Below are 230,686 nucleotides of genomic sequence, written 5' to 3' on the forward strand. Positions count from 1 at the left end.
TTGCATATCTTTATTCAACAAAAACAAACAGTAATTCTTATGAAAAAATTATTATCTGCAATGTCATTGATCCTTGGATTAGGACTTGCAACTGCTCAGCAGACTGCTCCCGCTACAAGCACTCAGGCTCATCCAGCTGTAAAAACTACAGTGAAAGCCGCTAAACCTGCAGAAGTAAAAGCTGCAAAACCAGCAATGGATGCAAAAGCAGCGAAGCCTGCACAACCGGCTGCCAAAATGAAAAAAGACGGCACACCTGACAAAAGATATAAAGAAAACAAGCACCTGAAAAAAGATGGTACTCCTGATAAAAGGTACAAGGTGAACAAATAAGCATAACATTAACATATAGTTGTTATTTTCATAATCAAATTTCGAAAAGCCGGTGGAACTTGTTCCATCGGTTTTTTTATGTGAAGCTTTGTAAAAAATGATTCCATATTCTCTACTTATTTATAAATTTGACCCATGTTAAACTTCTTCAAGAAAAATGCGGCTTTGATTTGGGCAAAGAAACATGTCCAAAAAGCGGAGGATTTCAAAAAAAATGCAGAGAAAAACCAGGAGGATTTATTACTTTCTCTAGTCAACACGGCTCAAAAAACACTTTTTGGCCGGGAACATGATTTTGAAAATATCCGTTCTGTGAAAGATTTTCAGGACAGAGTTCCGGTAGCAGATTATGAAGATCTTAAACCTTATATAGAGCGGGTAAAAAAAGGGCAGGCCAATATTCTATGGACAGAAACCCCTGAATATTTTGCCAAAACTTCCGGAACAACTTCCGGATCTAAATATATCCCGATTTCCAAAGAAGGAATGCCGCTTCAGGTTGCCGGTGCCCAAAGCGCTCTATTTCATTATATCAGTAAAAAAAATAATGCGGACTTTGTAAACGGGAAAATGATTTTTCTGCAGGGAAGCCCTGAGCTGGAGGAGGTTTTCGGAATAAAAACAGGAAGATTATCCGGTATTGTAGCGCACCATATCCCGAATTATCTGCAGAAAAACCGTCTTCCAAGCTGGGAAACCAATATTATGGAAGACTGGGAAGCCAAAGTAGATAAAATCATTGAGGAAACGGAGCGCGAAAACATGACCCTGATCTCAGGAATTCCGCCATGGCTGATCATGTATTTTGAGAAGTTAACAGAAAAACACGGCAAAAAGATCAAACAGCTTTTCCCGAATCTGCAGCTTATCGTTACCGGAGGTGTTAATTACGAACCTTACCGTGATAAAATGGAGGATCTTCTGGGAGGAAAAGTAGATATTATCCAGACATTTCCTGCTTCTGAAGGCTTTTTTGCTTTTCAGGACGATTATACAAAAGAAGGTCTTCTGCTACTGACCAATCATGGGATCTTTTATGAATTTATTCCTTTGGAAGAATATGGCAAGCCTGGAGCGAGAAGATTAACATTGAAAGAAATTGAGCTTCATAAAGATTACGCCCTGATCCTTACCACCAATTCCGGACTGTGGGCTTATTCTATCGGTGATGTTGTAAGATTTATCAGCAAAGATCCTTACAGGGTTCTGGTAAGTGGCAGGACCAAACATTTTACTTCGGCATTCGGGGAACATGTGATTGCTTTTGAGGTGGAAGAAGCGATGAAAGCTACTCTTGAAAAATATCCGGCACAGATTACAGAATTCCATCTTGCTCCGCAGGTAAACCCGGGTGAAGGACTTCCGTACCATGAGTGGCTGATAGAATTTGAAAAGGAACCGGAGGATTTGGATGTATTCAGGGATGAGCTGGATCTGCAGCTGAGAGCAAGAAACACTTATTATGATGATCTTATTTCCGGAAATATTTTACAAAAACTGCATATTACCAGACTTCAAAAGAATGCCTTTCATGAATATGCCAAATCTCAGGGGAAACTGGGAGGCCAAAACAAGACTCCGAGATTAGCTAATGACAGAAACATTGCAGATATCTTAGAAATTTACAAAAATTAATCATATTTTTTCAATTCCAAAAACGTATATTCGAAAAAAATTATAAATTTGAAAAACTAAAAGAAAATAATGAAAGCATCTGTACTGTTGAAATCATCTTTACTAACCTCTTTATTTGTTATTACGTCTTGCGCGACGACAAAATACAGCGAAGATATTTCAAAAAACAACTACTCTAATCTTGAAGCCGGAAAAATCTACAAAGTAACGATGAGAGATGGCTCTCCGAAACAGACCATCTTATTCAGAAACATGGTGGGTGATAATCTTGTAGGTACAGCAGGCAAGAAAGACAGTACGGAAGTTATCATTCCTAAATCAAATGTAGCGGCTGTAAAAGACAGAAGAAAAGCAAGAATTGCTGCCGGAGCTACTCTTATCGGAGCAGCGGGTGTTGCTGCCATCGTAATCAGTTCCTCAAGAGCTGACTAAAATAGATTTTATCTTTTGAGATATATTTAATATATCTTTCAAAAATTGTCATATGGATAGTCCTAAATAAATTTTTAGGGCTATTTTTGTTCATGATTTCCTTTACCCCGTTACAAACATTACAAAATGTTGAGTTCAGAAATCTTCTCACCGGGAGATTTTTTATTGTTTTAGCTTTCAGAATGCTGGCCACTTTATTAGGATGGTGGGTGTATCAATTAACAAAAGATCCTTTTTCAATAGGCCTTATCGGGTTATCAGAGGTAATTCCTGCTGTAAGCTGTGCACTGTATGCGGGACACGTTATTGATATGAATGAGAAAAAGAGACTGCTTCTCATCTGTAATTATGCTTATATTTTCCTGATCGGGCTTCTTTTGGTTCCTGCATTCCTCGATGTAGAAATGCATTTCACCGGACATCAGATCACCTATTATATCTATGGAGTTATCTTTTTTACCGGAATAGCAAGGGCATTCATTGGTCCTATTGTTCCTTCAATGATTCCTAAAATTGTAAAGAAAGAAAACCTTCCCAATGCAGTTACTCTAAACCAGGCCACTTTCCTGATATCTTCTGTGTGCGGACATGCGGTAGGGGGTATTCTTATTGGGTTTATTGGTGTAAAATGGACATTGGTCGCTATTTTAGCATTAATATTTCTTGCTTCATTATTTTTCTGGCAGCTTCACAAACAGCATTCAGAGTATAAAAAAGAAACGGTAAATGTGGTGGAAAGTATGCGTGAAGGAATTTCTTATATTTTCAAAACCAAAGAAATTTTAGGGGCATTATGTCTTGATATGTTTGCTGTACTTTTTGGAGGTGCAGTGGCTATGATTCCTGTATTTGCTACTGATATTCTCAATTCGGGGGCGGAAGGTTTCGGATTACTGAATGCAGCATCTGATATTGGATCAATGTGTATCATTACCATTCTGTCTATTGTTCCTCTCCGAAAGAATCAGGGGAAAATACTTCTTGCTGTTGTTACCGGATTCGGGCTTTGTATCATTGGTTTCGGTTTATCCAAATTGTATTGGCTGTCTTTCATGTTCCTTGTGATGAGCGGAATGCTTGATGGAATTTCTGTAGTCATCCGAGGTACCATTGTACAACTAAAGACACCTGATCATATAAGAGGACGCGTTCTCAGTGTAAATTCAATTTTCATTATGTCCAGCAATGAAATGGGACAATTTGAAAGTGGTGTTATGGCTAAATTACTAGGCGTAGTACGCTCTGTAGTATTTGGCGGCTGTATGACTGTTTTAGTTGCCCTGCTTGTAGGAAGCACCAATCCTAAATTGAGGAAGATGCAATATTAATTCATTGTTTCTCAGTCTATTTAAAAATCTGATACGAAAAAATCAGAATTCGAAATACTTAAAATCAGAATAGAACGTTTTCTATTCTGATTTTACTTTTATAGGTGTTTATTCAAAATTATTCGAAGGATTAAATCCCAAATATTCAGTGAAATCATAAATATCTTTACGACCTCTGTATAATTTAACTTAAATAACAAAATACAATATTAGAAATCAATATATTAGTTTCATTAAATATATCTCAAAATCTTTAATTTAACGTTAATAATTTTTTATATTTGCTTGATAAAATATCCCCCTATGTATAAACTTTTACTAATTTTGAGTTTTTTCATTGTAAATTATTCGGCAAAAGCCCAGAATTTCACTGACAAAGCGTTAACCCAAGCCGTTTTGCAGCTCAATGCTTCCAAAACAGCGAATGATTACGACAATGTTTTCAATAAATTTTCAGGAGCAAAAACTTCAGAAACATGGCAGTCTAATTATTACGCCGCTGTTGCGCTCTATCTTAAAAACGAAACCCTGCTAAAGAAATCATCCGGAGCAAGCCTTATGGATGACAACGCTTTTGCCAGAAAAATAGCAACAGGAATATGGACTGCACAAAGAGATAACGCTGAGATCAACATATTATTAGGTTTACTGTATGTTCAGAAAATTCAGATTGATGGCTCTCAAAACAGTCAACCGGATCAGGATGTCATCTCTCAAAGTATAGTAAAAGCTGAAACCCACTCTGTCAACAACCCGAGACTGACTGTTCTTCAGGCAAAAATCAAAGAAAAATCAGGTGATCAACAGAATGCTGACATTTTATACCGTAAAGCTTTAAACGAATTTTCCAACCCAAACTCTTCAGACAGTAAATCTCCAACATGGGGAAAACAATTGGTACCTTCTGTTCAATAATTTGAAGATAAAAAATTAAAATGATTCACATGAAAAAACATCTACTCGTTTTTCTATTTTTCTTAGCTCAAATGGCTTTTGCACAGCAGGACTGCATTACTGCCATACCGATATGCAGCGATGCCGCTATTTCTCTTACGCCTAACGGCTGGGGGACTGTCAAAGAAGGTCAGGTGGGCTGCCTTGGCCCTAATGGGGAGAGTAATTCCATATGGCTTACTTTCAGCATAGAAACCGCCGGAACACTTACTTTTGTAGTAACTCCTACAGGTCCCTCTGCTGTGGGTATTGACTATGACTTTGCCCTGTATGGTCCCAATCACAACTGCGCCAATACAACAGCTACCCCATTAAGATGTTCTTATGCCGGCGTTAACGGAAGCATCATCAACCCTACCGGGCTTAATATGACTTCTACGGACACAACTGAAGGAGGAGGAGGCGACGGTTATGTAAAATATATTGATGTACTTCCCGGACAGGTGTATCATCTTCTTTTAAATAACTATTCTACGCAAATTGCTCCATTTACCCTATCTTTTGGAGGAACAGCCAAGCTTCTTACTCCGTTTGATCATAATTCGGCACAGGTTTATCAACCTAATCCGTTTTTACAGCCTGGCCCAACACAAAACGGAGAGATCCCGGTATGTGGTAAAATTGTAAACTATGATTTTTCTACATTTTCTGCACATATCTTAAATTCCAATCCTAATTTTGTAGTAAAATATTATGCTTCAGCAACAGACGCATTAGACGATTTAAACCCAATTACTGCACCTACGAATATTAATGTAGCTAACACTTATACGTATGCAATCAGCTATGTTGATCCCAATAGCCCGACCAGCTTCTTAAATCAGTGTAGAGAATATGGACAGATAAAATTCATTGATAAATCTTTTACTCTGAACCCTGCAACACTTACTTCTTGCAGCAACAATAATTCAGGAACTGCAATGTATGATCTATCTACAGCAACTGTAGGAGCTGCTCCCAATCATATATTAAAGTACTACCCTACTATGTATGATCTTAACCATGGAACCAATGAGATCACCAATCCTTACATGTTTGTTTCGGCAGAAGGTTCAGTTTTTGTACAGGCAACCAACGAATTTGGATGTACAGCTGCCGCTGAAATTACACTTAAATTCTATCCTTTGGTTACAGCAACAGATGGTTCATTAAGATCTTGCTTTATAGAATCAAACCCATCTACTGCTTTATTCAATCTGGCAAACGCTGCGGTTACAAGTCCTACAGGAACTACAACCAAGAGATATTTCCCATCATTGACAGATGCAATAGATGCAACAAACGAAATTTTAGGATTTAATAATTATATTGCCCCAAGTGGATTTGTATACGTTAGAGTATCAGACAACCGCGGATGTTATACGATTGCAAAAATTACCCTGACAGTAATTGCCCCTGTGACATCAAGTGTTCTGAAAGATAAGATTATCTGTATGGAAGACACCACAACTCTTGATGCCGGCCCAGGCTTCAACGGTTATGAATGGAGCACAGGAGCAACCACTCAGTCTATCAAAAATGTAGGAGTAGGAATTTACTGGGTAAAACTGAAAACAGGAGATTGTATCGCAACACAAAAAGTCACTGTATACCCTTCTGATCAGCCGGTTGTATCAAGTATTGATGTTTCCAACACTACATTAACAATCAATGTTATAGGAGGAACACCGGATTACCAGTATTCTATGGATAAAATCATATGGCAGCCTTCCAATACATTCTCGAATGTAGCAAGAGGAACATACAAAGTATATGTAAAAGATGCTTATGACTGCGAACCTATTGAAGTTACCGTAGTGGTACCTAATCTGATCAATATGATTACTCCAAACGGAGATGGCGTGAACGACGTTGTAGATTATTCTGCAATTGCAGACAAACAAAACCTAGTATTAAGTATCTTTGACAGATACGGAACAAAAATCCACCAGGGAGACAAATCCAATGGATACAAATGGGACGGAACTATTGCAGGGAAGAAGATTCCAACTGGTACATACTGGTATTCTGTAACATGGAATGAGAATGACAAGAAGAACACTCCGTTCAAGTTTTCAGGTTGGATCGTTGTAAAAAACAGAGAATAATCCTTATATAATATGAGAAAGCCGCTTTGGCGGCTTTTTCTTTTAACAAACCATGAAAAATTAATTGAGCCCAATTTTGTTTAACAAAAATCGTTTCAACAATGAAAAAAATACTACTTCTTTTTATTTTATTGATAACACAGATAGTCTACTCACAGTCAGATTGTATCACAGCAATTCCTATCTGTGGTAACTCAGACATTTCTTACACGCCTTCAGGACCTGGGAATATTATAGAAATTCTTAACGCAAACGGAGGATGTCTCAGCACCAATGAAAGATATACCGTTTGGTACACTTTCACTGTATCTACACCAGGTACCCTTGCATTTAAAATAAAACCTAATGATCAGGGTGATGATTACGATTTTGCAGTCTATGGACCTACAGCAAACGGCTGTGCTTCTTTACAGAATGCAGATCACGTCTTCATACAGCCTATAAGATGTAACTATAGCGGTACTCCGGGAGACACAGGTCTGGATCTTGCTCTTGCTCCTCCTGCAGTATTTCCTACCAATCCTCCCGGCACTACAGCCAGCATGAACAATGGTAAATGGAGCCCATATATGGATGTATTAGTAGGGCAAACTTATTATTTGGTTATTGATAACTTCAGTAGATCCATTAATGGTTTTTCCATGGAATGGTCAGGTACTGCAAGTTTAAGCTCTGCATTTAACGATCCTGTTCTTTCTCCTAATCCATTTATCCCACCGGGAATTCCTGGAGCTACTCCTAATGATCCAACCCAGGTAATGGTTTGTTCTTTACCTTCACAATTCGATTTTACAACCCTGTCAGCAGCTATCATTAATGGTAACAGCACTAACTTCAAGGTTACATATCATAAAACAACCAATGATGCCCTTACAGGAGAAAACCCTCTTACAATAGCAACTGTAGACGGAACAACAACCTATTATTACAGAATTGTATATAAAGATCCGAATAACCCAACCAACCCTATCAACGGATGTTTCATAACAGGGAAATTTAAGTTTGTGAATGTAGGCATCTCAGCCAATACCGCTACTTTATATTCTTGTAATAACAATGGAGCCGGTACAGCTAAATATAATTTGACAACAGCTAATATATTCGGCGGAAGCGGAGCAACTATTAAGTATTACACTACCGTTGACGATATGAATGCAGAAGTTAACGAGATTACTGACCCTACCAACTATATTTCTCCGGAAGCTACTATATATGCAAAAGTAATTTCTACTTTCGGATGTAAAGCAACTACTACCATCAGACTATTGTTTTACCCAACTGTAGTATTAAAAGATGCTGTACTTCAAAACTGTTATATTGATAACGACGTTACCCGCTCAACTTTTGATCTTTCTAAAGCTGATATCGGAGTACCTGTGCCAACACCTACAGGAACGATCATTAAGTATTATACATCGGTAGCTGATGCCAAAGCCCAAATCAACCCTATTACATTGCCATTTAACTATCTTTCAGAAAGCAAAACCGTATATGTAAGAGTAGACAATGATAAACAATGTTATTCAATCGCTAAAATAGAACTGGTAGTATTACCTCCGGTAAAATCAGCAGTGTTAAAAGATAAAACAATATGTGCGGAAGCCAAAACCACATTGGATGCAGGACCTGGATTCGACAGCTATGAGTGGAGCACAGGAGAAACTACACAATCTATCAATAACGTAGGCGTAGGGGTTTATTATGTAAAACTTCAGACCGGAAAATGTTTCACGCTTCAGGAAGTACGTGTACACCCAAGCCTTCAGCCGGTGGTTTCTGGGATAGAGATCTCAAACAACAACATTACGGTTACCGCTACGGGTGGAGTTCCTCCATATAAATTTTCTGTAGACGGCATCAACTGGCAGGATTCTAATACATTCACAGGACTTCCAAGAGGTGAGAATACAGTGTATGTAAAAGACACTTATAATTGTACTCCTGTTCAGGTGACAGTTACTGTTCCTAACCTTATTAACGCTATCACTCCAAACGGAGACAACGTAAACGATGTTATCGACTACTCTGCACTGGCATACAAGAAAAACCTTGTCTTCATTGTGTATGACAGATATGGAAACAAACTTCATGAAGCCAACAAAATGAGAAATTTCACTTGGGACGGAACTGCTTTCGGTAAGAAAATCCTGACAGGAACTTACTGGTACACGATCTCATGGAACGAAAACAATAAAGACAATACAGAAACCAAATATTCAGGATGGGTATTGGTAAAAAATAAAGAATAAGTTATACTCAATCTTTAAAAAAAATCACCTCAGACCGAGGTGATTTTTTTTATCAACAAGATCAATCTCCTGTTGACAGCATTTTCCGAAAGACTGCCAATAAATTGTTGAATACTATTTTCTTATTATTTTTTAAATAAACTATCTTTGCACCATGGCGCAGAAAGAAACATTATCATCCCTGACACACGGAAACTTTGCAAAAGAATTGTCTATTGCGGATGGGAAAATGCCTCCCAATGCAGTGGATTTTGAAAGACTTGTTATCGGAACTTTTTTGATAGACAAAAAAGGTCTTGACCATTCCATTGACCTTCTTACTTCAGAAGTATTTTATGATCCGAGACATCAGGTCATCTTTTCTACCATTTTAAAGCTTTACGAAGGCAACCATCCGGTAGATTTAATGACCATTATTCAGGAGTTAAAAAAAGAAGACAAGCTAAGCCAGGCCGGTGGTGACCACTATATCATTGACCTGACGATGGGAGTAAGTTCATCTGCCCATATTGAATACCATGTACGTGTTATTCTTGAAAAATATATTTTAAGAAGCCTTATCAATGTTTCTGCTAATGTTATCGACTCTTCTTATAAGGAATCAACAGACGTTTTCGAACTTCTGGATAAAGCAGAACAGTCTTTCTTTGAAATCACCAACGGAACCATTAAAAAGGGATTCGATACTGCCAATTCATTGGTAAAGCAGGCTATTGATACGATTAAGTCTTTAAAAGATAAACAAGGACTTTCAGGGGTTCCTTCAGGATTCAGAGATGTGGATAAGGAAACCGGTGGATGGCAGAATTCAGACCTTATCATTATTGCAGCCCGTCCGGCGATGGGAAAAACGGCATTTCTTCTTTCGATGGCAAGAAATATTGCGGTGGGACACAAAATTCCTATGGCTCTTTTCTCTCTCGAGATGGCATCAGTACAGCTTATCACCAGGATGATTGCTTCTGAAACAAGAATCTCTTCTGAAAAACTAAGAAAAGGAACGCTGGATGATGAAGAATGGCAGAGACTATTCTCCAATGTATCTGAACTGGAAAACGCTCCTTTATATATTGATGAAACCCCTTCCCTTTCGATATTCGATTTCCGTGCAAAATGCCGAAGACTTGTTATGCAGCATGGGGTAAGACTTATCATGGTCGACTACCTTCAGCTGATGACAGCAGGAAGCAGCAATGGAAAAGGAGTTGGAAACCGTGAACAGGAGATCTCCATGATTTCACGTTCATTAAAGGCAATTGCAAAAGAACTTAACGTTCCGGTGATTGCTCTTTCCCAGCTTTCGAGAAGTGTGGAAGCCCGTCCGGGAAAAAGGCCTCAGCTTTCAGATTTGAGGGAGTCCGGGGCGATTGAGCAGGATGCGGATATTGTATCTTTCATCTTCAGACCAGAATATTATAAAATTACCGTTTGGGATAATGATGAGGAAGGACAGGAAACTTCTACTGAAAACCAGGCCGAGCTGATTATTGCAAAGCACAGGAATGGTGCTACGGCAGATGTCCGGCTTTCTTTCTTAAAGCATTTTGCAAAATTTGGTGATATTGAAGCGGCAATGGACGGAGCCGGAGGAGGATATCCTTCCAACTTTGGAGAACCGAGCGGCTTTGACAAAATCAAAACTACCATTCAGCCAGGGGCAGCATTTGACCTTCCGGACAGCTCAAAACTTTCCGGCTCATCAATGAATGACTTTGATGATGATGACGATTTTCCGTTTTAAACTGAAGCTTAAACCAAATTCAGTTTAAATTCACAACCCATAATTCAATTTTTTAAAAAGCAGATTTGAGAATCGAAATTTATACCGACGGGGCTTGCAGCGGAAATCCGGGAAAAGGCGGATATGGAATTCTCATGCGCGTTCCTGAAAAAAACTATCAGAAAACATTTTCCAAAGGGTTTAGAAAAACTACCAATAACAGAATGGAGCTTCTGGCAGTGATCACTGCACTGGAAAAACTGAAATCTACAGAAAACGAGATCCATGTATATACTGACAGCAAGTACGTATCTGATGCGATAAACCAAAACTGGATTGCCGGATGGATCAAGCGAGGCTGGAAGAATGTAAAGAACCCCGACCTCTGGAAAAAATTCGTTGAGTTATACAACAAACACACCCCTACAATGCATTGGGTGAAAGGCCATGCAGGGCACTTTGAGAACGAGCTTTGCGACAAACTGGCAGTTGCAGCAGCCAATTCTCCCGATCTCGAAATTGATACTTATTTTGAGGGTTTGGATAGCAATTCCTTATTTTAATTTAATTCATATAAATACGTAAACCATACTACAATATTCACCATTACATCACAATAAGCAGCATTTTTTTAAAATATTATTAAAATTTTAGCAAAATTAACACTAAATACATATTATTTAATCGGGATTTAATATCTTTACACATTAATCAAAGTCCCCTTAAATGAATAAAAATCTATTATTGTATTTATCTGTTTTTTTACTCTGTATAGCCGGGAAGTCCTTTGCCCAGACTTATCAGCTTACCGGAAACCCAGTGACTACTACTGGATGGACGATGGTTTCCCCTACTCAGGTAAACACAGATTTTATTCAGCTCACCCCGGATACCAATAATCAATCCGGTTCTATCAGACTGAATGACCCTATTAATTTAAAATATTGTGATAAATGGAGAGTAGAATTTGATTTCAGAATGGATTCCAACCAAACCTCCAACGGAGATGGAATCGCGTTCTGGTATCTGGCCAATCCGCCTGTCGCCAGTGTATTAGGATCCGGATTGGGTGTCTCACAAAATGCAGTTGGACTTATCGTAGGACTGGATACTTACAACAACACGACCACTGCTACGATGAGCAAGGTTCACGTTGCTTACGGACAGGTTCAAAATACAACTGATACCAATAACGTTGAATTTTTCAATGTTGCAGGAAGCTCCTTTCACTCACCGGATTTGAACACCACACAACCTTTTCAGGGCACCACCTTTAAACATGTTGAAGTAACCGCACAGGTAGATCCCGCAGCTCCTACAAGCTGGATCTTAAAAATAACAATAGATGGTAATGTAATTTGTAATCAGTCTTTTGCTCCTTCCGGAACAGCTGCTGCAATGACGGTAGGATATTTTGGATTCTCAGCTTCTACAGGAGGTGCAAGATCAAGACATTCTATTAAAAATGTAAAAATTTATACTGATAAAGTTCCTATTTTACAAAACTCAGCGACTCAGTCTTTCTGTCCTAATCCTACTACCGGATATGGATCTGTAAACCTGACATCTTTCAACTCGCAATTTGTCAACAATCCTTCAAATTATACATTTAGTTATTATCCACTGGGAAGCTCTACTCCTATTGCTAATCCTGCCAACTATCAATTCAATGCAAATACAACGGTTACTGTTGTTATTAAAGATAATGCAGGACTGCTCTGTGACAACCCGGATGGTAAAATATTATTGGTTCTTGCTCCTTTTAAAGCTGAGGACAAAACGATTACGGTATGTAACAATAACAAAGCAGGAACAGCCACTTTCAACCTGAATACAGCAAATGTCACAGGTGTTCCCGGCGCTGTTAAAAAATATTATAAAACGTTAGCTGACCTAAATGCAGACACGAATGAAATTCAAAATCCCGGCAGTTACTTCTCTGCTCCCGGAGAAGTATATGTAAAAGTAACGACCCCTCAGGGATGTACAGGTACAGCAAAAATCACCCTGGCATTTTACCCGGACACTCCTGTGCAGGAAGCTACAATTAGATCATGCTTTATTGAAACTAATATTACCAGTGCTATTTTTAATCTGACCACTGCGAATGTTACTACATTAAACAGCGGTGTGACAAAAAAATACTACACCTCCATTGCTAATGCTTTAGACGGAACCAATGAGATCATGAATCCTCTTCAGTACTTATCTACAAGTACTGCCGTGTATGCAAAAGTAACAGATGCCAACGGATGTTTCAATATTGCCAAGATCAATCTTATTGTATTACCACCTGTAACATCTTCGGTGTTGAAAGACAAAACCATTTGTATAGGTGAAAAAACAGATCTGGATGCAGGTCCTGGATTTGATGGCTATGAATGGAGCACTGGAGCAACTACCTCATCTGTTAAAGATCTGGGAGTAGGTGTTTATTGGGTGAGACTTAAAACAGGGAATTGTATCACGACACAGATTGTAAAAATAAATGCATCTGCAAATCCTGTGATTTCCAGCATTGATATTGACAACAACACAATCACGGTAAATGTAGCCGGAGGAAAACCTCAGTATCAATTCTCTCTGGATGGAGTCAACTGGCAGACCAGCAATATATTCACCGGACTTGCAAGAGGAGAAGTAAGAGTGTATGTAAAAGACTTCTACAACTGTACTCCTGTTGAAGTTCAGATCACTGTACCGAACCTGATCAATGCCATCACTCCAAACGGTGATAACGTAAACGACTTTATTGACTATTCAGCGCTTGCTTACAAGAAAAATCTGGTATTCATCGTGTATGACAGATATGGTAACAAATTATATGAGGCAGGAAAAATGAGAAACTTCACATGGGACGGAACGGCTTCCGGTAAAAAAGTTCTTACAGGAACTTACTGGTACACGATCTCATGGAATGAGAACAATAAAGACAATACAGAAACCAAATATTCAGGCTGGGTGTTGGTTAAAAACAGAGAATAAATTTAGTATCCGAAACTACCTCATATGGGGTAGTTTCGATATTAAAACAAGGATCCTCACCTCCCGAATTTGAAATTACATATTGCCTTTATAATCAATTTAAACATGTAACAAATCAATTTTATATCAAAAAACAAATAACATCATAATCCATCCACTATGAAAAAAGATATACTCATTTTTTTACTGACTATCTTATTATGCTTGCCGGGAAGGTTATTTTCACAAACATACCAACTTACCGGAAACCCCGTAAATACAACGGGCTGGGATCTTGTATCTGATGCTATAGTAAGCGGAGACTTTGTAAGGCTTACCACAGATCAGACCAGCAGATACGGGGCTGTAAAATTATCCACTCCTATTACCCTGAGCTATTGCGATAAATGGAAGGTGGAATTCGATTTCAGAATTGACGGAAACGGAACTGCTCAGTTCGGAAAAGGAGATGGCTTTACTTTCTGGTATCTTGCCAATCCACCTACAGGATTTGTTTCAGGAGGAGGACTTGGTATTCCTGCGAATGCTTCCGGGCTAATGGTTGGTTTTGACATCTTCAACAACACTACTGAGGGACAGATGAGTAAAGTTCACATTCTTTATGGCACCAATAATACAGCTGGTAATAATATCGAATTCAACACCACTCCGGGAAGTACATTCCATTCTCCTGACCTTATTGCCACTCAGCCGTTTGTAGGAGACACCTACAGACATGTTGAAGTAAACGGAGAAACAGACCTTACCAACCCGACAAACTGGATTATCAAAGTAAGAATCAACGGGGTACTTATTGTAGATCAGTCTTTTGCTCCTTCCGGAGGTGCAGTGGGAATGTCACAGGGATATTTCGGTTTCTCTGCCGCAACCGGAGGTGCCAGCGCAAGACATTCTATTAAAGATGTTAAAGTATTCGTAGATAAAGTTCCTATTTTAAGTAATACGGTAACTCCTTTTGTATGTACAAATCCCGCTACCGGAAATGGTGTAGTGGACCTTACTTCTTTCAACTCTCAATTTGTAAATAATCCTGCAAACTACGTTTTCACTTATTATGTTTTGGGAAGCTCTACGCCTATTGCCAATCCTGCAAGTTTCCAATATTCAGGAAATACTACCATCAAGGTTGTTGTAAAAGATCCTACTTCTACGCTTTGTGATAATGGTGACGGAGTCATTCAGCTTAATCCTACTCCATTTGCTGCAACAGATGCAAGCCTTACAGGTTGTAATAATAACAATGCAGGAACAGCCACATTTGACCTTAACACTGCCGCTGTAACGACTGTAGCTGGGGCTACCAAAGAATTCTTTCCTACTTTATATGACCTCAATAACGGAACCAATCAAATTACGAACCCTTCCGCCTATGCTTCAGCTGCAGCTACTTTATATGTAAGAGTAACGACTCCTCAGGGTTGCGTAAGTACAGCTAAAGTTACACTTAACATCTACCCTGTTGTTGTTGTCAATGATGTTGAAATAAAATCCTGCTTTATAGAAACCAATCCATCAATGGCATCTTTTAATCTTACAGGAGCCGTCGTTTCTCAAGGTGGACTTACAAAAGAATATTACCCATCTTTAACTGACGCCATCAGCGGAACGAATGCAATCTCTACGCCGGCGGCATACATCGCACCTAATGGAGTTGTTTACATTAAAGTATTCAGCGCAAACGGATGTTATTCAATTGCCAAAGTTACTTTAACTGTCATTCCTCCAGTTTTCTCAAGAACATTACTTGATCAGACGATCTGTATAGAAAATACAACCACATTAGATGCAGGAGCTGGTTTCAAAAGCTATGAATGGAGCACGGGTGCTACCACTCAATCGATCAAGAATGTAGGGGTAGGGACTTATTGGGTGAAACTTAAAACCGGAGATTGTATTGCCACTCAAAAAGTAACAGTATATCCTTCCGATAATCCGGTTGTTACCACTGTTGATATTTCAGGAAGCACAGTGACAATATATGCCAATGGCGGAACTCCTCCTTACCAATATTCTATGGATAATATCAACTGGCAGGATTCTAATATCTTTACCAATATTGCCAGAGGAGAAGCTAAAATATATGTAAGAGACGGTTATAATTGTGTTCCTGTGGAAGTTAATATTACGGTACCTAATCTGATCAACGTGATCACTCCTAATGATGATGGTATTAATGATTTTGTTGATTATTCTGCACTTGCCAATAAACAGAATCTGGAAATAGGCATCTTCGACAGATATGGCTATAAAATGTTCCAGGCTGATAAAACCAATGGCTACAAATGGGCAGGTACCACTAATGGAAGTAAAAAAGTTCCTACAGGAAATTACTGGTATTCTATTTCATGGAATGAAAATAATAAAAACAGTACTCCGATAAAATTCTCAGGTTGGATTGTTGTAAAAAACAGAGAATAATTACACTTTCCACCACATCAAAAGAATCACCCCGTCAGCCGGGGTGATTTTTGTATTAACAAGGCAGAGATATTTCATTTTAAAGACTCTTTATTCATATTCAATTCTTAAATTTGTCCTATGAATTATTTGGAAGCTTTAAGCAGAAGATATTCTGTAAAAAAATTCAATCATCAGATTATTCCTCAGGAAACTCTTCACAATATTCTTGAGTCAGGAAAGCTGTCTGCCAGTTCGCTGGGACTTCAGCCCTATAAAATTGTGATTGTTGAGAGTGAAGAAATGAAGCAGAAACTGATTCCGGCTTTCTATAATCCTTCTCAGATTTCCACCTGTTCTCATCTTATCGTTATCATTTCAAAGAAAATTATTGAAGAGAACTATATCCGGGGATATTTTAATCATATTTCTGAAGTAAGAGACACTCCTGTTGAAAAACTAGATCCTTTCAGAAACAGTATTAATCAGCATATCACCCAGAAAACACAGGATGAAATTTTCAACTGGGCAGAAAAACAATCCTATATAGTATTGGCCAATCTTATGTATGCCGCGGCTATTGAAAGTATAGACTCCTGTCCTATGGAAGGCTTCCGCCAGGATATTATAGAAGAAATTCTGAATATCAATCCCGAAACAGAAAAAGTAACTGTTACCCTCGCTTTAGGCTACCGTTCTGAAGAAGACCATTTTCAGTACATGAAAAAAGTAAGGAAACCAAACGAAAAATTGTTTAAATTTATTTAATCGTTTTTAAACGATTGTACCTAAAGCAAGCATATGATAAAAGCGGATGTATTAGTAATCGGTTCCGGCATTTCCGGACTTTCCTATGCCATTAAAGTTTCTGAACAGCTCCCTGATGCCAAAATCATTATCGTAACCAAATCTGACGAAGATGAAAGCAATACCAAATATGCACAAGGCGGTCTGGCTGTTGTTACAGATTTTCAGAATGACAATTTCCAGAAACATATTGATGATACGATGCGTGCCGGTGACGGAGAAAACAAGCGCGATGTCGTAGAAATGGTAGTAAGGGAAGCCCCAGCAAGATTCAACGAAATTGTAGAATGGGGTGCCCAGTTTGACATGAAGAACGGCAAATTCGCTTTGGGAAGAGAAGGAGGCCATACTGAAAACAGAATCGTACACCACAAAGATATTACAGGTTTTGAAATCGAACGGGCTTTGCTGGAAACAGCCAAGAACAGCCCGAATATTGAAATTCTTGACCATCATTATGTCATCGATATCATTACCCAACACCATGTTCCCGGAAAAGAACTCAACGAAGGTGACATCCATTGCTATGGCGCTTACATCCTGGATGAAAAGTCCAAGACCATCAAAAAAATCACTTCCAAAATAACACTGGCTGCCACTGGAGGCGCAGGACATGTTTATAAAAACACCACCAATCCTACCATCGCTACCGGAGACGGAATTGCTTTCGTAGCCCGTGCCAAAGGAAAAGTTTCCAATATGCAGTATTACCAGTTTCATCCAACAGCTTTGTACAGTAAAATGGATGGAATGTTGTTTTTAATTTCAGAAGCCGTTCGTGGAGATGGAGCAAAATTAAAAACCAAAAGAGGCGAAAAATTCATGCATAAATATGATGAGCGTGAAGAATTAGCATCCAGAGATATTGTGGCAAGAGCCATCGACGCCGAAATGAAAATTACCGGAGACGAATTTGTTGGTTTAGACTGCAAGGAAATGAACCATGAAAAATTCTTAGAACATTTCCCTAATATTTATAAAAAATGCAGAGACGAAGGAATTGATCCCTTCACTCAATTAATTCCCGTTGTACCGGCCTGTCACTATTTAATGGGAGGTATTGAAGTTGACAGAGACGGACAGTCCTCCATCAGAAACCTTTTTGCTGTAGGTGAATGTACCAACTCAGGACTTCACGGAGCCAACAGACTTGCTTCCAATTCATTACTTGAAGGCTTGGTTTTCGGACACAATGCTGCCATGAAAACCGTAGAACTTCTGAATGAAAACAATTTTAACTTTGATGATCTGAAAGCCGTTCCGGAATGGAATGAAGAAGGAATGAAAATCATGGACGAAATGGTAATTGTAAGCTATCTCAGAAAACAGCTTCAGGAAATGATGAGCGATCTGGTAGGTATTGTAAGGAGTAACCGACGTTTGAATATGGCTCTGCAAAAACATCAGGAAATTGCCGCTGCCGTAGACGAGATCTACCATTACTCTATTCTTTCTCCGCAATTATCGGAATTAAGAAACCTTACAACCGTTGCCCACCTCATCATTACCCAATCTATGGAAATGACAGAGAATAAAGGAGCATTTTATAATAAAGATTTAGCCTAAAAGTACCACACAATGAAAAGACCAGCATACGTAACAGATAAAGCATTAAAGACATTTATAAAAAACGCACTTGAGGAAGATATTCAGGACGGAGACCACTCTACCCTATCTACTATTCCACAGGATCTTGTACAAAGTGCAAAGCTTTTAGTAAAACAGGACTGCATTCTTGCAGGAGTTGAGCTGGCAGAAATCATTTTCAAGACTTTTGACAAAAATCTGAAAGTAGAAGTTTTCATTAAAGATGGAACTCCTTGCAAATTCGGAGATGTTGCTCTTATTGTAACAGGAAGTGCAAAATCTATCCTTTCCACGGAAAGATTTGTACTTAACTGTATGCAGAGGATGAGCGGTATTGCCACCCTTACCCACGACTGGGACTCAAGGTTGGTAGGCACAAAAACTAAACTTTTAGATACAAGAAAAACAACTCCTAACTTCAGGATGTGTGAAAAATGGGCAGTTGCCATAGGTGGCGGAACTAATCACAGATATGGCCTTTATGACATGATTATGCTGAAAGATAATCACATTGATTACAACGGAAGCATTACCAATGCAGTGGCAATGGCCAAAGACTACGTTAAAAAGAACAAAAAAAAGTTAAAAATAGAGGTTGAAACAAGAAACCTTGCAGAAGTTCAGGAAGCCATCAATGCAAAGGTCGACAGAATTATGCTTGACAACATGGATGTAAAGACCATGAAGGAAGCTGTAAAAATGATCAACGGTTCATGTGAGTCTGAAGCTTCAGGCGGAATTACCCGCGATATGCTTAAAGAAATTGCTTCCACAGGCGTTACATTCATCTCTGTAGGGGCCCTTACACACTCTGCTGAGAATATAGATTTGAGTCTCAAAGCAGTGAAATAGCGTTGAATTTTTAACAAAAACACCCCCACTTTGTTAAAAATTCAATAACATGACTTTTTTCATAAAAAATTCTATTTTTTAGCCATAACACTGAATTTCAAACTATTAACATTATTAAGACTGATTAAAAATTAACATTAAGTTAATAATAGTTAAATTTTATTTTGCGAATTTTGCAGAAAATTAAATCTAATTATTACTAACGATTATGAAATTAATCAACAAATCGATGCTATCTGCAGTAATTACATTATCTACAGCTAGTGTTTATTATGCACAACAAGTTCAGGATACTGTAAAAACAAAATCCAATGATATTGAACAAGTTGTATTAACTGGTGTTGCTGATATCGCTAAAGATAGAAAGACTCCAGTAGCAGTTTCAACAATTAAGGAAGCTCAAATTGTTGAAAAATTAGGAAATCAGGAATTCCCTGAAATCCTTAACACTACGCCATCTGTATATGCAACTAAAGGTGGTGGTGGATTTGGAGACTCTAAGCTAAACATTAGAGGATTCAGTCAAAACAACATTGCTGTAATGGTAAATGGTATGCCAGTTAATGACATGGAAAACGGTTCTGTTTACTGGTCAAACTGGGCTGGATTATCTGACGTAACCTCTGCAATGCAAGTTCAAAGAGGTTTGGGTTCATCCAAATTAGCAATTGCATCTATTGGGGGGACTGTAAACATCTTAACCAGATCCTCTGATAAAAAACAAGGAGGAATTGTTTCTTTAGGAGTAGGTAATAATGACTATGTAAAATCTCTATTTGCTTATAACACTGGTAAATCTGAGAAAGGATGGTCTTCTTCATTCTTGATGAGTAGAACAGCAGGTTCTATGTATGCAGATGGAACTAAATTCGAAGGATACAACTACTATTTTGCATTAGGATATCAGAAACCTGGAGGTAACCATGATTTCCAATTCACAATCACTGGAGCTCCACAATGGCACAATCAAAGATCTTATGCATCAACAATTGACAACTATATTCTTTACAACCAGGACCATGATGGAACACCTGATAGAAAATACAACTCTGATTGGGGATATTTAAACGGTAGAGAATATTCTGCAAGAGTAAATTATTACCACAAACCAGTAATGTCTTTAAACTGGGATTGGAGAATAAGCGAAAAATCAAAACTTAATACTGTTGTTTACGCTTCTTTTGGTAGAGGTGGAGGAACCAATACAACAGGTACAGCAAATGGTAAAGCTTTAAGTACTTTCAGAGATCCTAATACAGGACTTTATAATTTTGATGCAATTTATGCAGCCAACCAAGCTTCTAACCCTACGAAAGGGATCTTAATCAGAAATGCTTCTATTAACTCTCACAACTGGTTTGGATTAATCTCATCTTTCAACCATACCTTCAATGAAAATTTCAAAATCAGCGCTGGTGTTGACGCAAGATATTATCAAGGATACCATTATCAAGTAGTTAGTGATTTATTAGGAGGTTCTGGATATCTTGACAAAAACAACAAAAATATTGGGAATAATACTGTAACAGCAACTGAAGGTACAGATCCAAAATGGAATCCTTTCGGAGGTAAATTAATGGATATCAATAATAGAATTGGTTATAGCAATGATTCTAACGTCCTTTGGTATGGAGCATTTGGTCAATTGGAGTATACAAAAAATGATTTTTCTGCGTTTGTACAAGGATCAGTTTCTAACCAAGGATTCCAAAGAATAGATAACTTTATCATTGATAATGTTACTAAATCTAAGAATGGTACCATCATGCCTACAACAACTGATTATAAGAACCTAACTGGTTACAACATTAAAGGGGGATTAAACTATAACATCAACGAACACCATAATGTATTTGGTAATGTTGGTTACTATGAGAAACAACCTTTCTTTAATTCAATCTATAGAAGTAATGAAAATGTAGTTTCGCCTGATGCAACCAATGAAAAAATCTTTGGAGTTGAATTAGGATACGGATTTAGATCTTCTAAATTCAATGCTAACGTAAACATTTATAGAACTACTTGGGATGACAGATATCAAAGAAAGACAGGATTATCTTATACTGATCCTGCAACAAATGTAAGAACAACTTACTATGCTGAAATCAATGGTCTTAGTGAAGTTCACCAAGGTATTGAATTTGACGCTAACTTAGTTCTTAACAAGTTCTTATCTGCATACGGGATGTTCTCAGTTGGAGACTGGCATTATAACGGAACAGCAAACGCAACATTATTCAATGATGCAGATAACTCTCCATTCAACTTACCAGGCACTACATCTAATGAAACTACATTAAATCTAGACAAAGTGAAAGTAGGAGAATCTGCTCAGATGACTGCAGCATTAGGTATCACTGTTACTCCTGTTAAAGATTTGAAAGTAGATATGAACTGGAGATATGCTAATAAATTATATTCTTCACTAGATGTATACTCTTATAGCAGCGCATCTGCTAAAGGAGCATTACAACTTCCTGACTATCATTTATTTGACCTGGGAATTTCTTATAAAATCAAACTAAAAAACCCTTCTCAATTCTTTACAATCAGAGGAAATGTTTACAACTTGTTTGATACAACTTATATCGCGGAATCTCTAACAGCTATTCATGCTGATGATAAAAGTGGTACTGCGGCTAATGCTCCAACTTACGAACAAGCAGGTAAGTTATATAAAGGGGTTGCTACAGGTAACCAGGTGTATTTCGGATTCGGAAGAACATGGGCAGCAACATTATCATTCAACTTCTAATAATATCACAATATTAGATTTTATAAATATCAATCCCGGCTTTGAGCCGGGATTTTTGTTATCTTTGTGTACAAAAAAATAGGATTATGGATTTTTACAACATTTTACTTAATGCCCACAAAGGTTTCGGGTATCTTGAAATTCTTTTGGTAACATTATTTATCATTGCACTTTTAGCTACCATGTTCGGTTTCAGTGGAAAAGTGAACAAATTTTTGAAGAAAACAACCCTTTTCACAATGATTTTCTTCCACGTTCAGTTTTTATTGGGAATTATTATGTTGATCACAACTTTTAGCAAAGGATTAAACATGGGAGAAGTAATGAAAAATGCAGCATTGAGATTTCAATATGTTGAACACCCATTCTCTATGCTTATTGCAGCAGTTTTGATGACTATCGTCAACAAAAAAGTAAAATCCAATGACACTATTTCTTTAGGAGTAGTGATTATGGGACTGATTGCAGTAGGTTTATTTGCATTCGCGTTCCCTTGGACAAGAGTCTTTGGGGCTTAAACAGACAAAGAAATTATATGCGTTATAATTTATAAATAGTTTAATCTTAAATTTTTAATTAAATCAATGAAAGTAGCTGTAGTAGGTTCAACAGGAATGGTTGGACAAGTTATGCTTAAAGTTTTGGAGGAGAGAAACTTCCCTGTAACAGAATTAATTCCGGTAGCATCCGAAAGATCTGTAGGCAAGAAGGTGAAGTATAAACAGAAGGAATTTACCATCGTAAGCATGAAGGACGCTATAGCTGCCAAACCGGATATTGCAATCTTCTCTGCAGGTGGTTCTACTTCCCTTGAATTTGCCCCTTTATTTGCAGAAGCAGGAATCACAGTAATTGATAATTCTTCTGCATGGAGAATGGACCCTGATAAAAAACTGGTAGTTCCTGAGATCAATGCTGATGTTTTAACGAAAGAAGATAAAATCATTGCAAATCCGAACTGTTCTACCATTCAATTGGTAATGGTTTTAGGACCCTTGAACAAAAAATATGATTTAAAAAGAGTAATTGTTTCTACTTACCAGTCTGTAACAGGAACTGGTAAAGCTGCTGTAGACCAGTTAAACGGTGAAATCAGCGGAGATGATTCTATCGCAAAAGTATATCCTTATCAGATTTTCAAAAATGCATTGCCACACTGTGATGTATTTGCTGATGATGATTACACCAAAGAAGAGATTAAACTGATGAAGGAGCCTAAAAAGATTTTAGGAGACGATACCTTTAACTTAACAGCAACTGCTGTAAGAGTTCCGGTTCAGGGAGGACATTCTGAAAGTGTGAACATTGAATTCGAAAATGAATTTGAACTGGACGAAGTAAGAAAAATCTTATCCGAAACTCCTGGGGTAATTGTAATGGATGATGTGAAAAACAACCAGTACCCGATGCCTTTATATTCAGAAGGAAAAGATGAGGTGTTCGTAGGAAGAATCAGAAGAGATCTTTCACAGCCCAAAACGCTCAACCTCTGGATTGTTGCTGACAATCTGAGGAAAGGAGCAGCAACAAACGCTGTACAAATCGCAGAATACCTTGTAGCAAACAACTTAGTATAAACTAACAAAATAAAAAAGAGTCTCAAAATTGAGATTCTTTTTTTTATCAAACTCTATATGAATACCCAGAAAAATACCCACAAAGAGAAAATAGGATTCCAAAAACTTATTGCAGTGTTTGGAGTTATCCTTTTTATCGGAAAGATTATTGCCTGGAAACTCACCAATTCCGATGCTGTCTTTTCCGATGCTATGGAAAGTGTCGTGAATGTCATCAGTGCATTCATGGGATTATATTCACTTCATCTTGCGGCCAAGCCTAAAGATGAGGACCATCCATACGGCCATGGGAAAGTAGAATTTGTGACTTCCGGTATTGAAGGAGCTCTTATTGCTATTGCCGGTGTTATGATTATCTATGAAGGGGTTCACAGTCTTATCGTAGGAAAAACACTGAGTAAAATAGATCTTGGGATATGGATCATTGCTGCCACGGCAATCATTAATTATCTATTGGGATATATTTCTATAAAAAAAGGGAAAAGAGAAAACTCTCTGGTTCTTATCTCATCCGGGAAACACCTTCAATCCGATACCATTACCACCCTTGGAGTAGTTCTAAGTTTAGTCATTGTTTATTTTACTAAAATTTATTGGCTGGATTCAGCAGTAGCATTATCTTTTGGACTTTACATCATATTTGTAGGCTATAAAATCGTCCGAAAATCTTTAAGTGGTATCATGGATGAGCAGGACCCTGAAATACTGAATCAGGTCATCAGAATCCTTGAAGGAAACAGACAGATCGAATGGATTGATGTACACAATATGAAAATACAGCAATTCGGTTCTTCCCTGCATATTGATGCCCACATTACCCTTCCATGGTATTATGACCTTCGTGATGCCCACAGTGAAATGGAAAAGGTAATCATCCTCCTTGCCAAAAATATGAAACGAAGCATTGAGTTCAATTTTCATATGGATGATTGTAAACCGATTTCATGCCCGGTCTGCCAGATCAAAGACTGCCCTGTCCGTGAAAAAGATTTTGTCAAACGTGTAGAATGGACTCCGGAGAATGTAACCAGTGTAGATAAACACACCGTAGAATAATACATTCACTTATCTTTCCTCTTTATCCATCATCTGCTTTCTGTAATAAAACATAGGAACAATAAGCAGTATAATCAAAGGCTGGATTACAAACCTTCTCATATAGAAAGAAAAAAGATATCCTATTTCAAATTTATCATGAATACAGTACAGGTAAATGGGTAATGTAATAGCAAAGACAACAATGATCATCACTGCACCCTGCAATGTCCATTGTTTGTTTTTGAATAAACCATGAATGATCAGGCAGGAAAACAAAAGATTTAAAACGAATCTAAACAAATGTCCGCCAATCAGTTTTCCCCATTCAAATGCAGGGAATTCAATATGTTTATTCGCTTCATGGAAATAACCGAGGAAAGGATCATAAAAAAGAGTATCCTCCAGAGCTCTCACCCCAATCAATCCGCAGATTCCTGCTATAATCAGAAGCCAATTAAGAATTTTCATGTTTTAATGCAAAAAATTTAATCCAGATCAGCCAAAGCACAACGACGCTTCCATAAATAATGGCAGGAAAAATAAAATCATGGAATATTTTACCATATTCTTTATGGTCTGTCATGACAATATTCAACCCTACGATTCTCAGAAGATTCATGATATACAGGATAATCAACCCCGCCCCAACAAAGACAAAGGTTTTCATTCCTTTATAAAAAGCGAAAACGAAAGAAACAAACAAAATGATCACAGAAACAGCATTACAGCCCTCCACCATTCTTGTCTCATAGCGTTGTTTTACATAAAACCAAACCTGCTCATTCTTTACGTCATCATAAAGCTCCGTAGGATAACCTATGCTATTCTGCACAGCAGCTACCTGATTGGCAATTATTCTTGAAAAAGAATCCAACCCGGCATCTTTACCACTATTCAGATAGAACTGATAGGCAAAAAGCAATACCAGGTAAATAATAATGAAACGCAATAAAATACCTAAAACAGGTTTAAAGTCTTTCAACATTCTGCAAAGATAAAAATTAGCCTGTAATATCCTGAATTTGAATCAAGAAACTTAAAAAACACCCATCAGATCTTTCGATTATGGAATATAATACTGTAAAATTTTCTTTAAAATTCTCCATAAAATAAATATTCAACACTTTTTTATTCCTTCATTATAACGGTCTCTTCTCTTCACATTTTCACTTCGTTAAACTATAATTCCCAACTCACGTTTATTTAGTATATTTGTTTCCATATTATGACTTCTGAAAACGCAAAACGATTTTTTGAAAACCACTTGGGTAAAAAATCTTCCGAATTCGTCACATTAGCTCAAAGTGGCTCTGCGAGGGTAAATTTTCTGGCCACTGCCGGCACTGAAAAATACATCATCACCTACAATGAAAATATCCCTGAAAATGAAAGTTTCCTTTACTATTCTGAGTTATTTTCAAATTTGAAACTCAATACCCCTTCTATTCTTGCTGTTTCTGATGACAGAAAAATGTACATCCAGGAGTTTTTGGGACAACATACCCTTTCTGAGATTATTACAAAAGAACAACAATCTTCCACTGTAAGATCTTTGGTACAGCAGACATTGGAAAGACTTTTCCAAATGCAGATACAGACACAGGGAAAAATTGATTTTTCAAAAACCTTTGAATACGAAAGTTATGATGAGCTTCCTGTGATTCATGATCTTTATTATTTTAAAAATTTTGTAGCTGATGTCCTGGAACTTGAATACAACAAATCAACACTTTTAAAGGAATTCAAAAAAATCGCTTTACTCATTGAAAACATTGAGCCTAAAGGAATTATGATCCGTGATTTCCAGGCAAGAAATATCATGGTGAATGAAAAGAATGAAGTTTCTTTCATTGATTACCAGTCTGCAATGAAGGGCCCGTTAATGTACGACGTCATCTCCTTTCTTTTTCAGGCTAAAGCAAATTTCACCGATGATTTTAAACAGGAAATGCTGGAATTTTATATTCAGCAGTTTGAAAATTCTGAAACAAGGATTCAATTGAAAGATGCGGTAATGCCTATTCAGATGATGAGATTTTTACAGGTATTGGGAGCTTATGGATTCCGGGGACTGATTCAGAGAAAACAGCATTTTATGGCCAGTCTGGAAAAAGGAATTCAGAATATTACACAATTTGCCGGCTCATGGGAGCACATGAATGATTATCCTGAACTGAAAAAAGTAATTCACCAGCTGACCTCAGACAGAGCAAAGCAAAAAATTGAGGAAATTATAAATTCAAACCATTAAGAAAACTTTAAGTCATTAAGAATATTAAGGTTATGACCAAAAAAGAAATTACCCAACTGTCATATGAAATTACAGGCTTTGCTATTAAAGTCCATAAGGCTCTTGGTCCTGGTCTCCTTGAAAGTGTCTATGAAGAATGTCTAAAGATTGAACTTATTAAAAATGGCTATGATGTTAAACAGCAGCTGTATTTCCCAATCAATTATGAAGGGATAGAAATTGAAACAAAACTTGTTGTAGATCTCCTCGTCAACGATACAATTATTATAGAGTTAAAAGCTGTAGAAGAAGTCTTACCAATACATGAGGCACAACTACTCACTTACATGAAAGTTCTTAAAAAGCCACAAGGCCTTCTTATTAACTTTTTTACGAACAATATTACCAAGTCAATGAAACCCTTTATTAATGATTTTTTTAAAGAACTTCCTGACTAAATTTTGATTTATCAAAATCTTAACTTACCTTAAAAACTAAATAAGCCTTAATGGTTTAAAAATAAAAATATAGAAATGCTACACATCGAGATACACAGTTTTTCATACAAGAAAGGGGGAATTCCTAAAGACAATTCAGGAAACGGCGGAGGTTTCGCTTTTGACTGCCGTGGAATTTTAAACCCAGGAAGAATTGAAGAATATAAAATTCAGACCGGAAATGACATCGGAGTTCAGGAATATCTGGAAACAAAAACAGAAATGCCAAAGTTTCTGAAACTGGTAAAATCCATTGTTTCAATTAATATCGATAACTATCTTGAGAGAGGATTTGAGCATCTGCAGATTAACTTCGGATGTACCGGCGGACAGCATAGATCAGTATATTGTGCCATAAAAATTGCTGAATTTATCAAAGAAAAATATCCTGAAGGAACGGAAATCACCCTTCAGCATGATGAACAACCGCAACTGAATTCATAAAAGATAAGCGATGATTGATAAATGATTATTTTTTCACTGTTATTTTAATGATCATTTATTAATTATAAAAGTTTTATCATTCATCAACTATCATTTACCAATTATAAAAAAATGAAAGCTCTAATTTTCGCAGCAGGAAAAGGAACCAGGTTGAAACCGTTTACAGATCACCATCCGAAAGCGTTGGCAAAAGTAAACGAAATTCCGCTTCTGGAAAGAAATATAAATTACCTGAAAAGTTTCGGCATAAAGGATTTTGTCATCAACATTCATCATTTTGGAGATCAGATTATTGATTTTTTAAATAAAAACAATAATTTCGGATGCAGGATCGAAATCTCTGATGAAACCAATGAGCTCCTTGAAACAGGCGGTGGCTTGATTTTTGCGAGAAAATTTCTTGATCATGGAGAAGATTTTTTGATCATGAATGCGGATATTCTCACAGACCTGAACATCAATGCGTTGGTGGAATACCACAAAAAGATAAAAGATTTTGCTACTTTAGCGGTTTCCGACAGGGAAAGCTCAAGAAAACTCCTTTTCAATGATGATATGGTTTTGAGAGGCTGGCTGAATGTACAAACTGGTGAACAAAGGCTGGCGGAATTCAATAAAGGCTTTAAAGCGCTTGCTTTCAGCGGAATTCATTGTATCAATCCTACGATCTTCGAAAAAATAAAAAGAACAGGCAAATTTTCTGTTATGGAAGAATATCTGGACCTGATGCAGACCGAACATATACACGGTTTTGTGCATGACAGTATTCTTATCGACGTCGGAAGACCTTCATCTATAACAGAAGCCGAAAAACACTTTAAATAAATTTTGCAATGGAAATTGATGGAACTAGGGATGAAAGTTTAATAAATCCGGAACTTGACATTAACGAAACAAAACTACATAACAGTTTCAGACAAAAAACCTGGGACGAAACAATCGCTAAAGACAGCTGGATGGTCTTCAAGGTCATGGCTGAATTTGTAGACGGTTATGAGAAACTTGCCAAGATTGGTCCATGTGTTTCTATATTTGGTTCTGCCCGCTTGAAGCCGGAGAACAAGTATTACGAAATGGCGGTAGATATTGCGGAAAAAATCACGAAAATAGGCTTCGGAATCATCACCGGAGGTGGTCCCGGTGTTATGGAAGCAGGAAACAAAGGAGCATTCAATGCTAAAGGAAAATCTATCGGATTGAATATTGATCTTCCTTTTGAGCAGCATTTTAATCCTTATATCAATAAATCCTATTCTATGAATTTTGATTACTTTTTCGTGAGAAAAGTAATGTTTGTAAAATATTCTCAGGGGTTTGTAGTAATGCCAGGTGGTTTCGGAACTTTAGATGAGCTTACTGAAGCAATGACTCTTATTCAAACCAACAAAATAGGAAAATTCCCAATTGTTCTGGTAGGAAGCGAATTCTGGGGAGGATTATTAGATTGGTTCAAGGCAACTTTGTTGAAAGAAGGAATGATTGCTGAAGATGATTTGGATCTTTATCGTGTGGTAGATACCGCTGACGAGGCTGTAGCACATATTAAAGCCTTTTATGATAAATATTCTGTGAATGTAAATTTTTAATTGGCATATTATTTGTGACTTATAACTAGCAAGTATGATTGTAAATCTATTAATTAAGATGAAAAAACTTTTATATATATCAGGAATTTTAACATTTTTTGTGTTAATGAGTTTTATGTATGTAGACTTTTTCTCTTCAATGACCAAAGTGGATTATGTTGATGGAAGCAAGACATTGAAGTTTACCACAAAAATGAATACAAGCCACATCTCTGATGCCATCAAGATCAACCCCAATACGGCTGGATTTGAAGCGGAGGTAAAAAAATATGTGAACAATAATTTTGATGTGTTTGTCAATGGTGCTCCTAAAACAATAACCTTCACCGGAAGTCAGGTCAGTGGAGAAACTGTATGGGTATATTTTGAAACCGGAGGTGTTTCAGATATCAATACCTTAAAGATTAAAAATACGATCCTCTTAAGCGCTTTTCCTAAGCAGATCAATCTGGTGAATATCGCCTACAAAGGCAGCCAGAAAACAATGAACTTCCAAAGAGGAAAAGAAGTGAATGAGGTTTCTTTTTAACGTGAATTAGATTTAACCATTATAAAATGGGTACCCTGGAAAGTAAAATTTTCAGGGTATTTTTTTGTTGAAACAAAAAAACTCACATTAAAGAGATTAATTACGTACAAATACTTAACTGTGATTTTCAGCATTTACACTGTAATATTTTCATTATCAGCAATGTACATTTGTATTGTAATTACAACCACACGTGAAGCCGGAATCACTTTAATAACGGGGCGAAATCTGAAAAGCCAAATGAGTAAGAAATACCAAACTAAAAACGAAATATCATGGACGATGCAACACTTAAATCATCGAGTCAGGCAATAGATATCCTGATCGTAATTGACACGGATTATGTACGGGCAAATTATAAAAGCCCAAGTACGGATCCAAACAGACCTGTAGGAATTGACCATAACAGCCAGCATATGATTGTTTCAAATGCCAATGCTATCTCAGGACAGGGTTCTGCTGATCTGAACTTCAGCGCAAGAGCCGGAGATACAGTTTCATTCAGAGGAACATCTATCTACCAGAATTCGGATGACGCAGTTATTATTTATAATATTAAATACTGGTCAGGAGATCAGGTTTTTAATAATTTCGTATATAATTCTGTCAGAAGAAAGCAAGCTGCTGTACCAGATGTAAATTCTTTGAACGGCCTTCCTGCCACCTCTGCAGATATCAGCTTTGCCAGTATTGACTCAAAAGTAAGATCTACTGGAAAAGAGAACTTCTATGTACAGTTCGGACTCTACATTTTAGACCCGAATGACAGTAACAAACAGATTTTATACGGGTACTTTTACTGGGATCCAACAATTACGGTTAAGTAAACGAAAATAAAACCTCTTATAAATAAAATCGGGCAGCTCGTACGAGCTGCCCGATTTTTATAAAGTGTATTAGAATATATTGTATCCTAATGCATTACTCAATTTTAATATTATCAATCTGAAGATCATATATTCCGTCTTTTCCTGTTTTTAGGGCAAACATAGTTTTTCCAGAGGTAACGTTAAGATCGGTAAGACCTGTAAGAGTAAGCTCAACCAGTCTCCATTGTCCGTTCGTGTTGATAGATCCGTTATATGAATTCGTACTTTCTGGGCTTAAAGTAGCCCCTGTAGAGAATGTTCCTAAATTGAATGTATAGAAAGCAGACGTATTAGGAAGAAGCGGTGTTGCTCTATACACATTAAAAGAAAGTGATTTTCCTGATGCCGTACCTTTGATATACATTGTAATTCTCTTTGGAGCCGCTGGTATTCCTGACGCAGCATTCGCCGTAAATACATAGTCATTATTGGCAGGTGTACCTTTAATCTGAAGGGAATTTGTACCGTTATACCCCAAACCAATACCTTGAGATGCATAAGGCATAAGCCCAAAGCTATTTAAACTTGACAGGAAAGATGCCCAGTTTTCAAAATCAGAGCTCGGGAAAAGATTTACGGCAGTAGCAGAAGGAAGTTCCGGCTCCCCTGGAGTGAATCTGGCGTTAGGGAAGTTGATATCATTAAGATCTCTTATATAAGCCTGATCTGTGAAAACCGTTGCATTATTTGAGCTTGTAAAACGGCTTAAAACAAGAACGATATCACCACTTTTTTCATATTTAGGAGCGATCGGAGATTTTCCAAAAGTTGAAAAGTTACTGAAACGAAGATCTAATCTACCTGCTTTTTTATCCGTAATATAACGATCCCCTGTAGCTGATTCGTCAGCAAAGTTCTTTGTCAATTCAGGCTCTTCAAACTGAACGTTTTTTATTTTCACAAGCTGGTTAATGTGCGCACCGTTTTTCAGAGCATCAGAGATAAAGTTGAATTCTAATGGTTTCATTGCGGCTACTACAGGCTTCTGTCCGTCGCAAACTCTTGCCATGTAATTTGAAACTTTATTTGGGTTGATTCTACCGATAGGATAGTTAGGATCATAAGTACCTACTTTAATGTTTCCATTAACTCCCTGAACGATCAATCCTTTAAGGTTGATTCTTACCAAAGCTCCTACTGGATAATCAAGATATTGATTGCTGCCGTCGATATCAATCTCAATACCTTGAGTTGGGTTTTCAGGCTTATCCTGAAGGAACATCATTTTGTAAAGATTTCCGGATTCATCACTTGAAGAAACGTAAGCTTCTACGATGAAATCTTCTTTAATGATATCAGCTTCAACAGGTTTTGCTTTTGCAATGGTTGTAATTTCAGATAACTGGTGATTAGCCGCAGCAAATTTGTTGGTACATTTAATTTCCGGCACATCATAATCATCAGTTTTTACACAAGACGAGATTGCCAGCATTGAAATGGCACTAAAGATCGCCGCTTTAAAATATATATTTTTCATTGTTTTCGATTTTTAATTTTAATTTTTTAGAATCTGAATTGAAGGTTAACAAAATAGGATCTACCCTGGTTATACCAATATTTAGGAGCGAATACCATGTTTCCGCTGTCGTAATCATTAGCATAGTCAGTATAGTTAACATTTCTCGTCTGCTCAAATCCTCCTGTAATAAAGTTTCTGTTATTAAGGATATTATTTACCGATGCAGACACCAATACATAATACTTACCAATCAGCCAGGATTTACCTGCATTCACATTGAAGAAGAATGCTGAAGGTAATTTTGTAGGAGTCAGAATTCTTGCAAGTTCTTCCTCTGTTACGTTATCATAAGGAACTCCCGGTGTATTAGGGTTTGTATAGAATCTTTCTGTTCTGGTTACCGGAGAAGGGTCAAGGAACGAATGTCCGAAGTAGTTCCACGTAGCTCCTACCCACCAATATTTAGGGCTGCTGTAACGAAGACCTAATGTATATGCCTCCTGAGGTGTTCCTCCCTGTCTGTAGTTTTTAAGGGTAGCCTCTCCCATATTGGTATAAGATCTTGATACGATATTTCCGTTTCCGTCAAGTTCTCTGAACGTTCCTACAGCATCAGATGCAAAATAAACGGTAGGGTTATTAGTATAAGTATATTGTCCTACACTTAGTAATCCGCTGGCTGTCAAGGTAGGAGTAAGTTTCACCTGTGCACCAAGTTCGATCCCCATATTTCTCTTATTAGCCCCCGCCAATACCTGTGTAATGAAAGCTCCATCCTGAACAGGAGTCTGATCTCCGCTTTCCGTCAGAGTAGTCAGCTTAACTCCCTGTGCGAAATATCTTTGTACACTTGTTTCGTTTTGAGTATTAACAAGGTAACCTGTCAATCTAAGTTTTACAATCGGAGTAGAAATTACATAACTCAAATCGTTGGCATCAACAACAACATTCTTGATTCCCGGAGTGGTAACACCGCTTACTCTTGTATTAAAATAAATATCATTTAAGAAAGGAGACTGTGAGAAGTAAGCTCCGTTATAAACCAGGAAGTTTCTACCATTGATTTTATACGTAACCTGACCTTTAACCCCTGCATTCCAGAAGTTTTGGTCTGCTCCTTTTCCGTAAGAAGACTCATACAGATAATGCTGGAATAAACCTTCTCTGCTGTTCGTTGTATATCCGAATAATCCGGAAACAAAAACATCAAATTTCCCTGTTGAAAATTTGAAAGCAGGATTTACTTTAAATTCCTGTCTTCTGAAAATATAGCTGTACCCGATTTTGTCCCCTTCTCTTTTGGCAACATCCGTATCATTTTCTCTTGTATTAAATTTTCCCCAAACACTTCCTGCAGTTGTATTGGATGCAAACGGATCCATATTCAGTGCAAAATCAGCTCCTAAAAGATCGTTTACTTCTCTGTACTGTTCAGATCTGTAGTTCTGGTAAGATAAGTTTAAAATAAAACGGGAGGTATCGCTAAAGTTATAAGTATAGTGTGTAGAGACATTCCATACTTTATCATCTTTTACGTCGTCCACAAGATAATAAGCAGCTCTTCTCCCTCCAAACATAGCATTATACTCTACGTTTCTGTTGGCATTATAAAGATTATCCCAGTTGATCTGTGTATGCGACTGATCATCATTGGTCCACCAGTCTCTTGTAATTCCGACATTGGCAGCTTGTTCCGGAGACGGATTTGTATAGTTTAACCAATAGCTTGGTAAGTTACGGTAATAGGTCGGAGACGGGTTATTAGCTCTGTACCAATCAAGCCTCGAACTGTATTCTTTACCAAACTGGTAAGAAACAGAGGTCCATAACTGAGAGTTTTTATTGATTTTCCAGAAATCCTGCAATTGGATCATGGGCTGGAAACCTCTTTTCACTCTTTCATTTCTTTTATCTCCATTTTGCCATCCCCAATAAGAGTTATAGTGAACACCTCGGAAATCATAGACTTCCTGAGTACTTGGACTTGAAGAGCTTCTCGCATATTTGGAACCAATGGCGTTTAAAGTCATGGTATGGCTGTCGCTGAATTTCTTCTCAATACCAATATATCCACTGTACGCATCATAAGCAGTACCATCCTGAATCCCTTCCTGTGCCCATCTTCTTGCGATCATTCCTGTAAATGCCCATCCGTTCTTATTCATTCCGGAAGAGAATCTGTAAGACAATCTGTTCGTATAATTTCTGTTGGTCAGAGAGTACGTCAATTGACTTCCTTTTCTGTACTCGCTGGCTCTGGTATTCTTATAAAATACTCCGGTAGTTCCTCCGAAAGCATATTCAGAAGGTGCATGATTAGCTGCAATTTCCGGGTAACGGGTAATTTCGTTCAATCCTCCCCAGGTACTAAAGTCTACATCTCCATTATCTGCAGCGGCCATAGAAACCCCGTTGATCATATTCTCCCCTGTTCTGCTATCAATTCCTCTTGGGCGGAACCAGTAGGGTCCTAAATCGAAACTTGCAATTCTGTTGAATACATCCTGAGAAGACTGTAGTAATCCTACTGTTGCAGTTTGCTGTGCACCACCGCTATCACTTTCTCCCGAATCTTCTATGATAGCAAGTCCCTGATCTGCACCGTTCAATGCAGAATAAAGAGTAATTACTCCAAGATCTTTTCTCTTCTCATCACTGGTTACATCAAATTCAAAAATTTTAGTTTCAAAATTTGGTTTTGTAACCATAATCTGATAATGTCCTGGCATCAAATCCGTAAATTGAAAATATCCGATTTTGTCCGCCTTTGCATCATTTCCTGCTCCTTTTAAATCTACACTTGCTTGCTCAACAGGCTTTCCTTCCGCATCCTTAAGATACGCAAACACTGTTGTCTGCGCATAATAATATGAAGCAGGCAGCAAAGTAAATAAAGAGATCAATGATAATTTTTTAATCATGAGTATGTTTATTTTTTAATACTTTTCTTATTAGTTTTCAACAGTTTAAAAGTTGGGGGCACAAATTTAATCAAATTTTGTAATTCACCACTTTTTTAACCATATTTTTCCTTAACACTGCAAGGTTTTAAGAATCATTATATAATTGACGCTAAGACAATTGCTCTTAAATTTACAAATATTTAAAACGTAGTGAATTAAAAAAAGTAAATTTGTAAATTAAATAGTATTAATAATAACTCAAAGAGGATGAAGAGATTTTCGAGTCTGTTTGCCATCATTATTTCGATCATGGCATTTTCACAGCAACAGGGAAAACTGAGAAAAGTAGCTACTGTAGGTTTTTTAAACGTAGAAAACCTTTGGGACACTATCCGTTCAGCGGATTATATTGATGGGACCAAAGACATTAAAAATCCTGCTTTTCACAGAAGTATTCCTATAGATTCTATCAAATTCCTGGAAGCTGAAAAATATGAAGGACCATGGAGCGACGGTGCTCTGATTGGTAAAAAAGTAGTTAGAGAGCAAGGTGGTTCTGAAGAATTTACCCCAAAAAGTGCAAAGAACTACGGGACTAAAATTTACAAAGCAAAATTAGCCAATGAAGCCAAAGTAATTTCTGAAATGGGAGCACAGTATACTAAAACGGCTCCGGCAGTAGTTGGATTAATTGAGGTTGAAAACAGACAGGTTATTCAGGATCTGATCAACGAACCTGCTTTAAAGAAATATGATTACGGAATCATTCATTACAACTCTTATGATTACAGAGGGATTGACGTTGCATTGATCTATCAGAAAAGAAGATTCACCCCTACCAATTCATTAAAAAAAGAACTGAAAATATACGGTGACAACGGAAGAAGAGAGTATACGAGAGATATCCTTGTTGTAACAGGGTTTTTAGATAATGAAAAAGTGGCATTCTTTATGAACCACTGGCCTTCAAGAAGAGGAGGTGAAGCAATTTCTCTACCTAAAAGAAATGCAGCTGCAGCTTTATTAAAACAACAAATGGACAGTATAAGAGCCGCAGACCCAACAACGAAGCTTTTTGCAATGGGTGACTTTAATGATGATCCTGTAAGCCCAAGTTTAAAAAACCACCTGAAAGCTCAGGCAGCACCTAAAGATCTAAGTGAAGAAACACCTTACCTGAATCTGATGTATCCTTTATATAAGAAAGGCGTGGCATCTCTTGCCTATCAGGATGCACCCAACCTGTTTGACCAGATTATTGTTTCTAAAAACGTAATTTCAGATCAGGTAACTAAAGAATATTCGGTGTACAAAACAGAAATTTTTGCCCCGGCTTATTTAGTTAATAAAGAAGGAAATTATAAAGGATATCCTTTCAGATCCTGGAATGGAGATCAGTTTACAGGAGGCTACAGTGACCACTTCCCGGCATTCGTAGTTCTTCAGAAAGAACCATAAATAAGTTAGGCACTCTTATTGGAGTGCTTTTTTTATATAAATACCTTCATCATGAAAAATATTATTTTATTGGTATTGATCGCATTGATACCTTACAGCTGTTTTTCTCAGGAATCACCAAAGAAAGATAAAGAACAACATGAAATGAAGCCTTCCAAAAACGAAGACGGAGAATGGGATCTTACGGTCATTGATACACAATTCGATTATTTTTTGAGCGCTGTTGCCAAGCCCATCAGCCAGTATACAGAATCTTATCTGAAGACAAAAAACACATTTTTGGTGAACGAATGGAACAGTTATTATAATTCCGGGAGATACAGAAATATCATAGAATCCGGAATAGATTATGATCCTCAGGAAAATTATGGGATCAAGTTTGAATATAAATTATACCAGGTTTTTGTATATGTAAACTGGAAATACAAACTAAGGCTGAATGGTTTATCCGGAAGCGATGCCATAAGATAAATTTTAAATAATACTCAATAAAAAAGGTTCAGAATTGCTCTGAACCTTTTCATTTTTTATAATAGCTGAAAATTATTTATTGAATAATTCTTCTACTTTATCCCAGTTTACTACATCGAAGAATGCAGAAACATAGTCAGGTCTTCTGTTTTGGTAGTTTAAATAATAAGCGTGCTCCCAAACATCTAATCCTAAAACCGGAGTTCCTTTAACGTCTGCTACAGGCATTAATGGGTTATCCTGGTTGGGTGTAGAAGAAACAGATACAGAACCGTCAGCATTTTTTACTAACCAAGCCCATCCTGAACCGAATCTTGTTTTAGCAGCATCAGAAAAATCAGTTTTGAATTTCTCAAGACCTCCGTAATTTTCGATCGCAGCTTTTACATTTCCTACAGGCTCTTTGCTTCCTCCCGGAGTTAAAATTTCCCAGAATAATGAGTGATTGAAGTGTCCTCCTCCATTATTTCTTACTGCTGGTTTATCAGTTCCTGTCTGGCAGATTTCTTCGATAGTTTTTCCTGCTAGTTCAGTTCCTTCAATTGCTTTATTTAAATTGTCAATGTATGCCTGGTGGTGTTTTGTATGGTGGATTTCCATAGTTCTTGCATCAATAGTTGGCTCTAATGCATCATATGCATATCCTAGTTTTGGTAATTCAAATGACATAATTTTTATTTTTAATGTTATATTCCAAAATTAGCCAATATTTAAGGGATTATCAAGGATTGAATATTACTTTAATAAATCTTTAACATTGATATATTGATTTAGAATGAATTACGTTTTAAAATATTTATCTCCATGACAATAAAAAGCACGAACCCAATGGCCCGTGCTTTCTATTAAACAATAATTAAATTAATTTATTTATTCATAGACATCAGGAATTCTTCATTATTAAGAGTTCCTTTAATGTTTTTATTTACAAATTCCATTGCTTCCACAGGATTCATTTCAGAAAGGTATTTTCTGAAGATCCACATTCTCTGAGAAGTTACTTCATCCAGAAGAAGATCATCTCTACGGGTGCTTGAAGAAATTAAGTCGATAGCAGGATAAATTCTTCTGTTAGCAATTTTTCTGTCTAACTGAAGCTCCATGTTACCTGTACCTTTAAATTCTTCAAAGATTACTTCATCCATTTTAGAACCTGTATCAATCAATGCAGTGGCAATGATCGTAAGAGATCCTCCTCCCTCGATTTTTCTTGCTGCACCAAAGAACCTTTTCGGCTTGTGAAGAGCATTGGCATCTACCCCACCGGAAAGAACTTTACCTGATGCAGGAGTAACCGTGTTGTATGCTCTTGCCAATCTCGTGATTGAATCCAGTAAGATAACAACATCATGCCCGCACTCAACCATTCTCTGTGCTTTCGCCAGAACAAGGTTAGCTACTTTCACATGTTTTTCAGCTGCTTCGTCAAATGTAGAAGCAATAACTTCTGCATTTACACTTCTTTCCATATCAGTAACCTCTTCCGGACGTTCATCGATCAAAAGAACCATCATGTATACTTCCGGGTGGTTAGCAGCAATAGAGTTGGCGATATCTTTCAGCAACATCGTCTTACCTGTTTTAGGCTGGGCCACGATCATTGCTCTCTGTCCTTTTCCAATAGGTGCAAATAGGTCTACAATTCTTGTAGAAACCGTAGATTCGCTTCCTGCAAGATTGAATTTTTCCTCAGGGAAAAGCGGTGTAAGGTATTCAAAAGCTACACGGTCTTTAATGAACGCAAGATCGCGACCATTAACTTCTGTAGGTTTTAATAGTGAAAAATATTTCTCTCCTTCTTTTGGAAGTCTTACAATCCCTTTTACAGTATCTCCGGTTTTCAACCCATAATTTCTAATCTGAGCAGTAGATACATACACATCATCAGGAGAAGAGATATAACTGAAATCTGAAGAACGCAAAAATCCGTAGTTATCCGGTAATATTTCCAAAACCCCTTCAATACTTACCAAACCATCGAAATTAAATTCTTTTTTATGGTCATGCTGCTCCTCTGCCTTTTCAGAATGTCTGTTCTGATTTTGGTTTTGATGCTGCTGGTGCTGGTTTTGGTTTTGATTTTTATGTTGGTTTCCACTGTTCTGTGGATGGTTGTGTCCTTTTTGAGGTCTGTTAGCCTGTTGTTGAGGATTGTTAGGCTTTTCTTCAGCCTGAGCAGGCTCTTGAGATTCTGTGTTTTTTGGAGCTTCTGTTTTTTCCTGAGATACTTCTGCGTTACCTATATTGGTAGAAACTCTTTTTCTTTTCTTTTTAGCCTGGGCGCTTGCTGCAGATTCTTCTGTTATTACAGCTGCTTCAGCTTTGGGCTCTTCCGGTTTTACTTCTTCAGAGGCGGATACCTTTTCTTCTACTTTCTCTTCTGCTTTAGGTTCTTCTGCCGGAGCTTTTGGGTTTGTGTTTGTATTTGTTTTTGGCTTGGCTGCTGGTTTCTTCGGAGCAGCTTTTCTTGCCGGGGCTTTAACAGGTTTATCTGCTGGGGCCTCTTCAGTAGTTATACTGGTGGTTTCTGTGGCGTTGAAATAATCTTTTGCAACTTTAGGGTTAGAAGCCTGAAAGTCAAGAATAGCAAAGATCTTGTCATTTTCATTGCTGGTTCTTGCAACTTTAACGCCTAAATCTTTTAAGATTTTAGTCAGTTCCGTTACGGATTTTGACCTTAACGTTTCTATGTTAAACATATTTATGTAAAAATGTAATTAATTGTGAGTAAGAAAAGTAAGTCCGGTGACTTTTGTTTTCAAGTACATTGTATAATGCAAATCTACACTTATTTTTGAATTGTGCAAAATTTATGTTATTTTTGCCAAGAATTTAATATTCAATGCTACAGAGAATACAAACAATATGGACGTTATTAGCAGTTTTAGCTGCTGTTTTCCTTTTTATAACAGGACAGGATGTTGTTATTTCAGACAGTATTCCTTTACTTAATATTGGAAGTATACTGCTTGTAATCATTGGAGCATTAAGTATTTTTAGTTTCAAAAACAGAAAAAGACAAATTTTGCTGAATACCATCAGCATCATTATAAACGTTTTGTTGATTGGTGTATTGGCGTACTGGTTACTAAACTTATCCGGAGGAATTCAGATTCCTGAGAAGGGTATTGAGCCGATTTTCCCATTGATTGCGGTAATATGTCTGCTTATTGCAAACATGTATATCCGTAAAGATGAGAGGCTCGTAAAATCTGTAGACAGACTTCGATAGCCTTACAACGATTTTTTGAGTGAGAACAGCTTCTTTTAGGAGCTGTTTTTTTATTTCCCACATATTCTGTAATTTCAATGCAACTTTTTGATCAAAACCACGACAGATCATATAATTTTTAATAAAAGACAATGAAAAAGCTAACCTATCTTACTTTATCACTATTCTCCATATTTACCTTTGCACAGGAAGTTTCCAAAGAAAAAGTAAAAACAGTTCTTTCCACTCTTGCTTCAGACGAAATGAAGGGCCGTGAAATTGGAACTCAGGAAAATGAAAATGCTGCCAACTACATTGCTAAGCTCTTCAAAGAAAATAATCTGGAATACTGTACCGGAAAATCCTATCTGGTACCATTTGATTATAATGGGAAAACAGTATACAATGTCTGCGGGGTCAAAAAGGGAAAGACAGATCAGTATCTTGGATTTTCAGGGCATTTTGATCATATCGGCACCAGTGACAAAAGTGGTGACAACATTTATAACGGAGCAGATGATGATGCCAGCGGAATTACAACTCTGGTAGGCATTGCCGATTATTTTAAAAATAAAAAGCCTGAATTCTCAATGGTCTTCATGGCGTTCAATGGAGAAGAAAAAGGAATGTTGGGTTCAAGAGCAATTTCAACGGACAAAAACCTGGATCCTATCTATAATAAGATGACTGCCCTTTTCAATTTTGAAATGGTAGCTACAGAATCGCAATGGGGAAAAAATGCATTATACATGACGGGAGACGGATTCTCCGATCTTGATGAGCTTTTCAATAAAAACGCTGTAAACGGATTAAAAATCAATGCAGATCCCTATGCAAAACAACAGCTGTTTTACCGTTCAGACAATGTCAGCTTTGTAAAAAAGAAAATCATTGCCCATTCATTCTCTACCGTTGATATGACGAAAGCTTCTCATTATCACCATGAAAATGATGATATCAACATCGTAGATTTCGATAATATGACACAGATTATCAATAATTTTGGAAAAACGCTGGATAAACTGAATCCTAAAAATTTCAATCCAAAGTATAACGATCAGGTGAAATTTTAATTAAACTATCCTATAAAGAACCGCTTTTCCAGCGGTTTTCTTTGTTAAACAGCCACAGTCTTTTATTTTTTAATATTGAATTTCAATGTCCGGTTATTTAATAAAAAATAAAGTACAATACTCCTGAGTTGTAACAAAAAGACATTTTTTGAAACATATCCATTAAAGTAAAACAGGATTAAGAACGTCTTATCTTTTAATTTTACGTAATTTTGCTATCCAATTTTTTCATTGAATGAACCAATATATTAAAATACTGAAGTTCGCAAGACCTCACCAAAAATACATCTACGGAAGTTTGTTTTTCAACCTTATGTATTCTGTATTTCAGATTGCTTCCCTTGGGACTATTCTACCGGTTTTGGGGATGCTTTTCGGAACCATAGAGGCTAAAAAATACAGTCATCCTCCTGTTTATTCAGGAGAGATTTTAGATTTTTTCTCTTATGCAAAAGAATATGCCAATTATTACGTTCAGACTTTAGTAACTGAGCATGGAGCCCTTAATGTTTTGGCATGGCTTTGCGTGATAACGGCTTTTATGTTTTTACTGAGAAATCTTTTCAGATATTTAGGTTCATTTTTACTGATCAATTATCGTGTAGGGGTTACTAAAGACCTTCGTGGAGCGATGTACAGAAAGATTCTTGCTTTACCTGTTTCCTTTTTTACGGAAAGCAGAAAGGGAGATCTGATGTCCCGTATGTCAAATGACGTGGGTGAAGTAGAAGGTAATATATTGGGAAGTTTAGTGGAATTAATCAATGCACCTTTCATGTTGATAAGCACATTGGTAACTCTTTTCTTCTTAAGTACCGAGATGACTCTTTTCTCACTTCTGGTATTACCTGTAATGGGAACGATGATTGCTTTAATAGGAAAAAGCCTGAAAAAAGATTCTCATGAAGCTCAGAATGAAATGGGAACTATTTTTTCAATTGTAGATGAAACATTGAAGTCTACAAAAGTGATTAAGATCTTCAGTGCCGAAAAAATAATGGACAACCGTTTTATGCAGTCCATGCAGAGATGGATCAACAGTTCCATAAGATTAGGTAGAAAAAAAGAACTGGCATCTCCGATGAGCGAATTTTTAGGTTCGGTTACGTTCTTAATTATCGCCTGGTATGGTGGAAAACAAATTATTGTAGAACAAAGTATTTCACCAGCTGACTTCTTGGTTTTCCTGGGGATTTTCTTCCAGATTTTACCTCCTGTGAAAAGTTTGTCACAATCAATTTCGAATGTACAGAAGGGAGAAGCTTCTCTTGAAAGAGTATTAGCCATTCTGGATGCTGATGTAAAAATTGATGAAATAGCAAATCCTGTTTCTATCTCAACGCTAAATAGTTCAATCGAGTTTAATAATATTGGTTTTTACTACGATAAAGACCATACCATCCTTAAAAACTTCTCACTTTCTATTCCAAAAGGCAAAACAGTTGCTCTTGTTGGGCAAAGTGGAAGTGGTAAAACAACCATTGCCAATCTTTTAGCAAGGTTCTATGATGTTTCTGAAGGAGAAATCATGATTGACGGCACGAATATTAAACATTTAAAATTAAATGAATACCGCAAGCTTCTGGGTATGGTAACCCAGGAATCTGTATTATTCAATGATTCCGTTTACAATAATATTCTGATGGGTAAACCTGATGCTACAAGAGAAGAAGTGATTGCTGCCGCAAAAATTGCCAATGCAGATGCATTTATCACAAGACTTCCTGAAGGATATGATTCCAATATCGGAGATGATGGAGGTAAGCTTTCCGGAGGTCAGAAGCAGAGAGTTTCTATTGCGAGAGCTGTATTGAAAAATCCACCAATTATGATTCTGGATGAAGCAACCTCTGCACTGGATACGGAATCTGAAAGATTTGTACAGGATGCACTGGAGAAAATGATGGAAAACAGAACTTCCCTGGTAATTGCCCACCGTCTTTCAACGATTCAGAAAGCAGACTGGATCGTAGTGATGGAAAAAGGTGATATTGTAGAACAGGGAACACATCATGACCTGATCGCTAAAAAAGGAATGTATAACAAACTTGTTGAACTTCAAAACTTCGACTAAGATTTTAATTTAATTAAAATGAACCCCATACAAGAGTATTTCTACAGAATCGAAGAGCCTGAGAGAAGTACTCTTTTATTTTTACGTGATTCTATTTTAGCCTCCGATCCCGAAAACATTACGGAAACATTCAGTTTCGGGCTTCCTTTTATCAAGTACAAAAAGAAAATGCTGTGCTATTTTTATTACAGCAAAAAATACAAGAAACATTATATCAGCTTTTACCACGGTGACAAACTTGATTATCCGGAGCTGATTATGGATGGCAGAAAGAAGTTTAAAATCCTCTTGATTGATCCTGAAGAAAATCTTCCGGTAGAATTCATAGTAAGCCTCACGGAAGAGATTAAAAAGTATATAAAATAAAAAACTCCGGCACGAATCATCGTACCGGAGCCCTCTTTAAAAAACTTTATCATTGTGTGTTTATTCCACTGAATTCAGCCTGTTTGATTGCCCAAGCGATCATATTGGCAAAAAGAATCGAATTCTGCACCTGCATTGATCCTGTTGCATATCCGTTTCCCGCATATCCGTAAGAAGATTTCTGAACCGGGAAATACCCTCCCGAACCCGGTGCTACAAAAGGTTCAATGGTATTGCTTGTATATTGATTTCCATTCGCATTTTCATTACTTAAAAAACCACCATCGCCAAACCATATAAAGTTTAAACTGGTATTTCTTAATCCCGAAATTCCTGTTCTTACCGTTGTACTGTTGATTGGCTGAGCATAGCTATAAGGAACAAATCCACTTGTCAATCCGGAAATATTGACAGTTGTAGAGGCATCCTCCCCCCAGTTTTTACCTCTTACATCCCCAAAAGGTCCGTTAAGGATAGGATCATCAGAATTGGTAAGAGCATAAACAGAACCTGCACTGCCTCCATAAGAAGCTGAAATGGTAGGATCAGAGAATATTCCTCTGAATAAGTTCTGCGCCGTACCTGTATCATCTGTCATGGCAATTACAACTCCTTTTTTATTAAGATAAGAAGCAATATAACCTGCATCTGTAGCATTAGGTGTATAGTTATAGCCAATGACAACAATATCGGGCTTATTATTAAGAGCTGTCTGAAGAGCTGCTGATGAAGGTGAGTTTCCTAAAGATATATGGGTAAAACCTTCATATTTGACAATACTTGAGGCTGTTATTCCAAAATTCGTCGGAGCATCCATCAGACTTCGTGAAGGACCGGTGTAAGCACTATATCCGTAAGCTGTTTCTAATCCTATATGAAGTACTGTCTTCTTAGGAATTACAACCACTACATTTACAGAGCAGGTTGTAGATACTCCTCCCTGGCTGTCTGAAGTGATAGTGATCGTTTTCACCGATGTAGAAGATGGTGTTCCTGTTCCGCCTAATGTTATATTTTGATTTCCTGTAGCTGTAAATGTTCCTGATCCACTGAAAGAAATTCCGTCAACTGTATTGGATGTAATGGTGTAGCTTCCTAATGTTGAAACATTCACCGGTAACGTAATGGTATTGGACGCAGTAAGAGCCGTTCCTACTTTGTACACGCCATTTACTGTTGCATTTCCACAGCTCATGGTATATGTTCCTGCAGGACTCAATACCGTAATTGAGATCGCCGGAGTACAGGTAACAGCAGCTCCATTGGCTTCAAGTGATACGTTATCTATCTGGATATTCTGAGGAGTTCCCTGTCCCGGAATCTGTATCGTTTGTGTTCCGGTATTCAAAAACACTCCCGTTCCGTAAAAGTTATATCCGTTTGTTGTAGTTCCGGAAATCGTGTAGTTGCCAACTTTTGTAACGTTGACCGTTATAGTCAGATAATTAGAATTCGTAAGCTCTTTTCCTTTTACATAGCTTCCCATTGCTTTAGATGTGGAGCAATCTATAGTAAAAACAGATTTTCCCATCTGCCCGCAGACACTTTTCCATTCGTTATCCGCAAGACTCCAGTAATTAAAACAATCTTCTGTAGTATTATAAACTGTCAGTCCGTCATCTTTGGATTGATTAATTACAATAGCATTTCGTTGTGCTTCCGTAAGCCGTGGAATCAGCACTCCTTTGTTGTTATTTCCTGAGATAACATCCAAAACAGAATTAGCATTAGGGGTAGTAGTATTAATTCCTACCGCTCCATTATTAGCTTGTGAATAAAATTGTCCAAAGGCAAAGAGCAACGCTATCAGTAAGACCTTGATTGGGGGAATTGTAAATTTTGTTTCCATCATTTTAAAGTTATAATTGTTTAATGATTAAAATTTTTGACTAAGTCATTTAACCATCACAAAATTATAACCCTCAGGCAATTACAAATTAATTCTCACTACGCAATACTACTCACGCGTAGTAAAACTCACAAAAACAAAAATACCTCCCCACCAGTGCCCAACATTATGTATGAGTAACAAAAATCAAAATTTTGTCTAAATTTTAATCAAAAAGCTGTTGATATTGATCTCAGAGGAGATATTAAGTTTTTTTCTAATCCTGTATTTTTTACTCTCCACAGCCCGAATGCTGTTATTAGTACACTGCGCTATTTTCTTGGTATCAAAATCAAGCTTCATCAAAGCACAGAAATACAGTTCAGAATGAATAAGGTTAGGATTTATTTTTAAAACATCGGGTATAAAATGAGGGAAAAATACCTGGAATTTTTCAAAAAACATGGGAGAATTACTTTCTGCCAGGCTTAAAATCTCCTCAATATTCTCTTCTGAAAGATGGTTGATAAACATTTGATGTTTCATCAGTTCCGTATTTGTTTTTACCAGATCTTTAATGGTAGAATCTTTCTCTTTTTTATCAGAAATCAAGCCATGAATCAGCGCATCTTTCTGAGTAATAAAAACGATATCCATCAGGAAAGAGGCAACGGAAAATAAAATATTAAGCAACTTTATTGTTTTAAAATCCCCGGCTTCTATAAATTGACTCTTAGGCAAGAAGTCAAAATCAAAATACAGAACTACAATAAAATTAATACTGATCATAAATGTAATGAAAAAGATGGCAAAAGCATCTTTTTTATAGTTCAGGAAGAATGGGACAGCAAACAAAAGACAAAAATAAAAATACTCTACCCCTGCATTTTTATAAGTATAAATATTAAAGAAATTCACTATAAAAGTCAGTAAGACAAATATAAAGAGGATAAAAGTTTTCAAGACTTTCCTAAACCGTTTTGTCTTCCCTTTTAGTGCCATTAGAAACAACCAGAAAAAGGTAATAACCGTAAGAAATGTTGAGATCAGCATATCCCCGAAAAAAGTAATAATAAAAACGGAATAAAACAGGAAGATGAGAAACAATAAAAGCAGATAACGATTAATAAGATTCAGATAGTTACTGTCAAAATCATCGTTCATTTTCTCCGTTTCATTATTGATCATCTTATAGAAAAACTTATAAATCATCGTGTAGTTTTTTTATGTTTTCACAAGCCCAGGTTGGCATTTGTACTACTGAAAGCATAAATTTTCCAATATTAACAGCTTTTAAATAAAAACTCACAAAACAAAATATAGGTCTGTAATTTTTAGCGATAAAAGAATATGATTTGTGTTTTCCAGTTACAATTTACTAAAATCCAACATTAAAATAATCAAATAAAAAAGCATTTTTATAAAAATTAATACTGTTTGTTCTATCTCATTTAAAAGTATCAATAGCTTGTGTTTTTTTAACAGGCAAAGTTATTTAATACAAACAAAAAAGCATTCTTTGCTATATACGCAATATTACTCATGCGTAGTTAAACTCAAAATGAGCAGATTACTCTTTCTATCCATCAAATAAAAAAGAGAGCCATGAAGGCTCTCTTTTCAGTTTATATTCGATAAGAATCTTAATTTTCTTTCAGTTTGGCAATAACATCCAAACCTCCTTTTGTAATATCTCCGATCTTACAGATAATCTCAGTGTCCAAAGGCAGGAATACATCCATTCTGGACCCGAATTTAATAAATCCGAACTCATGCCCGGCTTTTGCTTTATCACCTTCATTACAATAGAAAACAATCCTTCTTGCCACATATCCGGCAATCTGTCTGAAAACTACTTTATGATGGGTTAAAGTTTGTACGGCTACAGTGGTTCTCTCATTTTCTGTAGAAGACTTTTCATGCCAGGCTACCAGATATTTTCCCGGATGGTACTTTTTGTAAATCACCTCACCCGAAACCGGATATCTGCAGATGTGAACATTCAGCGGGGACATAAAAATAGAAACCTGAATGGCTTTCCCTTTTATAAATTCATCTTCATCCACTTCTTTGATCATTACCACTTTTCCGTCCACCGGAGCGATCACGTTTTCTTTATGATCCAGGATATTACGATCCGGAACTCTGAAAAACCAGAAAACTAAACTGTAAATAACCAACAAAGGCATAATGATCAGCAGGGACCATATTTTAAGGAAATAAATTGCTAAAGCTCCCAAAATAATAAAAAGTATGGTCGCAACGGTAATTGTTCCTTTTGATTCTCTATGTAATTTCATGAGACTAAATAAATTTTTCTAAAATAAAGTACAAATATACGACAGGAACGCAGATAATAAAACTATCCAGTCTGTCTAAAACTCCCCCATGCCCCGGAATGATGTTTCCGCTGTCTTTCACACCGAAATTTCTTTTCAGTTGGCTTTCTACCAAATCGCCTAACGGAGCAAAAGCAGCCACTAAAAATCCTACAACCATCCAGTTCCCTCTCAGTTCAGGCTGATAATGCTCAATAAAGTAGGATAAAACCAATGTAAGCACTACACCTCCCGCATATCCTTCCCATGTTTTTTTAGGGGAAATTTTAGGGGCCATTTTATGTTTGCCAAAAAACTTTCCTACCAGATAAGCAAAGGTATCGCTGCTCCAGATGAGGATAAACAAGAATAAAACTTCCAGTGAGAAAGTATCACTATAGCTGGAGAACTTTGGCAGTCCCAATGCAAAACTGAATGGGAGCGCTACGTAAATAACGGTAAAAATAAGTTTTCCGCTGTCAAAGTATAATTCGTTGGGATATTTGAATAAAGTAACCACAGCAATCCCAATCAGAGCAAGCGCCAGTATTTCACTGAGCCTGAAATCAAAAAAGAAATCGTGGCTGAAATATCTTTTGGAAAAAATATAGAATATAAAAATGACCAATGGATATACGATCCATTTTTCATAGCCGTTTCCAAACTTCATGATTTTAACACATTCCCAGGTTCCCACAATCAGTAACAGACTCATTAAGCCATAAAAAAGATACTGTTGTTTGATAAGGCCAGGGGCAATGTTGTTCAACAGCTGCGCTCCCAACGGAGTCGAACAAAGAATAATGACGGCTACATATACTATACCTGATACGGTTCTTTGAATGAGATTTTTATCCAAAATTTAAAATTTAGAAGTGGTTTGCTTAATCTTCAAGCAGCAATAAAAACAGTTTTGTATTGGAATTGGAAGAACTGTCCATTTTCGACTGGCTTCCGCTGATGGAAGTAAGGTTCTTGATATTTCCGTTTCTTTTTATTTTTCCCATGGCATCATTCAGGTTGTTCACAATCTGAGAAACATTGGCAATGATGATAATTCTATCAGGAAGTCTTGAAGAATGATAGTGAAGAATATTATTATGCGAAAGCATGATTCTGCCATCATAGGCGATCAGGTATTCACAAGTGATGAATGCGGCATCATTAGACGGCTGCAGTTCTGATGTGTAAGAAGTCTTCACAACGTTCAAAAAGTTATGAAGTTCTTTATCCCAACAGAAAAGGTTGTGGATACCCTCTATTTTGATAATTTGATTTAAAGTTTGTAGAGCCTCCGCTTCATCTGCACAATAATTAAAAAATCCCCCCGAATGCGTAAATAATTGCGCAAACTTATAGTCAAGATCCGCATTTTTCAGCGAATCCCCAAGCTTCTCCAGGCTCTGTTTGTCCTCTTCTTCAGGCTGGTTGGTAAGTTTGCTTACAATCCTCTTGAATAAATTCAACTTAATCTATTTTTAGTCAACTTTATACAAAAATAGAAAATAAATTACAATAGAGTCCAAAATATCTCTTTAAATATGAAAAAACCTGACAATTTTGGAATTGTCAGGTTTTTATAAGGTTTATTTTTTAAGAATCTTAAAGCTGTGTCGGGCTTTCTGGAGCCTGTATTTCGCTTTCTTCTTCTTTATCTTTGATCTGAGGTGTTTCCACTGCTACCGGCTGATCTTTTTCAGGAATCGTATTGGTAACAGGTTTCTCTGTCAATTCAGGATCCCATGCTCTTTTTCCGAATATTTCTTCTAAGTCTTCACGGAAGATCACTTCTTTTTCCAGCAATTTATTGGCCAGAGCATCCAGTTTATCCTTATTTTCTTCAAGAATCCTTACTGCTCTTTCGTACTGATTTTCGATAATCAATTTGATCTCTGCATCAATTTTAGTAGCGGTTTCTTCAGAATAAGGTTTTCCGAAATTATACTCAGACTGGCCTGAACTGTCGTAGTAAGAAATATTACCAATATTCGGGCTTAATCCGTAGATTGTTACCATTGCCTGGGCTCTCTTCGTTACTGTTTCAAGATCAGAAAGTGCTCCTGTAGAGATATTATTGAAGATTACCTGCTCTGCTGCTCTACCTCCCAGTGTTGCACACATTTCGTCCAGCATCTGCTCAGTAGTGGTCAACTGTCTTTCTTCCGGAAGATACCATGCTGCTCCTAAAGAACGTCCTCTTGGAACAATGGTTACTTTCAGAAGTGGTGATGCATGTTCTACCAACCATGAGATGGTAGCGTGACCTGCCTCATGATAAGCAACTCTTCTTTTTTCAGATGGCTTGATGGCCATATTTTTCTTTTCAAGTCCACCGATAATTCTGTCTACGGCATCCAGGAAGTCCTGTTTTGTAACAGAAGTATGGTTATATCTTGCTGCGATTAATGCTGCTTCATTACAAACATTAGCAATATCTGCCCCACTGAATCCAGGAGTTTGTTTTGCTAAGAAATCTCTGTCTACATTATCATCAAGCTTGATTTTTTTCAAGTGAACGTCAAAAATCTGTCTTCTTTCGTGAAGTTCCGGAAGATCCACATAGATAGAACGGTCAAAACGACCTGCTCTCATTAATGCTTTGTCAAGAATATCCGCTCTGTTGGTAGCCGCCATTACAATTACATTGACGTCTGTTCCAAAACCATCCATTTCGGTAAGAAGCTGGTTCAATGTATTTTCTCTTTCGTCATTTCCGCCAGAGAAATTATTTTTTCCTCTTGCACGTCCGATAGCGTCAATCTCGTCAATAAAGATGATCGCCGGAGATTTTGCTTTAGCCTGAGCAAAAAGGTCTCTTACTCTGGAAGCTCCTACCCCAACAAACATTTCAACGAAATCAGAACCTGAAAGTGAGAAGAACGGAACTTTAGCTTCACCTGCAACGGCTTTTGCCAATAACGTTTTACCCGTTCCCGGAGGGCCTACTAAAAGTACACCTTTAGGAATTTTACCTCCCAGTTTTGTATATTTTTCAGAGTTTTTCAAGAAATCCACAACTTCCTGAACTTCTTCTTTAGCTCCTTCCAATCCTGCAACATCTTTAAATGTCACCTGGATTCTTTCTTTTTCGTCAAAAAGCTTTGCTTTAGATTTACCGATAGAGAAGATTTGTCCGCCAGGGCCTCCACCGCCGCCCATCTTTCTGAAAAGAAGGAAGTAGAATAATCCCAGAATCGAAATCCAAACCAGTGCAGGAACTAAAATATCCATTAATGCACTTTTCCCTGTTCCGTAATCTTTTGTAGTTTTAATAACCGGATTGCTGGCTTTTACCTGCTCAAATTTCTGAAGAAAAAGTTGAAGGTCTCCATATTTCACAGAAAAATCTGCTTTAGGAGCCATTTCAAAGGCAGAAAGAGGGTTATTTTCTTTTCCGGCTTTGGAAACCATTGCCGATTTTGCTTCTTTTGTTAGGAAAACATCAGCTTTCTCTATGTCTTTGTATATAATTATATTCTGGACTTTCCCCGCCTGCATTTCTCTAAAGAAACCATCCTCATCAATAGATTTTGCACTGTCACCTCCAAGGAAATTGGAGCCAAAGAAGAGCAAAAGAGCTATGATTGCAATTGGAAAGAACCAGTTGAATCCTTTATTATTCATTTAGACTTTTTAAAATTTTTATTATTGATTTTCAATTTTGGTAATGACTGCGTCACCCCAAAGCTCTTCTATATCATAGTACTCACGTACCTGCTTCTGAAATATATGAACCACCACTGAAACGTAATCTACCAATACCCACATTGCATTTTCAGTACCTTCTACATGCCAAGGTCTGTCCTGCAGTTCGTTTCTTACTTTTTTCTCAACACTTCCTGCCAATGCAGCTACCTGTGTATTTGAGTTTCCGCTACATATCACGAACGTTTCTGCTACGGAGTTTTCGATGTTGGAAAGATCGAAGATCATAATGTCTTCTCCTTTTACATCCTGGATAGCTTCAACGATTTTATCTATTAACGCTTGTTTTTCTGCTGTTTTATTCATTAAAAAAATACTATAATCTGCAAATTTATTGTTTTTTCTTTACTTTAACCTTACTTTTACCCTCTTAATGTCTTAAAGTTTTCTTAAATGAGCCAACTCTTCTATCTGAAAGAATGTTCTTCTACTAATGACGAAATATCAAAGTTTTTACTTTACGAAAATTCAGATTTTATCGGACTGCATACTTTTAATCAAACTAAAGGTCGTGGTCAGTATGGAAATGTCTGGACTCAAACTGCCGGAAAAAACCTGGCTTACACGCTGGCAGTCAATACTCAGAACATCTTGTGCTCTGACTTTATATTCAATTATTATACCGCAATGGTTATCCGGGATTTCCTTGCCAAATTGTCTGAATCAGAGGTAAAAATCAAATGGCCGAATGATATTATCCTTAAAGGTAAAAAAATCGTTGGAATTTTAATAGAAAAGAAAAAAATTAATCAAAATAATTATTTTATCATAGGAGCCGGAATTAATATTCTTCAGGACAAATTTGATGAAATATCCAATGCAGGATCACTCCTGACGCAGACAGGCATCCCATTCGACCTGGAAGAAGTTTCATTAAATCTTCATGAATATGTGTCTGAGAAGCTTAAAAACATTCCTTCTGATCAGGAAATTCTGGATGGATTCAATGCAAACCTTTTCAGAAAAGACCAGATCTCTGTCTTTGAAATTGAAAAACAGCGCCAAAATGGCATCATCCGAAATGCAGACGAAAAGGGTGAACTCTGGATCGAACTGGAAGACGGAATGCGTTCTTTTTATCACAAAGAAGTAAAATTGCTTTACTGATTGGCTCTTTTGATATACAGATAAAGGGTAAGCGGCAAAAACACCATATTTGGCAGCCACATGGCTACTGCAGGAGACAAACTTTTATTTTCTGAAACTACTTTCAAAGCCTCAAAAGAAAACACAAAGATAAAGGCCAATGAGATTCCTATTGCCAGGTTGATCCCCAATCCTCCTCTTTTCTTTTGTGATGAAAGAGAAAGTGCCAGGAATGTCAGAATAATGATAGAAACAGGCATTGATGTTCTTTGATGAAGCTCATTCAGATAAGAATTCAGGTTACTGTTTCCTCTTGCCTTTTCCCTTTCAATGAATTTCAGAAGCTCGGGCGTTGTTTTATTTTGACCCAAAAGTTCATTAGGGAAAAGTTCTTCCGGAGAGTGCCCGTAGTTTTTCCTTAATTCTATTCCGTTACCGAGTTTTTCGGTATTGTCTTTATTGATTGTTTTTTCCAGATAATTATTGAGAACAAACTGTTTTTTGGCTTTATCCCAATACACTTCGCTTGCTTTCAGCTCGTAGGTCATTTTTCTGTCTTTATCATATTTCTGATAAACGAAACTTGATCCTCTTTTTTCTCTTTTATTCCAGGAATCAACGAAGATATATTCTGTTTTGCTTAGCTGTGAAGAGGCTGGAGCAGTTCCTAAAATCTTTTCTTTATTGGCGGCATTATAGGTATAAGCCTCCAGTTCATTTTTCTTGATATTCGCCCATGGAAGAACCATATGATACACCACAAGGGCTATCAAACCAATAAAAATGGAGGTTACCAAATAGGGTTTTGAAAACCTGTAAAAACTGGCTCCACTACTGATAATGGCTACAATTTCAGTGTTATTTGCCATCCTGGAGGTAAAATAAATTACTGAAATAAACACCAGAATGGAAAGGAAAGTCACCACAAGATTAATAATCCAGAAGGGATAAAAATGTACCAGGAAATACATCAGATCCAGCTTCGGATCAATGGCCTTGGCATTTTCTATCCTTGGAATCTTTTGCTGAACATCGATTACCAATACGACTATAGACAATAATACCAGCATGAAACTGAAAGTTCCAAGGTATTTTTTTATGATATATCTGTCTACAATTTTAAGCATAATCTCTTATAGTCTTTGTCTAAGAACCGGCACTATGGAGTTTTTCCATTCGTAGAAATCTCCGGCAATAATATGTTCTCTGGCTACTTTCACCAGATCCAGATAGAATGCAAGATTATGAATCGAAGCAATCTGTTTTGCCAGATATTCTTTAGATACAAACAGGTGGCGAAGATACGCTTTTGAATATTCACGATCTACAAAACTGGTTCCAAATTCATCCAAAGGCGAAAAGTCACGCTTCCATTTTTCATTTTTAAGGTTCATCACCCCCTGCCATGTGAAGAGCATTGCATTTCTTGCATTTCTTGTTGGCATTACACAATCCATCATATCAATTCCTAATCCGATAGATTCAAGGATATTCCATGGAGTTCCTACTCCCATCAGATATCTTGGTTTTTCTTTTGGAAGGATATCTGTCACTTCATCTGTAATTCTGTACATTTCTTCTTCAGGCTCTCCAACGGAAAGTCCACCGATGGCATTTCCTTCGGCACCTGCTTCAGAAATAACTTCTGCAGAAATTTTTCTAAGGTCAGAATAAGTAGAGCCCTGAACAATTGGGAAAAGTCTTTGCTTATACCCATACAGTTCAGGATTATCATTTGTCCATTCAATACATCTTTTCAGCCAACGGTGCGTAAGCTCCATAGATGATTTTGCCTGGTTATAATCACAAGGATAAGGAGTACATTCATCAAAAGCCATGAAAATATCGGCTCCGATCTGTCTTTGAATCTCCATTGATCTTTCCGGGGAGAACATGTGGTAACTTCCGTCGATATGAGATTTGAATCTCGCTCCTTCTTCTGTCATTTTTCTGTTACTCGCCAGTGAAAATACCTGAAAGCCTCCTGAATCGGTAAGAATAGGAAGATCCCAGTTCATGAATTTATGTAAACCACCTGCATCCTGCATTGTCTCCATACCCGGACGAAGGTAAAGGTGGTAAGTATTCCCCAGAATAATCTGCGCTTTAATGTCTTCTTTTAATTCTCTCTGATGAACTGTTTTTACACTTGCTACAGTTCCCACAGGCATAAAAATAGGAGTTTGAATCTTCCCGTGATCTGTGGTAATTTCCCCTGCTCTTGCTTTTCCTTCAGAGGTTTTTTCTATATTAAAAAATTTCATCTTTCTACTTTTTTAATTCACCTTGTTATCAGTGATTTCTTACAGGTTAGAAACTCCGGCCGCGCTTTACCTCACCAAAGAGGGTACCACCCCGTTCTGTTTCAGTTTATCCTTTATGTATTTATCTGCTTTGGGATCTTTTTTCAGCAGTATTTGCTGTGCATCATTGGTAATCCCATCCATTTCTTCTTTGATCACATAGTATTTGAAACTTTCTACAAAGTCTTCAGATTTCACTTTATGTGATTTCAGGACAGCTCTTGTACCGGCTTCCATATTTTTGTCAGGATATACAAAGATCGCCTGATCATTGATCGCAAGATCTGCAATGATTTCCGCCATTATATCTTTATCGATCAGATTTTTAGGCTTATCGATATAATCGCTGCACGAAAGCATGCCCAGCAAAACGAAAATAAAGATCAGCTTTTTCATCAGTTAATTTTTTTATTTTTTATGACCTTATGGAACTTCACATACACTTCTTCTGTCAGAAAAATATTTATGCTGCGTCTCATAGTCTATTGATGATTGATTTCCACTTTAAGTTTAATACTCCAAAAACCGCTTCATGAATAATTCCACCGTTCATTTTGCTTTCTCCTAAAATTCTGTTGGTAAATATAATAGGAACCTCCACAATTCTGAAGCCTTTCTTGAATGCTCTGAATTTCATTTCTATCTGAAACCCATACCCCTTTAATCTTACATTATCCAACCCTATTTCTTCCAGTACTTTTCTTGAAAAACAGACAAATCCTGCTGTAGTATCATGAATCGGAAGACCTAATACAAATCTTACGTATTTTGATGCAAAATAAGAAAGCAGTACTCTTCCCATGGGCCAGTTGACCACATTCACTCCTTTTGAGTATCGGGAACCTATAGCCATATCTGCATTTCTGCATGCTTCAAACAGCTTCGGCAGATCATTAGGATTATGGGAAAAATCGGCATCCATCTCAAAAATATAATCGTATTTATTTTCAATAGCCCATTTAAATCCATGAATATATGCCTTTCCCAACCCGTCTTTTACATGTCTTATGGACAGATGTAAATAGTGCGGATGTTTCTTCTGCAGTTCTTTTACAACCTCTGCTGTTCCGTCCGGGGAAGTATCATCCACAACTAAGATATGAAAGTCGTCCTCCAATGCAAAAACCGCGGAAATAATATTTTCAATATTTTCCTTTTCGTTGTATGTGGGGATAATGACGAGTTTTTTCATTTCAGTTTGCAAAGATAGTTTATTTAACCTTTTTATTTTATACAAAATAATCTATAATTTTGCAAAAATATTTCTCGGGGATTAAGCGGATGAAACAGAAACTTTTATTCAACAGATCTGGACAATACGTAAAATCGATGAGAGCAAATATTTTAACTGCGGATACATGAAACAGGTGACAGGAAAATCTGTGCCGGATTGTGCTATCAGAAGTTAAATAATAAATAATAAAAACTTAAATTTTGCCATCATCACAACACTTCATCAATCACGTAAGAATACCTGAGAATAATGACTGGGTAATCTTTATCCTCGTGGGCTGTATATTTTTATATGTTTTTATGATGAACGTCATAGAAAGGGATGCCAGTCTCAGGGATTTTCTGCTTCAAAAGTATTTTGATGCCAGCAACAACCTTCCCAGCTGGATCATCACTTCTTGTGTGACGACCCTCACCCTATCTGTTCTGATCTCACAGTATATTCCTGTTGTACCGAAATATATTGCCGATCTTCAGCTTTTTGGGTATCAGCTTAATAAATTCGGGTATACTTTGCTGGCTGTGCTGTTTTTTTATTTAATAAAATCAACATTTGGTTTTTTATTTTATCAAAGTATAGGGGATGGAAAAAAATGGACTATTTTTTATTTTACCTCCACAAAATTTTATTTTATCCTTACATTTTTGTTAATAATTCTTTGTGTAGCCCATTATTACTTCCCTATAGACAGAAATAAAATGTTCTTGTATTATTTGTGTTTCTTTTCTTTTGTATTCATTTTCAAAGTTTTTTTCTATTTATTTCACAAGAACAAGATTCTTCCCGAAAAATGGTATTATAAATTTTTGTATATTTGCACCCTCCAAATCGCACCATTATTATTGCTTTGGAAGTTGTTATTTTTTTAATAAATGTCAATGATGAGAATAAAGTCTATATTGGTTTCTCAACCAGCGCCTAGTGAGTCTTCTCCATATTTGGATATAGCGAAGAAGGAAAAAATAAAGATTGATTTCCGTCCATTTATCCACGTCGAAGGGGTTGACAATAAAGAGCTCAGAACACAGAAAATAGATCTGACGCAGTATACCGGTATTATTTTTACCAGTAAAAATGCGATTGACCATTACTTCAGACTTGCGGAAGAACTTCGTTTTGCCGTTCCGGATACAATGAGATATATCTGCCAGTCGGAAGCAATTGCCAACTACCTTCAAAAGCATATTGTGTACAGAAAAAGAAAAATCAGCTTTGGGGAGAAAAATTTCTCAGACCTGCTTCCTCTTTTCAAAAAATTCCCAACTGAAAAATATCTGTTGCCATCTTCAGATGTTTTAAGTCCGGATATTGTGAAAACTATGGATGCATCTAATGCAGACTGGACAAGAGCAATCATGTACCGTACGGTATGCAGCGACCTTACCGATATCAACATTAAAGATTATGATATGTTGATCTTCTTCAGTCCGCAGGGAATCAAATCTCTACAACAAAATTTCCCTGACTTCAAGCAGGATGAAACCAAGATCGGAGTTTTCGGAAACACGACATTGGCTGCTGCAGAAGAAGCTGGATTAACAGTAGATTTAATGGCACCTACGAAGGAGACTCCTTCCATGACAATGGCCCTTGAAAAGTATATTAAAGCACTTCATAAATAGTCTTTAATTATAAAAATACCATCAACCATCTTTTCAATAAAGGAAAGATGGTTTTTTTTTACCTAAATTTGAACGAAAATTAACATTGAATGAGACGTCTGCATAAATTGCTTACTTTCAGAAGGAAAGTCTAAAGACAAACTCTGTTCAATAAAAAATCAAAATATCCGGATGAAAGCTCCACAGGCAAAAAAAATAGAAAAAATAATAGAAACCCACGGCGATAAAAGGATCGATAATTACTTTTGGCTGAATGAAAGGGAAAACCCTGAAGTCATCAAATATATTGAGGAAGAAAATGCCTACGAAGAATTCATCATGAAAGACACAGAAGCTCTTCAGGAAGAGCTTTTTGAAGAGATGAAAGCCCGTTATAAAAAGGATGATGAATCTCTGCCATATTTCTTTAATGAATACTGGTATATTGTACGCTATGAGGAAGGCAAGGAGTATCCTATTTTCTGCAGAAAGCACAAAAGCCTTGACAACGAGGAAGAAATTGTGCTTGACGTTAATATGTTGGCGGAAGGCAAAGAATTTTTTGAAGTAGGAAGTGTAGCCGTAAGCCCTGGTAATGAACTGGCTTCTTTTTCTTCTGATGACGTAGGAAGAAGAATTTATACGCTTAATTTTAAAAATTTAAAAACCGGAGAAATCCTTCCGGACACTATTCCAAATACAACAGGAAAAGCAGTTTGGGCAAATGACAACCAGCATGTTTTTTACATTAGAAAAGACAAGAGTCTCCGTGCTTTTCAGGTATACAGACATCAATTAGGAACTGATTCTTCGGAAGATGTCCTGATTTTCCATGAAAAGGATGATACTTTTGACGTCAATGTATTTAAGACAAAATCTTTACAATATATTTTTATTGCAAGTTCAAGCACTATTTCTGATGAACACCGCTTCATCCCTTCTGACAATGTATTTGCAGAATGGACAGTAATACAGCCAAGAATAGACGATCTTGAATATTCAGTAGAGCATTACGAAGATGAATTCTACATCATTACCAATGCTGATGATGCCATCAACTTTAAAATTGTAAAAGCAAAGATTGATAATTGTGGTATGGAAAACTGGGTAGATGTTATTCCACACCGCGCGGAAGTTTTGTTAGAGGGCTTTGAAATTTTCAAAGATTATCTGGTTCTTGAGGAAAGAGAAAGAGGACTGCTTCAGATCAAAATTATTGATGAGAAGACGCAGGAATCTTATTATTTACCATTCTCCGATCCTACTTATACAGCTTATATCGGAATTAATCTGGAATTTGATACAGAAATTTTACGTTACGGTTATACCTCTCTTACACAACCTAGTTCTACGTATGAGTATAATATGAAAGACAAAACCACAAAACTTCTGAAACAACAGGAAGTGCTGGGTGGAAAATTTGTTCCTGAAAATTATATTTCAGAAAGAATATGGGCAGATTCGAGGGATGGAAAGACCAAAGTTCCTATTTCATTAGTCTACCATAAAGACACTAAAAAATCAGCTGACACTCCACTTCTTCTGTATGGATATGGAAGTTATGGGCATACGGTTGACGCCAGCTTTTCCAATGTAAGATTATCTATTCTTGACAGAGGCTTTATTTATGCTATTGCTCACATCCGTGGTGGAGAGTATTTGGGAAGAGAATGGTATGAGGACGGGAAAATGTTATTCAAGAAAAATACATTCTTTGATTTTATAGATGCAGGGAAACATTTAATCAAAGAAAACTATACTTCATCGAGACATATGTATGCGATGGGAGGAAGTGCCGGAGGTCTGTTGGTAGGTGCTGTGGTCAATTACGAACCTCAGTTATTCAACGGAATTGTGGCACAGGTTCCTTTCGTAGACGTTGTTTCCACAATGCTGGATGATACGATTCCTTTGACTACCGGAGAATATGATGAATGGGGAAATCCAAATGATGAAGAATACTACCATTATATGAAAGACTATTCTCCATATGATAATGTAGAAGCTAAAGATTATCCACATATGCTGATCACAACAGGATTCCACGATTCACAGGTGCAGTATTGGGAACCTGCCAAATGGACGGCAAAACTTAGAGAACTAAAGACAGACAATAATATTTTAGTCTTTAAAACCGACATGAGTTCCGGACACGGAGGAGCAAGCGGAAGATTTGAATCTCTGAAAGAAGACGCATTAGAGTATGCATTTCTGTTGAAAATAAATGATAATTCATAAATGATCAATGATGGATAGCCCTGATTATAACACAATTTTTGCTTCTAAAACAAAGCAGCTAGCCGTCACTATTATTAAGGAATTATCTAAACAGCCCTATAACGAAGCGTTTTCAGTTATCAGAAAGCAAATATACAGATCTTCTACTTCCATGGCAGCCAATTACAGAGCCATGTGTAGAGCAAGATCAAAAGCTGAAAGATTTTCTAAAATATCTATAGTGATAGAGGAAACTGATGAAACTTTATTTTGGCTTGAAATGTTGGAAGAACTGGAATATGTTCAAAAAACAATTTTAACAGATATAAAAACAAACACTGAAGAAATACTGAAAGTAACTTCTTCGTACAGAAAAATGCTAAAGGAATGACTTTATCATTTATCAATCATCACTTATTATTTATCAAATTATGATCAACGAGTCCGAATATTGGAAAAAAATAGAACAGTTCTTCGAAGACAATTTCCAGACAGAGAAGAACCCGCCCATTGAAACCCTTTTATTTTTGATCGGGTTGCAGGAATTGGGAAGCGGCCAGCAGAAATATACTAAAGAAGACAAGGTAAACCTGATTCATATTGCTGTGTGCAGACTGCTTGAGCCTTTTGGCTATTATAAATTCACACACTATGAAGACGGATGGCCTCAGTTTGACAAACTCGAAGACCTTCCGGAATTAAAGCCCAATGAGCAGAGCTTGCTTATGAAAAAGGCGATCATTCACTACTTCCAGGAAGAAGAACTTTTGTAAAAGCTGGAAAAAAGAAGCAAGAAGTTAATAACTTCCGATAAATAAGAAGAGGGTTTTCCGTGGAAAACCCTCTTCTTTATAAATAACTGTATTCTATATATTTTCAAATTTTATCCAATCAGTTCTTCAAGTTGACTGAGTCCCATAGTAAAGCCTTCTTCAAACCCCATATCCAATATTTTCTTCATAACATCCTGGGAATGGTAATGGATATTGATCGTCACTTTGGTTCCCTCTTCTACTCCGGTAAAGCCAAGCAGCCATTTTGATCTTGGAAAATCTTCATTGATATTTCCTTTTTCATCGCAAAAAGCACTCATCCAGTCAAGACTTCTGTGTTCCGTAATTTCGCCATACTGAGACTGCGCATACATAGGCCCTTTTTCACCGTTTGGCCCTACCATTGCGTACATCCAGATTCCACCTTCTCTGAAATCCTGTTTTACCGTTTCACACCTCCAGGGTTTAGGTCCCCACCATTGATCCAGTAATTCGGATTTGGTAAAATGATCCCATACTGTTGAAACATCAGCCTTATAGATTTTCATGACATAAATAGAGGCTGCATCAAAATCTTTGTTGAAAATGATATTAGATTCCATATATTTTTATTTTTAATAAAGTTAGCACTTTATTTATTGAAAGGGACTTTTCATATGACAAGTAAAAGATAATTCATAAATAATTGTTAAAAAACACTCTTTTAAGAAAAATAAAACAATTATTTGGCTCGTTTTTTGTTTATGAAGTCTTAAAACAATTAATTTTAACATTCATTTTTCCAAAACATATATAATTAAATAATGAATAACAAATTCATCCCAATAATTTCAGTGTTTATGACAATCTCACTGATTGTCTTTGTGACGCTTCAATTTTATTGGTTGAAAGGCTACTACGGTGTACTGGAACAGGATTTTTCAAATAAAGTGTATGCAGTTTTGGAAAGTACTTCAAAAAGTATTGAAGAGATTGAAGCCGACAAATACCTGAATCAGGATTATAAGGATTTTAGAAAAAATATTCTTGCGAACAGCAAACAGCCTTCTTTAACGACTATTCAACAGGTCGAAGATTCCGGTACTCAGAGACAGATTATTTACTCCAAAAATATTATTGAAAAAACGCAGCTTCCGATTTCTCAAAAAGGAGATTCTATCAAGCTGACAACATTATATACTGACGAGGCAGCCTATAAAATAAAAAGAGATACCACCAATCGTGAACTTCTTACTACAGATATCAATCAGGAAATTGAAACCGGAGATTACTCGATGAAAGAATTTGTGAAAGTATATGGCAATAATCTTCCTATCACCAAAAGAGTGGATCCAAAAACGCTTGATTCCGTGATTGCTAAGGAACTTAAAATAAGAGGAATATCTGCCAAGTTCGGATATGGAGTTCTTGACCGCAATAACAAGCTTACAAGCATTGTGAATAAAGCTTACAAAGAGAAAAAAGACAGTAACATCTACAGCTTTCCACTTTTTGCAGATAAAAAAAACACCCTGTACAGTCTCGCATTGGTTTTTCCTAAAAAAGAATACTCACTGGCGATGAATAACTGGCCAATGCTTTTAGGAACATTTCTTTCCCTTCTTACGATTCTTGGAATTTATATTATTTCCATCAATTATATGATGAGGCAGAAAAAGCTTGCTGAGGTAAAAACAGACTTCATCAATAACATGTCTCATGAGTTCAAAACACCACTGGCAACCATTTCTGTAGCAACAGATTCTTTGGCAAATGACAAAATTGCCACCAATCCGGATAAGGTAAAATATTACTCGGAACTGATCAAGCAGGAGAATTTAAGGATGAAAAAGCAGGTGGAAAACGTGCTTAACATGTCCAAACTTGAAAGAAATGAAGTAGAACTGTTTTTAAAAGAAACCAATGTAAGGGAATTGATCAAAAGGACTACAGAATCTTTCAATCTGATTGTACAGCAAAGAAACGGTTCGCTTACCCAGAAATTCAATGCCACCCATTATAATTTTAAAATAGACGAATTCCACATTTCAAACATGCTGGTCAACTTACTGGATAATGCCAATAAATATTCTCCTGAAGCACCGGAAATACATGTGGAAACAAGAAATGAAGGACACTGGTATATCATTGAAATTTCCGATAAGGGAATGGGAATGGATACTCAGAATAAAACCAAAATTTTCGAAAAATTCTTCAGGGAAGAAACCGGAAATATTCACAACGTAAAAGGACAGGGATTAGGCCTTTCCTATGTAAAGAAAATTGTAGAACTGCACAAAGGACAGATTATCGTAGACTCTCATAAAGGAAATGGAAGTACGTTCACGATAAAACTGCCAATGAGTTAGAAAAATAAATGATAGATGATAAGCGATAAATGATAAAAAGATCTCTTTCATATCAACCATCATTTATCATTCATCAATTATAGAGTTTAAACCAAATATCAAAATATAGAAGATAGAGTGAGGAAGTTCATTCTTAATTGTTAATTATTAATTATTAAAAGTTATGAGCAACAGAATATTATTAGTAGAGGACGATCAGAGTTTCGGGGCGGTGCTTAAAGATTATTTAACCATCAATAATTTTGAAGTAACACTGGCCACTGATGGGGAGCAGGGACTTAAAGAATTTACAGAAAATGAATTCGACATCTGCATATTTGACGTAATGATGCCTAAAAAAGACGGATTTTCATTGGCAGAAGATGTAAAAAAGATTGATAAAAATACACCGATCATATTCCTTACAGCAAGAAATATGAGAGAAGATATTTTGAAAGGATACCAGCTGGGAGCTGATGATTATATCACAAAACCTTTCGATACTGAGCTTCTTTTATACAAAATCAAGGCTATTCTGCAGAGAAGTTCTACATTGGAAAATGAAGAGCAGGAGCAGTTTAAGATCAGCAATATTTTCTTTGACTCTATGCTGAGACAGTTGAAAGTAGGTGATAAAGAATACAAACTTTCTCCTAAAGAAAATGAATTACTGAAGCTTCTGTGTATCCACAGAAACGATTTCATGCCTAGAGATCTTGCTTTAAGAAAAATCTGGAAAAAAGAAAATTACTTTACAGCAAGAAGTATGGACGTATATATTGCAAAACTTCGTAAATTATTAAAAGACGACGAAGGATTGGAAATCATCAACGTTCACGGAGAAGGATTTAGACTTTTGGTAAAAAATTAATCCAAAAATCAAATTATAAGTATAAAATTAGCAAAACAATTGAAAATGTTTTGCTAATTTTGTTTCATACCCATGGATATGAAGAATACATTTATAGGTTTGATCGCCGTATCACTATTAGCTGCATCTTGCAAAAAAGATGAAAAAGCAACTTATTTAAAAGAAGAAGCCAATGCCGGGCAGCCCAGCGTTGCTCTTAATACAACTTCAAAAACAGCATTAATGGACCAAGCAGGTATTCCATCTGCGTCTACTCCTGCACCAATAGCTACTGCCCCAGGTATGAATCCTCCACACGGACAACCTGGCCACCGATGCGACATTCCGGTAGGGCAACCGCTGAACAGCAAGCCCGCTGTTGCAGCTTCTGCTTCACAAAATATAAATACAAACGGAAATAATATTGTTCAGATTGATCCTAATGCGGTATCACCGGGAAAAATCACTCTTGATACTAACGGAAAACAGGTAAAAACAGCTCCGGGGATGAACCCTCCACACGGACAGCCCGGACACCGGTGTGATATTCCTGTAGGGCAACCGCTAAACAGCAAACCCGCGCCAGCTCCTCAACCGGCTCAAAATGTAGTACAGACAGCTCCTGCCCCAGCACCGGCAACACAGAATCTGGCTATGGGAGAAAAACCCAAGCTAAACCCTGCACACGGAGAACCTTGGCACAGCTGTTCTCTAAAAGTTGGTGATCCTTTGCCATAAATTTCTTATTTTTGCAGATATGAAGCTGTTTCACCTACTTGCAATTGTATTTTGCCTGGGAGTTTTTTTAATTCCCAAGGACAATTTCTATGCGCAGGCAATGCAGGAAACATGCTGTAAAGCAGAATCTTCTAAAAAAACGGACTGCTGCAAAAACCATTCTTCAAAAAAAGACAGCAAACATGACAAAACAAAATCATGTAATGATGACTGCTGCTCATCATGTGTTGCCTGCTATACTTTTATTGAAACTCCTTTCTCAAAAAATCTACGTCTGGAACTGTCTTATTACAAAGCGAATAAGAATGCTCAGTTCCGATATTCAGATCCTTATCTTTCAGACCGTTTAAAGGAAATCTGGCAACCGCCAAAGATAGGTTAATTAAAATACCATGGGTTCATTATGCTCTGTAATGGACTGATTTTTAATTAATTTAAACTTTTAAACAAAATGAAATTACCAATTTCCAGGTTGATACTTGGTGCATTATTCTTATTTACACAATTTATATCTGCTCAGACACTTTCAAAAAATCAGTTCAAGGTAAAAGGGAACTGCGAAATGTGCAAAACCAGAATTGAAAGTGCTGCCAAAAAAGCAGGGGCAAAAACAGCTGTCTACTCTGTTGATCTTCAAACTTTAACGTTAGAAACAGACAAGGTATCTGCAGATGATATTCTGCAAAAAGTGGCTGAAGCAGGCCATGATAATGAAAAATTCAAGGCTCCGGATACTGTTTACAATAGTCTTCCGGGATGTTGTCTGTATAACAGAGATCTACAGCCATCTCAGGCGGAAACCCATCACGAACATCATGCAAACACCAATGCTTTTGATAAAAAAGAAAATGAATTTTATGTTAGGGGAAACTGTGCTTCCTGTAAGGCAAGAATTGAAGAGGCTTCAAAAAGTGCAGGTGCAGATACCGCAGAATGGAATGCAGAAAAGCAAACCGTTACTTTAAATTTTGACCCGTCAAAAACTTCGGCTGATAAGATTTTAAAAGCGATTGCCGATGCTGGTCATGATAATGAAAAATATAAAACCTCGGATGCAACATACAACGCCCTTCCTGGATGCTGCCTGTATGACAGAGATTTTACTTTTGGTGAAGCCAATCCAAAGGTACATTACCAAGAAGAAACAAAGCCAGGAGATCATAAAGACCACGAGACTTCACCTGCTAAAGAAGACCATTCCCAACATGAAAAAAACATTGATGGTGTAGTGGTAACAGGTTCTAAAGCAGCAACTTCTTTAAGCAAGAAAGAAGCTGGCCTTGTTTTTAATATTGATAAAAAAGAGCTTTTAAAGGCAGCTTGTTGTAATCTGTCTGAAAGTTTTGAGACCAATGCAACGGTAGATGTTTCTTTCAGTAATGCCGTTACCGGAACAAAACAGCTGAAAATGCTCGGTCTGGATCAGAAATATACAAGCTTAACGAAAGAACAATTGCCCGAAATCAGAGGTTTAGCTTCTGCTTATGGATTAAATTTCATTCCGGGAAGATGGATCGAAAGTATCCAGCTTACTAAGGGAGGAAGCACCGTTACAAATGGTTACGAAAGCATCACAGGCCAGATTAATACTGAACTTTTGAAGAATGCAAAAACTCCGGAAACTTCGTTGAACCTTTTTTCTGACTTCAACGGAAGAGCGGAAGTGAATATTACCAATGTTTCTCCCATCAATGATAAATGGTCTCAGACTTTCCTTCTTCACGGGAACGGAACTTTCGGGAATACGGATATGAATAATGACGGTTTTCTGGACAGACCGAAGGGAACTCAGATCAATGCCGCTTATTTGTTGAATTATAATGACCTTGAAAAATCAGGATTCGGATCTCACTTCGGAATTAATTTTATCAGAGATGAGAGAACAGCAGGGCAAATTGGTTTTGATAAAAAACTGGCTCAGGACAAACAGCCTTTTTATGGAGTAGGAATTGATATTTCAAGATTTCAGGTTTGGAATAAGACCGGATATGTTTTTAAAGGAAAACCTTACCAGAGTATCGGGTGGATGAACCAGTATGTGTATCACCAGCAGGATAGTTTCTTCGGACTGAGAAATTATGCTGGGCAGCAGCACACGTATTATTCCAATTTAATCTTTGAAAGCATTATCGGGAATACCAATCATAAGTACAAAGCCGGAGCAAGTTTTTTATATGACGGTTATAAGGAAACCTATTTATTAAACGACCTGAAAAGAAATGAAATTGTACCGGGAATCTTTGCTGAGTATACTTTAACCGGTTTAAAATATACTTTAGTAGCAGGAACCAGAGTGGATTTCCATAATCTGGCAGGAACTCAGTTTACACCAAGGCTAAATTTCAAGTATGATTTCACGCCTCAGACTATTTTAAGACTTTCAGCAGGAAGAGGGTTCAGAACAGCGAATGTATTTGCGGAAAGCCAACAGTATTTTGCATCGAACAGAGCCATTAACATTTTATCCAACGGAGGAAATATTTACGGTCTAAAACCTGAAATTGCCTGGAATTACGGTGCAAGTTTACAACAGGAATTCAAATTATTCGGAAGAAAATCCAGCATCATTGCTGATTTCTTCAGAACAGATTTCCAGGATCAGGTGTTGGTGGATCTTGACAAATCTCCTCAGCAGCTGACATTCTATAATCTGGAAGGAAAATCTTTTGCAAACTCATTCCAGACTCAGTGGGATTTCACTCCTTTCAAAAACTTTGATGTAAGACTTGCTTATAAGTATTATGATGTACAGGCAGATTATATTGGCGGAAGAAGAGAAGTACCTTTCATGGCGAAGCACAGAGGATTTGTGAATTTAGCCTATTCTACCAATAAAAATAACAATGGAGGATTCTGGAGTTTTGATACGACATTAAACTGGGTAGGAAAACAGAGACTTCCTGATACTTCAGGTAATCCGGCAGAATTTCAGTTACCAACATATTCTGAATCTTATGCAGTTCTTAATGCTCAGATTTCAAGAAACTTCAATAAAAAGATCAGAGCTTACGTAGGTGGAGAAAACCTTACTTCTTATTATCAGAAAAATGCGATTGTTGATTTTAAAAATCCTTTCGGGAATTATTTTGACGGAGGAATGGTGTATGCCCCGATCATGAAGGCGAACTTCTATGTGGGACTGGATGTGACGTTTTAAATCCCTGAATAGAAGAAACAAAGTCTTATAGGCTTATGCAACCAATAAAGTTCACATCAGATCTTTTAAATAGTAGAAAACAGTATCAATCTGATACTGTTTTTTCATTTTTATTAAAAAAAAATCATCATCAAATCAAAAAAATACTATATTTACACTTTCTTATATGTATGAACATACCCAATCAGGATTTTACAATTGATCATAACAGCAAACTCCCTCTGCATGTACAAGTAGAGGAGCTTTTTCGTAAACTTATCCAAATGGAAATTTATAAAAAAGGGGCTTTATTACCTAAAGAAGTAGATCTTGCCAATCTGTGGGGAGTGTCCAGGAACACCATCCGTCAGGCGACTAACAAGCTTGAGAATGAAGGTTTGATCCTTCGTAAAAAAGGGATCGGAACCCGTGTTGCTGAAAAGAAAAGTCTGGTAACAGGTCTGGATCATTGGTACAGCTTTACGAGGGAAATGCAGGAAAAAGGAATCCATGTCATCAATCAGTTGCTGAAAACAACTATGGTGCAGCCTAATGAAGAGATATGTAATTTCTTTCTTTGTGCGCCGGATAAAAAAATATTCAAACTTTCAAAGTTAAAGGGAGAAAGCTCAGGAGATCCGATTGTTTATTTTGAAAGCTACTTCCATCCAAGAATCGGGGTTGATAAAAATGATGACTTCAATATGCCGTTATACAGTATGCTGCAGGAAAATCATGGAGTCACCGTACATCGTTCCCGGGAAAATATAAGTGCCTGCCAGGCTGGTTCTGTAATAGGAAAAAAACTGAAAGTATCTGCTTCTTTTCCTGTATTGAAACGTGAGCGTTTTGTATATGACATCAATGGTAAACCAGTAGAATATAATGTAGGGTATTACCGTTCAGATAAGTTTACGTATACCATAGATATTAATAAATCTCCGGGAAGTTAATCCCTTTTTTTAACTATAAATATGTTCAAACATTCTAACATATAATTATAAAAACTAAGCTTATGTATAACAGGTATTTTCTTTTGCTTGTATCTTTCCTGATAAGCAATATTGCAAATGGTCAGAAAAAAGTGCCCTATTTTGGCAATGTAGAGGTCATTAACGGATATAACCGTGAAATAACAGGTGAAAACATTGATTATTTCTCTGCTTTTCCAGATCATGCTACCCGTGCACTTCTTACCCGTACCACAGATGGCGCCAAAACGATAGAATGGGAAACGGCTCCTGTGCCGCAAAAGAATACCGGTCCTTATATATATTTTAACTGGTTGGTTTCACATTCATCAGGAACCAGTGGAGGAATCCGAAATTTTAATCTGTACATCGATGATCAGAAAGCATTAACCCTCAACACCTACCCTGCCAATCAACGTCCGGATTGGATATCCAAAGCTGCTGACAGTACTGCTTTTGTATTTCACCAAACCAAGGTGGATGGTCTGAAAGATTCTTATGGAATTGCCTACTTACGCGTTCCGGTCAGTAAAATAACTCCGGGGAAACCACTCCGTTTAAAACTGGTAGGACAAGCTCAGAACAGCCGGGACTGGTTTATGACCTATAAATTTACTTTTGAAGAAAAAATAGACGCTGCTTCTACTCCTTTTATCCTGAAAGACGGAAAGCGGCTGATCACTCTTACCACTTTACATTTTGGTCCGGATCAAAAGATAACGGCAACAATCAACGGTAAAGACATTCATTCTTTCACCATGCCGGATGGAATCAAAACGTTTGATATCCCAGTTACCCTGTCATCGGAAGGAGGTTCAGTACAATTGGTAGTGACCTCAGGAAAAAAGGAACTTTTCCGTAAAAATATTGAAGCCGGAAAAGTTGTTCCGCGCACGCTCTATTTTATTCATCATTCTCATACCGATGTAGGATATTCTCATCTGCAGGCCGAGGTAGAAAAAATTCATACCCAAAATATCTACGATGCCATTAAAATGGTTGAAGAGACCAAAAACCTTCCGGAAGAAGCCCGTTTTAAATGGAATGTTGAAGCGCTTTGGGATGTGGAAAATTTTATGAAAAATGCGACTGCAGAGGATAAAAAATCGTTTGTAAAAGCTGTAAAGGAAGGAGGAATCGGTCTTTCTGCCATGTATGGAAATATTTTAACGGGACTGAGCCAGCCGGAAGAATTGTTCCACTACACAGAATATGCTCAAAAACTTGAAAAGGAGTTTGGTTTAAAGATCAACAGTGCGATGATGTCTGATGTACCGGGATTTGCCTGGGCATTGGTTCCTGCTTTAACATCATCCGGAGTAAAATATTTTTCCAGCGGACCTAATTATTTAGGAAAAACAAATCCTTATCTGGGAGACCGTGTAGGAAATTTTGTGAAAAACTGGGGTGATAAACCTGTATGGTGGCAATCTCCTTCCGGAAAAGAAAAAATATTATTCTGGACGGCGGGAAGAGGATATTCTTCATGGCACGGAGTACATCCGGGAGCTGTATTTGAGACCGGACAGAAAAAAATTGCTGAGTATCTGAATGATCTTACCCAAACTAACTATCCGTATGATATGGTACAGTGGCGCTATAATATTGTAGCAGACAACGGCCCGATAGATCCTTCGGTTTCCAGATTTGTAGATGAATGGAATAAAAAATATACTTCGCCTAAGATCATCTTGAGCACAAATGAGAAGATGTTTGAAGTATTTGAAAAGAAATATGGTAATGAGATCCCTGTAGTAAAAGGTGATATCAGTCCTTATTGGGAAGATGGTGCGATGTCCACGGCAAAAGAAGAGGGCATCAACCGGAGCAGCAGCCTGAAATTACAGCAGCTTACTACGCTTTATGCCATGCTGAACCCTGCTCAATATAATCATCAGAATTTTTATGAAGCCTGGAGAAATGTAATTCTGTTCCATGAGCATACATGGGGAGCTTTCAACAGTATTACGGCTCCTGATCTTCCATTCGTGGCAGATCAGTGGAAAGTGAAAAGACAGTTTTCACTTGATGGTAATTCTATTGCAGAAAAATTAGAAAAAGAACTGTTGCAGCCTCTCACCGATTCTTCTTCTAAAACAATTGCTGTTTTCAACACCTCATCATGGACAAGAAGCGGTATGGTCACAATTCCGGAAACGGCTTGGGGAAATGCTGTTCAGGATATTGCAGGAAATAAAATTCCTCTTCAGAAATTGCAGAACGGAACAATGGTATTCTTTGCTAAAGATATTCCTGCATTAGGATCTGCTGTCTATACTGTTATTAAAAATAAAGTGATATCCCAAAAATCTTTTACCGTTACAGATACCGGAATCTCCAATGGAAAAGTGTCTTTGACGTGGGATCTTAAGACAGGAAGTATTGCCCGCTTTACAGATAACAATTCAACAAATTATGCAGGAAGCTTCAATAATCAGGGATTGAACAGTTATTGGTATGTACCGGGATCTGACCCGAAGGAAGCGATATCAAATGCCAATGTACAGGTAAAAGTATTGGAAAATGGTCCTGTGATCGCTAAAGTTTCAATTACATCAGAAGCTCCAGGAGCTAAAAAATTAGAAAGAATCATTACACTGACAGCCGGAAGTGATGAAGTAGTGCTGGAAAATATTGTAGATAAAAAACCTGTCCGGACAAAAGAATCTGTTCATTTTGGCTTTCCTTTCAATTCAGATTTTAAAAATATTACAATAGATGCCGGTTATGGAACGATGAAATATCTTACAGATCAGCTTCCCGGCTCGAATATGGATTACTGGTACAGCCGCCGATGGGTAGATGCCTCTTCCGGACAAAAGGGAATGCAGTGGATGATGCTGGAAACACCATTGATTGAAGCAGCAGAAATGATTGATGAAAGAATGACAATTGACAACAGCCATAAGAAATGGAAAGATCAGGGAACCCCGGGAACGACAAACTGGTTCAGCTATGCGATGAACAACTACTGGCATACCAATTATAAAGCAGATCAGGAAGGTCCCGTGCATTATCATTATACACTACGTCCTCATGCTGCTTTTGATGCCGTAGAAAATGAAAAGTCCGCCACTGCTTTTACACAGCCTCTTATCGCCATTCCTGTCAAAGAAAAAACACCTGCCGGAAAAAGTCTTTTCCGTATGAATAATGACAATATTGTTGTAACAAGTGTTACCCCACAGGAAGATAAGAGTTTCCTTATCAGACTTTACAACCCTTCTGAAAGTGAGCAAACAACTGCTTTTGTATGGGAACAGCTGAAACCTTCAAAGATTATTGAGCTTAAAAGTGGGAAAGTATTATCTCCTGACGAAAAGATTAGTTTATCCGGAATGGATGTAATAGAAATCAGATTAGTTTTTTGATTTTAAATCAGAATTTATATTATTTAAAACATTTAAACCAAAAGCAGATGTCAAAGCCAGTAATTGCTATAGACATGGGTGGAACCAGAATTAAAACAGGAATCATACAAGATGGTACAATCCTATATTCTGCATCCATTGATGCTCATTCCGGTAAAGGTCTCCGGCACAGACTTCCTTTCATACAGGAAACAGTGAAAAACATGTTACATCAACTTGGACTTTCCACCGCTGATATTGCGGGGTTGGGAATAGCTTCTCCGGGTATTGTAGACAGTGTTCAGAAAAAAATTCTTTCTATTGATAAAAAATTCGGAGACGCTCCTGATATTAATCTGAATGAATGGTGTTCAAAGACATTTGACCTGCCTTTTACTCTGGAAAATGATGCCCGTTCTGCATTACTGGGAGAATGGAAATATGGAAATGCCAAAAATTATGAAAATATTGTTTTAATGACATTAGGAACCGGTATTGGAAGCGCTGCCATCATGGAGGGACAATTGCTGAAGGGTAAGCATTTCACAGCCGGCATATTGGGTGGACATTCTGTAATTAATTATACAGGAGATTCCTGCAACTGCGGAAATAAAGGCTGTGTGGAAACTGAAGCTTCTACATGGAATCTTCCGGCAATGGCAAGAACACAAAAAAATTTCACCGAAAGTAAGCTCTCCGCATCACCCGTTATTGATTATGAACTTGTTTTCAGACTCGCTGATGAAGGTGACACTACAGCTTTACATCTACGTGATCAAAGTTTACAAGCATGGTCAGCAGGTGCCATTAACCTCATCCATTCCTATGATCCGGAAGTCCTTGTACTGACGGGTGGAATTATGGCCAGCAGTTCACAGATTATTCCTTATATCAAACAATATATAGACACTCACGCCTGGACTCCCTGGGGAAAGGTACATATCGAAGAAGGCGCATTTCCCGGCACTGCAGCTTTGCTGGGGATTGCACATCTTGTCAATCATTAATAAAAATCAGAATGAAATCAAATTTCAATAAGTTTCCTGTCATTAAAATACAAAACCATACCTGCGTAACAGGCTGGGAAAATATTTTCAGAGAACTCAAAAAAAATACCCCTAAAATAATTATCATTGAATGCTATCCAGGCGTTTTTCTCAAAGAAATCATTAGCTCAGCAAAGGAATTCTTAAATCCCGGATTGATCATTGATACTTCAGAAGCAATGAAACCTGAGGATAATATTGCTGCAATGGTACAGGAATATGTTACAGATGATCCTGTATTCGGTTATATGACTCCGTTAGAACTTGAAGATTATTTTGAAGCTTCAAAAGTATTGGAAATTCAACAAAAAATTGATGAAAATAAGGACTGTACAGTAGTTATAGGCCCTGGAGCAACTTTGATTACCAGCCAGCCTGATCTTTCCATTTATGCTGATATGCCGAGATGGGGAATACAGATGCGCTTCCGAAACAATACGGCCTGTAACCTGGGCAGAACTAATTATACAGATGCTTTTTCTTACCAATACAAACATGCCTATTTTGTAGACTGGCGCGTCTGTGACCGTTATAAAAAAAGAATTCTGAGGACTTGTCATTTTGTTTTGGATACCACCATTCCTCATCAACCCAAAATGATTAGTACCGATGCGCTGTTTGAAGCTCTTCAGCAGACCGTGCAACAGCCTTTCAGAGTGGTTCCTTTCTTTGATCCGGGACCATGGGGCGGACAATGGCTGAAAGAAGTCTGTGATCTGGACAGAAATGCACCCAATTATGCATGGGGCTTCGATTGTGTACCGGAAGAAAACAGTTTGTTATTAGAATTTGGAGATCAGGTTGTGGAAATTCCATCGATCAATCTTGTATTTTTTCAGCCTGATGCCTTACTTGGAAAAGATGTCTATGAAGGGTTTGGGGATGAATTTCCTATTCGTTTTGACTTTCTGGATACCATGGAAGGTGGAAATTTAAGCTTACAGGTACATCCATTGAAAGAATATATCAAAGAAAAGTTCGGAATGTCTTATACCCAGGACGAAAGCTATTATATGCTGGATGCCGGAGACAATGCTTTTGTATATCTTGGACTGAAAGAAAATGTAAATCCCGATCATATGATGAAAGCGCTTACTGCGGCTCAAAATGGCAAGATCCCTTTTGATGCTGAGGAATATGTACAAAAATGGCCTGTCCGCAAACATGATCATGTATCAATACCCGCAGGAACCATACATTGCTCTGGAGCCAATTCTGTAGTGTTGGAAATAAGTGCAACTCCTTATATTTTTACATTTAAGCTCTGGGATTGGGGAAGAATGGGACTGGATGGTAAACCTCGACCGATATCTCTTGACCATGGCAAAAAAGTAATTCAATGGGATCGTACTGCTTCATGGACCCAGCAACATATCCTTAACCTCACAGAACCGATTGCTGAAGGAGAAGGATGGCGGGAAGAACGTACCGGACTGGATGCCGGGTCATTTATTGAAACCCGCAGACATTGGTTTACCCAAAAAGTTCATCATCACACAGAAGGTGTTGTAAATGTTCTGAATCTTGTGGAGGGCCGTGAAGCAATTATTGAGAGCCCGGATAACAGTTTTGAGCCTTATATTATTCATTATGCTGAAACCTTTATTGTTCCGGCTCATGTAGGAGCTTATACCATTACTCCTCATGGTGAAAGCACAGGCAAGGAATGTGCTACGATAAAAGCCAGTGTCCGTACGGAAATGATTGCAGGTAAAGTTTTAAAATAAACGGTATGTCAACAAACACCTCTTCAAATATTATTTATAAATCGACTCTGGTAGCTTCTGTGGGTGGTTTATTGTTCGGCTATGATACTGCTGTGATCTCAGGAGCTATTGGTTTTATGAAGATTTATTACCAGCTTTCTGATGTAATGACTGGCTGGGTAGCTTCCTGTGCTTTACTGGGCTGTATCATCGGAGCCATGTATTCCGGGAAACTCAGTGATCAGGTGGGAAGGAAAAGAGTATTAATGCTTTCTGCCCTGTTATTCATCATTTCTTCTGTAGGAACAGCATTGGCCCCTAACCTCTGGATTTTTGTTATATTCCGGATTATTGGAGGTATGGGAATCGGGATTGCCTCCATGCTCTCTCCGATGTATATTTCAGAAATGGCACCAGCAGCAATTCGGGGACGTTTGATATCCATCTTTCAGCTGGGAATTGTGACAGGCATTCTTGTTATTTATTTTGTGAATGCTTACATCGCCGGTATTCATGATGAAAGCTGGAATATTTCTACGGGATGGCGCTGGATGTTCGGATCAGGAGTTATTCCTTCAATAATCTTTATTCTACTACTACTTAGTGTACCTGAAAGCCCTCGCTGGCTGGCAAAACAGAAACGGAACAATGAAGCATTAGCCATTCTTACACAGATTAATGGAACCCATGCGGCTCAAAAGGAACTGGAATCTATCAGTGAATCCCTGAAAGACGAAACTCCTTTTTCTTTTTCCGAGATAAAAGAACCCCAATTAAAACAGGCTCTTATTATTGGAATTTTGCTCGCTGTATTTTCACAGATCACGGGAATCAATGCGATTATGTATTATGCTCCTGAAATTTTCAAATCAACAGGTGTAGGATCGGATTCTGCCTTTATACAAACCATTCTTGTAGGAGTTATTAATCTGATCTTTACTTTTGTTGCTATAAAATATGTAGACCTCTGGGGCCGGAAAAAACTTCTTCTGCTGGGAATTTCCGGGATGGCTATCTGTCTTTTTATTGTAGGTTTTGCCTTTTATACCCAACAGCAGGGATATCTTGTTCTCATCGCAATTCTTGGTTATATTGCCTGCTTTGCTATGTCATTGGGGCCTTTGACATTTGTTGTTATTGCCGAGATTTTCCCTACAAAAGCCCGTGCTACGGCAATGTCTGTGGCTACATTTTTTCTTTGGCTGGCGGTGTTTCTGGTATCTCAAACCTTTCCCGTGCTTATAGGATCTATCGGGAATGCTTATACATTCTGGATTTATATGATTGTTGCTGTAATTACTTTCCTCTTTATCTGGAAAATGGTTCCGGAAACCAAAGGAAAAACACTGGAAGAGATAGAAAAAACCTGGGAAAAATAAGTACTATTATCTTATTTCCACTTCAATAAAAAAATCCCATTTTAGAGCCCTATGACCTGCTAAAATGGGATTTGTAATATCTGCTTATTCCGGATTATCTTCCAAAATCATCCTGTACTCTTACGATATCATCTTCATCGGAAGGATTGGAGGCATCAGTGTGCTGCCAGATTTCGGCAACGATACCCCAGCCTGCAAGACCGATTAATCTGTGTCTTTCACCCTGCTGAAGTTTTACCTGATCTTTTGGTCCATATTCTCCTAATTCTCCTTCTTCATCAGTATTGCTTCTTTTGATTCCTACAGTTCCTTCCACTACCTGCCAGATTTCGGCTCTTCTGTGGTGATACTGCCAGCTTAATCTTGCTTCCGGAGCCACAATAAGGATTTTCGGGCTTAGCTTCCCTCCTATTCTCAGGCTGTCTACATCAATCCCATCAAAATACTGGTTGGCAAAATCCTGCGCCTGTGTTTCATCAATCACGAAGAATCCTCCCCATGGTCTTGTATCATCTTTTGCTGCAATGTTAAAACCTTGTTTCTGCAGCATGCTTCCCACTTTATCGAATATTTCTTTTTTTTCTGTACTCATACAGTGATATTTTTAAATTAAAAATTATTTATTTGATTCTTCTTTTGACATTGAATACGGAAAATCTTTTTCCTGTGAACCTCTTTCTTTATTTGGTTTGTTATCCATTTTAAAGTCTAGCACAGCTCCTTTCATCAACTCTTTATGGCTCAGCCAGTTTTTGGAATAAGGCTGTTGGTTTACATTCAAAGATTTTACATATAAATTTTCAGAATTGTTTTCCGGAGCTTTTATTTCAATTTTCTTACCATTTTCAAGATGAATGGTTGCTTCTTTAAATAATGGAGCTCCCAACACATACTGATCCGTTGCCGGCGTTACGGGATAAAATCCAAGGGCTGAGAAAATATACCATGCGGAAGTCTGTCCGTTATCTTCATCTCCACAATATCCGTCCGGAGTGGCATGGTACAATTTATTCATTACTTGTCTTGCCCAATATTGTGTTTTGTAAGGCGCTCCTGCATAATTATACAGATAGATCATGTGCTGAATAGGCTGGTTTCCATGGGCATACTGCCCCATATTCATGATCTGCATTTCTCTGATCTCATGGATAACACCACCATAATAGCTGTCATCAAAAACCGGCGGCAATGAGAAAACCTCATCGAGTTTGGCTTCAAATTTCTTTTTTCCACCCATCAGCTCTGACAAACCGTCAATATCCTGGAAAACAGACCATGTATAATGCCAGCTGTTTCCTTCTGTAAACGCATCTCCCCATTTGAAAGGATTGAAAGGTTTCTGGAAGTTCCCGTCTTTATTTTTACCACGCATCAAACCTGTTTCCTTGTCAAAGACATTTTTATAATTATAAGCTCTTTTCTTATAAATATCAATTTCTGAAGCGGGTTTCCCCAATGCTTTTCCTAACTGATAAATTGAAAAGTCGTCATAAGCGTACTCTAATGTTCTTGCCGCATTTTCATTGATTTTTACGTCGTAAGGAACATAACCCAATTCATTATAATACTTTACTCCTGCACGGCCTACTGCTTCTATAGGACCTTCATTATTCGCTCCGTGTTTTACGGCCTGCCAAAGAGCTTCCGCATCGTACCCGCGAAGTCCTTTGATGTAAGCATCTGCTACAACGGATGCAGAATTGTTTCCGATCATAATATCAGAATATCCCGGGCTGCTCCACTCCGGTAAGAATCCGCCTTCTTTGTATGCATTAGCCAATCCTTCCTGCATTTCTACATTGATGCTTGGGTAAACAAGGTTCAGGAAAGGGTACAAAGCACGGAAAGTATCCCAGAATCCGGTCCCTGCGAACATTCTTCCGTCTGCAATTTTACCGTTGTAAGGACTCCAGTGTTTTATTGTATTCTGAGCATCCACTTCATATAGTTTCTGCGGGAAGAATAGAGTTCTGTATAAAGAAGAGTAAAAGGTTCTCATCTGCTGATCTGTTCCTCCTTTTACATCTATTTTTCCTAATGTTTTGTTCCAGATATTTTTAGCATCGGTTTTTACCTGTTCGAAGTTTCTGGTTCCTATTTCTCTTTTCAGATTCAGTTCTGCCTGTTCAAAGCTGATGAATGAAGAGGCTACTTTCGCATAAACCGTTTCTTTATTTTTAAGTTTAAAACCTACGACAGCTCCTGTATGATCGCTGGTAATTTCTAATTGGTCATTAACCAGTTTATCATCTTTCCAGGCTTTTGTCAGTTCAAAATCTTTATCAAACTGAACGACGAAATAGTTTTTAAAATTATCATATTTCCCGGTAGAATATTTTGTGGTATACCCAATAATTTTTCTTTCTTTAGGGAAAATCCTGATGTAAGAACCTTTGTTCAATGCATCTACGACGATGTAAGCACTGTCTGTTTTGGGAAAATCAAATTTAAAATAGGAAGCTCTTTCTGTAGGTGTAAATTCTGTAGTAACATTGATGTCCGCAAGGTATACACTGTAGAAATAAGGCGTAGTAACCTCAGCTTTGTGGCTGAACCAACTTGCTCTTTCGTCTTCTTTAAATTTCACTTTTCCCACTCCCGGCATGATGGCAAATGCGCCGTAATCATTCATCCAGGGAGAAGGCTGATGCGTTTGTTTAAATCCTTTTATTTTATCTGCATCGTAGGTATAAGCCCATCCGTCATCCATTTTACCGGTCTGCGGTGTCCAGATATTCATTCCCCAGGGAAGTCCGACTGCCGGATAGGTATTTCCGTTGGATAAAGAAGGCTTGGACTGCGTTCCCATCAAAGGATTCACATAATCTACGGGAGATACATTCTGACCAAAGGCCCAGGCCTGTAATAACAGGAAGCAGGTAGAAAATATAAACTTCATTGTATCGTTTCGTTTGTTAATTTATATAAGCTTTTTTAATGCATAGCTGGCCGCTCCAAGAATGGCTGCATCTTCAAATATGGCAGAAATTTTAACCTGCAAGTTAATATTATTCTTTGTTAAATTCTGAATAAATCTTTGTTCAAAATAGGGATAAGCCTTGGCAATATTTCCTCCTATAACTAAAACTTCCGGTTTGTAATGATCTACATATTTCACGATAAATTCAGAGAAAGAATCTGCATACTCATCAAATATTTGGGTTTGTATTTCTGCTGGTTTATCCAACAATTCTTTAGTCCCTGAAATTTCTTCTCCGGTGAGTTCTTTATAACGATTCACAAACCATCGTGTTGCCAGATAATCTTCACTGATAGAATCTTTAAAAGGAGAATCCCACAAGTCTTCATCGGTAGCAAATTCTCCATTGAAGAAGGTTGTTCCCAGTCCCGTACCGAGTGTCACTCCAAAAATTTTATTGAATCCCTGAGCGCATCCTCCGAATACCTCACCCTCCATGAAGGCTGCCGCATCATTTACAAAATGAATCTGTGCCTGAGAAACAGAAAGTCTTTTGGCCAGCTCTTCTTTGATATTTACCTGATAGATATCGATGAATTTCCCCTGCTGCATCAATGATATTCCATTTTCATAATCAAAAGGCCCTGGCATTGCAATCCCAACTAAAAGATCTTCTTTTACCAGATCATGGGCCACTTTATGAATGGCCGAAACCCATGCGGAGAAAATAACTTCTTTGTTTTCAAAAGCATCTACATGTTCTCTTACATAAGTGGATGAAATGATTTCACGTTTTTCCGGGTCTACCTGAGCCAGCGTGATGTGTGATCCTCCGATATCTATTCCTACTATATTCTGCATTATTTATTATTTTAAATTCAAACATCCTTTGACTGAAAAAACAGACAAACAGGAATACACCACCCTGTCTGTCTGCTTTGTATTTCAGACTTTATATTATTAATTCCGATAACCATTTCATTATCTGAACTTTACTTTACAATCACTTTACCAGTCGATAGTACTTTACTGTTTGAGGATGTAATTTTGTAAATATAAGTACCACTGATTAAATCCTGTGTATTGACTGCGTTATTATTTTGATTAATACTCTGTTTTTTGAACAATTTTCCTGAAGCATCATACAATGCCACTTCACTTGCAGAGTTATCGCTGATAGCGAAATGAATATCATTTCCTCTTTTCACAGGATTCGGATAAACAGTGCTGTTCTCTTTTACAGATTCAATATCTTTCACGGCAAGAGATGAAGTGCAGGCAACATCTGTTCTCCAGTTGGCATCTGTCATATTGATCAGGGTTGCAAAATGAGTGTTGGCTGTAGCATCTAAAGCTCCCATTCCACTTCCTTCATCCATTTTCCAGTTGGCTTCAAGTCCTGTGGAGTTGGCAGGAACATTACAGTTATTGCTTACTATTTCCTGAGGAGTTAAGGCTCTTTTCCAAACTCTGAATTCATCCAGGAACCCATTGATTGTACGGGAATTATCATAATTTCTACCCAGATAAAGAATACCGTTGGCATTGAAATTACCCGTCACTGCTGAACTTGCATCCAGGTTTCCATTGACATAAATTTTCATTGCTGCACCGTCATAAGTGGCTGCAATATGGTACCATGTATTGGTATTAAATGCTGTATTACTGTTAAGCTTCACCTGAGATGAACCAAAACTCAAAATAAACTGAAGTTTATTATTGGCCAGGTTTCCATCTCCGAAACGAAGCATTGCCGAGTTATTATCTCCCACTTCAATACCCATTACTGATGAAATATAAGGGAATCCTGTTTTGAAAGCATTTACTTTTACCCATCCTTCAAATGTCATTGCATTTCCACTCAGGTTAAATTGACCTGCATTCAGATAGTGAGTACTCCCGTTAAAAGAAAGAGATCTTGCACCAGGACTTGTAACAGGAGCAAAACCGCTGTTGAATGATCCTTCTCCTGAATAGGTACTTGTAGTTCCTCCCGCACATCCTGCCTGCACTTTCCATACATAATTTGTATTAGGCGTCAGGTTTTGTAATGAATAGGAATTGGTGGTAATATTCGGGATTTCAGACCATGTTGTGGCAGTAGCAGTTTTATACTGTAATGTATATGAAGTTGCATTTCCTGCATCCCATGACAGTTGGGCGGTAGTACCAAGGAAACTTCCGGAAGTTAATCCTGATGGCGTAGTGCAGCCACTTCCGGAGTTAAACCTTGGTGCAAAAATATAAGTACTTGTTAATGTCGGTGAGCAGTTGGACTGTATTCTCCAGTCGTAGTCTGTATTCAGCGTAAGGTTATTGATTACAATATTATTTCCTGAATAATTATTGTCCGCGTTCGTCCATACCGTTGAATTGGCTGGTTTGTAATCAATTTTGTAAGATTGGGACGCGTTGGAAGTCCAGTTCAGTTTTGCTGAAGTTCCTGTCACATTGGAAACATCCAGTCCCAATGGCGGATCGCAGGTTTGCCCCTGAGACCATGAATATAACTGACCGCTTAAGAGCGTATTTTCGTTGTAAAGGATATTGGAACCTGTACTCAGATAGCTGGCAACATTGGTTCCTGCCAGGTCATACCACATGAAAACGCCGTATTGGTCATTCTTTGTGCTGGTCGCTAAGTTTGCCAATGTCGTTGCAGAAGTTGAGCTTGGATTTGAGTTTTGAATCCATGTAGCAGCTGCTGAGATTTTGGATTTATTAAGAGGAGGAACTACAGGAGCATTGTATGTACTGTACATCGCATTCCAGGTGTAGTCGATATAATTTCCTGCCAGATCTCCATTATAGGTTTGTCTTGTGGTAGCGGGTCCATAATAATAGAATGTAATCAGTTTATCCGGCATTGCTGCTTTCAATTCCTGCAAAAGCATGACAAAGGAGCTGTTATTGGGCTGTCCTGTTCCGTTATTTCCGTAGCCTGCATATTCATCATCAAGGTCTACTCCATCCAGTCCGTAAGTGTAAACAGTGTGAGCTACCTGTAAAGCGAAATCTTTTGCCGCTTCCCGGTTAGGAAAATTAGAAATCCCCGCTCCCTGATGGTTTCCTAAAAGATCCAGAAGTACTTTTATTCCTTTTTGCTGTAAAGGTTTTACATAGGTATTAACATCATTCAGAACTTTAGTAACGTTATTATTATTGGAGATATAGGCTCTGTTTTTAGAAACATCATAGTTGATATTCGCTGCAAAAATAATAGCAACGTCAAAAAGCTGTCTGTTGGTATTCTGCAAAGTATAAGAACCTGCATTCAGCATATTATTGTTGTTCACTTCCACATAGCAGACTCCCAAAGGATCGAGCTGCTGTGCTTTGAGCAACGGGGCAGTCTGAAGCATGAGGGCCATTAAGGGAATAAAAAAGGATTTTTTTCTCATAGTATATTAATTTGTAGTAGAAAAATCATTGGGCCGAAGCCCAATGACTGATTTTGTTATTTTACAATTAGTTTTTCGGATTGTTTTAAACTTCCATCATGAGATTCAAACTGAACAATATAGTTTCCTGCTGAAAGTCTTGTCAATTCAATCTGATTATCGCCGGAATTCAGTGATTTTGTGTCTACGATTCTTCCATTAAAATCATAAACCGTTAATTTTCCTTTGCTGTATTCATCCGGAACAGAAACTGTAAGTGATGAAGATTTGCTTACCGGATTCGGATATAATTTGATTTGATTTTTAATGTTGGTCTGTCCTGCGCTTACTGCCTTTTGACTTACTGCATTTCTTGCTAATAGCGAACTTCCTGTTGCACAAGGCAGATCTGTTCCCCAATTGGAAGCATCAACACCTGTTAATGATAAAGTCACTCCATTTCCGGATGTATCCTGAACAGTAGAACCACTTCCTTCGTTAAACTTCCAATAGGCAGCCAATGATGTTGCCGGAACCGATACATTGCACATATTCTGACTGATTTCCGTCTGGCTTAGTGCACGTTTCCACACTCTTACCTCATCTATTTTTCCATTGAAGTTTCTTGATGTGTTATATAAATATCCTACATTAAATGCTCCTGTTGAATTCACACTTCCGGTTTGTGCTTTAGTCGCATCCAGAACACCGTTGATATACAATTTCATATTGGCACCGTCATATGTTGCGGCAACATGATACCAGGTGTTGGCATTCAAAGCTGTTGCGGAAGCCAGTTTTTGCTGAACATTATTAATACTTACTACAAACTGAAGCTTATTATTGGCCAGGCTGGCATCTCCTAATCGTAAGAATGCGGAATTACTGTCGCTTACTTCAGTTCCCATGATAGAAGAAATATAAGGAGAAGCAGACTTGAAGGACGAAGGTTTGATCCAGCCTTCAAAAGATAATGCGGAACCGCTCAGGTTCATACTTCCGGCAGCCCCTGATTCAGTGCTTCCATCCAGAGATAAGGCATAAGATCCTGTAGGAGTCGTTCCTGAAGTGCTGGTAAATCTTGGAGCAAACATATAAGCACTTTTCACGCTGCAGTTGGTTCTGATTCTCCAGTCGTATTCAGTATTGGCTGTTAAACCTGAAACTGTTACAGAAGTAGCGCTCGTTGCAGACACGGCATTCGTCCATGTTGTTGAAGAAGCTGGTTTATAATCAATATCATAGGTATTGGTTCCTACAGCTGACCAGTTCAGTTTTGCGCTTGTTCCGGTAAGATTGCTTGTGAACAGTCCGATAGGCGCATCACAGTTTGTACCCTGTGTCCATGACTGTAAAGTACCGCTTAAAACAGTTGGTTCTCCATATAACGTCTGAGTTCCCGCTGAAAGTTGTGCTGTTTCATTAGTTCCATGAAGATCATACCACATAAATACTCCATAACCACCGTTCTTAGTCTGAGTGGCCAGGCTGGTTGTTGTAGAATTGGACGTATTTCCCATCCATACGGCTGCAGGAGAAATTTGTGCTTTGGTAAGAGGAGGTACATTGGGAGCGGAGAATGTTCCGTACATGGCATTCCAGCTGTAGTTAACATTGTCGCCTACTCTTGCTCCGTTCCATGAAAGTTTTGAAGCAGCAGGACCATAATAATAGAATGAAATAATCTTATTCGGTAATAATGCTCTAAGCTCCTGAACAAGCATTACAAAAGAGCTGTCGTTAGGCTGCCCAGTTCCGTTATTTCCATATTCTGAGTATTCATCATCAAAATCAATTCCATCAAGACCGTAAGTATTCACTGTATTGGCAAGCTGTAGGGCAAAGTCTTTTGCGGCTTCACGGGTAGGAAAATTACAGATCCCAGCTCCCTGGTGGTTTCCTAAAATCGTCAGGACGACTTTCATTCCTTTCTGCTGAAGTGGCTTTATGTAAGTATCCGCATTGGTAAGCACTTTCGTAACATTATTATTGGAATACAGATAAGCTCTTCCACGGCTGGTATCATAATTAATATTAGCCGCAAAAATATTCACCACATTAAACAGATAGCTGTTCGATGTCTGCAGTTTGTACGCTCCTGCATTCAGGAGGTTGTTGTTATTCACTTCCACATAGCAAATTCCTGTAGGATTAAGCTGCTGTGCATTAATCAGAGAACCTGACTGAAGCATCACTGCCATCAGAGCGGTAAGGATGGATTTTTTTTTCATTGTATAATTTTTTTAAGGTCTTTGGTGTCTGAATTTTTATATAGCTTTCCCCTGATACCTTCTTTTCAGGAAAGTATCTCAGATGAATAAGCCATATAAAAGGGAGGGCTATGTCAGTAGCTCAGGGTTTTCGTTAAAGGTTTTCCATAACAATTCACCGAATAATGTATTGGCCCATGCAAACCATTCTCTGGTGAATTTTTTGGCATCGTCTTTATGGAAGGATTCATGCATAAAGCCTGTCCCGCCGTGCGTTTTCTGCAGAGTATCAATACACCATCTGATCTCACTTTTGTCTTTTGTAGTGAGTGCTTTCATGATGATACTCATTGGCCAGATCATGTCAAGTCCGATATGCGGACCTCCTATCCCTTCTGCCAGTTTACCTTTGAAGAAGAATGGGTTGTTTTCTGACCACACAAATTTTCTTGTATTCAAATACACAGGGTCATCCGCTTTCACCGCATCCAGATAAGGCAGTCCCAGCAAGCTTGGACAGTTCGCATCATCCATCAGGTTATAGCTTCCAAAGCCATTCACTTCAAAAGCATAGATTTTTCCAAATTCAGGATGATTGTAAATTCCGTATTTTTTGATGGCTGTATCTACCTCATCAGCAAGGCTGTTCAGCTGTTGAGCCAACGTTTTTTCATTTTTAATCTGAGAAACCATTTCCGCAGCCTGACGTAAGCTTACTACTGCAAATAAGTTAGACGGAATCAGGAATCCGTAGATAGTAGCATCATCACTTGGACGGAACATAGAGCTGATAAGACCCACCGGTTTTGTCGGATAACCATATCCTCCCATAGGAACTCCATCTGTTGCCCACGCTGTTGTACGCTCGAATTTGTAAGGTCCAAGATCATTTTTTCTCTGCTGTTCTGTGAAAGTCTGCAGGGTAAGTTTAATTCCTTTCAGCCAGTTAGCGTCGAAAGGTTTTGTATCTCCGGTTGTTTTCCAGAAGTGATAAGCCAGACGGATGGGATAGCAAAGCGAGTCTATTTCCCATTTTCTTTCGTGGGTTCCCGGTTTCATATCGGTATGGTCATATTCTTTCCATTTACTGATCTTTTGGTCATCGTTATAGAAAGCATTTGCATAAGGGTCTTTCAGGATAAAAGTCGTCTGCTTATGAATCACTCCTGAGATCAGCTTGTGCAGCTTTTCATCTTTTTTAGAGAACTGCAGATAAGGGAAAACCTGTGCAGAACTGTCACGAAGCCACATGGCATCAATATCTCCTGTGATAACGTAAGTATCCGGCGTCCCGTTGGTTTCACTATAGAAAACAGTAGTATCTAATGTATTCGGAAAGCTGTTTTCAAAGAGCCAGCTGAGTTCTTTGTTTTTAACTTTCTTTTTAAAAGCAGCGATAGCATTTTCTACGGATTCGCTGGTAAAATGTCTTTTCTCTTTAGGAACACGGACAACAGGAAAATCATCCAGCACTAAATTTTTAGCAAAAACATTTTGAGTAAACAGCAATCCGGCTCCTGCCAGTGCACTTGTTTTAATAAAATTTCTCCTTTCCATTGATACTTTTGTTTCGTTTATTTTATGAGTCTTATTTTACCGGCTTGCTTCCCATTACAAATCTCAGTTCGCCACCGTTCATGATATCGCTGTGATTCAGCTCCCAGCTTTTGTATTCTTTTCCGTTCAGGAACATTTTCTGAACGTAGATATTCTTTTCGGATATCTTGTCAGCAATTACGGTAAAAGTTTTTCCATTCTCTAGTTTTAATGACGCTTTTGGAAATTGTGGGGCTCCGATAGCATAAACCGGCTTCCCAGGTGTCACAGGATAGAATCCTAATGAAGAGAAAATATACCATGCAGACATCTGACCGCAATCTTCGTTATTGACAATTCCGTCCGGCTTCGCCGCATACATATTGTCACGGATAAATTTCACCATTTTCTGAGTCTTGTAAGGACTTCCTGCATAGTTGTACAGATATGGAACATGATGTCCAGGTTCATCTCCAAATCCTAGAGATCCAATGAATCCTGAGATATCTACATGCTGTTCTCCTTCCATATGAAGCGCTTCTGTAAAGGTTTTATCCAGTTTTTCTTCAAATCCTTTTTTTCCTCCGTACAGATTCATCATTTCATCAATCTGATGTGGGACAAAGAAATCATAGGCCCAGATATTTCCGGAAACCCAGTGTGGCTGGAGTTTTTTCCAATCATTAAGCTTGAAATCTGCTAAGAATTTCCCGTCTTTTTGTCTTGGCCAGAAGTGATTATTTTCTTTATTGAAGGTATTCAGAAAGTTCATAGAACGTTTTTTATACACTTCTGCTTCTTCTTTCTTCCCTAATTTTTCTGCAAGCTGCTGGATACACCAGTCATCATATGAATATTCCAATGTTGCCGAAACAGATGCTCCATTTTCTGATGGCGTATAGCCTAACTTGATATAATCATTAAGACCTCCGCCTCCATCACTACTGCTCATTTTGTCTGTCAAAGAAGCATCTTTCATTGCTGCAAATGCTTTTTCTCCATCAATACCCGGAACTCCTTTTGAAATGGCATCCCAGATTACCGAAGCACTGTGATAACCCAACATACAGAAGTTATCATATCCACAAAGCTCCCAGATTGGCATGTGGTCTTTACGGTCTGTATATCTGCTGATTAAAGAATTGGCAAATTCTTTTGTGTGTTTCTGATCCATAATGGTCAACAGCGGGTGCGTTGCTCTGAATCCGTCCCAGTATGAATAAGTACTGTAATTCGTGAACCATTTGGTATTCATATTTTCCTGAGCGGCCACATAATCTCCATTGGTATCCATATAAAGGTTGGGAGCAATGAATGTATGGTAAACGCCTGTGTAGAAAATTTTTCTCTGACTGTCAGTACCTCCAGTCACCTGGAATCTTCCGATAAGGTCTCTCCAGGTTTTTTGGGCTGTTTCTTTGGCTTTTGCAAAGTCAATATTTTTTGCTTCGGTATCGAAATTTTCCTGTGCGTTTTCTGTACTCACCGGAGATAAAGATACTTTTACTTCAATGCTTTCCTGATCTTCTGTTGAGAATCTTACAAAGGCTTTAGCATCTTTGGCAAGGGCAATTTTTTCATCATTTTTGATTTTTCCGTCAGCATACACGCCGTAAGACTTAAACGGTTTGGAAAACTCCATCACGAAGTAAGCAAACCGTTTACCTCCCCAGCCATTGCTGTAGCAGTACCCTTTGATTTTATTATTGCCTTCTACACTTACTAAAGTATGGTAGATATTTCCGAAGATTTTATTGGTAGGATCAATAATAATGTTAGATTCATCACTTTTGGGAAAAGTATATTTATGAAATCCTACTCTTGGGGAAGTAGTCAGTTCAGCTTTAATTCCATAGCTGTCCAGCATTACGGAATAATATCCCGGAGATGCCACTTCTTTATCATGCGTAAATTTTGAACGGTATCCTGTTTCCGGTTGATCTTCTGATCCCGGGACCATTTTTATCTGCCCTACCGTTGGCATTACCAGAATATCTCCAAGGTCTGCCCAACCCGTTCCACTCAGATGGTTATGACTGAATCCCATGATCGTCTTACTGCTGTAGTGGTATCCGGAACACCAGTCCCAGTCGCCACTTTTCGTATTCTGATCCGGACTCAGCTGTATCATCCCAAATGGCGTAGTTGCCCCTGGAAATGTGTGCCCATGACCTCCTGTTCCTATAAAAGGGTCTACCCAGGATAAAACATCATTTTTATTTTGCTGGGCATTTGCTACAGAAATCAGGGTTGTAAAAAAGCAGATAAGCAGTTCTTTTTTCATGATAAGAGAGGTATCGGAGATTTTTTTTGTTTAAAAGTTGGTTTAAAAATAGGAAAACCATTATAAAATTCCCAAAAAAAGGAAAAATTAAGATGATTAACCTATTTCCTAAAAACTTTATATTACTAATTAGATTGAATTCTTTTTCATAAAATCAATAATTTCTGAGATATATCCAAAGGCAATCGCAACTACGGTATCAGCAGCACCGTAATATACTGTTACTTTATCTCCTTCCGTCAGTGCTGCACAAGGGAAAACAACGTTCGGCACATCTCCTGTCAGTTCATACAATTCAGCGGGAGCCAACAAATAAGGCTTCGTTCTGTACAATACTTTTGTAGGATCTTCAAGATCAAGCAAAGCTGCTCCCATTGAATATCTGAATCCTCTGCAGGTATTGATCACGCCATGATAGAAAAGCAGCCATCCTTCCTCTGTTTTGATAGGAACGGGACCACCTCCGATCTTTGTACATTGCCATGCACTGTCTTCAAAAGGAGTTACTTTCATCACGCAACGGTGTTCTCCCCAGTACTTCATATCAGGGCTATAGCTGATATAAATATCTCCGAAAGGAGTATGTCCGTTATCACTCGGACGGCTCAACATCGCATATTTACCATTGATTTTCTCAGGGAACAAAACACCGTTTCTGTTGAATGGAAGAAAGGCATTTTCGCACTGAAAAAATTCTTTAAAATCAAAAGTATACCCAATTCCGATGGTAGGACCATTGTATCCGTTACACCATGTGATCCAGTAGCGGTCTTCTATAAAAGTGACACGTGGATCGTATTTGTAATCGGATTCAATCATGTCTGTATTTCCTGCCTGCATTTCAATAGGGTCATGATTGATATCCCAATTGATTCCGTCTTTACTGAAACCTGCAAAAATATTCATCTGTACGGCCTTGTTGTCACAACGGAAGACTCCTGCAAATCCATCCTCAAAAGGGATTACTGCACTGTTGAATATACTGTTGGATGTTGGTATCGCATATCTGTTAATGATCGGGTTTTCGGAAAACCTCCACATGATATCATTGCAATCTTCCGGGCGATCCTGCCAGGGGATCATTACTGATTGAGCTGTCATAAAGTATTTTTTACTTTTTATTTTTAATTATTATGAGTTGATTTGTTGTTCTTTCTGATTTTCCGGATAAGGGAAAGGAACGAATAAGGTGGCTAAAAAAGCAGGAATCGTAGCAATCAAGACCCAGATAAAGAACATTTTGTATCCAATCCAGTCACTGATCATTCCGCTGAACATTCCGGGAATCATCACACCAAGGTTCATAATTCCTGTTGCAAAAGCGTAATGGGCCGTTTTGTGTTTTCCGGGAGCAATCTGCTGCATCATGTAAAGCATCAGCCCTACAAAACCGAATCCGTAACCGAAATATTCTACGACCACAGCAATTCCCACAGGCAAAAGATCTGATGGCTGATAATAAGCCAGTAATGCATATACCACAAATGGAATATTGAATGCACAGCACAGCCATATCAAAGATCTTTTCAGTCCGCGGGCTGAGATAAAATATCCTGCCAGTACAGACCCTAAAATAAATGCCGCAGAACCGTATGTTCCATAAATAAGTCCGATATCGGAGGTCGATAGTCCCAATCCTCCTGAAGTTCTTGGAGCTTTAAAAAATAAAGGAGCTATTTTGATCGCAAATCCTTCTGCAAAACGATACAGAATAATGAAGAGTATACACCACAGAATCTTCTTTTTGGTAAAGAAAGAGGTAATCACTTCCCATAATTCTTTACGAACATTTCCGGCATTTTTCTCTTCTTTATGTTCTTCTTTATTTTCTTTTGGCAGAATGAAATAGTGATAAATAGCCAATAGAAAAAACAGCAGTGCATAGATCACCATAATGATCATCCAGGCATTGGTAACTCCTTTTGTTTTTTCTAAAACACCTGCAAAATAAACGAGTGCGCCGCTACTGATAATCTTCGCCAGATTGTAAAAAGCGCCCTGCCAGCCGATATATTTTGCCTGCTCTTTATTGGTAAGAAAGCCAATATACGTTCCGTCTGCCACCACATCATGGGTAGCTCCGCAAAATGCTATTACTGCAAAAAGGGCAATACTATACTTGAAAAAATCATGCATCGGCAGACTTAAAGCCACTAATGCAAAGAGAATTCCTATGGCAAACTGAGTAAAAACAACAAAGAATTTTTTTGTTTTATAGATCTCCAGGAACGGACTCCAAAGTGGTTTTAATGTCCAGGAGAAAAGGATAAGGGCTGTCCAGAATGTAATCTGTGAATCCGAAACGCCCATATCTTTATACATGATTCCTGAAACCGCATTAATGGTCACAAAGGGAACACCCATTGCAAAATATAATGTTGAAATCCAAAGAATTGGCTGGATCCGACGGGTTCCGGAGTTGTTTTTTCCCATATTTGAAAATAAGATTCTAAATAAAAGAGAACATCTCAAGGATTCATTCAGGCTAAAAAAAACGAAACTATAAATTTTTTGGAGATTCTACTTTATTCTCCCGCCTCAATGAATGTATCAAATAAAATCTGATATTGAGATGTCTCTTTACTGATGAGTGATTCTGAATATTTTTTATTTCTTATCCCACCATAGCTTAGTGCCTCCGGTATCAGGTCCGTTAAGCATTTGTGCAGCCTGCTGGTAATTATAAAGTGAAGTCTTAGTATCAATAGTGAAAGGAATTCTTCTGATCATTGCTTCTGTACTGATCGCACCGCCACTATCATTTTTTCTTACTTTGAAAAGAACCGGATATCCTGTTCTTCTTTGCTCAGCCCATGCTTCTGGTCCGTTCGGATAAAGAGAAAGCCATTTCTGGGTAATAATTCTTTCTAATTTTCTTTCATTGGTATCCCCGTTATTCCATGCAATCGTAATGGTACTTAACTGAGGGTTTCCAACAAGTACGTTATTATCTGCATTTTTCGGGTCAACATAAGGAGCTTCTGTAGAAGTATTATCGGCAAGATAAGCAGCAACATTAGCACTCTTTCCCCATTCTCCGAAAGATTGCTGAACTCCGGTTGTATAATTGGTTTGAATATCTCCAGCGCCTGCATATCCTCTCAAAGCAGCTTCAGCTTTCAGGAACCATGTTTCTGCAGCAGTGAATAATTTCATTTTACCATCGGTCCCGGAAAAATAATCTCCGTTGGCAGATTTTGCCTGTGGTTGTGAAAATCCTCCATACGTTGACTTACCATTTAATAAATCAATTCCCTGACGTATTCCTATGTACTTCCCTTGTAAACCTGGGTCAGATGCAGGAATAGCATATGCCGGAAGTCTTGGGTCATTATATCCGTTCATATAAGCCATCAAAGGTGCACCGATCAAACAGTCTCCCCATGAGTAGATAATAAAGCTCAATTCTGATTGTCCTACACTTATTAAAGCGTTATCTGCATTATCAGTAATCAATCCTGCAGATGAAGCTAATGCCTCCTCAGCATATTGCTTAGATTTTGCCGGATCAGCATAGCTCATTCTCATGGCTAATCTCAGTTTTAATGAATTGGCAAGCTTAGCCCACTGCGCCATATTTCCGCCGTACACAAGGTCAGCTCTTTTTAATGCAGCTTTGTCACCTTCATTTCCTGTAGCAGGCATATTCTGAACTTTTTGCAAATCCGTAATAGCTACAGTAAGATCATTGATGAAATTTTGATAGGCTTGCTGCTGAGAATCAAAATCAGTTACCCCATTTGCATTGGGTGTTTCATATTTACTGTATACTACCGGACCATGATTGTCTGATACTCTTGCTGCAGTGATTACCTTTAAAATCTTTTTAACAGCAAATGTCCCTGTAAAGTCTATTCCAGGATAGAAATTTTTAGCAGCATTATCGATGATGATAGAATAGTTGAAAATATCCTGTTGTCTGGCAATAATCCTGTTATTCCATCCATCCATCATAAAATAAGTTGTATTGTTCTTTCCTCCATTAAACTGAGTTGCCGTACTGAACATACCACTAAACATATCTGCACTTAGATTGGGATAGAGCTGATAATCTGACTGAAGACCTCTTTGAAGAGATTTTAAAGGATTAACAACCGCGTTATAATCTGCGTACATGTTTTCAGGATTCCCCAGCTTTTCCTGGTTATACTGATCTAGATCACTGCATCCGGAAGCAGCCATTAAGACTGCTGCACCCAATACCAGTGTTTTAATATTATTGAATTTCATTTTCGTTAAATTAGAAGTTAGCCTTTAATGATAGTCCTATTGATCGGGTAACCGGAAGTCCAAATGAATCAACTCCTACCCCACCCGGTGTATTTCCTGATACCTGCTCCGGATCAAACGGTGCTTTTTTGTAAAAGAAGAATAAATTGGTTCCTACTAAGCTTACCGTTGCATTTCTCATATATTTTGATTGAATATCAAAGCTATATGAAATAGATGCCTGACGTAGACGTACAGTTGTTGCACTGTACATATAGGCTTCGTCAATTCCTGTTCCGATACCACCAGCACCACCCGTTCTCTTATAATATGCTTTTGCATCAGTAACTCCGTTATAAGCCTGTCCTGCCAAAGGTGTACCTGGAGCATATACTGCGTTTGGAACGGATACTCCGCCAGCGTCTCTTGCATCAGCAGTCGCCTGGCTTACTCCATATAAATCATTTGCTTTCTCTGTAAGAGACAATACTTTACCTCCGAATTTACCATCAATAAGGAAAGATATTCCCAGTTTACCAATATTAAAAGAGTTATTAAAACCTAGAATAAACTTAGGGTTTGGATTACCCAAATATTGAGGATCACCTGTAGTAGCTAATGGAACTCCATTTTCATCTACTAAAATACGTCCCTGATCATCTCTTTTGAATTTAACCCCATAAAGGTCTCCAAAAGATCCTCCCAGTCTCAGTTTTGTAAAATCTCCTCCACCCGTTAATGAGAAAAGCTGGTTTTCGGGTATAGATAAACCTGATGGAAATAATTCAACAATTGTATTTTTGTTCGCTGAGGCATTCACTGTAGTTGTCCAGCCAAACTTTTCTGTACCAAAAACTTTGTATGACAAAGAGGCTTCAAAACCTGTATTGCGTATTTTACCTGCATTAATATAATATGACCCTGATGGAATCCCTCCAAAGTTAGAGCCTATAGTAGTCTCCAGCAATTGATTGCTGGCATTAGAGTTATAATAGGTAAGATCAAAATTTAATCTGTTGCTAAACATTCTCAGCTCAGTTCCTGCCTCAAAAGTTTTATTAAGTTCCGGGCGTGGAATAAGATCTGGTCGGCTGGTTACGAATGAACTTTTTGGATATACAATACTTCCCGCATCTACTCCATAAGAATATGCATTATAATAGGCTACCATCGCATTAGAAATATTGGCTGGCAATCCTAAACCAACAGTTGCATAAGACCCTCTTACTTTCCAGAAATTGATCACTTCCGGAAGTTTAAAGATAGATGATAAGATTGCATTAGCTCCTACAGACTCATAATCAAATCCGCTTCTTCCTGTTAATGCTAAAGTAGAATCCCAGTCATTTCTAAAGGTCATATCTACATAAAACATATTCTTATATCCTACTGAAGCACTTGCAAAAACCGATCGCACCTGTTTTTTCAAATTCCAGTAGTTATTATGATATCCATCTCCCGGGCTTCGGTCTACATTCCATTGCAGGTTGTTTATTGCAAACAAATTAGGAATGGACAGATAAGCATTATCAATTTGCGTTACTTTATTGCTCGTCGTATTCACACTTCCTCCAACGGTAAAGTCTAAAGAAATTGATTCGCTTAATTTTGGACTACCAATCAACAAAACGTCACCATAGGTAGATGAATTTTCATATACATTTTTAAGCATTCTTCCATTAATTCCTTGTTGCACAGCCAATAAAGAAGGCGCTGAGTAAGCAGAAATATCACGCTGGCTGTCTGAACTATTCCAGCTATAGTTTCCTCTTACTCGTGCTGTCAACCATGGATTGATCTGATAAGATAACGAAACGGCGCTGTATGCATTTTTATTTTTAACAGTAACCGGGTTTCTGTTTAAAATCCAATATGGGTTTTGCGTTTCCGGGTTTCCTTTGAAGCTTCCGTCAGGCTTTACTTCCCACCAATTTTGTGCAGGTAAAAGTCTCTTTTTATCTATGAAAGAATAATTGTCAGGTCCGTATTGATCAAAATCTACTCCTCTTGGCAGCCAATACAAACTCGTTAAAGGTGAGAAAGAAGCTCCTGGTGTTTGTCTGTTTTTACTGTCCTGCAGGGAGCCAATGAAGTTAGCATCCAATGTCAGTTTATCATCCAGAAATTTACTTGAGTTTCTAAAAGAGACATTATACTGATCAAAATAAGACATTGGGATCACCCCTTTATTGGTAGTATTTCCAATGGAAAAATAGTTGGTTGATTTTTCGTTTCCTGACTGGAAAGAAAGGCTGTTTACCCATGTTGTTCCGGTTTGAAGAAAATCTTTAAGATAGTCTTTTGAAGCACCTTTTGCCCCCCAGCTCTCAATATTATTTCCTGGAGATTGAGTAGGATCAGATGGATCATAAGATAAATAACTATGCTGCAATTTTGGCAGACTATAAGCTCTTTCTGCCGTTAAACTAGTGCTGTAAGCGATAGAGCTCTTACCTATTTTCCCTTTTCTTGTAGTAATCAGAATAGCTCCGTTTCCACCTGCGGAACCGTATAATGCGGATGCTGAAGCTCCTTTCAGGAAGTTAATACTTTCAATATCATCTGGATTGATGGAACTTAATACATCACCAGGATCCGGCATATTAGCATATTGACTTATATCTGTAGATTTTCCTGTTCCATTGATAATTGGAATTCCATCCACTACATACAATGGCTGGCTGTTTGATACAGATTTATTCCCTCTCATGATCACCCTTACGGAGCTACCTACACCATTGGTTCTGTTGATCTGTACGTTGGAAACTTTTCCATTGATCGAATTTAATAGATTGGGAGTTTTCACTTCTGTAAGCTCATCCCCACCAATCTGCTGACTGGAATACGTCAAAGAGCGGGCCTGCCTTTTTATCCCCAAAGAGGTGACTACGACCTCCTCAATACTGTTTGTCTTCGTAGTGTCGGCCGATTTTTTCTCCTGTGCATTCGCAGAAAGTGAAAAAACGAACAGAACAGGTATAACTGCTTTTCTCATAAGGTATAGATTCGTTAGATTTAATTGAGAATCAATTACATTGCTTTATTTTTCAATACAAAAAAAATTATTGTTTTTTCAGCAAAATTTTACCGTTTATGTATTAAATTATTTAAAGTTTTGTTAAGATTTAATTCACATTCACAAATCTAAATTTTGTAACCAGTCTGATATAATACTATTTTATCATAAAACGATATTATTTTTTCAGCAATTTTATTTTAAACCCATTAAACCACTATATATCAGCAAAATACACCATATAAAAAACAATCAAAAAAAGAGGATTTATCGTCATTTTTAACAAAAAATATTCCGGATGTGGATACCCGGATTTTTATTTTGTTTTAAATTAATTATACAGAAAAAAGTGAATTTCAAAAGCGCATTATTCAATTTTTTTCACTCCTTTAAATTGTTCCTTAAATTCAGTTGGAGTTGTCTTTTTGATGGACTTAAATACTTTATTGAAATTGGCGATATTATTAAAGCCTGCTTCAAAAGCAATTTCAAAAACGGTAAGATTTTTTTCCATCAGCCAGCGTGCAGCATAGCTGATTCTTATTTCATTAAGATAATTAATGAAAGTCTTCCCTGTTCTTTTTTTAATGAATCTGTTGAATGTTACATTGCTCATATTTACCATAGAAGCCACTTTATCCAGCGTAATCTTATTTTCAAAATTTTTATGAACAAAATCGTGGATAATCTTCATTTTATCATTATCAGCAAAGGTCTCAAGCTCAATACTGTATGATGACAAAAGTGTTTTATTTTCAGCAATTGCCAGTTCATTCAGAATCTTCATAATTTCTATAAAAGATTCAAAACTGTTCATCTTAGACAAATTGAGAAACGAATCTTTTAGTTTTTCAGCTGTTTCGGAAGAAAAAAGAATCCCTCTGATAGAGTCTTTCATCAGATTGTTGATGGGCTTCAGAATATTTTTCTCCATGAGCGACTGCTGAAAGAAATCCTGATTAAATTGTATTGTTATTTCGTGGGTTTTCCTGTTTTTGCATCTGTAATTCGCCCAACAATGTGGTAAATTTGGTCCTACCAATACCAGTTCTATATTCCCGATTTCTCCGGTGTGATCTCCTACCATTCTGCGGTAACCCTTCCCTTTGTAGATAAAGTTGATTTCAATTTCCGGATGATAGTGATACGGAAAGTCGAATGACGCTTTGATCCTGTCAAACACGAGAAAACTGTCCTCAGGAGATAGTGGAGTTATTTCTCTCAGAATATTTTCTAGTTCGCTCATACAGGCAGTTATGAAAAAAAGTTAATACGATTAGATCACAATACAAATCTTTGTAAAATTGATAAAATAATATCAATGTAAAAACATATTTCCAATTTATTTTATTCCAATTTTATATGTCAGACATCAGAAATTTGGGTTTCAATAATTTAATACAGCTTAAATCATGCTTTTTTGTATCTTTAAACTAAAGTTAAGGTATGCCGCAACAGCTTGTTTTTGAAGATCACTATAAAAAACTCGGATTGGAAATATTTTCAGAAGAAAATCTGGAGAATTTTAACGGGAATCGTTTCAGAACTGATATCAAAGTATTTTTCATTCCTTCAGGATACGAACTTACGGTAGACTTTAATCATTATAAGACAAAGAAACCTTCACTTTTTTTCCTGACTAACCAGCATCTAAGCATCCAAAAAGGAAAAGATGAATCTATCCTTCTTTTCTACAACCGCGATTTTTATTGCATCCAGATTCATGATAAAGAAGTAGCCTGCGATGGGCTTCTTTTTCATAATGTATTTGAAATTCCCTTTGTAGAGCTTGACCCTTCCGAAACCACTCTTATAAAAGACCTCTTTCAGAATATTAAAGATGAGCTTGAATGGAAAGATTCCTCTGCCGAGGAAATGATCAGAACGTATGTAAAACAGATCATCATCCGGGCTACCCGAAAATGGAAAAAACAGAATTTAGATAATGAAACACTCAGAATACCAGGTAATGAACTGGATATTTTCAGAGATTTCAGCAGACATCTGGAAATTCATTTCAGAGAAAAACATAATGTGGCAGAGTATGCAGATCTGCTTCACATTGCCCCAAAGACCTTAACACATAAGTTTAAAAATTTAAATCTGGATTCTCCCAATCAGTTTATCATTAACAGAATTTTATTAGAAGCAAAAAGGTTACTATTCTATACAGATAAACCTGTAAAAGAAATTGCTTATGATCTGGGCTATGAAGATCCCGCCTATTTCAACCGTCTTTTTACCAACAAAACAGGAAATACACCTGCTAATTTTAAGAAAAACTACTCCTCGGGAAAAAAGTACAATATTTAAGTCTTTTTATCTATTGAATATGCTATTCCGCAGATATATCTTTGTATCATCAAAATCAAACAACATTAAATACAAAAACAAACATTATGAGACGTAACGCAACAGCCGTTTGGAACGGTACCATCAAAGAAGGTAAAGGACACTTAACTACTCAGAGCACAACTTTAAATCAAACTCAATATTCTTTCAACAGCCGTTTCGCGGATGGTGTAGGAACAAATCCTGAGGAATTACTGGCAGCAGCTCATGCCGGATGTTTTACCATGAAACTAGATGCAGAGCTTTCACAGGCAGGATATAATCCTGAAGAGTTAAAAACAACTTCAGTAATCACTCTTGATCCTAATATCGGAAAGATTACAAAATCTGAGTTGACTTTAACGGCAAAAGTTCCGGGAATCTCAGAAGAAGAATTCCAGAAATTTGCTAAAATTGCTGAAGAAGGATGTCCGGTAAGTGCAGCATTCAACTTTGAAATTACATTGAATGCTACTTTGGAAAATTAAAATTCAAAGCATTTATATCAATAGGAACGGGCTTTAGCCCGTTTTTTATTTTAAAAACAATCCTATTGGCTTTAGCCAAAACTTAAACCTCCTAAAAATCTGTAATTGGTAAATTTTAAAATAAAATATACCGAGTGGTATATTTTTGTATATTTGCATATCATTTAATCATTACATTAATAATGTCGAAGGCAGAAAAAACAAAACAGCATATCATCGAGAAAACAGCAACTCTTTTTAATACAAAGGGTTACATTTCCACATCGCTGTCAGACATTACGCAGGCAACCGGACTGACAAAAGGCAGTATCTATGGAAATTTTGAAAACAAAGATGAAGTAGCCCTTGAGGTTTATAAATACAATGCCGGATTGCTGGGCAAAAGCCTCAGCCGCTCTTTTGGTGATGAATATCCTAAATCCGTGGATAAGCTCCATGCTTTTGTAGATTTTTACCGGAAAAACTGGAAGTTTGTATTTTCCAATGGCGGATGTCCAATAATGAATGCCGCAACAGAAGCAGATGATTCTTTCCCGGCTTTAAAAACTCAGGTTAAAAGATCCTTTGAACAATGGATGGCCAAAATATCGGCCACTATTCTGGAAGGACAAAAGAATGGGGAAATTGATAAAAAAATCAATGCTGAACAATATGCCTCCTTATTTATTATGCTTATTGAAGGCGGAATCCTGCTTTCAAAAACAATGGGTGACCAAAGTTTTCTAAACCATGCTTTAGACAAAATTGCCCACATGATTGATCATGAACTCAATATTCTTCCATCATAAATTATACAATATGGAAACAAAAAAAGTGGCTATCATAGGATACAACAGAATTCCTTTCGCCAGAATGAATACCTCTTATTCAGAACAGGGAAACCAGGATCTGCTGCTCGCATCTCTGAACGGATTGATAGATCGTTATCACCTTAAAGGAAAAAGGCTCGGAGAAGTGGCCGGAGGTGCTGTTATCAAGCACATTTCTGAAAGCAACCTCATCAGGGAAACCGTAATGAATACCACGCTGGATCCTGCAACTCCCGCATGTGATCTTCAGCAGGCCTGTGATACAGGAATTGAGGCGGCCATTTACATTGGAAATAAAATTGCCCTGGGCCAGATAGACTGTGGTATTGCTTGTGGCGTAGAAGCAATGAGCAATATCCCGTTTGAATCTTCACCTCGGTTAAGAAAAGCTTTGTTAAAGGCGAATAAAGAAAAATCAGCATTCGGGAAATTAAAACAACTGTTAAGCCCGAAACTGAAAAACTGGATGCCAATTCCTTATAAAGGACAGGAACCTAAAACGGGCCTTGTAATGGGTGAACACACAGAAATCACTGCAAAATATTACAATATATCAAGAGAAGAACAGGATCAATTAGCTTTAAAAAGTCATCAGAATATGGCAAAAGCTTATGATGAAGGCTTCTTTAAGGATATGATCACTCCCGCTTTTGGTCTGGATAAAGATAATAACATGCGCCGTGACAGCAGTATTGAAAAATTATCACAGCTGAAACCTGCTTTCGATAAACAAAACGGAACTTTAACAGCAGGAAACTCTACACCGTTTACGGATGGGGCCTCAGCCATTTTACTTGCCAGTGAGGAATGGGCAAAAGCTAATAATCTTCCTGTTTTAGCGTATATCACCTTTTCAGAATTGGCAGGGATAGAATATGTTGAAAATAAACAGGATTTACTTCTAGCACCCGTTTTTGCTGCTGAAAGAATGCTGAAAAAAGCTGGGATGAACCTCTCAGATTTCGATTACTATGAAATCCATGAAGCATTTGCTGCACAGGTTTTAGCTACCATAAAAATCTGGGAAAATGAAGAGCTTGCCAAAAAATTCGGGTTGGAAAAGGCGTTGGGTAAGATTGACAGAAGTAAGCTGAATGTAAAAGGAGGAAGTCTTGCTGCAGCCCACCCATTTGCCGCAACAGGAGGAAGAATTATCGCAACGCTGGCAAAATTGCTTCACGAAAAAGGTAGTGGAAAAGGCTTTATATCCATTTGTGCAGCGCGTGGACAGGGAGTAACCATGATTTTAGAGAAATAAAAATTGAAAGTATGGATAGATTAGCACAATTACAGCAATTCATCGGAAAAGAATTTGACCAGTCACCATCTCCTTTTATGAAATGGCTGAATCCAATTGTTCTTTCCGCTAAAGAAGGCCAACTGGAATTTCAATATACGGTAAGACCGGAGTGGCTGAATCCTATAGGAAATCTTCACGGCGGCGTTACCGCTGCTATTGTTGATGATATTATTGGCGCCACCATGTTTTCTTTAAATGAAAATTCTTTCATTACCACTATAAATAATGTCATAGATTATTTTTCAACTGCAAAAGAAAATGATAATATTGTAGCTGAAACTAAAATCATTAAAAGAGGTAAGCAATTCGTAAATGCACAATGCGAAATATGGAATGCAGATAAAACACGATTAATCGCAAGAGGAACCTCGAATTTATTCAAAATCAATAACTAAGTATGAAGAGAGTTGTCATTACAGGTCTTGGCGCGGTGACGCCTTTAGGAAATAATGTCGAAGAATTTTGGCAAAATAGTATCAACGGAGTGAGTGGAGCTAATAAAATCACCCTTTTTGATACAGAAAAATTTAAAGTACATTTCGCTTGTGAGGTTAAAAATTTTGATCCAAAACTCCATTTAACACACAACGAAATCAAAAGAAGTGATTTATTTTCACAATATGCGATGTACTCCACAGCGGAGGCACTGAAAGATTCCGGACTTGAACTGGAAAACATGGATCCATTTGATGTAGGCGTTATCTGGGGAACCGGACAAGGCGGAATGTGGACTTTCGAAAGCGAGGTCATGAATTTTGCAGCCGGTGACGGAACACCAAGATTCAACCCTTTCTTTGTTCCTAAATTCATCGCCAATATGGCATCAGGAATGATTTCTATGAAATATGGCTTGCAGGGAATTAATTACACAACAGTTTCAGCATGTGCAACAGGAAATACGGCGTTGATGGATGCTTTCAACTATATCCGTCTTGGAAAAGCAAAAGTCATTGTAAGCGGTGGTTCTGAAGCTGCCATTTCTCCGGCTTCTATCGGTGGATTTTCCATTATGAAAGCCATGTCTACAAGAAATGATGATTTCGCGACAGCCAGTCGTCCTTACGATGCTGAGAGAGACGGTTTTGTAATGGGTGAAGGTTCGGGAACATTGATTCTTGAAGAATATGAACATGCTAAAGGAAGAGGAGCAAAAATATATGCAGAATTAGTAGGAGCAGCCATGACAGCTGATGCTTATCATATGACAGCACCTCATCCGGATGGAGTGGGCGCCATAAAAGCTATGCAACTGGCACTTCATGAAGCTGGAATCAACACTGATGATATTGATTATATTAATCCTCATGCTACATCTACTCCGCTTGGGGATCTTGTTGAGCTCAATGGAATTAATAAATTATTTAAAGGAAGTAAAAACCTGGATATCAGTGCCACAAAATCCATGACAGGCCACCTGTTGGGAGCTGCGGGAGCTGTAGAGGCCATTCTTTCTATTAAAGCCATTCAAAATGGAATTATTCCGCCAACGATCAATCTTCACAGCATTGATGAGAATATTCCGCAGGATATCAATATTGTCTTTGGAGAAGCAAAAGAAAAAGATATTACCTATGCTTTAAGTAATGCCTTTGGGTTTGGAGGTCATAATGCCACCGTAGTATTTAAGAAATTCAGTTAATTTGATTAAATAATAATAAAAATCCCTGTATGAAAATCATGCGGGGATTTTTTATTCTATCTTATCTTATCTTTAACTGTTATATAAAATCAGCATCAGGAATGAAAAGGTCACCTTCACTCTCTAAAATCGGGATATAAAGTCTCTTCCATTTTTTACCTTTCACCATATCCCAACTGTGTCCGGCACCTTTGAGATCTTCAGCTAAAAGGATGATTCCTGGTTTAATAATAAATGTAGTGCCATCTGTTACTTTAAACCTTATATTTCCTTTGAGGGTAATAACATATTGCTTTCTGGGTGCTGGATGGTTATTTTTTTCCCATTCTTCCGTTTCATTACTCATCCAGAAAACCTTTGCATTGATAGGTTTAAGAGTTGGCATTTTACCTTTCTCAAAGGTACATGAGCCATCAGGATTATTAATCAGTCTTACGGCTGGAATAAATCCTGTAGATGTTTCCAGAGCTACACTTATATTTTTGTGATTTTCATGCTGTCCATTCATCATTCTATTATACTTTAAAGCTAAAAGGCTTATATAAATTTAGTTTTTATTTTTGACTTGCAGGACTACTTTAAAAGAAAAAGAGCAGCCAAATCTGACTGCTCTTTTTATCTTTATGCTTTCAACCATTCTGAGGAAGAAAGATAATTCTGATCGGGATAATAGATGAACAGACAGTTTTTACCTTTAATTGTATTAATGATAGACTGTGTCAGTTCTCTTGGAACCGCGGGACATCCCCAACTTCTTCCGATTCTTTTGTGCATAGCTGCAAATGCATCACTTACATAATCGGCACCATGTAAAACAATTGCTCTTCTGTAAGCCGCATCATTAAACCCTTTATCCATTCCCAATAACTTGAGAGAATATCCGTTGTCACCCTGATAGGTTGCATCCGTGATATAAAATCCTAAGCTGCTCTGTAACGAACTTTCCCTGTTAGAAAAATTCGTCGCAAATTCTTCGCCTGTATTTTTTCCGTGTGCTACCAATGAGTTGAACAGAACTTTTTTGTCTTCCAGGTCAATGATCCAAAGTCTTTTTGTGTTAGAAGACATAGAAAAATCGCAGATAGTTAATAAATGCGAGTCTTGGGTAAGCAATCCTGCTTTTTTTAAATTTTCATACCCAGTCAATGCTTTTGAGAACACTTCATAATTCAATTCATGTTCAGGGTCAAATGCAATTGATTGGTATAGTGCTTCTGATGAAGATACAACTGTTGTGCTCTTCTCAGATTTCGTTTCAGCTACTTTTTCTGTTTTCGTTGTATTGACATTCTCACTTTTCACCGCCATTCTTGGAGAAATGTAGAATGAAGTCGTCACCATGTAAACAAGGCCTAATACGCTATAAAATCCTTTCATTCAATAATATGTAAATCCAAATTAGTGGGGCAAAATTATAAAAACATAATTACCAGAGGGTTATAACTCTAAAAAGTTTAACGCTATTTAAGAAACTTTAACGTCCTGATTCTGTGAATTAAAAGTCTTATTTTTGAGCATCTGCCACAAATTCCAGGCTCACAGAATTCATACAGTAACGCAGTCCCGTAGGCTTCGGGCCATCATCGAAAACATGTCCAAGATGGGAGTCACATCTTTTGCAAAGAACCTCTACTCTATCCATTCCATAAGACTGATCTCTTACATAATAGACTCCTTCCTTATCCGCTTCAAAGAAACTTGGCCAGCCACAGCTGCTGGAAAATTTGGATGTAGAACGAAACAGGTGATTTCCGCATACCGCGCAATAATATCCTCCTATCTCATCAAATTCATTATATTTTCCGGTAAAAGCTCTTTCTGTTGCTGCTTCTCTGGCGATTGCATACAAGTCTGGCGCGAGGATTTTTTTCCATTCATCATTGGAAACATTAAGTTTTGTAGTATCTGTTCTGGAATAGTATGGATTGTTTTTTGCTTCTGTATTTTCCATAGAGGAGGTTTTAATAGGTTCGTATTTCTGCGTACAAGCCTGCAGAAAAATAACAGGGTGATTGAAACTAAAAATTTCATCGTAAATTTCATTCTTTAACCACAAAAGTTTTGAGGTTTAAAAGCTTTTATTAAGATTAAACGGTTTCATAACCAAATTTAGTAAATTTGAGAATATGAATGACGAAGCAAAAAGAAAACAACTGAGAAAATATAAAGCATTTGCCACAGGATTATTCGTTCTGATGGCTGTTATTTTCATTGTTACCACTATTTTACAGAAGTCTAATACCTCTCATTGGATCGGCTATGTTCGTGCTTTTGCCGAAGCTGCTATGGTTGGGGCCCTGGCTGACTGGTTTGCTGTAACCGCATTATTCCGCCATCCTCTCGGGCTTCCGATTCCCCATACCAACCTGATTGAAAACAGTAAACAAAGATTGGGAGACAACCTTGGAAGTTTTGTTGTAGGTAACTTTCTTTCTCCCCAAAATATACGTCCTTATATCCAAAAACTTAAAGTTTCCAACTTTGTTGGTGAATGGCTGGGTAAGGAAAAGAGCCAGGATATTTTGATTAAAAACCTGTCGGATATTGTTCTTGATATTCTTAATAAGCTTGATGATTCCACGGTAAGCCAGTTTATCAGCAAAAAGGTTTCTGAAATGACGGATGATATAAAGCTGAATAAAGTAGTAGGAAACGGAATCGGTTATATTCTTGAAAAAAATGACCATCAGAGAATCATTACCAATCTTTCTAAACAGATCAAAGAATATATCATAGAGAACGATGAAATGATCAAAGACCGTGTAAAAAAAGGCAGCTACACATTCATCCCTTCTTTTGTAGATAATAAAATTGCAGATAAAATTGCCGACGGACTTTCTGATTTTTTTAAAGAAATAGAAGAAGATCCCCAGCATGAAGTAAGAGGGTTGATAACTCAGAAGATCCATGAGTTTTCTATGGATTTGAAAGAAGATCCGAAATGGGATGAGGAATTTAAAACCATCAAAAACGGACTTCTGAAAAATGACAAACTGGATGAATATTCCAACGACATCTGGGTTTCTATCAAAAAAACACTGATGAAAGAGCTTCAGGAAGAACATTCCGCTTTGAAAAATTATCTTTCTAAAAACCTGAATGAATTTGCACAGAACTTAAAGACCGATGAAAACCTTCAGAACAAAATAGATCATTGGGTTCGGGTAACGGCCTATAAATATATCCTGAAAAACACCCACCAATTCGGCAACCTCATCAGTACAACCGTTGGAAACTGGCAGGGAAAAGAACTTAGTGAAAAACTGGAACTGGAAGTGGGAAAAGATCTGCAGTTTATCCGGGTCAACGGAACGCTGGTCGGCGGGCTGGTGGGGCTTATTATCTACACCATCGCCCATTTCTTCCTCTAAAAAAAACTAACGACAGCCAACAACCATGAAAAAAATATTTTCTTTATTATTTTCTTTAAGTCTCACATTTTTTCTCAGTCAAAAAGTTGAATTAAAGAAAGTAACTGATTCTTCACAGATTTTCACCGGAGAGATTGGAGGAATACCTATTACCATGCAGCTCAACTATACAGGCATCGTAGATTGTGATCAGTATCAGCATTACGTTGACGGATGGTATTATTACGATAAATACAAAAAGAAAATCCCGCTCACCGGAATATATGATTATTATGGCGACCTGTCGTTATATAATTTCGGGACCAAACAAAAACAGAATTCCAGAATTTTAAAAGATCAGATCACATCGCTCCAAAAAGTAGAAAAAACAAATGAAATAGCACAAAAGCTAGCTCCTCTGGAATCTATTATATTGGAAAATATCAGCATGAAAAACAACCCGATTACCGGGATTTTTTCGTTGGGCAAAAAAACTCAGCCCTTGAAATTATTTACAGGTAATGCAATGATCTATCGCCTCAACAATTATCTTTTTCTGCCCAATAATAAAAAGATCAATACATTTGACTTCATTAATAAAGCCGGAGGAAATGAACTTGTTTCCTATTCTTCAGGGGAAAACGGGAACAGGGTCCTTCTGTATTTTGAACAAACCTCTAATTTTAATGCCTGCGGACAATGTGGGGCAAGTGATGGTGAAAAAGGTTACAGAGTTCTTTATTTTACAAAAGACTGGAATTATAAAAACTACGAGGAATTCCTGACTGAAAGCTGCTGGGAAAACATTTATGATACAACGAAAACAAAATCAAAGGATAAAGAAACAATACAATATAAGGTGGGTAAATCTTACTCTTCTCCCGCCTATACATTTACTGTGGATCTAAAAAATGCTTCCATTATAAAGTCAAAATAAAAAAGAGAGTTGTGTAAACTCTCTTTTATTTTATCTCGGTAATCTACTTGCTCTTTTCAGAAGTTCCTTATTGATTTCATTGATCAGTTCCGGTCCTTCATAAATAAATCCTGTATACAGCTGGATCAGGCTGGCTCCCGCATCTAATTTCTCCATTGCATCTTTTGCGGAATGTATTCCTCCTACTCCAATGATTGGGAATGCTCTGTTACTTTTATCAGAAAGGTATTTGATCATTTTTGTACTTCTTTCACGAATCGGCTTCCCGCTAAGGCCTCCGTTTCCAATCTGTTCTAAAACTTCAGGAGAGGTTTTCAGACCTTCTCTGTTGACAGAAGTATTGGAAACTACAATACCATCAATCTTTGTTTCTGCGATCAGATCAATGATTTCGTCTAATTGATTGTTATTAAGATCCGGTGCAATTTTTAGCAGTATAGGCTTCTGTACAGATTTTGACTGGTTGATCTTCTTCACTTCTGTGATCAGCTCTCTCAGATATTCTACATCTTCAAGTTTGGCGTGACTTCCAACGTTGGGACAGCTTACATTCAGTACAAAGTAGTCTACGTGAGGATGAAGACCTTCAAAACAGTCCAGATAATCCTGGGTATAGTTTTCCGGGCTTGTATCCGTATTTTTTCCGATGTTTCCACCGATGATTATTTTTCCTTTGTTGGATTTAAGTTTTTCAATAGCCGCTTCAAGACCTTCATTATTGAATCCCATTCTGTTGATAATTCCGCCATCTTCTATCAAACGGAACAATCTTTTTCTTGGATTTCCTGCCTGTGCTCTTGGGGTTACCGTTCCGATTTCTACAAATCCGAAACCTAAGTCTCCCAATTCGTTGAACAAAACTGCGTTTTTATCGAAACCGGCAGCTAATCCTACGGGATTTTTAAATTTCAATCCGAAAACTTCTCTTTCCAGACGTTTGTCTTCAACAGGTTTTGGGAAAAATAATTTCGTGAGAAATCCAAAATTCTTAAGCATTGAAAATGTAAAGTGATGAACATCTTCAGGATCAAATTTGAAAAGAATCGGACGAATGAGCGATTTATACATTGAAAAAAAGTTTTACAAAATTACTCATTTTAAAATTAATGCTCTATTGATGTATGATATTTTATCGAAATGTTTGATATATAACATCTATAAGTTGGAAACAATCTGTGTAAGCTGCAGATGAGTAAAATATTTAACGCTACGATCGCAAAGAAATATAACACAACCTAAAAACAATTTTGTTCGCAAGGGCGTTTCACTAAGCGAAGTACACGCTATCAGCCTTTGCTGAACGAAGTGCCTTTGCGATCGGAAATAAAAGTTATTTATCAATAAACTTTGCGAGCATTGCGTTAAAATAATAGAGAAATATCTCCATTATCCGCTACATGGAATGAAATAATTAGAAATCCCATCCTTGTCAAGGTGAGGTATTAGCAAATTTTTGGTTTAAAAATTAAGAATATGCACTCAGATCGAATTTAAGAATGTCCCCTACTCTTTTGAACTCTTCATCTATAGTGGCATTTACCGTAATTCTTTCGTTAGAAACAGGATGATTAAAAATCAATTGATGGGCATGAAGCGTCATTTTGCTGATGTCAAATGTTTGAAGCCACAGCTTATTTTGTTTATTGCAGCCGTGTTTTCTACAACCTAAAATAGGATGCAAAATATGTTTAAAATGTTTTCTCAGCTGATGAAACCTTCCCGTTTCAGGAATGGCTTCTACCAGACAATATCTCGAAGTCTGATGTTTTAAAAAGGGTAAATCTATTTCCGAAGTCTGCAAACGACGATAATAAGTAACAGCATTTTGCTTGACTTCATTTTCATTAACCAGGTCGTAATCGACGGTTTCTTCTTCTTTAGCCCAACCACGAAGAATTGCCAGATATTTTTTCTCCACTTCGCGTGAGGAAAACTGTTCGCTCATGATTCTAAGGGTATCTTTATCTAAAGTAAACAACAGAACCCCTGAGGTTTTTCGATCTAAACGATGTACAGGAAACACTTTTTGTCCAATCTGTTTCTTCAACTCCTGGATAGCGTAGGTATCGGCTTCTCCTGCATAGAAGGATTTATGAACCAGTAATCCACTAGGTTTATTGATCGCAATAAGGTGCTCATCTTGATAAAGAATTTCTAACATGGTGCAAAAGTAGAAATTTTCGATTGATCTAGCCCTGATTGTAACGGCATCCTTTTGCAAAGCAAAAGATATAGTGAAAAGCAGGTTCCCGGCTTCTAATTTACTGCATTATAAAAACTTCCATCTTCACGCTTCCATCTTCCCACATTTTCACTATTTTTGCACATCAGACGTAAAAAAATTATGGCAAAGCAAGAAGATGTTTTCAAGAAAGTGATTTCTCACGCTAAAGAATATGGTTTTATTTTCCCATCAAGTGAGATCTATGATGGTTTATCCGCTGTGTATGATTATGGACAGAACGGAGCCGAACTTAAAAATAATATCAAACAATACTGGTGGAAAGCTATGGTACAGCTTAACGAAAATATTGTGGGTATTGATTCGGCAATTTTGATGCACCCTACAACATGGAAGGCATCAGGCCACGTAGACGCTTTCAACGATCCATTGATTGATAATAAAGATTCTAAAAAACGTTTCAGAGCAGACGTTTTGGTGGAAGACTACTGCGCTAAAATTGAAGATAAAGAGAATAAAGAAATCGAAAAAGCAGCGAAAAGATTCGGTGAGGCTTTCGATAAAGATCAGTTTGTTGCCACAAATCCAAAAATTCTGGAATACAGAGCAAAGAGAGAGGCTATTCTTTCAAGACTGGCAAAATCTCTGGAAAATGAAGATCTTGCTGATGTAAAAGCTTTGATTGAAGAGCTTGAAATTGCAGATCCTGATACCGGTTCTAAAAACTGGACAGAAGTAAGACAGTTCAACCTGATGTTCGGAACAAAGCTGGGAGCTTCTGCAGACAGTGCAATGGATCTTTACCTTAGACCGGAAACGGCCCAGGGTATCTTCGTTAACTTCTTAAATGTACAAAAAACTTCACGTCATAAACTTCCTTTCGGTATTGCGCAGATTGGTAAGGCATTCAGAAATGAGATTGTTGCAAGACAGTTTATCTTCAGAATGCGTGAATTTGAACAGATGGAAATGCAGTTCTTTGTTGCTCCGGGAACAGAGCTTGAATTCTACGAGAAGTGGAAACAAAAACGTCTGAACTGGCACTTAGCTTTAGGGTTGGGAAATGATAACTACAGATTCCATGATCATGAGAAATTGGCTCACTATGCGAATGCTGCTGCTGATATTGAGTTTAACTTCCCATTCGGATTTAAAGAACTGGAAGGTATTCACTCAAGAACAGATTTCGACTTAAAGGCGCATGAAGAATTCTCAGGAAGAAAGCTTCAGTTCTTTGACCCTGAAAGAAACGAAAATTATGTTCCTTATGTAGTGGAAACTTCGGTAGGTTTAGACAGATTATTCCTTTCTATATTCTCTCATTGTTTAAAAGACGAAGTATTGGAAGACGGTTCAGAAAGAACAGTTCTATCTTTACCTCCGGCTATTGCTCCAATCAAAGCAGCTATCCTTCCTTTGATGAAGAAAGATGGTTTAGCGGAGTATGCAGAAAAGATCTTCAATGATCTGAAATATGATTTCAATCTGTTCTACGAAGAAAAAGACGCTATCGGAAAACGTTACAGAAGACAAGATGCCATTGGTACTCCATACTGTATCACTATTGACCACGACTCTTTGACGGATCATACCGTAACCATCAGAGACAGGGATACAATGCAGCAGGAAAGAGTTCCTGTTTCAGAGTTGAGACGAATCATCGATGAAAAAACGAACTTCAGAAATTTACTTTCTCAATTATAGTTTAAAAGCCCTGTTTTTCAGGGCTTTTTTATTTTTATCAACATATGAGTTAATTTATTATTTTTATCCCTCAAATTTTAACCATGAAAAAAATAACACTGATGGTGTTTGGATTGATCCAGACATTTGCATTTTCCCAAACCCAGGACCTGACAACCCTTGCCGCTGGGGATCATGTAGGAATGAATGCTCTATTCGATGATAAAGACAATTTGTACGGCTATGTTTCTCTATATTCTTACGGAAAATCCGGTGATAAGACCAAAAAATTTGAATATGTAATTCTGGATAAAAACCTCAACCCTGTTGCCAATAAAGAGTTTGAAGGTGATATCACTGCTGCCTCTTATTTAGGGTATGTCGATTTTAAAGGCCAGATTATCCTAAAACCTTCAATGATAGATTATTCTCTGGTAAAAAGCAGAGAAGTATTTACACCGGTTTCTATGGTGATTGATCCTAAGACAAACTCTATTACCAGAAAAATATATTATGATTATCTGGAAAACGGTACTTTCAAAGAAATCAACGAACCGAAAAGCTGGAAAGAACAGCGTAAGGAAAATCGTGATGAAAAGAAAGATAAAGGGTACAACTACGTTTCTGCCGTAGGTGAACTAAAAGAAGGAGGTTATTTTGCTGTGGAGTATAAAGATTACGGAAAGTATGAAAATAACAACAGCCTCATGAGATTTGATGAAAACAAAAAGGAGGTTTGGAGATATAAATACAATACTGACGGAAGCAAGAAAATTTATTCCACCTTATCTGTTCTGGAAAGAGACGAAAATTACATGTACTGCATCATGAAAAAAGTGAATGAAAAGCAGAAATCATTCAGTCTCCTGGTTCTTGATATGAAAACCGGAAAGGAAACTTCCAACAAGCCGGTAACCGGATTGTCTGATGATACCATAGACAATATTGAATCCTTCTACTCCAATTACAGAAAGCTTGACAATGATAAAAATTTTGATGATAAAGTAGTTCTACTGGGAAGAAACTATGATAACTCCGAATCAGTAGGGTTTGCAAGAATGATGGTGGACAAAAAAAGCTTTACTGCGGATACTAAAACAATCAATTATGAGCCGAATATCTCAGCTTTCCTTCCAAAAGTGAATAAAAACGGAATGGTAGAAAACGGATATATGCTTCAGACCAAAGATATGTATTTTATGAATGACGGAAGTGTAGGAATCCTGTCTGAAAAATATAAACCTGCAGGACAGTATAACGCTCCCAAAACCACAGACCTTGTTTACATCTACACAGACAAAGATTTCAAAGTGAAAAATGTACAGGTATTTGAAAAAGAAAAATCAAAATGGGTAAACAGTGATTACCTGTTTTCACAATACCTCAACGGTGGAAAAGACGTGGTATTTTTCTACCGCGACTATCAGAAAGATGAAGTGACCAAGCAGAAAAGATGGAATTTGTTCATCAATACCATTATTGATGGAAAATTCAAACAGGAGATCATTCCTATTTCTGAAAAAGACAATTATGCGGTAACACCTTATGTAGGAAAAGAGGGCTATATTCTTCTTAGAGAGTATAACGAAAAAGAAAAGTTTAATAAAATCCGTTTGGAGAAATTAAATTACTAATATAAAAAAGAACCCTGATGAAATATCGGGGTTCTTTTACGTTTTGGCTAAAGCCAGTGGAATTTTTTATTATTTTACAACGGGCTCCCTTCGTCTAAGCTCAGGATTATAGCCCGTCCCTATTGATATTTCAATCATTGATAATACAATCAGTTTGCCTTTGCTATGGTTTCATTCGCCTGATAATAATAGTCTGCAATATTCTTTATTTCATCAAGACTTAGGTTCCACATAAAGTTCAGGAACTGCTGATAGCTTTCACTTTGATTCTTAGGTTCAATTCTATCCAGATACCGGTTCAGATTATAGTTTTTTCTGGCTTCATATATTTTGGAAAAGCATCTTCCCAACCAGCTTTTATAATATTTTTCTTCCTCTTCATCCTGCAGAAACTGCATGGCCGCATAAATCCCCTGTCCATAATCTTCTGAGTGGAAATAATTAGGTAAAATTTCCATTCTTGCTGTTTTCTTTAATGTTACAAACAATTCCGACGGTTTTTCCGGAGCAACTGGAGCTTTAAGTTCTGTAAATGTTTTTTTAAGCATCTCAATTCTTCTGGACACTTCAGGATGTGACGCGAGGGAATCTTTATTCAGCTTTTCTTTGTAGAAATTATAATTGTACAGTGAAAAGTCTTCCTTCTTCATCCATTTTTCGTTAAACGCCTGTTTTGGAAGATTAAAAAGCTTTTTATACGTTTCCATCTTCAGTTCCCTTGGTGAAATGGTATCAAAATCCTGCAATCTTTGAAGCGCATTTACAAATTCTACTTTCTTAAAATCACTGTTTTTAAAAATCACATACCCCAAAGAATCTGCCTGCATTTCACTTTGTCTTTTTTCAACCCCTTTTTTATACACTGTATTTTTAAAGATATCAAAAGCTTTCTGATTCTGGCTCTGGCTTCGGCTTGTGGTAGTTGATTTGATATTCTCCACCAATACTTTATCCAATTTATCCTGCTCGATAATTTTTAGAAAGGTTTTCAAGGAATGTTCCTCTATTTTATGCCCCAGTTCATGGGAAATCACGGCCGCAATCTGCTCTTCATTATTAAGCCAGCTGTAAAGCCCCATATTGATTACAAAAGTTCCGTCAGCAAGACAATAAGCATTGGGAGTATTGTCTTTTGCAACCAGAATTTTCAAATCCTGAGGAATGGTGGGATTGTTCTTTTTAAGACGCTGAATCATAGATTGTATGCTGGTTTCAAATTCAGATGTAAAGATAAAATCCTTATTCTTTACCTGCTTTTGAAAGTCTGTTCCGAATTCTTTATAAATTTTGGATAATTCAGAGCCTGTTTTCCCGGAATACTGAGATTTTAATTTCTTTACAGTCGCTTCATTATTTCCTTCAAAACTCTTTAAAAAGGCTTTCCTCTGTATATAATCTGCGGTGTCTATCGGTTTATAAATCTGGGCCATTCCCATGATTGAAAATAAGAAGTACCCCAATACAATAAGTTTTCTGGTCATAGTTTTCATCAATAAGAACAAAAATAACTTATTTGATGATTCATTTTAATTTTTATAGCCAAATTATTCTAAATTTGTTAGAGACCCATTCATGAAAAAATGAGAATACTAAAGTACATGATAGGCGGAGCGGCAGCTGGTGCGGCAGCCGCTTATTTTCTGGGATATGATTATTTATTTAATGGTATTTCCAAAACCTATCTTAAAGGAAAATCAAGTGCATATATTGATGACGGAAATCTTTTCCCGAGCAATCCTATTGCTACAGAAGAACCTATACTCTGGGAAGAAGATCCGGATTACAACAAAAAGGATTTACCTAAACATTTAGTTGACAATTTAAAACACTCCAGAACAGCTTCTTTTGTTGTAATAAAGAATGGGAAAATTCTTCATGAGCAATATTGGGAAGGGTATAATCAGCTTTCACACACTAATTCTTTTTCGATGGCAAAAGCAGTGACTGTCATGTTGCTGGGAAAAGCATTGGAAGAAGGCATTATCTCTGGTATTGATGAAAAGTTATCTGATTTTTATCCGGAATTTAAAAGTAAAACATTCGGAAATCAGGTAACTCTTAAAAACCTGGCTCAAATGGAATCCGGGTTAGACTGGGATGAAAATTACAATAATCCGTTTTTACCCAATGCCAAGGCCTATTATGGGAAAAGCCTTGTAAAAGCGGTATTCTCAAGAAAATTTAAAGAAGAACCGGGAACAAGATTTGAATACCAAAGCGGCACTACACAACTTCTTGGTTTTGCCCTACGAAAGGCTTTGAATCAACCTCTGGCGAGCTATTTATCAGAAAAATTCTGGATTCCTTTGGGAATGGAGCAGAATGCGAAATGGAGCACAGACGATTATGGTATGGAGAAAGCGTATTGCTGCATTCATTCCAATGCAAGAGATTTTGCTAAACTCGGACAGCTTTTTCTGAATGATGGAAAAGCCGGAGATCAGCAGATTCTCAACGCTGATTTTATTGAACAGATGAGAACTCCAACAGAAAAGTCTGATAACATTTATGGAATGGGGCTTTGGATCAATCATGACAACCCTATCAAACATTATTATTTCCTGGGATTACAGGGACAGTATATTATTATGGTTCCGGAGCACAATATCGTTATTGTAAAAACCGGAAGCTACTCCAACAACCCTAAAAATGACAGAGGAAGACCTGATCAGGTAAAATTCTTTGTGAACGAAATTGTACAATTATTCCAATAAATGCTATGGAGAAATACAGCCCGAAAATAGATACCTATATTGAAAAATCACAGGATTTTGCTAAGCCCATCCTGCATTATATCCGTGAAACGATTCATGAATTCTGCCCTGATGCTGAAGAAACCATGAAATGGAGTTTCCCCCATTTCATCTATAAAGGAAAAAACCTGTGTGCTATGGCTTCCTTCAAGCAACACTGTACTTTTGGATTCTGGCTGGAAAAGGAAATGAAAACCATGCAGGAGATGACTCAGAATATCGAGAAGAATTCAATGTTCAGCTTAGGAAAAATAACAGCATTGGAAGATCTTCCCTCCAAACCTCAGCTTCAAAAAGCCATTAAAGAAGCCATGGAACTTACGGATATGGGTGTCACTATGAAGAAAGCGCCACCTTCTAAGACAGAAATGGAAGTTCCCGACTATTTTCAGTCAGCCCTAGATGCCCGACCTGAAACGCTTGAAGTTTTTGAAAAAGCTTCCCCGTCCTTCAGAAAGGAATATATTTCCTGGATTACGGAAGCCAAAACAGAAACCACCAGAAATAAAAGAATGGAACAGTCTCTGGAATGGATAGCCGAAGGTAAAGGAAGAAACTGGAAATATGAAAGAAAATAATTCTAATGAAACCTGAAATTAGCTTCCGGCAATGTATTTTTTTTCAGGAAAGCCTCATATTCCGGAGACAGCTTTGCGCGTCCGAAGGTATTTTCACCACTCATGCTTCCAAGGCGAACTTTATCTTTACCATATTTCCTGTTCATGGCATCCATAGCTTTCATTACGGGAAGGTGCTGGTTTTGTATATCTTCTTCAAAAAGACTGATTTGTCTCTGGTCTTCAGGCACAAAATCGTTCACCATCACTCCAGCTCTTTTATAATGAAACCCTTCTCTGTGAATGGCTTCAAAAAGTTCATTAACCACTCTTCCTATTAAGATTGATGAGTTGGTAGGATTGGAAAGAATCCGGGTCATTGCATTTCTGTATTCAGGCAGATCTTTTCTAAAACGGTTGGTCTGTACAAAAACAGTGATCATTTTACAACAGGTATTCTGCTTTCTTAGTCTCTCTGAACAGTACATTCCAAAAGTTTCTACCCTTTCTCTTACTTCTTCTTTTTTCGTAAGCATCTGCATAAAGCTTCGGGTAACAGCTATAGATTTTTTAGGAGAAGGAGTATCCAGCTCCAGCTGACGAATACCTTTCAGTTCATTGATCATCCTTACTCCATGAATTCCCATAATCTTCCGAACCCATATTTCAGGTTTCTGAAGAAGATCCCAGGCTTTATAAACACCATTGTCATTCATTTTGACAGCCAGTCTTCTTCCGATTCCCCAAACGTCACCGATATTAAGCCATTTCAGTGCCTTTTCAATTTTTTCAGGGGTATCCAGAATATACACCCCATTAAAATTATCCGGAAAATCTTTTACAATTCTATTCGCAACTTTGCATAAAGTCTTCGTGGGAGCAATTCCGATGCTTACAGGAATATTTTCTTTCTCGTCAATTTCTTTTTTGATTTTAAAGCAATATTCATAAATATCGATGTATTTAAATCCTGTTAAATCAAGGAAAAGCTCATCAATACTGTAGACTTCATGATCAAGAACATAGGATTTGGCAATATTGATGACCTGCTGGCTTTTATAGTTATACAGTTCAAATTTTGCAGAAAAACTTTTCACATCATACTGCTGAAAAAGCTCCTTGTACTTGAATGCCGGCGCCGCCATAGGAATTCCCAGGTCTTTTGCTTCTTTACTTCTGGATACAACACATCCATCGTTGTTGGAAAGAACCACAACGGGTCTGCCTTCAAGATCAGGATCCAAGGTCCTTTCACAGGAAACAAAAAAATTGTTACAATCTACCAGAGCATACATGACAATTGTATCGTAAATATCTGTACAAAATTATAGTTTTTAAAGAATAAAATAATCTTTTAGTCCATAATTAACATCATATTTAACAGTCTGAAAAACAAATGAATAAATTTTTTAAATGCGACATGTTTTGTCGTATAAGCACTTTAATTTTGTTTTCAAAAACATTATCGTGATACAAATCAAATCATTCTCAAACGCTCTTCCTCAAGGTCAATCTGGTAAAGCTGATGGCGAATAATTTCTTCATTTACGGAAATATCTTTATTGAGTTCTGAAAGGAACTGCCTCTGGCTTTCCAGCATTTCAAAAAAGATATCTTTTGTTTTTTCATTCATCCATTCAGTTTCATTGGCCTGTATTTTTTCTTCCCAGTGCTTCAGCATTCTTTCTAATCCTGCATGGCTGTTCAATTCACTTTCATGTTTATTTTTAAGAAAATGATAAATGTGCTGTTTCAGCTTGTGCTTTATTTCTTCCCTGGCCTGTTTATCTTTCTCTTCATCTGTAAAGTCATCAAATACATGACCATATTTTATAAAGTATGGCAATGTGAGCCCCTGAACAAGTAATGTAAGCAGGATCACAACAAAAGTAATGAACAGAATAAGGTTTCTGTTGGGAAAAGGAAGTCCGTTTTCAAGATTAATTGGAATCGCCAGTGCGGCTGCCAATGAGACAACACCTCTCATACCCGTCCATCCAAGCATAAGGGGCATCAGCAGACGTCTTCTTCCGGAGGAAGCACGGGGTGCAACACCTGGTCTGAAAATCAAAGTGGCAAGCATTGCAGCATAGGAACTTATGATTCTGGCAGCAATCAGAATACCGGTCACCAATATTCCATATTGAATGGCTATTTTCAAAGAAATACCTTCGGACCTGAGACCGCCAACAATTTCAGGAAGCTCAAGTCCGATAATTAAGAATACAATACCATTCAGAATGAAAACAAAACTCTCCCATACACTATAGCCTCTTATACGGCTGGTACTATTTAAGAATATCATCCGTTTGCCTGACATATATAACCCTCCACAGACTACAGCCAGGACTCCGGACGCATGAAACTGTTCTGCAATCCAATACATGAGGTAAGGCTCAATAAGTGTCAATGCAATATCTGAAGAGGCATCTGTAGGAAGTTTCCTGTGGGCCTGTACAAAAAGCCATGCTAATACCAACCCGATTCCTGCCCCTCCTATTATCATCCATAAAAAATTCAACGAAGCTTCCTGCCATACAAACTGACCGGTTCCTACGGCAATTAAAGCAAAACGGAATATAATCAGTGAAGAAGCATCATTCAGCAGACTTTCTCCTTCCAGAATAGCAGATGTTGTAGAGGGTATTTTTACAAACTTCATGATGGCTCCTGTACTTACCGCATCAGGCGGAGATACAATTCCTCCCAGCAGAAATCCGAGTGCAATAGTAAATCCGGGTATAAAGTAATTAGCTGTAACCGCAACGGCAAGTGCGGTGAAAAAGACCACTAAAAAAGCAAAGCTTCCAATAATACGCCACCATCTTTTCATTTCTTTAAAAGAGATAGACCAGGCTGCTTCAAACAGCAGAGGGGGTAAAAAAATAAAGAAAATGAGATCCGGATTGATCTTTACCACCGGAAGACCAGGCACAAAACTAACAAGAAGTCCAAATACGACAAGCAAAATAGGATAAGCAATTTTTAGTTTTGCCGCCCACATATTCAGCAGCACGATGGCGGCTATCATAGCAAGTAAAAAAGGTAAGATGGTGTGCATTTGATATTGTGTTTTTATCTGTCATATTTACTACTTCTATTTGGTTTTTAAAAATTTAAAGCAATCTTTTTTCCTGTTCTGTATGTTTATTCCCTGAGAATGAATGTTCTTAAATTTTAAACGAATTTCTGATAAAACACGTCAAGTTCCGTCGCTTCTGTTCTATACTTTTGTTATCATACAAAATAAGAAATATGGATAAAGTAACCTTAGAACGAATTCAGAAACTTCACCCGATGGTAAGAGATGAAGTAAAGCAAATCATACAAGAATGTGATGAAGCCCTTACCGGAAGAGCCAGGATACGGATCACTCAGGGACTAAGATCTTTTGAGGAACAGGAAAAGCTGTATGCAATCGGAAGAATTACTTCAGGAAAAAAGGTGACCAATGCCAAGGCAGGACAAAGCATCCACAATTATGGTCTTGCTGTAGATATCTGCCTGATGATCGACGGTAAAACAGCAAGTTGGGATACAGCAAAAGACTGGGACAATGACAAGGTTGCCGATTGGTATGAATGTGTAAAGATCTTTGCCCGCCATGGCTGGGACTGGGGCGGAAACTGGAAAACATTCAAGGATCTTCCCCACTTTGAAAAAAAGAGTATTCCTTCTAAAAAAGGTCCTGTAAAAACCAGCTGGAGGACACTCTTGAAGATGCCGAGAGATAAGCAGAATTATGTTGTTTTTTAGTTTCCATTTATTCAAATTCAAAAAACAAAATCAAATATAACTCATTGATTTACAGTTGTATTTTTTAACAAAATTAATTAAATCCATTTATAATACGACAAGTTCTGTCGCTTCCCCCATCTATCTTTGCTTTATAAGAAAACACCAAAAGCAATCTTTATAATAAGCTGAAACCAATAGACATTTTTTCGAAAATCTATTGGTTTTACTTGTCTAAAGCTGCCAAATGTTTCTTTAAAAAAATGAAAAAATAACATGAAAAAGACAACCATTCTTTCTTTGGACGGGGGCGGAATAAGAGGAATCATCACCTGCATTATTCTACGCTACATAGAAGAACAGCTCCAGTATTATGATAAGCCCACGGCAAAGCTTGGGGATTATTTTGATCTGGTGGCAGGCAGCAGTACCGGAGGTCTGATTGCTTCTATTATTCTATGTCCCGACGAAACCCGAAAAGCAAAATATTCTATTCAGAAAGGATTAGAATTATATGCGGAAAAGGGCGGCGATATCTTCCAGGTTTCCTTTTGGGAAAAACTGGTTAATCCATTCGGATTATTGAATGAAAAAATTCCACAGGAATCTCTTGAAAGGAATTTAAATGACTTTTTTGGAAATTTAGAATTAAAAGAATTAATAAAACCATGTTTAATAACAAGTTACGATATTGAAAACAGAAGAGCAAAGATTTTCAACTCATGGAAAGCCAACCTCAGCACAGATAACTTTTATGTAAAAGATATTTGCAGGGCGACTTCGGCCGCACCAACGTATTTTAGTCCGGTACAGATCAAATCCATGTATGGCCAGATCTTCAGCCTGATTGACGGTGGAATGTTTGCGAATAATCCTGCTCTTTGTGCCTATGCAGAAGCTAGAAAAATTCCTTTTGCAGAGGTTTTAAAAAATCATCAGAAAGCCAACCATCCGAGTGTAAATGATATGATTATTGTTTCTATCGGAACAGGAATTGAAGCCAGACCTTATCCTTTTAAAAAACTGGAAAAAGCCGGAAAAATTGGCTGGGTAAGCCCGATTATTGATATTTTAATGTCTGCCAATGCAGAAACGGTAGACTATCAGTTGGAACAGATGTTTCAGACACTGGGTTTGAGAAATCAGAAAAACTATTACCGCCTGAATCCTTCGCTGAAAAGCGCTTCTCCTGCAATGGATAACGTAAGAAGGTCTAATATTGAAAATCTGATACAGGCCGGATTGAGCTATATTGATGACAACAGAGAAATCTTAAACCAGATTGTTCAAAAACTCATCAAAAATAAAATATAAGCTTTGGACCTTATAACTGATTAATATAAGCTCTAAAGATTATATTTAAAAGTAGAAAATATTTTTTTAACACGTCAAGTTTTGTCGTTTTGCCCCACTACCTTTGAAGTATCAGAAAGACACAAAACAACAATCTATAAAAATTTTTAAAAAGCCTTTGAATTCAACATCCACTTATGCTGAACAGCCTGAAATATGTTCAAAATATAACCAGCACATTAGAACACAAAACATGGAAACTCCCAATCTTAATACCAACATACTCTTCGATGAAAACCTCTATACTATAGAATGGAGTGACATTGAAAAGACTGAGATAGATTATGAAAACTATCTCAATGACATTGAAAACTTCTTCAGAGAAGATTTTGAAGAAACAATACTTGAAGAAGATACTCTTTAAATAAAAAAATAAAACACGACAAAGTTCTGACGCTGTCCAATACTATTTTTGAAATCTCTATAATACGCGCACAGCAATCTCATTAAACATTCTCAACATCTTTGATTCACCATTCACAAAATGCTGGACAGCCAGAACTATGTCTGAAAAATATAGTATAAAAAGTGAATCTGTTTCCCTAAGACAGGACACAACAATCAATTTATTAACTAACAAATCACACAATGTTTTATGAAAACAAAAGAAGAATTAAAAAAATATTTCGAAAACGGAGATATTCCAGTACAGGAAGAATTCTGGGAGTGGCAGGAATCTTATTGGCATAAAGATGAAAAAATTCCGGCTGATAAACTAGACTATGACCTATCTCAAAAAGCAGATGCAAATGCTTCTAATCTAAGTCCTCAAAATACACAGCTCTGGAAAGATAAAATTGAAACTCAAACAACTATTCAGGCTCCACAACTGAACGGAAACGTCTTAACAGTATTTTATACAGGTGAAAATGGTGTCCAGCAAAGTAAATCGGTAGATTTAAGCAGTTTAGTAACCCGTGATATCAATATTGAGAATGCGGTATATGATGCCTCTCAAAATATTATTACAATTATCCAGAATGATGGTTCAGCCTTTCACATTAATCTTTCAGAATTCAGTATCATTCCGGCGACCAATTCTGATGGAAGTGTAACATTGTCTCAGGAAGGACAGGAAAAAGTCACCCTGAAAAAAGTGGCTGTAACAGGCAGCTATAATGATCTTTCTGATAAACCGTCCTTTAGTGGGAATGATAATTTACAAAATGTTATTGATAGAAATAACGGAACAACCAAGCCTATTATTTTCCAACCGGGCGAAGGCAGAGCAGGTGAAATAAATTTCAGCCCTACAACTTACTCTTTATGGTTCGGAAATATGAATACAGATCATACCGGAACATATGGAATCGGAATCGGATACAATACTCTGCCAAAGCTAACAACCGGGCTAAGTGATATTGCTATAGGAGGTTTTGCAGGTGCAAATTTAACAACAGGAGATTGGAATACTCTTGTTGGGGTAAATAGCGGCTCTCTTTTAACTACCGGAAGCTATAATGTAATGATAGGCACCGAGGCTGGCAAAAACTCAACATCTGCTCTCTCATGCACGTATGTTGGAGATGAATCAGGTGTTAAAAATATCGATGGAAAATATAATACTGCTTTAGGAGTTGGAGCCGGATACTGGCTTACTCATGGAGTTCAAAACACATTCCTTGGAGCCTATGCCGGTCAGACTCACGGAAAAGTTACCACTTCAGGCGCATGGGGTTCCAATACATTCATCGGATATAACGCAGCCTCTACCACTCATGCTATGGGTGTTTGGGGAGATAACAACGTTGTCATCGGCTGTAATGCCCCACTGGGAGGTTCAACATTTAACAAGCTGGTTATTGAATCAAATCCGGTAGCAAGACGTCATGATTTTGTTACGCCTCTAATTGGTGGTGACTTTGCCGCAAGAACACTTGATTTTGACGCTGTTGTTTCTGCAAGAAGAACTCCTCTCGCTGACAACACTTATACAAAAGTAGCTGTTCTGAATGCCGGTAATGTATTTGGATATAAAAACTTATCAGATTTTACTGATTTTGTCCCATTGACAGGAACCTCTGGAACTCCTGTAACCGGTAATATTCAATTCACAAATGAAGATTCCACGGAAAGACTTCTTTATAGAATCAACGAACCTGACCGCGTAAAAAGTGCCCTCGGTTTATTTTCTGAATCTGTAATGATGTTTTCGGGTGACTTAGATGGGACGAATGTTGCAAGTGTTGATGTAAGTAAAGAAAATGGGGTTTTCGCGTTTGGTCATGGTTCGCATTTGATGCTAAATGATGCAGGTGCTTCTTTAAGACAAACCAATGGAGGAACAGTAAAAGGAATTTTTGTAAGCTCAAATCCTGATGAACCGGTATTTATAGAACATGAAACGATAAATTCCCGGGGATTAAGTTCTAAAACTTATTTCGGAGACAATGCCCAGGAAAATGATTACATCCAGAAACAATATGCAGACAAACAGCATTCCTACAGTACTAAAGAAGAGCTGACAGGTGGGAAATGGATCAACGGAAAGCCTGTTTACAAGAAAACCTTATATCTGGATCAGATTCCAAGAACAGGTGAAATTGATCTGAAGACTGAATTCCCGGATCTCGAAACTATTATCTCCAACGAAATGTTTACAGAATGGTATGATCTTAAAACCGCATTTGCAGGTAACCAATGGCGAACAAAAGCCTACATCACCATCGAAAGAGAAATGGCTATCATAGAACTATTGAACGTACCTGATTATGATTATTCCCGTATCAACTCATTTACGCTAACTCTTGAGTACACAAAAAAATAAACAAAAATGCCAACAAACAATACATCAACAAAATCCGCACTTACCGTCGGAAAATCCTTAATAGGAGAAGGAATTATTAATTATAAACAAACAAACACTATGAACACCAGCAATCCATCACAAACACTTTTCAGATTCGTAAGCTTAAGAAGTCCGCAATTACCCGATGAAGATAAACAAAGTAAAAAATTCATTACAATTCCGGATTCTTTAAAAAGCGATAATACATTTTATATACCTGTAGCCTCAGGAACAAGGCCCAAGCAGGAATTGCTAAAAGAAAGAGCTGCTTTTTTTGCCCAAAGTGCCAGTTTTATTGCTGATATGGATACATTGAAACAAACCTATGGTATTGTGTACGATTACGCACTTTGGCTTGCAAAAAATAAAAACACTTGTTCTTATAATCAATTTAATGGGAAAAAGAATCAGGTAAAACTTTCCTCTTCTTACGCATTTCCCGATCTCATCAACTTATGGAACAATTTAATTTATCAGATTGCTACTCATAAAGACTTTTATGTTAAAGAAGGGTTGATGCAGGTTTTATTGGCAGCTCATACTCTTGTCCTTGAAAATTCAGCTCCAGGCGAAGATGAATACAAAGATTTATTATCCGCAAGAGTTGTAGTTCCCAGAGAGCTGATGCTGGATACTCCGGATGCCAGCCCTATTGGCATTGCTGCAAAAATGGAGGAGCAAGAATCGGGAGAAGTTACATCACCATCCTCTTATATGGAAAAGCAGCAAAATATCCAGGAGGGGCAGGCTCTTCTTAAGAGATATGAAGTGTTAACCAAAGAGATGTCTCTTATTGAAAACAGCTATAAAAAAGAATATAGCCGGGAATATAAAATCAGTGAAGAAAAACATAACGAATCCAACCAATCTATTCTTGATGAATATTATGCCCGCGTAGAAGAAGCAAGAAGAAAATATTGTGAGATCAGAAACCCTGAGTTGCCTTATGATCCTGAAGATCCTTGTAACAAACCAGAAGAAATTCCTTATCCGAAACTTCCGAAATTTGAGTTCTCGTTCCGCCCTGAAGTAGATGCAAGAACGCTTGTAAATGGGTTAAAACCCGACAGTATTGATACAATATTATCTCTTTTAGAATATGATTTTTCAGAGACAGATAAAGAAAGGGTTGATAACTCATCACTCATTGATAGTTTACTGGCAGGAAGAAATACGTTCAATGAATTAAAAGACATTATCTCCAATGCTACAGATAGAGCCAATAAAGTTGTTCTGGATAATATCATGGATAATTCTGAAAGCTATACAAGCATTGGTGGAGTTATTCTTCCTGTCTCAAGAATAGAAACGATTCCTTTTACCTATCAGTTATGTCCAAGGCATATTTTAAGAAATACGTGTCTGGACCTATCTATCGATGTTCCTGATGCTTCCTGGAATGTAGCAAGTATGAACTATACTTTCTATACCAATGCAGGACCTATTTCCGGTACTTATTTTGAAAAAAGCCGTGTTGGTAATAAGATTTTCTTAAGTAAATTATTAGGAAGCGCAACAACAGACGGTGTATACATTTCTCAAACAGAGAACTTTACAATGGATGTTAAAATCACCTTTACCAATGGTAAGGTAACGACTTTCTTCCCAAGAATTATTTCGATGAAGTCCTGCTACACCTCATCTTTTGAGTTTGTAAATGAAATTAAAGATCCTGTTCAGGAACCTGATGATTCTTATATCCCTTCCGGATTTGGATTTAAGCAAATCGGTATTGCTGACTACCTTAAAGTAGAACAGACTACCCATGCTTATGTAGAAGGAGAGGTGGCACACATCGAAAACGTAATGGCCCGTGAGTATCGTGAAAAGGCAACAAGAAGGCTAAGAAGAAGCGAAAACACTACTACTACATCTTCAGATACTGAAAGAGAAAAACTTACGGACACCACTACCGCAACCAGATTTGAAATGCAGACTGAGATTGCCAAAATGATGCAGGAATCCAGAGATGCCAATGTACAGGCACATTTTGATGCTACCTGGAAAACTGGAACAGGAGCAATGGGTGCAACAATAAGTACAGGAATTGCCGGTGGATATGCCACTCATTCTTCCAAAGAAGAAAGTACAAGACAAGCGCTTACCCAGGCTCAGGATATTACAGCAAGAGCATTAGACAGAGTAGTCACAAAAGTTCATGAAGAAAGAATTGAAAAGATTATTGAAGAGTTTGAAGAGAATAACAAACACGGCTTTGATAATACCAAAGGAGATAAGCATGTTGTAGGTGTTTTCCGTTGGGTTGACAAACTTATGAAAAACCAGATCTATAATTATGGCAAGCGTCTGATGTTCGAATTTATGATTCCTCAACCTGCTAAATTACATACATTGGGAATGACATTGGATAATTCAGCAACAAAGAGCGATCTTGTAAAACCTGAAGACCCAAGAAAAGCAAGCTATCTGCCATTAGAAAACTATTCATCTTTAGGTAACGAAGCTGCATTAAAATATTGGATAAGTAAATACAATGCTGAAATTGATGAGAGACCTGCAGAATCCTTTGCTATAAGTAAATCATTCAGTGGACGCGATGGAAACTTCGGAGGAAAAGATGATGACAAGGTTCAGATCGTAAACGGAAATGGAGAAGTTGAAGTGCCGGAAGGTTATTTATTAAAAACTGTTGATTATACTTTCCAAACCTACCCACACAGCTTTAAAGGTGCTCACCAGGCTTTCATGACTATTGGAGGACAAGGTACTTCCTGGATCTCTTCACCCAACAGTACACAGATGAGTGGAACAACAACAACCCTGAATATCAAAAATAAACTGGAATTTAGTTTTGCTACAGGAGAAAGCCCAATTATGCAAGGTACTCTGAAACTAAATTTAGAACTTACTCCAGAAGCAAGAAATGCATGGCTTCAGAAAACATTCAAAGCCATTATTGACAGCTATGAAAAGGCTTTAGCAGTTTACGAACAGAAAATAGCAGAAGAAAAAGCTACCGGTATCCAGATTAAAGGGTCCAATCCAGGATTCTATCGTCAGATCGAGAATACGGTACTCCGTAAAAACTGTATCTCTTATATGATCAACAGATCAGCTAATTCTTCCCATGGTTATGGTATGGCAGGACTAACTACCGGAAGTACCTTTACAGATTATGAAACAGATCTGTCAACCAAACTTGATAAATATACTGCCTTCCTTAAGTTTATGGAACAGGCATTTGAATGGGAAAACCTTTCTTATTATCTGTATCCTTATTATTGGGCTAATAAAACAGAATGGACTAATCTTTACCAGGCTGAAGATGTAGACCCATTATTCAGAGCGTTCCTGCAAAGTGGTATGGCAAGAGTGGTTGCTACGGTACGTCCTGGATTTGAAGATGCTGTTCAGTTCTACATGGCAACAGGTAAAATCTGGAATGGAGGCGAAGTTCCTGTCATTGGAGACTCTCTTTATCTATCTATTGTAGATGAAATGAAACAGCCTAAAGGCATAAAACAAGGAAAAGCCTGGATTACCAGACTTCCAACTCCATTAAATATTCTTCAGGCAGAAAGTATCGGCTTAAAAGTAGAGCATGCTTTACCATTTAGTACTGAAGATCCAAATGAATTTGAAGTGCCGGGCGATGTCATCACAGAAAGTAACTTCGTGAAAGATAATTCTTTGATGGGAAACAAATCCAGCATAAAACAGATCCAGTTCTCTCTGAAAGAATTAGATAGTACAGGCTCATATAATACTATTGGAGACCTTGACCAAGCAGGCGAGTTTCCCAGAAAATACGAATGCATGGGACAGACCATTGAGGTTGTAAGAGACGCAATATGGGCAAAAACAGATTCCCTAATGAAAGTTTATGGAGCTTTGGCTTCCGGACTTTCAGGAATAGACGGTATTGAAGCTTTTGCCAATACCGAGAATGGGGTTACCATCCGAGTGGATATAGACAAAATCAAAAATTTCAAATTTGTCAAACCTCCTTATTCAGAAATGTCAGACACATTAGCCTTTACAACGGATGGAATTAATTTCCTGAAATTTGCTGATGATTTCTTCACCGGTTCATCAAACCGACTATTTGACAAAGATGATAAGTTGGTTGAGGCCCAAGAATATGCTGAAAAGCTTTCTCTATCAAGATTCCTAATTTAATTCTTTAAAAACAAAAACCATGAGTCGAGTAAAACTCGAGGCTATCTGGCAGCACGATAAAGTGCTGCCTTATATCCTCACAGCCTTAAAGGACAAGATTGATGATATTACTGCTGTAGAAAAGATATTTCTTTTCGGAAGCAGAGGCAGGATACCATTTGATGAATGGGACACGCTGGAAGGAAAAGACTGGGATGTTTTGGTGCAGGCTAAATGTAAGCTGAAAAATGCCCACACACTCCTTGATAAAGATTATTACCTGGATCTTCTCGTATTGGATGAAGAAACAATAAAGGAACATTATTCCAAATATCAACTTACGATGATTTTCCCGGAAAATGATCTCCTTTCAAAAAACAATCAACAATAACAGGGTTATTATGCCCTGTCTTTAATCTTAAAATAACAAAATGAGTTTAGATATATTAAATAATAAAGGGAGTAGTAATCTGTCCGGATCTAAGCTCCTAGCTGAAAACAATACTCAAAATGAATTTTTTAAAGAAAATTTTTTCACAAGTAAGACGACTTCTTTCGATGAAATAAGTGCATTTAAAAACAGTCCATTTGGACAATACTGGAATAAATTCTTACCATCCTGGGCAGTAGCAGACTATGGTCCTGCCAGAATCCTGAACGAATCTAATTTTAGCATTATAGATCTTTCACAAAAATTCAGTAATGCAAAAGCAGCATTTTATAATGATTCAATTAGTGAAAACTGGGATGAAATAAAATTTAAGGTGTATGCCAATCCCAATGGTCAGGATATTTTAAAACAATATGCTAATGTTGATTTTAAGCCGAATGATGACGAGGTTTTGTTTCTTATTGAAACCGATGACGGAAAATTTGACTTTGGAAAAATTGTCAGGGTAAAATTAGGAAAGAAAGCAATAGAAAAACTTCAATTTCAATTTCCATTTCTAGGGCAGGTTAACGAAGAGGACCTTGCGGAAGAATTTTTAAAGCGCCCTTTTGAAATAAAAAACAATTCAGGTTTAGACTTTGTTGAAGCTGGTAAAGAAGTAAAACTTGATCCTAAGGAATTAAAAGATCTTCTGGCAAAGGCCATTAAATATGATTTTCAGCAGAAAAAATTTGATGACATGTCTTTATTTCTTGTATTTCTTCAGGGAAGTGAATATCTGGGTTTGAATATCCAAAAAAAAATACTGGAATTTTCACACTGGATGAGATCAAAAAAATATGAAGAGGAAAAATACTGGAATGCTCTTTTAAATAAAGGATTTACTCCTGCTTTTCTCCCCAATGTTATAGTTCCTCAGAATAGAGAAGAAATAAAAGAGTCTATAAAAAATAAATTTAAAAAACAGATTGATGATGTTTCAAAATTCAATCAAAATGATGCTATTATAGAAAAAATATTTAAAGAGATCCTGAACAATCTTTTATTATATTTGTTTGAGAAATTTTCTTCTTTATTGGATGAGGGACTAAAAAAATTTGATGAGGTTTTACCAAAAGGAGAAATACTGAATGAGATATATAATCTCAATGCTTTTTTAGTTGGTCTTTGGAATGGATGTTTAGAATTTGTCGCAGGACTTATAGATTTAGTTTCTTTAGTAATGATGATCGCCAGGGATGGTGTTGGTTTCACACTTACTGATGCACTAGGAGAAGCTTTTGAAAATCTTTTAAATGAGCTCGTTTTTAACTTTGAGAATTTCATCAAAAAACTTTGGGCAAAGCTTATTACAGCATTAAAAGAATTTCCTGACTGGTACTTAAAGTATGGAACCAATCCATATTATTGGTATAAAAAACTTGGAGAACTCACTCCTGATATACTTTTTATTCTTGTTCCTGCCTTGAAAGCCGGAAGAGCAGTCAAAGCCGCTGAAGAGGCTTCTATATTAAAAAAAGCAGCTACTACAGCTGAAAAAGATTTAGTGTATCAAAAATATTTAGATGAATATTATGAATCACTAAGAAAGCAATCAGATGATTTTGCCAAGAAATTAGAAGAGCAGTCTGCGAGACAAGTGGCTAAAGAAGCTTTTGAAAAAGCACAACTAGAATTAGAAAAAGAAATTCCTGTTAACGGCTTATCAATAGATTTATTCCATGGAACAAGTCCAGGAGCAGCAAACTCAATAAAAAAAGATGGAATTAAGCTATCTGCCAACAAACCCAATCTGGATTTTAATTCAAAAGGGAGTGGATCTTTTTATACAAGTTTTTCCTTAAAAGAAACGGGTAATTATAATAAGTATAAATTTGGGCGACAAGGTGATCCTTCGGAAATTTTAAAATTCACAATTTCCGAAAAAGACTTTTTAAGCTTAAAAATTAAGAGATTTGATGGTCCTACTGAAGAATGGGCAGATTTTGTAACAAAGGCCAGACAAGGTATTTTAGTGCATGACTATGATGTAGTAATTGGACCAAAACTCAGGAACCCTTGGGATGTACTTAAAGGAATAGAAAAACCTAAAGCATTAAAAGAAACCCAAGTAGCAATAACAAGTGAAAAAGGATCCAAGCTTCTTTCAAAATATTTAGATAAAAATTTTAAATAACTTAGATTATGAAACATATTAAAAATAGCCAATTTTTATTTATAGATGACGATGGTCAAGAGAAAATCTTTTTAAGAGAAAAGTATTTTGAATTTGTTTGTCTACTCATTACAGATTTTTTCAACAAGAAGATTATTGAGAATGAATTTCACTCTTATTTTATCTCTTTATTAAATAACCTTGAAGATTATGAAAGTGTGGATTACATAAATCACCAAATTCCCTATCATTGGGCTTTATCTATTATTCAAAACAAACATACTACAGATTCTTATACACCGGAAGAATTAGAGCAATTACTTGAATTTTCATTAAAATTTGACAAACAAAATAATCTTACTTCTTTTATAATTGCACGCCCCTTATCTTCATAATTTTAAATAAACTTCTTACAACAAATAAAATACGTTATATTTTGTCATATTAAATTTATATTATAAAATGACAAGATACACTTTATTATAAAAAGATTAGAAAGTTCTCCAACCAATCATAGCTGGAGAACTTTCTTTTAATTTCAGACTCTCTATTCCAATAAACTTCCCACAAAATTAAAACACGTCAAGTTTTGTCGTTTTCCCAAACTACTTTTGGAGCATAAACAAAGTAAAATTAAAAACCACTTTGAATTCAGCATTCACAACATGCTGAACAGTCATAACTATGCCTGAGAATCTAAAGCTTGAAACATAGAGCCTCTCTAACTTAACCTATTTAATACAAAAATCACCAAATTTTTATTATGAAAACAAAAGAAGAATTAAAAAAATATTTTGAAAACGGAGATATTCCAGTACAGGAAGAATTCTGGGAATGGCAGGATTCTTACTGGCATAAAAACGATTTGATTCCACTACACCAAATTCAGAATAGTGGCCAAATTATACAGCAAAACAGCAGTTTCAAGGATTATATGAATCCAACCCTGGAAGTTGGAGCTCTGGCAATTTCCGGTTCTATCGGATTTCCCACAGGATCAACTATAAGAGGAAGAACGGATTCTTTTTTAGATATCATCTATGCCAACCAAATTGAACTCCTGGGTGATATGTTATTGCAAACTATCTTCTATTATTCTGATACGAATGTTTTTATTTCAAAACAGGATATAAACGCAAAAACATTTACGCCAGCCATTCCTGTAACAGCAAAGAAATGGAAAGTTTCCCTGCATCATATTGACAAAACGCAAACAGTTACCCAGCCAGAATTAAATGCAATTAAGATTAATTGCTACTCATCTAAGTCAGTTACATTTAATGATATTGTAGAAAATGCAAAAGCTTCTATAAAAGTCATATCAGAATACAATAGTTTAGAAATTAATTTAGGAGAAAATATCCCTACAGAAATCGGCAGGATAGCAGTAAATAACGGGTTCAATTCTACCTCTGACACAGGGATAAGAACAGCTTTAATTCCTGTAATTTCCGGTAAATATTTGATTAGTCAGAAATCAGGATATAAAATATCCCGTGTTGTTTTCTATAAGGATGGAATATTTGCCAACCAGAATGTTACGACCAATGACTTTTCAGTAGATAATTTGACCTCCAATCAGGTGAGAATAGTTTTTGAAAAGAATACTCCAACAGACATTGTTACCGAGCAGGACCGTCTTGATTTTATATACATTTTAAAAAATATCAGTACCAGTAAGTATGATCAGCTATTAAATGAAAGTAAAAAAAGCAAGCCTCTACCATCTACGATTTATACGATCAACGAACAGGTTGCCATTCTAAATACCAATGATACCGACATCAATTTTGATTTAGCTAACCGTAAGATCATAATTTCCGGGGGAGCAATCATTGACACAGGAAACACAACTGTAGGGAGAATCAGCCTGCCCATTTCAACTGCGGGTATAGATATGCCTTCTGCTATAACGGCCGGTGTTGTATTGTATAATAAAACAAACAATACAATCATTGTTCAAAGCCAGACATCTGCTCCTTTGTTAAACCATTTGATTTTATTTACTTACCGGTATAGCGGTGCTTTCACTACTTTTTACGTCACCGGCCTGAAAAATTATTCTGTAAACGGCGTTCCTGTATCTCAAAAGGATGCCCGGCAAATGAATAAATTTGCAGTCGACAATTTCGGAATTAAATATTGGAATGCTCCGGTTTATCCTGCCTTCAATCCTTTAACTCTTACATCAGATGTTCTTTATCCAATGTATGATCGTGTAATAGCACCCTTCTCAAATAATGTCACTAAAACAGTTATAGGCCAGACAGAAGGTCCGACACCTTATGATATTTTGCGGATTGATATTTCATTGAACAGAAAAACGCCACCAACACAAAGGCGCAGAAAACCTCGTATTTTCGTATGTGCTGGTACACATGGAGGCGAAAAGCTAAGTGTTTACACAACCTATTTATTTTTTAAACTGCTGCTTGAAAATCCTAATAAGGATGAGATAATAGATGCTTTACGTACTAACTATGACTGGACATTGATTCCTTTGGTTAATCCATATGCGTTGAATGTTGGAAATGTGAATGGCACAGAATCGGTAAGATGGAATCATAACGGCGTGGATATTAACAGAAATTTTGATTATCGCTGGACAGAATATGCAGACGGTGGCGCTGGCTCACAATCCTATAAAGGAACTGCACCATTTAGCGAAAAAGAATCACAATTGGTAAGGGATACTTTCAATGCTATTAAAACAGACACTGTATTATTTATTGACTGTCATAATTTTGGATCAGGAGTAAATATTGACTATCGGGCTGTCTGGTTTGCATCATCATTTAATACTGTTCAGAATGCCATCTATTCTTTATGTGACAGATTAGATGCTGAAATAAGAAAACGATATAGTTATTTAGCGGATAAAGATCTGCTTGCTTTTTCAGATATTGATGGCAGCTCTCCGATGTCTCAGGCCTGGATGGGGAATCAGCAGGTAGTAGCAATGACAATAGAGACTGATCAGAGTGATTATTACAATCCAACAGATCCAACATCCTTTAACAATAATGTCATTACAAGAAGTATAGAAACCTACGTAAATACATTTTATTCGATGGGTAAATATGCTGTTGATTTTTATAACAACAGAATGTACTAACCGATATAATATTTTAAAGTTCAAAAACTAATAACCATTAATATAAATATCGGGAGTATTCCAACTTGAGTATTCTTAAGAATATTATCCCATAAATTTCCAACAAAAAATAAAACACGACACGTTTTGTCGCATTAACCGCATATATTTGTCTTATAAAACTTTACCCTGAAACGCAGTTCTGCTGCACCTAAAAATAGAGAAATGAAGAAAGATTTTTATCTGACAAGATATGCCTTAATTATAAAAAGATTAGAAAGTTCTCCGGCTACTTATTCACAGCTGGAGGACTATCTTTTAAACTCTTTTGAATTCCAGGATGCGGGAATTAAGAGCTACTCTATCCGTACTCTGCAAAGGGATATCCGGGAGATTTCCGATCTTTTCAATCTTTCCATTCATAACAAGAAAAAGGGTGACAACCGATATTATATTGAGAGCCGCCCGATCATGGAAGTGGATGAATATAACCAAAAACTGCTGGAGTCTTTTCAGGTAAGCAACGCTCTGAATCTTCACCCTGATTTTTCAGATTTTATCTTTTTTGAAAGCCGTAAGCCAACCGGTGTGGAGCATTTTTATGATCTGTTCTTTGCCATCCGAAATAAAAGGGTTGTAAGTTTTGAGCACTATAATTACAAAAACAAACTGATGACCTCCAGAAAAGTTCATCCTTTAGCCTTAAAAGAATCCAAGGACCGATGGTATCTTATTGCTATTGATACAAAAGATAAAGTTTTAAAATCCTTCGGGCTTGACAGAATCAACTATCTTGATGTAGCTAAAAATCAGTTTAGAGAGAAATACAAATATAATTTCAGAGAGCATTTTAAAAATGCATTCGGAGTCATGAATCTGACGGAGCAGAAACCACAGAATATTGTATTAAAATGCAGCCGCCATCAGGGAGAATACATCAGAAGCTTCCCACTTCATCAATCACAGAAAGAGACCAAAGAAACTCCGGAAGAAATTTACTTTGAGTTCTTCCTTCACCCTACTTACGATTTTATGCAGGAAATTCTTTCTTACGGAAAAGAAGTTACCGTTCTGGAACCTAAAGGTTTAGTTGATGAGATCCGTAATCATTTGCAGGAATCTTTGAACCGCTATCTTGAAAGCTGATCATAAAATATATTTCATATTTTTTGTTATATTTACATAAATATACCCTTATTGAAAACTTTATTTGTTGGCATCAGCTGCTTTATCTCCACCTTTTTTCTGGCGCAGCAGAAAGAAGAATTCCGGCTTGTAAAGAGCTATTACAACCAGCACAGAAATATGCTGAATAAAGAATTCAAAAAAAAGTTTGATGCTGAATCCAATACGGATAAAAAGGTGGCCATAAAAGGAGATTTTCTCTTTTTTATGAAAAAAATGGACAGTATTGAAAACAATGCCCTGATTGGAGCTTTATTGAAAGTAAGAAACCTGGAAGACCTCCAAACCCTCAAAAATCCTAAATTAACCTCAACTGAAAAATTTTCAGACGCAGAAAAGATTGCAGATTATCCCGGAGGACTTAATTCTTTGAGACAGGAAGTTGCCAATCTTCTATACGTTGATGGCGTCTATTCCGTAGAAAAAATGATAAAAACAGACGTTGATTTTATTGTAGAAAAAGATGGTACCGTCAGCAATGTTCATGCACAAGGCGATAATTTCACTTTCAACAGGCAGGCAGAAATTGCATTATATTCTCTGGCAGAAAAATTTTCTCCGGCAATGATAAAAGGTGATCCTACAACCTATCGTTTTAAACTTCCTTTGACCTTAACGATAAACGACTAAATGTTTACAGACGAATACTACATGAAAATGGCCCTGCAGGAAGCAGAAGTCGCTTTGGAAAAAGATGAGGTTCCTATTGGATGTGTTGTGGTTTCCAATAACCGGATCATTGCAAGAGCCCACAATCTTACTGAAACACTAAATGATGTTACCGCTCATGCAGAAATGCAGGCCATCACTTCAGCGGCAAATTTCCTTGGAGGAAAATATTTAAAAGACTGTACTCTTTATGTAACGATGGAGCCTTGCGTAATGTGTTCAGGCGCACTTTCCTGGTCTCAGATCTCAAAAGTAGTGATTGGTGCGCGGGATGAACAAAGAGGTTTTATCAATAAACATCTTTCTCTGCACCCTAAAACAGAAATTATTACAGGCATCATGGAAGCCGAATGCTCTTCTATTGTTAAAGATTTTTTTAAAAGTAAAAGATAAACCTTTGTTAAGGCATATTTCTTCATTAAATTATAAAATTCAGTAAAATATATTCAATGAATTGAATAATTAGTTATATTTGACTACAACTAATATAAAATACCATGAAAAAATTAACAAGAAAAGAAACTGCAAAAATTAATGGAGGTATCCGTCCGGATCAATGTTTTTATATTGATGACAACGGCGCAAGAAAAGTAGGATGCAAAAATTTCCCTTTCCAGGATGATAGTGGAGTTTGGGTATATCCATTGAAAGAATGCGACGCATGTCTTGGCGGACTTTAAAATAGTTCATAAAATAATAGTAGATAAAAAGCCAGAGAATATGATATTCTCTGGCTTTTGTTTTATTGAATCAGGAATGTATTAATATTCTTTGAGATCAGTCTTTAAAAATAGAGTATCTCACAATATCAAAATATTCTCCGTCTTTCTTCATTTCCTGTTTCAGAACAGCCTCCTGCTCCATTCCTATTTTCTCCATTATTCTTCCGGAAGCCGGATTGTGAAGAAAGTGTGTTGCAAAAATTTTATTGAACCCTATTTTTTTAAAACCAAAATCTACAATCGCTTTGGCAGCTTCGGTCACCAGTCCTTTATTCCAGTAAGGAATTCCGATCCAGTATCCCAGTTCTGCTTTATCATCATCCCTGTCATGCAGCCCGATAGCACCCATGATATGTCCTTCTTTATTCCGGATGGCAAAAGTATATCCTGTTTGATCATCAAAAGCTTCTTTTGACATTTTCAGCCATGATCTGGCATCATTTTCAACATAAGGATAAGGAATATTAGAGGTTAGATCAGAAAAAATCCTATGCTGAAGATATTCAACAATAAAAGGGACATCTTTTTCTCCCAGTTGTGAAAGAATAAGTCTTTCCGTTTCTATGACAGGAAATTTTTCCATTGTATTAAGGATTAAAGTTGAGAGTTAAGGAATGATTTGAGCTGAAACCAGCTTTAATATATTCATTATAAATCTTTCCCCAGAAAATAAAGACCTTTCAATGTATGAAGCCTGTCCATCACATGAATCTTATCTGTAAGAGGTTTGTAGATATGGGAAACACCTCCCGTTGCTACTACAAAACAATCATCATTCACCTCATCGTTGATACGGTTGATAAAACCTTCTACCATCCCCAGGAAACCATACACCATTCCGCTTTGCATACAAGTTACCGTATCCAGTCCCAAAACAGACTTCGGTTTTTTCAGTTCAATGTCCGGAAGCTGTGCCGTCTGATGGATCAACGAATTCAGTGAGGTAACAATTCCCGGAGCAATAATCACACCCAGGGTCTCCCCCGTTTCCGTTACACAGCTTGCGGTAAGTGCGGTTCCGAAATCAATGACAATTTTCTTTCTGTTTGGATACAAATTGTGTGCTGCTACAAGGTTGGCATAGATATCTGTTCCCATCTGTTTAGATTTTGCCTGAACGCCTGAAGGGGTTGATCTATCAACAATGACAGGAGTAGTCCCGTGAATCTTTTTGATCCCGGAGCTCATTACTTTGGTGAGCTGAGGTACCACAGATCCAATAATCACCTTATCAATTTCCTGTGGATCAATTTTATAGGTCTGGTAAAGCATCAGCATCTGTACATAAAGTTCATCTGCTGTTCTGTAAGGTTTTGTATTGATTACCCATGAAATATCACAATTATCACCATTGAAAAGACCAAATCTGATATTGCTGTTTCCTACGTTTATTACAATTGAATTCATTGACATATTTTTCAGAAGAAATTCGTGATTTATAATTGAAATTCCTGCTTGATTTTGAGGGATTAAATTTAATCATTTTTATAAAAACAAGCCCTGAATCTCATATAAATTAAGTCTATCTTAAAAATATATCCATATCAACATTTCCCGGCCAGTCATTTCTTTAAAAGAAACGGCGCGGAAATAAAATTTCCGCGCCGTTTATAATATTATTTTGTATCCATTATTTTACTTCCACAAAATTATTCTCCATATTCACATCTGCAATTCTCTGGCTGAAATCAATTCCCAAGACAGACAACTGAGATTTGGTATAAGGAATGGTCAGGGTGTATTCTTTTTGGGTCCAGGGCCAGTAAGGCGCTGTTTTAAGATCACCATAAATATCCTTTTGCTTCCATGTATGAGTCATATTCAACGGAATCTGATAAGTAACGACTTTTTTATCTGTTGTCATCACTCCAAAATCTATCGGCATTGGAACCTGACCGTTGTTGATTAAGGTAATAGTTGTAGATTTTACATCATATTTCACATCTTTAATTCCGTAATCAATTGTCTTTGTTGTATTGATCCAATAATTATGGAACCATTTCAGATCCATCCCGGAAACTTTCTGTGCAATGTGAAGGAAATCCCTGTCTGAAGGATGCTTCATACTCCATTGATCATAATATTGCTTCAGGGTTTCTGCAAGGTTTTGCTCTCCCATAATATATCCAAGCTGTACCAGGTATAATTCACCTTTTACATAAGAGGCATACGTATAAGCTGTACCGTTATCATGGTGATCTCCCAGCCAAACTGCAGGTTCTTCTATTCCTTTTTTAATAAAGCTTCTGTAAGCATCAAGTGTTTTGGCAAATGGATTCGGCAGATCTTCAGGGAATAACTGATACATGGTATATCCTTCCGCGTAGCTTGTAAAACCTTCATCCATCCATGGACGTACAGATTCATTGGTAGCCAGCATCTGCTGATACCACGAGTGAGATCCTTCGTGAGCCATTAAGCCCATTAAATCTTTAACGCTTTTCGCTTCACCTAAAATCATGGTACACATTCCGTATTCCATTCCGCCGTCTCCTCCCTGAATGAATGCATAGGTAGGATATACATATTTTCCAAAGTGAGTATTCATGATCTGGAAATATTTAGCGATATAAGGTTGCGCTTCACCCCATGCTTTTGTTTTATCATTTTTCTGATATACCAGATATACTTTCGGACCTTCAGGAACATCAAAACTTTCTACAGAATAATCTCTGTCTGCACTCCAGGCAAAATCAAGAATGTTTTTCGCAGTCCATCTCCAGATTGCCTTTTTATCTTTCTCGGTTTTTACTTTCGCATTGGCATCATAGCCTTTTACTTCTGTTGGGTTTTCAAGAATACCTCCTGCTCCTACAACATAATCTTTGTTGATTTTAATGGTAACATCAAAGTCAGAGAACGGAGCATGGAATTCTCTTCCCAGATAATCAAAAGTTGCCCAGCCGTCGTAATCGTACTCTGCAATTTTCGGATACCACTGTGTCATCGTCATATCTACTCCTTCCCTGTTATTTCTGCCGCTTCTTCTGATCTGCTGAGGAATCACAGAATCCCAGTCCATCGTAAAAGTAGTTGTAGAGTTTGGTTTAATAGGCTCTGCCAGATAAACCTTCATAATGGTTTCCTGAACTTCAAATTTCAGATCTTTCCCATTTTGCTTTATCCAGTGGATATTCTGAGCTCCTTCCTGATCTTTTGGAATGGAAGCAAGCCTTGAAATACCATCTTTCTGCAACCTTCCGTCACCATTCTTGCCTTGGGAAGCCACTCTTTGGTCCATCATGGAATTAGGTTTAAAGGCGTTCCAATATAGATGGAAATACACTACATTCAGCTCATCCGGTGAATTGTTGGTGTATTCTAAAGTCTGTTTTCCCTGATAGGTAAATTTTTCAGCATTGACATCAATATCCATCTTGTACTTCGCAGCCTGCTGATAATAAGCTCCTTGCTGAGCCTGAAATTGTGAAATGATAAACGCAAAAATGATTGCAGCCGATTTTCTCATTTAAAATTTTATTTTTTTTAAAGGTAGGTAATTTAAACAAGACCCTCAAATAGGAGTTATTTTGAGATTTTATTTTGTTTAATATGGTTTTAGATGAATTTTAATCTGGTATGTTAAATTTTTTTTGAGCTTTATTTGCACTCCACCTTGTCAAGGTTTAAAACCTTGACAAGGTGGAGTGCTTTTAGAAGTGTTTTTATTGGTTTTTCAACAGTTTTTTGATCAAAGTAATCTGTCCCAGATGATAATAGCAGTGCTCAATCATTCCATCGATATTTCTTCGGTAGGTTCCGTATTTTTCATCTACAAAAACCTCATCAAGTTTAGCATCAGGCATCTGTTCCAGTAATGTTGCAAATTTTTCAGAATCCATCCATAGTTTATTTAACAACCCTTCCCATTGTTCCTGAGACTCTATGGAAGGAAGATCAAAACTGAATTTATCTTTGATCTCGAGATCACCGCCTTCAAAAACATTGACAATTCCTGCAATATAATAATCTATGTGAAAAGTGAGCATAGCAATGGTATTTAAAGAGTCTATCTTTTTCACTGCCTGTTCCCAGGTAACATCTGAAAGCTGGTCTTTAAAATTGGTATTGGCAATCCAGAGACCATCAAGCAGTACTTCTCTGAATCTTTTTGATAATTGTGATACTGAACTCATAAGCTGCTATCTTTTGTTTTTTCAAGATATACAATGTAAGAATTTTTTCCAACAGATCTTTGTCAAGATTTTAAACCTTGACAAGGATCTGTCAAAAACAAAAAACCTCAAATGTAAAATACATCTGAGGTTGATATTATACTAATTGAATTACAATTATTTTTTAGCAGAAACTTCTTTCTTTCCACTTCTTAGAATTTTCTCAAGGATTCTTAAAGTGATCAGATAAGTTGGCTTTACCCCTGTAAGCCCAAGCCCTCCTGAAGATAATGTACTTCCTGTTTCCAACGGATTATCAGAAGCGTAATAAGCATACATTACAAAAAGATCCGGTGAAATATGGTGTCTGATCTTTGAAGCGACCTGAATCGCTTTTTGATAATGTGCACCTTCCATTTCAAGCCCAATCGCTTTCCAGGAAGTATTCATAAAGTAGGATAAGATATCTCTGTTTTGCAGTGAAGTTCCCAGAACCGTAATCATCGGACCTTCAAAAGCTTTTAATTCATCATCTTTGAAATCTTCAAGCTTCAATGCATTCTCAAATGGATAGTTATCCGCAGTTCCTTCAAAAATATGAGAAGTAGGAATCATAATATCTCCTTTTTCTCCTGTAAGAATTCCCGCTTTACCCATAATAGAAACAGATTTCACTTTCATCATATAGATTTCCCCTTTGTGCTCAAAAGGTCTTAAAAGTTCATCCATTACCTCAAAAGCCTGCTCTCCGAAAGCATAATCGAAGACCATGATCACATCATCGCCTGTAAACTTACTGTCTGCAAACGGTGTATTCTTCAAATCCATCTTGCTGAGGTCGATAATCTGAACATCTATATTACTTCCGCTTTTATCAGCAATATGAATCATCCCTTCATCCAAAGCATATTTTAATACTTTGTCCCGAAGTTCTTTTTTGTTGGAGATATCTTCATATAGCTTATAGTCGATCTCGTGATGCTGTTTCTTTTTAAGTGCATTATTGGCATACAGCATATTTTTCACAGAATGCATATTGGCAGAAATAATATGCAAAGGTCTCATATGAAGGTCATTTTCAAATAAAACCTCTTTCACTTTATTCGCCCATTTTTCGCCAAAATAATGGTGTCCTACTCTTTCCTTTAATATAGAACTGAAATAAATTTCTCTTTCTCTGCTGCTTTTCGCATCTTCAAGACTTACTTTTCCTAGGTTGTAGATAATTTTGAATAAACGATCAGGATTGTGATCATCACCGAAAGTATTGTAAGCTCTTAACGTTTCATCAAAAGATCTTCCTATTAAAGAAGAAAGATGAATAAGTGCCACCTCTTTTTCTTTTCTGTTGAATTTTTTTTCACCTTTTACAACCTCTTCGATAATCTTAAAGGCACGGGTCGGCTTCCAGTTTTCATCCTGGATAAATGCCAGGTTACGGATTTTATCAGCTTCTATAAACAGGAATGTCAGGTGGGTAAGTATGTCATAAATTTCGGAACGTCCCAAAAGAACTTCAATATTCATCTGGTGTTCGTCTATTCTATAACAGTTTCTTCTTCTTTTCTTTGGAACAATAGGTTCGAAACTTCCTTTATCAAACCCTTCATCTGATGTAAGATGAATAAAAGCACATTCCTCAATTCCTTCCGGAAGTCTGTCCAAAACATACATCAACCCGTCAAGCTCCAATTTACTTGGAATATTCATGGTACCATAAATCTCTGGGTTGATTGTCTTCAGCAAGCTTCTGATGCTCTCTCCTGAAACTCCTCCCGGCTTGAAAAACCCTCTATAAAATAAGTGTCTCATAGAAATGTATAGTCTTTCAATAGCCTCCGTTGTTTCTCTTGCTCTAGAATTTGTCATAAAATAAATTTCACACAAATATACAAAATCTCCCCTCAACTTATTTTAACTATCTTTTAATAAGTTGTTTAAAACCTACAGATAGGCGTTTTTTTAACTCATCCTATTATTTTCTCTGATACTTATTATGGTGTTATTTTAATCCTTTTCTCTGCTCATTTTCTATTGACCATCCGATTTTTTATTTATTTTCATAAAAAAATCAAGAGTTAGTTTAAAATAATTGTAATTTTAATGCTATACAATTCTATTATTCTCTTCGGATTGTATCTTCTTTTTGCGCAGTTAAAGTTAATATTACTGTATTTCTAAGTCTACGAATGTTAATTTTTAGCAACAAACCAGACAACCACCCCATAAAAACAGCCCAAACAATCGTTTAAATTATATAAAAAATCAAAACACCCCTAAAAATTTTAGGGTTAAAATATTTTCGATTCATTTTTTTTGTAAATTTGCCGTGTAAAAAATCATCCAAACATGTCAACCTTAAGATTCAAAGCACTAGAAACCCTACCATTTAAGGACTTCAGAAAAGATAACTCTGTTGAGGTTCCTGCAAAATTGTCAGAATTATTCTGTACAAATGTTTTCTCAGAAGAGACTATGAGAGAATATTTAACAAAGGAAGCATTCAATTCTATTATGGATGCGGTAAAAAAAGGAACTAAAATCCAGAGACATATTGCTGATCAGGTAGCTGTAGCAATGAAAGACTGGGCAATGAGCAAAGGCGTAACACACTATACCCACTGGTTTCAGCCTCTAACAGGAACGACAGCAGAGAAACACGACTCTTTCTTTACCCCTATTGAAGGAGGAAGAGCTATTGAAAGATTCAGCGGAAATTTATTGATCCAACAGGAGCCGGATGCTTCATCGTTCCCTAACGGAGGGATCAGAAATACTTTTGAAGCAAGAGGATATACTGCCTGGGATCCTACCTCTCCCGCTTTCATCATGGGAACTACATTATGTATCCCATCTATCTTTATTTCTTATACAGGAGAAACGTTAGATTACAAAGCCCCTCTTTTAAGAGCTTTGAATGCTGTAGATGAAGCTGCTACTAACGTAATGCAGTATTTTGATAAAAACGTAACAAAGGTTACCCCTACTTTAGGCTGGGAACAGGAATATTTCCTTGTAGACTCAGCATTATATCAATCCCGTCCGGATCTTGTATTAACAGGTAAGACATTACTTGGGCATTCCCCTGCAAAAGGGCAGCAATTGGATGACCACTATTTTGGTTCTATTCCTACAAGAGTAATGAATTTCATGAAAGAGCTGGAAATAGAGTGTATGAAATTGGGTATCCCTGTAACAACAAGACACAATGAGGTAGCTCCCAACCAATTTGAGCTGGCTCCAATGTTTGAAGAGGTAAACGTTGCTGTAGATCACAACTCTCTATTGATGGACATCATGGCGAGAATTGCTCACAAGCACCATTTCCATATTTTATTCCATGAAAAGCCATTTGCGGGAGTAAACGGAAGTGGTAAACACAACAACTGGTCTTTAGCAACGGACACTGGCGAAAACCTGTTAAGCCCAGGGAAAAACCCTAAGAAAAACTTACAGTTCCTAACATTCTTTGTCAACACAATCAAAGCAGTTTATGAATATGCTGACCTTTTAAGAGCCAGTATTGCATCTGCCAGCAATGACCACAGATTAGGTGCCAACGAAGCTCCTCCAGCAATTATTTCCGTATTCATCGGAAGCCAACTGTTCAGAGTATTGGAAGAACTGGAAAAGGTAACAGAAGGAAAACTTTCTCCGGACGAAAAAACAGACCTTAAATTAAATGTAGTTGGAAAAATTCCTGAAATCCTGTTAGACAATACAGACAGAAACAGAACTTCTCCGTTTGCATTTACCGGAAATAAATTTGAAATCAGAGCAGTAGGATCTTCTGCTAACTGCGCAGAGTCTATGACAGTAATGAACACGATTGCTGCAAAACAATTATTAGATTTCAAAAAAGAAGTTGATGCTCTTATTGAAACTGGTCTTAAAAAAGACGAAGCAATCTTCAATGTGTTGAGAGAGTACATCAAGCAGTGTAAGAGCATTATGTTTGAAGGTGACGGATACTCTGATGACTGGGCAAAAGAAGCTAAGAAAAGAGGTTTAAACAACTTAAAGACCACTCCTGAAGCACTTAAACAGGAAATGGATAAAAAGTTCGTTGCCCTTTACGAAGAGATCGGAGTATTTACACACAGAGAGGTTGAGGCAAGAAACGAAATCAAATTAGAAAAATACTCTACTGTAATTGATATTGAAGCAAGAGTTTTAAGTGATATCGCAAGAAATCACATCATCCCTTCTGCTTTAAAATATCAGAACAGATTAATTGAAAACGTAAAAGGTCTTAAAGATATCTTTGGAGATAAAGAATTCAAAACATTGGCAAAAGAGCAAATGAGTTTAATTACGAATATCTCTGAAAACGTTTCCAAGATTAAACTTGGTGTTGAAGATCTTATTAAAGCGAGAGAAGCAGCTAAAGCTGTAGCAAATAGCCAAAAGCAGGCAGAATCTTACTGCACCAAAGTAATTCCTTTATTTGATGTCATCAGAGAAGCTTCTGATGATCTTGAGATGATGGTAGATGATGAGCTTTGGCCGATGACAAAATACAGAGAAATGTTGTTCACAAAATAACACCTGTAAAGTTCCATATTAGTTCAAATTCCTCGGTTTTCCGGGGAATTTTTTTGTTTTATTAACAGACTTGGAAATAGGGGTTTTAAATTGCAAAACCTGATATATAGAAGAAAATCGACATCGTTTGTTAAAGAATCTTAATAAAAAAAACCGCATACTTACCAAAAATAGGCCGTTGCGGTTTATTTTTCTTTAACATATGTAAATAATATGTTAAAATGTGTTAAAGTAAGATCCTGACAATTATCATATCAGGGGTCTTTTACTCGGAATCTTTACTTTTGTATTGCTTTTGAAAATAAATATTCCTTTTTAACACGGATAATCAAATATATATGAAGAAAAGAGTTTTGTTTTATTTAGTTGCTCTAGTTACTACAGTTTCATTGCAATCGTGTGCTACAAATTATGTGGTTTCAAAACCAGCAACTTACACAAAAGAATACAAAACAGATGCCAAACTAGCTTCTTTAGATAACAAAAGAATGGAGCAGGATAAGCAGAAACTTATCGACTCTTTCTTAGCTGAAAAGGCTGCATCTATCGCTAGTGCTAAAAAAGCAGTTAAGAATTCTGAGATTGCGAAAGTAATCAAACATAATAAAACCATTGACGGTATCCTTGAAGAAGCTGAAACATACCTTGGAACTCCTTACAGATACGGAGGAACTACAAGAAACGGTATAGATTGTTCAGCTTTTGTTCTTTCTGTATTCGGAGCAGCAGCAGGGCTTAGCTTACCCAGAGTAGCAGCATCTCAGGCTCAGGAAGGAGAAAGAATTGAAAAAGGAGATCTACAGAAAGGAGATTTGATTTTCTTTTCTCACGGAAGAAGAATTTCTCACGTAGGTATTGTAGAAAGTGTTACTGAAGAGGGTGAGATCAAGTTTATCCACGCAGCAACATCAAAAGGAGTAATGATTTCTTCACTGAATGATTCTTATTGGGGACCTAAGTTCAGATTCGCTAAAAGAGTGATCAATGAAGAAGGAGAAGCTTACAATAACTTAGCAGCAATCACTCCCGCTACACCAGCAAATTTTTAATTTTATAAATAATTGATTTAAATAATGAAGCCATCAGAATTCTGATGGCTTTTTTATATACCCTATTTGCACTAAGTTTCAGTTTAAGGGAATATGTACATCAAAAGAGAAAAGCGGATTAAAACCCTCTATTGATTCAATATTGATATTTTTATAAGCAATTAGTACATGACCGAAGACATCAGCTGTTCTTATCAATTTCAATATCCAGTTTGTATAACAGTCCATATATTTCAGAGAGTGAAAACCTGGCCTTTTTAAGCCTGTTTAAAGCCGGATCTATTGAATAGTTGACAGAAGTCCTGAAATCTGCTTTTTCAAGGTTTGTAGTATCGAAAACAGCGCCTGACAGATCACAGTTACTAAAGACACCATTTGATGCATCACATTCAGTAAAGTCTACCTCAATTAATCTGGAATTTTTGAAAACTGTTTTCTTAATGGAGGTTTGATAGAAAACCGAATTATTCAAAGCACATCCATCAAATGTAAAAGATAAACCGAAGGCATTACAATCATTAAACTGAAGGCCAAGCATTTTACATTCTTTGAAAATCACACTATGAAAAGCTGTTCTCACAAGCTTTGCCATGCTGAGGTTACATTCTATAAATTCACAGTCTGTAAAACTGAATCCGGAAAGGGTTGCATATTCAAAATTACAGTTGCGGAAAGTACAGTTTTCATACTCTCCTTTTTCCAGCTGAGAAAAGTCTGTGTTTTCAAAATCCTGATCCGGGAAATAAGCTTCTTTCATATTTTTATGATTGATCAATGGCAATATACTCCATCCATGGGCAGATTTTAAATTAAGAATAAAAATTTCAGCTTTTAACCGTTGCTTTTTTTGATCTTAAAAGACAATTACACCAAACTGTTTTTATCCGAATAATTAAGTTTAAAGAAAATAAAAGTCATCATAGAGAATGCCAACAGAGAACTTCCCCCATAACTGAAATACGGAAGAGGAATCCCAACCGTAGGGAAAAGTCCCATAACCATCCCTAAATTGATCGAAAAGTGCATCAGAAGAATCGAGGCAAAACAATATCCGAAGACCCGGTTAAAAGTAGACTTCTGCCTTTCTGCGAGATAATATATTCTTCCGATATAAACCATGTAACATAAGATTAGAATTGCACTTCCCAAAAAGCCCCACTCTTCTCCTACTGTACAAAATATATAATCTGTTTCCTGCTCGGGTACAAATTTTCCCTGGGTAACAGATCCTTCACGATATCCTTTCCCCCAAAGTCCACCGGATCCGATGGCGGTTTTGGAATATAATAAATTGTATCCTGATGTATCTCTAAATGCTTTTTCACCTTTGTAAAGAACATCAATTCTTTCTCTCTGGTGCTTAGGAAGTTTTTCTAAAATAGTTGGAGATGCGAAAGCCAGCCCACACAGTAGAAGAATAGATCCTGAAATTCCCGAAATAGAAATCACATCCCAGGACATTCTATGATAATTCATCGCAATCAGAATACCGGCAATTACCAGAACAGCTATGGCAACATAAATAGGGGGAACCGCTAATGAAATCAGAAAAACCCCGGCAAAAAGAAATCCTACCCCAAACAAAAGGCCACTCAGCCCTTCCCTGTATAAAGCAATGAAAAATGCAATAAATACAAGCATGGAACCTACATCCGGAATAGCAAGAACCACAACCGCCGGAACTCCAATAATGGCTAAAGTAGTCAACAAAGACTTCCTGTTTTTAAGATTAAAATCCGGTCCGGAAACATAGTTGGCAAGCATCAGCGCTGTTCCTATTTTCGCAAATTCTACAGGCTGCATGGTAAAACTTCCAAACTTATACCAGTTCTTTTGCCCTAAAATTTCTTTTCCAAATGGAAAAAGACCGATAAGCAGCAAGACTCCGCCAATATAAATAATGCCGGCCATATTTTCAAAGAACTTACTTCTGCTGAAAAATATAATAAGTCCCACAAACAGCGAAATACAGAAAAAGATCAATTGCTTTTCCCCAAGTTTCTGGTCAACACTGTAAATATTTGCAATGGCAAAAACACAAAGCAGGAAATACAGCCCAAGGCCTAATTTATCTATTCCTTCAGTCCATTTCATTGCTTGACAGTTTTTTTAGCAGTATTATTCTTTTTAGCTTCCTCTTCTATTTTCTTTTGCAGTTTGGCTTTTTGCTGTTTCATCAGCTCCAGACTATCCTTTATTCTTTTTTGTTTGATTGAATCCGGTTTAGGATCAACGTATAACCCTTTACGTTTCAAGTCTGCAATCCACTGCCTTTTGTACTCCGGCATGAAACTCGAGGTGATCATTTTTTTATAAAGATTTTCTCTTTTCAAATCACCTGTAATATATTTCTCAGCAATTACCGTACAAGCTGGTCCTGCCCAAGTTGCCCCGAATCCTGCATGCTCCATTACTGCTACTACAACAATTTTAGGTTTTTCAGCAGGAGCAATCAATACAAAGATAGAGTTATCTTTTCCTTGTGGCACCTGTGCGGTACCTGTTTTGGCTAATTGTGTAAAGTCATTCGATTTCAATCCTCTTGCTGTTCCTCTCAAAACCACAGCTTCCATACCTTTTAAAACAGGTTCAAAATGTTTTGGATCAACTAACGTTTTATGCTTAACCTTAAATCTTGGATCAGGATTAGGCTTCCCGTCAATTCCTTTTACGATATGAGGAGTATAATACCACCCCTTATTGGCAATGGCGGCTACATAGTTTGCTAACTGAATAGGAGTTACCAAAACATCTCCCTGTCCCATCCCGTTATAGATAGCACCGGTTGACATCTCATCCCAGTTTTTAAAATCAGTTCTCTTGGAACCACTTGCTTTCATGATGGCTTTAAACCTTTTCTCATAAAAATCTCCTGAAGGTATTCTACCTTTTGCACCCACAGCAAAATCATTATTCAAAAATTCTCCCACTCCGAAGCTGCTCATGATCTTTTTCCATTCATCAACACCTTTTGAAGGATTTCCCGGATATTTTTTGATGATTGCAATAAATGCATACGTAAAAAAGCAGTTACTGGAAACCTGAATGGAAGGAATAAGCGGATCTGCTCCACCGTGTCCTTTAATTCTTTTTCCTTTATAGAAAAAACCGCCTCCACAAGGAAAAATAGTCTTTTCATCCATTACTCCCATCTGCATGGCCGCCAGAGCAGTCAACAATTTGAATGTTGATCCCGGAGGATAACCTGCCTGCAAAGAACGGTCAAAAGTGGGCTTATTTTCGTAAAGCGTATCTTTTGACAGCGCATATAAATTTTTTGACTTGTAAGGTCCGGTGAAAAGATTCGGGTCAATATCCGGTCCGGTAGCCGCAACCAGTACTTCTCCGTTATTAGGATCTATAGCTACAATTGCACCATGTTTATTAACAAGCATTTCTTCAGCGGTTCTCTGAAGATCATAATCAATGGTTAATGTAATGTCTTTCCCTGTAATTACATCTTTATCTAAAGATCCGTTTTTATAAGAACCAATATTTCGGAGCCTGATATCTTTTTGGATATATTTCACCCCTTTTACCCCACGAAGGTCTTTTTCGTAGGATTTTTCAACTCCTGTTTTTCCGATAAAGTCCCCCGGTAAATAGTAGGTAGAATCTTTTTTTATTTCACGTTCATTTACTTCACTGGTATATCCCAGAAGGTTACCTGAAGTAGAAACCTCATATTGGCGCTGAGGTCTTTGTACAATATTAAAAGCCGGATATTTAAAAATAATTTCCTGAACTCTTGCGATGTCTTCTCTGCTCAGATCCTTCAAAAAGGTCATCGGAGTCAGTTTGGAATAATATTTTTCCTTCTTAATTACATCAATTCTTTTGATAAAATCCGCTTTGGAAATCTTCATAAGACTACAGAATCCGAGGGTATCAAAATCCGGGCGCATTAAAGCCTGTGTAAAAGAGACTTCATAAGCAGGCTGGTTTCCTACCATGATTTTACCATTCCTGTCAAAAATGACTCCACGCTGTGGAATAACATATTCGGTTTTGATGGAGGTATTCGCTGCATTCAATGCATATCGGTCCGTAAATAACTGTAAATAGGCAAGCCTCGCCACAAAAATAAGGGCGATAACAACGAGGATGGAAAAAATTTTAAAATAACGTGTGTTCAAACTTTTTGTTTGATTTTAAATATTAATGCGTAGATGACTATAAATATAAATGAAATTACACTAGTTACCAACACATTAAATAATATTTCGAAAAATCTGCTAAACTTAAAGAATTCGATATACTGCACTAAAAGCTGGTGCAGGAAAATACTGGAAAATAAAAACAGTAAAAACTGTGCCCATTGAAGGGACTGAAAAGAGAAAAAGTCCGTAGATGTATCGGTAGAAGTTCTGAAGATCAACGTTCTGAAATAAGCAATCAGCGTCGTTGCAAATGCATTGATTCCCCATGAATAAAGAAAACCGTCAATAGACAGCCCTATTAAAAAGCTCAATGCCAGGAACTGAAATTTATTCCTGAAAAAAGGATAGAACATGACAAATACGGGATACAATACCGGAGTATATTTCCCGAAAAGCGTAATCCTGTTCAATACAAATATCTGTAATGCCACAAGAAAAATCATGATCAATATATCAGTAAATAAAGTCCTGCTAATCATTTTCTTTTTTTATTACAGCCTGCATAGTGTCCTGAATCTTCTGCACTTCTGCTTTCTTAAGATTCTTCACTACATATACTTTGTTCAACGCTCCCATTTTTTCACTCAGCTCAACGGAGATATCCCAGAAGCCGGTTTTATTATCTACAGAATATCCTGCAATAGTACCAATAGTCACTCCCTTAGGGAAAATTGCAGATTTACCGTCTGTAACAACAGTATCTCCTACTTTTAATGCAACATATTTTGGAATATCTGCAAGGTGCATCACTCTGGAATTATCACCATTCCACGTTAAAGTCCCGAAATATCCTGAGTTTTTGAGTGCTGCATTAATTCTGATCTTGTTGACACTTAAGACCGACTGAACTAATGCATAACTGTCTGTAGAGTTAATTACAATTCCCGCAATACCTCTTGGCGCCATTACTCCCATCTGAGGAAAGACCCCATCTCTACGGCCACGGTTGATTGTAAAATAGTTGTTTCTTCTGTTGATACTGTTGAAAACAATTTCCCCATCAACAAAAGTATAGATCTGCCCACCACCAATGGTATCGTGAACTCTTTTGAAAACAGGATTCTTCGATCCGTCTTTTCCATAAAGTTCAGTCATAAGGGCTTTATTCTGAACCACAAGATCTTCGTTGATCTGTTTTAGCTTCAGATAAGAAACTCCTTCATCAATATATCCGGAAACCCAGGAATTAAAAGCAGCAGTCTGCCCCGCCAACCAGGATTTCTGCATGGCATTTCTGGAGAATATCAAAACCAGAGCAATAATTTGCAGAAATATAAAGAAGACGAAAAGAGTATTCTTCGAAAATAATCTCAGCAAAAATCCCATTCAGATATATAGTCGTAAAAAGTTAAAATTATTTAATTAAGAAATTGAACTTATCCATATTCTTAAGGGCAATACCTGTTCCGCGAACTACAGCTCTCAACGGATCTTCCGCAACAAATACAGGAAGACCTGTCTTTTTGTGGATTCTGTCCGCAAGACCTCTTAATAGCGCTCCTCCGCCAGCAAGATAAATACCTGTTTTGTAAATATCAGCTGCCAGTTCCGGTGGTGTAAGAGAAAGCGTTTCCATTACAGCATCTTCGATTCTAATGATGGATTTGTCTAATGCACGTGCAATCTCTTTATATCCAACCATAATTTCTTTAGGCTTCCCTGTAATAAGGTCTCTACCCTGTACCGGGATATCCTCGATGTCTACATCAAGATCTTCTACTGCAGAACCTACTTCAATTTTGATTCTTTCAGCAGTTCTTTCTCCGATATAAAGGTTATGGTGAGTTCTCAGGTAATAAGCAATATCATTGGTAAATACATCTCCTGCAATTTTTACAGATTTATCACATACGATACCTCCTAAAGCGACTACAGCAATTTCTGTTGTACCTCCACCTATATCGATGATCATGTTTCCTTCAGGTTTCTGCACGTCTATTCCCACCCCAATTGCAGCAGCCATTGGTTCATAGATCAGTCTTACTTCTTTTGCGTTTACTTTCTGAGCAGAGTCTCTTACTGCTCTTTTTTCAACTTCAGTAATACCAGAAGGGATACAGATTACAATTCGTAATGCAGGTTGTATGAATTTACCTTTGATTCCAGGAATTTTTTTGATAAATTCCTTGATCATGTGTTCAGAAGCATGAAAATCAGCAATAACTCCATCCTTCAAAGGACGAATAGTTTTGATGTCCTCATGAGTTTTACCTTGCATATGCTTAGCCTGTTCCCCTACAGCAATGGGTTTACCCGTAGAACGTTCAATTGCAACAATTGACGGTTGATCTATAACAATTTTATTATTATGGATGATTAGGGTATTAGCCGTTCCCAGGTCTATCGCAATTTCTTGCGTAAACATATCAAATAAACTCATATTTTTCTTCTGATTTTAAGTTTACAAAGATATAAATTTAACCCTACTAAAGAAATTTCCCGCCAACTTAATTTGGTTAAAATTTTATTAAAATTTATAATTCTTTATTAACTTTCAGTTTAGACGTTTACAGACTTTGAGTTAAACTAAAATTAATGGGTTGTTAAAAGGGTGAAAAGCGAAATCAATGAAGGGTGAAAAGACGGGTACCTAACAAGCAAACCGACTCTAAGCAGCCCTTAACGCATTTAAATCCCACCTATTTCTTAAAAAAATTAACAATTGGAAACAATCAACAGTAAAACTGAAAAAATACCTTTGTAAAAGCAAATTCACTTTTTGCCACCCTCCTCTTACATCTTTATCACCTTATAGTTTTTTACGATAATTATCATATACACTATCTGAGAGTGATTAATTAAAAAAAACGTAAATTTGCGACTGCTTATGTTACAGTATTCCAACATTCATCGAACGTCAAATTTTGCCGTGCTTTCTATAAGCTACGAGAAAGCCGACGTAGAAACGAGAGGAAAGTTTGCATTTTTTGATGAAAACATCAAAAACTTTGTTTCCAGGGTCCATCAGGAAGATCTTGGGGATGCATTTGTGGTTTCTACCTGTAACAGGACCGAAATTTATACTACTTCTCCCAATTACCTTTTAGTGGCTGAAGAATATTGCAAAACCATTGGAGTACATCTTACGGATTTCCTTCAGTTTGCCAATATTTTGACCAAGGAAGAGGCTCTGATTCATCTTTTCAGAGTTGCTGCCGGTCTTGAAAGCCAGATTATCGGAGATTTTGAAATTATCGGACAGATCAAAAAAGCATACAGCCGTTTCAAAAAAGAAAGACAGAATTCTAATCCCTATCTTGAAAGAGCTATCAATGCAGCGATTCAGATTTCGAAAAGAATAAAAAATGAAACCGGCATTTCCAACGGAGCAGCTTCTGTTTCTTATGCGGCGGTTCATTATATTTTAAACAGCCAGAAAAGGATTGCTGAAAAGAACATCCTTCTTTTGGGTGTAGGTGAGATAGGACAGAATACTGTTGAAAACCTGGTTAAGCATGTCTATCAGCCAAAAATTAAAATTGCAAACAGAACTCAGGAGAAAGCTGAAAAGATTTCCCAGAAATATAATATTCCTCACGTTGATTATTCTGATTTTGACCAGGAATTAAAAAATACTGATATTCTTATTGTGGCAACAGGAGCTAAACATCCTATTGTCAACCAGTCTCATTTCCCGAACGGAAAAGAAACACTGGTTATTGACCTTTCTATTCCCCATAACGTTGAAAAGAATGTTACTGAAAATAAAAACGTAACATTAATTGATGTGGATGAGCTTTCAAAACAAATCCAGGAAACGATTCAACAGCGTGAAAGAGAAATCCCGAAAGCTGAAAAAATCATCAAGGAACTGATGAAGGACTTTATTGAATGGGAGAAAAAGAGAAAGCTTGCACCGAATATCCATCATTTCAAAGCTGTTTTAAAGAATATGGAACGCAATGAAATGCATAATTTTTATAAAAAGAATAAATACATAAACATCACGGACATGGAACTTTCTGATAAAATGATCCAGAAAATCACCAACCGTTTTGCAAAATATATCATCGATAACCCTTTAAAAGCCGAAGAAATTAGTAAATTAATGCACGAAATATTAGTTGAACAACCAAACAACGAATTCAATGAAAAGCATTAGAATCGGAACGAGAAATTCCGCACTTGCACTTTGGCAGGCTAGAGAGGTTGCAAGGCACCTTCAGAACAACAATTATTTAACGGAGATTGTTCCTATCGTTTCTTCCGGCGATAAGAATCTTAATCAACCTTTATATTCTTTAGGAATCACCGGGGTTTTCACAAGAGACCTTGATATTGCCTTATTGAATGACGAAATTGATATTGCCGTACATTCTTTAAAAGATGTTCCTACTCAGTTGCCTCAGAATATTGAGATGATCGCCTATCTGGAAAGAGATTATCCTCAGGACATTCTGATCAGAAAAGAATCTGCAAGGAATAAAGAATTCCATGAGCTTAAACTGGCAACCAGCAGTTTGAGAAGAAGAGCTTTCTGGCTGAGAAATTATCCGACTACTGATTTTTCGGATATCCGCGGAAATATTCAAACCAGACTTCAAAAACTGGAAGACGGAAACTTTGATGCGACCATTTTATCTCTGGCCGGAATCAAAAGAATGAAAATGGAAATTGATTACGAGATGCTTCCGTTAATGATTTCTGCTCCATCACAAGGAGTAATTTCCGTTGCAGGACATACTGACAAACCTGAAATCAACGAGATTGTACGTCAGATCAACCACAACCCAACCCAGATCTGCGTAGAGATCGAAAGAAACTTCTTAAGCACTTTGGAAGGCGGCTGTACTGCCCCTATCGGAGCTTTTGCTGAAATCATCGGGGATCAGATCCGCTTCAAGGCTGCACTTTGCTCTTTGGATGGGAAAAACTGCATTGCCGTGGATGAAAACTTTGTATACACTCCAACAGAAAATTTTGGAGAAAAGTTTGCAAAAGTCGTTCTTGAAAACGGAGGAAAGGAATTAATGGCAGAAATCAAAAGCCAGATCTAATTTCAGATTCAGTTTCTTCACCTCCTCTTTTCATCTTCTTAATTGTATAGGCATGAAAATCTTATTTACTAAAAATATAGACCCATCTATTATATCCAAAGAATTAGGAGAGGATATTTTGGTTGACTGTGTTGAGGTGATTAAGACCAATCCTATCATAATCAGTCCTTTTGATCTGAAAAATTACTCTTTGATTTTCACCAGCGTCAATGGTGTTATATCTTTTTTTAAAAACAGGTTTAAACCCAATGAGGATTTTACTGCAAAAAACTACAACAAGATCTATTGTGTAGGTGAAAAGACAAAAAGAGAGTTAAGAAAACATGGCTTTGGAACATTTAAGGTAATGAAAAATGCTGAAACGCTTTCCAGATTTATTATCGGAAAATGTCAGCATGAGCAGTTTCTTCATTTCTGCGGCAATCTTGCCATCAACGTTCTGGATAATGAGCTTCCGTTACAAAACATTAAATACAAAAAAGTTACGATTTATAATACTGAGGAAATCAATCCCGTAATAACTGAAAAATATCATGCTGCGGTATTTTTTAGTCCGAGTGGAGTTCGTAGTTTTGCAAAACGAAATTCCCTGGAAGGCATGAAGCTTTTTTCGATAGGAGAAACAACCTCTGGAGAATTGAGAAACTATACTCAACAAGAAATATTTACTTCCGAAGACAATAATTTGGCATCAATATTGAGTTTAATAGTGAAAATTTTTAAAAACACACAAATATGAAAAATTTAGTTACATTACTCGTAGGATTATTATTAACCACATTTTCTTGTACAACACAAACAGGAAACCAGGGAGCCACTACAGTACCTTACACTGAAGCAAAAAATTATTTTGTAAAAAACACGTATAAAAGTAATGCCGTTGCGGTAAAGAAAATTGTTTCCCAACAGGAATTTGAAGAAATCTTCGGAGCTGCAGCAACTATGGGAAAAGATGGTATGCCCACTATGATTGATTTTTCTAAAGATTATGTTATTGCATTAATCGGAACAGAAACCAATGCGAATTTGAATCCGGAATTCAAGATCGAAAGTCTTGTTAAAAAAGGAAATTCAGTAATTCTTTCATATGCTAAGAGCGCATGGAGCACAAACACTCCTGCTTCATACAACATTATGCCTATGAAAATACTAATTGTCAGCAAGCAATACGATGGCAAAGTTAGTAGTTTGAGCTTAAAATAAATTATGATAAAAAACGACCTATATTTAAAAGCACTTCGCGGAGAAACCGTTGAAAGACCTCCTGTTTGGATGATGAGACAAGCTGGAAGATATCTGCCGGAATTCATTGCTTTAAGAGACCAATATGATTTCTTTACAAGATGTCAGACCCCTGAGCTTGCCGCTGAGATCACCCTGCAGCCTATCCGCAGATTTCCTTTGGATGCAGCGATTCTCTTTTCTGATATCCTGGTAGTTCCACAGGCAATGGGTATTGATTTCAAAATGAAAGAATCTGTTGGGCCATGGTTAGATACTCCTATCAGAACTATGGAGCAGGTTCAGAATATTGAAACTCCGGATGTGAATGATACTTTAGGCTACGTTTTTGATGCTATTGAGCTTACACTACAGAAACTGGACAATGACATTCCATTGATCGGTTTTGCAGGTTCTCCATGGACAATCCTTTGCTATTGTGTGGAAGGAAAAGGAAGCAAGGCATTTGATATTGCAAAGTCTTTCTGTTTCCAGCAGCCTGAAGCAGCTCATTTATTACTGCAAAAAATCACTGATACTACAATTGCTTATTTAAAGAGAAAAGTAGAAAAAGGAGTTTCTGCAGTGCAGGTTTTTGATTCGTGGGGAGGAATGCTTTCTCCTACAGATTATCAGGAATTCTCATGGCAGTACATCAACCAGATTGTTGAAGCATTAAGCCCGCTTACTCATGTGGTGGTATTTGGAAAAGGATGTTGGTTCGCATTGGAAGATATGACGATGTCTAAAGCTTCCGCTCTGGGAGTAGACTGGACTATTAAGCCGGAATTTGCGAGAACACTGACCAATCACACGATGACGTTACAGGGTAACTTTGATCCTGCAAGACTTCACTCCACTCCTGAGACGATCAAGAAAATGGTGAATGAGATGATCAACCGTTTCGGAAAAGACAGATATATTGCCAATCTAGGTCACGGAATTTTACCTAATGTACCTGTAGAAAATGCTGAGGCATTCATCAGAGCAGTCGTTGACTGGAAACCGAATGTATAAGTTTATTTCTTTTGAAAATATACAAAACCTTATAGGATATTCTATAAGGTTTTTTCGTTTTAATAGTTTATTGATAAGTCTTATTTTTTTATTATTTTCTTCTTAATCGCTTCCCGGTTATTATTTGTAATTATTATGATATAGGTCCCTTTGGGAATATCCGATACATCATATGAATCAGATTCTTTATCAAAAGTTTTCACAATCTTTCCTGACATATCAATAACGCTGACTTTTTCAAGCTTATTTTGAGAGCCCAGCTTAATATGAATATTATCTCTTACAGGATTTGGATATACCATTATATGATCAGAATGTAACGCTTCTGAGACAGCCAAAACCCCGCTTGTAATCATCACATTATCTACTACAACACCGTAAGAATAGTCACCGGCATCGTCATAAACAAATCTTAGCTTAAAAGCCGGATTCACATAGGGTGTCAAGTCTATATTGGCTGCAGCAGCATAACTCGTTACTACATATGAAAAGGTATTAAAATCAAGATCCCATACTCCTGCTTCACCTGAAAAGGTAAAAACCTGGGTCCAGGAAGTTCCATTGAAAACTTCAACTTTTAAAGTAGAATCAAGATTATAAATCATATTGGCATAATTAAACGACAGCTTTGGATTTACAACTCCGGTAAGATTAATTACAGGAGAAATCAATCTCGCATTCGTATTAACTGCGGTTGGCCCTGCATCGTCATCATCAAAAAAAGCAGCGCCGCTAGGAAAACCGGCAAAACCATTTTGCGCACCCACATTCCAATTAAAAGCTGTATCAGGATTTTCTACCGTCCATCCGGTCGGCAAAGCATTACCGTTGAAGTTTTCAGAAAAAACTTGTGCATTACATATTCCACAAATGGATAAAAAGAAGATAAATAATTTTTTCATAATAAAATATTTGATGTTTATATAAAATTAAGAAATAATATATTACAAATCATAATTAAATATGAAAATCAATATGTTATAAAAATGATAAAAAATCACCATCCTATTCCTAATTATTTATATCTTTAAATAACCTTTAAATCACATCAAATGAAAAAACTAAACAAAGACAAGATGAAAAGCATTATGGCAGGTGGAGAAATCTGCCTTGAATGTGCCATTGGATATTATCAGGTCATTATTGACGGCCGATGTTATTGCGTTCCATGGGAATAATAAAAAAAAGCAGCTCAACAGCTGCTTTTTAATTTATATAATAAAGAATTAAATTAACTCAACATTCGTTGTGCTTTCTTAACTCCTTCTACCAGAATATCAATTTCCTCAAAAGTATTATAAACAGCGAAACTGGCTCTTACCGTTCCTGCAATATTAAAGAAGTTCATGATCGGTTGTGTACAGTGATGTCCTGTTCTTACGGCAATTCCCATTTTATCCAGGATCATTCCTACATCAGATGCTATTCCCACACCTTCAAGATTAAAGGAAACAACACCTGTTCTCTTTGCTTTTTCACCATAGATTTTAATTCCTTCTATTTCCAAAAGCTGCTTCTGGGCATATTCCAATAAAGCATTTTCATGATTCTGAATATTGGCATGACCTATCTTGTTCATAAAATCAACAGCAGCTCCTAAAGCAATATTTCCTCCTACATTGGGTGTTCCTGCTTCATATTTAAATGGAAGACCTGCATAAGTAGTTCCTTCAAAAGAACATGTAGCGATCATCTCTCCTCCTCCATGAAATGGCGGCAAAGCTTCTAATATTTCACGTTTTCCATACAGAATACCCGTTCCCATAGGTGCATACATTTTATGACCTGAAAACACAAAGAAATCACAATCCAGCTTCTGTACATCAATATTGAAGTGCGGAGCAGACTGAGCACCGTCAATCACAATATAAGCATCTGTATTCTTTCTTGTTTTTGCTATAATTTCTTCAATAGGATTCACAATTCCCAAAGCATTGGAAACCTGGTTTACAGAAACAACCTTTGTTTTTTCGCTTAAAAACTTATCAAAATGATCCATCTGAAGAATTCCGTTTTCATCAATAGGAATTACACGAAGTTTTGCTCCGGTTCTTTCACAAAGCATCTGCCACGGAACAATATTAGAATGATGCTCCAGATATGAAATAATGATCTCATCATCTTTCTGCAGTTTCTGTGTTAAAATATAAGCGATCAGGTTCAACCCTTCTGTTGTTCCTTTTGTAAAAATTACTTCAAAATCATGTTCAGAATTGATGAATTTCTGAATCTTTCTTCTTGAAAGCTCCATTTCTTCCGTAGCCAGCTGGCTTAAGGTATGAATTCCTCTGTGAACATTGGCATTAAGTTCTGTATAATATGCGTGACAGACTTCCAAAACCGAATTTGGCTTTTGAGATGTAGCTGCATTATCCAGGTAAACCAATGGTTTACCATTCACTTCTCTGTCCAATATAGAAAACTGGCTTCTTATTTCCTGAATGTCAAACATTTATTTATTTTTTAAATTAAGACGTCCTTATTTAGAACACTTCAAATTTACGGCTTTTTTTCTGAAAGAAAGCATGGGGCTAAGAGCTGATAGTTATCAGTTGATAGAAATATTCGATGGTATATAGCGAAACAAGTCAATAACCAATAAAGGTCATTTGTAAATTTCGTTTTGACACTGCACAAAAAAACCCGTCAAAAAATGACGGGTCTTATATTGTTTAAATAAGCAATTCTTATTCTGCTGCAGTTTCTTCTGCCGGAGCTGCTCCTTCTTCAGTTGCAACTTCTTCTTCATCTTCATCATCCATTGCTGCTGCACCTCCTTTCATTGCATTTCTAGACATCTTAACAGCAACTACTACTGCATTGTCCGGGTGCATGAAAGAATATCCTTCTGTTTTGATACCACCGATGTAAAGCTTGTTACCAATTCTTAATGGAGTAACATCTACAACGATCTCATCTGGCAAGTTAGCAGGAATAGCTTTTACTTTTAGTTTTCTGAAAGACTGACGTAAAACACCACCAGCTACAACACCTTTTGAACGTCCAGTAATTCTTACAGGAACCTCCATTACTACTGGCTTATCGTCAGACAGTTGATAGAAGTCTATGTGAAGAATTTTGTCAGTGATTGGGTGAAACTGAATGTCCTGAAGAACAGCTGGAATTGTTTTTCCGTCAACCTCAATAGATACCGTGTGTGCTTCAGGAGTGTATACTAATCCTTTAAAAGCTTTCTCTTCAGCAGAGAAGTTTAAAGGTGCTTCACCTCCATAAACAACACAAGGAACTAATTCAGCATCACGTAAAGCTTTTGTAGACTTTTTGCCCACGTTTTCTCTTTTTGTACCTTGAATTGTAATAGATTTCATTTATAATAAATTTAAAAAATTATTCTTATTTAATTTGCAATATGCTCAAAATCAATTAAATAACAAACTTACTGCTAATTGATTTATGCTCATGAACCATGGTCATAACATCTGCAAATAACGGGGCGCAAGATAGCACTTTTATTTTAGATGACAAATTATTTTTAACAGGAATTGAGTCAGTTACAATAACTTCCAACAATTTTGAGTTCTCAATGTTCTCGTAAGCCTTTCCTGAAAGCACTCCGTGAGTTGCCATAGCTCTTACTGTTTTTGCTCCCTTTTCAATTAAGATATCTGCTGCTTTACAAAGTGTCCCCGCAGTATCAATCATATCATCAATAAGGATTACGTTTTTACCGGTAACATCACCAATAAGGAACATTTCTTCTACAACATTTGCCTTTTTTCTTTCCTTATAAGCAATTACCACTTCAGCACCTAAGTGACCTGCATAATTTTTAGCTCTTTTCGCACCTCCCATATCCGGAGAAGCAATGGTAAGGCTATCAAGATTTAAAGATCTGATATAATCCACAAAAATACTTGAAGCGTATAAATGATCTACCGGAATTTCGAAGAATCCCTGGATCTGATCTGCGTGAAGATCCATTGTCATCACTCTTGTTGCCCCTGCTGCTGTAAGAAGGTTTGCAACTAACTTCGCACCGATCGGCGCTCTTGGTTTGTCTTTTCTGTCCTGTCTGGCAAGTCCGAAGTAAGGAATTACAACGGTAATGCTCTTTGCAGAAGCTCTTTTCGCTGCATCAATCATTAGAAGAAGTTCCAAAAGATTGTCTGCAGGAGGGAATGTAGATCCAATCAGGAAAACTCTTCCTCCTCTTACAGATTCGTCCAAAACAGGCTCAAATTCCCCGTCGCTGAACTCCTGAAAGTTGATTTTCCCTAATTCTTTCCCATAATTCTGGGCAATTTTCTCTGCCAAGTCCCTGCTGGTTCTTGTACAAAATAGATAACTTAACTGATCGGCCATTTTTACTTTTTAAAAGATTTTGCAAATTTAAAAAAAAACCACAAGATTTACTCCTGTGGTTTCTAAGTTTTTATTTTATCAATTATTAAGGGAATTTAACTCCTGAATATTTGTTTGGATCTACCTGTGGAAGTGTAGATTTGTATTTCGCATTGATAGACTTGATAAATTCGTTAGCAACAATACCATATCCACGTCCTGTCAGGTGAACTCCATCCAGAGAGAAAGCTCCTCCTGTAACAAATTTCGCAGTATATTTCACACCATCATATGAAATACCAGATTGCGCGTTTAGTTCCAACATTTTAGCACCAGCATCCACAAAAGCTAATCCATAAGAATCAGCAAGCCCTTTTATAGAGGCGTTGTATGCAGTGGTTGCTGTTTTCACATAACCAGCTTCTGTTTTCGTTAGTACATGTTGGTTTTGTAATGGATAAGAAATTCCATAAATATTTACCGGAGCAGGAACTCCTGCTGCTGTACTTCCAATCACAGAACTTGTAGTAAGCAAGATATAATCATCTGCCGTTGCTTGTCTTGCCTGTCCGAAGATCTGACCAAAAGCCGTTGCTGTTGGCAATCCCAAAGAAGGTGTAAGTGCCGCTGTAAGCTGAGCTGAAAGATCTGTCAAAGCAACATCTTTAATTAATACAGGGTTTGGACCCGTCGCCGAAAGCAGGTTAATTCTATCCCCAGCTCCAAAAGCAGTAAGAGCCTGCTTTAAAGGACCATACAAACTTGTATTAAGAGTTGTCAAATTTGAACCTAAAAGAGCGGGTGTCAAAGGGTTATAAGGAACTGTAGTAAAGAAAGGAACTGAAGTAACAGAAGGGATATTGGCAATAACACCTTTTGATGTTCCCACACTTTTAAGTCCGTCCAAAACAGCTTTGATAGATCCAGCCACAAGTGCAGGATCTGAAATATCATTTGATTTATAAGTGGTAGGATTTGTATTTCCTGTCTGAACCGTAGCAGCCGTATAAGTTGTAACACCTCCTACAGTTTGAGAGTTTGTACCTCCATTGGTAGCATATGATAATACATCATTATTTCCTATCCAAAGAGAAAAGAATGTAGCTTTCTGAGCCATGGCATCAGCCAGCACACTTGTTGTAGCAGAAGAAGCAAATCTTACAAAATAAGGATTAGCAGTTCCTGTCAGAAGTCCTGCCTGGCTACCATAACCTGGAGCTACCAGGTGAAATGACTTCGCACCAGGCACACCCATATTATTATAAGTCCCTCCACCGGATAACACATCCAGTGCCGCTGCTGGTCCGCTTGGCACAGGCGCTAAAGATCCGTTAACAACCTGAAGAGTCAATTTTCCAGAGAATCCCGGGAGATTGTTGAATCCTCCTATATCATTAGGCATCAGTGGTTGTTTAAAATCTCCTCCACCTGCAAGTTTCATCTGTGCAGCAATCATACTTGGATAAGATTCATTTTGGCCGCTGCTATAAAGAGCACCATCACGATATCCTGAAGTAAGAGAGTTTCCTAAAGAAATATATTTTGTAAAGTCTGCATCTCCTTTTGTTACCTGGATATCTTTCACATCCGTATCGAAATCCGTATTACAGCTTGTTACTGTAAAAAGAAGTGCAGAAACTGCAATTGTCGATATTATAATTTTTTTCATAGTCTTCTAAAATTAAAAAGGATTATACGATAAACCTAGGCCTAAGTAAAACGCTGTTGCTTTCGATTGTCCGTAGAAACCTAGATTAGCGTTATTTACATTTCTGTATTGAGGCATTGCATATCCTCCTGCAATATCAACTCCGAATTGTTTCAGCTTAATACCTATCCCTCCTGTTACCACATAGGTGTCATATGATGGTGTTTCCGGAATAAAGTTGTCAGTTGTATAAGGTGCTTCATCATAATAAGCTCCCAAACGTCCGTAGATCATATTGGTGAATGCATATTGAGTTCCCAATCTGAATGTTTTGGAATTTTTGAAGTTCTTAGGATTGGTAAGAATTGTCGGGTCTGTTGGGTTATTCCCAATAGGAGCATTCTCGAAATCTAAAGTAAGCTTGCTGTATCTTTCCCATCCATGATAGTTAAAGTCTGCAGAAACCTGCCATTTCGGTGTCACTTTATATGTTAAACCGATGGTATATTCTTCCACTAATGGAAGAACTGCTGAGAAGCCATCCTGTCCTGCTGCATTCAGCTTCAACTGTGTATAAATAGACTGAGACGGGAACTGGAATGTAGCGGTACCTTTTTTAGCTTTCATATCAATTGCTGAACGGTAGGCAATACTTACGTCTAATTTCGGATCAGGTCTGAAATAGAAACCGAAACCATATCCATGTCCACTTGCTTTTTTATCGTTGATATTTACCTGTCCTCCAAATTGCGTTACAGCTTTATCCCAATCTACAACTCCTTTTGCGTAGATATAACTAGCACCAAAAGATACCCAAGGAGCAAGTTTCACAGATACCATTGGCTGGAAGTAGAAGCTCTTCAGTTCCAGTTTCTGAACCATTTCTTTACCTTCCCAGTCATTCGGCCATTTAATTGTACTTCCAAAAGGTGTTGTAACACTAAGACCCACGGTTAGCTTTTCTATTGGTCTATAAGTAATCGCAGCGTAGAAAGGTGTTCCTACAGGGTTATCTGTTTCTGTACTTTGTAAAGTATTGAAATTTTGAAAAGTAACTTTGTTACTTGCAGCAAACCCTCCTGCCACTACACTCAGTTTGGAAGGGATAAATGACATACCCGCAGGGTTAAAGAATGTCACACTCGCGTCTTCGGCATGAGCACTAGTATGCGCCATTGCCAATTGTTTTACCCCTTGCAGGGAAACTCTGAAGCCTCCTGCGTAAGATAGAACTCCCGCCAATAAAGCAGTTGATACTAATATTTTTTTCATAGACTATTATTATATAAGCCAAATATAAAATTATTTTGAATACGTCTGTTAATATTTGCTAATATTTTAAACAATATCTTAAAAGAAAACTATGTTTAAAATAATACCTTCAAATAATTACAAGCCAAAATTTTCATTATTAAACATTTAAGAATATTTTAGAACAATGCCTATTTAAGTGTTTAACATTAAACATTTGTTTAATGTTAAAATTATCTTACCTCAAAAATTCAGAACAGGGGAACAAATGATAATAAATGTTAAAGTTAAAAAATCTTCCTCTCCAACTATTCCCTTATAACAGGCTTATCCCAGTCTTCAGCTTTCATTCTTACTTAAAATACATTAATGTTTTGCCCCGAATTCAGGTTATTTAAGTATTTTAGAATTGCATAAAGATAAAAATACATAAATTTGCAGATTATAAATAATAGTAATATGAGTTGTGGATGTAAAACATCCGGCGATTCTGCACATTCTTGCGGCCCTAAAAAAACCGCAAATGGCTGTGAAAGTGTAAATACCTGCGGGAATAGTTATAAATTAAGTGTTTTTGACTGGCTATCTGACATCAACAATCCAGCACCTAACAGGTGTGATTTTGTAGAAGTCAGGTTTAAAAATGACAGAAAATCGTTTTATAAGAATGTAAATAATATTCCTTTACATATTGGTAGTGTAGTTACAGTAGAATCAAGTCCGGGACACGATGTAGGCGTTGTAAGCCTTACGGGAGAATTAGTAAAGATTCAGATGAAAAAGAAAAAGTTTTCTGAAGAATTGGCACTCAAAATATACAGACAGGCCAACCAAAAAGATCTTGAGGTATGGCAGGAAGCAAGAAAAAAAGAAGACGGTGTAAAGCTTGAAGCAAGAAAAATTGCTCAGAGAATAGGCCTTGAAATGAAAGTTACTGATGTGGAATACCAAGGTGACTCTTCAAAAATCACCTTTTATTACACCGCTGAAAACCGGGTGGATTTCAGACAGTTAATTAAAGATTATGCCGGAGCATTCCGTACCAAGATCGATATGAAACAGATCGGCTTCAGACAGGAAGCTGCAAAAGTAGGTGGAATAGGATCTTGCGGACGTGAACTTTGCTGTTCTACATGGCTTACGGATTTCAGATCTGTAAACACCAATGTCGCAAGATATCAGCAGTTGAGTATTAACCCTCAAAAGCTTGCAGGACAATGTGGTAAGCTTAAATGCTGCCTTAACTATGAGCTGGACAGCTATTTGGATGCATTAAGCAATTTCCCTTCTTCTTCAACCACTTTAGAAACAGAGAAAGGAAAAGCATTTTGTATCAAAATTGATGTCTTTAAAAAGAAAATGTGGTTTGCTTATGTAGACAGTTCCATTGCATGGTATGATTTTGATATCGACCTTGTTAAAAAACTGATATCGAAAAATAAAAGAGGAGAAAAAATTCTTCCTCTTGAAGACCTGAAACAACCGGAAGCTTCTACTCAAAATATTGATCTGATCCAGGAAAACAGCGTAGATCGTTTTGAAAAGAAAAACAGAGGAAACAGGAACAGAAACACCCAGAATAAGTCAAACAACCATCAACAGGGACAACAAGGACAGCCACAAGGTCAAAAAAGAAACAGACCGGAGAGACAAGACAGATCTGAAAAGTCCGAAAACCCTAATGCTCAATCTGGAAATCAACCCAGACCTCAGAAACAAAATCCACAGCAAAAAGCACCTGTGGAAAAAGCAGAGGGTAACCCTGGTGATGATAAGAAGCCACAAAACAATCCGAACAAGAAGAAATTTAAAAAGAAATATCCTCCAAAAAAAGATAATAATGCATAAAATTTTAGGATTATTTTCCCTTATCCTTTTCTTTAGCTGTAACTCTTCCTCAGGAGGAGATGTCATCATGAATTCCGTTAATAACAAATGGAATAAGAAAAATGAGCAAAAATTTAATCTTGAAATTTCAGATCCGCAAAATCCTAAAAATATTATATTTGTCGTAAGAAACAATAACAGTTATCCTTACAGTAATATAAGGTTTATTGTGAATTTCACCAATCTCCAGAACAAGAAAAAGGAAACTGACACCTTGAATTATGTGCTGGCAAAACCAAATGGAGAATGGCTTGGTACAGGCTTTGGTGATACAAAGGAAACTTTGTTTCAGTATAAATTGAATTATCTGTTTCCGGGAAAGGGAAAATATGAAATCGGCCTGATCCAGGCAATGAGAAATGACAACCTTTCGGGAATTGAGGATATTGGGGTAAAAATAGAAACGGCTAAACCGTAACCATAAATGGAAGAAAACAAAAAAAATGCAGGAAATAAGGGAAAAACTTTTCCTCTGCCTCCTAAAAAAAAGAAAGATACCTCCTGGAAAAAATGGGTCTCATTTATTTGGATTGGACTCGTTGCGGTAGTTCTGGGAATTTCGGGACTTTTCTTTGCAGTTTCTCAAGGATTCCTTGGGGAAATGCCTGATGTAAAAGAGCTTGAGAACCCTGACATCTTTGTCGCTTCAGAAATTATTTCTTCGGATGGAGTTATGCTGGGTAAATTCGAAAAGGAAAAAACACAGCCCATCGTTTATAAGGATCTTCCTCCTTACCTTATCTATGCCCTTCAGGCTAAAGAAGATGAGCGTTTCAAAGAACATTCAGGAATCGACTTATATTCTATTGCCAGAGCGGTAGCGTATGGCGGTGGCCGTGGTGGAGGTTCTACAATCACTCAACAGCTGGCAAAACTTCTTTTCACAGGAAATGCTTCTCAAAATAAAATTGAAAGGGCATTCCAGAAATTAAAAGAATGGGTAGTAGCGGTAAGCCTTGAGAAAAGATATACCAAAGAAGAGATTGTCACTCTTTATTTCAATAAATTTGATTTCCTTTTCAATGCTAACGGTATTGAAATGGCTTCCAGAGTTTATTTTAACAAAAAGACTTCGGAACTTACATTACCTGAGGCTGCAACATTTGTAGCAATGCTTGAGAACCCAAGAAAAAACAACCCTTACAGATACCCTGAAAAGGCAAAAGAAAGAAGGAATGTGGTATTGGATCAGATGCAGAAAACCGGATATATTGATGCTGCCACTTATGAAAAAGCAGCCAATACTCCTATTGAAGTAGACTTCCACCCTATCAAAAGTATTACTGACGGATATTCGGCTTATTACAAATTCTATCTGAGAAAAGAGATTGACAAGTATCTTGAATCTCATGAAAAAGAAACCGGTAAAAAACTTAACCTTTACAAAGACGGTTTAAAAATATATGTCACCCTTGATTCCAAGATGCAGAAGTATGCAGAAGAAGCAATCAAAGAACACTTAACGGATCTTCAGAAGAGATTTGATGCAGAACAAAGAGGAAGAAAAAACAGACCTTTCTACTATCTTAATGACAAACAGATCAAAGATGTGATGCTTCAGGCGATGAAGAGAACCGGCCGATACAAGCTGTTAAAGGCTGACGGAATGCCAGAAGACTCCATTATGATGGAATTCAAGAAACCTATCAAAACTTCAAGATTCACATGGAATGGAGAGGAGGAAGTTGAAATGTCTCCTTGGGATTCCATCAGATACCATAAACAAATTGCGCAGGCAGGTCTGATGTCTATGGTTCCGGGAACCGGAGAGATCAAAGCATGGGTAGGAGGTATTGACTGGCAGCACTTCCAATATGACCACATCAAGCAAGGTAAGAGACAGGTAGGATCTACCTTCAAGCCTTTCGTATATGCCACTGCTATCATGAAACTGGGAATGACTCCTTGTTCAGCAGTTTCTAACGGAACTTATGATCATAACGGATGGCATGTGCCGGGAAGAGGAGGAATGCTTACTTTGAAAGACGCTTTGGCACACTCTCAAAACCCTGTTGCTGCAAGACTTATTGAAATGACAGGAGTAGATGCTGTAATCCAGACTGCAAGAGATCTTGGAGTAACAGAAGATATTCCGAGAAACAATACAATTGCTTTAGGTTCATCTGACATTACTATTTATGAAATGCTTGGTGCCTACAGTACTTTTGCCAACTATGGTAACTACAATAAACCGGAAATGATCTGGAGAATTGAAGATGCCAACGGTAGAGTAATTAAAGAAGTAAATGTAGAGCCAAAAGAGGTAATGAACCCAATGTACGCTTACACCATGATCGAACTGATGAAAGGTGTTGCACAGTACGGAACCGCTTCCGGAGAGCTGGGAAGAAGAGGAATTTCAAAAGCAGTAGAAATTGCTGCCAAAACAGGAACAACTCAGAACAACTCCGATGGATGGTTTATGGGAATCACACCAAAATTAGCAACCGGAGCATGGGTTGGATGGGAAGACAGAGCAACTCACTTCTTTGGAACCGGTGAAGGTCAGGGTGCAAAAATGGCGTTGCCAATCTGGGCGATCTTCATGAAGAAAGTATGGGCAGATAAAAGTTTAGGAGTTACCCCTGATGATAAGTTTGTTAAACCTTCCGATTGGAAAGACGGCTGCTCAAACCTTAAAGGATTAAGCGGAGGATACGGAGATGACGGAAGCCTTCAGACGATCGATGAGATCAAAAATCCAAGGCCGGCAGATCCTACGCCTAAAAAACCAACAGAAAAGAAAGAGGACAACATCAATGAAAATCTTCATTCCAATGATGAAGTAGATTTCAATAAATAAATTCTCTTTTAGAAATACACAAGACCTTTCAATAATTTGGAAGGTCTTTTCTTTTATAATTAATACCTTTGAAGTATGAATATCGAACGCATCAGACAACCTTTCATCGAGAATTTCCCAGGTGATTTTTCAAACAACCCCATGCAGAGAAACACCCCAAAGGTTTTATTTTCTACTATCAAACCAGCCGGTTTTGGTCAACCTGAATTGATTGCTTTTAATGAAGTCTTGTCCGAAGAAATAGGATTAGGAAAATTTGAAGATAAAGATCTCGACTTTCTGGTTGGAAATAACCTCCCGGATAATGTTCAAACTTACGCTACCGCTTATGCAGGCCATCAGTTTGGAAACTGGGCAGGTCAACTTGGGGATGGAAGAGCAATCCTTGCAGGTGAAATCACAAATGAGGCTGGAAAAAAGACAGAAATCCAATGGAAAGGTGCCGGAGCAACTCCCTATTCCAGACATGCTGACGGAAGAGCTGTATTAAGATCTTCTGTACGTGAATATCTGATGAGTGAAGCTATGTATCATTTAGGAGTTCCTACAACAAGAGCACTCAGCCTGGCTCTTACGGGTGAAGATGTAATGCGCGATATTATGTACAGTGGAAATCCTCAGCTTGAGAAAGGTGCAGTGGTCATCAGAACTGCTGAAAGTTTCCTGCGCTTCGGACATTTTGAACTGATGTCTGCTCAAAGGGAATACAACAGCCTGCAAGAACTTGCCGATTTTACTATTGAAAATTATTTTCCGGAAATCGCGTCATCAGACATTCAGAAATACAAAGACTTCTTTCAGAATATATGTACCCGTACCGCAGACTTAATGGTAGAATGGTTCAGAGTAGGATTTGTACATGGAGTGATGAACACAGATAATATGTCTGTTCTGGGGTTAACTATTGATTACGGACCTTACTCCATGATGGATGAATATGATTTGAATTTCACCCCCAATACCACAGACCTTCCGGGAAGAAGATATGCATTCGGAAAGCAGGGACAGATTGCCCAATGGAATCTCTGGCAGCTTGCCAATGCACTTCATCCATTAATTAAAGATGAAAAGTTTTTAGAAGACACTTTAAATAATTTTGGAACGTATTTCTGGGAGGCTCATGATCAGATGCTTTGTAAAAAATTCGGATTTGATCAGCTACAAAAAGAAGATGAGGATTTCTTCACCAATTGGCAGGGATTAATGCAGGAACTTCAGCTAGACTATACGCTCTTTTTCAGTCAGCTGGAAAAAATAACTCCGGATACTGATATCAAAGAACATTTTAAAGAGATTTCTTATATCGCTTTAAATGAAGAAATGCTGGAAAAACTTAGCAGCTTCATTAAGAATTATGAAGCAAGGTTAGATTTAAATTCTATATCAAAAGAGGCTTCACTAGCCATAATGAAAAAAACAAATCCAAAATTCATCCTGAGAAATTATCTCCTTTACGAATGTATTGAAGAGATCAATAACGGCAAAAAAGAAATGCTGGAAAAACTCACCCAAGCTTTGGAATTTCCTTATCAGGAATTATATCCTGAGTTCTCCGTCAAAAGGCCATCCGGCTATGACGATACCGCAGGGTGTTCAACACTTTCTTGCAGTTCATAAGATTCCAACAACAAACAACACATCTAATTATCATATTATCATCATATTAAATATTTTTACTACATTTATAAAAATCTTTAATATGAAAAAAATTGTACTTTCTTTAGCATTGGCATCATGCTTTTACAGCAATGCCCAAACATTACTTTCGGAAAGCTTCGAAGGAGCGACATTTCCTCCAACAGGATGGACTAAATCTAATACAAACGCCTTAAGAGCATGGGATTTAACCAGCTCTGTTTTTTCCGGAACTTCAGCATCTTCTATTGAACTAAAAACAAGGTTTACTATTGCCGGGAATAATTCTGCTACTATTGACTGGGTTTCCGGAGCCAACACTGCAAATCTCGTAAGCCCCGCATTCAGTTTAGCTGGAGCTACAAGCCCAACTTTAAGTTTCAAAGTAAAAGTTGGCTGGGGCTATATGATAAGTCTGAACAAAGGAAACCTTCTTGCACAGATCTCAACAGATGGAGGAACCAATTGGACTACTCTTTGGAATGAAGATAGCGAGGCCGGCTTTACTGATGACGGTGATGGTAATGTAGACACTGATTTTTATAACACAGTTACTGTACAGAAAAGTCTTAGTACATACATAGGACAAGCAAACGTAAAAGTCAGATTCCAGTATGTTGCCAATGATGCTGATGCCGTTTCAATTGATGATGTACAGGTTATCGCTAACGGAACTCTTGGTACATCTGAAGCTTTAAAAACAAAAGCTGATAACATCTCTGTTTACCCGAATCCTACAAAAGGCGAAATCAGCATTAAAACTGACAAAAAAATAAAAAGCACGTCAGTGATTGATGTATCGGGTAAAACTTTGAGTACAAATAATTCCGGAACTCCAGACATCTCTTCTCTTCCAAAAGGAGTTTATCTATTAAAAGTAGACTTCTCTGATGGAACTTCAAAAACAGAAAAAGTAATCAAACAATAACAACGTTTATACAAACTTTTATAACCACCAGCTTTGGTGGTTTTTTTATTTTACTTTTGCAAAAAATTTGACACGTGTCTTTTATCAAAACAAAAATCATCAATTTCTTTAAACTGATTTTCCCTTCCACTTACACCGAGCTGGCAGTTTTTCTCTTTTTTATGATCTGCTATGGAATTTTAGGTTCATACATCGCTCTTCATTACAGAATTATTTTTGACAGCAGAATTCCATGGGATGCTTATTTCAGTTTCGATAACAAATCTATCCTTATGACAGGAGGAAGCTTTGAAAGACACCCACTCTCCTATTATTTTTTCAACTGGGTAAGAGAGTTTTCATTATTCATTTCTGGCGGAAAAATGAATGCCAACTTCAGGCTTACACTGGCTTGGCTCAGCAATATTATTATCAGCTTAAACATTGTTCAGGTTTTCAAATATCTAAAAAACATTATCTGTCTTCCACTGTGGTTAAGTGTTTTAATTATTTTATTTTTTGGCGTTTTTTCAACCAATATCATATTGTCCTTTACTCCGGAAAATTTCACCTACACCCTATTTTTACTCTCATTATACAATTATTACGCAGCTATAAAACTCAGAAACGAAGAAAAAACACCGGCAATTGCTCTTTCGCTTGCCGGAATTACTATCGGTGGACTTACTATTACCAATTTTGTAAAAGTTTTCATTCCTCTCCTTTTTGAAAAAAACCTTTTCAGGGATTGGAGAAAATTCGGAAATGCAGTGTTTAGGATAAGCATTGCTTCTATCTGCTTTGTTTTGCTTTATTTGAACAGAATTGATTTTAAATATCAGAATATCTTTTCCAAGACTAACCAGCAATATGAGAAATTCTCTAATGTAGAATCCATGCCAACATGGGATATGATACTCTCTTTCTTTTTCGGGGGCAACATTCTTTTCCCTGGATTTATTATTTCGGATAAACACAACATGAAGGGATACCAATTTAAAGGACTGTATATGGACCTTTATTCATCTATCTTTCCCTACTTTTTTATAACCATATTATTGACTCTGATTATTTGGAGTTATTTTAAAAATTTCAAAAACAAATGGGTTCAGATTATTGCCATTTCTTTTTTTGTTGACATTGTGATTCATTGTGTGATGAGGTTTGGACTTCATACTTCATCTATCTATGGAGGACATTTTGTTTTCGTCTATCCACTTCTTTTGGGATGGCTTTTTTACGCCTATAGATCGTCACCGAAAATAATATCGATTTTAACATTAACTGTGGTTTTACTATTTGTTTATCTGCTTGCGAACAATTTATTCCGGATGGCAGAGTTTTTCTGGTTTATGGAAACTTATTACCAATAAAAAGAGCTGAGAAATTTTCTCAGCTCTTTTGTTTTTATATTGAAATGAAATCAATTTTATTTTGCTTCTGCACAGAAAATTCTATACTGTACGGCTACCGCAGATTTGAAATATTCTCTGATTCTTGAAAGATCACCAGCTGCACTTTGTTTTGTGAAATAACTTCCTGCCAAAATCTTATAGTTGGGTCTTAAAGAAGCATCCGTTTCCACTTTAAGATTAGGGAATCTTTTTCTGAAATAAGATTTTACTTCATTAGCTTCTTCGTTACTTTTCACAGTGGTAATCTGGATCTTAAAACCTAAAATTCTAGGATTTTTCTTACAAATTTCAGCGTTTGTAAGCTCTCTGCTCGGCACAAAGATTTTGGGTGGTTTTGTAACAATTCCTGTAGAAGCTCCAAAATCATTAGAGCCGGAATCTTTAGGAGAATTTGCAGGAGTAACTTTAGCACATTTTCCTTCAATTCCTTCCAAAGCTGCATTTATTTTGGAATCCATTGTCATAACAAGTTCTGTACCTGAAAGGGTATCTTTTTTAACAACTTGCTGGGCTTCAATATTATAAAAACCAAATAGTGATAATATCGAAAATATTTTAATCAAATTTTTCATTTAAACTTGTTTTCGCAAATTTATACAAATTAAAAAACTATACCAAACAGGTTATTTAGAATCAATACAAATTAAACGTAAATGATATTTTCCCTTTTGGATATACCGTTAAATTCCTGTTAAAAATATTATTTTTGCCGAATTGATTGAATGTTCAATAATTTACTAACATAAGATAATTTAAATGATTAGTTGGAGAAAGCATTATAAAAAAACGTTGATCGCGATAGGCTTATTGCTATCAACCAGTGCTTCATTTTACGGGCAAGACGGCGATCCTAAAAACGGAGAGAAACTTTTCAAAGCGAATTGTACTGCATGTCACGCGCTGGACAAACAAGTTGTTGGACCACCATTAAAGGGGGTTGTAGAACGAGTAAAGACAGAAGGTGGTGTAGACAAAGATTGGCTTCACAAGTGGATCAAAGACAACAAAGCTCTTAGAGCTTCTGGGGATAAATACGCCAATGAGATTTTTGAAAAGTTTAATAAGACTGAAATGCAGGTCTTTCCAAATCTTACAGATAAGGATATTGACGACATTTTAGCTTTCACGACTAATCCTCCTGCTCCGGAAGAGAAAAAGCCGGAAGCAACTCCTGCAACTGACGCTACTGCGGCAGCACCTGCAGACAAAACTACTACAAACGTTGTTATCATTTCACTTTTAGCGATCGCAGGGTTACTGGTTTGGATCTTGGTAAAACTAAGACAATTGGTAAAACTGGGTCAATCTGAAGATTTAGCTGGACTTAACGAAACAAGAGTTCGTTCTTTCAGTGAAATGTATGAGAAGTTCCACTACATTGGTAAAGGCTTATTAGCAATCCTTGCTATTTTAGCTGCTTATGGAGTATGGAACTGGTTGATGTGGATTGGGGTTTACAAAGGGTACAAACCTGAGCAGCCTATCTACTTCTCTCACAAAATTCACGCTGGAGAACAGAAAATTGACTGTCAATTATGTCACTCTAGTGCTAAATACGGAAAAGTATCTGAAATTCCTTCTATGAACGTTTGTATGAACTGTCACAGAACAATTTCAGAATACAACGCAGATCACTACATGGAGCCAGGAAAAGATAAGGCATTCTATGACGGAGAAATCCAGAAGATCTACGCTGCAACAGGTTGGGATCCTGCAAAACAACAGTACACAGGAAAAACACAACCGGTTGAATGGACAAGAATCCACAACATGCCAGATTTCGTTTACTTCAACCACTCACAGCACGTAATTGCTGGAGAACAAGCAATCATCAATTCTTTCAACAAAAAGAATCCTACCAACAAAATTGATGTTGTATGTAAAGCTTGTCACGGTAAAATTGATACAATGAATGTTGTTCAAATGGCTAACGACTTTACTATGGGATGGTGTATCGAGTGCCACAGAACGACTGAAGTTGATATGAACAACGGTTATAATAAAGAGTACTTCAAAAATCTACATGACAAGTTGAAAAAACAATATCCACAAGATGGAGGTAAGATCACTGTAGATGCAATTGGAGGTCTTGAGTGTGGTAAATGTCATTATTAATAACTAAAAAATTAGAAGTATAAATGGCTTCAAACAAAATACAATTCAGAAGTATTCATGAACTTAAAGATCCAGCTTTGAATAATAAGCTGGCTCAGAAAGAGTTTCAGGAAGAAATTCCGGTAGAAGATTTCCTTGGAGATGCTGAGAAAAACGGATCTAGTACTTCAAGAAGAGATTTCCTGAAATTATTAGGATTCTCTACAGCAGCAGTTACATTAGCTGCCTGCGAAGCTCCGGTAATCAAAACGATTCCTTATGTGGTAAAACCGCATGATATTATTCCGGGAGTCCCTAATTATTACGCTTCAACATATTTTGACGGTTTCGACTTTGCTAGTGTTTTAGTAAAAACCCGTGAAGGTAGACCCATCAAAATTGAACCGAACCCGGCTGGTGGCGATTTAGGTAAAACTAATGCAAGAGCTCAGGCAAGTGTACTTTCTCTTTATGATAATGATAAAGTAAAGCAGCCTAAACTAGACGGTAAAGATGAAACTTTCGATAAAGTAGACAGTTTTGTTATTAAAGGTTTGGAAGAAGCTAAAGCGTCTGGCAAAAAGATTGTGGTTTTATCCCACTCTTTTGCTTCACCAACTTTCAAAAAGTTATTCGCTGAATTCAAAGCTAAATATCCTACAGCTGAATTAGTAACTTATGATGCTTTCCCTTACTCTGCAGGATTAGATGCAGCTCAGGAAGTATTCGGACAAAGAGCATTACCTGTTTATGACCTTAAAGGTTCTGAATTGGTAGTTTCTTTCCAGGCTGATTTCTTAGGAGACTATAACGCTTCTAGCTTAGAAACTTCTTATGCAGCAGCTAGAAAACCGGGAGCAAACATGTTGAGACACATCCAGGTGGAATCTAACATGTCATTAACTGGTGCTAATGCTGACTCGAGATACAGATTAAAACCAAGTGCTGTAAACAAGACTTTAGTTGAAGTTTACAATGCAATTGTAGGTGGTGGTACTTCTGATAAGACTGCTACTGAAATTGCTAACGAATTGAAGGCAAAAGGAAGCAAAGCTGTTGTTTTTGCTGACGGTTCTAAAGGGGCACAGGTTTTAGCACACTTAATCAACCAAAAATTAGGTTCAGTAGCTTTTACTGGTAAAGCAAACTTCCTTAAAGAATTCAACGGTGCAAGATATCAGGAATTCTTAGGATGGGTAAACGGTGGACAAGTTGGTGTATTGGTTACAAACAACGTAGACCCTATCTACTCTCATCCAAAAGGAGAAGATTTCAAAAAATCTTTATCAAAAGTTCCTTACGTAGTTGCTGTAGCAGATAAGAAAAATGAAATGTACAAAGCAGCGAAAGCTGTAATTCCTGTAGCTAACTGGCTAGAGTCTTGGGGAGATATCGAACCACAGACAGGAGTATATTCATTGATGCAGCCTACTATCCAGAAAATCTACAAATCAAGACAGATTGAAGAGTCTCTATTGGTTTGGAAGAATGGTAAAAACAATGCAGCAAACAATTACTACGATTATTTAAAAGCAAGCTCTGCTTCACTTTTAGGTGGTACTTCTTTCAACAAAGCATTGTATAATGGTATCAACGCTTCTACAAACACGGCAACTTTATCTTACACAGGTGGAAACGGTGCACAGGCTGTTGCTGAATTAGGAAACTTCAAAGCTTCTGAATTAGAATTAGTACTATATACTAAGACTTCAATGGGAGACGGTACTCAGTCAAACAACCCTTGGTTGCAGGAGTTACCAGACCCAATTACAAGAATGTCTTGGGATAACTACCTTACAATTTCTCCTAAAGATGCAGAGAAATTTGCAATTGACAACGATCTTAATGCAAGAATGCAGCTAGATGGTTCTATTGTAAACCTTACTGTAAACGGAGTAAAAATAGAAAACGTTCCTGTATTTGTACAGCCAGGACAAGCTGAAGGATCTGTAGGTCTTGCACTTGGTTATGGTAAGAAAAACTCAGGAGCAACTGCAGATACCGGTGTAAATGCTTATCCTTTATTTGATGGTTCTAACCTTGTTCTTTCAGGTGTTAAAATTGAAAAAACAGGAGAAGATCACGAATTTGCAGGGATCCAGCTTCAAAATACATTAATGGGTCGTTATGAAATTGCGAAGGAAGTTCCTTTAGCTGAATTCATTAACGTTGCTTTTGATGATGAGCACAAAGGATGGAATAAGCCTTTGGAATACCACACGATCAGCGGGGCACTTCCAGCGAGAAAAATTGACCTTTGGGATGCTTTCGATGATACAGATGGTCCTCACTTCAACTTATCTATTGACTTGAACTCTTGTACTGGTTGTGGAGCATGTATTATTGCTTGTCAGGCGGAGAACAACGTTCCTGTAGTAGGTAAAGAAGAGGTAAGAATGTCAAGAGATATGTACTGGTTAAGAATTGACCGTTACTATTCTTCAAGACAAAAAGTAGAAGTATACGAAGGATTGAAAGAAGGAATGGCTGTACCTGAATTGTATGGTACTGCTTTCGGAGACGGAGGTGCATTAAACCACCCTGCAGACAACCCGGATGTAATCTTCCAGCCTGTAATGTGTCAGCACTGTAACCACGCTCCATGTGAAACTGTATGTCCGGTAGCGGCTACTTCACACGGTAAGCAAGGTCAAAACCATATGGCTTACAACAGATGTATCGGTACAAGATATTGTGCAAACAACTGTCCGTACAAAGTAAGACGTTTCAACTGGTTTACTTATAACCTAAATGACAAGTTCGATTTCAACATGAACAACGATTTAGGAAGAATGGTACTTAACCCGGATGTAGTTGTAAGAACTAGAGGGGTAATGGAGAAATGTTCAATGTGTATCCAAATGACTCAGAATACGATTCTTGAGGCTAAGAAGGAGGGAAGAAAAGTGAAGGATGGAGAATTCCAGACTGCTTGTTCTAAAGCTTGTTCTACAGGAGCAATGACATTTGGAGACATGAATGATAAAGATTCTGCAATTAGAGAGCAATATGCTTCTAACAGAAGATATTATTTACTAGAGGAGATCGGAACAAAACCAAATGTGTTCTATCATACTAAAGTAAGAAACAGAGTAGAAAAATAAAGTTTAAATAATAAATAGGTAAAAAATGTCAGGACATTACGAAGCTCCGATAAGGGAACCTCTAATTATTGGTCACAAAACTTATCACGATATTACAGAAGATATCGCACGACCTATCGAAGAAAGAGCAGGTAAATTATGGTGGATCTCATTATATGCTGCACTAGTTCTATTCCTCTATGGATTCGGCTGTATCGCTTACACTATCGGGACAGGTATTGGAGCATGGGGGCTTAACAGAACTATTAACTGGGGTTGGGATATTACCAACTTCGTATGGTGGGTAGGTATCGGTCACGCCGGGACCCTAATCTCCGCAGTATTATTATTATTTAGACAGAGATGGAGAATGTCTGTAAACAGATCTGCAGAGGCGATGACGATCTTTGCGGTTGTACAGGCAGCAATCTTCCCTGTAATCCACATGGGTAGAGTTTGGGTTGGATATTGGGTATTCCCTTTACCAAACCAATTCGGTTCTCTTTGGGGGAACTTCAACTCTCCTCTACTTTGGGACGTATTTGCAATCTCTACGTATTTCTCAGTATCAACTGTATTCTGGTTCATGGGACTAATCCCTGACTTTGCAATGATCAGAGATAGAGCGAAAACTCCTTGGACTAAGAAAATTTATACATTCCTTGCATTCGGTTGGGGTGGTAAAGCAAAACACTGGCAAAGATTCGAAGAACTTTCTTTGGTTCTTGCAGGTTTGGCTACTCCACTTGTATTCTCAGTACACACTACCGTATCTTTTGACTTCGCAACTTCAGTTATTAAAGGATGGCACTCAACAATCTACCCTCCTTATTTCGTAGCTGGTGCGATCTTCTCAGGATTTGCAATGGTACAGACCCTATTGTTAATTGCAAGAAAAGTTTGTCACTTAGAAGAATATATCACAATGTATCATATCGAAATTATGAACATCGTAATCGTCCTTACAGGTGGTATGGTAACTGTAGCTTATGCTACTGAATATTTCATCGGATGGTACTCAGGATCTAGATTTGAAGATTTCACATATCTTTCTCCAGGTGCTGCTGTAGGACCTTACTGGTGGGCATTCTGGTCATTGATCATCTGTAACCTTGTTGTTCCTGCTTCATTCTGGTTCAAGAGACTTAGAACGAACATTATCTGGACATTCATTGTTGCATTAATCATCAACATCGGTATGTGGTTTGAGCGTTTTGATATCATCGTTATCAACCTTTCTAGAGACTACTTACCAGGATCATGGACAATGTTTAAGCCAACGATCATTGATGTGGGTGTATATTTGGGAACTATCGGATTCTTCTCTGTATTATTCTTATTATACGCAAGAACATTCCCTGTAATTGCACAGGCTGAATTAAAATCGATTTTGAAAATCTCAGGTGAAACTTATAAAGCAAAAGAAGGAGATGAGCACCACTAAAATTGTATACGGACTTTATGCTGATGACGACGATTTAATGAACGGCGTTAAGGCATTCAACGATAAAGGAATCGCGATAAACGAAGTATATACTCCGTTTCCGGTTCACGGACTAGACAAGGCTTTAGGGTTAAAGAAAACTAGAATTTCTGATGCCGCATTCTTATATGCTCTTTACGGTGTTACTATTGGTGCTACTGTAACTTGGTATGTGATGAATCACGACTGGCCGCAGAATATCGGTGGTAAACCAGCTTTTGACTGGGCACACAACATGCCGGCATTCGTAGTTCCAATGTTCGAATTAATGGTATTCTGTGCTGCTCACATGATGTCTTTAACTTTCTTGGTTAGAAACAAAATGTATCCGGGAGCTCCTGCTCAGAACCCAGACCCGAGAACTACTGATGATAAATTCATGATGGAATTTGTAACTGAAGATGTAGAATCTGTAAAACAGTTGCTTATTGAAACTGGAGTTGAAGAAATAACTGTTAAAGACGCTTAAAATGAAAAAGAATGTATTAAAAATTACAGCAGTTTTAGGTTTAACAACGGTTTTACTTAACTCTTGCGGACCAAAGGAGAATACTCCGCTGGTATATTTCCCGGACATGTATTTTCCGGTTGCTTATGATCCATTGATGAAAGCACAGGATGCTTATTCAGATCATGAAAATGAAATTCCTGCTTTTGTTAAAAATAGTGGTGCAACAGGTCTTTCTCCTGTAGAAGGATCAGTTTCTCAAAATAAAGATGGTGTTTTTGAAGAAAGCTTACTGCCTAAAAATGTTGACGAGTACAACGCAGGGTATGACGCTTCTAAAAAACTTACAGTATCTCCTTTGAACCCTGCTAACGCAGCTAAGGATCTTGAAAGAGGTAAAATATTGTTTGATCACACTTGTGCTGCATGTCACGGTACAGGAGGTGATGGACAAGGACCTATCGTTCAAAGTGGAGCATTCTCTGGAGTACCAAACTATGCTGACAGAGAAATTACTGTAGGATCTGTTCATTATGTATTAACAAACGGTAGAAATGCCATGGGATCTTATGCGGGACAATTGAACGCAGGAGACAGATGGAGAGTAGCAATGTATGTGATGAGCGCTTTCAAAAAAGGAGCAGCAGCACCGGCAGCAGCTACAGCGGCGGCACCAGCAACAACTGAAACGACTACCGAAACTAAAAAATAAGAAAAGAAATGTATAGTTTTTCACCAAAATTAAAATCAACTTCTATAATACTTCTTGTTGTAGGTTTAGTTCTTTTCGGTATTGGTTTCTTTATGAACAAAGGAATTTCTACTGAGAAAATAGAACACATGATGGAAGCTGTTCATGCTTCTGGTCATGATGCTCCTACACACTCAAGTGAAATGGTGGGACCACAGGATCACGCAGCTCATTTAGAGCATGCTGAGCTTCAGGTTCACAATCAGCCATTAGCATCGCTGCACTTTGTAGCTGTCTTTTTCTTTGGAGTAAGTTGTGCTGTACTGTTCTTCTACTGTATTCAGCACGCAGCTCACGCAGGATGGCCTATTATCATCACAAGAGTAATGGAGGCTATTGCTTCTTATATTCCTTACGGTGGTGCAATCCTGGTTATCTTAATGATCTTAAACATCACTCATAATGGTCATTTATTCCACTGGATGGACCCTGAATTGACAAATCCAGAGTCTGCTCATTTTGACGTGATCCTATTTGAAAAGAAAAGATTCTTAAATATTCCTTTCTATGCAATAAGAACTTTAATCTATGTGATTGGTGCTTCTTTCTTTGCTTGGAAACTGAAAGCTCAGTCTAAAAAAGTAGACGAGACAAAATCAAAAGTAGAATATCAGTTCCTTTACAGATGGGCAGTAGGATATATTGTATTCTTCGGATTTGCTTCTGCAGCTTGGGCTTGGGACTGGTTGATGTCTATTGACCCTCACTGGTACTCTACAATGTATATCTGGTATTCAATGGTTAGCTGCCTTTCAAGTGGTATTGCTGTAATCATTTTATTAAGTGTTTATCTTAAGAAAAATGGTTTCTTACCACAGTTCAATGACAATCACTTACACGATTTAGGAGTTTTCCTTTTCGCTACAAGTATGCTTTGGACATATACATGGTTCGCTCAGTTCATGCTTTACTGGTATGCAAACGTTCCGGAAGAGGTTAACTACTTCTTCGGTAGATTCCAGCACTATGGTACTACGTTTTTACCAATGCTGATTGTAAACTTCTTATTACCGCTATTGGTATTAGTAAGCAGCAGCATCAAGAGAAACTACAAAGTAGTTACCACAATGGCAGTAGTAGTTATCTTAGGACACCTTTTAGATTACTTCAACATGGTAATGCCGGGAACGGTAGGACCATACTGGAACACTCCTGAAGTATTCTTGTTAATCCTGGGAGCAGTTCTATTCGTAGCTGGGCTATTTATGTTTACTGTACTTTCAGCTTTATCAAAACTGAAGTTGATTCCTACAGGAAACCCATTCTTACACGAATCTGAAATTTATGAGTATCCTTTCTAAGGGCTTGTAACAAAATAAAATTATAAAAGACTGATTGTTAAACAATCAGTCTTTTTTTATGCAATGACGCAAATAAGAATTTTCAGGCACCCATTTTCTGTTTTTCTCATCTCTATATAAAAGTCTGTTGTATTATTAACACCAAAAACAAAATACTGCAATGAAAAAAATTCACTTTGTTTACCTTCTATTTACTCTGATCTCCGTATTCACGAATGCACAGGTCATTACTTTTGTTTCTGAAAAAAATAATACTCCTCTTCCCAGAGTTTCAGTATTTGGTAAAGACGGCAGCATCCTCGCCTACTCCGATATTGATGGTAAAATTGACAAACAGTCACTGTCACCTGCTCAGGAAAAATTTCAGCTGGTTTATAATAACTTTCCGGTTGCCACACTATCTTATTCAGATTTTGACCAGCCGATCATTAAAATCAATGATCAGGTAAAAGAAATTGAAACCGTTGTCATTAAAAATAATAAGCCGGCCAAATACATTTTCATCAGGGGAAATTTTAATGCTTATGTAACCGTAAACAATAAGCTGAATAGCTATGCTGACGGAATTGTAACCTACATTTTTGATAATAAGTCCAAAAAACTGAAAAGTACCAATGTAGAACAGTACAGAATTTTCAGGCTGGCAGAATCTAAAAATGAAAAAAAAGAAACTTCAAAATGGGATTATAGCAATTCTCTGGAACTGCCCAAACTTAAAAATGTTGGAAACCCGGAAGAATATAAAACAAAAAGAAATACCGTTAAAGAGTTGAAGGGTGAACATAAAGATCAAATAGAGGTGACTGGTGCTGCCCTTCAGGATAAAGAATTTTCATTCTTTGGATACAGATTTTACGATATAAAAACAATTTTAAACATGTCTTTTGAAAAAGGATCTGAAAAAACCCTGAAAGATTTTCTGGAATACAATGAACTTGTATTTGTAAAACTGAAACATAAAAGTGAACCCAATTACAATCAGATAACACTTTATACCAATTTTTATCCAATAGAACTTAATTTCAGCAATGACAATGATATTGAGAAAGTAAAATTCGATAAAGACAACAGCAATTACAAAACACCCTACTGGCAGGATTCATCATTTCCTAATATGCAGACCATTTTCAGCAGTTTTTTCAAAGGTGATTTAAAAGAACAAACCAATAAAAAATAATGAAAACTCTGTTCCGGAGTACTAAATATCTCAATTGAATTCTAAAATTAAAAGAACATCATCCATTTCCGGAAAAAAATAATAAATAAGCAAAAAACATAAAGTAAAAAATAAAATCCGGTATTAATAAAGGTTTTATTAAATTTGCAACAAACCAAATAAAAATGAAAAAGTTTTCTTTTCTACTTGTTTTCAGTCTGTTGCTTTTTACAGCATGTAAGAAAGATCATGTAGATGCTACGAATACTAAAACACTGCAGTCAAGTATCAATGATATGACTTCCAGTTTACCAACCATTAAACAGATTAAGTTTAATGAGGCTCTTTATATCCTTAAAACATTTGGCGTAGAAGCCGATGGTGATGTAAACGAGCTAAAAGCCCTTGGAAAACTGATCAACGGGAAAAAAGTTCCTGAGATTATGTCCCTAGCAGACGAAGTTGCGCAGAAAAACGGAATAGAATGGGCCAGTACTGCCCCACCATCACTTGGAGAAATGAATATCTTCGGGGATGATAAAGCTAAAGAAAGCGATCCTAATGACGTAAAAGCAGGATCATTAAGCCTTATAACAAGACCTACAGGAGATGACGGTTCCGGAGCTCCTACTGCCATTCAAATTGTACCAAGACTTGTAGATGCTGCAGGAAACCCGGTATCTTTTACAGGAGCAGGTCTGGAAGCAACCCTTGAAGTATTCAGTAACGGAGTAAGACTTGCTACCGCTAAAAACCTGATGCAGGATAATAACTTTAAAGGATTCAACCTAAAGTTCTCCTCCATCCCGGCAGCAAAAGTGGTAGATAACAAAATCGATATCACAGTTTCTGTAAAAACAACTGCGAAAACTTTCAAAATGTCAAAAATTGGTCTTGATGTGAATGCAGCAGCGCTGAAAGTTCCTGCCATTCCTAAAACCGATACAACAGCTGTACCCGACCAACCGAGTGCTGTAATAGATCCTAATAATCCATCCGCAACTACCGGAACAACTACAGATCCTGCAACAGCTACTCCATCAGCACCAGCTGCTCCAAAACAGCCAACTGCAGATCCTAAAAATACAGTAAGTAAATTTTTGAACAGCGTAAGTTCACAAAACTTAAAAGCAGCTTATGAAACAGCCAGCAATCCAAGCTGGGGAAGCTATGAGTCTTTCTCAAATCCTACTTCAGGTTTCGGATCTGTGAAAAATGTAAGCGTAAAGAATATTACGACAAGTGGTGCCACAGCCAACAGTGCAAGCGTAAATGCCACCTATGATGTAACGGATAAAAGCGGGAAGACAACTTCATTAAAAGTAACTTTCGGCCTTAAAAATGTAAACGGAGACTGGAAAATTTCCAGCTATAAAATTAATTAATAAATGGCTTCAGCAGAACTGATCAAAAAATTAGAAGAAACAATTGAAAATATCCCTGATTTTCCGATTCCGGGAATACAGTTTAAGGATATTTCACCCATCTTTTTAGACCCGAAACTTTACGAAGACGTGATTGCAGATCTTGCAGCCTTCAGTAAAGGGAAAGTAGATGCAGTCTGCGGAATTGAAAGCCGTGGTTATTTGTTTGGAATTGCAATTGCCGTAGCATTGGAAGTTCCATTCATTCTGATCAGAAAAGCCGGAAAACTTCCTCCCCCTGTCATTTCAGAAAAATATGACCTGGAATATGGAAGTGCTATTATTGAAACCCGTGAAGGACAAATAAAACCAGGACAAAGAGTTTTGATTCATGACGATCTTTTAGCAACCGGAGGAACTACTGAAGCAGCAGCTAAACTAATAGAAAAACAGGGAGCAACTGTTTCCCAATTCAGTTTCCTGATTGGCTTACAAGGCTTAGGTGGTGACGAAAAACTGAAAAAATTCGGTGCAGAGATCTACCATATCTTAGGATATTAAGATTTAATATATATGCTTCGACAGGCTCAGCATGACAACGCTAATAATTTACTGTAAGATTAGAACAAGTAGTATTAGAAGTGTCATGCTGAGCCTGTCGAAGCATCTTTTTTTAATAAATTCATCATTCACAATTAACAATTCACAAGATTTCATCAATAATACTCAGAAAGTATTTTGTAAATCTCTCAGAAACAATTAAATTTGCATTTCAATTTTTAAAAACTTATGGCAAAATTGGGAAAGAGTGCTCAGAACGAGCAAGAAGGTAAAGAAACAGTTGAGTTCTTTAAAGACCTTGACAGAGAAGCTTTAAACACTGAAAGATTTGTTGAAAAATATTCAAAGCCTCTAGGTTTTGTATTTGGAGCATTAATTTTAGCAGTTTTAGGATTCTTCGCTTACAAGCAATTTGTAATTGCTCCAAAGAACGCTGAAGCTGTGAAAAGTTTCCTTTCTGCTCAAAAAAGTCTTACTGAAGGTAAAGACAAAGACGCTTTGGGTGGAAAATCTGCAGCTAACCCAGGTTTTCTAGGTACATATAACGAATATTCTTCTACTAAAATTGGTAAACTTTCATCTTATAATGCAGGTTTATTAAAGTTCAAAGAAGGAAAATTCCAGGAAGCGTATGATCTTTTAGATCAATTTTCATCTGACAACAAAACTTTAGTAGCAATGAAATACGGAGCTATGGCAGATGCTAAATCAGGTCTTAACAAGAACGACGAAGCTTTAGCTTTATTAGACAAAGCAGCAACAGCTTCTGATGATCCGTATACAGCATACTATTTCACAAGAAAAGCAGGTATCGTTGCTTTAGGATTAAAGAAAAATGCAGAAGCTAAAAAATACTTCTCTGCAATTGATGAGAAATATCAGGACTACGACAACGGAATGTCTGATTCTTATATTGAAATGACTAAATATTACTAAAAAATGGCAACAGTTAATCTTTCCGATTACAAGCCACTTCATATAACTAATGCCGAAGATTTTTCTATCGGCATTGTTTTTTCTGAGTGGAATGATTTTGTAACGTACAATCTTCGTGATGCAGCTTTGGAAATCCTTGAAAAAGAAGGAGTAAAACCTGAAAACATCAAACTTTTCCCTGTTCCCGGAGCTTTTGAACTCAATTATGCAAGCATGCAGCTTTGCAAAGAGAGAAAATATGACGCAGTAATTTCTATCGGGTGTGTAATCCGTGGAGAAACACCTCATTTTGACTATGTTTGTTCTGCAGTAGCACAGGGAATCAAAGACTGTAACATTATGACGGACACTCCTACTATTTTCTGTGTATTGACAGATGATACTAAAGAGCAATCTATCGCAAGAAGCGGTGGTGACCTTGGAAATAAAGGAGTTGAGGCAGCCGTTACAGCTCTTAGAATGATTGATTTCAAAAAGAAATTATCTGACAAAAAAGGGAATATCGGTTTCGGGCACTCTTAACCGCAGATCACCTTAACAGTATATTGGGACTATTTTTTAATAGTCCTTTTTTATTGAAACATAAAAAATCCTATTAATAAAAAGATGTTTTTGTTTTTTTCATCAAAAGTTCTGTACAAAAACTATCTTTGTGAAAACCAATAAAAACAGTCAATACATGTTTTTAAAAAAAATAAAACCCTTCCTGTATTTAGGAATTTTCTATCTTATTATTTCATTGATAATAAGAACAGTATTCTTTTTTCATCCTATCACTACCGCTAGTTTTGGATTTTTCGAAGTCGTAAAAGTTCTGTTGATAGGTCTGGTGAATGATATTTTTGTATTCATTCTTGCCAGTACTATTCTCGCGCTTTATTTTCTCTTTCTTTCCAATTCAAAATATAAAAAACCTTACGGATACATTATTTTAGGAGTGCTGGTCCTGTTCTTCCTTTATATATGGCTTGTTCCTAACAACATTTTCAAGCAATACGGAGGTTCTATAATGGAGGTAGCCCTTGTTTTTGTTGGAATAAAAACACTTTTCTTCGGATTGATGCTCTTCCTTCCTACTCAAAGAGTAAAGATTCGCAACATTCTGTACTTCATTACATTATTATTATATGTTCTCCTGATTATTTTCAACGGAGTAAGTGAATACTTCTTTTACAATGAATTCGGAGTTCGTTATAACTTTATTGCAGTAGACTATCTGATTTATACCAATGAAGTGATTGGAAATATCATGGAAAGTTATCCTGTGATCCCTTTATTTTCCGGGATCATGATCGTTACGCTTACCATCACATGGTTCATTTATAAGAAAACAAAAAATGAACTGCTGGAACTTCCGGATTTTAAACAAAAGATGGTTCTTCTGGGAAGTTTCATGGTACTTTGTGCCCTTAGTGCACTGGCAATACCTTCTTTAATGCAAATCAGGTCAGACAATGTTTTTGCGGACGAAATTGAGGCGAACGGACTTCCAAAGTTCTACTGGGCTTTTACGCATAATGAGCTGGATTACTTCCAGTTTTATTCCCAGATCAATCAACAGCAGGCCGAAAAGAATTTTCTAAGTCAATATCCACAGCAGACATTATCAAGAACTATTGTTGCTGAGCAGCCTGAAATGAAGAAAAATGTGGTTTTGATCTCTATCGAAAGTCTTTCTGCCGATTTCATGGAACATTACGGAAATACACAAAAAATCACGCCTTTCCTTGACAGCCTTGCAGACAAGTCGCTGATGTTTACCAATCTGTATGCTACAGGAAACAGAACAGTACGCGGGCTGGAAGCTTTAACATTATGTATTCCTCCCACTGCAGGAGAAAGTATCATCAAAAGAGATGATAATAAAAACAAATTCACAACCGGAAATGTATTCAAATCCAAAGGGTATGATGTCAAATTTTTATACGGAGGATACAGCTATTTCGATAATATGCAGGATTTCTTCCAAGGAAACGGTTATGGTATTGTAGACAGAAACAACTTCAAACCGGAAGAAATTACGTTTGCCAATGTTTGGGGTGTTGCTGATGAAGATATGGCTAAAAAAGCAATTCAGGTAATGAATACCGAAGCAAAATCAGGAAAACCATTCTTCAATCATTGGATGACAGTTTCCAATCACAGACCATTTACTTACCCTGACGGAAGAATTGATATTCCGGGAACGGCAAAATCACGTGAAGGCGGTGTAAAATACACTGATTATTCGCTTAAACTGTTCTTTGAGATGGCTAAGAAACAAGAATGGTATAAAAACACTGTTTTTGTGATCATTGCAGATCACTGTGCATCAAGTGCCGGAAAAACAGAGCTTCCTATGGATAAATACAGAATCCCTGCAATGGTATTTTCAGAAGGATTTATTCAGCCTCAGAAATTTGATGCTCTGATGTCTCAGATAGACTTAATGCCAACCGTTTTAGGACTATTGAACTTCAGCTACCAATCTAAATTCTTAGGTCAGGATGTATTCAAACCTGAATTCCAGCCTAAGGCTTATGTTGCAACCTATCAGGATCTTGGTTTTATAAAAGACGGACGTCTGACTATTATTTCCCCGGTAAAAAAGGTAAAACAATATTCTTTGGAACTGGAAAAAAGCGATCTGGCTCCAGCCTTTAAGCTGTATTACGACGAAAAATTATTAAAAAATCCAGACCAGAAACTGGTAGACGATGCTGTATCAGCGTATCAGTCTACATCTTACTGGCTGAAAACGAAACAACTTAACAGATAAATATCTAAATATTTTTAACGTAAAGTTTGAAGTAAAATATTTAAATTAACGAATAAATTTATTACTATGAAATGGACAGACGACAGAGGCGGAAACGTTGATGACCGCCGTGGTTCCGGAGGAGGAAGTGGTGGTATGATCGTAGGCGGAGGACTTGGAACTTTAATTATAGCAGCCATTGTATTCTTTTTGGGAGGTGATCCATCCGGTATTTTGAATTCCGGCAGTATGCAGCCTTCCGGAAATTCCGGAGAACAGAGAGAACTTACAGCCGGTGAAAAACAGGTTGGTGAAATGGTCGACATGATGGCCAAATGGAATATCCTTACCTGGGATCAAATCTTTAAAGAAAACGGAATGACTTATAGTGCTCCTGAAGTAGTTCTTTTTGAAAATACAACTTCTTCAGCATGTGGTACAGCTCAGTCTGCCATGGGACCTTTCTACTGCCCGGCAGATCAGAAAGTATATATGGATATGAGTTTTTTTGGTGAGCTTCAGCAAAAATTCGGGGCAAAAGTAACTGAATTTACGGTAGCTTACGTTCTTGCTCACGAAGTAGGACACCATGTTCAGACTCTTTTAGGAACTACTCAAAAAGTAGATGCTTTAAGGAGAAGCGGAAGATATTCTGAAGAACAAATGAACAGAGTTTCCGTGGCTACAGAATTACAGGCTGATTTCTATGCCGGAGTTTGGGCAAAAAGAACCAATGACAGCAAACATATACTGGAACCTGGAGACATTGAGTCTGCCATAGATGCCGCAGAAGCCGTTGGAGATGATAACATTCAGAAAAGAGGTCAGGGATACGTTAATCAGGAAAGCTTCACTCACGGATCATCCGCACAGCGTAAAGAATGGTTTATGAAAGGTTATAACACCGGAGATATCAGACAGGGAGATACTTTCAACCAATTATTAAAATAGTTTGTCAGAAACAGTCTGTTATATAAAATAAAAATGCGGCCTTAAAGTAAGGCCGCATTTTTATTTATTGCAATTCGATTGGATTAGAATTTTTCTTAGCTTCTTCCTTCACTCTTTCTTCCATTCTTTTCCTCATGTCCGCAGGGTTCTGATTTCCTCCACCGCCTCCCGGGCCTCTTCCGCCACCACCGACTCTCATTGGAGATGCTATACCTCCGGAACTTTGGGTCATGAATGACATTGGATCTGTTTTGAATTTCTGCTGTTGCTTCAGATAATCTGCTCTTTTTACTTTTAATGTATTTCCAAACTGATTTAAAGCAGGCAATTCAGCAATCTTATAGTTTTTCATTAAATCAAAAGAATAATCTCCTTTATCATCTTCTACTTTTACAATCAGTCCCGGAAGCCCTCCGAACTTGTAAGGCCCATCCTGATAAGGAAGATCTGTTGTAAACCATGCCGTCCATTTTCGGCCTCCAAAATCAGTTTCTGCCTTCTGAACTTTATATTCACCTATTTTTCTTGTTTCTGATTCAATTTTCCAGCTCAGCGGCCTATCTTCTTCATACGAATAGATATCACGGCCAATTTTGTCTTTAAAATAGGTCTTTTGATTGGTCTTATCTTTTTCTACAGAATAGTTGATATTCGTTCTCAGACTTTCCATCTGATCTCGGTTGATACTTCCTCTACCGCCGCCGCCCTGAAAGGCTTTTTGCATGATAGAGTCTCTTTTGATTCTATTTTCAGAATAAAACACAGATTTTTCCGGAGAAATATCCAGATAAGCATTTTCTGTCTTGATGTCTGTTTTATTTTCTGCATCAGGCTTCATAGTCACCTGATACACAAACCTGTTTGTCTGTGCGGAAACATTCTGTATGAAGAGTGCCAATGCGATAATACCTAATTTTTTCATTTATATTTTTTTTATTTTAATTCAATTGGGTTTTGGGTTGTGTTCGTAAAGGAAGGAACCTCTGCGGATGAGCCTTGTGAGATAGGAGAACTCTGGTTTTCACCACCCATTCCACTTCTATGCATTCCACCACCTCCGTGGCCGCTGCCTCTCATTCCGCCTCCATTCATACCCCCGCTGTGTCTTCCTCCGGCATTTATATTTCCACTTTCTGTATTTCCGGCTATCGCTTTTCTGTTTTTACCAAACTCAAGTTCCAATGCAGCTTTATCACCATGAAAATTAACTCTTGTGCTTTGTTTAGCATCAGAATTTAATTGTTCTTCAAAAGCATTTTTAATAGTAATTTTTTTAGCAAGATCGAATTTATAATCTCCTTTGTCGTCTTCCAGCTTCACTATCAATCCCGGTAATCCTGAGAATTTATATGGGCCGTCAGAAACAGGGATGTCTTTTGTAAACCAAGCTGTCCAGACTCTGCCGCCAAATTCTGCAACTGCTTTTTGAGCCGGATATCCGTTTTGTTTTTCAATAAGATTTGTTATTTCCCATTTTACAGGTCTGTCTTCCTGATAATAAATTTGTTTTCCTGCTTCTTTTTCATAATAATACACTTTCTGTTCCGGAATACTCTTCGTAATAAAATATTCAAAGAAAGTAGGTTCAAAATGTTGGGCTCCTTCAGATTTTGAAAAATCTTTTTCTTCTTTTTTATGAGCTTCTTTCAATTCTGACCTGAACGAATTAAAAAGAGAATCTCTTTTTAATTTATTTTCGCTGATAAATAAAGATCTTTCTCCTTTTACATCCAGAAAAGTCCTTTCGCTTTTCATGCTTACCAGATTGATAGAATCCGGGTTTACCAGCGTTTCATAAACATATCTTGTGGTCTGCCCGTAAGACACTGCAGTGAGAAACAATACAAAAAAAATTATTATTTTTTGTCCCATTACCAATTTTCTTTATAGATAGAAAATACCCTTCAAGGTTAAAATCAGAAGTAAAATCTTCACATGAGGATAAGAAATTTATCAAATTTTAACATAAATCATCCTTTTTAAAACCCCTATTAATATCAGAATCATTAAAATAGATATCTTCGATTTGAGATTGCGGAAATTAGTTCGTATTTTTGCATCATTAAATCATTCTAAATAAATACAATGATAAAAGTATCAGACTATGCAAAGGAGAAAGCCATTCAGTTGATGACTGAAGATGGTTTTAACCCTGCTGAAGATTATATAAGAGTAGGGGTGAAAAGCGGCGGATGCTCTGGTTTAGAGTATGTTTTAAAGTTTGATAACCAAAAAACAGACACAGATCAGATATTTGAAGATAATAACATCAAAATTATTATAGATAAAAAATCCATCCTTTATTTGGCAGGAACAACTCTTGAGTATTCAGGAGGATTGAACGGAAAAGGGTTTGTATTCAACAACCCGAATGCATCCAGAACATGTGGATGTGGAGAATCATTTAGTCTTTAAGCAAGGCCTTAGATCCTAGACTTCAGATCTCAGAATCATTCTGAATTTTGAAATCTAAAATCTGAAATCTAAAAAAAAGTAATGAGTAAATATACAGAAGACGATTTAAGAGTCGATCTAGAAAATAAAAAATATGAATTCGGTTGGGAAACCAAAATTGATTATGAAGATTTCCCGATCGGTTTAAATGAGGATATCATCCGTGCCATCTCTGCTAAAAAAGAAGAGCCGGAATGGATGACTGAATGGCGTTTGGAATCTTTCAAAATCTGGTTGAAAATGGTAGAGCCTAATTGGGCGAATATCAAATATGAAAAACCGGATTTTCAAGCAATCCGTTACTATGCTGCTCCTAAAGTAAAGCCGGAGCTGGCTAGTCTTGACGAGGTAGATCCTGAATTATTAGCAACTTTTGCAAAATTAGGGATCAATATCGAAGAGCAGAAAAGACTTTCAGGAGTTGCTGTAGATATCGTAATGGACTCCATTTCTGTGAAAACCACTTTCCAGGATACGTTGGCAGAGAAAGGAATTATTTTCTGTTCAATTTCTGAGGCCATTAAAAACCACCCTGATTTAGTAAGAAAATATCTTGGAAAAGTAGTTCCGAGAGGAGATAACTTTTACGCAGCATTGAATTCCGCAGTATTCTCTGACGGAAGTTTCTGTTATATTCCAAAAGGGGTAAAATGCCCAATGGAGCTTTCCACTTATTTCCGTATCAACCAGGCAGGAACAGGGCAGTTTGAAAGAACGCTTCTTGTAGCTGATGAGGGAAGTTACGTTTCTTATCTTGAGGGCTGTACAGCACCGTCAAGAGATGAAAACCAGCTTCACGCTGCAGTAGTGGAACTTATCGCTTTAGACGGAGCTGAGATCAAGTATTCTACTGTTCAGAACTGGTATCCTGGTAATGAAGAAGGTAAAGGAGGCGTATTCAACTTTGTAACGAAAAGAGGACTTTGCGAAAGAAATGCAAAAATCTCATGGACACAGGTAGAAACAGGTTCTGCAGTAACATGGAAATATCCGTCTTGTATCCTTAAAGGAGACAATTCTATCGGAGAGTTCTACTCTATCGCTGTAACGAACAACCACCAGTATGCAGATACAGGAACAAAAATGATCCACATTGGAAAGAATACCAGATCAACGATCATCTCTAAAGGTATTTCTGCAGGAAAATCTCAAAACTCATACAGGGGACAGGTGAAAGTAATGCCTTCTGCAAAAGGGGCAAGAAACTTCTCTCAATGTGACTCTTTATTGATGGGTAATGAATGTGGTGCCCATACTTTCCCTTATATTGAAATCAAAGACCCTACCGCACAGTTAGAGCACGAGGCAACGACTTCAAAAATCGGGGAAGATCAGATTTTTTACTGTAACCAGAGAGGTATAGATACGGAAAGAGCAATTGCTCTGATCGTGAATGGTTTCAGTAAAGAAGTTTTGAACAAGCTTCCAATGGAGTTTGCTATTGAAGCACAGAAATTACTTGAGATTTCATTAGAAGGATCAGTAGGATAAAATAAATATGGTAGCTACAGAAAGATTAATTTTAAGAAAACCTGCAAAAGAAGATTTTGAACGTTTCTTTGAAATTAATCATGACCCCGAAACCAATATTCATAACCCAAGCGGACCCATGAGCTTTGAAAAAGCAGAGAATACATTTACAAAAATGCTTGATCATTGGGACATCCATCATTTTGGAAGCTGGGCTATTGCTGAAAAGGAAAGCCCTGAAAATATAATAGGTTTTGGAGGACTGAGCTACAAACTCTACGGAGATAAAGAAAAATTGAATTTAGGTTATCGTTTTGCTTCCCAGGCATGGGGGAAGGGATATGCCACAGAATTCACAAAGAAGGCTATAGATTTTGGCTTTAAGGAGAACAATGAAGAAATATTCGCAATCGTTCGTCCTACCAATATAGCTTCTGTTAAAGTGTTGGAAAAGGCAGGTATGATCAAAATCGGGACTCTTAATGATGTTCCTGGTCAACCTGAAAGTTTAGTATATAGAATTCAAAAATAATTTGTTTAAGCAAATAAAATGTTAGAAATTAAAAACCTTCACGCCAAAATTGAAGATGGCGCAGAAATATTAAAAGGTATTAATCTTGAAATAAAGCCAGGTGAAGTTCACGCTATCATGGGGCCGAACGGAGCCGGGAAATCTACCCTTTCTTCTGTAATCGCAGGAAAAGAAGATTACGAAGTGACTGGTGGAGAAATTCTTTTCCAGGGAGAAGATATCAGTGAAGACGCTCCTGAAGATAGAGCTCACAAAGGGATTTTCCTTTCTTTCCAATATCCAGTGGAAATTCCGGGAGTTTCTGTAACGAACTTTATCAAGGCTGCTTTAAACGAAACAAGAAAAGCAAATGGATTGGAAGAAATGCCTGCAAAAGAAATGCTTGCATTAATCCGTGAAAAATCTGAAAAACTGGGTATCAAGAAAGATTTCCTTTCAAGATCATTAAACGAGGGATTCTCCGGAGGTGAAAAGAAAAGAAACGAGATCTTCCAGATGATGATGCTTAATCCTAAACTGGCTATTCTTGATGAGACCGATTCCGGATTGGATATTGATGCTTTAAGAATCGTAGCAGATGGAGTAAACCACTTTAAAAATGAAGGAAATGCAGTTCTTTTGATTACACACTATCAGAGATTGCTTAACTATATTCAACCTGACTTCGTTCACGTTTTAGCAGATGGAAAAATCATCAAAACCGGTGATAAATCTTTAGCATTAGAACTTGAAGAAAAAGGTTACGACTGGCTTCTTAACTAAGAAGAAGATATATTATTTCAGAGATTATATTTTTGCGGTCATTGATAACATCCTGTAAAAAGAAGAATCTCTATATTAAAAATTGGGTTTCCTATTCCTCGGAATAACAATATTTTAGTTAATAAAAAAAGAAAAAATGGTGCAAACCACAGATATACCAGTAATGGCATTAAAAGAACAAATTATAGAGAACCATAATGAATTTTTGGAGAGTCTTCGTCACCGATTTCTGGATGACAGTAGAAAAGCAGCTCTTCAAAGATTTCAAAACGTTGGTTTTCCGACCAAAAAAGACGAAGAATATAAATATACCAATCTAAAGGAAATCACGGAAAAAAGCTACAACTTCTTCCCGAAAGAGAGCCACAATATCACTAAAGAGCAGTTTGATGAACTGCACCTTGGAGAAGAAAATTTTGATTGGATTGTTTTTGTAAATGGTAAACTTCACAAGGAACTTTCAAAAGTTTCTATTGAAAATGTAGAGTTCCTTTCATTCAACTATGCATTGAATGATGAGAAGCATAAAGAGGTTTTTGAAAAGTATTTCAATACAATTGCATCTAAGGAACAAGCTTTTACAAACTTAAACCTTGCTTACTGTAAATACGGTTTCTTTTTGAAAGTCCCTAAAAATGTAGTGATTGAAAAACCAATCCATGTTTTTTATATTTCTCAGAATCAGGAGGAAAATACGTTCTACAATACAAGAAATCTTTTGATCGTTGAAGAAGGAGCAAAAGTAGAAGTGATTGAAAGCCACCATAATTTTGACAGCACGTATGTATTGACAAACTCGGTAACGGAGATCTTTACCTATCCTAATGCAAAAGCTGACTGGCATAAGCTTCAGAATGACAACAACACAACTTATCTTATCGACAACACGTTCGCAAGACAGGAGAAAGACAGCTTAACTACTGTAAATACTTTCTCTTTCGGAGGTAAACTGGTAAGAAACAACCTTGATTTTATTCATAATGGATCAAATATCAATTCATTCATGAACGGAATCACGATCATCGGGAAAGATCAGTTGGTAGATCACCATACGGCAGTTCACCACAATTTCCCAAACTGTGAAAGTTATCAGAACTACAAAGGAATCTTCGACGGCAATGCCCACGGAGTTTTCAACGGAAAAGTTTTTGTAGATAAAATTGCTCAGAAAACGAACGCTTATCAGCAAAACAATAATGTGCTACTAAGTGAAGGGGCAAGCATCGATACAAAACCTCAGTTGGAGATCTTTGCAGATGATGTAAAATGTTCTCACGGATGTACGGTAGGCCAGCTGAATGAAGATGCTTTATTCTACCTGAGAGCAAGAGGAATCTCTAAAAAAGAAGCTCAGGCATTACTATTATATGCTTTCGCAAATGATGCCATGCAGAACATTGATATAGAACCTCTAAAAGAGAAAATTTCAAAGCTATTGGCGGAGAAACTGGGAGTAGATATAGAATTCTAAGACTTATATATATTGATACACAAAAGCACTTCTTTTTGAAGTGCTTTTTTATTTCCAGATGTTTTTATCTAAGTTTTATTTCTTTAACCAGCCCTGGTTATCTTTATTATCCGAACGTTTTTTACCGTTATCGAAATTATAAGCCAGACCTACACCCAAGGTCTGCTTCAGCTGTGTTTTCCAGATCTGATTGTGGTCATACAAAAGATCCAGGGTAATATTGGACGAAATATATTTATTGATCTTCATATTTAAGACCGCTCCGTAAGCCAATACCAATCTATCCGGATGATCCAGATAATTTGAAAATACAGACGCTGTATTCGTCAGATTAATATTCTCCATGATTTTGATCTTATAAATGGCTGTCCCAAGGAAACCGAACTGGAAAAGGGATGAATCACCATCATTTTTAAGGCCGTACGTTCCGGCAGTCTGGAGATCCTTATCTAAAACAAAAGTCCATCTCGCGTTAGCAGGACGTAATGTTACGGTTAGATTATCATTAGGACGGTACGTAACCCCTGCCCCTACATTCAGATATCCCGGAGCCATGAAATTGGAGATCTTTTTAGCATCAGGATTGTTTCCGTCTTCATATCCCGGGGCAAACTGAGTCTGAAGGCCTGCTCCTGCTGAGAAATACCAGCTTTCGGCAAATTTTCTACCATAGTTTGTAGAAAGGTTGATAACATCCTGAGTTTTTCTTACCCCTGTTCCCTGGGTATTATTCTGTCCGTAGCCAAGGATAATAATATTTTCCCAAAGATCTTTCCCTTTTTCATACGTCAGGTTATAATTGACACCGGCAAGCCATCCTACGTTGTTGGCTCCACCTCCTACCCAGTTTGAAAAGGCAGCCTGGTTAAGCATTAATGTATTTTGTCCCTGAATAGACCAGGCTTTAATGGTGTCTGCTGCTGTAGCATCTGTTTTGGTTTCCTGCGCCAAAGCTATCGCTCCAAAAGAAATGGAACAGATCAATAAAAGTTTTTTCATAATGTTGATTTATTACAAATGTATAAATAATAATCTACGTCAGAAGAAAATTCACTTTAAAATGAATTTAACATAGTCGGTTTTTCGCTTATAATACAATGAAAATAAACCATTTAAACAGCCTTATATTGTATCCCAAACTTAAGTCAACTTAAAAATACAGTATTTTAAAAGCAAAAAAACACCTCATTTCTGAAGTGTTTTTCTATTGGTATTGATGTAATTCTATTATTTTTTAATCCACCATTGGCTGTCTTTACGGTCAGAGCGTTTCACTCCATTATCAATGGTATAAGCGAACCCGATTCCAAGAGTTTGTTTCAGCTGTGTTTTTTCGATCTGGTTGTGATCATACAGCAAATCAACGGTCACATTGGATGAAATATATTTGTTGACTTTAAGGTTTAATAAAGCTCCATAAGCAAGAACCAATCTGTCCGGACGGTCAAGATAATTCGAGAAAACCGAAGCTGTATTCGTCAGGTAGATATCTTCCATTATTTTCAATTTATAAATTGCCGTTCCCAGGAAACCGAACTGCAATAAAGAAGAATCACCATCGCTTTTCAAACCATAGCTTCCTGCTGTCTGAAGGTCTTTATCCAGTACAAAGGTCCACCTGGCGTTGGTGGGACGCAAAGTTACCGTCAGATCATCATTCGGTCTATAGGTGATACCCATCCCGACGTTCAGGTAACCCGGGGCCATAAAATTTGAGATCTTTTTGGCTTCAGGATTATTCCCGTCTTCATATCCTGCAGCAAACTGTGACTGTAATCCCGCACCCATAGAGAAATACCAGCTTTTAGAGAATTTCCGCCCATAATTGGTAGAAACATTGATTACGTCCTGCGTTTTTCTTATTCCCAATCCTTTAGTATCATTCTGTCCATACCCCAGGATAACGATATTCTCCCATAGATCATTATCTTTTTCATACGTGAGATTGTAATTGATCCCTGCAAGCCATCCTACGTTGTTGGCTCCACCTCCTACCCAGTTTGAAAAGGCAGCCTGATTGATCATTAATGTGTTTTTTCCTATCACTGACCAGTATTTTACTGTGTCAGCCACAACAGAATCTTTCTTCAATTCTTCTTGTGCACTTGCATAAATCCCCATAAAAAAGGAAAGAATCAATAAAAACTTCTTCATTACTCAAATAATTTTCACTGCAAAAGTATTAATATAATTTTTTTTTAAAGGTAAATTCAGCTTTAAAGAATGTTGATTCATAAAGTTTAATTCCCTAACAATAAGATATCTCTATAAAATCAATGCCAAATAATAAGTTTAAAAAATAAATTTGATACCTTTTGTCTTAAAATCAGGTAGGTAGAAATTGATTCATCGACAAATTTTCCGAAATTTATCATTGGCTTTTGATTTGACGTAAAATCCTCATGTTTAAAAATGCAATTTCCAAAAGAGCGATTATATACCCTTTGCTGATGCTTTCTGCGATGTGGTTCGGGTATTTCTTACAAATGCAGGGCTTTTTTCAAAGCTGCTTTGGGGCGATCATTCCACTTTTGCCTGAAGGGCTGCTCGGAATAATCACATCTCCTCTTTTGCATGGAAATATTGATCATATTATAGGAAACTCTATTCCGATAGCTGCACTTATGTTTTTGCTTTATCAGTTTTATCCTTTGGTTGCTAACAAAGTTTTTATTATCGGCTGGCTGGCAACAGGGCTTTTAGTGTGGCTTCTCCCTCCTATTGACATTCTCTCCGGCGAATATATGTACACCTGTACAATCGGAGCCAGTGGTGTAGTGTATGTTCTTGCTTTCTTCCTTTTCTTCAGCGGTGTATTTAAATGGAATACAAAGCTCCTGACCATTTCAATGCTTGTTGTCCTGTATTATGGAAGTTTAGTCTGGGGAATGCTTCCGGAAGAACTGTTTTATAACATGCAGGAACCTAGTAAAATTTCATGGCAGGCCCATCTTTCAGGAGCCGTAGTTGGAAGCATTATTGCGTTTGCCTTCAAAAATGTTGGAGAAAAGAAGAAAAAGTTCATTTGGGAATTTCCTAATTATTATAGTGAAAAGGATGATAAACTGTGGCAGGAATACAAGGAAAACCATCCTGAAGATTTCATGGAACTTCCTTATAAAAAAAGAGATGATATCTGGGATCATTTGGATGAATTAAGGAAGAGATAACACTTAATTCACTACATTTGAAAAAAACACACATGATTTCCGAAGAATACTTATATGCAATCGCCCTCCGCGAGTGCAGCCAGATAGGCGACATTCATTTTCATAAACTTGTCCGTACTTTTGGAAATGCTCAGGAAGCATGGAAAAGGGCAAAGAAAGAATATAAAAAGCTGGAAGGCATAGGACAAAAAACAGTTTCAGACATTGGGAATGACAATCATTTGAAATTCGCAGAAGAAGAATTAAATTTTTGCGAAAAGAATAATATTCAGATCAGGCTGAGGCATCTAAGCGAAACTCCTTTATTGCTTAATGAGTGTAATGATGCACCTGCTATTCTTTATCAGAAAGGAAAGATTGATGATACACTGCCAAAAGTAAGCATTGTTGGAACCAGAAATATGACGTCGTATGGCAGACAGTTTATTGAAGACTTCTTTGAAGCCTCTCAGTCTTCTACTTACACATCGGTAAGCGGACTTGCTCTGGGGGTTGACAAAGAGGTTCATGAGCAGTCTATCTCTCATCAGAAACCCACAATAGCAGTCCTTGCACATGGCTTTCAATATTTATATCCGGCAAAAAACAGGAAGCTTTCAGAGAAAATTCTTCAGGAAGGAGGAGCATTAATCACGGAGTTCAGTTCTTCTAAAAAACCAGACCGCGAAAACTTCATCCAGAGAAATAGAATTGTAGCAGGAATATCTCCGGCAACCATTGTGGTGGAAACCGGTTTTGGAGGAGGATCTGTAAGCACGGCCGCTTTTGCCAATGATTATAACCGGGATGTTTTCGCCCTTCCCGGAAAAATTACAGATCTCTGTAGCCAGGGATGTAATCAACTGATTTTCCATAATAAAGCAACAGCTATTTCTACCATAAAAGATCTTATCGGTATACTGGGATTTAATGCTCCTAAAGAAAAAATTGAAGAGCTATTTCCTTATAGTGAGACCATAGTGCAACTTTCTGATAATCAATATTTAATATATAAATCCATTAAAGACCAGCCTCAGATTTCTTTGGATGATCTGTCCCAGAAAATTGAGCTTCCTACTCACAAAATCTTACCAATAATTTTGGAATTGGAACTTTTAGGGAAAGTAAAATCATTTTCCGGGAGGCAATTCATCGCAATTTGAGATTTAATGATTTCTTAATATTGCATTATTTCACACATAACATTTCATTTTTAATAAAATTTGAATACAAATTATCAATTTAATAATATTACGAAACATTATTATTTAATTTTTAACAATGTTGAAATACAGTGTTGTGAATCTTGAAAAAAAAATTAAATTTGTTGACAATAATATTCAACCTTAATATATGGAACAATATAATATTGACCAGAAAATCCAAGAGTTTATTGCAAAAATTGAAGCAAAAAATCCTAACGAACCGGAGTTCTTACAGGCTGTAAAAGAAGTTGCCGTAACTGTAATTCCATTCATTGCTACTAAAAAAGAATACACCGGAATGAAGCTGCTTGAAAGAATGGCTGAAGCTGAAAGAATTATTATTTTCAGAGTTCCATGGGTTGATGACAAAGGAGAAATTCAGGTTAACAGAGGTTTCAGAATTCAAATGAACTCTGCGATTGGGCCATACAAAGGAGGAATCCGTTTCCACCCTACTGTAAACTTATCAGTTCTTAAGTTCTTGGCTTTTGAACAGGTGTTCAAAAACTCTTTAACAACTCTTCCAATGGGAGGTGGTAAAGGAGGTTCAGATTTCGACCCACAAGGTAAATCTGACATGGAAGTAATGCGTTTCTGCCAGGCTTTCATGACAGAATTATGCAAGCACATTGGTCCTGAAACAGATGTACCTGCAGGAGATATCGGTGTTGGAGCAAGAGAAATCGGGTATTTATTCGGACAGTATAAGAAAATCAGAAACGAGTTTACCGGGGTTCTTACAGGAAAAGGTCTTGCGTACGGAGGTTCATTAATCCGTCCTGAAGCTACAGGATACGGTGTAGTATACTTCGCTGAGCAGATGCTTAAGACTATCGGACAAAACTTCGAAGGTAAAACAGTAACAGTATCAGGTTTCGGAAACGTAGCTTGGGGAGTGATCAAAAAAGCAACTGAACTAGGTGCTAAAGTAGTAACAATCTCTGGACCAGACGGATACATCTATGATAAAGATGGTATCAGCGGAGAAAAGATTGATTATTTATTAGAGCTTAGATCTTCAGGAAATAACAGAGCTGAAGATTATGCTAAAAAATATCCTTCTGCTGAATTCCACGCTGGAAAGCGTCCTTGGGATGTGAAGTGTGATGTTGCGTTCCCTTCTGCAACTCAAAATGAATTAGATTTAGATGATGCAAGAAAATTAGTTGAAAACGGATGTGTTTGTGTAACTGAAGCGGCTAACATGCCTTCTACACTAGACGCAATCAACTATTTCTTAGATAATAAAGTATTATTCTCTCCTGGTAAAGCTTCCAACGCTGGAGGTGTTGCTACATCAGGATTAGAGATGACTCAGAACTCTATCCGTCTTAACTGGACTTCTGAAGAAGTTGATGCAAGATTAAAGGAAATCATGATTGGTATCCACAAAGCTTGTAGAGACTACGGAAAAGACGAAGACGGTTATGTAAACTACGTAAAAGGCGCAAATATTGCCGGCTTCGTAAAAGTAGCAGAAGCAATGTTAGCTCAAGGAGTTGTGTAACAGAAAAAATAAAGGTTGGGAAAAATTCCCGACCTTTTTTGATATAGCCTGTTCCCGGGATAATGGGAAAAAAGTAAAAAGTGAAAGGAGAAAGCGCTGCTCAATGCAGCGCTTTTTTTATTTTTATAGTATGAAAAATGCTTTTAAAAATATTGATGAATATATTCTTCTGTTCCCGATAGAAGTACAGGAAAAGCTGCTTGAACTAAGACAAGCCATCCATTCACAGGTTCCTGATCTGGAAGAATATATTGGATATCAGATGCCGGCTTTCAGATACAAAGGAAAACCTTTGGTTTATTTTGCCGCGTATAAAAAACATATTGGCTTTTATCCCGGGGCTGAAGGAATCCGTAATTTTGAAACGGATTTTGAGGAAAGAAAATATGCGTTTTCCAAAGGAGCTGTACAGTTTCCGATTTCTGGTGACATCCCGCTGGACTTAGTCAATAAGATTGTCCGGTTCAAAGTAGAGGAATTTGAACAAAAAAAATCCTGAAATACAAGATTTCAGGATTCCGACTAGTGTTTGCTAAAGCAATTTTACTTTTTCTTCTTTTTGTCTTTCTTTTCTTCTTTTGGTGCATCCGCAGGTTTAGTTGCATCTGTAGGTGTTGTACTTACAGTTGGGTCAGTTGCAGGAGCTGTTTCCATTGTAGTAGCAGGTGTTTTTTCCTGTTGAGTCTTTGGATCCGAAGGACTTGTAGTCTGTGTATTCGGTTGTTGTGTTTGAGTTGTCGTTGGGTTATTAGTAGAAGTATCGGCTGGCTTTTGTGTTGTTGATTGTGCTGATACTGCGATTACTCCGACTAATGTAAACGCTGCCGTTAAAATTAACTTTTTCATAATGTAATATTTAAATGATTGTTTAACTTAAACGAAGCATCATTTATAAAATTATGTGTAATAAGCTTATTTAACGTACTTTATAATTATTTAAGAGGAATTTGCAAAATAAGTTCGGTTAATTTGGCGGGAAGCTTGAAGCTGGAGGCTGGAAGTTTATTTCAGTAAAAATATTAACTGAGGCAGTTTATTAACAAAGCTTCTATCCTTTAATCTACTTCGTTATATTCTTCATCATTTTTTCTACGAATTCAAAGGCGGCCGGGCAGATCACAGTATTTTTCAGCATCAAATTATTAATCTGGTAGATCTTTTTACGGTCTGTATGAGGATATTCCCGGCAGGCTTTTGGCCTTACTTCATAGATAGAACAGGTATTGTCACTATTCAGGAAATAGCAGGGAAGATTCTGCAGTACTTTGTCATTGTCTTCGTCTACTCTTAAAAACTTGGCTTCAAAATCCGCAGATTTCATCCGTAGATGTTTGGCAATACGCTCAATATCTTTTTCGGTATACAAAGGACCGGTTGTTTTGCAGCAATTGGCACATTGTAAACAGTCTATTTCATCAAAAACTTCATCATGGGTTTCCTGCACAATATAATCAAGGTTTTTGGGCGGTTTTTTCTTCAACCCGTCCAGAAATTTCTTATGCTCCTTCTGCTTTTGTATTGCTTGTTTTTTATAAAAATCTAAATCCATTTATTCATTATTTCCAGCTGAATCCGGAAGTTCTTCTTTCTTATATTCATTTATTTTATCCAGATCCAGAACCGTTGAGAGATTTTCTTTGTTAGGATAGTACATAGGGACAAATTTAGCTCCGTATACAATTTCTCTGGTGGTATATGACGACCGCTGGACTACTGTATTGGAAAATACTTCATCAAATGCACGTACCTGCACAATAAGTTCGAGGTCGGTATTTTTAAAGTCTTCTTCAGAAAAGCCATAAAATGGGGAGTTTTCATCTATTTTATGCACTACAGTCCAATTCAGAGCCAGTGTATTTATCTTACTCATCTGAGTAGTAAGCCTGTAAAAATTACTTTTTGCAACTCCGTTTTCTATCACTTCAATGGCCACAGATACAATTACGTCTGCATCCGTCAAGGCATTATTTTTATAAGGAGCCAGCCTGAACATTAACGCTGAAGATTCTTGAAAAGGGGCAATAACTGCTATATCAGAAAATCTCAGATATGCTCTCGGTCTTGAAAATCTTCCGTAAAAAAGTCCCGTTGCAATGGCAAAGGTAAGCAATCCCAGAAAAGCCTCAAAAGTAGCCACAAGACTTGCCAAAAATCCCACCGGAGCTATTCTTCCATAACCAACCGTTGTAAACGTCTGTGAACTGAAAAAGAAAACGTCAATAAATTCGTTCAACGGGTCGCTTTTATCTATTCCGGTAAGATGTTCTACACCAATCAGGTAATAGATCATTGCAAAAAGAAGATTGATCAGAATATAAGCTATGACCAGATAAGAGATAAAGCGAAATGAAGAAAGATTCAGCATGGTGTGATACCAGCTTAGCCTGTTGAAAACATTCACTCCTCTTCTCTGAACATTCGGAAGGCCGTCCTTATTAATAAATCTTCCGGAGGCATTAGTTCCGAAGCCACTGTTCTCCGCATTTTTCTGCCGGATCTTTTTTCTGAATCCTCCTGTCATTTTTTAAACATTTATTTTTTTGCACAGTTTAAATTTCAACAGCAAACCTAGAATTTGCTTATCTGTTTTCTACTGTTTCCGGTGCAAAGATAAAATATTGTTTTGATGAATTTTATCAATTGATTCATTTGAGTTTTAATTTGATTTTACAGTAAATTTGGGATATGAAAAAGCTTGAATCAAGAGATGACATCGAACACCTGGTTAATTCATTTTATACAAAGGTTATTAAAGATGAAACCATAGGATTTTTCTTCAATGATATTGCTAAAGTAGATTGGGGTAAACATCTTCCTAAAATGTATTCTTTCTGGGAATCTATTCTTTTTGGGCAGATGTCTTATAAAGGAAATCCAATGGGCGTTCATTTCCCTATTAATGAGATACAGGCTATGGAGCAGAAACATTTTGACCGATGGCTAGAGCTTTGGCGTAATACTATTGAAGAGAACTTCGCAGGGGAAAACGCAGATATGGCTATCTACAAATCTGAAAACATAGCAAAACTAATGGCTTTCAAGATGGAATTGGCAAGAAGACTTTAGTGAGTTACGCGATTCCGGGATGCGAAATTCCGAGGAATTTATTTTACACTTGCTTTACTTATCATCTAAGGAACGATTACCGTAAAGATATACGCGGCCAGGTTTACCAATAAAACGGTTCCGTACAAAACATTGGTCTTACCACGGCTTAAGGAAAGCATGACGATAAATACGGATAAGGAAAGCAGAATAATATCTTTTTTGTCCAAACCAAGTACCAAAGGAATATCATACATAATGCAGACCACGGACACCGCAGGAATCGTTAATCCGATACTTGCCAACGCAGAACCTAATGCCAGATTTAAGCTTGACTGAATCTGATTAGCCCTGGCAGCGCGGATTGCCGCTACTCCTTCAGGAAGAAGAACAACCGCTGCAATAATGACCCCTACCAACGATTTTGGAGCGCCAAGACTTCGTACCATTCCTTCTATTGTATCCGATAATCCTTTTGCCATAAGCACTACAATAACAAGGCAAACCACCAGAAAACCAAAACTGATAAGCGTTTTTGTCAGTGACGGGATATAATGTTCTTCAGGATGCTCATCAGGAACAATAAAATAGCTTCTGTGGCGAACAGTCTGTACCATAAGGAAAATACCGTAAATGACAAGACAGGCAATGGATATGAAGATAAGCTGAGCTTCGTTATAGAAAGGTCCGTTGACACTTGATGTAAAATTGGGAAGAACCAGGGTAAGCACCAGGATTGAAACAATACTTACCAGATAAGTAGTTGCTGAAGTTCTTGCAAAGAACTGCTCATGATATTTAACGCCACCTACAAGAATACATATTCCCAGAATTCCGTTAAGAATAAGCATTACAGCGGCAAAAACCGTATCTCTGGCCAGCGTGATCGCCTGATCTCCGCCGGCCACCATCAGCGAGATGATCAGCGCAACTTCAATAATGGTGATACAAAGGGCCAGAATAATGGTTCCAAAAGGCTCTCCTACTTTATGAGCCACTACTTCTGCATGGTGTACTGCCGATAAAACACTTCCAATCAATAAAATTCCCGCAAGAATGTCATAAAGCACTCCAGTTCCCATTAGTCCGGAGAAGTAGTACCCTACCGCAAGGAGAGGAAAAATATAGGTGTAGTGTAAAAATTCTTTAAGTCTCATAAAGTGACTACAAAATACAAAAAATCTATAGAAATTTCAATATCAAAAGAAAATATTAATAATATTTTAATGAGGCCAGAAGTTAAAGTCCTGATAATCTGTAAACATATGAAACAGAAGCCCAATTCCTATAATTCTGATATTTCCTTTAAAGAACAGCAGCAAAAAATACACCGCAATGGCATAATAAGAATGTAAAAAATGAAAACCTATACTTTCTCTTGACGGATCAAAAACAGGAGTGGCAAAAAGATGGTCCAGATCTACCAGCATCGTAGCAAGGAGAATACAATAAGCTTTCTTCCAGTTTTTACGATAAAAAATCAATGCAATAAAGACCGGAAAAACGAAATGCAGGAAATAATGTGTAAAGGTTTTGAGTAATGCGATGTCTGATGGAGCCATTAATAGATAATTTTATTCAGTTTCTATGGTTACCAGCGTAAAATTAAGGGTAATTCTCCGTTTTTCGCTTTTATTTTCACCCAATAATCCTGCGATTTATTTCCATACAACACATATTCTATATCTGAAATGATTCTTTTTTCAGTATTGCCCAGCGTTTTCAAAGAAGAATACAGCAGAGCACTGTTTCTGATGAAAATGTAGTTTTCTTTTAACTTGGGTGATAATGCTATGGGTTTTCTGGTTGATTTTATCACAACACCATTGTTATTTCTGTTGATTTGATTAGGTTGGAAAGGAATTCCAGTAAATTGATTTTCGCTATTGATCCACTTTTTAGACTGGAAATATGCCCAGGTTTTTTCCGGATCATCACTTTTAATATCAATGGTATAATCAGGCTGTGTGATTTTTTGAAAGGTCTTTTTTTCAACCTCATTGAAATTATCGTCATATTCATAACTGATAATCGTGTCATTGACCTGTTCAAGATCTGCCATTGCTTTCAGGTAAACAGCTTGTGAAGAATCAGCAATACTTTTATTGAAAAAGCGGCTAAAATTCCTGATATTTTCTTTGTCTAATTCCAGATCAAGAAAGTGATTTCCCTTTTGGAGTCTGGACGCAACAGCATTAAGAATTTCAGAGTTTGAATTGTTTTTAATTTCAATTTCATCATCATGCAATTCAATAGAAAAGTTTTGAATTTTCTTTCCGGAAATGAAAGAAATGCTTCCGGCCGTGTTATGAATAAACCGATCTGCATCCCGGACAGGGTTTGAAGAAGTCTGAATCTCTTTTTGGATGGCTTCAAGTGCCCAATCTGAAGTTCCCGCAACACAATGATTCCCGTTGATTATAAGAAAAATCTGATCCTTCTGAAAACGGTTGTTTCCTTTATCTTCAAAGTTCTGCTTCTTTAAAAAACCAATGAATTTTTGGGAATCTTTAAGTTCTAAAACACTATACCATTCGGAAAACTTTGTGCCTTTAATATGGAAAATCTGCAGAAAATCCGGAACTCTGATTCCCGAACCTTTCAGAGAGCCTGTGCTTTTACCTTTAGCCTTATTTCCTGACCAATGAGAAGGATGTGTTGCCAGGCTGAAGAGATATTGTCCCGTTACTTTTTTTATATCAATTAAAATTACCGCATCTGCATTTTCAGGAATATATTTGAGGTTCTTATTTTTATGGAAAACCCAAAAATATACTGCAACAGCGAGCAATACAACTAACGGGAGAATAATCTTCTTTTTGTTCATCTATAAAATTTGTGGTTTCTCTTCTTTTTCTTTTGTTTTAAAAACCTGATCGAATACATCAAAGAAATACATTAAGCTATTTTCAGAAGAATCTTTAATATTATAATTCATTTCAGTCTGGATGCTCTCTCCTTTCACTTCTGTCTTATAATACAACTCTCCTACATTTTTTCTGATGGCATCCAGTGCCTTTCTTTCTTTAGGAGTTTTGAATTCTTTATCTAAACCTGTTAAAAGTTTCTGGATATCCAATCTTCCTGACAAAGGATATTTTGCAGAATCTTTCGCCCATTTTCTCGAAATATCGGATTGGTTGACGGATAAGATATTGTCTGCAGAACTCATCAGATATACTACTCCATCCTTTACTGTAAAGAACAGCTGATCTACATATCCTCCATCCTTTTCATCTTTAAAGGTGTATAGGTTTCCTTTTTTAGAGAATCTTTTAGACAGTTTTTTATTGGTTGTAAGCAAATCAAAAATACGGTTCCAGTAGCCCTCATTTTCTGTTGCAAAAGCAAAAGTGAAGTTGGGAACAGCGATATCTTTGGTTTTCTTTACTTCTTTTTCGTTGAAGTCAGCATCGTATTCGTAATCCGTGTACTCTACTTTTTTAGATTTCAGTTCATTCAAAACAAAGATCCCGTTTCCTGGTGCTATTTTAGTAATGGCTTCTTCATCCAGAACAATTTTCATGGTTTCCATAATGAGCTCCATTTCTTTTTTGTACTCATTTTCTCCGGAATCCTGAAGCAGGCTGTACATCATGTCGAAACATTTCGCCCCATTCACATTCATTGCATAGTAACCAACACTTTTTTCATTGATCAGTTCCAGCAGTTTTTTGTTTTTCTTCCCTTTATAAATAGCAGAGATATTCTTTTGAATGTCGGCATTTTTATGCTGGTAATTATTAACTAGCCTTACTTTATCTTTATCAAAATACAGATTGTAGGAATAGTTCGAATTATACATATTCTTAAAGAACTGTCCATAGCTGTAGAACTTTGTCATCTTGCCATAGATCCCTTCATTTACAATTCTTCCGTAGTCTGTGTAGACAAAAACATCAGAATTGGTATCTCTGAATGACAACATTTCTTTTGGAACTTCAATTTCCAGATTTGAACTGAAGTACTGATCAAAATGATCTTCAGCATTCTTTTTAACGATCTTAAAGTTTTCCCTGCGGATGGAATCCTGTTCTTTTTTGTAAGCTAAATCCTCTTCTTCATCGTAAGCATAAGCATCATTAGGCATTTCCTCTTCATTTTCAGCACTTTCCTTCTCTGCAGGGTATTTATGGTGTTTCTGAAGGTATTTGATATCTTTTTGGATTCTTGCAATCTCGTTGTTGTTATCCTTGATGCTTTCTTTAAGATACTTGATATCGTCCTTAAGGTTTTTGATTTCTTCTTTGTAATCAAAAGGCTTTTCCGGCTCATCAGTATAAGCAGTATCTCCTGCTTCTGCGTAAACGGAATCAACGGCAACGGCAGTACTGTCTGCAACCGCTTCTGTTGCCCAAAGATCTTTGTAAGGCTTGGTATAGCTTACCATCCTAAGAACCGCACGGTTTCCGTTCCAGGCAACAAAAATATCGTCATTGATATCTACATAGGAATAGTTCTTTCTATTAGAAACTTCCTGCCCTTTTTTCTTGACAGAATTAATGAATTCCTGAAACTTTTCCTTATTATCAATAATAAAATGAGTATTGTACGCTTTTATAGAGTCATTAAAACTTGCATAATGGTATTGAACAGCATCGTATTTGATTCCGGTTTTGGAATAATCTGTCCATGAAAGTTTTTCTTTGTTCTTTTTGCTTAATTCGTGCAACAAAGGATTCAGTTTATTCCAGTTGATTTTGTTATTAAGCTGTTTCCCGTTGACTTCCATATAAAATACGGCATCAGCAGGAATTTTCATACTATTTTGGGCAAAAAAAAGTGTAAAACCAAAGAGTACAAAAATAATTTTTTGTGTTTTTAATAAGATAGATTTCATGACTATAGTTTAGAAATTTATTGAAAAAGAATAGTGTTTTGCATTTGTTTTTTCTGAAAAATCAGATCCAGGATATCAGCCTCCAGCTTGAGGGCTTTTTTATTGGGTGAAAGCACATAAGCATTGTTGGTTTGTGATTTCACCGTACTTTCAAACTGCATGATGGAAGTATATCTGGCGTCATTAAAGACTTCTTTATCCGCCTTACCCATCTTTTCGTAATCTGTTTTGAATGTATTGACCTTATTTCTTGTCAATGTCTTTTTCTCAAGATTCTGACTGTAAATTTGGGTAGGAATCATTTTACCCAATATATTCTGAGCTTTAAGTTTTTCCAGCCCGGCATTAATGTTTTCAATCTTTTTGAAATTACAGCTCAGTTTGATGATATAATTATCAAAATCCATGGAGGTTTTCACGTTGCTGATTCCGGGTGTTCCTTTGAAAATTTTTGCCGCTTCATTGATTTTATTTTCAATATCTGCTTTTTTCGGAACTTTTTTTCCATTGATGGTTTCCATTTTGGAGATTGAAGCCAGCCTTGTTTTGCTTTTGCTGGCATTCAGGATGATGGTATACTCTCCCGTACCGTCTGCCTTTACATTCACTTTATCAAGAATATCAAAACAGCTGGTCAGGAACAGCAAAGGGATACATAGAAGAAATAATCTGAGAAAATTTTTCATGATTGGGTTTAAAGCCACAAAACTACTCAATTCTGACCTTAAAACCTTATAATCTTTGATTTTTTGAGCATAAATGGCTGTTTTCAGGTACTTTTTCAGGACAGGAAACTACATTATTATGATTTTATTCTTTTTTTAAATACGCCCTTTCAGATAATCCTGGCGAAGATCTTCGTCCAGCTTTTCAATGGCATACCGAAGACAGGTTCTGGGCATTTCTTTGTAATATTGGTTCAGGTAGCTGATCAATTCTCCTTCATTTTTATTTCCCATTTCTCGTAACAGCCATCCATTAGCTTTATGCATTAGATCATGAGAATGCTTCAGGTTTCTGGTTACGAATTCTTTAGTAAGATCAAATGACCCTTTTTTTATATAATGCATCGTCCCGACAACGGCTACTCTTTTGTGCCACATCTCCTCAGACTCCGAAAGTTCTCTGAGAAGATTTTCTTTCTGATTTTCAAAAGAATATCTGCCCAAAATCTTATAACAGCTTGAGTCTACAAGATCCCAATTGTTGACATGGGAAAGATGGTTAAGATAAAATGCAACCACTTCTTCTTTTACAGCTTTATCTTTTGTTTTTTCAAACTTTGAAATCAGCATAAAAAGTGCAGTCAGTCTGTGTTCATGATATTTGGAAGAGAGTAATGTACTGAGTTCTTCCAAATTTATTTTCGGATAATATTCTTTGGCAACAGACCTCTGATCCGGAACTTTTACTCCCAGAAAAAGATCTCCTTCTCCATATTCTCCTTTTCCGGTTTTGAAAAATCTTGGAAAGAATTCTGCCTTCTCAGGAATGGACAAAACAGCTAGTGCTTCCTGTATTTCTTTAACAATGCTCATCCGGAACGACAGTTATTTTTGTAATTTAAGCTTTCTCTTCTAAGGTAATATTCTCCTGTTCTTCCTCTTCTTTTGCAATCTTATTAGGATTGGCCACCTTGGCAATAGTAAGCCCCTGAACAATGATCGAGAAGACTACTACACAGTAAGTAATACTTAAAATAATCTCACTATACTCACTTTTAGGAATAGACATCGCCAATGCAATGGAAACTCCTCCACGGATTCCTCCCCAAACCAGAACTTTTACCGTCTGCGGGCTGAAACTTCTTCTCAAAGAGGTAAACTTCGTAGGTCCCCAGATTGAAATAAACCTTGCAAACAGAACCACCACAATAGCAGCTAATCCAGGAATCATGAAGTGTCTAAGATCTTTAATCATTAAAAGTTCAAACCCGATGAACAGGAATAATACGGCATTCAGGATTTCGTCAATCAGTTCCCAGAATTTGATGAGATAATCCTGTGTGACAGACTTCATTTTGAAACTTCTGTTGAAATTTCCCATAAATAATCCTGCTGCCACCATAGTCAACGGCCCTGAAATATGCATCTGTCTCGCAATAAGATAACCTCCCATCACTACAGAAAGTGTTACTAATACTGAGATAATATAATCATCCACTTCACGCATTAATCTTGAAGTAACCCAACCTAACAGAACACCCAGTAAAAGACCACCTCCTGCTTCTTTAAGCAAAAGCAATCCGATGGTTTCAACACTCAGATCCACTTCTTTCCCTACCGCCAGCTGTAAAATCACTGTAAAAACCACAACTGCCATACCGTCATTGAAAAGAGATTCTCCGGCTACTTTTGTTTCCAATGATTTTGATACGTTAGCCTGTTTCAGAACACTCAGAACCGCTACCGGATCGGTAGGGGAAATCAAAGCACCAAAAACAAGACAGTAGATAAAAGGAAGCTTAACCCCAACATAAGGAAGCAGATAAAACATTCCAAATCCTACCACAAAAGTAGAAATCACAACTCCCACTGTGGAAAATATTACTACAGGTCTGAACTGTTCTTTCAGGTCATTAATATTAATATGAATCCCTCCTGCAAAGAGCAGAAAATTAAGCATAGCTCCCATCAGGACCTCTGTAAAGTCGATACCGTTCATCAGGTTGTGAAGATGTCCGAAAGTTCTCGGAAGAACTGTTTCTCCGAACATTACCAGAAAAATAGACACCACAATGGCGATCACCATAATTCCGATAGTACTTGGAAGTTTTAAAAATCTGTAATTGAGATAGGCGAATATTGATGCTAATACGATTAACGCTGAAAATGAATAATATAATTCCACTAAGTGTTTTTTATTTTATGATTAATTGGTGAGTTCCAAATAGAGTATTTTAATATAGAGCTGCTGCCCCTCTTTTTCCCAAACATCAAACATGCCATCCTTAGCAGGTTTTGAGCTTCTCGTATAATCCTGTCCTATATTCAGAATGTTCAGCAGAATATATTCATCTCCTACAGAATTGACGATATAGGCTGTTTTTTCAGATTTCCCGTCTCCTGATATTTTTATTCCTTCCGTAAGCGAACGAAACTGATTCAGGTGGTGCATAAAATTGCTGCCATCCTTCACAGAATCATAGGCTCTGAGAAGGATCAGCAAAACATCCAGATTCGTAGGATCTTTATCATACAAGGCTTTTCCCTGCTTGATACAGTCTGCAAAATTATTCTGCTTAAAGGCTTCAGCAAGGCTTTTAAAGCTATCATCTGAAGTACTTACTTTATCTTTTCTGAAATTTCTTCCATAGTAAAGATATTGCGACTCTATACTGTCCAAAGACTTTGGATATCCTTTATATTTAAAAATAAGCTTCTCGTAATTATAAGGAGAATCAGAATTTTTGAGACTTTTCTCAACAGCTTTTAAATCAATTTTTGATTTCTGGCTGAAACCAAAAACCGAAAACATGATGAATAAAAGGAAAAAGTGATATTTCATTAATTGTTGCTTTCTTCTTCCTCGTCGTTATCGAAATATTCGAAAAGGAAATCGTTGTATGGAAATCTGGAAATATGAATCTTCATTACCTCATCGTAAATCATTTTCTTCATTTCCGGGAAGTTTTCCTTCGTTAAAGCAGAAATGAATACCGTTGGGTATTTTGATTTCCCCATCCATGTTTTTTTCCACTCTTCAAGAGAGACATTTTTACGGGTTGATGGCGTAAGATCATCATCATCCTTTTTCTCATAACTGAAATCGTCGATCTTATTGAAAATCATGATCATTGGTTTCTGATGGGCATTAATTTCCATCAAAATATGATTTACAGATTCTATGTGATCTTCAAAGCTTTCATGAGAAATATCTACCACATGAATCAAAAGATCAGCTTCACGAACCTCATCCAAGGTAGATTTGAATGATTCTACCAGCTGAGTAGGTAATTTCCTGATAAATCCTACTGTATCCGTAAGCAGGAACGGTAAGTTTCCGATCACCACTTTTCTTACTGTGGTATCCAGAGTGGCAAAAAGTTTATTTTCTGCAAAAACCTCAGATTTTGAAATAGAATTCATCAAAGTAGATTTTCCAACGTTGGTATATCCTACCAAAGCTGCACGAACTACTTTTCCACGGTTATTACGCTGAGTCGCCATCTGTTTGTCAATCGTCTTCAGTTTTTCTTTCAGCAATGTAATTCTGTCACGGATAATACGACGGTCAGTTTCAATTTCCGTTTCTCCGGGACCTCTCATTCCAATCCCCCCTTTTTGACGCTCAAGGTGGGTCCACATTCTTGTCAATCGTGGCAAAAGATATTGATATTGAGCCAGTTCCACCTGAGTTCTTGCATAAGAAGTCTGGGCTCTCTGGGCAAAAATATCAAGAATAAGATTGGTTCGGTCCAAAATCTTAACCTCCATCTCTCTTTCCAGGTTTTTAAGCTGTGAAGGAGAAAGCTCGTCATCGAAAATTACAGTTCCGATCTCGTTTTCTTTTACATATTCTTTTATCTCAATTGCTTTTCCGCTTCCGATGAAGGTTTTGGAATCCGGCTGAGTCAATTTTTGGGTAAAACGCTTTTGTACGGTTGCTCCGGCTGTGAAAGCTAAAAACTCAAGTTCATCTAAATACTCCGTCAGTTTTTCTTCGTCCTGATTCTGGGTAATAACACCCACCAAGACTGCTTTCTCATAGTTATGTTCTTTCTTTTCTAACATTAAGTTCTGTCTATGTTTATGATTTTTACAAGTTAATATTTTTCAGAAAAAAAACAAAATCAATTTTTATTTAATAACATATTTTAATATAAATTTAAGTTTACTGGTGAAGGTTTTATAAAAAATCAATAACTTTATGTAATAATTTTCTGATTTTTAAATATTTAAATCAAAAACTAATCTCCGGAATATCATGATTACCCATATTAGATGTATGATTATTGATGATGATGAACTGGACAGACTGGTTCTTCAGCATTATATCAAACAATACCAAAACATTGAGATTGTTGCCTCTTTTGATTCAGCAGAAAAGGCAATTCCCTATCTTGACATTCCTGCTGATCTTTTGATTATCGAGACTAATTTACGGGGCATGAACGGACTTGAATTCCGGAGGCTGGCCTATAAGATTCCTGCCTGTATTTTTGTAAGTTCCCATCCTGAACTCGCTGCCGGAGCTTTTGAAATCAGTACTTTAGATTTTATCACCAAACCCCTTACCGCAGAACGCTTTCATTATTCCATGGAAAAGCTTTTTGATTTTTTTGAAGTGAAAGAAAAATGTGAATGCTATGATGCTATGGTAGGAGAAAATTGCATCAAAATAAAAGAAGGAGGGCATATTTTTCAGATTAAAATGAAAGATATTCTGTATCTGGAAGCTCTGAAAGATTACACCAGGATTATCACTCTTGAAAAAAATCACTGTATTTTAAATTCTCTGGGAAACCTTCTGCAAAAAAACTTTTTTGATTCTTTTGTCAGAATACACAGAAGCTATGCGGTACCCCGGCATCTCATCCGCGGAAAAAGCTGTCATGAGATAGAGCTTGCCCATCATATCAAACTTCCTATTGGTAGAACTTACAAGGATAATCTTTCTTTTTTTCATCCTTAAAAAGTCCCGCAAACATTCAACGGTAATTCACAAAATGCCATTGGTCGATTATTTCTGCCGTTGGTCTATTTTCCTGTCATCTGATTAAGATAGGTGGTAATTTAGTCTTCCCAAATTCCCCCTGAAAACACATCTATTAATCACCAAAACTGTTATCCATGGAAAGAATATCTATTTATTGTATTATTCTGTCTGTCTTTTCCGTCCACATACTGCACGCACAATCTGCAGTTTTGGCAACCGGACTGGATGCTTCAGCAGCTAATGGTTTTGTTTCTTACAGTGTAGGCCAGACGACCTACCTTGAAAAAGGAACAGGACAGGTTCTCGAAGGTGTTCAACAGCCTTACGAAATTATCACTCTTACTTCCCTTGAAACTTCTTCTGAACTCACAGGCATTTTGCTCTACCCAAATCCTTTCAGGGATTATTTGTATTTGGATTTTACCTCAAATAATTTTAAAGGATCAGAGTATCAGTTATTCGATGCCCAAGGTAAACTGGTAAAAAAAGATAAGATCTCACAATCAAAATCTGAGCTGAATTTCTCCTCACTTCCTTCTGCAATGTATATCATCAGGATCACTCAAAATGGAGAAAATATTAAAACATTCAAAATCATCAAAAAATAAAATGCCATGAAAAAAATATTATTACTGTTCTGGATCCTGACTGGTTTCTTTATGGGACTTTCTCAGGCTCCGGAAAAAATGAGCTACCAGGCTGTCATGAGAAACGGTTCCGGACAACTCTTAGCCAATCAAGCTATAGCCGTGAAAGTAAGCATATTACAGGGATCTCCTGCCGGCGCCGCAGTCTATTCAGAAAGACTCACCGGAAATACCAATGCCAATGGACTTATCAGCCTTGAAATAGGAACAGGAACTGTGCTTACAGGAACATTTGCCACCATCGACTGGCCTGCGGGAAGCTATTATTTAAAAACAGAAACTGACCCTGCCGGAGGAACCAGCTACACTATAGTAGGCACCAGCCAGCTACTAAGCGTACCTTATGCTATGTATGCCAAATCTGCAGGCGGAGGCGGCGGAAGTTTTGCAATTCCCTATACGAATACCGTCAATAATGCTTCTACTTTATTTTCATTAACCAATGATGGAGATGGAACATCTTTAGAGGGGAATAACAACACAACTACGTCAAATATTGCAGCAGTAAGAGGAGTTGTTACCAATACAGCTCCAGGAGGATTTTCTTCAGCAGTTCGTGGTATTAATAACGGAACCGGAGGACTGGGAGTAGGTGTATATGGAAGCCAGGCCGGAAGTGGATGGGGAGTATACGGTGTTACTCCAAATGGGTTAGGTGTATATGGTAATGCCAGTGCTAACGGCATCGGGGTTTATGCCAACAGTAATACAGGAACCGGTCTTACTGCTACCAGTAATACTGGAATCCCTGCGAGTATTTCAATCTTCAATAATGCGAATAATAATGTTGCTCTTAGTGCGTCCAGCGTAGGAAATGGTACGGTTGTAAACGTTACGACCTCAGGAAACGGAGCCGGAGTAAGAAGTTCTACTGCGGCAGGATTTGGGCTCCATGGGATAACTTCCGCACAAACTTCCGCAGGTGTTGTAGGTGATAACAACGGTGGTGGTGAAGCGGTAGTGGGTAGAGCGACCAGTGACATTGCCGGAGCGGTAGTGGGCCGTAATGACGGAGGAGGATATGGAGTAAGAGGGTTTGTTGCGACCAATACATCCGGAACAGGTATAGGTGTTTATGGACAGGTTGGTTTAAATAACAGTACTGGCCGTGCAGGAAGATTTGAAAATTTTAACCAGACGAATACCACAGGAAATACCGTTGAGATAGCAACCAACGGAAACGGTAATATTCCTGATGATACCAAGGGAAATGCCGCCTCTTTTGTTGTTGACAACACCAATAGTGTAGCTGCCGCAGTAAGAGGTGAAGTAAATACTATTTTCGGGAATTTTGGTGCAGCTGCTATCTATGGAAAATCTTCAGGTACAGGAGGACGCGCCGGATTATTTTACGCTTCCAATCCTGCCGGAAACGGAGCCGCAATGATTGCCCTGACAGATGGTAACGGTAACGCAATTACAGCCAATGCAGGAAAAGATGGTAACGGTGTTGAAACCAACATTGATGGAGCCGGAAATGCGCTCTATGCATGGGTTCCTACATTTGCTACCGGAAGAGCCGGAAGGTTTAACATCTTCAATGAGAATAATACCAGTGATGTTATAACAGTAACTACTGTAGGAAACGGTATTGCAGGAAATTTTAAAGTAGACCGAACTACCGGAACTTCAGCGGCTGTGAGAGGAGAAGTTAACTCTCAATTTGCCAATTTCGGAACAGCAGGGATCTATGGAATATCTTCTGGCACCGGAGGTTACGGCGGATTATTCCATGCTTCCAATCCTGCCGGAAACGGGCCGGCCTTAATTGCCATTGCAGATGGTAATGGTAACGGTATAACAGCTAATGCAACCAACACGGGAGATGGTGTAGAAACTACAGCAGACGGCACAGGAAGTGCTATTTATGCATGGATTCCTAATTTCGGAACAGGCCGCGCCGCAAGGTTTGTTAATTATAACACCTCCAATACCAATCCCCCTCTTACAGCAGAGACCCGAAGTGCCGGTTCTATTGCTGTATTCAGATCCGGAAATCCCAGCGCTGTAAATGTGGCTCGTATTGACAATACCGGACGTGGATTTTTTAATGGAGGAACTCAAAACAGCGGTGCTGACGTTGCTGAAGCGTTTGATGTCAATGGAAACATTTCTCAGTACGAACCCGGTGATATTCTGGTCATCTCAACCAGTGCAGACAGAACCGTTGAAAAATCATCAACACCTTATTCCAGTCTTGTGGCAGGTGTATACGCTACCAAACCCGGTGTACTTCTTACGGAAGAACATATTGATACTGATATTTCCGATAAAGCACCAATGGGCGTCATTGGAGTCATTCCAACCAAAGTATGTCTTGAGAACGGAAAAATAAAAAGAGGAGACCTTTTGGTAACTTCATCTAAAGCAGGTGTTGCTATGAAAGCGGACATCAAAAAGGTAAGAATAGGACAGGTAATCGGAAAAGCGCTTCAGGATTATGACCAAAAAGAGATTGGAAAAATTCAAGTATTAGTCAACATAAAATAAACCATCATGAAAATAGCATATATTATCCCGTTATTATTTTTAAGCAGTATTATCTATGCTCAGGAAAATAAAAAGGCTGCTCCGATAGAGGAAGATCAAGCACTGGTTGTAAAACAGGCAAAGGAACAACAGGCAAAACTAATGCAGGAAGCCAAGGAAAGAGACGAAAAGGCAACTGTAAATACAGGATTACCCTCTGATCATGGTCTTGCCGTTAAAAAACAGGAATCTAAACCCAAGGCTGCAGCGGACAATTCTGGAAAACTCCTTCCCAATACAGCAAGTCTTGAAGACATAAAAAAAACAATCCCCAACAGGCAGGCATATCACAATACTATAAATTCTAGGAACACAAAAATGACAGTTACCGGACTGCCTAATACAGCAACTCTGGAAGAAATAAGAAAAACAATTCCCAAAAACTAATGACTCTCAAAAGCTAATAACCGCAAAAAGCTGATAACCAAACTAGATTTTTCAAACAAAGAAGTCCGCTGCAAGGCGGACTTTTATATTATACGGATCTATCATTAATCCCAATCGGCGGCTACAAATTTCATTGAATTTCCATGATCATCCGTTAAAGTAAGGAAATGTCCTTCTACCGAATATTTTGTCATGGTTTCAAATTTCTTCTGAAAAGATGTTTCAAGATTCATATCCTGGCAGGCTTTCATGGTACTTACTCCGTTTGAGATTTTCACTTTACCTCCTTTTTTAAATTCGGATACGAAAGACATCTGGTTGCATCCCATATAAGCATTCCCCTGAATTTTACCATCAACGATACTGGCTGTCAGATTGATTTCTGCTTTATTCGCAATGAGCTGTTCTTTTGAAAAACCATTGAAGGAAACCAGCATCCACTGCCTTTGAAGAGAAGGATTTTTATCCGGTACTGCGGAACAATTCAGAACAAGTCCTAAAAGTAAAACTGCAAAAATTGATAAGAGTATCTTTTTCATGCGGACTATCATCCCATTTTCATACCAATCCGGGACAGAATCTCGTAAAAATTAGTAAATTAGCAACACAAAAATTATTTTATAAAATGAAAAGACTATTTCTACTATTCACTTTCTTACTGGGCTTTGCTCAGATGAGGGCGGATGAGGGGATGTGGCTGCTAATGCTCATCAAAAGACTTAACGGTGTTGATATGCAAAAAGAGGGTCTGCACCTTACGCCTGAGGAAATTTATTCTGTAAACAATTCAAGTTTAAAGGATGCTATCGTGAGTTTCGGTGGTTTCTGTACAGGTGAGATTGTTTCTGATAAAGGACTTATTTTTACTAACCACCACTGTGGTTATGGTGCTGTAGCTGCGGCTTCTACACCAGAAAAAGATTATTTGAAGAACGGTTTCTGGGCAATGAAACAGAAAGACGAATTCAATGCAAAGGATCTGTATGTAAGATTTTTAGTGAGAATGGATGATGCTACGCAGAGAATCACTTCTAAACTAAACAACAATATGACCGGAGCAGAGAGAAAAGCTGTTATTGATGCTGAAACAAAAGCAATTCAGACAGAAAACTCTGAGAACGGGAAATATACTGTAGTAGTAAGAGATTTCTTCAACGGAAATGAATTCTACTATTTTGTATATCAGGATTATAAAGACATCAGATTAGTAGGAGCTCCACCTTCATCATTAGGAAAATTCGGAGGAGATACGGATAACTGGGAATGGCCAAGACATACAGCAGACTTCACGGTTTTCAGAGTATATGCTGATGCTGCAGGAAACCCTGCTGAATATTCTCCAAGCAACACTCCTTTGAAGCCTAAGCACTTCCTTCCGGTTTCTCTTAAAGGAATTAAGCCTGGCGATTTCTCAATGATCTTAGGTTACCCTGGAAGAACAAACCGTTACCTGACTTCTTACGGAATTCAGCAAATGGTAACTAAAGATTACCCGGCTTGGGTTGAAGCTTCTAAACTTGCCATGGATGTTATGAAAAAATACATGGATAAGGATAAGGCAACTCAGCTTAACTATGCTTCTCAATATGCTTCTGTAGCTAACTACTGGAAAAACAGACAAGGTACTATTGATGCCGTAGAGAAAAACGGAACCATTTCTGACAAACAAAAGATTGAGGAAACTTACAACAAATGGGCTGCAATGCCAGGAAACGATGCGTACAACGGAGTTTTAGAAGACATCGGAGTGTACTACAAGCAAGTTTCTGATAGAAACGTTGAAAGAAACTATGCTTCACAGTTTTCAAGAAATGCAAAATACATTACTCTTGCTATGCAGGTAGGTTCTGTACTGAAAGCTTATGCTGCTCAGGATATGCAGGGAAGACTGGCAATGAAGGCGAAAACTGAAGCAGCGATCAAAGCGGCTTATGAAAACTTCAATCCATCTTTGGAAGGTGAAATGCTTGCCGCTATGACAAGTCTTTACCAGGCAAGAGTTAAAAATCCTGAGGTTGCTTCTGCTACTATTTTAGGACTGGATGCTAAAACAGTTTCTAATTTAGCTTATTCTTCAATTTTTGCTAACAAGACTTCTGCAACGAACTTCTTATTGAATCCGGATGCATTGAAACTTGATGCTGATCCACTTTGGAAAGCTGCTAACGGAATTGTTGCTGATCAAAAAATAAGCACTGAGAGATTTGTAAAAATAGATGATAATTTTGCAAAAAATAACCGTCTGTTTTTGGCAGGTCTTATGAAGGCTATGCCTGAGAAAAAATTCTACCCGGATGCTAACTCTACCATGAGATTAACTTACGGTACTGTAGATAAATTACCTATCAGAAATGACAGAAACTATTTCGGTATTACTGATAACTATTATACTGATATGACTGGTCTTGTTGGAAAATACAAGAAAGGTGATGAAGAGTTTGATCTTCCTCAAAGAGTGATTGACCTTTACAATCTTAAAGATTTCGGTCAGTATGCTGATGCAGCTGGTTATATGCCTGTAAACTTCCTTTCTAACAATGATATTACAGGAGGTAACTCTGGTTCTCCGGTAATTGATGGAGACGGAAACCTTATCGGTATTGCTTTCGATGGTAACAGTGAAGCATTAAGCGGTGATATCGTATTCGAACAGGAATGGCAGAAAACAATCAACGTAGACGTTCGTTTTGTTCTTTGGACAATCGATAAGTTTGCTGGTGCAAGAAGATTAGTAGATGAATTGAAGCTTGTAAGAGGTGAAAACACTCCAGCTGATACAAAAACTAAAAACTCAGGTACTACAACAACGCCTAAGAAAGCTAAAAAATAATATTCTTATTTGATTTATTTTTAAAACCGTGAAATTACTTTCACGGTTTTTTTATTTTTGACCATTAAAATCTTTCATCATGAATCCTCAGACAATCAAATTTTCAGCTATTATTCAGCAAAACGGAGAAATGAATGCTGCTTTTGTAGAGTTTCCTTTTTCTACAGAAGAACTGTTTAATAAAAAAGGTCAGGTAAAGATTAAAGCTCTATTTGATGGTAACGTTGAATATCGTGGAAGCCTTGCCAAAATGAAATCAGACTGTCATATTTTAGGCCTTACACAGGAGATCAGGAAGCAGCTTGGGAAAACTTTCGGGGATGAGGTTTCTGTTTCGCTTACCGAAGACAAAGAAGAGAGAGTGGTTGAGGTTGCTGAAGATATCATGTCTGTTTTTAATGAAAATCCTGAAGCAAAGACTTTATTCAACAAAATGAGTTATACCCACAAAAAGGAATATATCCGCTGGATAGAAGAGGCTAAAAAACCTGAAACAAGAGAAAACAGAAAAATAAAAATGATTCAGATGATTTTAGATGGGAAAAAGGGGATATAAATCATTCTGTTTTCATACCCGAAGGCCGTACATTCAAAAAAAATTGAATAAAGAAAATATTTTTTGTCAGGTTCTCAAAAAGTAGACGACTATAGTTACAGATATCATTTATAACTATAAAAAATTACTTTTATGAACAAGTTTATTTTCAGAACATCGGTTTTAGCGGCAGCCACTCTAGCTGCATTTACTCTTTCGTCATGCAGTGATTCGGATAATGACATGATGACGGATATGTCTTTTCAAAGAACTATCACTGTTGAAAATGTGGTAACTCCTAAAGATTTTGTAGAAAGCGGAAGCTTTCAGGGAACAGGAACTCCTCCTATTATCTTGCCCGGACAGTCTGTTTCTGTTAAATTCGGTGCAGGAAAAACACAGGCCTTGATGTTTGCAACAATGTATGGAGCTTCAAAAGACTGGTTTTTTGCGTCCCAACAGCCGGGAATCAAACTGTTTGACACTAATGGAAATGCCATTACCGGGGATGTTTCTTCAAGTGTACGACTGTGGGATAACGGAACCAGAGATGACACAACAGGGCAGGCAGAAAGCAAGCCTATTATGCAGGTTCCTAACGTAAACGCGTCGCAGCTTATGAAGCTCAATCTTGCATACAATGATGTAACCTCAGAATTTACCCTCACTATTACCAATACGTCAGCGGGAACTGCCAACGAAACGCCTTTTTCTCCCGGGGTATGGGCCGTATCAAACTACAACGGTTCTCAATTGCTGAATAATGCTCCGTTTTTTACTCCTAATGCACTCTCCAATCCAGAAATTACTGATATTGCTCAAATGGGAAATATCAGTAAAATGATGACCAAGCTGAATGCCAATACCGGTATTATGACCGGCCTTTCTCCTACATTGATAGTGGTTTATCATGGTGATAAAAATCCGATTTATGAATTGGGAAAAACAGACAGCGGAATGGGATTAAAAGACATTGCACAGTTTGGAAATGTAACGAAGCTCCAAAACAGCCTTAAATCTTTACCGAACGTAAAAGAGGTATATATTGCAGGTAATGCTCCAATAGCACCAGGAAATAAAGCAACCACAAATTTCAACGCAGATCCGGGAGATAAAGTAGCATATGCAACGATGTTCGGTTTCTCCAATGACTGGTTTTATGCTAATGAACAGGATATTGATGCGAATACTAAAGGCGATCTTACTTCAAAAACAGCGTTGTTTGATTCAGGAACGGGTATTGATCAGTATCCCGGAGCAGGAAATCATCAGGCATTATTCGGCGGCACTCCGCAGAGTGAAAATAAGATTATTTCTAAAGTTGGAACTCAATATCCGGTTCCAGCCACTCAGAATGTGATTAAAGTAACCGTGAATTAATTTTCAGATTTAAAAGATCATACAATTAAAAATTCCAGGCAGTTTTGCCTGGAATTTTAATAATCAATAATACTATTCAACCGGAATTCCAAGGTATTTCAAATAGGAATCCAGTACTTTTTTATCAAATATGGGTTCCTGAATACCCGATCCCTCCAAAAACTGAATCACATTGGAACAATCCCATATATAAGTATTCTGGTAAAGCTCAACGGTGGATAAACCTTCATGCATATTGTCCCTGAAAAGGCTTGTAAGAGGATACAGCCGGTTTTTACTGTCATCTTCCCACTGCTTTCTCCATTCTTTGTAAGGAAGATCTTTAAGGGTAAACGGATAATACTTTTTCATAAGTCCAAAGAAGCCCTCCAGCGTAAGATTGGTTTCCGGGCGGGCTATCAAATTAAACTTCTTACCTATTGCCTCTTTATTTTTTGTGATATGAGCCATAGATTTCGTCATATAATCTACTGTGATAAGACCTTCTCTAAGCTCAGTCAATGCAGGATAAGATTTAAATTCTATACAGTTTTTCACCAATCCGGACCACCATTGATAAGAAGCACTTGCTCCTGTTTCACTGTGGCACATTGCATATCCCAGGCGATAGGTAATCAAGGGCAAGCCTTCTTTTGCGGCCAGATCTGCGACAGCTTCCATGACCCATTTGCTTCTTACATAGCCAATATCTTTGCTTACAGACATTAGATTCTGTTCAATATCATCGGACTCCAGCATCACCGTTTTTCCTGTGAACACATGCCCCCAGCTATATACCGAAATGGTAGATAACAAAGCAAGACATTTGGTTCTTTCTGCCCCGGCCAATTTGATGATTTCTCTTAAACCTTCTACATTCGGGGCTTTCATGTAAGAATAGGGTTCAATGAAGTTTACAGAACTTCCGGAGTGATAAATCAGATCGGTTTGTTTTGCCAGTTTTGTGAATACTTCTTCTGACAGACCCAATGCCGGTAATGCCAGATCTCCAATTACCGGAATAATTCTCGCTTTCTGTTCTTCTTTTTGAGGAATATGGTATTGTTTAAAGCACCTGTCTATCTTTTCCATTGCATGAAATTGATCCTGAGCCCTTACAAGGCAGTAAATTTCAGCATTTGTAGTATCCAGAAGCTCCTGCAGAAGATGAATTCCCACAAATCCGGTTACTCCTGTTAAAAATATCGTATTGGGGGTTTCTACTTGTTTAGGATCAAACCCTCCTGCAAAAACAGTTCCGGGAGCAAGGTAGACATCTTTCTGCAAGGCAACATAAGGCTCAACATCTTCTTTTGGACCCGCTTCTCTTGTTTCTCTGGATCTGGCGATAAGAACTTCTGAAAGCTCCTGCAATACCGGAAACTGGTAGATATCCCGCAGATATACTTTCACATCTAGTTTTCTTTGCAATGACACAGCAACTGCTGCCACTAACAGAGAGTTTCCGCCGATATCAAAAAAATTATCCGTAATATTAATCACAGAACGTTCAAGAGCGGAAGACCATACATCTACAATAATCCGTTCTGTCTCATTAGTTGGCGGCTCAAAGGAAATGAGTTCTTTCGCCTCCTTATCTGCAAGATCTTTTAAAACCTGGGTATCTGTTTTACCATTTGCCGTCAACGGAATTTTATCTATAAAAATAATCTGTGCAGGAATCATATAACCCGGAAGTTCTTCTTTCAATGCATTTCTAACTGATGAAATATTTTTCTCAGCATCAGCCTTTGAAACAATAAAAGCAATCAGATATTTACTGTTTCCTTCCGTATCTCTGCTAATGACCACCGCCTCTTTTACATCTTTCTGCTGAAGCAATGTACGTTCTATCTCTCCCAACTCAACCCGGAATCCACGAATTTTCACCTGATTATCTATTCTTCCCAGAAATTCAATATCCCCGTCCGGTTTCCATTTGGCAAGGTCTCCGGTACGATACAGTTTTTCTGTTTCCCGGAATGGATTATCAATAAATTTAGAATCTGTAAGTTCTTTATTATTAAGATATCCATCTGCCAAAAGATTTCCGCCAATGCATAATTCTCCTACGGCCCCTACCGGCATCAATTCCATATTCTCATCTAAAATATAGGCTTTTGCATTGGCAATGGGTTTCCCTATTGAAGAGATATATTTTCCATTGATATCTTTTACTTTTCTAAATGTTGCAAATACAGTACATTCCGTCGGCCCATAATAATCTATCAGCTCATAGCTTAATTCCGTAGTAAGCACAGGCTTCAGTTTTTCACCTCCGGTAAAGAGATATTTCAATTTCAGATCATTATAATTCCGGGTACAATTAACCACCGGAGGAGCCAGAACAGAAGGTACAAAACCGTGTGTAATCTGATTTCTCCTATAGTAATCTACCAATGCATGGACGTCTGTTCTATCTTCATTATCTGCAATAAAAAGAATTGCACCGGAAGTAAGGGCTGACCAGGTTTCCCATACGGATATATCAAATGCCAATCCTGCTACGAGAGTCAATTTTGAACTGTGATCCACATGAAAATGATGATTATGCCAGGTTACCAGGTGTTGAATAGCCCAATGGCTTACCATTACCCCTTTTGGTTTTCCGGTAGAGCCTGAAGTATAAATCGTATATGCTAAAGTGTTTTTGTGAATTTCAATTTCCGGATCATCTGAAGACCAATGATTCAGGGCCTCCATACTGCTCAGATCAAAGGCTTTTGATCTTTCAGTTTCGGGTAGAAGGTTTTCAAGATTTTGATTGGTAATGATTATATCAGCAGCGGTATCTGAAAGAATAAATTCTACTCTTTTAGCGGGGTAAGCGGGATCTATAGGCACATATGCCGCACCCGTTTTGATCACCCCAAGAACGGCAACAATCCATTCTAAAGAACGGTCCAGCCAGACAGGAACATATTTACCTTCTTTGATTCCTTTGCTCAATAACAGATTGGCGACCTGGTTACTTCTCTGATCTAAATCACTGTACGTGATCTCCTGATTCTGGTAAACAATGGCTGTTTTATCGGGATGAAGAACTACCTGTTTTCGGAAAAGAGACTCTAATGTTTCTTCATGATGATAGTCCCAACCGGTTTTATTGAATCCGTTTAACAATTTTTCTCTGTCTTCAGATGACAGTAATACAGCTGTACCTATTGATAAGGTTTCTAATGAGGGAATTGTGTTTGACATAGTAATAATATAATTTGGTTAAAAATTTTGTAATCAACAGTTTCTGCCTACCGTAAAATTGCTCACAAACCATAAAAAATCAGAAATAAAGGGACATACGAAGCAGCCACAGTTTATTTACTAAATGTGTTTTATAATAGCTTTAAAAAAACTGAATGATACAGAAGGTTGAAACGACCTGCTCAATAAGCGGGGCGTAAACAACACCTAAACGTCATGTATTGTAATCGAAAAGATGGAAGACTAGTTTGAACTACTCTTTTAAAACAAAGAATGACTACTACTCCGTATTTAAATATTTTATTTTCATAATGTAATATTTTTAATGATTTGGCAATCAAACTTAACATAATAAATTAACCTATGCGTTACAAAATTACTATCACCTACCACATCCCGAAATTGATATTGTAGAAGAAATGAAATAACTTAATAAAAAGACTGAATTGTAATTTGTTATGATTTTAAAGACGTGTTATTTTATCTATTTCTTTCATGGATGGGTAATGCATCCGAATATTACTTAAATTTGTAAAAAACAAACACCTCATCTTATCTTATGGATCACAAACCGAAGGCAGATCATGGATTTATACATATTCCATGCAATGAACTGGACATTTTTATACTTTCTGACGGCTATTTTGGTATTGGTTACCACCAGCCGATTTTAGCACCTGATATTCCTCAAAATTTAGTAAAAAATGAACTTCGCAATCTTTACTTATCGGAGTCTTATTTTGAAGCACCTATCACCACAATGCTTGTCAGGAAAAATGACCGCATTATTTTAATAGATACCGGAGAGGGATTTTATGATGAGGATAACGCGGGAAAATTATTACATAGCCTTACCGCTGCAGGATTTACCCCAGAATCAATAACTGATATTCTGCTTACCCATGCTCACAGAGACCACATCGGAGGAATTCTTTCTAAGAATGATGAGATGGTATTTCCTAATGCTCATTATTATATTTCGAGCCAGGAATTTGAATTCTGGATGGCTGGTGAACCGGATTTCCAAAAGAGCAAAAATCCACAAGGAGGAAAACAAAGCATTCCAATAATTCGAAAAATCCTTTCTACCATTGATAGCCGCCTTACAAAATTTGAAATGGGAGATCAGTTGTTCTCATGTATTCAAACAATGGCAGCTCCGGGACATACGCCCGGACATATTATTTATACAATTAATGATGGAGATTTATCAATTACCAATGTAGTTGATACTTTTCATTCTCCACTGCTCATTGCAAAACCGGATTGGGGAACTCAATGGGATATTGATTTTGAAATGGCCATTGAAAACCGTAAAAAAGTTCTGGAACATTGCTATAAAAACAGGACACTTATCTGCTCTGCTCATCTTCCATGGCCAGGTATAGGCTACATCAATAAGGTGAATGATCAGTTTCAATGGATTCCTAAAGTCTATAACAATCCTTTTTCTATCAATCTTAAAATAGATATGGAAGTGACCTCCGTATAAAATTATTGCAGCAAAGATCATCCATTCCAGAATTCCCGGTCCAGACTTCTGTACTGTATCGCTTCGGAAATATGGTGAGACAGAATATTCTCAGATTCCTCAAGGTCAGCGATTGTTCGGGCAACTTTCAGGATTCTGTCATAAGCTCTTGCTGAAAGATTAAGTTTTTCCATCGCTAATTTGATGAGCCCGAAAGAGGTTTCATCCAATTCACAAAATGCCTCAATTTCTTTAGGTCCTATTTGGGCGTTACTGCTGATGTTGAGGCTTTCGTATCTTTTGTTCTGAATATCTCTGGCTTTCAGTACACGATTTCTGATGTCCTTACTTTTTTCTCCTTTTCTTTTTTCGGAAAGTTGTTCAAACTCTACTTTCTGTACTTCAATATGAATATCAATCCTGTCTAAAAGCGGTCCTGAGAGCTTATTCATATACCGCTGCATTTCGTAAACAGATGAGGTATTGTTAGGATCATCGGGAAAGAATCCGCTTGGGCTGGGATTCATAGAAGCGACTAACATAAAACTTGCAGGATAATTTACGGTAAATCGTGCCCTTGAAATGGTCACCTCACGGTCTTCCAGGGGCTGTCTCATCACTTCGAGTACCGTTCTTTTAAATTCAGGCATCTCGTCAAGAAATAATACACCGTTATGTGCGAGGGAAATCTCACCGGGCTGCGGGTAACTTCCGCCTGTAAATTACAATACTAAATACTATTAAAATATGAAATTACAGGTAGAAACGACAAAAGAATCTGAGAAAAAATCTCAAGGTGTCATAAATCCAAGACTAAATATCACAAAAGAAGATGCAAATTTTGTGAAAAGAGTTCGCGAAATAAGTTTAAAAAGCTTTTCGCTTTCAGGTGTCATTAATATAGATCAGCTAAAAAATCCTATTCAATTTGAATCCTCTCTTGAACGAGATTATATTTTCCTTTTAGAATATGATCAAACCGTAAAGCAATACTTAGAGCAGCCTTTAAAAATCAAATATATTGATAACAACAAAAAACAAAGAACTTATATTCCAGATTTCATTGTTGAACATTTTGATAACCGCCCAACTGAACTCATAGAAATTAAATACACTAGTACTCTGAAAGCTAAAAAAGATGAACTTGAGCAAAAATTTAAGGCAGCAAGAAAATATTGTCAAAGAAATAATTTAATTTTCAAAGTGGCTGATGAAATTCATATAAGAGAAGATAGAGCAACAGAATTATACAACTATAAATTTCTACATAGATATAAAAATTACTTTCATAATATTAATAAGGACAGAACTGCATTTCCAATATTAAATGAAAATTTAGTATTACTCAGAACAAAACTAAAAGAATTGAAAAAATGTACAGTTTCCGAATTAGTTGCTCACTCAGCAAAAGATTCGGATAAACAAGCTGAATTAATTTTCTTAACTTGGTATATGGTATCTAATAATTTTATTAAGATAGACCTAACCAAAAAATTAACTTTAAATTCTATCATATGTCTCGATTAAATTTTGCACCTGGAGTTAAAGTTATGTATAAAGGAGATCCAGCAATGATCATAAAAATCGTTGATGTTAACCTTATTAGCCTTCAAATATTAAATTCAAATATAATTTATACTGTTGAAAGAAAAGAAATAAGCCCATTTATTGAAGCGGAGGAAGAAAGCCAGAAACCCCTAGAAATATTAACTGATAAGGAATGGGAAATTGCAAGTTTTAGATATGAAATTGTAAAACATATTGCAGACAATAATTTAAGAGCCCCACAAATAAAAGAAATAGCAAAAAGTAATAATGTCCATTTTTCAACCATCTATAGATGGATTAATATTTTTAATAAAAATGGATCAATCAGTGCATTATCCGGAAAGAAAAAAACGGGAGGAAAAAACA

General features: G+C 37.2%; 193 protein-coding genes and 1 pseudogene (1 of these 194 cut by a window edge). 119 read left to right on the forward strand and 75 right to left on the reverse strand.

Annotated elements, in window-relative coordinates:
* The first annotated feature begins 39 nt into the window (after positions 1 to 39).
* The 18 genes from FN817_RS06335 to FN817_RS06420 all read left to right on the forward strand — a co-directional run bounded on the left by FN817_RS06335 (position 40) and on the right by FN817_RS06420 (position 24,754).
* A complete protein-coding gene (locus FN817_RS06335; protein ID WP_142717208.1) occupies positions 40 to 333 on the forward strand; it encodes a hypothetical protein in 294 nt (97 codons plus the stop codon).
* Between the two features lie 135 nt (positions 334 to 468).
* Positions 469 to 1,968 (forward strand): GH3 auxin-responsive promoter family protein, encoded by a 1,500-nt coding sequence (locus FN817_RS06340; RefSeq protein ID WP_142717209.1) that lies wholly within the window; start codon positions 469 to 471, stop codon positions 1,966 to 1,968.
* 69 nt (positions 1,969 to 2,037) lie between these two features.
* Positions 2,038 to 2,400 carry a hypothetical protein gene (locus FN817_RS06345; protein WP_047422283.1) on the forward strand — a complete coding sequence of 121 codons (363 nt, stop codon included), beginning with the start codon at positions 2,038 to 2,040 and terminating at the stop codon, positions 2,398 to 2,400.
* Positions 2,401 to 2,492: 92 nt separating this feature from the next.
* Positions 2,493 to 3,728: an MFS transporter gene (locus tag FN817_RS06350; RefSeq protein ID WP_142717210.1), complete on the forward strand. Its 1,236-nt coding sequence runs from the start codon at positions 2,493 to 2,495 to the stop codon at positions 3,726 to 3,728.
* A gap of 324 nt (positions 3,729 to 4,052) precedes the next feature.
* The gene (locus tag FN817_RS06355) at positions 4,053 to 4,643 is read left to right on the forward strand and encodes a hypothetical protein (RefSeq protein ID WP_167498821.1); all 591 of its coding nucleotides are present in this window, start codon (positions 4,053 to 4,055) and stop codon (positions 4,641 to 4,643) included.
* Between the two features lie 29 nt (positions 4,644 to 4,672).
* Positions 4,673 to 6,769 carry a T9SS type B sorting domain-containing protein gene (locus FN817_RS06360; protein WP_317129973.1) on the forward strand — a complete coding sequence of 699 codons (2,097 nt, stop codon included), beginning with the start codon at positions 4,673 to 4,675 and terminating at the stop codon, positions 6,767 to 6,769.
* 101 nt (positions 6,770 to 6,870) lie between these two features.
* Positions 6,871 to 9,018, forward strand: a complete 2,148-nt coding sequence (locus tag FN817_RS06365) for a T9SS type B sorting domain-containing protein (protein WP_142717213.1) — start codon at positions 6,871 to 6,873, stop codon at positions 9,016 to 9,018.
* A gap of 154 nt (positions 9,019 to 9,172) precedes the next feature.
* On the forward strand, positions 9,173 to 10,759 hold the full coding sequence (gene dnaB / locus FN817_RS06370) for a replicative DNA helicase (RefSeq protein WP_047422278.1): 1,587 nt from the start codon (positions 9,173 to 9,175) through the stop codon (positions 10,757 to 10,759).
* A gap of 65 nt (positions 10,760 to 10,824) precedes the next feature.
* Complete coding sequence (gene rnhA, locus FN817_RS06375) at positions 10,825 to 11,301, forward strand: ribonuclease HI (protein ID WP_142717214.1); 477 nt, start codon at positions 10,825 to 10,827, stop codon at positions 11,299 to 11,301.
* 163 nt (positions 11,302 to 11,464) lie between these two features.
* Positions 11,465 to 13,723, forward strand: a complete 2,259-nt coding sequence (locus FN817_RS06380; RefSeq protein ID WP_142717215.1) for a T9SS type B sorting domain-containing protein — start codon at positions 11,465 to 11,467, stop codon at positions 13,721 to 13,723.
* Positions 13,724 to 13,882: 159 nt separating this feature from the next.
* Positions 13,883 to 16,141 (forward strand): T9SS type B sorting domain-containing protein, encoded by a 2,259-nt coding sequence (locus FN817_RS06385; RefSeq protein ID WP_142717216.1) that lies wholly within the window; start codon positions 13,883 to 13,885, stop codon positions 16,139 to 16,141.
* A gap of 120 nt (positions 16,142 to 16,261) precedes the next feature.
* Positions 16,262 to 16,888, forward strand: coding sequence for an NAD(P)H-dependent oxidoreductase (locus tag FN817_RS06390; protein ID WP_142717217.1), 627 nt, complete (start codon positions 16,262 to 16,264; stop codon positions 16,886 to 16,888).
* A 33-nt stretch (positions 16,889 to 16,921) separates the two neighbouring features.
* Positions 16,922 to 18,493, forward strand: a complete 1,572-nt coding sequence (gene nadB / locus FN817_RS06395) for an L-aspartate oxidase (RefSeq protein WP_142717218.1) — start codon at positions 16,922 to 16,924, stop codon at positions 18,491 to 18,493.
* A gap of 12 nt (positions 18,494 to 18,505) precedes the next feature.
* The gene (gene nadC / locus FN817_RS06400; protein WP_142717219.1) at positions 18,506 to 19,366 is read left to right on the forward strand and encodes a carboxylating nicotinate-nucleotide diphosphorylase; all 861 of its coding nucleotides are present in this window, start codon (positions 18,506 to 18,508) and stop codon (positions 19,364 to 19,366) included.
* 208 nt (positions 19,367 to 19,574) lie between these two features.
* Positions 19,575 to 22,121: a TonB-dependent receptor gene (locus FN817_RS06405; RefSeq protein ID WP_142717220.1), complete on the forward strand. Its 2,547-nt coding sequence runs from the start codon at positions 19,575 to 19,577 to the stop codon at positions 22,119 to 22,121.
* Between the two features lie 86 nt (positions 22,122 to 22,207).
* Positions 22,208 to 22,639, forward strand: a complete 432-nt coding sequence (locus tag FN817_RS06410; protein WP_089692819.1) for a hypothetical protein — start codon at positions 22,208 to 22,210, stop codon at positions 22,637 to 22,639.
* Between the two features lie 66 nt (positions 22,640 to 22,705).
* Positions 22,706 to 23,698 (forward strand): aspartate-semialdehyde dehydrogenase, encoded by a 993-nt coding sequence (locus FN817_RS06415; RefSeq protein WP_142717221.1) that lies wholly within the window; start codon positions 22,706 to 22,708, stop codon positions 23,696 to 23,698.
* Between the two features lie 57 nt (positions 23,699 to 23,755).
* Positions 23,756 to 24,754, forward strand: coding sequence for a cation diffusion facilitator family transporter (locus FN817_RS06420; RefSeq protein WP_142717222.1), 999 nt, complete (start codon positions 23,756 to 23,758; stop codon positions 24,752 to 24,754).
* Between the two features lie 9 nt (positions 24,755 to 24,763).
* On the opposite strand, the gene FN817_RS06425 is transcribed toward FN817_RS06420, so the two are convergent.
* Both FN817_RS06425 and xrtF read right to left on the reverse strand, forming a co-directional pair.
* Positions 24,764 to 25,204, reverse strand: coding sequence for an exosortase F system-associated membrane protein (locus FN817_RS06425; protein WP_142717223.1), 441 nt, complete (start codon positions 25,202 to 25,204; stop codon positions 24,764 to 24,766).
* Positions 25,191 to 25,721, reverse strand: coding sequence for an exosortase family protein XrtF (gene xrtF / locus FN817_RS06430; protein ID WP_142717224.1), 531 nt, complete (start codon positions 25,719 to 25,721; stop codon positions 25,191 to 25,193). Before xrtF ends, FN817_RS06425 begins: the two co-directional genes overlap by 14 nt.
* Before the next feature lie 240 nt (positions 25,722 to 25,961).
* On the opposite strand from xrtF, the gene FN817_RS06435 reads away from it, so the two are divergent.
* From FN817_RS06435 to FN817_RS06465, 7 genes are all read left to right on the forward strand, one after another.
* Positions 25,962 to 26,987 carry an aminoglycoside phosphotransferase family protein gene (locus FN817_RS06435; RefSeq protein ID WP_142717225.1) on the forward strand — a complete coding sequence of 342 codons (1,026 nt, stop codon included), beginning with the start codon at positions 25,962 to 25,964 and terminating at the stop codon, positions 26,985 to 26,987.
* 32 nt (positions 26,988 to 27,019) lie between these two features.
* Positions 27,020 to 27,424 (forward strand): GxxExxY protein, encoded by a 405-nt coding sequence (locus FN817_RS06440; protein ID WP_142717226.1) that lies wholly within the window; start codon positions 27,020 to 27,022, stop codon positions 27,422 to 27,424.
* Between the two features lie 75 nt (positions 27,425 to 27,499).
* Entirely contained in the window at positions 27,500 to 27,907 is a 408-nt protein-coding gene (locus FN817_RS06445) for a RapZ C-terminal domain-containing protein (protein ID WP_142717227.1), read from the forward strand.
* 111 nt (positions 27,908 to 28,018) lie between these two features.
* Complete coding sequence (locus FN817_RS06450) at positions 28,019 to 28,732, forward strand: nucleotidyltransferase family protein (RefSeq protein ID WP_142717228.1); 714 nt, start codon at positions 28,019 to 28,021, stop codon at positions 28,730 to 28,732.
* Positions 28,733 to 28,740: 8 nt separating this feature from the next.
* Entirely contained in the window at positions 28,741 to 29,493 is a 753-nt protein-coding gene (locus FN817_RS06455; protein ID WP_142717229.1) for an LOG family protein, read from the forward strand.
* A 58-nt stretch (positions 29,494 to 29,551) separates the two neighbouring features.
* Positions 29,552 to 30,022: a DUF6702 family protein gene (locus FN817_RS06460; protein WP_228408605.1), complete on the forward strand. Its 471-nt coding sequence runs from the start codon at positions 29,552 to 29,554 to the stop codon at positions 30,020 to 30,022.
* A gap of 275 nt (positions 30,023 to 30,297) precedes the next feature.
* Entirely contained in the window at positions 30,298 to 30,849 is a 552-nt protein-coding gene (locus FN817_RS06465) for an inclusion body family protein (protein ID WP_142717230.1), read from the forward strand.
* Positions 30,850 to 30,943: 94 nt separating this feature from the next.
* On the opposite strand, the gene FN817_RS06470 is transcribed toward FN817_RS06465, so the two are convergent.
* Together FN817_RS06470 and FN817_RS06475 are read right to left on the reverse strand one after the other, a co-directional pair.
* The gene (locus FN817_RS06470; protein WP_142717231.1) at positions 30,944 to 32,368 is read right to left on the reverse strand and encodes a DUF5689 domain-containing protein; all 1,425 of its coding nucleotides are present in this window, start codon (positions 32,366 to 32,368) and stop codon (positions 30,944 to 30,946) included.
* A gap of 26 nt (positions 32,369 to 32,394) precedes the next feature.
* The gene (locus tag FN817_RS06475) at positions 32,395 to 35,271 is read right to left on the reverse strand and encodes a carboxypeptidase-like regulatory domain-containing protein (RefSeq protein ID WP_142717232.1); all 2,877 of its coding nucleotides are present in this window, start codon (positions 35,269 to 35,271) and stop codon (positions 32,395 to 32,397) included.
* A 249-nt stretch (positions 35,272 to 35,520) separates the two neighbouring features.
* On the opposite strand from FN817_RS06475, the gene FN817_RS06480 reads away from it, so the two are divergent.
* A complete protein-coding gene (locus FN817_RS06480; protein WP_142717233.1) occupies positions 35,521 to 36,711 on the forward strand; it encodes an endonuclease/exonuclease/phosphatase family protein in 1,191 nt (396 codons plus the stop codon).
* A 51-nt stretch (positions 36,712 to 36,762) separates the two neighbouring features.
* Complete coding sequence (locus FN817_RS06485) at positions 36,763 to 37,182, forward strand: DUF6146 family protein (RefSeq protein WP_142717234.1); 420 nt, start codon at positions 36,763 to 36,765, stop codon at positions 37,180 to 37,182.
* Positions 37,183 to 37,254: 72 nt separating this feature from the next.
* On the opposite strand, the gene FN817_RS06490 is transcribed toward FN817_RS06485, so the two are convergent.
* Together FN817_RS06490 and rho are read right to left on the reverse strand one after the other, a co-directional pair.
* Positions 37,255 to 37,851 (reverse strand): superoxide dismutase, encoded by a 597-nt coding sequence (locus tag FN817_RS06490; RefSeq protein WP_047376388.1) that lies wholly within the window; start codon positions 37,849 to 37,851, stop codon positions 37,255 to 37,257.
* Positions 37,852 to 38,048: 197 nt separating this feature from the next.
* Complete coding sequence (gene rho / locus FN817_RS06495; protein WP_142717235.1) at positions 38,049 to 39,881, reverse strand: transcription termination factor Rho; 1,833 nt, start codon at positions 39,879 to 39,881, stop codon at positions 38,049 to 38,051.
* A gap of 143 nt (positions 39,882 to 40,024) precedes the next feature.
* Between rho and FN817_RS06500 the strand changes: the two genes are divergently transcribed.
* The 4 genes from FN817_RS06500 to FN817_RS06515 all read left to right on the forward strand — a co-directional run bounded on the left by FN817_RS06500 (position 40,025) and on the right by FN817_RS06515 (position 43,906).
* Complete coding sequence (locus FN817_RS06500; protein ID WP_142717236.1) at positions 40,025 to 40,414, forward strand: DUF4293 family protein; 390 nt, start codon at positions 40,025 to 40,027, stop codon at positions 40,412 to 40,414.
* A gap of 131 nt (positions 40,415 to 40,545) precedes the next feature.
* Complete coding sequence (locus tag FN817_RS06505; RefSeq protein ID WP_142717237.1) at positions 40,546 to 41,466, forward strand: M28 family peptidase; 921 nt, start codon at positions 40,546 to 40,548, stop codon at positions 41,464 to 41,466.
* A gap of 235 nt (positions 41,467 to 41,701) precedes the next feature.
* Positions 41,702 to 43,540, forward strand: coding sequence for an ABC transporter ATP-binding protein (locus tag FN817_RS06510; protein WP_142717238.1), 1,839 nt, complete (start codon positions 41,702 to 41,704; stop codon positions 43,538 to 43,540).
* Positions 43,541 to 43,558: 18 nt separating this feature from the next.
* Positions 43,559 to 43,906, forward strand: coding sequence for a DUF1801 domain-containing protein (locus FN817_RS06515; protein WP_142717239.1), 348 nt, complete (start codon positions 43,559 to 43,561; stop codon positions 43,904 to 43,906).
* A gap of 49 nt (positions 43,907 to 43,955) precedes the next feature.
* On the opposite strand, the gene FN817_RS06520 is transcribed toward FN817_RS06515, so the two are convergent.
* The 7 genes from FN817_RS06520 to rsfS form a co-directional block, all read right to left on the reverse strand.
* On the reverse strand, positions 43,956 to 45,758 hold the full coding sequence (locus FN817_RS06520; protein WP_142717240.1) for a hypothetical protein: 1,803 nt from the start codon (positions 45,756 to 45,758) through the stop codon (positions 43,956 to 43,958).
* 195 nt (positions 45,759 to 45,953) lie between these two features.
* A complete protein-coding gene (locus tag FN817_RS06525) occupies positions 45,954 to 46,946 on the reverse strand; it encodes a Two component regulator three Y domain-containing protein (RefSeq protein ID WP_142717241.1) in 993 nt (330 codons plus the stop codon).
* Between the two features lie 431 nt (positions 46,947 to 47,377).
* A complete protein-coding gene (locus tag FN817_RS06530) occupies positions 47,378 to 48,034 on the reverse strand; it encodes a phosphatidylserine decarboxylase family protein (protein ID WP_047422254.1) in 657 nt (218 codons plus the stop codon).
* A gap of 4 nt (positions 48,035 to 48,038) precedes the next feature.
* A complete protein-coding gene (locus tag FN817_RS06535) occupies positions 48,039 to 48,911 on the reverse strand; it encodes a phosphatidate cytidylyltransferase (RefSeq protein ID WP_142717242.1) in 873 nt (290 codons plus the stop codon).
* A gap of 25 nt (positions 48,912 to 48,936) precedes the next feature.
* Positions 48,937 to 49,518 (reverse strand): LUD domain-containing protein, encoded by a 582-nt coding sequence (locus tag FN817_RS06540; RefSeq protein WP_047422252.1) that lies wholly within the window; start codon positions 49,516 to 49,518, stop codon positions 48,937 to 48,939.
* A 136-nt stretch (positions 49,519 to 49,654) separates the two neighbouring features.
* Entirely contained in the window at positions 49,655 to 51,676 is a 2,022-nt protein-coding gene (gene ftsH / locus FN817_RS06545) for an ATP-dependent zinc metalloprotease FtsH (protein WP_142717243.1), read from the reverse strand.
* Positions 51,677 to 51,697: 21 nt separating this feature from the next.
* Positions 51,698 to 52,063 (reverse strand): ribosome silencing factor, encoded by a 366-nt coding sequence (gene rsfS, locus FN817_RS06550; RefSeq protein ID WP_047422250.1) that lies wholly within the window; start codon positions 52,061 to 52,063, stop codon positions 51,698 to 51,700.
* Between the two features lie 87 nt (positions 52,064 to 52,150).
* Between rsfS and FN817_RS06555 the strand changes: the two genes are divergently transcribed.
* The gene (locus FN817_RS06555) at positions 52,151 to 52,864 is read left to right on the forward strand and encodes a biotin--[acetyl-CoA-carboxylase] ligase (RefSeq protein ID WP_142717244.1); all 714 of its coding nucleotides are present in this window, start codon (positions 52,151 to 52,153) and stop codon (positions 52,862 to 52,864) included.
* Here the strand turns inward: FN817_RS06555 and FN817_RS06560 are convergent.
* The 4 genes from FN817_RS06560 to FN817_RS06575 all read right to left on the reverse strand — a co-directional run bounded on the left by FN817_RS06560 (position 52,858) and on the right by FN817_RS06575 (position 56,338).
* Complete coding sequence (locus FN817_RS06560) at positions 52,858 to 53,970, reverse strand: LptF/LptG family permease (RefSeq protein ID WP_142717245.1); 1,113 nt, start codon at positions 53,968 to 53,970, stop codon at positions 52,858 to 52,860. The genes FN817_RS06555 and FN817_RS06560 overlap by 7 nt on opposite strands.
* Positions 53,971 to 53,976: 6 nt before the next feature.
* Complete coding sequence (gene tgt / locus FN817_RS06565; RefSeq protein WP_142717246.1) at positions 53,977 to 55,107, reverse strand: tRNA guanosine(34) transglycosylase Tgt; 1,131 nt, start codon at positions 55,105 to 55,107, stop codon at positions 53,977 to 53,979.
* 66 nt (positions 55,108 to 55,173) lie between these two features.
* Entirely contained in the window at positions 55,174 to 55,542 is a 369-nt protein-coding gene (locus tag FN817_RS06570; RefSeq protein ID WP_142717247.1) for a DUF4296 domain-containing protein, read from the reverse strand.
* 79 nt (positions 55,543 to 55,621) lie between these two features.
* Positions 55,622 to 56,338, reverse strand: a complete 717-nt coding sequence (locus FN817_RS06575; protein ID WP_142717248.1) for a polyprenol monophosphomannose synthase — start codon at positions 56,336 to 56,338, stop codon at positions 55,622 to 55,624.
* Positions 56,339 to 56,580: 242 nt separating this feature from the next.
* Between FN817_RS06575 and FN817_RS06580 the strand changes: the two genes are divergently transcribed.
* From FN817_RS06580 to FN817_RS06600, 5 genes are all read left to right on the forward strand, one after another.
* On the forward strand, positions 56,581 to 57,249 hold the full coding sequence (locus FN817_RS06580; RefSeq protein WP_142717249.1) for a DUF4271 domain-containing protein: 669 nt from the start codon (positions 56,581 to 56,583) through the stop codon (positions 57,247 to 57,249).
* A gap of 12 nt (positions 57,250 to 57,261) precedes the next feature.
* A complete protein-coding gene (locus FN817_RS06585) occupies positions 57,262 to 58,002 on the forward strand; it encodes a uroporphyrinogen-III synthase (RefSeq protein ID WP_047376669.1) in 741 nt (246 codons plus the stop codon).
* A 171-nt stretch (positions 58,003 to 58,173) separates the two neighbouring features.
* A complete protein-coding gene (locus FN817_RS06590) occupies positions 58,174 to 60,219 on the forward strand; it encodes a S9 family peptidase (RefSeq protein ID WP_142717250.1) in 2,046 nt (681 codons plus the stop codon).
* A 7-nt stretch (positions 60,220 to 60,226) separates the two neighbouring features.
* Entirely contained in the window at positions 60,227 to 60,589 is a 363-nt protein-coding gene (locus FN817_RS06595) for a four helix bundle protein (protein ID WP_228451492.1), read from the forward strand.
* A gap of 40 nt (positions 60,590 to 60,629) precedes the next feature.
* Positions 60,630 to 60,971, forward strand: coding sequence for a hypothetical protein (locus FN817_RS06600; RefSeq protein WP_047422243.1), 342 nt, complete (start codon positions 60,630 to 60,632; stop codon positions 60,969 to 60,971).
* Between the two features lie 110 nt (positions 60,972 to 61,081).
* Here FN817_RS06600 and FN817_RS06605 read toward each other — a convergent pair whose 3' ends face one another.
* Positions 61,082 to 61,573 (reverse strand): SRPBCC family protein, encoded by a 492-nt coding sequence (locus FN817_RS06605; RefSeq protein WP_047422242.1) that lies wholly within the window; start codon positions 61,571 to 61,573, stop codon positions 61,082 to 61,084.
* A 201-nt stretch (positions 61,574 to 61,774) separates the two neighbouring features.
* Between FN817_RS06605 and FN817_RS06610 the strand changes: the two genes are divergently transcribed.
* The 10 genes from FN817_RS06610 (at position 61,775) to FN817_RS06655 (ending at position 76,474) form a co-directional block, all read left to right on the forward strand.
* Entirely contained in the window at positions 61,775 to 63,319 is a 1,545-nt protein-coding gene (locus FN817_RS06610) for a sensor histidine kinase (protein WP_142717251.1), read from the forward strand.
* Positions 63,320 to 63,482: 163 nt separating this feature from the next.
* Positions 63,483 to 64,169 carry a response regulator transcription factor gene (locus tag FN817_RS06615; protein ID WP_002982671.1) on the forward strand — a complete coding sequence of 229 codons (687 nt, stop codon included), beginning with the start codon at positions 63,483 to 63,485 and terminating at the stop codon, positions 64,167 to 64,169.
* Positions 64,170 to 64,247: 78 nt separating this feature from the next.
* Positions 64,248 to 64,886, forward strand: coding sequence for a hypothetical protein (locus FN817_RS06620; protein ID WP_228451493.1), 639 nt, complete (start codon positions 64,248 to 64,250; stop codon positions 64,884 to 64,886).
* 19 nt (positions 64,887 to 64,905) lie between these two features.
* Positions 64,906 to 65,268, forward strand: coding sequence for a hypothetical protein (locus tag FN817_RS06625; RefSeq protein ID WP_052186342.1), 363 nt, complete (start codon positions 64,906 to 64,908; stop codon positions 65,266 to 65,268).
* Between the two features lie 69 nt (positions 65,269 to 65,337).
* The gene (locus FN817_RS06630; protein ID WP_142717253.1) at positions 65,338 to 68,043 is read left to right on the forward strand and encodes a TonB-dependent receptor domain-containing protein; all 2,706 of its coding nucleotides are present in this window, start codon (positions 65,338 to 65,340) and stop codon (positions 68,041 to 68,043) included.
* 170 nt (positions 68,044 to 68,213) lie between these two features.
* Positions 68,214 to 68,975, forward strand: coding sequence for a GntR family transcriptional regulator (locus FN817_RS06635; RefSeq protein ID WP_142717254.1), 762 nt, complete (start codon positions 68,214 to 68,216; stop codon positions 68,973 to 68,975).
* Positions 68,976 to 69,037: 62 nt separating this feature from the next.
* Positions 69,038 to 72,364, forward strand: a complete 3,327-nt coding sequence (locus FN817_RS06640; RefSeq protein WP_142717255.1) for a glycoside hydrolase family 38 N-terminal domain-containing protein — start codon at positions 69,038 to 69,040, stop codon at positions 72,362 to 72,364.
* Between the two features lie 47 nt (positions 72,365 to 72,411).
* Positions 72,412 to 73,350: an ROK family protein gene (locus FN817_RS06645; RefSeq protein ID WP_142717256.1), complete on the forward strand. Its 939-nt coding sequence runs from the start codon at positions 72,412 to 72,414 to the stop codon at positions 73,348 to 73,350.
* An 11-nt stretch (positions 73,351 to 73,361) separates the two neighbouring features.
* Positions 73,362 to 75,116 carry a class I mannose-6-phosphate isomerase gene (locus FN817_RS06650; RefSeq protein ID WP_142717257.1) on the forward strand — a complete coding sequence of 585 codons (1,755 nt, stop codon included), beginning with the start codon at positions 73,362 to 73,364 and terminating at the stop codon, positions 75,114 to 75,116.
* Positions 75,117 to 75,121: 5 nt separating this feature from the next.
* Positions 75,122 to 76,474 (forward strand): sugar porter family MFS transporter, encoded by a 1,353-nt coding sequence (locus FN817_RS06655; protein WP_142717258.1) that lies wholly within the window; start codon positions 75,122 to 75,124, stop codon positions 76,472 to 76,474.
* Positions 76,475 to 76,568: 94 nt separating this feature from the next.
* On the opposite strand, the gene FN817_RS06660 is transcribed toward FN817_RS06655, so the two are convergent.
* The 12 genes from FN817_RS06660 to FN817_RS06715 form a co-directional block, all read right to left on the reverse strand.
* Positions 76,569 to 77,066 (reverse strand): cupin domain-containing protein, encoded by a 498-nt coding sequence (locus tag FN817_RS06660; protein ID WP_142717259.1) that lies wholly within the window; start codon positions 77,064 to 77,066, stop codon positions 76,569 to 76,571.
* Positions 77,067 to 77,090: 24 nt separating this feature from the next.
* Positions 77,091 to 79,373 (reverse strand): GH92 family glycosyl hydrolase, encoded by a 2,283-nt coding sequence (locus FN817_RS06665; protein ID WP_142717260.1) that lies wholly within the window; start codon positions 79,371 to 79,373, stop codon positions 77,091 to 77,093.
* A gap of 21 nt (positions 79,374 to 79,394) precedes the next feature.
* The gene (locus tag FN817_RS06670) at positions 79,395 to 80,255 is read right to left on the reverse strand and encodes an ROK family protein (protein WP_142717261.1); all 861 of its coding nucleotides are present in this window, start codon (positions 80,253 to 80,255) and stop codon (positions 79,395 to 79,397) included.
* Positions 80,256 to 80,386: 131 nt separating this feature from the next.
* The gene (locus FN817_RS06675) at positions 80,387 to 82,795 is read right to left on the reverse strand and encodes an endo-beta-N-acetylglucosaminidase H (protein ID WP_142717262.1); all 2,409 of its coding nucleotides are present in this window, start codon (positions 82,793 to 82,795) and stop codon (positions 80,387 to 80,389) included.
* Positions 82,796 to 82,851: 56 nt separating this feature from the next.
* Complete coding sequence (locus tag FN817_RS06680) at positions 82,852 to 85,005, reverse strand: endo-beta-N-acetylglucosaminidase H (protein WP_142717263.1); 2,154 nt, start codon at positions 85,003 to 85,005, stop codon at positions 82,852 to 82,854.
* 108 nt (positions 85,006 to 85,113) lie between these two features.
* The gene (locus FN817_RS06685; RefSeq protein ID WP_142717264.1) at positions 85,114 to 86,541 is read right to left on the reverse strand and encodes a glycoside hydrolase family 125 protein; all 1,428 of its coding nucleotides are present in this window, start codon (positions 86,539 to 86,541) and stop codon (positions 85,114 to 85,116) included.
* 31 nt (positions 86,542 to 86,572) lie between these two features.
* Positions 86,573 to 88,804, reverse strand: a complete 2,232-nt coding sequence (locus tag FN817_RS06690; protein ID WP_142717265.1) for a GH92 family glycosyl hydrolase — start codon at positions 88,802 to 88,804, stop codon at positions 86,573 to 86,575.
* Between the two features lie 129 nt (positions 88,805 to 88,933).
* A complete protein-coding gene (locus tag FN817_RS06695; RefSeq protein ID WP_129038662.1) occupies positions 88,934 to 89,905 on the reverse strand; it encodes a glycoside hydrolase family 130 protein in 972 nt (323 codons plus the stop codon).
* A 30-nt stretch (positions 89,906 to 89,935) separates the two neighbouring features.
* The gene (locus tag FN817_RS06700) at positions 89,936 to 91,237 is read right to left on the reverse strand and encodes an MFS transporter (RefSeq protein ID WP_142717266.1); all 1,302 of its coding nucleotides are present in this window, start codon (positions 91,235 to 91,237) and stop codon (positions 89,936 to 89,938) included.
* Positions 91,238 to 91,411: 174 nt separating this feature from the next.
* The gene (locus tag FN817_RS06705) at positions 91,412 to 93,034 is read right to left on the reverse strand and encodes a SusD/RagB family nutrient-binding outer membrane lipoprotein (RefSeq protein WP_142717267.1); all 1,623 of its coding nucleotides are present in this window, start codon (positions 93,032 to 93,034) and stop codon (positions 91,412 to 91,414) included.
* A 10-nt stretch (positions 93,035 to 93,044) separates the two neighbouring features.
* Complete coding sequence (locus FN817_RS06710; protein WP_142717268.1) at positions 93,045 to 96,008, reverse strand: SusC/RagA family TonB-linked outer membrane protein; 2,964 nt, start codon at positions 96,006 to 96,008, stop codon at positions 93,045 to 93,047.
* A gap of 388 nt (positions 96,009 to 96,396) precedes the next feature.
* On the reverse strand, positions 96,397 to 97,275 hold the full coding sequence (locus tag FN817_RS06715) for an AraC family transcriptional regulator (RefSeq protein ID WP_047422228.1): 879 nt from the start codon (positions 97,273 to 97,275) through the stop codon (positions 96,397 to 96,399).
* A gap of 200 nt (positions 97,276 to 97,475) precedes the next feature.
* On the opposite strand from FN817_RS06715, the gene FN817_RS06720 reads away from it, so the two are divergent.
* The 6 genes from FN817_RS06720 (at position 97,476) to fabF (ending at position 102,596) form a co-directional block, all read left to right on the forward strand.
* Entirely contained in the window at positions 97,476 to 98,342 is an 867-nt protein-coding gene (locus tag FN817_RS06720) for a helix-turn-helix domain-containing protein (RefSeq protein ID WP_142717269.1), read from the forward strand.
* Between the two features lie 86 nt (positions 98,343 to 98,428).
* Positions 98,429 to 98,848 (forward strand): OsmC family protein, encoded by a 420-nt coding sequence (locus FN817_RS06725; RefSeq protein ID WP_002982623.1) that lies wholly within the window; start codon positions 98,429 to 98,431, stop codon positions 98,846 to 98,848.
* A 182-nt stretch (positions 98,849 to 99,030) separates the two neighbouring features.
* Complete coding sequence (locus tag FN817_RS06730) at positions 99,031 to 99,636, forward strand: TetR/AcrR family transcriptional regulator (RefSeq protein WP_142717270.1); 606 nt, start codon at positions 99,031 to 99,033, stop codon at positions 99,634 to 99,636.
* A 10-nt stretch (positions 99,637 to 99,646) separates the two neighbouring features.
* Complete coding sequence (locus FN817_RS06735) at positions 99,647 to 100,915, forward strand: acetyl-CoA C-acetyltransferase (protein ID WP_142717271.1); 1,269 nt, start codon at positions 99,647 to 99,649, stop codon at positions 100,913 to 100,915.
* An 11-nt stretch (positions 100,916 to 100,926) separates the two neighbouring features.
* Positions 100,927 to 101,352 (forward strand): PaaI family thioesterase, encoded by a 426-nt coding sequence (locus FN817_RS06740; RefSeq protein ID WP_142717272.1) that lies wholly within the window; start codon positions 100,927 to 100,929, stop codon positions 101,350 to 101,352.
* A 2-nt stretch (positions 101,353 to 101,354) separates the two neighbouring features.
* Complete coding sequence (fabF, locus tag FN817_RS06745) at positions 101,355 to 102,596, forward strand: beta-ketoacyl-ACP synthase II (RefSeq protein ID WP_142717273.1); 1,242 nt, start codon at positions 101,355 to 101,357, stop codon at positions 102,594 to 102,596.
* Between the two features lie 79 nt (positions 102,597 to 102,675).
* Here fabF and FN817_RS06750 read toward each other — a convergent pair whose 3' ends face one another.
* From FN817_RS06750 to msrB, 3 genes are all read right to left on the reverse strand, one after another.
* Complete coding sequence (locus FN817_RS06750; RefSeq protein WP_228451494.1) at positions 102,676 to 103,107, reverse strand: cupin domain-containing protein; 432 nt, start codon at positions 103,105 to 103,107, stop codon at positions 102,676 to 102,678.
* Between the two features lie 110 nt (positions 103,108 to 103,217).
* Complete coding sequence (locus FN817_RS06755; RefSeq protein ID WP_142717274.1) at positions 103,218 to 103,973, reverse strand: murein L,D-transpeptidase catalytic domain family protein; 756 nt, start codon at positions 103,971 to 103,973, stop codon at positions 103,218 to 103,220.
* A gap of 127 nt (positions 103,974 to 104,100) precedes the next feature.
* Positions 104,101 to 104,547 (reverse strand): peptide-methionine (R)-S-oxide reductase MsrB, encoded by a 447-nt coding sequence (msrB, locus tag FN817_RS06760; protein ID WP_185149900.1) that lies wholly within the window; start codon positions 104,545 to 104,547, stop codon positions 104,101 to 104,103.
* 175 nt (positions 104,548 to 104,722) lie between these two features.
* On the opposite strand from msrB, the gene FN817_RS06765 reads away from it, so the two are divergent.
* The gene (locus FN817_RS06765) at positions 104,723 to 105,967 is read left to right on the forward strand and encodes a DUF445 domain-containing protein (RefSeq protein ID WP_142717275.1); all 1,245 of its coding nucleotides are present in this window, start codon (positions 104,723 to 104,725) and stop codon (positions 105,965 to 105,967) included.
* 25 nt (positions 105,968 to 105,992) lie between these two features.
* On the forward strand, positions 105,993 to 106,883 hold the full coding sequence (locus FN817_RS06770; protein ID WP_142717276.1) for a hypothetical protein: 891 nt from the start codon (positions 105,993 to 105,995) through the stop codon (positions 106,881 to 106,883).
* Positions 106,884 to 106,913: 30 nt separating this feature from the next.
* Here the strand turns inward: FN817_RS06770 and FN817_RS06775 are convergent, their stop codons facing one another.
* Both FN817_RS06775 and FN817_RS06780 read right to left on the reverse strand, forming a co-directional pair.
* Positions 106,914 to 107,951, reverse strand: coding sequence for a quinone-dependent dihydroorotate dehydrogenase (locus FN817_RS06775; protein WP_142717277.1), 1,038 nt, complete (start codon positions 107,949 to 107,951; stop codon positions 106,914 to 106,916).
* A gap of 397 nt (positions 107,952 to 108,348) precedes the next feature.
* Positions 108,349 to 109,044 (reverse strand): pseudouridine synthase, encoded by a 696-nt coding sequence (locus FN817_RS06780; RefSeq protein ID WP_142717278.1) that lies wholly within the window; start codon positions 109,042 to 109,044, stop codon positions 108,349 to 108,351.
* A gap of 183 nt (positions 109,045 to 109,227) precedes the next feature.
* On the opposite strand from FN817_RS06780, the gene FN817_RS06785 reads away from it, so the two are divergent.
* Positions 109,228 to 110,769: a glycine--tRNA ligase gene (locus tag FN817_RS06785; protein ID WP_142717279.1), complete on the forward strand. Its 1,542-nt coding sequence runs from the start codon at positions 109,228 to 109,230 to the stop codon at positions 110,767 to 110,769.
* Positions 110,770 to 110,852: 83 nt separating this feature from the next.
* A complete protein-coding gene (locus FN817_RS06790; protein ID WP_142717280.1) occupies positions 110,853 to 112,382 on the forward strand; it encodes a hypothetical protein in 1,530 nt (509 codons plus the stop codon).
* 149 nt (positions 112,383 to 112,531) lie between these two features.
* Here the strand turns inward: FN817_RS06790 and FN817_RS06795 are convergent, their stop codons facing one another.
* Complete coding sequence (locus FN817_RS06795; RefSeq protein WP_228451495.1) at positions 112,532 to 113,863, reverse strand: M48 family metalloprotease; 1,332 nt, start codon at positions 113,861 to 113,863, stop codon at positions 112,532 to 112,534.
* Between the two features lie 99 nt (positions 113,864 to 113,962).
* On the opposite strand from FN817_RS06795, the gene FN817_RS06800 reads away from it, so the two are divergent.
* Both FN817_RS06800 and FN817_RS06805 read left to right on the forward strand, forming a co-directional pair.
* Entirely contained in the window at positions 113,963 to 115,096 is a 1,134-nt protein-coding gene (locus FN817_RS06800) for a serine hydrolase domain-containing protein (protein ID WP_142717282.1), read from the forward strand.
* Between the two features lie 5 nt (positions 115,097 to 115,101).
* Complete coding sequence (locus FN817_RS06805; RefSeq protein WP_142717283.1) at positions 115,102 to 115,713, forward strand: YdeI/OmpD-associated family protein; 612 nt, start codon at positions 115,102 to 115,104, stop codon at positions 115,711 to 115,713.
* Positions 115,714 to 115,715: 2 nt separating this feature from the next.
* Here FN817_RS06805 and FN817_RS06810 read toward each other — a convergent pair whose 3' ends face one another.
* Positions 115,716 to 116,987, reverse strand: a complete 1,272-nt coding sequence (locus tag FN817_RS06810; protein WP_142717284.1) for a Y-family DNA polymerase — start codon at positions 116,985 to 116,987, stop codon at positions 115,716 to 115,718.
* A gap of 182 nt (positions 116,988 to 117,169) precedes the next feature.
* Positions 117,170 to 118,753 carry a Na+/H+ antiporter gene (locus FN817_RS06815; protein WP_142717285.1) on the reverse strand — a complete coding sequence of 528 codons (1,584 nt, stop codon included), beginning with the start codon at positions 118,751 to 118,753 and terminating at the stop codon, positions 117,170 to 117,172.
* Between the two features lie 194 nt (positions 118,754 to 118,947).
* On the opposite strand from FN817_RS06815, the gene FN817_RS06820 reads away from it, so the two are divergent.
* The 13 genes from FN817_RS06820 to FN817_RS06880 all read left to right on the forward strand — a co-directional run bounded on the left by FN817_RS06820 (position 118,948) and on the right by FN817_RS06880 (position 135,861).
* Positions 118,948 to 119,448, forward strand: coding sequence for a M15 family metallopeptidase (locus FN817_RS06820; protein ID WP_142717286.1), 501 nt, complete (start codon positions 118,948 to 118,950; stop codon positions 119,446 to 119,448).
* Positions 119,449 to 119,703: 255 nt separating this feature from the next.
* Positions 119,704 to 120,741: a patatin-like phospholipase family protein gene (locus FN817_RS06825; RefSeq protein ID WP_142717287.1), complete on the forward strand. Its 1,038-nt coding sequence runs from the start codon at positions 119,704 to 119,706 to the stop codon at positions 120,739 to 120,741.
* 157 nt (positions 120,742 to 120,898) lie between these two features.
* The gene (locus tag FN817_RS06830; RefSeq protein ID WP_142717288.1) at positions 120,899 to 121,144 is read left to right on the forward strand and encodes a hypothetical protein; all 246 of its coding nucleotides are present in this window, start codon (positions 120,899 to 120,901) and stop codon (positions 121,142 to 121,144) included.
* Positions 121,145 to 121,375: 231 nt separating this feature from the next.
* The gene (locus tag FN817_RS06835; RefSeq protein ID WP_142717289.1) at positions 121,376 to 123,547 is read left to right on the forward strand and encodes a hypothetical protein; all 2,172 of its coding nucleotides are present in this window, start codon (positions 121,376 to 121,378) and stop codon (positions 123,545 to 123,547) included.
* Between the two features lie 6 nt (positions 123,548 to 123,553).
* Entirely contained in the window at positions 123,554 to 127,708 is a 4,155-nt protein-coding gene (locus FN817_RS23325; RefSeq protein WP_185149901.1) for a hypothetical protein, read from the forward strand.
* 19 nt (positions 127,709 to 127,727) lie between these two features.
* Positions 127,728 to 128,078: a hypothetical protein gene (locus FN817_RS06845; protein ID WP_142717290.1), complete on the forward strand. Its 351-nt coding sequence runs from the start codon at positions 127,728 to 127,730 to the stop codon at positions 128,076 to 128,078.
* Between the two features lie 40 nt (positions 128,079 to 128,118).
* Complete coding sequence (locus FN817_RS06850; protein WP_142717291.1) at positions 128,119 to 130,254, forward strand: DUF3990 domain-containing protein; 2,136 nt, start codon at positions 128,119 to 128,121, stop codon at positions 130,252 to 130,254.
* Between the two features lie 8 nt (positions 130,255 to 130,262).
* Entirely contained in the window at positions 130,263 to 130,628 is a 366-nt protein-coding gene (locus FN817_RS06855; protein WP_142717292.1) for a hypothetical protein, read from the forward strand.
* A gap of 368 nt (positions 130,629 to 130,996) precedes the next feature.
* Positions 130,997 to 133,348 (forward strand): M14 family zinc carboxypeptidase, encoded by a 2,352-nt coding sequence (locus FN817_RS06860; protein ID WP_142717293.1) that lies wholly within the window; start codon positions 130,997 to 130,999, stop codon positions 133,346 to 133,348.
* Positions 133,349 to 133,552: 204 nt separating this feature from the next.
* Complete coding sequence (locus FN817_RS06865; protein ID WP_142717294.1) at positions 133,553 to 134,473, forward strand: helix-turn-helix transcriptional regulator; 921 nt, start codon at positions 133,553 to 133,555, stop codon at positions 134,471 to 134,473.
* Positions 134,474 to 134,524: 51 nt separating this feature from the next.
* Entirely contained in the window at positions 134,525 to 135,142 is a 618-nt protein-coding gene (locus FN817_RS06870; protein WP_228451496.1) for a hypothetical protein, read from the forward strand.
* Positions 135,143 to 135,574: a nucleoside deaminase gene (locus FN817_RS06875; protein WP_142717295.1), complete on the forward strand. Its 432-nt coding sequence runs from the start codon at positions 135,143 to 135,145 to the stop codon at positions 135,572 to 135,574. It begins immediately after the preceding gene.
* 104 nt (positions 135,575 to 135,678) lie between these two features.
* The gene (locus FN817_RS06880; protein WP_142717296.1) at positions 135,679 to 135,861 is read left to right on the forward strand and encodes a hypothetical protein; all 183 of its coding nucleotides are present in this window, start codon (positions 135,679 to 135,681) and stop codon (positions 135,859 to 135,861) included.
* Positions 135,862 to 135,958: 97 nt separating this feature from the next.
* Here FN817_RS06880 and FN817_RS06885 read toward each other — a convergent pair whose 3' ends face one another.
* The 5 genes from FN817_RS06885 to FN817_RS06905 all read right to left on the reverse strand — a co-directional run bounded on the left by FN817_RS06885 (position 135,959) and on the right by FN817_RS06905 (position 141,887).
* Positions 135,959 to 136,486 carry a GNAT family N-acetyltransferase gene (locus FN817_RS06885; RefSeq protein ID WP_142717297.1) on the reverse strand — a complete coding sequence of 176 codons (528 nt, stop codon included), beginning with the start codon at positions 136,484 to 136,486 and terminating at the stop codon, positions 135,959 to 135,961.
* Positions 136,487 to 136,551: 65 nt separating this feature from the next.
* Positions 136,552 to 137,310, reverse strand: a complete 759-nt coding sequence (locus FN817_RS06890) for a type III pantothenate kinase (RefSeq protein ID WP_142717298.1) — start codon at positions 137,308 to 137,310, stop codon at positions 136,552 to 136,554.
* 223 nt (positions 137,311 to 137,533) lie between these two features.
* A complete protein-coding gene (locus FN817_RS06895) occupies positions 137,534 to 139,372 on the reverse strand; it encodes a M1 family metallopeptidase (RefSeq protein WP_142717299.1) in 1,839 nt (612 codons plus the stop codon).
* Positions 139,373 to 139,568: 196 nt separating this feature from the next.
* Positions 139,569 to 140,039 carry a DinB family protein gene (locus tag FN817_RS06900; protein WP_142717300.1) on the reverse strand — a complete coding sequence of 157 codons (471 nt, stop codon included), beginning with the start codon at positions 140,037 to 140,039 and terminating at the stop codon, positions 139,569 to 139,571.
* 156 nt (positions 140,040 to 140,195) lie between these two features.
* Entirely contained in the window at positions 140,196 to 141,887 is a 1,692-nt protein-coding gene (locus FN817_RS06905) for a DUF6909 family protein (protein ID WP_142717301.1), read from the reverse strand.
* Positions 141,888 to 142,367: 480 nt separating this feature from the next.
* Here FN817_RS06905 and FN817_RS06910 point away from each other — a divergent pair, with 480 nt between their 5' ends.
* Both FN817_RS06910 and FN817_RS06915 read left to right on the forward strand, forming a co-directional pair.
* The gene (locus tag FN817_RS06910) at positions 142,368 to 144,563 is read left to right on the forward strand and encodes a glutamine synthetase III family protein (RefSeq protein WP_047422200.1); all 2,196 of its coding nucleotides are present in this window, start codon (positions 142,368 to 142,370) and stop codon (positions 144,561 to 144,563) included.
* A 338-nt stretch (positions 144,564 to 144,901) separates the two neighbouring features.
* Entirely contained in the window at positions 144,902 to 145,612 is a 711-nt protein-coding gene (locus tag FN817_RS06915; protein WP_047422199.1) for a C40 family peptidase, read from the forward strand.
* Positions 145,613 to 145,793: 181 nt separating this feature from the next.
* Here the strand turns inward: FN817_RS06915 and FN817_RS06920 are convergent, their stop codons facing one another.
* The 6 genes from FN817_RS06920 to FN817_RS06945 all read right to left on the reverse strand — a co-directional run bounded on the left by FN817_RS06920 (position 145,794) and on the right by FN817_RS06945 (position 152,152).
* Positions 145,794 to 146,369: a pentapeptide repeat-containing protein gene (locus FN817_RS06920; RefSeq protein ID WP_142717302.1), complete on the reverse strand. Its 576-nt coding sequence runs from the start codon at positions 146,367 to 146,369 to the stop codon at positions 145,794 to 145,796.
* Between the two features lie 107 nt (positions 146,370 to 146,476).
* A complete protein-coding gene (gene rodA, locus FN817_RS06925) occupies positions 146,477 to 147,706 on the reverse strand; it encodes a rod shape-determining protein RodA (protein WP_142717303.1) in 1,230 nt (409 codons plus the stop codon).
* Complete coding sequence (locus FN817_RS06930) at positions 147,703 to 149,748, reverse strand: peptidoglycan D,D-transpeptidase FtsI family protein (protein ID WP_142717304.1); 2,046 nt, start codon at positions 149,746 to 149,748, stop codon at positions 147,703 to 147,705. The genes rodA and FN817_RS06930 overlap by 4 nt, the downstream gene beginning before the upstream one ends.
* On the reverse strand, positions 149,745 to 150,251 hold the full coding sequence (locus FN817_RS06935; RefSeq protein ID WP_002982456.1) for a hypothetical protein: 507 nt from the start codon (positions 150,249 to 150,251) through the stop codon (positions 149,745 to 149,747). Before FN817_RS06935 ends, FN817_RS06930 begins: the two co-directional genes overlap by 4 nt.
* Positions 150,244 to 151,098, reverse strand: coding sequence for a rod shape-determining protein MreC (gene mreC / locus FN817_RS06940; protein WP_077413387.1), 855 nt, complete (start codon positions 151,096 to 151,098; stop codon positions 150,244 to 150,246). The genes FN817_RS06935 and mreC overlap by 8 nt, the downstream gene beginning before the upstream one ends.
* A 28-nt stretch (positions 151,099 to 151,126) precedes the next feature.
* Positions 151,127 to 152,152, reverse strand: coding sequence for a rod shape-determining protein (locus tag FN817_RS06945; RefSeq protein ID WP_045491741.1), 1,026 nt, complete (start codon positions 152,150 to 152,152; stop codon positions 151,127 to 151,129).
* 447 nt (positions 152,153 to 152,599) lie between these two features.
* On the opposite strand from FN817_RS06945, the gene hemA reads away from it, so the two are divergent.
* From hemA to hemE, 5 genes are read left to right on the forward strand one after another with little or no spacing between them, the layout of a single operon-like run.
* Positions 152,600 to 153,874, forward strand: a complete 1,275-nt coding sequence (gene hemA, locus FN817_RS06950) for a glutamyl-tRNA reductase (RefSeq protein ID WP_142717305.1) — start codon at positions 152,600 to 152,602, stop codon at positions 153,872 to 153,874.
* Positions 153,861 to 154,769 (forward strand): hydroxymethylbilane synthase, encoded by a 909-nt coding sequence (gene hemC / locus FN817_RS06955; RefSeq protein WP_047376231.1) that lies wholly within the window; start codon positions 153,861 to 153,863, stop codon positions 154,767 to 154,769. The genes hemA and hemC overlap by 14 nt, the downstream gene beginning before the upstream one ends.
* A 52-nt stretch (positions 154,770 to 154,821) precedes the next feature.
* On the forward strand, positions 154,822 to 155,508 hold the full coding sequence (locus FN817_RS06960) for a uroporphyrinogen-III synthase (protein WP_142717306.1): 687 nt from the start codon (positions 154,822 to 154,824) through the stop codon (positions 155,506 to 155,508).
* Positions 155,505 to 155,972, forward strand: a complete 468-nt coding sequence (locus FN817_RS06965; RefSeq protein WP_142717307.1) for a hypothetical protein — start codon at positions 155,505 to 155,507, stop codon at positions 155,970 to 155,972. Before FN817_RS06960 ends, FN817_RS06965 begins: the two co-directional genes overlap by 4 nt.
* Positions 155,973 to 155,975: 3 nt before the next feature.
* Complete coding sequence (gene hemE, locus FN817_RS06970; protein WP_034691752.1) at positions 155,976 to 157,007, forward strand: uroporphyrinogen decarboxylase; 1,032 nt, start codon at positions 155,976 to 155,978, stop codon at positions 157,005 to 157,007.
* Positions 157,008 to 157,087: 80 nt separating this feature from the next.
* On the opposite strand, the gene FN817_RS06975 is transcribed toward hemE, so the two are convergent.
* On the reverse strand, positions 157,088 to 157,909 hold the full coding sequence (locus FN817_RS06975) for a T9SS type A sorting domain-containing protein (protein ID WP_142717308.1): 822 nt from the start codon (positions 157,907 to 157,909) through the stop codon (positions 157,088 to 157,090).
* A gap of 150 nt (positions 157,910 to 158,059) precedes the next feature.
* Between FN817_RS06975 and FN817_RS06980 the strand changes: the two genes are divergently transcribed.
* Positions 158,060 to 158,185: a hypothetical protein gene (locus tag FN817_RS06980; RefSeq protein ID WP_047422190.1), complete on the forward strand. Its 126-nt coding sequence runs from the start codon at positions 158,060 to 158,062 to the stop codon at positions 158,183 to 158,185.
* Positions 158,186 to 158,238: 53 nt separating this feature from the next.
* Here FN817_RS06980 and FN817_RS06985 read toward each other — a convergent pair whose 3' ends face one another.
* The 5 genes from FN817_RS06985 to FN817_RS07005 form a co-directional block, all read right to left on the reverse strand.
* Positions 158,239 to 159,459 (reverse strand): aminotransferase class V-fold PLP-dependent enzyme, encoded by a 1,221-nt coding sequence (locus tag FN817_RS06985; protein WP_142717309.1) that lies wholly within the window; start codon positions 159,457 to 159,459, stop codon positions 158,239 to 158,241.
* 235 nt (positions 159,460 to 159,694) lie between these two features.
* On the reverse strand, positions 159,695 to 160,336 hold the full coding sequence (locus FN817_RS06990; protein WP_142717310.1) for a 50S ribosomal protein L25/general stress protein Ctc: 642 nt from the start codon (positions 160,334 to 160,336) through the stop codon (positions 159,695 to 159,697).
* 55 nt (positions 160,337 to 160,391) lie between these two features.
* The gene (locus FN817_RS06995) at positions 160,392 to 161,330 is read right to left on the reverse strand and encodes a ribose-phosphate pyrophosphokinase (protein WP_047376208.1); all 939 of its coding nucleotides are present in this window, start codon (positions 161,328 to 161,330) and stop codon (positions 160,392 to 160,394) included.
* Between the two features lie 85 nt (positions 161,331 to 161,415).
* Complete coding sequence (locus FN817_RS07000; protein WP_142717311.1) at positions 161,416 to 162,978, reverse strand: SGNH/GDSL hydrolase family protein; 1,563 nt, start codon at positions 162,976 to 162,978, stop codon at positions 161,416 to 161,418.
* A gap of 12 nt (positions 162,979 to 162,990) precedes the next feature.
* On the reverse strand, positions 162,991 to 164,229 hold the full coding sequence (locus FN817_RS07005) for an OmpP1/FadL family transporter (RefSeq protein WP_142717312.1): 1,239 nt from the start codon (positions 164,227 to 164,229) through the stop codon (positions 162,991 to 162,993).
* A gap of 438 nt (positions 164,230 to 164,667) precedes the next feature.
* Between FN817_RS07005 and FN817_RS07010 the strand changes: the two genes are divergently transcribed.
* The 6 genes from FN817_RS07010 (at position 164,668) to FN817_RS07035 (ending at position 172,813) form a co-directional block, all read left to right on the forward strand.
* Positions 164,668 to 166,056, forward strand: a complete 1,389-nt coding sequence (locus FN817_RS07010) for a PSP1 domain-containing protein (protein WP_142717313.1) — start codon at positions 164,668 to 164,670, stop codon at positions 166,054 to 166,056.
* Positions 166,049 to 166,513: a gliding motility lipoprotein GldH gene (locus FN817_RS07015; RefSeq protein ID WP_142717314.1), complete on the forward strand. Its 465-nt coding sequence runs from the start codon at positions 166,049 to 166,051 to the stop codon at positions 166,511 to 166,513. The genes FN817_RS07010 and FN817_RS07015 overlap by 8 nt, the downstream gene beginning before the upstream one ends.
* 6 nt (positions 166,514 to 166,519) lie before the next feature.
* Positions 166,520 to 168,898 carry a transglycosylase domain-containing protein gene (locus tag FN817_RS07020; protein ID WP_047422183.1) on the forward strand — a complete coding sequence of 793 codons (2,379 nt, stop codon included), beginning with the start codon at positions 166,520 to 166,522 and terminating at the stop codon, positions 168,896 to 168,898.
* 75 nt (positions 168,899 to 168,973) lie between these two features.
* Positions 168,974 to 170,515, forward strand: coding sequence for a protein adenylyltransferase SelO (locus tag FN817_RS07025; protein WP_142717315.1), 1,542 nt, complete (start codon positions 168,974 to 168,976; stop codon positions 170,513 to 170,515).
* An 82-nt stretch (positions 170,516 to 170,597) separates the two neighbouring features.
* Positions 170,598 to 171,461, forward strand: coding sequence for a T9SS type A sorting domain-containing protein (locus FN817_RS07030; RefSeq protein WP_167498822.1), 864 nt, complete (start codon positions 170,598 to 170,600; stop codon positions 171,459 to 171,461).
* 74 nt (positions 171,462 to 171,535) lie between these two features.
* Positions 171,536 to 172,813 carry a DUF6080 domain-containing protein gene (locus FN817_RS07035; RefSeq protein WP_228451497.1) on the forward strand — a complete coding sequence of 426 codons (1,278 nt, stop codon included), beginning with the start codon at positions 171,536 to 171,538 and terminating at the stop codon, positions 172,811 to 172,813.
* A 56-nt stretch (positions 172,814 to 172,869) separates the two neighbouring features.
* On the opposite strand, the gene FN817_RS07040 is transcribed toward FN817_RS07035, so the two are convergent.
* Positions 172,870 to 173,427, reverse strand: a complete 558-nt coding sequence (locus FN817_RS07040) for an SPOR domain-containing protein (protein ID WP_142717317.1) — start codon at positions 173,425 to 173,427, stop codon at positions 172,870 to 172,872.
* Positions 173,428 to 173,611: 184 nt separating this feature from the next.
* On the opposite strand from FN817_RS07040, the gene FN817_RS07045 reads away from it, so the two are divergent.
* From FN817_RS07045 to ypfJ, 13 genes are all read left to right on the forward strand, one after another.
* Positions 173,612 to 174,970 (forward strand): c-type cytochrome, encoded by a 1,359-nt coding sequence (locus FN817_RS07045; protein WP_142717318.1) that lies wholly within the window; start codon positions 173,612 to 173,614, stop codon positions 174,968 to 174,970.
* A 23-nt stretch (positions 174,971 to 174,993) separates the two neighbouring features.
* The gene (locus FN817_RS07050) at positions 174,994 to 178,053 is read left to right on the forward strand and encodes a TAT-variant-translocated molybdopterin oxidoreductase (protein WP_142717319.1); all 3,060 of its coding nucleotides are present in this window, start codon (positions 174,994 to 174,996) and stop codon (positions 178,051 to 178,053) included.
* Positions 178,054 to 178,078: 25 nt separating this feature from the next.
* The gene (gene nrfD / locus FN817_RS07055) at positions 178,079 to 179,476 is read left to right on the forward strand and encodes an NrfD/PsrC family molybdoenzyme membrane anchor subunit (RefSeq protein ID WP_047380200.1); all 1,398 of its coding nucleotides are present in this window, start codon (positions 178,079 to 178,081) and stop codon (positions 179,474 to 179,476) included.
* The gene (locus tag FN817_RS07060) at positions 179,463 to 179,984 is read left to right on the forward strand and encodes a DUF3341 domain-containing protein (protein ID WP_047376185.1); all 522 of its coding nucleotides are present in this window, start codon (positions 179,463 to 179,465) and stop codon (positions 179,982 to 179,984) included. Before nrfD ends, FN817_RS07060 begins: the two co-directional genes overlap by 14 nt.
* 1 nt (position 179,985) lies before the next feature.
* Complete coding sequence (locus tag FN817_RS07065) at positions 179,986 to 180,675, forward strand: c-type cytochrome (protein ID WP_047422177.1); 690 nt, start codon at positions 179,986 to 179,988, stop codon at positions 180,673 to 180,675.
* Positions 180,676 to 180,683: 8 nt separating this feature from the next.
* Positions 180,684 to 182,015 carry a hypothetical protein gene (locus FN817_RS07070; RefSeq protein ID WP_047422176.1) on the forward strand — a complete coding sequence of 444 codons (1,332 nt, stop codon included), beginning with the start codon at positions 180,684 to 180,686 and terminating at the stop codon, positions 182,013 to 182,015.
* Between the two features lie 160 nt (positions 182,016 to 182,175).
* Positions 182,176 to 183,192, forward strand: coding sequence for a hypothetical protein (locus FN817_RS07075; RefSeq protein WP_142717320.1), 1,017 nt, complete (start codon positions 182,176 to 182,178; stop codon positions 183,190 to 183,192).
* A 164-nt stretch (positions 183,193 to 183,356) separates the two neighbouring features.
* Positions 183,357 to 184,556 (forward strand): hypothetical protein, encoded by a 1,200-nt coding sequence (locus FN817_RS07080; protein WP_142717321.1) that lies wholly within the window; start codon positions 183,357 to 183,359, stop codon positions 184,554 to 184,556.
* A 3-nt stretch (positions 184,557 to 184,559) separates the two neighbouring features.
* Entirely contained in the window at positions 184,560 to 185,096 is a 537-nt protein-coding gene (locus FN817_RS07085) for an adenine phosphoribosyltransferase (RefSeq protein ID WP_142717322.1), read from the forward strand.
* A 228-nt stretch (positions 185,097 to 185,324) separates the two neighbouring features.
* On the forward strand, positions 185,325 to 186,032 hold the full coding sequence (locus FN817_RS07090; RefSeq protein WP_142717323.1) for a tetratricopeptide repeat protein: 708 nt from the start codon (positions 185,325 to 185,327) through the stop codon (positions 186,030 to 186,032).
* A gap of 3 nt (positions 186,033 to 186,035) precedes the next feature.
* Complete coding sequence (gene ribH / locus FN817_RS07095; RefSeq protein ID WP_034734563.1) at positions 186,036 to 186,554, forward strand: 6,7-dimethyl-8-ribityllumazine synthase; 519 nt, start codon at positions 186,036 to 186,038, stop codon at positions 186,552 to 186,554.
* A gap of 157 nt (positions 186,555 to 186,711) precedes the next feature.
* On the forward strand, positions 186,712 to 188,790 hold the full coding sequence (locus tag FN817_RS07100) for an LTA synthase family protein (RefSeq protein ID WP_142717324.1): 2,079 nt from the start codon (positions 186,712 to 186,714) through the stop codon (positions 188,788 to 188,790).
* A gap of 66 nt (positions 188,791 to 188,856) precedes the next feature.
* Positions 188,857 to 189,720 (forward strand): KPN_02809 family neutral zinc metallopeptidase, encoded by an 864-nt coding sequence (ypfJ, locus tag FN817_RS07105; protein WP_142717325.1) that lies wholly within the window; start codon positions 188,857 to 188,859, stop codon positions 189,718 to 189,720.
* 64 nt (positions 189,721 to 189,784) lie between these two features.
* On the opposite strand, the gene FN817_RS07110 is transcribed toward ypfJ, so the two are convergent.
* Complete coding sequence (locus FN817_RS07110; RefSeq protein ID WP_142717326.1) at positions 189,785 to 190,642, reverse strand: GLPGLI family protein; 858 nt, start codon at positions 190,640 to 190,642, stop codon at positions 189,785 to 189,787.
* 11 nt (positions 190,643 to 190,653) lie between these two features.
* Positions 190,654 to 191,592 (reverse strand): GLPGLI family protein, encoded by a 939-nt coding sequence (locus FN817_RS07115; RefSeq protein ID WP_142717327.1) that lies wholly within the window; start codon positions 191,590 to 191,592, stop codon positions 190,654 to 190,656.
* 213 nt (positions 191,593 to 191,805) lie between these two features.
* Between FN817_RS07115 and FN817_RS07120 the strand changes: the two genes are divergently transcribed.
* From FN817_RS07120 to sufD, 5 genes are all read left to right on the forward strand, one after another.
* Positions 191,806 to 192,135 (forward strand): HesB/IscA family protein, encoded by a 330-nt coding sequence (locus FN817_RS07120; RefSeq protein ID WP_027372006.1) that lies wholly within the window; start codon positions 191,806 to 191,808, stop codon positions 192,133 to 192,135.
* Positions 192,136 to 192,216: 81 nt separating this feature from the next.
* Positions 192,217 to 193,665: a Fe-S cluster assembly protein SufB gene (sufB, locus tag FN817_RS07125; RefSeq protein ID WP_047380189.1), complete on the forward strand. Its 1,449-nt coding sequence runs from the start codon at positions 192,217 to 192,219 to the stop codon at positions 193,663 to 193,665.
* Positions 193,666 to 193,672: 7 nt separating this feature from the next.
* Complete coding sequence (locus tag FN817_RS07130) at positions 193,673 to 194,176, forward strand: GNAT family N-acetyltransferase (RefSeq protein WP_142717328.1); 504 nt, start codon at positions 193,673 to 193,675, stop codon at positions 194,174 to 194,176.
* An 18-nt stretch (positions 194,177 to 194,194) separates the two neighbouring features.
* On the forward strand, positions 194,195 to 194,938 hold the full coding sequence (gene sufC, locus FN817_RS07135; RefSeq protein WP_047376159.1) for a Fe-S cluster assembly ATPase SufC: 744 nt from the start codon (positions 194,195 to 194,197) through the stop codon (positions 194,936 to 194,938).
* Positions 194,939 to 195,101: 163 nt separating this feature from the next.
* Positions 195,102 to 196,409, forward strand: a complete 1,308-nt coding sequence (gene sufD / locus FN817_RS07140; protein WP_142717572.1) for a Fe-S cluster assembly protein SufD — start codon at positions 195,102 to 195,104, stop codon at positions 196,407 to 196,409.
* Positions 196,410 to 196,484: 75 nt separating this feature from the next.
* Here the strand turns inward: sufD and FN817_RS07145 are convergent, their stop codons facing one another.
* Complete coding sequence (locus FN817_RS07145) at positions 196,485 to 197,408, reverse strand: DUF3078 domain-containing protein (protein WP_142717329.1); 924 nt, start codon at positions 197,406 to 197,408, stop codon at positions 196,485 to 196,487.
* 228 nt (positions 197,409 to 197,636) lie between these two features.
* Positions 197,637 to 198,563: a DUF3078 domain-containing protein gene (locus FN817_RS07150; RefSeq protein ID WP_047422165.1), complete on the reverse strand. Its 927-nt coding sequence runs from the start codon at positions 198,561 to 198,563 to the stop codon at positions 197,637 to 197,639.
* Positions 198,564 to 198,811: 248 nt separating this feature from the next.
* On the opposite strand from FN817_RS07150, the gene FN817_RS07155 reads away from it, so the two are divergent.
* From FN817_RS07155 to FN817_RS07170, 4 genes are all read left to right on the forward strand, one after another.
* Positions 198,812 to 199,579: a rhomboid family intramembrane serine protease gene (locus FN817_RS07155; RefSeq protein WP_142717330.1), complete on the forward strand. Its 768-nt coding sequence runs from the start codon at positions 198,812 to 198,814 to the stop codon at positions 199,577 to 199,579.
* 32 nt (positions 199,580 to 199,611) lie between these two features.
* Positions 199,612 to 200,721, forward strand: a complete 1,110-nt coding sequence (gene dprA / locus FN817_RS07160; RefSeq protein WP_142717331.1) for a DNA-processing protein DprA — start codon at positions 199,612 to 199,614, stop codon at positions 200,719 to 200,721.
* 190 nt (positions 200,722 to 200,911) lie between these two features.
* Positions 200,912 to 202,270: an NADP-specific glutamate dehydrogenase gene (gene gdhA / locus FN817_RS07165; protein ID WP_047380182.1), complete on the forward strand. Its 1,359-nt coding sequence runs from the start codon at positions 200,912 to 200,914 to the stop codon at positions 202,268 to 202,270.
* A 130-nt stretch (positions 202,271 to 202,400) separates the two neighbouring features.
* On the forward strand, positions 202,401 to 202,769 hold the full coding sequence (locus FN817_RS07170) for an iron chaperone (RefSeq protein WP_142717332.1): 369 nt from the start codon (positions 202,401 to 202,403) through the stop codon (positions 202,767 to 202,769).
* A 44-nt stretch (positions 202,770 to 202,813) separates the two neighbouring features.
* Here the strand turns inward: FN817_RS07170 and FN817_RS07175 are convergent, their stop codons facing one another.
* The 3 genes from FN817_RS07175 to FN817_RS07185 form a co-directional block, all read right to left on the reverse strand.
* On the reverse strand, positions 202,814 to 203,116 hold the full coding sequence (locus FN817_RS07175; RefSeq protein ID WP_142717333.1) for a hypothetical protein: 303 nt from the start codon (positions 203,114 to 203,116) through the stop codon (positions 202,814 to 202,816).
* 214 nt (positions 203,117 to 203,330) lie between these two features.
* Positions 203,331 to 203,819, reverse strand: coding sequence for a YkgJ family cysteine cluster protein (locus FN817_RS07180; RefSeq protein WP_142717334.1), 489 nt, complete (start codon positions 203,817 to 203,819; stop codon positions 203,331 to 203,333).
* Positions 203,820 to 204,791 (reverse strand): ion channel, encoded by a 972-nt coding sequence (locus tag FN817_RS07185; RefSeq protein WP_142717335.1) that lies wholly within the window; start codon positions 204,789 to 204,791, stop codon positions 203,820 to 203,822.
* A 164-nt stretch (positions 204,792 to 204,955) separates the two neighbouring features.
* Between FN817_RS07185 and FN817_RS07190 the strand changes: the two genes are divergently transcribed.
* Entirely contained in the window at positions 204,956 to 205,336 is a 381-nt protein-coding gene (locus FN817_RS07190) for a group III truncated hemoglobin (protein ID WP_142717336.1), read from the forward strand.
* A gap of 65 nt (positions 205,337 to 205,401) precedes the next feature.
* Here the strand turns inward: FN817_RS07190 and FN817_RS07195 are convergent, their stop codons facing one another.
* The 9 genes from FN817_RS07195 to hflX form a co-directional block, all read right to left on the reverse strand.
* Entirely contained in the window at positions 205,402 to 206,472 is a 1,071-nt protein-coding gene (locus tag FN817_RS07195; protein WP_047422157.1) for a calcium:proton antiporter, read from the reverse strand.
* Positions 206,473 to 206,538: 66 nt separating this feature from the next.
* Entirely contained in the window at positions 206,539 to 206,877 is a 339-nt protein-coding gene (locus FN817_RS07200) for a DUF6122 family protein (protein WP_142717337.1), read from the reverse strand.
* Between the two features lie 29 nt (positions 206,878 to 206,906).
* Positions 206,907 to 208,142, reverse strand: coding sequence for a hypothetical protein (locus FN817_RS07205; protein ID WP_142717338.1), 1,236 nt, complete (start codon positions 208,140 to 208,142; stop codon positions 206,907 to 206,909).
* Entirely contained in the window at positions 208,143 to 210,155 is a 2,013-nt protein-coding gene (locus FN817_RS07210) for a hypothetical protein (protein WP_142717339.1), read from the reverse strand. It abuts the gene before it with no gap.
* Between the two features lie 17 nt (positions 210,156 to 210,172).
* Positions 210,173 to 210,841, reverse strand: coding sequence for a hypothetical protein (locus tag FN817_RS07215; RefSeq protein WP_142717340.1), 669 nt, complete (start codon positions 210,839 to 210,841; stop codon positions 210,173 to 210,175).
* A 135-nt stretch (positions 210,842 to 210,976) separates the two neighbouring features.
* On the reverse strand, positions 210,977 to 211,693 hold the full coding sequence (locus FN817_RS07220) for a DNA alkylation repair protein (protein WP_142717341.1): 717 nt from the start codon (positions 211,691 to 211,693) through the stop codon (positions 210,977 to 210,979).
* Positions 211,694 to 211,718: 25 nt separating this feature from the next.
* A complete protein-coding gene (locus FN817_RS07225) occupies positions 211,719 to 213,005 on the reverse strand; it encodes a cation:proton antiporter (RefSeq protein ID WP_142717342.1) in 1,287 nt (428 codons plus the stop codon).
* A gap of 21 nt (positions 213,006 to 213,026) precedes the next feature.
* On the reverse strand, positions 213,027 to 213,662 hold the full coding sequence (locus tag FN817_RS07230) for a DUF4919 domain-containing protein (RefSeq protein WP_142717343.1): 636 nt from the start codon (positions 213,660 to 213,662) through the stop codon (positions 213,027 to 213,029).
* Positions 213,662 to 214,888, reverse strand: a complete 1,227-nt coding sequence (gene hflX, locus FN817_RS07235; RefSeq protein ID WP_142717344.1) for a GTPase HflX — start codon at positions 214,886 to 214,888, stop codon at positions 213,662 to 213,664. The genes FN817_RS07230 and hflX overlap by 1 nt, the downstream gene beginning before the upstream one ends.
* Before the next feature lie 193 nt (positions 214,889 to 215,081).
* On the opposite strand from hflX, the gene FN817_RS07240 reads away from it, so the two are divergent.
* The 4 genes from FN817_RS07240 (at position 215,082) to FN817_RS07255 (ending at position 219,376) form a co-directional block, all read left to right on the forward strand.
* The gene (locus FN817_RS07240; RefSeq protein ID WP_228451498.1) at positions 215,082 to 215,789 is read left to right on the forward strand and encodes a LytR/AlgR family response regulator transcription factor; all 708 of its coding nucleotides are present in this window, start codon (positions 215,082 to 215,084) and stop codon (positions 215,787 to 215,789) included.
* 158 nt (positions 215,790 to 215,947) lie between these two features.
* A complete protein-coding gene (locus tag FN817_RS07245) occupies positions 215,948 to 216,421 on the forward strand; it encodes a T9SS type A sorting domain-containing protein (protein WP_142717345.1) in 474 nt (157 codons plus the stop codon).
* A 6-nt stretch (positions 216,422 to 216,427) separates the two neighbouring features.
* Positions 216,428 to 218,950 carry a beta strand repeat-containing protein gene (locus FN817_RS07250; RefSeq protein ID WP_142717346.1) on the forward strand — a complete coding sequence of 841 codons (2,523 nt, stop codon included), beginning with the start codon at positions 216,428 to 216,430 and terminating at the stop codon, positions 218,948 to 218,950.
* Between the two features lie 6 nt (positions 218,951 to 218,956).
* Positions 218,957 to 219,376, forward strand: a complete 420-nt coding sequence (locus tag FN817_RS07255; RefSeq protein ID WP_142717347.1) for a hypothetical protein — start codon at positions 218,957 to 218,959, stop codon at positions 219,374 to 219,376.
* A gap of 104 nt (positions 219,377 to 219,480) precedes the next feature.
* On the opposite strand, the gene FN817_RS07260 is transcribed toward FN817_RS07255, so the two are convergent.
* Positions 219,481 to 219,915 carry an META domain-containing protein gene (locus FN817_RS07260; RefSeq protein ID WP_228451499.1) on the reverse strand — a complete coding sequence of 145 codons (435 nt, stop codon included), beginning with the start codon at positions 219,913 to 219,915 and terminating at the stop codon, positions 219,481 to 219,483.
* A gap of 86 nt (positions 219,916 to 220,001) precedes the next feature.
* Between FN817_RS07260 and FN817_RS07265 the strand changes: the two genes are divergently transcribed.
* From FN817_RS07265 to FN817_RS07275, 3 genes are all read left to right on the forward strand, one after another.
* Positions 220,002 to 222,206, forward strand: a complete 2,205-nt coding sequence (locus FN817_RS07265) for a S46 family peptidase (protein ID WP_142717348.1) — start codon at positions 220,002 to 220,004, stop codon at positions 222,204 to 222,206.
* 79 nt (positions 222,207 to 222,285) lie between these two features.
* Entirely contained in the window at positions 222,286 to 222,762 is a 477-nt protein-coding gene (locus tag FN817_RS07270; protein WP_142717349.1) for a YdeI/OmpD-associated family protein, read from the forward strand.
* Between the two features lie 132 nt (positions 222,763 to 222,894).
* Positions 222,895 to 224,121 carry a spondin domain-containing protein gene (locus tag FN817_RS07275; RefSeq protein ID WP_142717350.1) on the forward strand — a complete coding sequence of 409 codons (1,227 nt, stop codon included), beginning with the start codon at positions 222,895 to 222,897 and terminating at the stop codon, positions 224,119 to 224,121.
* A gap of 72 nt (positions 224,122 to 224,193) precedes the next feature.
* On the opposite strand, the gene FN817_RS07280 is transcribed toward FN817_RS07275, so the two are convergent.
* Positions 224,194 to 227,301 (reverse strand): non-ribosomal peptide synthetase family protein, encoded by a 3,108-nt coding sequence (locus FN817_RS07280; RefSeq protein ID WP_142717351.1) that lies wholly within the window; start codon positions 227,299 to 227,301, stop codon positions 224,194 to 224,196.
* Between the two features lie 559 nt (positions 227,302 to 227,860).
* Here FN817_RS07280 and FN817_RS07285 point away from each other — a divergent pair.
* Positions 227,861 to 228,793 (forward strand): MBL fold metallo-hydrolase, encoded by a 933-nt coding sequence (locus tag FN817_RS07285; RefSeq protein WP_142717352.1) that lies wholly within the window; start codon positions 227,861 to 227,863, stop codon positions 228,791 to 228,793.
* A gap of 17 nt (positions 228,794 to 228,810) precedes the next feature.
* Here FN817_RS07285 and FN817_RS07290 read toward each other — a convergent pair.
* Positions 228,811 to 229,488: pseudogene (locus FN817_RS07290) on the reverse strand (ATP-binding protein); the annotation flags it as partial.
* A 31-nt stretch (positions 229,489 to 229,519) separates the two neighbouring features.
* On the opposite strand from FN817_RS07290, the gene FN817_RS07295 reads away from it, so the two are divergent.
* Positions 229,520 to 230,299 carry a TnsA endonuclease N-terminal domain-containing protein gene (locus FN817_RS07295; protein ID WP_142717354.1) on the forward strand — a complete coding sequence of 260 codons (780 nt, stop codon included), beginning with the start codon at positions 229,520 to 229,522 and terminating at the stop codon, positions 230,297 to 230,299.
* Positions 230,287 to 230,686 carry the beginning of a Mu transposase C-terminal domain-containing protein gene (locus FN817_RS07300; protein ID WP_142717355.1) on the forward strand. Its footprint extends 1,460 nt past the window's final position, so 400 of the gene's 1,860 nt are visible here — the first part of the coding sequence; it begins with the start codon at positions 230,287 to 230,289; its stop codon lies off the right edge, out of view. Before FN817_RS07295 ends, FN817_RS07300 begins: the two co-directional genes overlap by 13 nt.

The organism is Chryseobacterium rhizoplanae (assembly GCF_900182655.1).
Lineage (GTDB): Bacteria > Bacteroidota > Bacteroidia > Flavobacteriales > Weeksellaceae > Chryseobacterium > Chryseobacterium rhizoplanae.

What these genes read in the sequence shown, in the direction of transcription:
- FN817_RS07170 (WP_142717332.1), top strand. Translation starts at nt 202,401, where the DNA reads ATGAAAAATGCTTTTAAAAATATTGATGAATATATTCTTCTGTTCCCG.
- FN817_RS07275 (WP_142717350.1), top strand. Translation starts at nt 222,895, where the DNA reads ATGAACAAGTTTATTTTCAGAACATCGGTTTTAGCGGCAGCCACTCTA.
- FN817_RS06365 (WP_142717213.1), top strand. Translation starts at nt 6,871, where the DNA reads ATGAAAAAAATACTACTTCTTTTTATTTTATTGATAACACAGATAGTC.
- nadC (WP_142717219.1), top strand. Translation starts at nt 18,506, where the DNA reads ATGAAAAGACCAGCATACGTAACAGATAAAGCATTAAAGACATTTATA.
- FN817_RS07045 (WP_142717318.1), top strand. Translation starts at nt 173,612, where the DNA reads ATGATTAGTTGGAGAAAGCATTATAAAAAAACGTTGATCGCGATAGGC.
- sufD (WP_142717572.1), top strand. Translation starts at nt 195,102, where the DNA reads ATGGCATTAAAAGAACAAATTATAGAGAACCATAATGAATTTTTGGAG.
- FN817_RS06425 (WP_142717223.1), bottom strand. Translation starts at nt 25,204, where the DNA reads ATGAAAATTCTTAATTGGCTTCTGATTATAGCAGGAATCTGCGGATTG.
- FN817_RS06520 (WP_142717240.1), bottom strand. Translation starts at nt 45,758, where the DNA reads ATGATGGAAACAAAATTTACAATTCCCCCAATCAAGGTCTTACTGATA.
- FN817_RS06380 (WP_142717215.1), top strand. Translation starts at nt 11,465, where the DNA reads ATGAATAAAAATCTATTATTGTATTTATCTGTTTTTTTACTCTGTATA.
- gdhA (WP_047380182.1), top strand. Translation starts at nt 200,912, where the DNA reads ATGGAACAATATAATATTGACCAGAAAATCCAAGAGTTTATTGCAAAA.
- FN817_RS07005 (WP_142717312.1), bottom strand. Translation starts at nt 164,229, where the DNA reads ATGAAAAAAATATTAGTATCAACTGCTTTATTGGCGGGAGTTCTATCT.
- FN817_RS06350 (WP_142717210.1), top strand. Translation starts at nt 2,493, where the DNA reads ATGATTTCCTTTACCCCGTTACAAACATTACAAAATGTTGAGTTCAGA.
- FN817_RS06630 (WP_142717253.1), top strand. Translation starts at nt 65,338, where the DNA reads ATGAAATTACCAATTTCCAGGTTGATACTTGGTGCATTATTCTTATTT.
- FN817_RS06860 (WP_142717293.1), top strand. Translation starts at nt 130,997, where the DNA reads ATGAAAACAAAAGAAGAATTAAAAAAATATTTTGAAAACGGAGATATT.
- FN817_RS06490 (WP_047376388.1), bottom strand. Translation starts at nt 37,851, where the DNA reads ATGTCATTTGAATTACCAAAACTAGGATATGCATATGATGCATTAGAG.
- FN817_RS06845 (WP_142717290.1), top strand. Translation starts at nt 127,728, where the DNA reads ATGAGTCGAGTAAAACTCGAGGCTATCTGGCAGCACGATAAAGTGCTG.
- FN817_RS07195 (WP_047422157.1), bottom strand. Translation starts at nt 206,472, where the DNA reads ATGAGACTTAAAGAATTTTTACACTACACCTATATTTTTCCTCTCCTT.
- FN817_RS06650 (WP_142717257.1), top strand. Translation starts at nt 73,362, where the DNA reads ATGAAATCAAATTTCAATAAGTTTCCTGTCATTAAAATACAAAACCAT.
- FN817_RS07080 (WP_142717321.1), top strand. Translation starts at nt 183,357, where the DNA reads ATGAAAAAGTTTTCTTTTCTACTTGTTTTCAGTCTGTTGCTTTTTACA.
- FN817_RS06340 (WP_142717209.1), top strand. Translation starts at nt 469, where the DNA reads ATGTTAAACTTCTTCAAGAAAAATGCGGCTTTGATTTGGGCAAAGAAA.
- FN817_RS06780 (WP_142717278.1), bottom strand. Translation starts at nt 109,044, where the DNA reads ATGTTAGAAATTCTTTATCAAGATGAGCACCTTATTGCGATCAATAAA.
- FN817_RS06850 (WP_142717291.1), top strand. Translation starts at nt 128,119, where the DNA reads ATGAGTTTAGATATATTAAATAATAAAGGGAGTAGTAATCTGTCCGGA.
- FN817_RS06660 (WP_142717259.1), bottom strand. Translation starts at nt 77,066, where the DNA reads ATGAGTACAGAAAAAAAAGAAATATTCGATAAAGTGGGAAGCATGCTG.
- FN817_RS06825 (WP_142717287.1), top strand. Translation starts at nt 119,704, where the DNA reads ATGAAAAAGACAACCATTCTTTCTTTGGACGGGGGCGGAATAAGAGGA.
- FN817_RS07015 (WP_142717314.1), top strand. Translation starts at nt 166,049, where the DNA reads ATGCATAAAATTTTAGGATTATTTTCCCTTATCCTTTTCTTTAGCTGT.
- ribH (WP_034734563.1), top strand. Translation starts at nt 186,036, where the DNA reads ATGGCAACAGTTAATCTTTCCGATTACAAGCCACTTCATATAACTAAT.
- tgt (WP_142717246.1), bottom strand. Translation starts at nt 55,107, where the DNA reads ATGAAATTTTTTAATATAGAAAAAACCTCTGAAGGAAAAGCAAGAGCA.
- FN817_RS06900 (WP_142717300.1), bottom strand. Translation starts at nt 140,039, where the DNA reads ATGAGTTCAGTATCACAATTATCAAAAAGATTCAGAGAAGTACTGCTT.
- FN817_RS06405 (WP_142717220.1), top strand. Translation starts at nt 19,575, where the DNA reads ATGAAATTAATCAACAAATCGATGCTATCTGCAGTAATTACATTATCT.
- FN817_RS06730 (WP_142717270.1), top strand. Translation starts at nt 99,031, where the DNA reads ATGTCGAAGGCAGAAAAAACAAAACAGCATATCATCGAGAAAACAGCA.
- FN817_RS06705 (WP_142717267.1), bottom strand. Translation starts at nt 93,034, where the DNA reads ATGAAATTCAATAATATTAAAACACTGGTATTGGGTGCAGCAGTCTTA.
- FN817_RS06680 (WP_142717263.1), bottom strand. Translation starts at nt 85,005, where the DNA reads ATGAAAAAAAAATCCATCCTTACCGCTCTGATGGCAGTGATGCTTCAG.
- FN817_RS06435 (WP_142717225.1), top strand. Translation starts at nt 25,962, where the DNA reads ATGACTTCTGAAAACGCAAAACGATTTTTTGAAAACCACTTGGGTAAA.
- FN817_RS06990 (WP_142717310.1), bottom strand. Translation starts at nt 160,336, where the DNA reads ATGAAATCTATTACAATTCAAGGTACAAAAAGAGAAAACGTGGGCAAA.
- FN817_RS06420 (WP_142717222.1), top strand. Translation starts at nt 23,756, where the DNA reads ATGAATACCCAGAAAAATACCCACAAAGAGAAAATAGGATTCCAAAAA.
- FN817_RS06625 (WP_052186342.1), top strand. Translation starts at nt 64,906, where the DNA reads ATGAAGCTGTTTCACCTACTTGCAATTGTATTTTGCCTGGGAGTTTTT.
- FN817_RS06690 (WP_142717265.1), bottom strand. Translation starts at nt 88,804, where the DNA reads ATGAAAAAAGAACTGCTTATCTGCTTTTTTACAACCCTGATTTCTGTA.
- FN817_RS07050 (WP_142717319.1), top strand. Translation starts at nt 174,994, where the DNA reads ATGGCTTCAAACAAAATACAATTCAGAAGTATTCATGAACTTAAAGAT.
- FN817_RS06965 (WP_142717307.1), top strand. Translation starts at nt 155,505, where the DNA reads ATGAAAAATTTAGTTACATTACTCGTAGGATTATTATTAACCACATTT.
- FN817_RS06915 (WP_047422199.1), top strand. Translation starts at nt 144,902, where the DNA reads ATGAAGAAAAGAGTTTTGTTTTATTTAGTTGCTCTAGTTACTACAGTT.
- FN817_RS06910 (WP_047422200.1), top strand. Translation starts at nt 142,368, where the DNA reads ATGTCAACCTTAAGATTCAAAGCACTAGAAACCCTACCATTTAAGGAC.
- FN817_RS07210 (WP_142717339.1), bottom strand. Translation starts at nt 210,155, where the DNA reads ATGAAATCTATCTTATTAAAAACACAAAAAATTATTTTTGTACTCTTT.
- FN817_RS06335 (WP_142717208.1), top strand. Translation starts at nt 40, where the DNA reads ATGAAAAAATTATTATCTGCAATGTCATTGATCCTTGGATTAGGACTT.
- FN817_RS07230 (WP_142717343.1), bottom strand. Translation starts at nt 213,662, where the DNA reads ATGAAATATCACTTTTTCCTTTTATTCATCATGTTTTCGGTTTTTGGT.
- FN817_RS06555 (WP_142717244.1), top strand. Translation starts at nt 52,151, where the DNA reads ATGAGCCAACTCTTCTATCTGAAAGAATGTTCTTCTACTAATGACGAA.
- FN817_RS06935 (WP_002982456.1), bottom strand. Translation starts at nt 150,251, where the DNA reads ATGATTAGCAGGACTTTATTTACTGATATATTGATCATGATTTTTCTT.
- FN817_RS06740 (WP_142717272.1), top strand. Translation starts at nt 100,927, where the DNA reads ATGGATAGATTAGCACAATTACAGCAATTCATCGGAAAAGAATTTGAC.
- FN817_RS06770 (WP_142717276.1), top strand. Translation starts at nt 105,993, where the DNA reads ATGAAAAAAATATTTTCTTTATTATTTTCTTTAAGTCTCACATTTTTT.
- FN817_RS06805 (WP_142717283.1), top strand. Translation starts at nt 115,102, where the DNA reads ATGGAGAAATACAGCCCGAAAATAGATACCTATATTGAAAAATCACAG.
- FN817_RS06725 (WP_002982623.1), top strand. Translation starts at nt 98,429, where the DNA reads ATGAGACGTAACGCAACAGCCGTTTGGAACGGTACCATCAAAGAAGGT.
- FN817_RS06360 (WP_317129973.1), top strand. Translation starts at nt 4,673, where the DNA reads ATGAAAAAACATCTACTCGTTTTTCTATTTTTCTTAGCTCAAATGGCT.
- FN817_RS06505 (WP_142717237.1), top strand. Translation starts at nt 40,546, where the DNA reads ATGAAAAAGCTAACCTATCTTACTTTATCACTATTCTCCATATTTACC.
- FN817_RS06415 (WP_142717221.1), top strand. Translation starts at nt 22,706, where the DNA reads ATGAAAGTAGCTGTAGTAGGTTCAACAGGAATGGTTGGACAAGTTATG.
- FN817_RS06755 (WP_142717274.1), bottom strand. Translation starts at nt 103,973, where the DNA reads ATGAAAGGATTTTATAGCGTATTAGGCCTTGTTTACATGGTGACGACT.
- FN817_RS06715 (WP_047422228.1), bottom strand. Translation starts at nt 97,275, where the DNA reads ATGAGCGAACTAGAAAATATTCTGAGAGAAATAACTCCACTATCTCCT.
- FN817_RS06445 (WP_142717227.1), top strand. Translation starts at nt 27,500, where the DNA reads ATGCTACACATCGAGATACACAGTTTTTCATACAAGAAAGGGGGAATT.
- FN817_RS06685 (WP_142717264.1), bottom strand. Translation starts at nt 86,541, where the DNA reads ATGGAAAGGAGAAATTTTATTAAAACAAGTGCACTGGCAGGAGCCGGA.
- FN817_RS07205 (WP_142717338.1), bottom strand. Translation starts at nt 208,142, where the DNA reads ATGAACAAAAAGAAGATTATTCTCCCGTTAGTTGTATTGCTCGCTGTT.
- hemC (WP_047376231.1), top strand. Translation starts at nt 153,861, where the DNA reads ATGAAAAGCATTAGAATCGGAACGAGAAATTCCGCACTTGCACTTTGG.
- FN817_RS06665 (WP_142717260.1), bottom strand. Translation starts at nt 79,373, where the DNA reads ATGAAGTTTATATTTTCTACCTGCTTCCTGTTATTACAGGCCTGGGCC.
- hemE (WP_034691752.1), top strand. Translation starts at nt 155,976, where the DNA reads ATGATAAAAAACGACCTATATTTAAAAGCACTTCGCGGAGAAACCGTT.
- FN817_RS07010 (WP_142717313.1), top strand. Translation starts at nt 164,668, where the DNA reads ATGAGTTGTGGATGTAAAACATCCGGCGATTCTGCACATTCTTGCGGC.
- FN817_RS06530 (WP_047422254.1), bottom strand. Translation starts at nt 48,034, where the DNA reads ATGAAATTACATAGAGAATCAAAAGGAACAATTACCGTTGCGACCATA.
- sufB (WP_047380189.1), top strand. Translation starts at nt 192,217, where the DNA reads ATGAGTAAATATACAGAAGACGATTTAAGAGTCGATCTAGAAAATAAA.
- FN817_RS06750 (WP_228451494.1), bottom strand. Translation starts at nt 103,107, where the DNA reads ATGATGAATGGACAGCATGAAAATCACAAAAATATAAGTGTAGCTCTG.
- FN817_RS07180 (WP_142717334.1), bottom strand. Translation starts at nt 203,819, where the DNA reads ATGGATTTAGATTTTTATAAAAAACAAGCAATACAAAAGCAGAAGGAG.
- FN817_RS06645 (WP_142717256.1), top strand. Translation starts at nt 72,412, where the DNA reads ATGTCAAAGCCAGTAATTGCTATAGACATGGGTGGAACCAGAATTAAA.
- FN817_RS06765 (WP_142717275.1), top strand. Translation starts at nt 104,723, where the DNA reads ATGAATGACGAAGCAAAAAGAAAACAACTGAGAAAATATAAAGCATTT.
- FN817_RS06700 (WP_142717266.1), bottom strand. Translation starts at nt 91,237, where the DNA reads ATGGGAAAAAACAACTCCGGAACCCGTCGGATCCAGCCAATTCTTTGG.
- FN817_RS07260 (WP_228451499.1), bottom strand. Translation starts at nt 219,915, where the DNA reads ATGAAAAAGATACTCTTATCAATTTTTGCAGTTTTACTTTTAGGACTT.
- FN817_RS07285 (WP_142717352.1), top strand. Translation starts at nt 227,861, where the DNA reads ATGGATCACAAACCGAAGGCAGATCATGGATTTATACATATTCCATGC.
- FN817_RS06820 (WP_142717286.1), top strand. Translation starts at nt 118,948, where the DNA reads ATGGATAAAGTAACCTTAGAACGAATTCAGAAACTTCACCCGATGGTA.
- FN817_RS06510 (WP_142717238.1), top strand. Translation starts at nt 41,702, where the DNA reads ATGAACCAATATATTAAAATACTGAAGTTCGCAAGACCTCACCAAAAA.
- nrfD (WP_047380200.1), top strand. Translation starts at nt 178,079, where the DNA reads ATGTCAGGACATTACGAAGCTCCGATAAGGGAACCTCTAATTATTGGT.
- dnaB (WP_047422278.1), top strand. Translation starts at nt 9,173, where the DNA reads ATGGCGCAGAAAGAAACATTATCATCCCTGACACACGGAAACTTTGCA.
- FN817_RS06720 (WP_142717269.1), top strand. Translation starts at nt 97,476, where the DNA reads ATGCCGCAACAGCTTGTTTTTGAAGATCACTATAAAAAACTCGGATTG.
- FN817_RS06835 (WP_142717289.1), top strand. Translation starts at nt 121,376, where the DNA reads ATGAAAACAAAAGAAGAATTAAAAAAATATTTCGAAAACGGAGATATT.
- fabF (WP_142717273.1), top strand. Translation starts at nt 101,355, where the DNA reads ATGAAGAGAGTTGTCATTACAGGTCTTGGCGCGGTGACGCCTTTAGGA.
- FN817_RS07040 (WP_142717317.1), bottom strand. Translation starts at nt 173,427, where the DNA reads ATGAAAAATTTGATTAAAATATTTTCGATATTATCACTATTTGGTTTT.
- FN817_RS07085 (WP_142717322.1), top strand. Translation starts at nt 184,560, where the DNA reads ATGGCTTCAGCAGAACTGATCAAAAAATTAGAAGAAACAATTGAAAAT.
- FN817_RS06790 (WP_142717280.1), top strand. Translation starts at nt 110,853, where the DNA reads ATGAAAAAAATAACACTGATGGTGTTTGGATTGATCCAGACATTTGCA.
- FN817_RS06995 (WP_047376208.1), bottom strand. Translation starts at nt 161,330, where the DNA reads ATGGCCGATCAGTTAAGTTATCTATTTTGTACAAGAACCAGCAGGGAC.
- FN817_RS07185 (WP_142717335.1), bottom strand. Translation starts at nt 204,791, where the DNA reads ATGACAGGAGGATTCAGAAAAAAGATCCGGCAGAAAAATGCGGAGAAC.
- FN817_RS06695 (WP_129038662.1), bottom strand. Translation starts at nt 89,905, where the DNA reads ATGACAGCTCAATCAGTAATGATCCCCTGGCAGGATCGCCCGGAAGAT.
- FN817_RS07100 (WP_142717324.1), top strand. Translation starts at nt 186,712, where the DNA reads ATGTTTTTAAAAAAAATAAAACCCTTCCTGTATTTAGGAATTTTCTAT.
- FN817_RS07215 (WP_142717340.1), bottom strand. Translation starts at nt 210,841, where the DNA reads ATGAAAAATTTTCTCAGATTATTTCTTCTATGTATCCCTTTGCTGTTC.
- FN817_RS06655 (WP_142717258.1), top strand. Translation starts at nt 75,122, where the DNA reads ATGTCAACAAACACCTCTTCAAATATTATTTATAAATCGACTCTGGTA.
- FN817_RS06610 (WP_142717251.1), top strand. Translation starts at nt 61,775, where the DNA reads ATGAATAACAAATTCATCCCAATAATTTCAGTGTTTATGACAATCTCA.
- FN817_RS07255 (WP_142717347.1), top strand. Translation starts at nt 218,957, where the DNA reads ATGAAAATAGCATATATTATCCCGTTATTATTTTTAAGCAGTATTATC.
- rsfS (WP_047422250.1), bottom strand. Translation starts at nt 52,063, where the DNA reads ATGAATAAAACAGCAGAAAAACAAGCGTTAATAGATAAAATCGTTGAA.
- FN817_RS06975 (WP_142717308.1), bottom strand. Translation starts at nt 157,909, where the DNA reads ATGAAAAAATTATTTATCTTCTTTTTATCCATTTGTGGAATATGTAAT.
- FN817_RS06890 (WP_142717298.1), bottom strand. Translation starts at nt 137,310, where the DNA reads ATGAATTCAATTGTAATAAACGTAGGAAACAGCAATATCAGATTTGGT.
- FN817_RS06920 (WP_142717302.1), bottom strand. Translation starts at nt 146,369, where the DNA reads ATGAAAGAAGCTTATTTCCCGGATCAGGATTTTGAAAACACAGACTTT.
- FN817_RS06620 (WP_228451493.1), top strand. Translation starts at nt 64,248, where the DNA reads ATGAAGAATACATTTATAGGTTTGATCGCCGTATCACTATTAGCTGCA.
- FN817_RS07025 (WP_142717315.1), top strand. Translation starts at nt 168,974, where the DNA reads ATGAATATCGAACGCATCAGACAACCTTTCATCGAGAATTTCCCAGGT.
- FN817_RS07150 (WP_047422165.1), bottom strand. Translation starts at nt 198,563, where the DNA reads ATGAAGAAGTTTTTATTGATTCTTTCCTTTTTTATGGGGATTTATGCA.
- FN817_RS07270 (WP_142717349.1), top strand. Translation starts at nt 222,286, where the DNA reads ATGAATCCTCAGACAATCAAATTTTCAGCTATTATTCAGCAAAACGGA.
- FN817_RS06450 (WP_142717228.1), top strand. Translation starts at nt 28,019, where the DNA reads ATGAAAGCTCTAATTTTCGCAGCAGGAAAAGGAACCAGGTTGAAACCG.
- sufC (WP_047376159.1), top strand. Translation starts at nt 194,195, where the DNA reads ATGTTAGAAATTAAAAACCTTCACGCCAAAATTGAAGATGGCGCAGAA.
- FN817_RS06865 (WP_142717294.1), top strand. Translation starts at nt 133,553, where the DNA reads ATGAAGAAAGATTTTTATCTGACAAGATATGCCTTAATTATAAAAAGA.
- FN817_RS06480 (WP_142717233.1), top strand. Translation starts at nt 35,521, where the DNA reads ATGAAGAGATTTTCGAGTCTGTTTGCCATCATTATTTCGATCATGGCA.
- FN817_RS06485 (WP_142717234.1), top strand. Translation starts at nt 36,763, where the DNA reads ATGAAAAATATTATTTTATTGGTATTGATCGCATTGATACCTTACAGC.
- FN817_RS06775 (WP_142717277.1), bottom strand. Translation starts at nt 107,951, where the DNA reads ATGTATAAATCGCTCATTCGTCCGATTCTTTTCAAATTTGATCCTGAA.
- msrB (WP_185149900.1), bottom strand. Translation starts at nt 104,547, where the DNA reads ATGGAAAATACAGAAGCAAAAAACAATCCATACTATTCCAGAACAGAT.
- mreC (WP_077413387.1), bottom strand. Translation starts at nt 151,098, where the DNA reads ATGGGATTTTTGCTGAGATTATTTTCGAAGAATACTCTTTTCGTCTTC.
- FN817_RS07250 (WP_142717346.1), top strand. Translation starts at nt 216,428, where the DNA reads ATGAAAAAAATATTATTACTGTTCTGGATCCTGACTGGTTTCTTTATG.
- FN817_RS06795 (WP_228451495.1), bottom strand. Translation starts at nt 113,863, where the DNA reads ATGACCAGAAAACTTATTGTATTGGGGTACTTCTTATTTTCAATCATG.
- nadB (WP_142717218.1), top strand. Translation starts at nt 16,922, where the DNA reads ATGATAAAAGCGGATGTATTAGTAATCGGTTCCGGCATTTCCGGACTT.
- FN817_RS06345 (WP_047422283.1), top strand. Translation starts at nt 2,038, where the DNA reads ATGAAAGCATCTGTACTGTTGAAATCATCTTTACTAACCTCTTTATTT.
- FN817_RS06810 (WP_142717284.1), bottom strand. Translation starts at nt 116,987, where the DNA reads ATGTATGCTCTGGTAGATTGTAACAATTTTTTTGTTTCCTGTGAAAGG.
- FN817_RS06895 (WP_142717299.1), bottom strand. Translation starts at nt 139,372, where the DNA reads ATGAGAAAATCGGCTGCAATCATTTTTGCGTTTATCATTTCACAATTT.
- FN817_RS07115 (WP_142717327.1), bottom strand. Translation starts at nt 191,592, where the DNA reads ATGGGACAAAAAATAATAATTTTTTTTGTATTGTTTCTCACTGCAGTG.
- rodA (WP_142717303.1), bottom strand. Translation starts at nt 147,706, where the DNA reads ATGAAATGGACTGAAGGAATAGATAAATTAGGCCTTGGGCTGTATTTC.
- FN817_RS07120 (WP_027372006.1), top strand. Translation starts at nt 191,806, where the DNA reads ATGATAAAAGTATCAGACTATGCAAAGGAGAAAGCCATTCAGTTGATG.
- xrtF (WP_142717224.1), bottom strand. Translation starts at nt 25,721, where the DNA reads ATGTTGAAAGACTTTAAACCTGTTTTAGGTATTTTATTGCGTTTCATT.
- FN817_RS06905 (WP_142717301.1), bottom strand. Translation starts at nt 141,887, where the DNA reads ATGACAAATTCTAGAGCAAGAGAAACAACGGAGGCTATTGAAAGACTA.
- FN817_RS06525 (WP_142717241.1), bottom strand. Translation starts at nt 46,946, where the DNA reads ATGATTTATAAGTTTTTCTATAAGATGATCAATAATGAAACGGAGAAA.
- FN817_RS07110 (WP_142717326.1), bottom strand. Translation starts at nt 190,642, where the DNA reads ATGAAAAAATTAGGTATTATCGCATTGGCACTCTTCATACAGAATGTT.
- FN817_RS07265 (WP_142717348.1), top strand. Translation starts at nt 220,002, where the DNA reads ATGAAAAGACTATTTCTACTATTCACTTTCTTACTGGGCTTTGCTCAG.
- FN817_RS06635 (WP_142717254.1), top strand. Translation starts at nt 68,214, where the DNA reads ATGAACATACCCAATCAGGATTTTACAATTGATCATAACAGCAAACTC.
- FN817_RS06500 (WP_142717236.1), top strand. Translation starts at nt 40,025, where the DNA reads ATGCTACAGAGAATACAAACAATATGGACGTTATTAGCAGTTTTAGCT.
- FN817_RS07220 (WP_142717341.1), bottom strand. Translation starts at nt 211,693, where the DNA reads ATGAGCATTGTTAAAGAAATACAGGAAGCACTAGCTGTTTTGTCCATT.
- FN817_RS06410 (WP_089692819.1), top strand. Translation starts at nt 22,208, where the DNA reads ATGGATTTTTACAACATTTTACTTAATGCCCACAAAGGTTTCGGGTAT.
- FN817_RS06980 (WP_047422190.1), top strand. Translation starts at nt 158,060, where the DNA reads ATGAAAAAACTAAACAAAGACAAGATGAAAAGCATTATGGCAGGTGGA.
- FN817_RS06560 (WP_142717245.1), bottom strand. Translation starts at nt 53,970, where the DNA reads ATGCTTAAAATTGTAGACAGATATATCATAAAAAAATACCTTGGAACT.
- FN817_RS07075 (WP_142717320.1), top strand. Translation starts at nt 182,176, where the DNA reads ATGAAAAAAATTCACTTTGTTTACCTTCTATTTACTCTGATCTCCGTA.
- ypfJ (WP_142717325.1), top strand. Translation starts at nt 188,857, where the DNA reads ATGAAATGGACAGACGACAGAGGCGGAAACGTTGATGACCGCCGTGGT.
- FN817_RS07295 (WP_142717354.1), top strand. Translation starts at nt 229,520, where the DNA reads ATGAAATTACAGGTAGAAACGACAAAAGAATCTGAGAAAAAATCTCAA.
- FN817_RS06675 (WP_142717262.1), bottom strand. Translation starts at nt 82,795, where the DNA reads ATGAGAAAAAAATCCTTTTTTATTCCCTTAATGGCCCTCATGCTTCAG.
- FN817_RS07070 (WP_047422176.1), top strand. Translation starts at nt 180,684, where the DNA reads ATGTATAGTTTTTCACCAAAATTAAAATCAACTTCTATAATACTTCTT.
- FN817_RS06735 (WP_142717271.1), top strand. Translation starts at nt 99,647, where the DNA reads ATGGAAACAAAAAAAGTGGCTATCATAGGATACAACAGAATTCCTTTC.
- FN817_RS07240 (WP_228451498.1), top strand. Translation starts at nt 215,082, where the DNA reads ATGATTACCCATATTAGATGTATGATTATTGATGATGATGAACTGGAC.
- FN817_RS07130 (WP_142717328.1), top strand. Translation starts at nt 193,673, where the DNA reads ATGGTAGCTACAGAAAGATTAATTTTAAGAAAACCTGCAAAAGAAGAT.
- FN817_RS06875 (WP_142717295.1), top strand. Translation starts at nt 135,143, where the DNA reads ATGTTTACAGACGAATACTACATGAAAATGGCCCTGCAGGAAGCAGAA.
- FN817_RS06590 (WP_142717250.1), top strand. Translation starts at nt 58,174, where the DNA reads ATGAAAGCTCCACAGGCAAAAAAAATAGAAAAAATAATAGAAACCCAC.
- FN817_RS06585 (WP_047376669.1), top strand. Translation starts at nt 57,262, where the DNA reads ATGAGAATAAAGTCTATATTGGTTTCTCAACCAGCGCCTAGTGAGTCT.
- hemA (WP_142717305.1), top strand. Translation starts at nt 152,600, where the DNA reads ATGTTACAGTATTCCAACATTCATCGAACGTCAAATTTTGCCGTGCTT.
- FN817_RS07175 (WP_142717333.1), bottom strand. Translation starts at nt 203,116, where the DNA reads ATGAAAAAGTTAATTTTAACGGCAGCGTTTACATTAGTCGGAGTAATC.
- FN817_RS06960 (WP_142717306.1), top strand. Translation starts at nt 154,822, where the DNA reads ATGAAAATCTTATTTACTAAAAATATAGACCCATCTATTATATCCAAA.
- FN817_RS06640 (WP_142717255.1), top strand. Translation starts at nt 69,038, where the DNA reads ATGTATAACAGGTATTTTCTTTTGCTTGTATCTTTCCTGATAAGCAAT.
- FN817_RS06855 (WP_142717292.1), top strand. Translation starts at nt 130,263, where the DNA reads ATGAAACATATTAAAAATAGCCAATTTTTATTTATAGATGACGATGGT.
- hflX (WP_142717344.1), bottom strand. Translation starts at nt 214,888, where the DNA reads ATGTTAGAAAAGAAAGAACATAACTATGAGAAAGCAGTCTTGGTGGGT.
- FN817_RS06710 (WP_142717268.1), bottom strand. Translation starts at nt 96,008, where the DNA reads ATGAGAAAAGCAGTTATACCTGTTCTGTTCGTTTTTTCACTTTCTGCG.
- FN817_RS06385 (WP_142717216.1), top strand. Translation starts at nt 13,883, where the DNA reads ATGAAAAAAGATATACTCATTTTTTTACTGACTATCTTATTATGCTTG.
- FN817_RS06885 (WP_142717297.1), bottom strand. Translation starts at nt 136,486, where the DNA reads ATGGAAAAATTTCCTGTCATAGAAACGGAAAGACTTATTCTTTCACAA.
- FN817_RS07090 (WP_142717323.1), top strand. Translation starts at nt 185,325, where the DNA reads ATGGCAAAATTGGGAAAGAGTGCTCAGAACGAGCAAGAAGGTAAAGAA.
- FN817_RS06615 (WP_002982671.1), top strand. Translation starts at nt 63,483, where the DNA reads ATGAGCAACAGAATATTATTAGTAGAGGACGATCAGAGTTTCGGGGCG.
- FN817_RS06595 (WP_228451492.1), top strand. Translation starts at nt 60,227, where the DNA reads ATGATGGATAGCCCTGATTATAACACAATTTTTGCTTCTAAAACAAAG.
- FN817_RS06570 (WP_142717247.1), bottom strand. Translation starts at nt 55,542, where the DNA reads ATGAAAAAGCTGATCTTTATTTTCGTTTTGCTGGGCATGCTTTCGTGC.
- FN817_RS07065 (WP_047422177.1), top strand. Translation starts at nt 179,986, where the DNA reads ATGAAAAAGAATGTATTAAAAATTACAGCAGTTTTAGGTTTAACAACG.
- FN817_RS06440 (WP_142717226.1), top strand. Translation starts at nt 27,020, where the DNA reads ATGACCAAAAAAGAAATTACCCAACTGTCATATGAAATTACAGGCTTT.
- FN817_RS06470 (WP_142717231.1), bottom strand. Translation starts at nt 32,368, where the DNA reads ATGAAAAATATATATTTTAAAGCGGCGATCTTTAGTGCCATTTCAATG.
- FN817_RS06465 (WP_142717230.1), top strand. Translation starts at nt 30,298, where the DNA reads ATGGACGATGCAACACTTAAATCATCGAGTCAGGCAATAGATATCCTG.
- FN817_RS07145 (WP_142717329.1), bottom strand. Translation starts at nt 197,408, where the DNA reads ATGAAAAAACTTTTATTGATCTGTTCCATTTCTTTTGGAGCGATAGCT.
- FN817_RS06800 (WP_142717282.1), top strand. Translation starts at nt 113,963, where the DNA reads ATGAGAATACTAAAGTACATGATAGGCGGAGCGGCAGCTGGTGCGGCA.
- FN817_RS06390 (WP_142717217.1), top strand. Translation starts at nt 16,262, where the DNA reads ATGAATTATTTGGAAGCTTTAAGCAGAAGATATTCTGTAAAAAAATTC.
- FN817_RS07155 (WP_142717330.1), top strand. Translation starts at nt 198,812, where the DNA reads ATGTTTAAAAATGCAATTTCCAAAAGAGCGATTATATACCCTTTGCTG.
- dprA (WP_142717331.1), top strand. Translation starts at nt 199,612, where the DNA reads ATGATTTCCGAAGAATACTTATATGCAATCGCCCTCCGCGAGTGCAGC.
- FN817_RS06670 (WP_142717261.1), bottom strand. Translation starts at nt 80,255, where the DNA reads ATGCAGAATATAGTAGGAATAGATATCGGAGGATCACACATCACGCTG.
- FN817_RS06815 (WP_142717285.1), bottom strand. Translation starts at nt 118,753, where the DNA reads ATGCACACCATCTTACCTTTTTTACTTGCTATGATAGCCGCCATCGTG.
- FN817_RS06575 (WP_142717248.1), bottom strand. Translation starts at nt 56,338, where the DNA reads ATGAAAAAACTCGTCATTATCCCCACATACAACGAAAAGGAAAATATT.
- FN817_RS07200 (WP_142717337.1), bottom strand. Translation starts at nt 206,877, where the DNA reads ATGGCTCCATCAGACATCGCATTACTCAAAACCTTTACACATTATTTC.
- FN817_RS06455 (WP_142717229.1), top strand. Translation starts at nt 28,741, where the DNA reads ATGGAAATTGATGGAACTAGGGATGAAAGTTTAATAAATCCGGAACTT.
- FN817_RS06945 (WP_045491741.1), bottom strand. Translation starts at nt 152,152, where the DNA reads ATGAGTTTATTTGATATGTTTACGCAAGAAATTGCGATAGACCTGGGA.
- FN817_RS23325 (WP_185149901.1), top strand. Translation starts at nt 123,554, where the DNA reads ATGCCAACAAACAATACATCAACAAAATCCGCACTTACCGTCGGAAAA.
- ftsH (WP_142717243.1), bottom strand. Translation starts at nt 51,676, where the DNA reads ATGAATAATAAAGGATTCAACTGGTTCTTTCCAATTGCAATCATAGCT.
- FN817_RS07000 (WP_142717311.1), bottom strand. Translation starts at nt 162,978, where the DNA reads ATGAAAAAAATTATAATATCGACAATTGCAGTTTCTGCACTTCTTTTT.
- FN817_RS07280 (WP_142717351.1), bottom strand. Translation starts at nt 227,301, where the DNA reads ATGTCAAACACAATTCCCTCATTAGAAACCTTATCAATAGGTACAGCT.
- FN817_RS06460 (WP_228408605.1), top strand. Translation starts at nt 29,552, where the DNA reads ATGAAAAAACTTTTATATATATCAGGAATTTTAACATTTTTTGTGTTA.
- FN817_RS07060 (WP_047376185.1), top strand. Translation starts at nt 179,463, where the DNA reads ATGAGCACCACTAAAATTGTATACGGACTTTATGCTGATGACGACGAT.
- FN817_RS07245 (WP_142717345.1), top strand. Translation starts at nt 215,948, where the DNA reads ATGGAAAGAATATCTATTTATTGTATTATTCTGTCTGTCTTTTCCGTC.
- FN817_RS06880 (WP_142717296.1), top strand. Translation starts at nt 135,679, where the DNA reads ATGAAAAAATTAACAAGAAAAGAAACTGCAAAAATTAATGGAGGTATC.
- FN817_RS06475 (WP_142717232.1), bottom strand. Translation starts at nt 35,271, where the DNA reads ATGATTAAAAAATTATCATTGATCTCTTTATTTACTTTGCTGCCTGCT.
- FN817_RS07020 (WP_047422183.1), top strand. Translation starts at nt 166,520, where the DNA reads ATGGAAGAAAACAAAAAAAATGCAGGAAATAAGGGAAAAACTTTTCCT.
- FN817_RS07190 (WP_142717336.1), top strand. Translation starts at nt 204,956, where the DNA reads ATGAAAAAGCTTGAATCAAGAGATGACATCGAACACCTGGTTAATTCA.
- FN817_RS06515 (WP_142717239.1), top strand. Translation starts at nt 43,559, where the DNA reads ATGAACCCCATACAAGAGTATTTCTACAGAATCGAAGAGCCTGAGAGA.
- FN817_RS06605 (WP_047422242.1), bottom strand. Translation starts at nt 61,573, where the DNA reads ATGGAATCTAATATCATTTTCAACAAAGATTTTGATGCAGCCTCTATT.
- FN817_RS06985 (WP_142717309.1), bottom strand. Translation starts at nt 159,459, where the DNA reads ATGTTTGACATTCAGGAAATAAGAAGCCAGTTTTCTATATTGGACAGA.
- FN817_RS06600 (WP_047422243.1), top strand. Translation starts at nt 60,630, where the DNA reads ATGATCAACGAGTCCGAATATTGGAAAAAAATAGAACAGTTCTTCGAA.
- FN817_RS07030 (WP_167498822.1), top strand. Translation starts at nt 170,598, where the DNA reads ATGAAAAAAATTGTACTTTCTTTAGCATTGGCATCATGCTTTTACAGC.
- FN817_RS06785 (WP_142717279.1), top strand. Translation starts at nt 109,228, where the DNA reads ATGGCAAAGCAAGAAGATGTTTTCAAGAAAGTGATTTCTCACGCTAAA.
- rho (WP_142717235.1), bottom strand. Translation starts at nt 39,881, where the DNA reads ATGTTTAACATAGAAACGTTAAGGTCAAAATCCGTAACGGAACTGACT.